Origin of the sequence: Aeromonas sp. 9A (assembly GCF_963900955.1) — a bacterium.
Classification (GTDB): Bacteria; Pseudomonadota; Gammaproteobacteria; order Enterobacterales; family Aeromonadaceae; genus Aeromonas; species Aeromonas salmonicida.
The window spans coordinates 2,432,397-2,663,082 of the sequence record NZ_CAWRFG010000001.1 but is presented as its reverse complement, the minus strand read 5'-3'; the positions used below and the strand labels follow the sequence as shown (position 1 = coordinate 2,663,082).

At 58.6% G+C, this 230,686-nt stretch carries 181 protein-coding genes, 9 tRNA genes, 1 pseudogene and 1 other annotated feature (1 of these 192 running past the window's edge); of the genes and pseudogenes, 94 read left to right on the top strand and 97 right to left on the bottom strand.

Annotated features, from left to right (window positions below; genetic code table 11):
• Positions 1 to 793 carry the 5' portion of a 23S rRNA pseudouridine(955/2504/2580) synthase RluC gene (rluC, locus tag AACX78_RS12345; RefSeq protein ID WP_005311488.1) on the bottom strand. Its footprint begins 152 nt before the window's first position, so the window shows 793 of its 945 coding nt (coding positions 1-793); it begins with the start codon at positions 791 to 793; the stop codon falls past the left edge of the window.
• A gap of 413 nt (positions 794 to 1,206) precedes the next feature.
• Between rluC and rne the strand changes: the two genes are divergently transcribed.
• The gene (gene rne / locus AACX78_RS12340) at positions 1,207 to 4,389 is read left to right on the top strand and encodes a ribonuclease E (RefSeq protein ID WP_159166371.1); all 3,183 of its coding nucleotides are present in this window, start codon (positions 1,207 to 1,209) and stop codon (positions 4,387 to 4,389) included.
• A 740-nt stretch (positions 4,390 to 5,129) separates the two neighbouring features.
• Here rne and AACX78_RS12335 read toward each other — a convergent pair.
• The 4 genes from AACX78_RS12335 to apbC all read right to left on the bottom strand — a co-directional run bounded on the left by AACX78_RS12335 (position 5,130) and on the right by apbC (position 9,511).
• Positions 5,130 to 6,602, bottom strand: a complete 1,473-nt coding sequence (locus tag AACX78_RS12335; RefSeq protein ID WP_159166370.1) for an inorganic phosphate transporter — start codon at positions 6,600 to 6,602, stop codon at positions 5,130 to 5,132.
• Between the two features lie 427 nt (positions 6,603 to 7,029).
• Positions 7,030 to 7,611: a dCTP deaminase gene (dcd, locus tag AACX78_RS12330; protein WP_005311470.1), complete on the bottom strand. Its 582-nt coding sequence runs from the start codon at positions 7,609 to 7,611 to the stop codon at positions 7,030 to 7,032.
• Between the two features lie 63 nt (positions 7,612 to 7,674).
• On the bottom strand, positions 7,675 to 8,319 hold the full coding sequence (gene udk, locus AACX78_RS12325) for a uridine kinase (RefSeq protein WP_021138915.1): 645 nt from the start codon (positions 8,317 to 8,319) through the stop codon (positions 7,675 to 7,677).
• 109 nt (positions 8,320 to 8,428) lie between these two features.
• The gene (apbC, locus tag AACX78_RS12320; RefSeq protein ID WP_159167519.1) at positions 8,429 to 9,511 is read right to left on the bottom strand and encodes an iron-sulfur cluster carrier protein ApbC; all 1,083 of its coding nucleotides are present in this window, start codon (positions 9,509 to 9,511) and stop codon (positions 8,429 to 8,431) included.
• A gap of 186 nt (positions 9,512 to 9,697) precedes the next feature.
• Between apbC and metG the strand changes: the two genes are divergently transcribed.
• Together metG and AACX78_RS12310 are read left to right on the top strand one after the other, a co-directional pair.
• On the top strand, positions 9,698 to 11,731 hold the full coding sequence (gene metG, locus AACX78_RS12315) for a methionine--tRNA ligase (protein ID WP_159166369.1): 2,034 nt from the start codon (positions 9,698 to 9,700) through the stop codon (positions 11,729 to 11,731).
• Between the two features lie 191 nt (positions 11,732 to 11,922).
• Entirely contained in the window at positions 11,923 to 12,558 is a 636-nt protein-coding gene (locus tag AACX78_RS12310; RefSeq protein ID WP_159166368.1) for a glutathione S-transferase family protein, read from the top strand.
• 69 nt (positions 12,559 to 12,627) lie between these two features.
• On the opposite strand, the gene yccX is transcribed toward AACX78_RS12310, so the two are convergent.
• Positions 12,628 to 12,900, bottom strand: a complete 273-nt coding sequence (yccX, locus tag AACX78_RS12305) for an acylphosphatase (protein WP_155602712.1) — start codon at positions 12,898 to 12,900, stop codon at positions 12,628 to 12,630.
• Between the two features lie 86 nt (positions 12,901 to 12,986).
• Between yccX and AACX78_RS12300 the strand changes: the two genes are divergently transcribed.
• The 3 genes from AACX78_RS12300 to AACX78_RS12290 all read left to right on the top strand — a co-directional run bounded on the left by AACX78_RS12300 (position 12,987) and on the right by AACX78_RS12290 (position 17,262).
• Entirely contained in the window at positions 12,987 to 14,417 is a 1,431-nt protein-coding gene (locus tag AACX78_RS12300) for a methyl-accepting chemotaxis protein (RefSeq protein WP_159166367.1), read from the top strand.
• 114 nt (positions 14,418 to 14,531) lie between these two features.
• A complete protein-coding gene (locus tag AACX78_RS12295; RefSeq protein ID WP_159166366.1) occupies positions 14,532 to 15,722 on the top strand; it encodes a class I SAM-dependent methyltransferase in 1,191 nt (396 codons plus the stop codon).
• Between the two features lie 340 nt (positions 15,723 to 16,062).
• Positions 16,063 to 17,262, top strand: a complete 1,200-nt coding sequence (locus AACX78_RS12290; protein ID WP_159166365.1) for an acyltransferase family protein — start codon at positions 16,063 to 16,065, stop codon at positions 17,260 to 17,262.
• Between the two features lie 204 nt (positions 17,263 to 17,466).
• On the opposite strand, the gene AACX78_RS12285 is transcribed toward AACX78_RS12290, so the two are convergent.
• Positions 17,467 to 18,186 carry a transporter substrate-binding domain-containing protein gene (locus AACX78_RS12285; protein WP_017412215.1) on the bottom strand — a complete coding sequence of 240 codons (720 nt, stop codon included), beginning with the start codon at positions 18,184 to 18,186 and terminating at the stop codon, positions 17,467 to 17,469.
• A gap of 205 nt (positions 18,187 to 18,391) precedes the next feature.
• Between AACX78_RS12285 and selD the strand changes: the two genes are divergently transcribed.
• Genes selD through AACX78_RS12270 form a run of 3 tightly spaced genes read left to right on the top strand, consistent with a single transcriptional unit; the run spans position 18,392 to position 21,280 of the window.
• Complete coding sequence (selD, locus tag AACX78_RS12280; RefSeq protein WP_265342338.1) at positions 18,392 to 19,432, top strand: selenide, water dikinase SelD; 1,041 nt, start codon at positions 18,392 to 18,394, stop codon at positions 19,430 to 19,432.
• Positions 19,433 to 19,490: 58 nt separating this feature from the next.
• Entirely contained in the window at positions 19,491 to 20,606 is a 1,116-nt protein-coding gene (gene mnmH, locus AACX78_RS12275; RefSeq protein WP_005311444.1) for a tRNA 2-selenouridine(34) synthase MnmH, read from the top strand.
• Positions 20,607 to 20,635: 29 nt separating this feature from the next.
• Complete coding sequence (locus tag AACX78_RS12270; protein WP_159166363.1) at positions 20,636 to 21,280, top strand: MBL fold metallo-hydrolase; 645 nt, start codon at positions 20,636 to 20,638, stop codon at positions 21,278 to 21,280.
• A 142-nt stretch (positions 21,281 to 21,422) separates the two neighbouring features.
• Here the strand turns inward: AACX78_RS12270 and rplY are convergent, their stop codons facing one another.
• From rplY to AACX78_RS12245, 5 genes are all read right to left on the bottom strand, one after another.
• Positions 21,423 to 21,710, bottom strand: coding sequence for a 50S ribosomal protein L25 (rplY, locus tag AACX78_RS12265; protein ID WP_005311442.1), 288 nt, complete (start codon positions 21,708 to 21,710; stop codon positions 21,423 to 21,425).
• A gap of 106 nt (positions 21,711 to 21,816) precedes the next feature.
• A complete protein-coding gene (locus AACX78_RS12260; protein ID WP_159166362.1) occupies positions 21,817 to 22,686 on the bottom strand; it encodes a LysM peptidoglycan-binding domain-containing protein in 870 nt (289 codons plus the stop codon).
• A gap of 78 nt (positions 22,687 to 22,764) precedes the next feature.
• Positions 22,765 to 26,652, bottom strand: a complete 3,888-nt coding sequence (gene hrpA, locus AACX78_RS12255) for an ATP-dependent RNA helicase HrpA (RefSeq protein WP_159166361.1) — start codon at positions 26,650 to 26,652, stop codon at positions 22,765 to 22,767.
• 203 nt (positions 26,653 to 26,855) lie between these two features.
• Positions 26,856 to 27,278 (bottom strand): CBS domain-containing protein, encoded by a 423-nt coding sequence (locus AACX78_RS12250; protein WP_005311439.1) that lies wholly within the window; start codon positions 27,276 to 27,278, stop codon positions 26,856 to 26,858.
• Positions 27,279 to 27,362: 84 nt separating this feature from the next.
• Positions 27,363 to 28,433 (bottom strand): helix-turn-helix transcriptional regulator, encoded by a 1,071-nt coding sequence (locus AACX78_RS12245; protein WP_034523647.1) that lies wholly within the window; start codon positions 28,431 to 28,433, stop codon positions 27,363 to 27,365.
• A 566-nt stretch (positions 28,434 to 28,999) separates the two neighbouring features.
• Between AACX78_RS12245 and AACX78_RS12240 the strand changes: the two genes are divergently transcribed.
• Positions 29,000 to 30,322, top strand: coding sequence for a YjiH family protein (locus tag AACX78_RS12240; RefSeq protein ID WP_125606729.1), 1,323 nt, complete (start codon positions 29,000 to 29,002; stop codon positions 30,320 to 30,322).
• Between the two features lie 317 nt (positions 30,323 to 30,639).
• Here the strand turns inward: AACX78_RS12240 and AACX78_RS12235 are convergent, their stop codons facing one another.
• From AACX78_RS12235 to AACX78_RS12220, 4 genes are all read right to left on the bottom strand, one after another.
• Positions 30,640 to 30,969, bottom strand: a complete 330-nt coding sequence (locus tag AACX78_RS12235) for a YbaB/EbfC family nucleoid-associated protein (protein ID WP_011898717.1) — start codon at positions 30,967 to 30,969, stop codon at positions 30,640 to 30,642.
• Positions 30,970 to 31,096: 127 nt separating this feature from the next.
• Complete coding sequence (gene dnaX / locus AACX78_RS12230; RefSeq protein WP_159166360.1) at positions 31,097 to 33,694, bottom strand: DNA polymerase III subunit gamma/tau; 2,598 nt, start codon at positions 33,692 to 33,694, stop codon at positions 31,097 to 31,099.
• A gap of 179 nt (positions 33,695 to 33,873) precedes the next feature.
• A complete protein-coding gene (apt, locus tag AACX78_RS12225) occupies positions 33,874 to 34,419 on the bottom strand; it encodes an adenine phosphoribosyltransferase (RefSeq protein ID WP_005311419.1) in 546 nt (181 codons plus the stop codon).
• A gap of 130 nt (positions 34,420 to 34,549) precedes the next feature.
• On the bottom strand, positions 34,550 to 34,927 hold the full coding sequence (locus AACX78_RS12220; RefSeq protein ID WP_125729914.1) for a YbaN family protein: 378 nt from the start codon (positions 34,925 to 34,927) through the stop codon (positions 34,550 to 34,552).
• A 287-nt stretch (positions 34,928 to 35,214) separates the two neighbouring features.
• Between AACX78_RS12220 and dusC the strand changes: the two genes are divergently transcribed.
• From dusC to AACX78_RS12205, 3 genes are all read left to right on the top strand, one after another.
• A complete protein-coding gene (dusC, locus tag AACX78_RS12215; RefSeq protein ID WP_159166359.1) occupies positions 35,215 to 36,159 on the top strand; it encodes a tRNA dihydrouridine(16) synthase DusC in 945 nt (314 codons plus the stop codon).
• Positions 36,160 to 36,256: 97 nt separating this feature from the next.
• Entirely contained in the window at positions 36,257 to 36,625 is a 369-nt protein-coding gene (locus AACX78_RS12210; protein WP_021139343.1) for a TraR/DksA family transcriptional regulator, read from the top strand.
• A gap of 94 nt (positions 36,626 to 36,719) precedes the next feature.
• The gene (locus AACX78_RS12205) at positions 36,720 to 37,478 is read left to right on the top strand and encodes a substrate-binding periplasmic protein (protein ID WP_159166358.1); all 759 of its coding nucleotides are present in this window, start codon (positions 36,720 to 36,722) and stop codon (positions 37,476 to 37,478) included.
• 49 nt (positions 37,479 to 37,527) lie between these two features.
• Here AACX78_RS12205 and rnd read toward each other — a convergent pair whose 3' ends face one another.
• The 7 genes from rnd to AACX78_RS12170 all read right to left on the bottom strand — a co-directional run bounded on the left by rnd (position 37,528) and on the right by AACX78_RS12170 (position 45,145).
• A complete protein-coding gene (gene rnd / locus AACX78_RS12200; protein WP_042467386.1) occupies positions 37,528 to 38,640 on the bottom strand; it encodes a ribonuclease D in 1,113 nt (370 codons plus the stop codon).
• Positions 38,641 to 38,721: 81 nt separating this feature from the next.
• Positions 38,722 to 40,398 (bottom strand): long-chain-fatty-acid--CoA ligase FadD, encoded by a 1,677-nt coding sequence (gene fadD / locus AACX78_RS12195; protein WP_096119665.1) that lies wholly within the window; start codon positions 40,396 to 40,398, stop codon positions 38,722 to 38,724.
• A 197-nt stretch (positions 40,399 to 40,595) separates the two neighbouring features.
• Positions 40,596 to 41,462, bottom strand: a complete 867-nt coding sequence (locus tag AACX78_RS12190; RefSeq protein ID WP_159166357.1) for an alpha/beta fold hydrolase — start codon at positions 41,460 to 41,462, stop codon at positions 40,596 to 40,598.
• A gap of 8 nt (positions 41,463 to 41,470) precedes the next feature.
• A complete protein-coding gene (locus AACX78_RS12185) occupies positions 41,471 to 41,986 on the bottom strand; it encodes a Slp family lipoprotein (protein WP_059167822.1) in 516 nt (171 codons plus the stop codon).
• Between the two features lie 92 nt (positions 41,987 to 42,078).
• Positions 42,079 to 42,792 carry a tRNA (adenosine(37)-N6)-threonylcarbamoyltransferase complex dimerization subunit type 1 TsaB gene (gene tsaB, locus AACX78_RS12180; RefSeq protein WP_201302843.1) on the bottom strand — a complete coding sequence of 238 codons (714 nt, stop codon included), beginning with the start codon at positions 42,790 to 42,792 and terminating at the stop codon, positions 42,079 to 42,081.
• Positions 42,793 to 42,924: 132 nt separating this feature from the next.
• On the bottom strand, positions 42,925 to 44,835 hold the full coding sequence (locus AACX78_RS12175; protein ID WP_159166356.1) for an ATP-dependent DNA helicase: 1,911 nt from the start codon (positions 44,833 to 44,835) through the stop codon (positions 42,925 to 42,927).
• A gap of 67 nt (positions 44,836 to 44,902) precedes the next feature.
• A complete protein-coding gene (locus tag AACX78_RS12170) occupies positions 44,903 to 45,145 on the bottom strand; it encodes a hypothetical protein (protein ID WP_017412649.1) in 243 nt (80 codons plus the stop codon).
• A 186-nt stretch (positions 45,146 to 45,331) separates the two neighbouring features.
• Positions 45,332 to 45,460, top strand: a sequence feature (His leader region).
• Positions 45,461 to 45,485: 25 nt separating this feature from the next.
• On the opposite strand from AACX78_RS12170, the gene hisG reads away from it, so the two are divergent.
• The 11 genes from hisG to hisIE all read left to right on the top strand — a co-directional run bounded on the left by hisG (position 45,486) and on the right by hisIE (position 60,314).
• Positions 45,486 to 46,382, top strand: a complete 897-nt coding sequence (gene hisG, locus AACX78_RS12165) for an ATP phosphoribosyltransferase (RefSeq protein WP_005311391.1) — start codon at positions 45,486 to 45,488, stop codon at positions 46,380 to 46,382.
• A gap of 12 nt (positions 46,383 to 46,394) precedes the next feature.
• Complete coding sequence (gene hisD / locus AACX78_RS12160) at positions 46,395 to 47,720, top strand: histidinol dehydrogenase (RefSeq protein ID WP_159166355.1); 1,326 nt, start codon at positions 46,395 to 46,397, stop codon at positions 47,718 to 47,720.
• Positions 47,717 to 48,784, top strand: coding sequence for a histidinol-phosphate transaminase (hisC, locus tag AACX78_RS12155; RefSeq protein WP_159166354.1), 1,068 nt, complete (start codon positions 47,717 to 47,719; stop codon positions 48,782 to 48,784). Before hisD ends, hisC begins: the two co-directional genes overlap by 4 nt.
• An 11-nt stretch (positions 48,785 to 48,795) precedes the next feature.
• On the top strand, positions 48,796 to 49,920 hold the full coding sequence (gene hisB / locus AACX78_RS12150) for a bifunctional histidinol-phosphatase/imidazoleglycerol-phosphate dehydratase HisB (protein WP_159166353.1): 1,125 nt from the start codon (positions 48,796 to 48,798) through the stop codon (positions 49,918 to 49,920).
• Between the two features lie 82 nt (positions 49,921 to 50,002).
• A complete protein-coding gene (hisH, locus tag AACX78_RS12145) occupies positions 50,003 to 50,626 on the top strand; it encodes an imidazole glycerol phosphate synthase subunit HisH (RefSeq protein ID WP_159166352.1) in 624 nt (207 codons plus the stop codon).
• A gap of 5 nt (positions 50,627 to 50,631) precedes the next feature.
• Positions 50,632 to 51,378, top strand: coding sequence for a 1-(5-phosphoribosyl)-5-[(5-phosphoribosylamino)methylideneamino]imidazole-4-carboxamide isomerase (gene hisA / locus AACX78_RS12140; protein ID WP_159166351.1), 747 nt, complete (start codon positions 50,632 to 50,634; stop codon positions 51,376 to 51,378).
• A gap of 136 nt (positions 51,379 to 51,514) precedes the next feature.
• Positions 51,515 to 52,624, top strand: a complete 1,110-nt coding sequence (locus tag AACX78_RS12135) for a response regulator (protein WP_005311377.1) — start codon at positions 51,515 to 51,517, stop codon at positions 52,622 to 52,624.
• Positions 52,617 to 54,776, top strand: a complete 2,160-nt coding sequence (locus tag AACX78_RS12130; protein WP_159166350.1) for a PAS domain-containing protein — start codon at positions 52,617 to 52,619, stop codon at positions 54,774 to 54,776. The genes AACX78_RS12135 and AACX78_RS12130 overlap by 8 nt, the downstream gene beginning before the upstream one ends.
• Complete coding sequence (locus tag AACX78_RS12125; protein WP_159166349.1) at positions 54,773 to 58,732, top strand: PAS domain S-box protein; 3,960 nt, start codon at positions 54,773 to 54,775, stop codon at positions 58,730 to 58,732. Before AACX78_RS12130 ends, AACX78_RS12125 begins: the two co-directional genes overlap by 4 nt.
• Before the next feature lie 180 nt (positions 58,733 to 58,912).
• Positions 58,913 to 59,686, top strand: coding sequence for an imidazole glycerol phosphate synthase subunit HisF (hisF, locus tag AACX78_RS12120; protein WP_159166348.1), 774 nt, complete (start codon positions 58,913 to 58,915; stop codon positions 59,684 to 59,686).
• Complete coding sequence (hisIE, locus tag AACX78_RS12115; RefSeq protein WP_159166347.1) at positions 59,679 to 60,314, top strand: bifunctional phosphoribosyl-AMP cyclohydrolase/phosphoribosyl-ATP diphosphatase HisIE; 636 nt, start codon at positions 59,679 to 59,681, stop codon at positions 60,312 to 60,314. The genes hisF and hisIE overlap by 8 nt, the downstream gene beginning before the upstream one ends.
• A 33-nt stretch (positions 60,315 to 60,347) precedes the next feature.
• Here the strand turns inward: hisIE and AACX78_RS12110 are convergent, their stop codons facing one another.
• Positions 60,348 to 61,862 carry a KAP family P-loop NTPase fold protein gene (locus AACX78_RS12110; protein WP_159166346.1) on the bottom strand — a complete coding sequence of 505 codons (1,515 nt, stop codon included), beginning with the start codon at positions 61,860 to 61,862 and terminating at the stop codon, positions 60,348 to 60,350.
• A gap of 144 nt (positions 61,863 to 62,006) precedes the next feature.
• A complete protein-coding gene (locus tag AACX78_RS12105) occupies positions 62,007 to 63,629 on the bottom strand; it encodes an acyl-CoA synthetase (RefSeq protein WP_159166345.1) in 1,623 nt (540 codons plus the stop codon).
• 613 nt (positions 63,630 to 64,242) lie between these two features.
• On the opposite strand from AACX78_RS12105, the gene AACX78_RS12100 reads away from it, so the two are divergent.
• On the top strand, positions 64,243 to 65,769 hold the full coding sequence (locus tag AACX78_RS12100) for a YfcC family protein (RefSeq protein WP_159166344.1): 1,527 nt from the start codon (positions 64,243 to 64,245) through the stop codon (positions 65,767 to 65,769).
• 96 nt (positions 65,770 to 65,865) lie between these two features.
• On the opposite strand, the gene AACX78_RS12095 is transcribed toward AACX78_RS12100, so the two are convergent.
• Positions 65,866 to 66,054: a hypothetical protein gene (locus AACX78_RS12095; protein ID WP_034523758.1), complete on the bottom strand. Its 189-nt coding sequence runs from the start codon at positions 66,052 to 66,054 to the stop codon at positions 65,866 to 65,868.
• A 488-nt stretch (positions 66,055 to 66,542) separates the two neighbouring features.
• On the opposite strand from AACX78_RS12095, the gene AACX78_RS12090 reads away from it, so the two are divergent.
• Positions 66,543 to 67,082 (top strand): glycine zipper 2TM domain-containing protein, encoded by a 540-nt coding sequence (locus AACX78_RS12090; RefSeq protein WP_159166343.1) that lies wholly within the window; start codon positions 66,543 to 66,545, stop codon positions 67,080 to 67,082.
• A 220-nt stretch (positions 67,083 to 67,302) separates the two neighbouring features.
• On the opposite strand, the gene AACX78_RS12085 is transcribed toward AACX78_RS12090, so the two are convergent.
• On the bottom strand, positions 67,303 to 70,521 hold the full coding sequence (locus tag AACX78_RS12085) for an ExeM/NucH family extracellular endonuclease (RefSeq protein ID WP_159166342.1): 3,219 nt from the start codon (positions 70,519 to 70,521) through the stop codon (positions 67,303 to 67,305).
• Between the two features lie 842 nt (positions 70,522 to 71,363).
• On the opposite strand from AACX78_RS12085, the gene AACX78_RS12080 reads away from it, so the two are divergent.
• From AACX78_RS12080 to AACX78_RS12065, 4 genes are all read left to right on the top strand, one after another.
• Entirely contained in the window at positions 71,364 to 72,455 is a 1,092-nt protein-coding gene (locus AACX78_RS12080; protein ID WP_236556328.1) for an ABC transporter substrate-binding protein, read from the top strand.
• Positions 72,456 to 72,574: 119 nt separating this feature from the next.
• Complete coding sequence (locus AACX78_RS12075) at positions 72,575 to 73,627, top strand: FecCD family ABC transporter permease (RefSeq protein ID WP_159166340.1); 1,053 nt, start codon at positions 72,575 to 72,577, stop codon at positions 73,625 to 73,627.
• Positions 73,620 to 74,390: an ABC transporter ATP-binding protein gene (locus AACX78_RS12070; RefSeq protein ID WP_159166339.1), complete on the top strand. Its 771-nt coding sequence runs from the start codon at positions 73,620 to 73,622 to the stop codon at positions 74,388 to 74,390. The genes AACX78_RS12075 and AACX78_RS12070 overlap by 8 nt, the downstream gene beginning before the upstream one ends.
• A gap of 28 nt (positions 74,391 to 74,418) precedes the next feature.
• Positions 74,419 to 75,690 (top strand): MFS transporter, encoded by a 1,272-nt coding sequence (locus AACX78_RS12065; RefSeq protein WP_236556327.1) that lies wholly within the window; start codon positions 74,419 to 74,421, stop codon positions 75,688 to 75,690.
• A 41-nt stretch (positions 75,691 to 75,731) separates the two neighbouring features.
• On the opposite strand, the gene AACX78_RS12060 is transcribed toward AACX78_RS12065, so the two are convergent.
• From AACX78_RS12060 to AACX78_RS12045, 4 genes are all read right to left on the bottom strand, one after another.
• Entirely contained in the window at positions 75,732 to 76,616 is an 885-nt protein-coding gene (locus AACX78_RS12060) for an AEC family transporter (protein ID WP_159166338.1), read from the bottom strand.
• 12 nt (positions 76,617 to 76,628) lie between these two features.
• Entirely contained in the window at positions 76,629 to 77,186 is a 558-nt protein-coding gene (locus tag AACX78_RS12055) for a YaeQ family protein (protein WP_201302842.1), read from the bottom strand.
• Positions 77,187 to 77,476: 290 nt separating this feature from the next.
• Positions 77,477 to 77,617, bottom strand: a complete 141-nt coding sequence (locus AACX78_RS12050; RefSeq protein ID WP_005301193.1) for a TIGR02808 family protein — start codon at positions 77,615 to 77,617, stop codon at positions 77,477 to 77,479.
• Positions 77,618 to 78,320: 703 nt separating this feature from the next.
• Entirely contained in the window at positions 78,321 to 79,319 is a 999-nt protein-coding gene (locus AACX78_RS12045) for a Wadjet anti-phage system protein JetD domain-containing protein (RefSeq protein ID WP_159166336.1), read from the bottom strand.
• A 292-nt stretch (positions 79,320 to 79,611) separates the two neighbouring features.
• On the opposite strand from AACX78_RS12045, the gene AACX78_RS12040 reads away from it, so the two are divergent.
• Complete coding sequence (locus tag AACX78_RS12040; protein ID WP_159166335.1) at positions 79,612 to 80,919, top strand: lipase family alpha/beta hydrolase; 1,308 nt, start codon at positions 79,612 to 79,614, stop codon at positions 80,917 to 80,919.
• Between the two features lie 62 nt (positions 80,920 to 80,981).
• On the opposite strand, the gene AACX78_RS12035 is transcribed toward AACX78_RS12040, so the two are convergent.
• On the bottom strand, positions 80,982 to 81,887 hold the full coding sequence (locus AACX78_RS12035) for a PhzF family phenazine biosynthesis protein (protein ID WP_159166334.1): 906 nt from the start codon (positions 81,885 to 81,887) through the stop codon (positions 80,982 to 80,984).
• Between the two features lie 275 nt (positions 81,888 to 82,162).
• Here AACX78_RS12035 and AACX78_RS12030 point away from each other — a divergent pair, with 275 nt between their 5' ends.
• Positions 82,163 to 82,378: a hypothetical protein gene (locus AACX78_RS12030; RefSeq protein ID WP_021139308.1), complete on the top strand. Its 216-nt coding sequence runs from the start codon at positions 82,163 to 82,165 to the stop codon at positions 82,376 to 82,378.
• A gap of 24 nt (positions 82,379 to 82,402) precedes the next feature.
• On the opposite strand, the gene AACX78_RS12025 is transcribed toward AACX78_RS12030, so the two are convergent.
• The 8 genes from AACX78_RS12025 to AACX78_RS11990 all read right to left on the bottom strand — a co-directional run bounded on the left by AACX78_RS12025 (position 82,403) and on the right by AACX78_RS11990 (position 93,560).
• Positions 82,403 to 83,044 carry a hypothetical protein gene (locus AACX78_RS12025; RefSeq protein WP_159166333.1) on the bottom strand — a complete coding sequence of 214 codons (642 nt, stop codon included), beginning with the start codon at positions 83,042 to 83,044 and terminating at the stop codon, positions 82,403 to 82,405.
• Positions 83,034 to 86,579 carry an ATP-binding protein gene (locus AACX78_RS12020; RefSeq protein WP_159166332.1) on the bottom strand — a complete coding sequence of 1,182 codons (3,546 nt, stop codon included), beginning with the start codon at positions 86,577 to 86,579 and terminating at the stop codon, positions 83,034 to 83,036. The genes AACX78_RS12025 and AACX78_RS12020 overlap by 11 nt, the downstream gene beginning before the upstream one ends.
• 85 nt (positions 86,580 to 86,664) lie before the next feature.
• On the bottom strand, positions 86,665 to 87,306 hold the full coding sequence (locus AACX78_RS12015) for a response regulator transcription factor (protein WP_159166331.1): 642 nt from the start codon (positions 87,304 to 87,306) through the stop codon (positions 86,665 to 86,667).
• Positions 87,307 to 87,980: 674 nt separating this feature from the next.
• Positions 87,981 to 88,997, bottom strand: a complete 1,017-nt coding sequence (locus tag AACX78_RS12010; RefSeq protein WP_159166330.1) for a fimbrial protein — start codon at positions 88,995 to 88,997, stop codon at positions 87,981 to 87,983.
• A gap of 4 nt (positions 88,998 to 89,001) precedes the next feature.
• Positions 89,002 to 91,488: a fimbria/pilus outer membrane usher protein gene (locus AACX78_RS12005; RefSeq protein WP_159166329.1), complete on the bottom strand. Its 2,487-nt coding sequence runs from the start codon at positions 91,486 to 91,488 to the stop codon at positions 89,002 to 89,004.
• 61 nt (positions 91,489 to 91,549) lie between these two features.
• A complete protein-coding gene (locus AACX78_RS12000) occupies positions 91,550 to 92,257 on the bottom strand; it encodes a fimbrial biogenesis chaperone (protein ID WP_159166328.1) in 708 nt (235 codons plus the stop codon).
• 68 nt (positions 92,258 to 92,325) lie between these two features.
• Entirely contained in the window at positions 92,326 to 92,922 is a 597-nt protein-coding gene (locus tag AACX78_RS11995; protein ID WP_159166327.1) for a hypothetical protein, read from the bottom strand.
• Positions 92,923 to 92,984: 62 nt separating this feature from the next.
• Positions 92,985 to 93,560, bottom strand: coding sequence for a fimbrial protein (locus AACX78_RS11990; RefSeq protein WP_159166326.1), 576 nt, complete (start codon positions 93,558 to 93,560; stop codon positions 92,985 to 92,987).
• 415 nt (positions 93,561 to 93,975) lie between these two features.
• Between AACX78_RS11990 and AACX78_RS11985 the strand changes: the two genes are divergently transcribed.
• On the top strand, positions 93,976 to 94,575 hold the full coding sequence (locus AACX78_RS11985) for a thiol:disulfide interchange protein DsbA/DsbL (protein ID WP_159166325.1): 600 nt from the start codon (positions 93,976 to 93,978) through the stop codon (positions 94,573 to 94,575).
• Positions 94,576 to 95,027: 452 nt separating this feature from the next.
• On the opposite strand, the gene AACX78_RS11980 is transcribed toward AACX78_RS11985, so the two are convergent.
• The 5 genes from AACX78_RS11980 to cmoM all read right to left on the bottom strand — a co-directional run bounded on the left by AACX78_RS11980 (position 95,028) and on the right by cmoM (position 103,151).
• The gene (locus tag AACX78_RS11980; RefSeq protein WP_201302945.1) at positions 95,028 to 95,414 is read right to left on the bottom strand and encodes a septal ring lytic transglycosylase RlpA family protein; all 387 of its coding nucleotides are present in this window, start codon (positions 95,412 to 95,414) and stop codon (positions 95,028 to 95,030) included.
• 241 nt (positions 95,415 to 95,655) lie between these two features.
• A complete protein-coding gene (mukB, locus tag AACX78_RS11975) occupies positions 95,656 to 100,083 on the bottom strand; it encodes a chromosome partition protein MukB (protein ID WP_159166324.1) in 4,428 nt (1,475 codons plus the stop codon).
• A gap of 45 nt (positions 100,084 to 100,128) precedes the next feature.
• Positions 100,129 to 100,866, bottom strand: a complete 738-nt coding sequence (gene mukE, locus AACX78_RS11970; protein ID WP_005311141.1) for a chromosome partition protein MukE — start codon at positions 100,864 to 100,866, stop codon at positions 100,129 to 100,131.
• Positions 100,847 to 102,181, bottom strand: a complete 1,335-nt coding sequence (gene mukF, locus AACX78_RS11965; RefSeq protein WP_005311139.1) for a chromosome partition protein MukF — start codon at positions 102,179 to 102,181, stop codon at positions 100,847 to 100,849. The genes mukE and mukF overlap by 20 nt, the downstream gene beginning before the upstream one ends.
• A gap of 193 nt (positions 102,182 to 102,374) precedes the next feature.
• A complete protein-coding gene (gene cmoM, locus AACX78_RS11960; RefSeq protein WP_058394419.1) occupies positions 102,375 to 103,151 on the bottom strand; it encodes a tRNA uridine 5-oxyacetic acid(34) methyltransferase CmoM in 777 nt (258 codons plus the stop codon).
• Between the two features lie 128 nt (positions 103,152 to 103,279).
• On the opposite strand from cmoM, the gene elyC reads away from it, so the two are divergent.
• From elyC to AACX78_RS11940, 4 genes are all read left to right on the top strand, one after another.
• On the top strand, positions 103,280 to 104,050 hold the full coding sequence (elyC, locus tag AACX78_RS11955; protein WP_159167515.1) for an envelope biogenesis factor ElyC: 771 nt from the start codon (positions 103,280 to 103,282) through the stop codon (positions 104,048 to 104,050).
• A 135-nt stretch (positions 104,051 to 104,185) separates the two neighbouring features.
• Positions 104,186 to 104,941, top strand: coding sequence for a triose-phosphate isomerase (tpiA, locus tag AACX78_RS11950; RefSeq protein WP_005311133.1), 756 nt, complete (start codon positions 104,186 to 104,188; stop codon positions 104,939 to 104,941).
• A gap of 147 nt (positions 104,942 to 105,088) precedes the next feature.
• Entirely contained in the window at positions 105,089 to 106,060 is a 972-nt protein-coding gene (pfkA, locus tag AACX78_RS11945; RefSeq protein WP_005311131.1) for a 6-phosphofructokinase, read from the top strand.
• 1,440 nt (positions 106,061 to 107,500) lie between these two features.
• On the top strand, positions 107,501 to 108,757 hold the full coding sequence (locus AACX78_RS11940; protein ID WP_159166323.1) for an amidohydrolase: 1,257 nt from the start codon (positions 107,501 to 107,503) through the stop codon (positions 108,755 to 108,757).
• A 75-nt stretch (positions 108,758 to 108,832) separates the two neighbouring features.
• On the opposite strand, the gene yjjG is transcribed toward AACX78_RS11940, so the two are convergent.
• The 10 genes from yjjG to AACX78_RS11890 form a co-directional block, all read right to left on the bottom strand.
• Positions 108,833 to 109,513: a pyrimidine 5'-nucleotidase gene (yjjG, locus tag AACX78_RS11935; protein ID WP_159166322.1), complete on the bottom strand. Its 681-nt coding sequence runs from the start codon at positions 109,511 to 109,513 to the stop codon at positions 108,833 to 108,835.
• Between the two features lie 8 nt (positions 109,514 to 109,521).
• Positions 109,522 to 111,018: a M17 family metallopeptidase gene (locus tag AACX78_RS11930; RefSeq protein WP_005311105.1), complete on the bottom strand. Its 1,497-nt coding sequence runs from the start codon at positions 111,016 to 111,018 to the stop codon at positions 109,522 to 109,524.
• Positions 111,019 to 111,198: 180 nt separating this feature from the next.
• A tRNA-Met gene (locus tag AACX78_RS11925) sits at positions 111,199 to 111,275 on the bottom strand.
• Between the two features lie 102 nt (positions 111,276 to 111,377).
• A tRNA-Met gene (locus AACX78_RS11920) sits at positions 111,378 to 111,454 on the bottom strand.
• A 101-nt stretch (positions 111,455 to 111,555) separates the two neighbouring features.
• Positions 111,556 to 111,624 (bottom strand) — tRNA-Met (locus AACX78_RS11915).
• A gap of 102 nt (positions 111,625 to 111,726) precedes the next feature.
• Positions 111,727 to 111,803, bottom strand: a tRNA-Met gene (locus AACX78_RS11910).
• Between the two features lie 102 nt (positions 111,804 to 111,905).
• A tRNA-Met gene (locus tag AACX78_RS11905) sits at positions 111,906 to 111,982 on the bottom strand.
• A gap of 102 nt (positions 111,983 to 112,084) precedes the next feature.
• A tRNA-Met gene (locus AACX78_RS11900) sits at positions 112,085 to 112,161 on the bottom strand.
• Between the two features lie 101 nt (positions 112,162 to 112,262).
• Positions 112,263 to 112,339: transfer RNA gene (locus AACX78_RS11895), tRNA-Met, on the bottom strand.
• A 92-nt stretch (positions 112,340 to 112,431) separates the two neighbouring features.
• Positions 112,432 to 112,508 (bottom strand) — tRNA-Met (locus AACX78_RS11890).
• 196 nt (positions 112,509 to 112,704) lie between these two features.
• On the opposite strand from AACX78_RS11890, the gene glgX reads away from it, so the two are divergent.
• Positions 112,705 to 114,768 carry a glycogen debranching protein GlgX gene (gene glgX / locus AACX78_RS11885; protein ID WP_159166321.1) on the top strand — a complete coding sequence of 688 codons (2,064 nt, stop codon included), beginning with the start codon at positions 112,705 to 112,707 and terminating at the stop codon, positions 114,766 to 114,768.
• Positions 114,769 to 114,854: 86 nt separating this feature from the next.
• Here the strand turns inward: glgX and AACX78_RS11880 are convergent, their stop codons facing one another.
• The 3 genes from AACX78_RS11880 to AACX78_RS11870 form a co-directional block, all read right to left on the bottom strand.
• Positions 114,855 to 115,574, bottom strand: a complete 720-nt coding sequence (locus AACX78_RS11880; RefSeq protein WP_017412051.1) for a hypothetical protein — start codon at positions 115,572 to 115,574, stop codon at positions 114,855 to 114,857.
• Between the two features lie 192 nt (positions 115,575 to 115,766).
• Entirely contained in the window at positions 115,767 to 117,404 is a 1,638-nt protein-coding gene (locus AACX78_RS11875; RefSeq protein ID WP_005311094.1) for an ATP-dependent endonuclease, read from the bottom strand.
• A gap of 262 nt (positions 117,405 to 117,666) precedes the next feature.
• A complete protein-coding gene (locus AACX78_RS11870) occupies positions 117,667 to 118,587 on the bottom strand; it encodes a helix-turn-helix domain-containing protein (RefSeq protein ID WP_407704460.1) in 921 nt (306 codons plus the stop codon).
• Between the two features lie 122 nt (positions 118,588 to 118,709).
• On the opposite strand from AACX78_RS11870, the gene AACX78_RS11865 reads away from it, so the two are divergent.
• Both AACX78_RS11865 and AACX78_RS11860 read left to right on the top strand, forming a co-directional pair.
• Complete coding sequence (locus AACX78_RS11865; protein WP_159166319.1) at positions 118,710 to 119,627, top strand: DMT family transporter; 918 nt, start codon at positions 118,710 to 118,712, stop codon at positions 119,625 to 119,627.
• A 57-nt stretch (positions 119,628 to 119,684) separates the two neighbouring features.
• Complete coding sequence (locus tag AACX78_RS11860) at positions 119,685 to 120,542, top strand: LysR family transcriptional regulator (protein WP_159166318.1); 858 nt, start codon at positions 119,685 to 119,687, stop codon at positions 120,540 to 120,542.
• 48 nt (positions 120,543 to 120,590) lie between these two features.
• On the opposite strand, the gene AACX78_RS11855 is transcribed toward AACX78_RS11860, so the two are convergent.
• Both AACX78_RS11855 and AACX78_RS11850 read right to left on the bottom strand, forming a co-directional pair.
• Complete coding sequence (locus tag AACX78_RS11855) at positions 120,591 to 121,370, bottom strand: TSUP family transporter (protein ID WP_159166317.1); 780 nt, start codon at positions 121,368 to 121,370, stop codon at positions 120,591 to 120,593.
• Between the two features lie 210 nt (positions 121,371 to 121,580).
• Positions 121,581 to 122,348 carry a tRNA-uridine aminocarboxypropyltransferase gene (locus AACX78_RS11850; RefSeq protein WP_159166316.1) on the bottom strand — a complete coding sequence of 256 codons (768 nt, stop codon included), beginning with the start codon at positions 122,346 to 122,348 and terminating at the stop codon, positions 121,581 to 121,583.
• A 166-nt stretch (positions 122,349 to 122,514) separates the two neighbouring features.
• Between AACX78_RS11850 and AACX78_RS11845 the strand changes: the two genes are divergently transcribed.
• Complete coding sequence (locus tag AACX78_RS11845) at positions 122,515 to 122,928, top strand: VOC family protein (RefSeq protein ID WP_159166315.1); 414 nt, start codon at positions 122,515 to 122,517, stop codon at positions 122,926 to 122,928.
• A gap of 61 nt (positions 122,929 to 122,989) precedes the next feature.
• Here AACX78_RS11845 and AACX78_RS11840 read toward each other — a convergent pair whose 3' ends face one another.
• Positions 122,990 to 123,979, bottom strand: a complete 990-nt coding sequence (locus AACX78_RS11840; RefSeq protein ID WP_159166314.1) for a D-alanine--D-alanine ligase — start codon at positions 123,977 to 123,979, stop codon at positions 122,990 to 122,992.
• A 202-nt stretch (positions 123,980 to 124,181) separates the two neighbouring features.
• Complete coding sequence (locus tag AACX78_RS11835) at positions 124,182 to 124,790, bottom strand: 2OG-Fe(II) oxygenase (protein WP_034523454.1); 609 nt, start codon at positions 124,788 to 124,790, stop codon at positions 124,182 to 124,184.
• A 277-nt stretch (positions 124,791 to 125,067) separates the two neighbouring features.
• Here AACX78_RS11835 and AACX78_RS11830 point away from each other — a divergent pair, with 277 nt between their 5' ends.
• Both AACX78_RS11830 and AACX78_RS11825 read left to right on the top strand, forming a co-directional pair.
• Positions 125,068 to 125,544 carry a glutathione peroxidase gene (locus AACX78_RS11830; protein WP_159166313.1) on the top strand — a complete coding sequence of 159 codons (477 nt, stop codon included), beginning with the start codon at positions 125,068 to 125,070 and terminating at the stop codon, positions 125,542 to 125,544.
• 217 nt (positions 125,545 to 125,761) lie between these two features.
• Positions 125,762 to 127,165, top strand: a complete 1,404-nt coding sequence (locus AACX78_RS11825) for a DEAD/DEAH box helicase (RefSeq protein ID WP_159166312.1) — start codon at positions 125,762 to 125,764, stop codon at positions 127,163 to 127,165.
• A gap of 274 nt (positions 127,166 to 127,439) precedes the next feature.
• Here the strand turns inward: AACX78_RS11825 and AACX78_RS11820 are convergent, their stop codons facing one another.
• The 5 genes from AACX78_RS11820 to AACX78_RS11800 form a co-directional block, all read right to left on the bottom strand.
• Positions 127,440 to 127,922 carry an ASCH domain-containing protein gene (locus AACX78_RS11820; protein ID WP_108536748.1) on the bottom strand — a complete coding sequence of 161 codons (483 nt, stop codon included), beginning with the start codon at positions 127,920 to 127,922 and terminating at the stop codon, positions 127,440 to 127,442.
• A gap of 55 nt (positions 127,923 to 127,977) precedes the next feature.
• Positions 127,978 to 128,415: an acetyltransferase gene (locus tag AACX78_RS11815; protein WP_159166311.1), complete on the bottom strand. Its 438-nt coding sequence runs from the start codon at positions 128,413 to 128,415 to the stop codon at positions 127,978 to 127,980.
• A gap of 32 nt (positions 128,416 to 128,447) precedes the next feature.
• On the bottom strand, positions 128,448 to 128,915 hold the full coding sequence (locus AACX78_RS11810; protein ID WP_201302841.1) for a GNAT family N-acetyltransferase: 468 nt from the start codon (positions 128,913 to 128,915) through the stop codon (positions 128,448 to 128,450).
• Positions 128,916 to 128,960: 45 nt separating this feature from the next.
• On the bottom strand, positions 128,961 to 129,293 hold the full coding sequence (locus tag AACX78_RS11805; protein WP_159166310.1) for a YnfA family protein: 333 nt from the start codon (positions 129,291 to 129,293) through the stop codon (positions 128,961 to 128,963).
• Positions 129,294 to 129,432: 139 nt separating this feature from the next.
• On the bottom strand, positions 129,433 to 130,278 hold the full coding sequence (locus AACX78_RS11800; protein WP_159166309.1) for a DUF5718 family protein: 846 nt from the start codon (positions 130,276 to 130,278) through the stop codon (positions 129,433 to 129,435).
• Between the two features lie 429 nt (positions 130,279 to 130,707).
• On the opposite strand from AACX78_RS11800, the gene cyaB reads away from it, so the two are divergent.
• From cyaB to AACX78_RS11775, 5 genes are all read left to right on the top strand, one after another.
• Positions 130,708 to 131,283, top strand: coding sequence for a class IV adenylate cyclase (cyaB, locus tag AACX78_RS11795; protein WP_099993080.1), 576 nt, complete (start codon positions 130,708 to 130,710; stop codon positions 131,281 to 131,283).
• Positions 131,280 to 131,672, top strand: a complete 393-nt coding sequence (locus AACX78_RS11790) for an NUDIX hydrolase (protein WP_159166308.1) — start codon at positions 131,280 to 131,282, stop codon at positions 131,670 to 131,672. Before cyaB ends, AACX78_RS11790 begins: the two co-directional genes overlap by 4 nt.
• 196 nt (positions 131,673 to 131,868) lie before the next feature.
• Positions 131,869 to 132,375 (top strand): GNAT family N-acetyltransferase, encoded by a 507-nt coding sequence (locus tag AACX78_RS11785; RefSeq protein WP_005311064.1) that lies wholly within the window; start codon positions 131,869 to 131,871, stop codon positions 132,373 to 132,375.
• 247 nt (positions 132,376 to 132,622) lie between these two features.
• Positions 132,623 to 133,741 carry a glycerol dehydrogenase gene (locus AACX78_RS11780; RefSeq protein ID WP_131730623.1) on the top strand — a complete coding sequence of 373 codons (1,119 nt, stop codon included), beginning with the start codon at positions 132,623 to 132,625 and terminating at the stop codon, positions 133,739 to 133,741.
• Positions 133,742 to 133,858: 117 nt separating this feature from the next.
• The gene (locus tag AACX78_RS11775; RefSeq protein ID WP_159166307.1) at positions 133,859 to 134,200 is read left to right on the top strand and encodes an antibiotic biosynthesis monooxygenase family protein; all 342 of its coding nucleotides are present in this window, start codon (positions 133,859 to 133,861) and stop codon (positions 134,198 to 134,200) included.
• Between the two features lie 24 nt (positions 134,201 to 134,224).
• Here AACX78_RS11775 and pdxY read toward each other — a convergent pair whose 3' ends face one another.
• From pdxY to AACX78_RS11760, 3 genes are all read right to left on the bottom strand, one after another.
• Complete coding sequence (gene pdxY, locus AACX78_RS11770; protein WP_021138291.1) at positions 134,225 to 135,088, bottom strand: pyridoxal kinase PdxY; 864 nt, start codon at positions 135,086 to 135,088, stop codon at positions 134,225 to 134,227.
• Positions 135,089 to 135,465: 377 nt separating this feature from the next.
• The gene (locus tag AACX78_RS11765) at positions 135,466 to 136,221 is read right to left on the bottom strand and encodes a DUF429 domain-containing protein (protein ID WP_059167505.1); all 756 of its coding nucleotides are present in this window, start codon (positions 136,219 to 136,221) and stop codon (positions 135,466 to 135,468) included.
• Between the two features lie 78 nt (positions 136,222 to 136,299).
• A complete protein-coding gene (locus AACX78_RS11760; RefSeq protein ID WP_159166306.1) occupies positions 136,300 to 136,863 on the bottom strand; it encodes a VC2662 family protein in 564 nt (187 codons plus the stop codon).
• Positions 136,864 to 137,180: 317 nt separating this feature from the next.
• On the opposite strand from AACX78_RS11760, the gene AACX78_RS11755 reads away from it, so the two are divergent.
• The 4 genes from AACX78_RS11755 (at position 137,181) to ybcJ (ending at position 140,219) form a co-directional block, all read left to right on the top strand.
• A complete protein-coding gene (locus AACX78_RS11755) occupies positions 137,181 to 137,531 on the top strand; it encodes a phasin family protein (protein WP_005311051.1) in 351 nt (116 codons plus the stop codon).
• 93 nt (positions 137,532 to 137,624) lie between these two features.
• Entirely contained in the window at positions 137,625 to 139,409 is a 1,785-nt protein-coding gene (locus tag AACX78_RS11750) for a class I poly(R)-hydroxyalkanoic acid synthase (RefSeq protein ID WP_113720428.1), read from the top strand.
• Entirely contained in the window at positions 139,406 to 139,810 is a 405-nt protein-coding gene (locus AACX78_RS11745) for a MaoC family dehydratase (protein WP_159166305.1), read from the top strand. Before AACX78_RS11750 ends, AACX78_RS11745 begins: the two co-directional genes overlap by 4 nt.
• Before the next feature lie 175 nt (positions 139,811 to 139,985).
• The gene (gene ybcJ, locus AACX78_RS11740) at positions 139,986 to 140,219 is read left to right on the top strand and encodes a ribosome-associated protein YbcJ (protein WP_005311045.1); all 234 of its coding nucleotides are present in this window, start codon (positions 139,986 to 139,988) and stop codon (positions 140,217 to 140,219) included.
• 145 nt (positions 140,220 to 140,364) lie between these two features.
• Here the strand turns inward: ybcJ and AACX78_RS11735 are convergent, their stop codons facing one another.
• The 4 genes from AACX78_RS11735 to AACX78_RS11720 form a co-directional block, all read right to left on the bottom strand.
• Positions 140,365 to 140,838, bottom strand: a complete 474-nt coding sequence (locus AACX78_RS11735; RefSeq protein ID WP_058394447.1) for a DUF4442 domain-containing protein — start codon at positions 140,836 to 140,838, stop codon at positions 140,365 to 140,367.
• Between the two features lie 156 nt (positions 140,839 to 140,994).
• Positions 140,995 to 142,746 (bottom strand): ABC transporter transmembrane domain-containing protein, encoded by a 1,752-nt coding sequence (locus AACX78_RS11730; protein WP_159166304.1) that lies wholly within the window; start codon positions 142,744 to 142,746, stop codon positions 140,995 to 140,997.
• 76 nt (positions 142,747 to 142,822) lie between these two features.
• The gene (locus tag AACX78_RS11725) at positions 142,823 to 144,559 is read right to left on the bottom strand and encodes an ABC transporter transmembrane domain-containing protein (RefSeq protein WP_159166303.1); all 1,737 of its coding nucleotides are present in this window, start codon (positions 144,557 to 144,559) and stop codon (positions 142,823 to 142,825) included.
• 141 nt (positions 144,560 to 144,700) lie between these two features.
• Positions 144,701 to 147,502 carry a response regulator gene (locus tag AACX78_RS11720; protein ID WP_159166302.1) on the bottom strand — a complete coding sequence of 934 codons (2,802 nt, stop codon included), beginning with the start codon at positions 147,500 to 147,502 and terminating at the stop codon, positions 144,701 to 144,703.
• Between the two features lie 141 nt (positions 147,503 to 147,643).
• On the opposite strand from AACX78_RS11720, the gene trxC reads away from it, so the two are divergent.
• Together trxC and AACX78_RS11710 are read left to right on the top strand one after the other, a co-directional pair.
• On the top strand, positions 147,644 to 148,078 hold the full coding sequence (gene trxC, locus AACX78_RS11715) for a thioredoxin TrxC (RefSeq protein WP_159167513.1): 435 nt from the start codon (positions 147,644 to 147,646) through the stop codon (positions 148,076 to 148,078).
• A 158-nt stretch (positions 148,079 to 148,236) separates the two neighbouring features.
• Positions 148,237 to 149,622, top strand: a complete 1,386-nt coding sequence (locus AACX78_RS11710; RefSeq protein ID WP_159166301.1) for an SLC13 family permease — start codon at positions 148,237 to 148,239, stop codon at positions 149,620 to 149,622.
• Positions 149,623 to 149,687: 65 nt separating this feature from the next.
• On the opposite strand, the gene AACX78_RS11705 is transcribed toward AACX78_RS11710, so the two are convergent.
• From AACX78_RS11705 to AACX78_RS11695, 3 genes are all read right to left on the bottom strand, one after another.
• The gene (locus tag AACX78_RS11705) at positions 149,688 to 152,165 is read right to left on the bottom strand and encodes a glycogen/starch/alpha-glucan phosphorylase (RefSeq protein ID WP_159166300.1); all 2,478 of its coding nucleotides are present in this window, start codon (positions 152,163 to 152,165) and stop codon (positions 149,688 to 149,690) included.
• A gap of 387 nt (positions 152,166 to 152,552) precedes the next feature.
• Positions 152,553 to 152,750, bottom strand: a complete 198-nt coding sequence (locus AACX78_RS11700; protein WP_005311031.1) for a DUF4250 domain-containing protein — start codon at positions 152,748 to 152,750, stop codon at positions 152,553 to 152,555.
• 2 nt (positions 152,751 to 152,752) lie between these two features.
• Complete coding sequence (locus tag AACX78_RS11695; RefSeq protein ID WP_159166299.1) at positions 152,753 to 152,959, bottom strand: hypothetical protein; 207 nt, start codon at positions 152,957 to 152,959, stop codon at positions 152,753 to 152,755.
• A 23-nt stretch (positions 152,960 to 152,982) separates the two neighbouring features.
• Here AACX78_RS11695 and AACX78_RS11690 point away from each other — a divergent pair, with 23 nt between their 5' ends.
• Positions 152,983 to 153,474 (top strand): cell division inhibitor SulA, encoded by a 492-nt coding sequence (locus AACX78_RS11690; RefSeq protein WP_159166298.1) that lies wholly within the window; start codon positions 152,983 to 152,985, stop codon positions 153,472 to 153,474.
• Between the two features lie 291 nt (positions 153,475 to 153,765).
• On the opposite strand, the gene AACX78_RS11685 is transcribed toward AACX78_RS11690, so the two are convergent.
• Complete coding sequence (locus AACX78_RS11685) at positions 153,766 to 155,289, bottom strand: fumarate hydratase (protein WP_159166297.1); 1,524 nt, start codon at positions 155,287 to 155,289, stop codon at positions 153,766 to 153,768.
• A gap of 295 nt (positions 155,290 to 155,584) precedes the next feature.
• Between AACX78_RS11685 and pabB the strand changes: the two genes are divergently transcribed.
• From pabB to AACX78_RS11670, 3 genes are all read left to right on the top strand, one after another.
• A complete protein-coding gene (pabB, locus tag AACX78_RS11680; RefSeq protein ID WP_236556377.1) occupies positions 155,585 to 156,874 on the top strand; it encodes an aminodeoxychorismate synthase component I in 1,290 nt (429 codons plus the stop codon).
• 90 nt (positions 156,875 to 156,964) lie between these two features.
• Positions 156,965 to 157,531 (top strand): CoA pyrophosphatase, encoded by a 567-nt coding sequence (locus AACX78_RS11675; protein ID WP_099993474.1) that lies wholly within the window; start codon positions 156,965 to 156,967, stop codon positions 157,529 to 157,531.
• Positions 157,532 to 157,747: 216 nt separating this feature from the next.
• On the top strand, positions 157,748 to 159,046 hold the full coding sequence (locus AACX78_RS11670; RefSeq protein ID WP_159166295.1) for a serine/threonine transporter: 1,299 nt from the start codon (positions 157,748 to 157,750) through the stop codon (positions 159,044 to 159,046).
• Between the two features lie 500 nt (positions 159,047 to 159,546).
• On the opposite strand, the gene sstT is transcribed toward AACX78_RS11670, so the two are convergent.
• Entirely contained in the window at positions 159,547 to 160,797 is a 1,251-nt protein-coding gene (gene sstT / locus AACX78_RS11665; RefSeq protein WP_159166294.1) for a serine/threonine transporter SstT, read from the bottom strand.
• Between the two features lie 338 nt (positions 160,798 to 161,135).
• On the opposite strand from sstT, the gene AACX78_RS11660 reads away from it, so the two are divergent.
• The 4 genes from AACX78_RS11660 to AACX78_RS11645 all read left to right on the top strand — a co-directional run bounded on the left by AACX78_RS11660 (position 161,136) and on the right by AACX78_RS11645 (position 168,379).
• Positions 161,136 to 163,061: a RecQ family ATP-dependent DNA helicase gene (locus AACX78_RS11660; RefSeq protein ID WP_159166293.1), complete on the top strand. Its 1,926-nt coding sequence runs from the start codon at positions 161,136 to 161,138 to the stop codon at positions 163,059 to 163,061.
• A 570-nt stretch (positions 163,062 to 163,631) separates the two neighbouring features.
• Positions 163,632 to 165,554, top strand: coding sequence for a PrkA family serine protein kinase (locus AACX78_RS11655; RefSeq protein ID WP_021138270.1), 1,923 nt, complete (start codon positions 163,632 to 163,634; stop codon positions 165,552 to 165,554).
• A gap of 25 nt (positions 165,555 to 165,579) precedes the next feature.
• Positions 165,580 to 166,851 carry a YeaH/YhbH family protein gene (locus AACX78_RS11650; protein WP_058394461.1) on the top strand — a complete coding sequence of 424 codons (1,272 nt, stop codon included), beginning with the start codon at positions 165,580 to 165,582 and terminating at the stop codon, positions 166,849 to 166,851.
• A gap of 10 nt (positions 166,852 to 166,861) precedes the next feature.
• Complete coding sequence (locus AACX78_RS11645; RefSeq protein ID WP_159166292.1) at positions 166,862 to 168,379, top strand: SpoVR family protein; 1,518 nt, start codon at positions 166,862 to 166,864, stop codon at positions 168,377 to 168,379.
• Positions 168,380 to 168,438: 59 nt separating this feature from the next.
• Here the strand turns inward: AACX78_RS11645 and fadR are convergent, their stop codons facing one another.
• On the bottom strand, positions 168,439 to 169,152 hold the full coding sequence (gene fadR, locus AACX78_RS11640; RefSeq protein WP_059113755.1) for a fatty acid metabolism transcriptional regulator FadR: 714 nt from the start codon (positions 169,150 to 169,152) through the stop codon (positions 168,439 to 168,441).
• A gap of 333 nt (positions 169,153 to 169,485) precedes the next feature.
• Here fadR and nhaB point away from each other — a divergent pair, with 333 nt between their 5' ends.
• Positions 169,486 to 171,066: a Na(+)/H(+) antiporter NhaB gene (gene nhaB, locus AACX78_RS11635; RefSeq protein WP_099993480.1), complete on the top strand. Its 1,581-nt coding sequence runs from the start codon at positions 169,486 to 169,488 to the stop codon at positions 171,064 to 171,066.
• 35 nt (positions 171,067 to 171,101) lie between these two features.
• On the opposite strand, the pseudogene AACX78_RS11630 reads toward nhaB, so the two are convergent.
• A pseudogene (locus AACX78_RS11630) lies at positions 171,102 to 171,284 on the bottom strand (IS1595 family transposase); the annotation flags it as partial.
• A gap of 168 nt (positions 171,285 to 171,452) precedes the next feature.
• Between AACX78_RS11630 and dsbB the strand changes: the two are divergent.
• Positions 171,453 to 171,974, top strand: coding sequence for a disulfide bond formation protein DsbB (gene dsbB / locus AACX78_RS11625; protein ID WP_159166291.1), 522 nt, complete (start codon positions 171,453 to 171,455; stop codon positions 171,972 to 171,974).
• Positions 171,975 to 172,224: 250 nt separating this feature from the next.
• Here dsbB and AACX78_RS11620 read toward each other — a convergent pair whose 3' ends face one another.
• From AACX78_RS11620 to uvrB, 3 genes are all read right to left on the bottom strand, one after another.
• Positions 172,225 to 172,878 carry a DedA family protein gene (locus AACX78_RS11620; RefSeq protein WP_159166290.1) on the bottom strand — a complete coding sequence of 218 codons (654 nt, stop codon included), beginning with the start codon at positions 172,876 to 172,878 and terminating at the stop codon, positions 172,225 to 172,227.
• 175 nt (positions 172,879 to 173,053) lie between these two features.
• Complete coding sequence (locus AACX78_RS11615) at positions 173,054 to 173,278, bottom strand: YkvA family protein (RefSeq protein ID WP_087757344.1); 225 nt, start codon at positions 173,276 to 173,278, stop codon at positions 173,054 to 173,056.
• Positions 173,279 to 173,319: 41 nt separating this feature from the next.
• Entirely contained in the window at positions 173,320 to 175,332 is a 2,013-nt protein-coding gene (uvrB, locus tag AACX78_RS11610) for an excinuclease ABC subunit UvrB (RefSeq protein WP_125606855.1), read from the bottom strand.
• Between the two features lie 133 nt (positions 175,333 to 175,465).
• On the opposite strand from uvrB, the gene AACX78_RS11605 reads away from it, so the two are divergent.
• From AACX78_RS11605 to AACX78_RS11580, 6 genes are all read left to right on the top strand, one after another.
• Positions 175,466 to 175,541: transfer RNA gene (locus tag AACX78_RS11605), tRNA-Asn, on the top strand.
• 773 nt (positions 175,542 to 176,314) lie between these two features.
• The gene (locus tag AACX78_RS11600) at positions 176,315 to 178,000 is read left to right on the top strand and encodes an aspartate:alanine antiporter (protein ID WP_159166289.1); all 1,686 of its coding nucleotides are present in this window, start codon (positions 176,315 to 176,317) and stop codon (positions 177,998 to 178,000) included.
• 287 nt (positions 178,001 to 178,287) lie between these two features.
• Positions 178,288 to 179,805 (top strand): lytic transglycosylase F, encoded by a 1,518-nt coding sequence (locus AACX78_RS11595; protein ID WP_159166288.1) that lies wholly within the window; start codon positions 178,288 to 178,290, stop codon positions 179,803 to 179,805.
• A 239-nt stretch (positions 179,806 to 180,044) separates the two neighbouring features.
• Positions 180,045 to 181,010: a tripartite tricarboxylate transporter substrate binding protein gene (locus AACX78_RS11590; protein WP_021138259.1), complete on the top strand. Its 966-nt coding sequence runs from the start codon at positions 180,045 to 180,047 to the stop codon at positions 181,008 to 181,010.
• 59 nt (positions 181,011 to 181,069) lie between these two features.
• Positions 181,070 to 181,531: a tripartite tricarboxylate transporter TctB family protein gene (locus AACX78_RS11585; protein ID WP_021138258.1), complete on the top strand. Its 462-nt coding sequence runs from the start codon at positions 181,070 to 181,072 to the stop codon at positions 181,529 to 181,531.
• Positions 181,532 to 181,540: 9 nt separating this feature from the next.
• Positions 181,541 to 183,073 carry a tripartite tricarboxylate transporter permease gene (locus AACX78_RS11580; protein ID WP_159166287.1) on the top strand — a complete coding sequence of 511 codons (1,533 nt, stop codon included), beginning with the start codon at positions 181,541 to 181,543 and terminating at the stop codon, positions 183,071 to 183,073.
• A gap of 95 nt (positions 183,074 to 183,168) precedes the next feature.
• Here the strand turns inward: AACX78_RS11580 and AACX78_RS11575 are convergent, their stop codons facing one another.
• The 4 genes from AACX78_RS11575 to AACX78_RS11560 form a co-directional block, all read right to left on the bottom strand.
• Positions 183,169 to 183,834, bottom strand: a complete 666-nt coding sequence (locus AACX78_RS11575; protein ID WP_159166286.1) for a response regulator — start codon at positions 183,832 to 183,834, stop codon at positions 183,169 to 183,171.
• On the bottom strand, positions 183,835 to 185,418 hold the full coding sequence (locus tag AACX78_RS11570) for an ATP-binding protein (protein WP_059113410.1): 1,584 nt from the start codon (positions 185,416 to 185,418) through the stop codon (positions 183,835 to 183,837).
• The gene (locus AACX78_RS11565) at positions 185,415 to 186,626 is read right to left on the bottom strand and encodes an ROK family transcriptional regulator (protein ID WP_159166285.1); all 1,212 of its coding nucleotides are present in this window, start codon (positions 186,624 to 186,626) and stop codon (positions 185,415 to 185,417) included. The genes AACX78_RS11570 and AACX78_RS11565 overlap by 4 nt, the downstream gene beginning before the upstream one ends.
• A 105-nt stretch (positions 186,627 to 186,731) precedes the next feature.
• Complete coding sequence (locus AACX78_RS11560; protein WP_159166284.1) at positions 186,732 to 188,399, bottom strand: methyl-accepting chemotaxis protein; 1,668 nt, start codon at positions 188,397 to 188,399, stop codon at positions 186,732 to 186,734.
• Positions 188,400 to 188,529: 130 nt separating this feature from the next.
• On the opposite strand from AACX78_RS11560, the gene AACX78_RS11555 reads away from it, so the two are divergent.
• The 14 genes from AACX78_RS11555 (at position 188,530) to pbpG (ending at position 203,890) form a co-directional block, all read left to right on the top strand.
• Entirely contained in the window at positions 188,530 to 188,985 is a 456-nt protein-coding gene (locus tag AACX78_RS11555; RefSeq protein ID WP_159166283.1) for a YchJ family protein, read from the top strand.
• A 210-nt stretch (positions 188,986 to 189,195) separates the two neighbouring features.
• Positions 189,196 to 190,890, top strand: a complete 1,695-nt coding sequence (glpA, locus tag AACX78_RS11550; protein WP_159166282.1) for an anaerobic glycerol-3-phosphate dehydrogenase subunit A — start codon at positions 189,196 to 189,198, stop codon at positions 190,888 to 190,890.
• The gene (gene glpB, locus AACX78_RS11545) at positions 190,887 to 192,164 is read left to right on the top strand and encodes a glycerol-3-phosphate dehydrogenase subunit GlpB (RefSeq protein ID WP_159166281.1); all 1,278 of its coding nucleotides are present in this window, start codon (positions 190,887 to 190,889) and stop codon (positions 192,162 to 192,164) included. The genes glpA and glpB overlap by 4 nt, the downstream gene beginning before the upstream one ends.
• A gap of 1 nt (position 192,165) precedes the next feature.
• Complete coding sequence (locus AACX78_RS11540) at positions 192,166 to 192,303, top strand: hypothetical protein (protein WP_159166280.1); 138 nt, start codon at positions 192,166 to 192,168, stop codon at positions 192,301 to 192,303.
• Between the two features lie 51 nt (positions 192,304 to 192,354).
• Complete coding sequence (gene glpC, locus AACX78_RS11535) at positions 192,355 to 193,557, top strand: anaerobic glycerol-3-phosphate dehydrogenase subunit GlpC (protein WP_159166279.1); 1,203 nt, start codon at positions 192,355 to 192,357, stop codon at positions 193,555 to 193,557.
• 668 nt (positions 193,558 to 194,225) lie between these two features.
• On the top strand, positions 194,226 to 195,668 hold the full coding sequence (gene nrfA, locus AACX78_RS11530; protein ID WP_159166278.1) for an ammonia-forming nitrite reductase cytochrome c552 subunit: 1,443 nt from the start codon (positions 194,226 to 194,228) through the stop codon (positions 195,666 to 195,668).
• A 53-nt stretch (positions 195,669 to 195,721) separates the two neighbouring features.
• Positions 195,722 to 196,318, top strand: coding sequence for a cytochrome c nitrite reductase pentaheme subunit (nrfB, locus tag AACX78_RS11525; protein ID WP_159166277.1), 597 nt, complete (start codon positions 195,722 to 195,724; stop codon positions 196,316 to 196,318).
• Positions 196,315 to 197,007 carry a 4Fe-4S dicluster domain-containing protein gene (locus AACX78_RS11520; RefSeq protein WP_159166276.1) on the top strand — a complete coding sequence of 231 codons (693 nt, stop codon included), beginning with the start codon at positions 196,315 to 196,317 and terminating at the stop codon, positions 197,005 to 197,007. Before nrfB ends, AACX78_RS11520 begins: the two co-directional genes overlap by 4 nt.
• Positions 197,008 to 197,043: 36 nt before the next feature.
• Entirely contained in the window at positions 197,044 to 197,994 is a 951-nt protein-coding gene (nrfD, locus tag AACX78_RS11515) for a cytochrome c nitrite reductase subunit NrfD (RefSeq protein WP_201302840.1), read from the top strand.
• Between the two features lie 266 nt (positions 197,995 to 198,260).
• Entirely contained in the window at positions 198,261 to 200,210 is a 1,950-nt protein-coding gene (nrfE, locus tag AACX78_RS11510; RefSeq protein ID WP_159166274.1) for a heme lyase NrfEFG subunit NrfE, read from the top strand.
• Positions 200,207 to 200,776, top strand: a complete 570-nt coding sequence (locus AACX78_RS11505; protein WP_159166273.1) for a DsbE family thiol:disulfide interchange protein — start codon at positions 200,207 to 200,209, stop codon at positions 200,774 to 200,776. The genes nrfE and AACX78_RS11505 overlap by 4 nt, the downstream gene beginning before the upstream one ends.
• Positions 200,773 to 201,963 carry a heme lyase NrfEFG subunit NrfF gene (gene nrfF / locus AACX78_RS11500; protein ID WP_159166272.1) on the top strand — a complete coding sequence of 397 codons (1,191 nt, stop codon included), beginning with the start codon at positions 200,773 to 200,775 and terminating at the stop codon, positions 201,961 to 201,963. The genes AACX78_RS11505 and nrfF overlap by 4 nt, the downstream gene beginning before the upstream one ends.
• Positions 201,964 to 202,086: 123 nt before the next feature.
• Positions 202,087 to 202,524, top strand: coding sequence for an NUDIX hydrolase (locus tag AACX78_RS11495; RefSeq protein WP_159166271.1), 438 nt, complete (start codon positions 202,087 to 202,089; stop codon positions 202,522 to 202,524).
• A gap of 445 nt (positions 202,525 to 202,969) precedes the next feature.
• On the top strand, positions 202,970 to 203,890 hold the full coding sequence (gene pbpG, locus AACX78_RS11490) for a D-alanyl-D-alanine endopeptidase (protein WP_021138241.1): 921 nt from the start codon (positions 202,970 to 202,972) through the stop codon (positions 203,888 to 203,890).
• 97 nt (positions 203,891 to 203,987) lie between these two features.
• Here pbpG and AACX78_RS11485 read toward each other — a convergent pair whose 3' ends face one another.
• Positions 203,988 to 205,373 (bottom strand): tryptophanase, encoded by a 1,386-nt coding sequence (locus tag AACX78_RS11485; RefSeq protein ID WP_159166270.1) that lies wholly within the window; start codon positions 205,371 to 205,373, stop codon positions 203,988 to 203,990.
• Between the two features lie 454 nt (positions 205,374 to 205,827).
• On the opposite strand from AACX78_RS11485, the gene AACX78_RS11480 reads away from it, so the two are divergent.
• The 3 genes from AACX78_RS11480 to AACX78_RS11470 all read left to right on the top strand — a co-directional run bounded on the left by AACX78_RS11480 (position 205,828) and on the right by AACX78_RS11470 (position 208,895).
• Positions 205,828 to 205,971: a DUF2256 domain-containing protein gene (locus AACX78_RS11480; RefSeq protein ID WP_017412211.1), complete on the top strand. Its 144-nt coding sequence runs from the start codon at positions 205,828 to 205,830 to the stop codon at positions 205,969 to 205,971.
• The gene (locus AACX78_RS11475) at positions 205,971 to 207,491 is read left to right on the top strand and encodes a cryptochrome/photolyase family protein (RefSeq protein ID WP_159166269.1); all 1,521 of its coding nucleotides are present in this window, start codon (positions 205,971 to 205,973) and stop codon (positions 207,489 to 207,491) included. The genes AACX78_RS11480 and AACX78_RS11475 overlap by 1 nt, the downstream gene beginning before the upstream one ends.
• Positions 207,492 to 207,641: 150 nt before the next feature.
• Positions 207,642 to 208,895, top strand: coding sequence for a D-amino acid dehydrogenase (locus tag AACX78_RS11470; protein WP_159166268.1), 1,254 nt, complete (start codon positions 207,642 to 207,644; stop codon positions 208,893 to 208,895).
• Positions 208,896 to 208,974: 79 nt separating this feature from the next.
• On the opposite strand, the gene AACX78_RS11465 is transcribed toward AACX78_RS11470, so the two are convergent.
• Positions 208,975 to 209,655 carry a TetR/AcrR family transcriptional regulator gene (locus AACX78_RS11465; RefSeq protein WP_165484231.1) on the bottom strand — a complete coding sequence of 227 codons (681 nt, stop codon included), beginning with the start codon at positions 209,653 to 209,655 and terminating at the stop codon, positions 208,975 to 208,977.
• Between the two features lie 179 nt (positions 209,656 to 209,834).
• Here AACX78_RS11465 and AACX78_RS11460 point away from each other — a divergent pair, with 179 nt between their 5' ends.
• A complete protein-coding gene (locus AACX78_RS11460; RefSeq protein WP_159166267.1) occupies positions 209,835 to 211,766 on the top strand; it encodes an amidohydrolase in 1,932 nt (643 codons plus the stop codon).
• 204 nt (positions 211,767 to 211,970) lie between these two features.
• Positions 211,971 to 213,137, top strand: coding sequence for a glycosyltransferase family 9 protein (locus tag AACX78_RS11455; RefSeq protein WP_159166266.1), 1,167 nt, complete (start codon positions 211,971 to 211,973; stop codon positions 213,135 to 213,137).
• Between the two features lie 65 nt (positions 213,138 to 213,202).
• On the opposite strand, the gene AACX78_RS11450 is transcribed toward AACX78_RS11455, so the two are convergent.
• Positions 213,203 to 213,952, bottom strand: coding sequence for a substrate-binding periplasmic protein (locus AACX78_RS11450; protein ID WP_407704455.1), 750 nt, complete (start codon positions 213,950 to 213,952; stop codon positions 213,203 to 213,205).
• A gap of 219 nt (positions 213,953 to 214,171) precedes the next feature.
• Positions 214,172 to 216,436, bottom strand: a complete 2,265-nt coding sequence (gene metE, locus AACX78_RS11445) for a 5-methyltetrahydropteroyltriglutamate--homocysteine S-methyltransferase (RefSeq protein ID WP_201302839.1) — start codon at positions 216,434 to 216,436, stop codon at positions 214,172 to 214,174.
• Positions 216,437 to 216,641: 205 nt separating this feature from the next.
• Here metE and AACX78_RS11440 point away from each other — a divergent pair, with 205 nt between their 5' ends.
• On the top strand, positions 216,642 to 217,562 hold the full coding sequence (locus AACX78_RS11440) for a LysR substrate-binding domain-containing protein (RefSeq protein WP_159166264.1): 921 nt from the start codon (positions 216,642 to 216,644) through the stop codon (positions 217,560 to 217,562).
• Between the two features lie 47 nt (positions 217,563 to 217,609).
• Here AACX78_RS11440 and AACX78_RS11435 read toward each other — a convergent pair whose 3' ends face one another.
• The 3 genes from AACX78_RS11435 to AACX78_RS11425 all read right to left on the bottom strand — a co-directional run bounded on the left by AACX78_RS11435 (position 217,610) and on the right by AACX78_RS11425 (position 221,797).
• Positions 217,610 to 218,380, bottom strand: coding sequence for a siderophore ferric iron reductase (locus AACX78_RS11435; RefSeq protein ID WP_159167511.1), 771 nt, complete (start codon positions 218,378 to 218,380; stop codon positions 217,610 to 217,612).
• 89 nt (positions 218,381 to 218,469) lie between these two features.
• On the bottom strand, positions 218,470 to 220,605 hold the full coding sequence (locus AACX78_RS11430; protein WP_159166263.1) for a TonB-dependent siderophore receptor: 2,136 nt from the start codon (positions 220,603 to 220,605) through the stop codon (positions 218,470 to 218,472).
• A gap of 283 nt (positions 220,606 to 220,888) precedes the next feature.
• On the bottom strand, positions 220,889 to 221,797 hold the full coding sequence (locus tag AACX78_RS11425) for an AraC family transcriptional regulator (RefSeq protein WP_201302838.1): 909 nt from the start codon (positions 221,795 to 221,797) through the stop codon (positions 220,889 to 220,891).
• Between the two features lie 291 nt (positions 221,798 to 222,088).
• On the opposite strand from AACX78_RS11425, the gene AACX78_RS11420 reads away from it, so the two are divergent.
• On the top strand, positions 222,089 to 222,829 hold the full coding sequence (locus tag AACX78_RS11420) for an SDR family oxidoreductase (RefSeq protein WP_042869918.1): 741 nt from the start codon (positions 222,089 to 222,091) through the stop codon (positions 222,827 to 222,829).
• A gap of 85 nt (positions 222,830 to 222,914) precedes the next feature.
• Here AACX78_RS11420 and AACX78_RS11415 read toward each other — a convergent pair whose 3' ends face one another.
• Entirely contained in the window at positions 222,915 to 223,820 is a 906-nt protein-coding gene (locus AACX78_RS11415; RefSeq protein WP_159166262.1) for a LysR family transcriptional regulator, read from the bottom strand.
• A 101-nt stretch (positions 223,821 to 223,921) separates the two neighbouring features.
• Here AACX78_RS11415 and AACX78_RS11410 point away from each other — a divergent pair, with 101 nt between their 5' ends.
• The 3 genes from AACX78_RS11410 to AACX78_RS11400 all read left to right on the top strand — a co-directional run bounded on the left by AACX78_RS11410 (position 223,922) and on the right by AACX78_RS11400 (position 227,338).
• Positions 223,922 to 224,560, top strand: coding sequence for an NAD(P)-dependent oxidoreductase (locus AACX78_RS11410; RefSeq protein ID WP_159166261.1), 639 nt, complete (start codon positions 223,922 to 223,924; stop codon positions 224,558 to 224,560).
• A gap of 447 nt (positions 224,561 to 225,007) precedes the next feature.
• Entirely contained in the window at positions 225,008 to 226,078 is a 1,071-nt protein-coding gene (locus AACX78_RS11405) for an isopenicillin N synthase family dioxygenase (protein ID WP_159166260.1), read from the top strand.
• Positions 226,079 to 226,174: 96 nt separating this feature from the next.
• On the top strand, positions 226,175 to 227,338 hold the full coding sequence (locus AACX78_RS11400) for a trans-sulfuration enzyme family protein (RefSeq protein WP_159166259.1): 1,164 nt from the start codon (positions 226,175 to 226,177) through the stop codon (positions 227,336 to 227,338).
• Positions 227,339 to 227,477: 139 nt separating this feature from the next.
• On the opposite strand, the gene AACX78_RS11395 is transcribed toward AACX78_RS11400, so the two are convergent.
• The gene (locus AACX78_RS11395) at positions 227,478 to 230,258 is read right to left on the bottom strand and encodes a M16 family metallopeptidase (RefSeq protein ID WP_159166258.1); all 2,781 of its coding nucleotides are present in this window, start codon (positions 230,256 to 230,258) and stop codon (positions 227,478 to 227,480) included.
• Positions 230,259 to 230,686: the final 428 nt, after the last annotated feature.

Sequence of the window (230,686 nt, the reverse complement as noted above, 5' to 3'; positions counted from 1 at the left end):
AGGCGGCTTCCCCATACTTGTCATCACAGGCAATGGGATGACCTGCATGCTGGGTATGGACCCGGATCTGGTGGGTACGCCCCGTGATCGGGCTGCACTCGACCAGGGTCGCCTCGGCAAATTGACGGGCAATCCGGAAACGGGTTTCGGATGGCTTGCCATCACTGCTGACCCGCACCACCCGTTCACCGGATTGCAGGTCATTCTTGCGCAGTGGCGCATTGACCACCTTGACGTGGGGCTGCCACTGGCCGCGCACCAATGCCAGATACTGCTTGCGCATGGTTTTGACCCGCAGCTGCTCATGGAGGCTGCGCAGCGCACTGCGCTTCTTGGCAACCAGCAGCACGCCAGAGGTGTCGCGGTCGAGTCGGTGCACCAGCTCCAGGAAGCGGGCGTCCGGGCGCAGGGCTCGCAGTCCCTCTATGACGCCAAAGCTCAGACCACTGCCGCCATGCACGGCCATGCCGGACGGTTTGTTGAGCACTATCATGGCGTCGTCTTCAAACAGGATCTGGCTCTCCAGACGCTGGATGCTGCCGAGGTTGGCCGAGGGCAGTTCGTTTTTCTCAGCAACCCGCACGGGAGGAACCCGTACCTCGTCGCCCGGGCAGAGTTTGTATTCCGGTTTGATGCGCTTTTTATTGACGCGCACTTCCCCTTTTCGAAGGATGCGATAGATCAGGCTCTTGGGGACGCCCTTTAGCTGAGTCTTGAGAAAATTGTCGATGCGCTGCCCTTCATGCTCAGCTTCGATGGTGAGCAGCTGCACTTGTTGTTGTATCTGTGTCATGGCGCGGATTTTAACACTGCCAGCGCCCCTTGGCTGCATGCTTTGTTGAAAAATGGCGCCTTGCTATAAAAGTGGTTTAAATGGGATAATAAACAAGGTTTTGTCATTGTGTTCAAGCCTTGTACTAAGTGGCCAATATTTATGCCACCCAATCCCAAAACACCGTGTATACAAGAACATGACGGTTCCCGGGTGCGAGGTACAACGCATGGAGAACACAAGCAGAACCGATTATTTGTCTCCACATCGGCATCCTTAATTCATGCCTTCTCGAGAAGGCCGAACCAGAGCGCCCTTAGTTTGCGCCTCATGCATACCCCAACCGGGAGGTTGCCCAAGTATGCTGAAGACCCGAGGCCGGCGCCGGCAGGATCCTGTGGAGGAAATCAAAATGACAAAATAACGAGAACTCAATGAAAAGAATGCTAATCAACGCGACTCAGGAAGAGGAGTTGCGCGTAGCGCTGGTTGACGGACAACAGCTCTACGATTTGGATATTGAAAGTCCGGGCCATGAGCAGAAGAAAGCGAACATCTACAAGGGTAAGATCACCCGCGTAGAACCCAGTCTCGAAGCTGCTTTTGTCGACTACGGCGCTGAACGCCACGGTTTCCTGCCGTTAAAGGAAATCGCCCGCAATTACTTCCCCTCCGGTTATTCCTATCAGGGTCGTCCCAACATCAAAGAAGTGGTCCGCGAAGGCCAGGAAGTGATCGTCCAGATCGATAAAGAAGAGCGTGGCACCAAGGGTGCAGCCCTCACCACCTTTATCAGCCTGGCCGGTAGCTACCTGGTGCTGATGCCAAACAACCCCCGTGCAGGCGGTATCTCCCGCCGCATTGAGGGCGATGAACGGACAGAACTGAAAGAAGCCCTGAGCGGACTGACAGTACCGGACGGCATGGGCCTCATCGTGCGTACCGCCGGTGTGGGCAAATCCCCGGAAGAGCTGGAATGGGATCTCAACGTTCTGCTCAACCACTGGGATTCCATCCACAAGGCGTCACAGGACCGAACTGCACCCGTGCTTATCCACCAGGAAAGCAACGTGATAGTACGTGCCATTCGTGACTACCTGCGTCGCGATGTCGGCGAGATCCTGATCGACGACCCTGTCATCTTTGAACGTGCCCGTGCTCACATCGAGCTGGTTCGTCCCGATTTCCTCAACCGCGTGAAGCTCTACAAGGGTGAAGTTGCCCTGTTCAACCACTTCCAGATTGAGAGCCAAATCGAGTCGGCCTTCCAGCGCGAAGTGCGCCTGCCCTCCGGCGGCAGCATAGTCATAGACCCGACCGAAGCACTGACCTCCATCGATATCAACTCCTCCCGCGCCACCAAGGGCGGCGATATCGAAGAGACGGCGCTGCAAACCAACCTGGAAGCGGCCGATGAAATTGCCCGTCAATTACGTCTGCGCGACCTGGGTGGCCTGATCGTCATCGACTTCATCGACATGACGCCGGTTCGCCATCAGCGCGAAGTGGAAAACCGTCTGCGTGAAGCGGTACATCAGGACCGCGCCCGCATCCAGCTGGGCCGTATCTCCCGTTTCGGTCTGCTGGAAATGTCCCGTCAGCGTCTGCGCCCCTCCCTCAACGAGTCAAGCAGTCATATCTGCCCCCGTTGCCAGGGCCAGGGGGTCATCCGTGACAACGAATCACTGGCCTTGTCCATCCTGCGTCTCATCGAAGAAGAGGCCATGAAGGACAACACAGAGCAGGTTCATGCTCAGGTGCCGGTCGATGTTGCCGCCTATCTGCTCAACGAGAAGCGCGCCTCCATCGCCAGTCTGGAACAGCGTAATGAAGTACGTCTGTACATCATTCCTAACCAGCACCTGGAAACCCCGCACTACGAAGTGACCCGCATCCGTCAGAACGAAATCCCGGAAGCGGCCAGCTACGAGCTGAAAACCGAGATTGCCAAGCCGGTCTACCAGCCAAAGCAGACTCAGGTGATCGAGCGTGAGCAACCGCTGCTGCAAGGCTTCGTCCAGGCACCTCAACCGGCTGCGCCGGCTGCAGTTGCTGCCCCCGTCGCGGCGCCAGCCCCCGTTGCCGCCAAAGCGGAAGCTGGTCTGTTTGGCAAACTGTTCAAGGCCATTTCAGGTCTGTTCGGTTCCGACGCAGCCCCTGCCGATGTCAAGGCACCAGCCGAGAAACCGGCAGTGCAACGGGAAGCACGCAAGGACGAGGCTCATCGTCATCAGCGTGATGACACCCGTGGCCGTGGTCAGCGTCCCCGTCGTGACGACAACCGCAACAGCCGCAACACAGCTGAAGCGGGTGAGAAGCGCGAAGGCGCCGCCAGTCGAGAGGGTGGCGAGAGCCGCAACCGTCGTCCGCGCAAAGAGCGTGAGCCCCGTCAGGAACGTGAAACTCGCACTGAAGTACGCAGCGAGCAGCGTGTGGAACGTGAGCCCCGCGAACCCCGTCAGGAACGTGAACCGCGCGCCCCGCGTCCGGCTCGTGAGCCCCGTGCACCGCGCGAGCCCCGTGCCGAGGTGGTCGTTGAAGCGGTAGAAGCCGTTGAAACCGCCGTTGTCAGCGCCGAGCCGCAGCAGGAAAAAGAGCAGAAAGTCGCCGAGCGCCGTGAACGTCGTCAACTACGCAAGCAGATCCGTGCCGACGTACCGGCCAGCGATGTTGCTGTTGTGCAGACCGAGGCTCCCGTTGCTGTCGTGGCGGATGCCGTTGAGCAGAGTGACGAGCAGGCCGACGGCCAGCGTCGCTCCCGTCGCACCCCGCGCACTCAGCGTATCGAGGGTCAACGCCGCAAGCGCATCAACGAAGATACCCGTAGCCAGCGTGATGATGAAGAGTCGCAGGCAGACACCGCAACCATGACCACAGCCGCCCAGGCGGATGCTGCTCAGGTGAAGGTGGAAGAGCCGGCTGTGCCTGTCGTCACCATCCCGAGTGCCGCTGCCATTGCCGCGGCCGTACAAGCCTCTTCCGCTCTGACCGAGCACGTAGTGGCAGAAGCCGTTGCCGAAGAAGCACGTGAGCAAGCAGAAGCCCTGGTCGCAGCACCTGTCGTGACCGACACTGTTGCCGCCGTTGCTGAAGCTGACGTAGCCCCTGTTGCTGCCGAGCCGGTTGTGGCAGAGGCCGTGACTGCGCCAGTCGTTGCCGAAGTGACCCCCGTCATTGAAGCAGCACCTGTCGATGTCAAGACTGCTGAAGTCGTTGCAACAACGCCTGCTGTTGAGGCCCCTGTTGTTGCCGAAGCAACCCCGGTTGTCGAAACTGCGCCCATTGAGGCAGCTCCTGCTGTCATCGAAACTGCGCCGGTCGTGACTGCTGACGTTGCTATGGTTGAACCGGTCGCTGAGCCTGCGGCTGAACAGCCTGTTGCCAAGGCAGCGGTTGCAGCCCCTGTGACCAAGCAGGTCAACAAGGGTGCCGGTCTGCTGGCCAGCGCTCGCAAGGCTTCAGCCCCTATGGCAACGCCTGCTGTGGCGCCAGCCCAGCCGGAGCGTGAGCCGGTAGAGCAAGCACCGCTGGTTCGCAGCGAAGTGGCAAGCTCTGGCCGTCATGCGGGCAGTACTGCTGCCGTCAATGTGGCAACCAGCCCGGCTGGTCGTCCTTGATTGCTGGCTAACTAGCCTGATAGAAAAAGAGCCACACAGTGTGTGGCTCTTTTTTATCCTCAATTCGGGTTGAGGGGGTTCGCACCGCAACATCCCCTGCTCTGCCGGTATATAACCCTGCCTCGCACCAGTCAGCTGGTGTCATCCCTTTGGCAACGCTAGCAAGCCCTTATTGCCTCTCCTGCCAGTTCGCTTCATTAGACAATGATGCCTGGCATCGCGCTTATGATTGATGCTTGCATCACCCCTCTCTCTGACAAATGCGCTGGTTGAGCAAGAGCCCTGCACATGCCTTGCTCACCCTTGTCTACTCGTGTCTGTCTTGGGGCGAGCAAGCAGATACTCTGCTTAGCCAGGATGGATCCTCTGTGACATCTTCTCCCGTGTTCAGTCAGGGTGATATCTGCGGTAGTCCCAGATGATGAGCACAGATGCCCCTCTTGCGCCCTGGGCATGTCCTTGATAATAGACAGTACAGAGTAGCAGCCCCCTGAGTGACGTCTGCAATGCACAGGGTTACTGTTGGCATGTGTTGCGGGGATAGGGATATGCATGTTGGATAGGCTGTGTTATTGGGTGAACAACGTTCCCAGTTTGATGGCATACATAATGTAACCAGGAAGCCCATCCTGTTTGGTCAACGCTTTGTATTGCTTCGAGACGAAGCAGACGGACTCTGATCCACAGCAATGAAAAAAGGGCCCGCAGGCCCTTCGTCAATCAACAAGATTTCGCTGTTATCAGCCGCCGAACAAATGGTGGCTGATAAGGAACAGACCACCCGAGAGCAACATGGTCAGCGGCAGGGTCAGCACCCAGGCCATCAATATGGTCTTGATGGTCTGGCTCTGCAGGCCGGATTTGTTCGCTACCATGGTCCCCGCTACCGCAGAAGAGAGGATATGGGTGGTAGACACAGGCATACCGGTCAAACTGGCAACACCGATGGAAGCAGCCGCAGTGATCTGGGCAGCAATGCCCTGGCTGTATGTCATGCCGGTGGTGCCTATCTTCTCACCCACCGTGTAGACGATACGACGCCAGCCTACCATGGTGCCGCAACCCAGTGCCAAGGCGATGGAGACGATGACCCAGGTCGGTGCATATTCGGCGGTCGCGGTCAGATCCTTGCGCCATTTGGCAAGGTCAGTCAGCTCTTTGGCCGGCAGCGGCAGCTTGGACACCTTGCGGGCTGTGTCGTCAATACACAGCAGCAGGCGACGCACTTCCCGACGATTGGTCAGGTCCATCTCTTCATAGGTACGCACAGCGCCCAGACGGGCATCCAGGGTTGCCATGTTTTGCAGCGTAGCGTCCGCAGAGCAATGGGTCATCAGCTCTTCCTGAGCCTGGGCAGGCACCTTGAAGTCCACGACCTGAGACACCAGCTCGTGGTTGCGCTGATAGATCTCCATGATGCGCTGGTTGGCATCCTGGGTCCGATCCAGCTCGTAGGAACGGCTGTTCATGTCCAGTGCAAAATAGGCGGGGGCCATGCAGATCAGCACCAGCATCACCAGACCAATGCCCTTCTGACCATCGTTGGAGCCGTGCACGAAGCTTACCCCCATGGCAGAGGCCACCAGGGTGAGACGCGCCCAGAACGGCGGGTGCTTCTTGCCATCCACCAGCAACCGCTCTTCAGGAGTCTTGTGGATCTTGCTGCCCAGCCAGACTCGCTTCATGGCAAATAGCAACAGGGCGGCCACAATGAAGCCCACGGTCGGCGAGATGATCAGGGAAAGCATGATGTCGATGGCTTTGGCGACGTTGATGCCCTGAGTCAGCGGCTGATGGTTGAGCCAGGCATAGGCACCGCCTACCCCCAGAATGGAACCGATCAGTGTGTGAGAACTGGAGGCTGGAATGCCCAGGAACCAGGTCCCCAGATTCCAGACAATGGCGGAAAACAGCAGGGAGAACACCATGATCAAACCCTGGGTGGAATCCATGCCCAACAGCAAATCAATCGGCAGCAAATGGACAATGGCATAGGCCACGCCCAGCCCGCCGAACATGACGCCAAAAAAGTTGAAGATCCCGGATGCGACTACCGCCAAGTGAGCCGGCATCGCTTTGGTGTAGATAACCGTTGCTACCGCGTTGGCGGTATCGTGAAAGCCATTGATAAATTCATAGGCAAGCACAAAAAAAACGGCCAATACCAAACCGATTGACCACAACAAACCCAAACCACTAAACATTTCAAACATAAAAAACGAACCTGTTTATGAGTTGCGGCGGATTATGCCAGAAGGCTGGCGGTGCCATACCCGTTGTTGAAATATTTCAGTAAGAAAAAAAAAGGGCATTCAGTAGGGAAATAGCTTAGAGCCAGTCTCCACGCGGCTTGTCTTTGATTAATTAAACAAACTTGAGCTGACAAAAAAAGTTCCCAAACGGGGACAATTCATCACATTCAGGCAGCGCAAGACAGATTTCCTATCGGTTCCAGCGTCAATTTTCGGCCGACCGACACCTGATAATGGAGACATAAGGGCAAGCAATCAGCCCGCTCCCCTGCCCCAACCACTTGGGTCTCCTGCACGCTGTCACTGGGCACAATCGCAAGCCCAACAGCAAGGGGCGCCATGGGCGCCCCTCTTTCAACACTCAGCAAGTGGATCACATCAGGGGATATCAATCCTGGTTGATGCGGCTGGCAACGGCGCCCTGCTGGCTCTTGTACTTGGCGTTTTCCCGCTTGTTGTAAGGGCGAGCGGCTGGGCCGGAGAGCATCTCGAAGTTCAAGGCACCGATCTTCATCTTGGGGCGCAGCGCCAGCGGCAGTTTGCCACCGTTGTAGAACTCCAGCACGATACGACCAGACCAGCCCGGATCAATCCGGTGCGCCGTGACGTGCACCATCAGACCGAGACGGGCCAGGGAGGAGCGGCCATCCAGCCAGCCGACAATATCCGCAGGCAAGGTGACGGATTCATAGGTCACCGCCAGCGCCAGCTGGCCCGGGTGCAGATAAAAGGCTTCGCCATCCGGAATGTGGATCTCGTCGCTCATCACCCGATCGATGGCGTCGGCCATCTCGCTGTTCGGGCCGCTCAAATCAATATAGGGAGCGGTATGATCACGAAATACCCGAAACTCGTTGCCCAGCAGCACATCGACGCTGACGCCGCTGATCCGCTCAACACCAGGCCTTGGCTCAATGACGATCTTGCCCTCATCCAGATGACGTTCAATATCGGTATCACAAAGACGCATTGGGCGACTCTCCTGACAAAATGTTCATTTAAAAAAGCCGGGCATCACCCGGCTTGTTTCATCTTAACCAATCAACATGTGGCGAATACGCGCCTTGAGCATGTCGATGGCGATGCGGTTCTTGCCACCGCGGGGCACGATCACGTCCGCGTACTGCTTGGAAGGCTCGATAAACTGCAAAAACATGGGGCGCACGGTTTTCTGATACTGCTTGAGTACGGAATCCATGGTACGACCACGCTCCTGTACGTCACGCACCAAACGGCGCAGCAGGCAGATATCCAGCGGGGTATCCATGAAGATGGAGGCATCCATCAGATCCCGCAAGCGACTGTCGGTCAGCAGCAGGATCCCTTCCAGAATGATCACTCGACGCGGGGCGAACGGTGTCACCTCGTTCATGCGGGTGTGCTCTGTATAAGAGTACTGGGGGATATTGACCGCATCCCCTTTCACCAGCTGGCTCAGATGCTGCACCAGCAGATCGTGATCCAGGGCATTGGGGTGGTCATAGTTGGTTTTGACCCGCTCTTCCATGGTCAGGTGGGTCTGATCACGGTAGTAGCAATCTTCGGTGATCACACCAATCTGACCTGCGCCCAGTTCGGCCACCAGCTCTTCATAAATGGTTTGAGCGATAAGACTCTTGCCAGACGCGGATGCGCCAGCAATACCGATGATCACACACGAATGTTGAGTATCAGACATTGAAAATACCTAAAGAGAAGAGCAGTGGGGATTGTTTAAACCGATCCATTATATAAAAAAGGGTGAGCCATGCCCACCCTCAAATCCACCTCAAACAGCCGACAGCCGATTATTCATCCAGCGCCATGGTATAGAGAGGGGTCGCAATCGGTTTACCGCTGAAATAGAGTTCAGCACCCACCCGACGAGCCAGCTTCAGATAGGCCTGGGCCAGGCTTCCTTCCGGTGCACCGAACACGGTTGGGCAGCCATCATCCATGTGTTGACGGATATTAATGTGCAGCGGCAGCTGACCCAGCAGCGCCACTTGATACTGCTCTGCCATCTTCTGGCCGCCACCTGTCCCGAACAAGGACTCGTGATGGCCGCAGGCACTGCAAACGTGATAGCTCATGTTTTCTATGATGCCGAGCACGGGCACATTGACCTTGTTGAACATGGCGACCCCCTTGCGGGCATCGGCCAGCGCCACATCTTGCGGCGTAGTGACGATCACGGCTGCCGACGTGGGTACCTGCTGGGCCATGGTGAGTTGTATGTCCCCCGTGCCTGGCGGCATGTCCACCACCAGATAGTCCACCTCTCCCCAACGGGTCTCATGGAGGATCTGGGCCAGCGCCTTGCTCGCCATGGGGCCGCGCCAGATGGTGGCATCCTGCTCGGCCACCAGATAACCAATGCTGTTGCTCTTGAGGCCACAGGCGATCACCGGCTCCATCAACTTGCCGTCAAGGCTGCTGGGACGCTCCTTGAGGGTACCCATCATGGTCGGAATAGAGGGGCCATAGATGTCCGCATCCAGAATGGCGACCCGCGCCCCCTCTTTTTGCAGCGCCAGCGCCAGGTTGACGGCGGTGGTGGACTTGCCGACCCCGCCCTTGCCGGAGGCGATCACCAGGATGTTGCGAATGCCCTGCACCGCGGCCAGCCCTTGCGCCCGCGGCATGCTGGCCACCTCTATGTCACAGGTCCAGTCGATGCGGGTCGCACCGGTAGCGGTACGCAGGCGAGCATCGAACTCCTGCTTGATCTGCTCAAACAGGGAAGATCCGGCAAAGGGCAACACCAGTTTGATGACCAGGCCTTGCCCTTGCTGCGCTATGCTGCGCGCAAACCCGGCCGCAACCAGATCCTTGTCCCACCCTGTCGGCTTAAATTCGGCCAGGATCTGTTTTACTGAATCAATCACCAGTAACTCCTCATTATCTTGTCATTATCTTGAGGTGAACTGTTACCGCACACAAATCAGTGGCTTGCCTGCTTGCCAACCTGCGCGAGCACCAGGGCGGACAGCGCCGCCACCCTAGGCAGGCGACCCCCAATTCGGGTAACATGCACGGCACTGTATCATCCCAACAAGCACATCAAGAACGACTATATGGCAACTGATCCTCGTACAATGCTGGTAACCTGCGCCCTCCCCTACGCCAATGGCTCCATCCATCTTGGCCACATGCTGGAACACATCCAGGCCGATATCTGGGTTCGTTATCAGCGAATGCGCGGCCATCAGGTGCACTTCATCTGTGCCGATGATGCCCATGGCACCCCCATCATGCTCAAGGCGCAACAGATGGGGATCACCCCGGAAGAGATGATCGCGGCTGTCTCCAAAGAGCACCAGACCGACTTCGCCGGTTTCAATATCAGCTTCGACAACTATCACTCCACCCACAGCGATGAGAACCGCGAACTGGCGGAGCTGATCTACGGCCGTCTGAAAGACGGTGGCTTTATCAAGGGCCGCACCATCACTCAGCTGTTCGATCCGGAAAAATCCATGTTCCTGCCGGATCGCTTCGTCAAGGGCACCTGCCCCAAGTGCAAGTCTCCGGAGCAATACGGCGACAACTGCGACAGCTGCGGTGCCACCTACAGTCCGACCGAGCTCATCGATCCGAAATCCGCCGTCTCCGGTGCGACCCCTGTGATGAAGGACTCCGAGCACTTCTTCTTCGACCTGCCACAGTTCGAAACCTGGCTGGCCGGCTGGGTACGCGGCTCCGGCGCCATTCAGGAAGAGATGGCCAACAAGATGCAGGAGTGGTTCGAGAGCGGCCTGCAGCAGTGGGACATCACCCGCGATGCCCCCTACTTCGGTTTCGAAATCCCGGGCGCCCCTGGCAAGTACTTCTACGTCTGGCTGGATGCTCCCATCGGCTATATGGCGTCGTTCAAGAACCTGTGCAACAAGCGCGGCGATATCGACTTTGACAGCTACTGGAAGGCGGACTCCGAGGCCGAGCTCTATCACTTCATCGGCAAGGACATCGCCTACTTCCACTGCCTGTTCTGGCCATCCATGCTGGAAGGGGCGGGTTTCCGCAAACCGACCAAGGTCAACGTACACGGCTATGTGACCGTCAACGGTGCCAAGATGTCCAAGTCCAAGGGCACCTTCATCAAGGCATCCACCTACCTGAACCACCTGGATCCTGAGTGCCTGCGTTACTACTACGCCGCCAAGCTCAACAGCCGCATCGACGATCTGGACCTGAACCTCGATGACTTCGTCGCTCGCGTCAACGCTGACGTGGTCAACAAGCTGGTCAACCTCGCCTCCCGCAATGCAGGCTTTATCGCCAAGCGTTTCGACGGCAAGCTGGCCACTACCTGTGCAGAGCCCGAGCTCTATGCCGAGTTCGCCAACGCCAGCGCCTCCATCAGCGAGGCCTATGAAGCGCGCGAATTCAGCCGCGCCATCCGCGAGATCATGGCGCTGGCCGACAAGGCCAACCGCTATGTGGACGAGAAGGCGCCCTGGGTGCTGGCCAAGCAGGAAGGCGCAGACGCCGAGCTGCAGGCGGTCTGCTCCGTGGGCATCAACCTGTTCCGCGTGCTGATGGCCTACCTCAAGCCGGTCATGCCGCTCTTGGCCGAGCGTGCCGAAGCCTTCCTGGGTGAAACCCTCACCTGGGATGGCGTGGCCCAGCCGCTAACCAACCACCAGCTGGCCCCCTTCAAGGCGCTGTTCTCCCGCATCGAGCCCGCCAAGATTGAAGCCATGATCGAGGCCTCCAAGGAAGATCTGGCCAAGGAGCAGGCACCGAAAGTGACAGGCCTGCTGGCAGATGACCCCATAAGCCCAACCATCTCCTATGAGGATTTCGCCAAGCTTGATCTGCGCGTGGCGCTGATCAAAAAGGCGGAAGCGGTACCGGAAGCGGACAAGCTGCTCAAGCTGCAACTGGATCTGGGCGGTGAAACCCGTCAGGTGTTTGCCGGCATCAAGTCTGCCTACAACCCGGAAGATCTGGAAGGCAAGCTGACCGTGATGGTGGCCAACCTGGCGCCACGCAAGATGCGCTTTGGCATGTCCGAAGGCATGGTGCTGGCCGCAGGCCCGGGCGGCAAGGACCTCTGGATCCTGGAGCCGCAGGAAGGCGCCCAGCCAGGCATGCGCGTCAAGTAAGCACGCTTGCTGCCCCCCATGAGAAGAGAGGCCATCTGGCCTCTCTTTTTTATGCCATTTTCCCACAGCATGGGCAGACTCGTCCCCTATCCCCCACACATAGGCGGTTGTTGCCGCGGCACAATTTGCCTAGACTGCCTTTTCACCAAGGGGCGCACATGGGCCCGTCACTCATCAGACAAGGAGCAAACATGATCACCTTATACGGAACCCCGGTCAGCCGGGCACTGCGCATATCCTGGTTACTGGAAGAGTTGGGCGTGGCGTGGCAATTTCAGTTTCTCGACTTCGCCAAGGGCGAGAATCGCAGCGAGTGGTTTCTGGCGCTGAACCCGAGCGGCAAGATGCCGGTGCTCAAAGATGGGGATTTCGTTCTGACCGAATCCGCCGCCATCATGCAGTACCTGGCCGAAGTCTATGGCTCGGATTGGCTGCCAGCCAGAGGGACGCAGGCATCGGCGTTGCATGCCCAGTGGGTCAGCTTTATTACCTGTGAGCTGGAGCAACCCTTGTGGACCATCGGCAAGCACAAGTTTGCCCTGCCGGAACCCCAGCGCCTGCCAGCCATCTTCCCCACCGCCAAGTGGGAGTTTGACAAGGCGGCGGCCATCGCCGAGTCCTGGGTGCCCGAGCAGGGCTACCTGCTGGGGGAGCAGATCACCATAGCGGATCTGCTGCTGACCCATACCCTGATGTGGGCCACCCGTTTCGAGCAGTCCATTCCCCCCAAGCTGGCCGCCTATCGGGATCGCCTGGCCAAACGCCCCGCCCTGCAAGCCGTGCTGGCCAAGACCCAGGCCATCGCCGACGCCGCCCAGGCCAGCTGACGCCAAAATAGGCAAACGGGAGCCCCGATGGCTCCCGTTTTTATGCGTGGTATGGCGGTTTACCTCCGCTCAATTGGTGTGAAATCCCCCCTTCTGTGGTGGCGGTGCCTCTTCATACTCCATCCGGGTCACCTCGGCGGTACGCGGGCCTCGCTCCAGCCAGCCCAGCATCATCTGCACCCCCTGCTCGGGACCACAGATCAGGATCTCCACCGACCCGTCCTCCAGGTTGTAGGCGTAGCCGCGCAGCCCCAGTTGCAGCGCCCGCTCCCGGGTGAAGTAGCGAAACCCCACCCCTTGCACCTGACCCCAGACGCGCACGACAAACGATTGCTCTCCCATTTCTCACACCTTTCCCTTAAGAAATTTCTCTCCAAGGCGATAATGAGCGCGACACTCTCTTCCCCCTTGCAGGACGCAATACCATTATGAAAGAAGTAAAATTCCGGTGGGTTGACCGCTATCTCATTCATCTCACGATCAGTGAAAAATTTCTCATTACCTTCTGGTGCCCTCTGCTGTTTATCGCCTTCCTCACCTGGTATCTGCTGGCTGACAGCCATAGTCAGCAAATACAAATGCGGCTGAGTCAGTTGCAACAGAGGGTCGACACCAGCGCCCAGCTGGTGAGCCAGCAACCGACCCTCACTCTGCCTGCGGATCTCACCCTGAGCCCGACCGGCAGTGCCGGCCTGACCCAACAGGGAGACAACTACCGCTTCAGTGCCAGCGCAGGCCAGGCCGGCTTCGTGACCGGCAGCCTGGATGCCGGCCGCTACTCCATGTGGGACGGACAGGGCACCACCCTCACCATCATCGCCGTGCTGGCGGCCTTGCTGGCCCTCATCACCCACTACCTGATGACCTTTGTCTCCGGCGCCCTCTACTCCACCAACAAAGCGTTGCAGACAGTGGCTGACGGGGATCTCACCTTCCGTCTCAACTTCTTCCCGGTGCGGGACGAGTTCTCCATCCTGGCGGGCAGCATAGACAGATTCACTGACCGCCAGCACAAGATAGTGCAGCTGGTGGAAGAGTCTGCCGAGGCACTTACCATGGCCGCCGACGAGTTTCGTGACCACGCCAGCGAAGGAGAAACCATGGCCCGCTCCCAGCGCCAGCACATGGACTCCCTGGCTGCCGCCATGGAGCAGATGTCGGCCGCCATTCGGGAAGTTGCCCGCAACGCCAACGACACTCTGCAGCAGACTCGCCAATCGAGCGAAGAGGCGGCCAACGGCGCCGCCCGGGTATCGCGTACCATAGCAGCCATCCGCACCCTGGCCGACGAGATAGGCAACGCCTCAGGCGCGGTGGAGCGACTGACCCACAACGCCAATCGCATCAACGAGGTGGTCAACGTCATCAATGCCATCTCCCAGCAGACCAATCTGCTGGCCCTCAATGCCGCCATCGAAGCCGCCCGCGCGGGTGAGCAGGGTCGTGGCTTTGCGGTGGTGGCGGACGAGGTGCGCACCCTCGCCAGCCGCACCCAGCAGGCCACTGTGGAGATCCAGCAGATGATCGAAGAGCTGCAGGCCGGCACCGGCGCCCTCAACGACATCATGGAGAAGACAGTCGGCCGCGCCGCCAGCAGCCAGGCGCTGATCAGTGAAGTGGGGCTCGACATCGACAAGCTCAGCAACCACAGCGATGCCGTGCTGGAGATGAGCACCCAGATAGCCACCTCCAGCGAGGAGCAGAGCTCGGTCGCCGAGGAGATAACCCGCAACCTGGACCAGGTTCGCCACGAAGCGGGTCAGGTGGAGGAATCCGCCAGCGCTTCTGTGGCCGGCACTGCCGGTCTCAAAGGCACGGCAACCGAGCTGGCCCAGGCATTGAAGGGGCTCAAGATCTGATCTGAAGCAGATGCCAGATCAGACAAGCCGGGCTCTCTTGCCAAGGTTGTTTGAGTTTTACCAGCGGGCCACATAGAATGTGGCCCCTTTTCTTTTTACCATCGGCAAACACCCATGAGCGTTTTCATCTATCTCGTCAAAGGCCGCGAAAAATCCCTGCTGCGCCGTCACCCCTGGATCTTCTCCAAGGGGATTGAGCGGGTTGAAGGCAACCCCGTTGACGGCGATACCGTCGAGATCTACGCCAACGATGGCCGGTGGCTCGCCCGTGGTGCCTGGTCAGGCAGCTCCCAGATCCGCGCCCGGGTCTGGACCTTCGATAAAGAGGAGAGAGTCGATCTCGACTTCTTCCTGCGTCGCCTTAAATATGCCCAGGAGTCCCGCGATCCGCTGATCAAGCGTCAGGGCCTCACCGGCTATCGCCTGTGCGCCGCCGAATCCGATGGTCTGCCGGGTCTGACCATAGACCGTTATGCCGATTTTCTGGTGTGCCAGATCCTCTCCGCCGGTGCCGAGTTCCAGCGCGAGCTGATCACCCAGGCGCTGCGTACCCTCTACCCCGAGTGCAGCATCTATGAGCGCTCCGACGTGGCAGTGCGCAAGAAGGAAGGATTGAAAGAGCGTACCGGCGTCATCCATGGCGAGACCCCGACCGAGCCTGTGGTGATCGAAGAGAACGGCGTCAAGATCCTGGTGGACATCCGCAACGGTCACAAAACCGGCTTCTATCTGGATCAGCGCGACAACCGCCAGGCTGTCTCCAAGTACACCGAGGGCAAGCGGGTGCTCAACTGCTTCAGCTACACCGGTGGCTTTGGCATCTATGCCCTCAAGGGTGGCGCCAACGAAGTGGTCAACGTGGATCTCTCCCAGACTGCGCTGGATATGGCCCGCCAGAACGCCGAGCTGAACGGACTGGATATCTCCAACACCCAGTTCATCCGTCACGATGTGTTCAAGCTGCTGCGTGAATACCGTGAGAAGGGTGAGAAGTTCGATGTTATCGTGCTGGATCCGCCCAAGTTTGCCGAGAGCAAGGCCCAGCTGCTGGGTGCCTGCCGCGGCTACAAGGACATCAACATGCTGGCGTTCCAGCTGCTGGCGCCGGGTGGCGTGCTCTTGACCTACTCCTGCTCCGGCCTGATGGAGCAGAGCCTGTTCCAGAAGATCGTTGCCGATGCGGCGCTCGACGCCGGTCGCGATGCCCAGATCCTGGAGCTGTTGTCACAAGCCTCCGATCACCCCATTGGCACCGCCTATCCGGAAGGCTTCTACCTCAAGGGGCTGGTGGTACGCGCCCGCTGATCGTCAATACCCGTTCCCTTTGATCAAACAGGCCCGCATTGCGGGCCTGATGTTTAGGCATCGCTGCGTATAATGCCCGAGCCAGACGCGGCTCCCTTGCCCCCCTCATTCTTCTTCCGCCTGTTATTTTTCCCTGTCTTTATTTCACTGCTTGAACTGTTGTTGTACACAATCCGTGCACACTTTATGACTTTAATCACACCCGTATGACTCTCTTTTGGGTAGTGTGGTCCCGCCAGTGACCAGCATGAGTCAAGGCTGCGGAGTCATCAGGTTTGATGCCCCTGCACAACAACAAAATCGATGTCAGGCCAAGCTGAACATCGTAAGGGATACCATCATGAATCAATCATTGCCGCTGTTGACGCCGCTGCGGGGCATCGCTGCCCTGATGGTGGTGCTGTTCCATGCCCGATTGCTGCTCTTTCCCCAGTGGATGGAGTCGATCGCAGGCCACACCCAACTCATCGAGAACGGCTACCTCTGGGTCGATCTCTTCTTTATTTTGAGCGGAGTGGTGCTGGCCCATGTCTATGGGGAGGCTTTCAGCCACAGGCCCCGCACCATCGGCTATGGCCGCTTCCTCTGGCTGCGGCTGACCCGGGTCTACCCCCTCTACCTTGTCACCCTGGTGCTGCTGGTGGGCTGGGAGCTTTACAAGGCCCGGCACGGGATTGGCTTCTATGCCGGCCCCCTGTTCAAGATGTGGGAGTGGGAGGGGATGCTGCCCTTCGGCTCCCCCTTCACCCCGGCCGAGGCGCTGCCAAGCGCCTTCCTGCTGCTGCAGGTGGTAACCGATCACGGGCTGACCTGGAACTTCGCCGCCTGGTCCCTCAGCGTGGAGTGGATAAGTTATCTGCTGTTCCCGCTGCTGTTCCCGCTGCTGATCCCGCTCGCCGTGACCCGCAGTCGCTGGGGCCATCTCGCGCCGCTGCTGGCGCTGACGGTGCTGGCTTATATCGTGCACAGCCGGGGCACCCTGGATGTCACCAGCGGGGCGCTGGCGGTGGGACGCGGGGTGAGTGAATTCGTGCTCGGACTCTGGCTGCTGCCCAGGGTCAAGGCCGCGAAAGGCTTGCCCATGATGCAACGGGATCTGCCGTTGCTGATCGCCTTTTTCCTGCCCTTCGTGCTGATGCAATTCACCATGACGCCGCAGCTGACCCTGTTGCTGATCGGCGCCTACGTGTTGCTGATCTGGATTGCCGCCGCTCAGGGGGAGCGCCAGAGCCCGCTGCTGCGCCTGCTGGACAACCGCCTCACCAACGGGCTGGGGGATCTCTCCTACTCCATCTACCTGCTCCATGTGCTGGTACTGCTCACCGGCTGCGAGCTTATTCACTATCTGGCGCCGGGGTTCACCGAGTGGTGGTATGCCCAGACCAGCCCGCTGCTGGGGGTAGTGGCGACCCTGTTGATGCTGGCAGTGCTGATCGGCCTCTCTTCTTTAAGCTACAACCTGCTAGAGCGACCACTGCAACGGCGTCTGCGCCGCTTTGGCAAGTCGCGGCAACCGGCGGCGATGGAGCGAGTCAGTTAAACAAGCAGTGACCAAGCCTGGATAACCTATCGGTCAGCGTCTCCAGGTTTGCTCAGACGACTCGGATGCTAGCTAAAAACGATGCTGTTGTGCATGGAACCATGGTTACCAGTACCCCCCCCCAATAACCTGAAAAAGGCGCCACCTTAAGAAGGTGGCCCCTTGATACCGGGTTTAGTCATGATATGGCTCACCGCAGTCGGTTTATTTAACGCCGTAACTGGTCAGGATCTGATCCATGGTCCCGTCTGCACTGATGATTGCCAATCCCTTGTTGAAAGCCTCGATCAACTCCTGGCCGCGCGGGTTTTTCACGCCGCTGGCGATATGGAGCGGGTTGGTAGAGAGCGCATTGGCCGTGAAGGCAAACTTGCTGGCATCCATTCCCTGCTGAGCCATGATGGCCCGGGCAACAACTTCATCTTCCAACGTCAAGTCGATACGCCCATCAAGCAGCTTCTTCAGATTGGTCGGCAAGTCACCGGCCTCCTGGCGGTTTAGCTCAGCCTGCATGAAGTCGTCACCGTAGCCATAACCCCGCACTATGCCAATGCTCTTGCCTTTGAGGCTGGCCAAGCCATTCAACTCGAAACTGCCGCCAGCCAACTGGATAAATTTGACCTGATTCTTCAGATACTCGTCACTGAAACGCAGTGACTTGGTGCGCGCCTCGGTGAACCATGCCCCTACCAGAATGTCGATATTCCCTTCCTCAACTTCCGACAACGCCCTGGCCCAAGGCATGATCCGCATGTCGAGCTCATAACCCTGGGTGGCAAGTGCACGTTTGACCAGCTCTACCGAGATGCCTTTGTTGGCATCAATGACAAAGGGCGGCCAGGGATCTTGCGCAGCCGTCACACTGGCGGCATGCGCCCCAAAGGTCGACAGCGCCAGCAGTAATCCTATCATCCATGATTTCATCTCATACCTCTTGCCTGTGTGGGGAAACCCTTTGAGATAAGAGGAGCGAAGGACACTTTGTCAAGGCAGCAGAGACGACAGGCTATTGTGATTCGAACCCGCAGAGTCCTTGTGGCATAATGCCCTGTCCAATGGCCCGCTCAGGGTCATCTCCTTTTGCCTGATATACGCTGTTTCATCTTGAGAAACAGCCAAACAAGGGGTAATCATGTCTTCCATTCGTCTGACCCAATACAGCCACGGGGCTGGCTGCGGCTGCAAAATTTCTCCCAAGGTGCTCGACACCATTCTCAAGAGCCAGATCCCGGGCTTTGACGACCCGACCCTAGTGGTTGGCAACAGCAGCAAGGATGACGCGGCAGTGGTCAATATCGGCAACGGTCAGGGCATTGTTTCCACCACCGACTTCTTCATGCCCATCGTCGATGATCCCTTTACCTTTGGCCGCATCGCGGCCACCAACGCCATCAGCGACATCTACGCCATGGGCGGCAAGCCCATCGTTGCCATTGCCATCCTTGGATGGCCCATCAATACCCTAGCCCCGGAAGTGGCCCAGCAGGTGATAGATGGTGGCCGCCAGGTGTGCCATGAAGCGGGCATATCCTTGGCTGGCGGCCACAGTATCGATGCCCCCGAGCCCATCTTCGGTCTTGCCGTGACCGGTATAGTGCCGCTCAATGCCATCAAGCAGAACGACACGGCCCAGGCGGGTGACATCCTCTACCTGACCAAGCCCCTTGGTATCGGCATCCTCACCACGGCCCAGAAGAAGGGCAAATTGAAGCCAGAGCATGAGCAGCTGGCCCCCAACGCCATGTGCACCCTCAACAAGATTGGCCAGCGCTTTGCCGAACTGCCCGGCGTGCACGCCATGACGGATGTGACCGGGTTTGGCCTGGCGGGACACCTGCTTGAGATGTGCGAAGGCTCAGGTGTGTGTGCCACCCTCGATTTCAAGGCGCTGCCACTGCTCGACGAAGTAGATTACTACCTGTCCGAGGGCTGCGTACCGGGCGGTACCCTGCGCAACTTCGATTCCTATGGCGCCAAGCTCGGTGCCATGGATGAACGCACCCGCAACATCATGTGCGATCCGCAGACCAGCGGCGGCTTGCTGGTTGCCGTCGGTAAAGAAAGTGAAGCCGAGCTCCTTGCCATCGCGACACAAGCGGGGCTGACCCTTTCCCCCATAGGCCAGCTGAAAGCCTATACCGGAAACCAGTTTATCGAGGTTATCCAATGAGTCAGCAGCTGCTTGCTATTGATACGGATCTGGCTCGGACGTCTCTGGAGGTCCTGCGATGAGCCAACTGCCACTCACCTCGGATCTGGCCCGGATTTTTCTGGATGATGTCCCGCTTATCGACTTGCGTGCCCCAATCGAGTTCAAGGAAGGGGCCTTCCCCTGCTCGACCAGTCTGCCCCTGATGACTGACGATGAGCGTGCCCAGGTGGGCACCTGCTTCAAGCAGCGAGGCCAGGCGGCGGCGATTGAACTGGGTCACCAACTGGTGGGGGGCGCCGTGCGTGCCGAACGGCTCGACGGCTGGCTGGCACAGTTGCGAAAACAGCCCGATGCCCTGCTGTACTGCTTTCGTGGCGGCCTGCGCTCACAAACCGTGCAACTCTGGTTGCATGAGGCCGGGGTCACCCGCCCCCGGGTAGCCGGTGGCTACAAGGAGATGCGCCGTTTCCTCATCGATACCCTGGACAAGGCCGCGGCCGAATGTCACTGGACAGTGCTGACCGGCATGACCGGCTCCGGCAAGACCCATATGCTGGAGCACGTGACTCAGGCGGTGGATCTGGAGGGGCATGCCCATCACAGGGGCTCGTCATTTGGTCAGCTTCCAGGGGGCCAGCCCAGCAACATCAATTTTGAAAACAAGCTGGCCATCGAACTGCTCAAGCGCCGCCACCAGGGTGAACATGCCTTCGTGGTGGAGGACGAGAGCCGGCTCATCGGTCGCTGCTGCCTGCCCAACCCCCTGTTTGATGCCATGTGCGAGGCACCGCTGGTGGTGGTGGATGTACCGCAGAGCGAGCGTGCCGAACAGATCCGCCAGGACTATGTGCACGATCTCTGGCTACGTTATCAGGCCATGTTTGGCGCCGAAGAAGGCTGGCCACTGTTTGCGGCCTATCTCACCGATGCGCTGGCCCGCCTCAAGCGCCGCCTTGGCGATCAAGCACACCGCGAGCTGGACCAGCTGATGCAAATCGCCCTCGCCGAGCAAGCCAACAGCGGCACCACCGAGCGCCATCTGGCCTGGATCACCCTGCTGCTGACCCGCTACTACGACCCCATGTATCTCTATCAACTGGGCAACAAGCGTGAGCGCATCGTGTTCCGGGGTGAGAAGCAGGCCTGTCTGGACTTCTTTGCCGAGCAACACGCAGCCCGGCAGCAAGGCTGACTCACCCCCGTCAAACAAGAGGACCTCCTATGTTGAAATTCGAGGTGATCCCGGTCACCCAATTCGCCCAGAACTGCTCCCTCATCTGGTGTGACGAGACCCACCAGGCGGCGCTGATTGACCCGGGTGGCGAGGCCGACAAGCTGCTCGCAGCCATCACCCAGCGCGGGCTTACCCTGACCCACATCCTGCTGACCCATGGCCATCTGGATCACGTGGGCGCCGCCGCAGAGCTGAGCGAAACAACCGGCGTAGCCATCACAGGCCCCCACAAAGAAGATGCCTTCTGGCTCGACATGCTGCCTCGGCAGAGCCAGATGTTTGGCTTCGCCCATACTCCTGCTTTCACGCCGGACAGCTGGCTTGAGCAGGGTGACAAGGTGCGAGTGGGCAACTGCGAGCTGGAGGTCTATTTCTGTCCGGGCCACACTCCGGGCCACGTCATCCTGCTCAGCCAGGCCGAAAAACTCGCCTGGGTCGGTGACGTGCTGTTCGCCGGCAGCATAGGCCGCACCGACTTCCCACGCGGTGATCACGCCATCTTGATAAAGTCGATCACTGAAACCCTGCTGCCGCTGGGTGACGAGATTGTCTTTATCCCGGGCCATGGCCCCAACTCCACCTTTGGCCGAGAAAAGGCAAGCAATCCTTACCTGACCCAAGCCGTCTGGTAACAGCAAGCAGGCTTGCCACTGACGCCAAGAGGGCGACCCCGGGGTCGCCCTCTTCCATGGCTTGCTGCAAGCTTCATCAAACGCCAGACAGCAAAAAGCCACTCCTGAGAGTGGCTTTTTCTTCAACCAGATTGGCTCGCTATTAAACGCGAACGAAATCCAGGTGAACCAGCTTCGGCTTAACCGGGTGACGCTGGATGGCCTTCACTTTAACGTTGACTTCTTCACCGTTGATGACCAGGGTCAGCACGGATTCGTAGAATTCCGGCTTCTCTTGGGCAATGATGAATTTTTTGTGGTCAACAGTGATGGACTGAGCTTCTTTGCCGGCACCGTAGATGATGGCAGGAACTTGGTCAGCGTGACGCAGGCGGCGGCTCGCACCTTTCCCCAGGTCAGAACGGACTTCAGCTTGGAATACGAAAGACATAGTGGTTATCTCATATAGATGAATTTATGGTGCTGACTGCGACCGGTCAGCACCTCGCAAAACGAGGGCGCATACTAGCATGGGCCCTGAACAGTGACAAGATACCTTAACGCCCCTGCTCCAGCCGGGCAAAACGCTGTTGCCGCTGTGCCGGACTCAGGGCATCGAAGCGCGCCAGCGTCTGCGGCGCAGGGCAGTAGAGGGTATCCCCCGTCTTCACCCGGATGCCGTTGCCCATCAGCGGGCGATTGTCATCGACAATGGCCAGCAGATAGCTGTAAGTGTCCCCCGCTATGCCCGTGACAGTGCCGTTCTGAGCCAGGGTCGCAGCAATGCGCCACAGGGTTTCTCCCGATGCCACCCTATGACAGACCTGCTTGCCACCACCGGCAGCGGGAGCCGCCAGCGTCAAGGTCGTGTTGACGGATGTCGGTGTGACAACGGGTTGCGATTCTCTCTTGGCCCCGTCTCGGGCGACACTCGCCAGCATGGCCTCCGGCGCCAGCCAGGTTGCGCGCAGATTGAGACTCACCAGCAGCGGCTCGGCTCCATCACGGATGGCTCTTGGCTGACCGGGCATCACAGGCGAAGAAAATTCCGCCATAAAGGGTACCTGACCAGGGATCGCAGCCTGTTGGCTCTGCCTCTGATCCAAGGCAGGCAGCAGGGGTGCAAGCCCGTAGGCGGCCTCATCGATACGCCTGAGCCGGGCCAGATACGCCTTGGAGAGTTGAGCCTCCCCCTCGAACAGGTCAAAGGGGGGCACCAGCCGGGCCGGAAACAGCACCTGCCAGCTGCCCTTTTTTTTCTTGAGCTCAAGGGGGGGAAATTGATTGCCCCGCCAGGCCACGAACATGGCCGGCGGAGTACGGTGTAGCGGGTAATACTCCGGGTTCAGTTGTACCCAGGTTTGCTCGGCTATGGGTTGATAGCCACTGATGTTGACCATTGCCACGCTTAACCAGAATCCAAGCATCCTTGCTCCTCCGTTAGCCTTTTCCTGGTCGGCGGCAAGGGCCACCGACACGAAGACCTGCCTGTCTCCTACAGCAGATTAGCACTGGGCGATGGCGTTGAGCACCCGTTTATCTGACACCGGATAGGGGGTCCCCAGATTCTGGGCGAAGAAGGAGACCCGCAACTCCTCGATCATCCAGCGGATATTGGCCACTTCGGTCGGGATCAACTGGGATTTGGGGATCTTGGCCAAGAGAGCCTTGTACTCGGCTTCAACGCTCTGCACCTTGAGCATGTAAACCCGATCCCGGTTGGGATCGATGGCCAGCTTTTCCATCCGGCGCTCGATGGCACGCAGGTAGCGCAGCAAGTCCGGCAGCCGCTGCCAGCCAGTCTCGGTCACGAACCCCTTGTGAATGAGGTTGCCCAGCTGAAGCTGGATATCCGACATGGCAAAGGCGGTGTCGAGCTGCATCTTGCCCTTGAGCCGCTTCTTGATTTCGTGAGAAAGCGTCAGCACGGCTTCCACCTGGCTGGCCACTTCCACCACGGCATCGTTGAGCTCGGCTCGGACAAACTCTTTGAGCCCCTCAAAACCGGCCTCATCCCAGGCCAAGCCGCCATGCTGTGCAATGAGCTTGTCGCAACCGCAGGCAATACAGTCATCGATAAGCTCGGCCACCTTGCCAAAGGGGTTGAAGTAGAGCCCCAACTTGGCCTTGTTGGGCAGCTTCTCCTGCAGGTACTTGATGGGAGATGGCACATTGAGCAACACCAGCCGGCGCTGGCCCGCCCACATCAGCTGCTGCTGGGCCACAGCGCTCTCCACCAGCTGGATGGAGACAGAGTCCTTCTCATCCACCAAGGCCGGATAAGCCTTCACCTCGAAGCCGCCGCGCTTCTGGCTGTATTCCTGCGGCAACTCGCCAAAGCTCCACAGCGTCAGGCCTGATTGCTCTATGTCGTCATCCGCCACCTGGGACAGCGTCTCCTGCACACGCCCACGCAAGGATTCTTTCAGCGCCTCCAGATCCTTGCCTTCCGCAATAAGCTTGTGCCTATCGTCCACCACCCGGAAGGTGAGTTTCAGGTGATCGGGCACAGCAGCCCAGTCCCACGCCTCGCGGGGCACAGTCACCCCCGTCATGCGCCGCAGTTGACGCTCCATCTCATCGAGGAGCGGTCCCTGCTCGGGGTTGAGGCTGGCAAGCAGCGCATCGGCGTAGTTGGGGGCCGGTACGAAATTCTTGCGCATCGGCTTTGGCATGGATTTTATCAGCGCCACCAACAACTCATGACGCAGCCCGGGGATCAGCCACTCGAACCCCTTTACCTCCACCTGATTGAGCAATGGCAGCGGAATATGCAGGGTGACGCCATCGGCCGCATCCCCTGGTTCAAACTGGTAGCTCAATTTAAGTTTGAGTCGCCCCTGCTGCCAGAAGTTGGGATAGTCGAGATCACTGATGTGGGCCGCATCCCCCTTCATCAGCATCTCCCGCTCGAAGTTGAGCAGCTCTGGGTCCTGCTTTTGCGCCTCTTTCCACCAGTTGTCGAAGTGGCGACTTGATATCACCTCTTCCGGCAAACGGGCGTCGTAGAAGCGGAACAAGTCCTCATCCTCCACCAGAATGTCGCGACGGCGGGACTTGTGCTCCAGCGCCTCCACCTCGGCTAAAAGCTTGCGGTTGTCGCCAAAGAAGCGGTGACGGGTCTCGAAATCCCCCTCCACCAGGGCACGACGGATAAAGAGCTCTCGACACAGCACAGGATCGAGGCGACTGAAGTTGATGGTGCGCTCATTGACCAGCGTCAGACCAAACAGGGTCACTTTCTCCTTGGCCATGACGGCGCCATTCTTCTTCGACCAGTGGGGATCGCTGTGGTGCAGCTTGATGAGGTGAGCCGCCAGCGGTTCCACCCACTCCGGCTCAATCTTGGCATTGACCCGGGCGTAGAGGCGGGAGGTTTCCACCAGTTCGGCGGCCATCACCCACTTGGGCGGCTTCTTGAACAGACCCGAGGCCGGGAAAATGTGGAAGCGGCCGTTGCGGGCACCGAGAAACTCGGGCTTCTCCAGATCCTTGTTGCCGATATGGCTCAGGAGGCCGGTCAGCAAGGCGCAATGCACCGTCTTGAAATCCGCCGGTTCATGATTGGCTTTAAAGCCCAGCTCTTTCACCGTCTGGCGCAACTGGAAGTGAATATCCTGCCACTCGCGCACTCGCAGGTAGGAGAGAAACTCCTTCTGGCACATGCGGCGGAACGGGTTGCTGCCCAGTGCATCCTGCTGCTCTTTGAGGTAATTCCACAGATTGACGAAGGCAAGAAAGTCAGAATCCTTGTCTTCAAAGCGCTTGTGCTGCTCGTCGGCGGCCTGCTTCTTCTCCATGGGCCGCTCACGGGGATCCTGGATGCTGAGGCCGGCGGTGATCACCATGACCTCGCTCAGGCAACCGGTTTGCGCCGCCGAGATCACCATCTTCGCCAAACGGGGATCAAGGGGAATGCGCGACAGCTGACGACCTATGTCGGTCAACTGCAGTTTGGGTTCCTGATCCCGGGTGCTAGGCAGCTCTCTAACTGCCTCCAGCTCCTTGAGCAGGCTCAGGCCATCCTTGATGTGGCGCGACTCGGGCGGCTCGACGAAGGGAAAGGCCTCCATGTTGCCAAGGCCGAGTGCCAGCATCTGCAAAATGACGGAGGCCAGGTTGGTACGCAGGATCTCGGGATCGGTAAAAGCGGGACGATTGTTGAAGTCCTCCTCGGAGTAGAGGCGAATACAGATACCGTCCGCCACCCGGCCACAACGCCCTTTGCGCTGGTTGGCACTGGCCTGGGAGACCGGCTCTATAGGCAGGCGCTGCACCTTGGTACGCCAGGAGTAGCGACTGATGCGGGCAGTGCCCGGGTCTATCACATAACGGATGCCCGGCACTGTGAGAGAGGTTTCCGCCACGTTGGTGGCGAGCACGATGCGCCGCCCGGCGTGTTGCTGGAACACCCGGTTCTGCTCTGTATTGGAGAGGCGCGCATAGAGCGGCAGCACTTCGGTATCTCGCAGGCCCAGTTTGTTCAAGGCATCGGCGGTATCGCGGATCTCCCGCTCGCCGTTCATGAAGATGAGAATGTCCCCCAGTCCTTCCTCGGCCAGCTCCTGCACAGCATCGAAGATACCCTGCAACTGGTCGCGATCGTCACTCCCCTCCAGCAGCGGCCGATAGCGCACATCGACGGGATAAGTGCGGCCGGAGACCTCGATCACCGGCGCCTTGTTGAAATGGCGGGAGAAGCGCTGGGGATCTATGGTGGCCGAGGTGATGATCACCTTGAGATCGGGGCGCCTTGGCAGCAGCTGCTTGAGATAACCCAGAATGAAGTCGATGTTGAGGCTGCGCTCATGGGCCTCATCGATGATGATGGTGTCGTACTGGGTCAACATACGGTCATTCTGGATCTCCGCCAGCAAGATACCGTCTGTCATCAGCTTGATGTGGGTCTGCTCGCTCACCTGATCGGTAAAGCGCACCTTGTAACCCACGTACTGGCCGAGTTCTGACTCCATCTCCTCTGCGATACGAGCAGCCACAGTACGGGCAGCCAGACGGCGCGGCTGGGTGTGGCCGATGAAGCCCTTCACCCCGCGCCCCAGCGCCAGGCAGATCTTGGGGATCTGGGTCGTTTTGCCCGAGCCGGTTTCACCGGCGATGATCACCACCTGATGCTCACTGATCGCCTTGGCGATCTCTGCCTGCTTCTGGCTGACAGGCAAGTTGTCCGGATACGTGACCTTGGGGACACCGGCCAGACGGGACTGATAACGCGCCTGCGCTGCGTCCAGATCGGCGGCAATGGTCTCCAGCACTGTGATCTGCTTGCCCTCGGGCAGCTTCTTGATCCCGTTCAGACGACTGGAAAGACGACGGGCATCAAGATTCATGCAGGCTGATAGACGGCGGCGCAGCGCCTCGATAGAGAGAGACAAGGTACAAATTCCTTAATAGAGAGCCCAGCATGGGGCCATATCGACAAGCTTCGGCAGATCCTAAAGAGCGGGCGGGAGCGGTGCAAGCCTTAAAGCGATTGGGGTAGCGATGAAAGCCGGAATAGATCCGGTATGAAGAGAATGCCTGAATAAAAAGAGCAGGCACCCGGCCTGCTCCTGATGACGCCTTCCACTCAACCTGATCAGACCCGGGCCTTGTGCACGAAGCAGGTACCCAGCTGGGCATGGATCGCCTGCATCACATCGTGACGGCTGATCACCCCGAGCAGGCGCCCCTCCTCCACCACCGGATAGATCTTGGGCTTTTGCCCCATCATCATCTCGGCCAGCTCCAGAATGCTGGTATCAGGCCCGACGGCCAGCACCTCATTGCGCATCACATTCTTGACCTGAGCCACCTGCTCGCAGTGATAGGCCTCTTTGAGCATGACGGCAATACAGTCCTGCTCGGACACCCAACCAATGAGATGACCCAGTGCATCCACTACCGGGCCACCGAGCTGGCGGCTATTGAGAAACTTTTCCACCGCAGATTGCACCATCATGTCAGCGCTGAACGTGATGGGCCGGTGCTGCATGTAATCCTTTGCTTTTAGTGATTCCATTGTGCTTCCCCCAACCAGCCTCCCGGGCGGGAGGCGCAAGTCAGACACTATGTCCGACCCACACCAAGCATAGCTCGCCCAATATCAGGAGATGGATTGCAGCAGCAACAGCAACTCGTTCTGGCTGTGGCAGTCGGTCTTCTTGAAGACCCCTTTGAGGGTCGAGCGGACTGTTTCCACCTTGACACCGCGCAGCTCGGCGATGTCGTTGCTGCTATAACCCTTGCTCATCAGCACCAACAACTCTTTCTCGCCGATGGTGAGGGGGTAAAGGCTCGCAAGTGCCTCGATATCAGGATTGAATGAGTGTTCGGGATCCCGCAGCACCACTTCCACATAACGCTCAAACCGGCTGAGGCCGCTCATCAGGGTGCACTGGATCAGCAAGGGCCTTAAATTGGCCTGACGGGGAATGGACATATAAGCGCTCGCTCCCGGCAACAGGTAAGCAAAGCCATTCAATATCTCTTTGAACTGGCGTTGCTGCTCCTTATTTTGCAGCGAGAAGATACCATTGATGGCCCGCAGCTCCACATTTTCATCTGAGATACGGTTGAAGGCCACATTGGAATAATGGATATGGCCTTTGTCATCGACGATGGCGCTGGGCTTATTATGATTTTTAACCAGCTGCTGCAGCTGGTAGTTCTGGGTCTCCAGGGCCAGCAGATTCCAATAATGGTGGCTCCAGGCAGCCAGGCCGGAATAAACCTCTCCCAGTGAGGAGATATCCTGAGCGCTGAAATCATCCTGGCTGGCACCACGATAGGTACACAGGCTGCTAAGGCCCCGCCCCTTCACCCGGCAGACGCCACCCGCCGCAAACTGGGCGCCGAAGCTGGCCAGCAATCCTGCCGAATTGGACAGGGTGGTGGCATTGACTATGCCCTGGCAGCCCTTGTCCAGATAATGATTGAACCACACATCCTGGCGATGGTGTTGCACATAGAACTGCTGCTGAGCCTCGGTCAGGCCGCTTGAGAAGAGTTTTATCCCGTCGCTTTTGTCATCATCCCGTAACAAAAATAGCGAGGAACTCCCCGACACATCGGTGCGGAACTGATCCACCACCAACTTAATGTCAGAATCATTAATACCGCACTCATATAACTGGCTTATATAGGGCGATACCCTTTCCTTTACTAATGCCTTCACACCCGAACTCCTAATTCTTATTTTTATTGAGGAGGCATCTTACTCTGCAATGAGAAACGCGAAAAGTAGTCAAATGAACAAAGGTTTTATAACTGTTCCGTAAATAGTAATGATGAAACGACATAAGGGTGAGCGAAAGCGAAAATTTAAAATCCAAGTTAATGTTTTTTATGCTTTTTGTCGCTATGGATTTTTTTGTCGGTCTAAAGATTCCTGTCTCTGTGACATCCTGATTACCCGACAGGCCTCACATTTTATCCCTTTTGCCATGACAGCGGGTCCAGCCCGGATAAAAGCGCGCCCCCCTGCAACCCCGCGACGCTGCGATACCGGGTCTACGCAGACAAGCCACAGGTTATCTATTCCATCGTGCTGGCGCCTGAACCAAAAACCCTCATCCCAAAGAGCCGGGCAAGCCGTTAGTTGTCTGGGTCCCCTCATAAAAGACTCAAGTTGAGATTGTTTCCAGGAGGTTAATTTTGTGCTTTATTTGTGAACTCAGACGGGCATTGTATATACAATTCGTTAGATGGATATCGGACAGGTATCAACCACAAGGAGAGTGTATGGAACCGGAAAATGTATTGATAGCGCCCACCCGATCAGCGGCGGGGATCAAGCTGCTGCTAGCCAGCCTGTTTGGTATCGCCATCTTCTTCATCCCCTTTGAACTGGCAGGCCGCAGCACCATCATGGTGGACCACCTGGCCGGTTTTCTGATAGCGCAGCGCCCACTGGCGGTGGGGTTGATCCTGTTGCTGATTGGCTATGGTGCCATCACACCCTTGCTGGATGGTCGCTGGCGCGCCCGTCCCATCGACCGGCTTCTGAGCCTGTTCAAGCTGATCGGCCTGGTACTGGCACTCATGTATGTTGCCAATCTGGGACCGGCCTGGCTGATGACACCGGATCGTCTGCCCTTCCTGTTTGACAAGCTGGCCATGTCGGTCGGTCTTATCGTGCCCATTGGTGCCATGGCTCTTACTTTCTTGCTCGGCTTCGGTCTGCTGGAGCTGATAGGCGTACTGATGCAGCCCGTGATGCGGCCGCTGTGGCGCACGCCGGGGCACTCTGCCATTGATGCGGTCGCCTCTTTCGTCGGCAGCTATTCGGTAGGACTGCTCATCACCAACCGGGTCTTTCTCGCGGGTAAATACACTGTGCGGGAAGCGGTCATCATTGCGACCGGGTTCTCCACCGTATCGGCCGCGTTCATGATCATAGTCGCCAAGACCCTCAACCTGATGGAACACTGGAACTTCTATTTCTGGTCCACCCTGGTGATCACCTTTGTCATCACCGCCATCCTGGCGCGCGTGCCCCCCATCTCCAACATGGCCCATCATGGGGAAACCGACGAACCATTGCCCGCCGGCAAGAACCGCTGGCAAGCCGCACTGGCATCCGGGTTGACCCAATCCAGCATGGCGCAACCCGTACTGCGCCAGTTGCAGGACAACCTCAAGGATGGCCTGCTGATGGCGGCTGCCGTGGTGCCCACCATATTGTCGGTCGGTCTGCTCGGTCTGTTGCTGGCGCAACACACACCGCTGTTCGACCTGCTGGGCTGGCTGCTGTGGCCGCTCACCTGGCTGCTGGAACTGGGCGAACCGCTGGAAACTGCCAGGGCACTTTCAGCCGGGCTGGCAGAGATGTTCTTGCCCGCCATTTTGCTCAAAGATGCCGACCTGCTGGTGCGCTATGTCACCGCAGTGGTATCGGTCAGCTCGGTTCTCTTTTTCTCCGCTTCCATACCCTGCATCCTGGCCACCCGGATCCCGGTGAGTGTGGGCCAGCTGGTGGTGATCTGGCTGCTGCGCACCCTGCTTGGCATAGTGCTTGCCGCACTGTGCGGCAAGCTTGCCATGGCAGCAGGCTGGCTGAGTTAAGCAAGGTGGCAACACCCTAGTGATGAAGCACAAGCGCGTGCACAAACCAAGAAGGCGCCCGAGGGCGCCTTCTTTTGGCTTAGGGACAGCCATTACACCAGCCCGGCACCGGGGCGCTTCATCGGAAAAAGCGCCATAAAAAACGCAGCTGACACAGATCCCTGTATCAGCTGCGTCCTGGTCACGCTTGATAGGGCTTGCGATGCCAGATGAGGAACGAATGAAACACTCACTCTGCGCCACATCGCAAGGAGCATCAGACCGATCTGGCCCTGAGCCCGCGCCCCTATCGACGCATTGGATTTACGTCAGCATCCTTAGAAGGGCAGCTTCATGCCTGGGGGCAGTTGCATGCCACCGGTCAGCTCGCCCATCTTGCTCTTGCTCTGCTCTTCCACACGACGTACGGCATCGTTGACGGCAGCAGCAACCAGATCTTCGATCATCTCTTTGTCATCTTCCATCAGGCTCTGATCGATCTCGATGCGACGCACGCTGTGACTGCCAGCCATGGTGACCTTGACCATACCAGCACCGGCTTCGCCGACTACTTCCATCTCGGCAAGCTGCTCTTGCATCTTTTGCATGCGCTCTTGCATCTGTTGGGCCTGTTTCATCAGGTTCCCCATTCCACCTTTACCAAACATATGTCGTCTCTCGTCTTGAAATCCGGCATCCAGCGCCGGGCTGTGGGCTTGTTCTGTCCTAAATGGGGACAGGCAAACCCCTTTTCAACCGGGCACTGGGCCCGGCATGGGTTTTAACGAATCGTATTCAACTGCTCAGCGGCTCTATGCTCTCCTGGTGGAGCACGGCGCCAAACCTTTGTCTAAGAAATTGCACATTGGGATCCTGCTCCAGATCCCGGCTCACCTGCTCGCGCACCCCCAGATAGAGGCGATGCTCGATCTCAAGGGGGGTTTCCTGATCCGGCACAGTCCCCAGTGTCACCTCCACCTGCACGGCTTGGCCAAGCTCGGGGCCTATGATCTCGGCCAGATCGACACGGGCCCTGTCGCTGACCAGATGACGCTGTTCGGGTTTCAGGGTCAACAACACCTTGTCTCCCTGCCGGGTCATAACAGAGTTGATCGCAAGCTGGCGCAGCCGGCCACCGACGCCAGTACGGGCAATCAACTCAGCCCAGGGATCGCCGCAATTGACCAGCAAGGAAGACGGGATCAGTCTGGCGACCTCTTCCCCCTCCTCGGGTTGGTTGTCGCTCTCCAGCTCATCCCAGTCTATGGTCTCCATTACGGAGGCAACCATGGGCGCTGGCTCGCTGGTAACAACCGCTTGGGGCATCACGGGGGCGGCGCTGGACACGGCAGGCGCTACCTGCGCCCTCGCGGCCGGCGTACCGTCCAGATCCCAGGGCGGCAGATCATCGGGGTTGGGGCGAGCCCTGGTGGGCGCCTGAGCCGGGGCAGCCTGATCATAGGCAGGCATTGCACTGGCTCCCGAAGCCGCCGTCTGTGCCACATTCGCCATTGACGTACTGGCAGCAGACTCGCCAAAGCCTTGATTCAGATACTCTTCATAGTCGCTGCCCCCCTCATCATACGCATCCAGCGGCGGCAATTCGTCATATGCCGTCACAGGGGCTGAATGATGGACAGGCGCCACAGCCGCCCCTTGCCAGGGAGCTGATGATGGCGTGACGGCTGGCTGCGCGACAGGGCGCCCCTCGGGCACAGCCACCGGTTTGATGGGTGCAACACGCGGGGCCTGGGCTGTCGCAGGCTCGCTGCGCAATCGGCTGCGCAGCAGATTGCGCTTGCCAAGCAGGCTCTGCATGCTGGACGCGGCAGACGGCGCGGCTTCAGGCTCAACCACCGACTCGGCGGCTGTCTCAGCCGGCACCTCGGTGGGTTGCTCAGCTGCCACTGCCATGTCTGAAGGAAGGTGCTGCATCGCCTTATCGGCAACCACAACGGTGCTGATCGGGGCGCTCGGCGCATCCATGGCAGGCTGTGCCTCGTAGCCCATCTGCTGCGCTTCGCGCAGCAACTCGTCCTGTTCGACAAAGAGCGGCGCGCTCAGCGCATCGCTGGCCGTCTCCTGCTCATCCGTCTCGAGCACGGCATGCGCAACAAGGGGCACCATCTGGGTGGCGGTATGTTCTACCGACACGGATCCGGGGGCAGCAAGGGGAGCCACAATCGCAGTGGCCAGCGTCGGGGCGGAGTCAGCCCCGCGGGACTTTCCCAGCTGGGCCGGCGCGGCTCCCATCCCTCCCGCCATGGAGGGTGGCAGAACCGTGAGATTGGCAGGATGCACGGCCTCACGACGCGGGGAGAAAGCCAGCATGCGCAAGCACGTCATCTCCAGCGAGGTGCGACCGTCCGGTGCCCAGGGCAGATCTTTTCGTCCCCCCAGCACGATTTGGTAGCAAAGCTGCACCTCTTCCGGGCTCATGGCCTGGGCAAGTTGCAGCAGAGACTCGGCATCCGCCCCCTGCTCTTGCACTGTGGCAGGCAACAGCTGTGCCATGGCAATGCGGTGCAGCAGACCTTCCAGCTCGGCATGGAGCTGATCAAAATCGGGGCCCAGGGTAGCGATTTCAGTGATCTTGGCCATGGTGGCCGCCGCATCCTGGCGCAGGACCGCTTCCAGCAACTGGTGCAGGTGACGATGGTCCAGGGTGCCCAACATGGCCAGCACGCTTTCAAGGCGCACGCTGCCATTGCCATGAGCCAGCGCCTGATCGGTCAGACTCAGGGCATCGCGCATACTGCCATCGGCCGCCTTGGCCAGGGCCAGCAAGGCACGCGGTTCGAACGGTTGAGCTTCCTGATCCAGCACCCACTCCAGCTGCTTGGCAATCTGGGTCTGATCCAGACTCTTGAGATGAAACTGCAAGCAACGGGAGAGAATGGTAATGGGCAGCTTCTGCGGATCCGTGGTGGCCAGCAGAAACTTCACATAGGGAGGCGGCTCTTCCAGGGTTTTGAGCAGGGCGTTGAAGCTGTGACGCGACAACATGTGTACCTCATCGATGAGATACACCTTGAAGCGGCCGCGGGCCGGGCGGTACTGCACGTTATCGAGCAGCTCGCGGGTATCTTCTACCTTGGTGCGGGAGGCGGCGTCAATCTCCAGCAGATCGACAAAGTTGCCCTGATCGATCTCGCGGCAGGTATCGCATACGCCGCACGGGTGACTGCTGATCCCCTGCTCGCAATTGAGACTCTTGGCCAGAATGCGGGCTATGGTGGTCTTGCCGACCCCTCGGGTACCGCTGAGCAGATAGGCATGATGCAACCTCCCCTGATCCAGGGCGTTGGTCAAGGCGGTCAGCACATGATGCTGGCCTACCACTTGTTCAAACGTATGGGGGCGCCATTTACGCGCCAGAACCTGATAGCTCATAAATCTCGATGCAGGGATAACAAGGCATTGAGGCAGAATGCTAACACAAATGGATGTTGGGCTGTATCGGCTATCGGCGAGGTCGGGAGGGATCGCTTGAATTTCAAACCGATGCCCGGACGGGCACCGGTTTCAAGACGCGCAACAGGCTGACGAGGCCTGCTTTGCATACTGGGGGATTATTCGCCGGCCAGTTCGACCAGTGAGACGACCTTGATGCCGGCGGCAGTCAGGCGGGCATCACCACCCAGGGACGGCAGTGAGATGATGAAGGCCGCATCTGCCACCTCACCACCGGCACGGCGGATAAGCTTGACGGTAGCATCGACGGTACCGCCGGTCGCCAGCAGATCGTCAACCACCAGCACCTTGTCACCCGGCACTATGGCATCGGTGTGCAGTTGCAGGGTGTCGGTGCCGTACTCGAGGGCATAGGACTCTTCAATCACAGCGCGGGGCAGTTTGCCTGGCTTGCGTACAGGCACAAACCCCAAGCCCATGGCGAAGGCGACCGGCGCACCGAAGATGAAGCCGCGGGCTTCCGTACCGACGATCTTGGTGATCCCTTGATCACGATAATGCTCGGCCAGCAGATCGATGGTGGCCTTGAAGGCCTCCGCATTCTCTATCAGGCTGGTGATGTCACGAAACAGAATGCCCGGCTTCGGATAGTCGGGAATGGTCTTGATGCTCGCTTCGATAAATTTCAGGGTTTCCGGATTCATGGTTTGACCGTTTGTTTTTCGACCCAGATGGCCGTTTATCTCATCTTCCCGCCAGCGGGAAATAAAAAGGCCCATCACGCAACATGACAGGCCGACTCCATAGCATTATTGCCGCAATAGCTTAGGGACTTCACTTCTCCATTGCAACTGGCTCCAGTACTGGCAAACGTATTAACCAGGTGAGCAGGATCACCATTATGGCAATGAGCAGCAATCTGACCCAGAGCAGAGGCACCACCGCCAGGGACACAGAGAAAGAGAGCAGGATAAAGACGACGGCGCGGCGGCGGGCATGACGGCGAATGCCGCGGTGCTGCTGCCAGTCGACGATGGGCGGCCCGAACCAGGGGTGAGCCAGCAGCCAGCGGTGAAAGCGGGGAGAAGAACGGGCAAACAGCGCCGCCGCCAGCAACATGAAGGGAGTGGTTGGCAGCAGTGGCAGCACTATCCCGACAATGCCGGTCACGAAGGCCAGCCAGCCCAACCCCATCAGACACCAACGTTTCATGGCCGCTCCTTTACAATGCACCTCTACTTAGCCTAACAGAATTGGCCCAAAAGCCGACAACGTCGGCTATCTCTGCAGCAATCTGCGGCTCATCAGACTCAATGAAGCTGCCAACGGCTATCGTCTCTGCAATCCCTTGCCTTCGGAACCGGTTATGCGCGTTATCATGTTCATCCCCTTGCACTAGATGGATGATTCATCCCGACGTGTGGGCTGGCGGCTGACAACGCCGGCCATTGCCACTACAATCTGCGCTCTTTTTTCTCCCCTTGTCTTCGGAACCGGTTATGCGCGTTATTTTGGCCCCCATGCAGGGGGTGCTGGATCACCTGATGCGGGAGGTCCTCACCTCCGTCAACGATTACGACCTCTGCGTGAGCGAATTTATACGTGTGGTCGATCAGCTGCTGCCTGCCAAGGTGTTTTATCGGATCGCGCCCGAACTCAAGCAGGGCGGCAAGACCCGCGCCGGCACACCGGTGCGAGTACAACTGCTGGGGCAGCACCCGGAATGGCTGGCAGAAAATGCTGTGCGTGCCATCGAGCTCGGCTCACCGGGGGTCGATCTCAACTTTGGCTGCCCTGCCCCCACAGTGAACAAGAGCAAGGGAGGCGCCATCTTGCTCAAGGAGCCCGAGGCCGTCTACCGCATCGTCAAGGCGGTGCGTGAGGCGGTGCCAGCCCATCTGCCGGTCAGTGCCAAGATCCGTCTTGGTTACGATGACAAGGATCTCTATCTGGAGAATGCTCAGGCTGTCTATCAGGCTGGCGCCAACGAGCTGGCGGTCCATGCCCGCACCAAGCGCGAAGGCTACAAAGCGCCGGCTCATTGGGAGTATGTGGACGCCATCCGCCGCGCCCTGCCCATCCCCGTCACCGCCAATGGCGAGATCTGGGATCACCAGGATGCCCTGACCTGCGCCAGTGTCTCCGGTTGCGACGCCCTCATGGTGGGCCGTGGCGCCATCTCCCTCCCCAATCTGGCCAACGTGATGAAGACCGGCTGCGCTCACATGAGCTGGGCAGCAGTGTTGCAGCTGATGGTGAGCTACACGGAGCAGGATCTGGCGAGCGAGAAGGCGGATTACTATCCCAGCCGCATCAAACAGTGGTTCAGTTACCTCAAGCGGGAATACCCGCAAGCCGACCTGTTGTTTCGTGATATCCGCCTGTTCAAGGAGACGGATCCCATTCGCGAGGCCCTGTTGCAAGCCACGAAAACTGTGATCTAACCGTCCTTTACTTGACGCATATCATCTTGATAATCCTGTCGCTTCCCTATACTGCCCTGGATTCGTAATTCGTCTGTTGGGGGCTAGTGTGTGTGAAATGACGCAAGCCCGGTTGGCCGTGTGGCGTGAACGCCTGCTGGCTGACTGGGCGCAAGTAAGAGGAGAGCTGATCGATCAGCTCAAAGCCTGCCGGCGTGACGAGTGGGCGGAAAAAGTGGATCACTGCGAGCGGGATCAGCTGGTTGATCTGACCAGTCGTCTCGATTTGCCCAAGGTGGAGCAGAGTGTGGCGAGCCTCAAGCGGATCGATGCGGCTCTCTGTCAAATGGATCTGGGCCTTTATGGTCTTTGCTCCGATTGCGAGGAGCCGCTCTCCATCGAGCAACTCGAGCAGGATCCGACCCTGCAACGCTGTCCGCGCTGCGAAACCCGTTATGACAAGGGGTTCCACGCTCACGAACTCTAAGGGATGCACATTCGTGCATCCTCTCTTCCCGGCTGGTCAGGCTGTCGCTTCTATCCAATAATCAACAACAACCGTGCTGAACAGGGATGTTTCCGTGTACAGAGTCTTGTTGTTATGGTGTTTGTGTTTCACCGCCTGGGCACAGGAGTCACTGAGCGTGGGCTGGTCAAGCTGGCACCCGTTCAGCTTTCGCGATGAACAACAGCAGTTGCAGGGGCTGGACATAGAACTGCTGGAGGCCATCTTCAACCGGGCCGACTTCGAGGCCCGCTACATCGAAATGCCCTGGGCCCGGACCCTGCGCGAGCTCGAGTTCGGCTCCCTCCAGATGACGATGACGGCCAACAAGACAGTTCAGCGGGAACAGTTTGCCCGCTTCTCCATCCCCTATCGCCATGAAAGCACAGTGCTGATCATCCGACGCCAGGACAAAGCACGCTGGCAAGGGGTCGACCAGCTATCCGAGCTGCTGCCCCTCACCCAATTCACCATAGGCGTGCTGCGCGATTTTGATTATGGGGCGGATTTTCGCACCTTCATGCAGGCACCACAGGTGACGGATCGCCTGATCGTCAGGTTGCGGATGGAGCAATTGATCAAGCTGCTACTGGCGGGGCGCATTCAGGGGGTGGTCATGGATCCCATGGGCATGCAGGAGCTGGCCCTCGCGGGCATATCCCTCGATAAACTGACCACCTTGCTCGATATCCAGCAAAACCCCGTGCATTTGATGCTAAATCGCCGCACTACCACAGAGCCGCAGTTGCAGCGCCTCGATGAGGCCATACGGGCGCTGATGCAAAGCCCGCAATACGCCCGGATCCTTGCCCGTTATCACTACCCGCTGCACTGAGGCAGATATAAAAAATGGGCCCAGCGGCCCATCTCTCTTTTGGTATCTGTTATTGGGCCAGCAAATGACCTACCAGCTCATGACGCCACCCTTGCAGCAACATGGGCTTATCGCTGCGGGCGCGCTCTTCATCGCTCATGCGCCAGCTCCAGGTGAAGTACTGGTGAATGATCTTCTTGCTCGCCACCAGTTCAGGCGGAATATTGCAGGCCTTGGCCTTCTCTTCCACCATCCCCTTGATGCGCTTGAGTTCAGCCTTGTACTGGGGATAATCCACCAGTCGGCGGATCGGCTCGGGCCAGCTATCCGGCTCGCTGCGCTGGGCCTGGGCCACTATGTCCAGCATCCGCTTGCCATGGATCTTGATTTCGATGGGAGCCAGACCCAATTCGTTGAGGTCGCGCAGGGAGGCCGGACGACGCTCGGCCACCTTGAACAGGTGCAGCTCCTTGACCACGAAGTTGAGAGCCAGATCCCGGCGCACCGCTTCCTGCTGACGCCAAGCAGCCAGCTCGCGCAGTATGGCCAGTTCGCGGCGGCCCAGTTGCCAGGCGTTGATAATGTCGAGATAGGCTTGATAGGGATCACTGCCCTGGGTCTTGCGAGCCGAGTGGTTCTGGCACTCCTGCTCGAACCAGGCGAATTTGCCGCTTTCGTGCAGTTTGGCCATCACCTTCTCGTAGAGGGGCATCAGGTAGAGCACATCGGCGGCTGCGTATTCGAGTTGACGTTCGGTGAGCGGGCGGGCTAGCCAGTCGGTACGCGCCTGATCCTTGACCAGATCCACCCCGAGAAACTCCTTGGCCAGCGCACCAAAACCCACAGAGACACCATAGCCCAGGAAAGCCGTTGCCAGCTGGGTGTCGTGCATCTGATTGGGCAGGTGACCGGCTTCATGCTGGATCAGCTCAAGGTCTTCGCCGGAAGCGTGCAGTATGGCGATCTGCCCTGCCCGACCGAGCCGTTGCCAAAGGGGGGCGAGATCCAGGGTGAGTGGATCCAGCAACGCCAGATGCTCACCATCATAGATCTGGAACAGGCCCAGCTGGGGGTAATAGGTGCGGGTGCGAACGAATTCAGTATCGATGGCCAGGGGAACGTCGGCCAGGGAGGCGAGATACTGCTCCAGTTCGGCTTGCTGAGTGATAAGTTGATAGTGCATCGTTGCCTGCGCGTTGATCAGGGCCAAAAGAAAAAACCGTGGATTGACCCACGGTTTTGCATGACAGCGGCGGATCGCCCGTTATTGCTTGGCAATTTCCTCGTCGCGCAGCACGCGCCGCAGGATCTTGCCCACATTGGTCTTGGGAAGTTCGTCGCGAAATTCTACCAGTTTCGGCACCTTATAGGCAGTCAGATGTGTGCGGCAGTGGGCAATTATCTCGTCCTCCTGCAACTTTGCATCTTTCTTGACCACGAAGATCTTCACCAACTCGCCGGATACCTTGTGCGGCACGCCGACGGCGGCCACTTCCAGCACCTTGGGATGAAGCGCCACTACATCCTCGATCTCGTTCGGATAGACGTTGAAACCCGAGACCAGGATCATGTCCTTCTTGCGATCAACAATCTTGAAAAAACCCTGCTCGTCGCACACGGCGATATCACCGGTACAGAGCCAGCCATCCTGCATCACCTCGGCGGTGGCTTCCGGTCGCTGCCAGTAACCCACCATCACTTGCGGGCCGCGCACCTGCATCTCGCCCGGCTTGCCGAGCTCGGTGATCACCTGACCTGCGTCATCCACCAACCGGATATCGGTAGAGCAGACAGGCAGACCGATGGAGCCGTTGTAATCGAGCAGGTCGTAGGGGCAGACGCTCACCAGAGGGGAGCACTCGGTCAGCCCATAGCCTTCCAGCAGCGGGGTGTCGGTCAGCCCCTTCCACTGTTCGGCGACCGCCCGTTGCACCGCCATGCCACCCCCTATGGTCAACTTGAGCTTGCTGAAATCCATCGACTGGAACTCACCGTTGTTGACCAGGGCATTGAACAGAGTGTTGACCCCCGTGATGCAGGTGAAGGGGTATTTTCTGATCTCTTTGACAAAGCCCGGTATGTCGCGCGGGTTGCTGATAAGCAGGTTGTACCCGCCCATGCGCATGAACAGCAGACAATTCACTGTGAGGGCGAAGACGTGGTAGAGCGGCAGTGCCGTGACCACGAACTCCTTGCCACGCTCCAGCATGGGGCCGTAGACGCCAAGGCACTGCTCGACGTTGGCAATCATGTTGCGGTGGGTCAGCATGGCGCCCTTGGAGAGACCCGTGGTGCCACCTGTGTACTGCAGGAAAGCGAGATCGTCGTTGGTGATCTCGGGCTTGATATACTGCAGGTAGCGACCCTTGGCGAGCGCCTGGCGCATGGTGCTGGCGTGGGGCAGGTTGTATTTGGGCACCAGCTTCTTGACGTATTTCACCACGAAGTTGACGAGTGTGCCCTTGGCCAGCCCCAGGTTGTCACCCATGCGGGTCAGGATGACGTGCTTGATCGGGGTGTCGTAGACCACTTTTTCCAATGTATGGGCAAAGTTGGAGACGATGACGATGGCCTTGGCGCCGGAGTCCTTGAGCTGATGTTCCAGCTCACGGGGGGTATAGAGGGGGTTGACGTTCACCACTATCATGCCGGCGCGCAGTATGCCGAACACGGCAATGGGATATTGCAGCAGGTTCGGCATCATGACAGCTACCCGATCACCCTGACTGAGCTTGAGCTCGTTTTGCAGGTAGGCGGCAAAGGCGCGGGACTGCTCTTCCAGCCGGCGGTAGGTGATGGTCTGCCCCATGTTGACGAAGGCAGGTTGATCGGCGAACTCGGTCACCGACTCTTCAAACATTTCGACCAGGGAGCTGTATTGGTCTGGATTGATCTCGGCGGGGACCCCTTCCGGATAACGCTTCAGCCAGACTTTTTCCACGAACTTCTCCTGCATAACTAGCACCTGTGCGCTCACTGTGTTGCCTCCGTCCCTGTTCACATCCATTTCAATTGGTTGTTTTAAGCTCATGCTCTAATGCCGCACATACTTACATAGGGCAACATCAATTAACAGCAAATTAACAACAGAAAATGTGAGGAGGAAGACAAACCTAGAATGATTCAAAGCCGGTGATTCTAACGAATTTGACAAAATTTTTCGATACAAACGGCGGTATCGGCCGAATTTTCCATATGAAAATGGTGGTTTCCCGCCAAAACGACCCTTTCTATCCGCTCGAATGCACCATGACGCAGCTGCCACTGCGCCAGCAGACTGGCAAAGCCCAGCTCACCCCGGATAAAGAGCACAGGACAACGGATGGCACGGATCAGCGCCTGGGCCTGGCCTTCGCTCATGCGTATCGGTGAGAGATCCCGCAGGCGGGGATCGCTGCGCCAATACCAGCGCCCTGCCCGTTCAACCAGCTGCCGTTCGCAGATAAGGCGGGCGGCCGATGGGGCTATATCCGCCACCTTGCAACGGGCCATTACCGCTTCGTCGATGGAGGCGAAACCATTGGGGGCTCGCTCGCGAGTACGGCTGCGATTCAAGATCGCTTTACGCAGTTGCTCCGGCACTGTGTCATCGGGCTGGGTCAGTGGTCCCAGCCCCTCCAGCATGATGAGTCGCTCAACCTGCTCGGGAAAGACACCGGCATAAGCAGAGGCGATCAGAGCACCGAGGGAGTGACCGAGCAGGATAAAACGGGACCAGCCTGCCGCCTGAACGATCTGATAGAGATCATCGAGCCAGTCGACAAAAACATAAGGGGTAGCCTTGTGATCTGAATGACCATGACCCGGCAGATCGACACAGACCAGGTGAAAATCTGCCAGATAGGGTGCCAGAGGCAGAAAGCTGGCACCGTTGTCGAGCCAGCCGTGCAGCGCGATCAGCAGCGGCTTGCCCCGCTGACCAGGGGCCGGTTGTTCGTTCTCAAGCAAGGCCACCCGCCGACCATCGGCCAGGGTGACCATGTTCTCCTGCATGGTGACAGTCATGAGCAACCTTAGCGGCGCAGCGGCCGTCTCGGCCAGAAGGGATCATAGAAGGGGTCGTAGAAGTAAGGGTCCATGTAGCGGATCTCCACCTCCTTCACCGGCGGCCACAGCTTGCTGGAGTTGGCATTGAGCACGGAGAAGCGATATTTGTGCTCGCCAATCTGGCTGTCTACCGGTTTGTCTATGGTACCCAGCACCGTCAGGCTGCGTCCCTTGGCGTAGAGGGTCGGATCGACAAATCCCTTCATGATGGCCAGAAATCGGCCCGGGCTCTGCTCGGTCTGCTCCGGCACGCCGTTGGACTTGAGCGGCAGATAGACCACCTCGACGACACTCTGATCCGCCTTGTTGTGTACCGCAGAAATGACCCCGCTCCAGCGGGCAGGCTTGCCTTCCTGACCAACCAAGCCGGGCTGATAAGCCACCAGCTGGTTTGCCGGCTCATACGCCAGCTCCTTGGGTACCGAGCTGCACGCACCGAGCAGCAAGCCTGCCAACCCTATCACCATCGCACGCTTGATCATGTCACTCTCCTTTTTGGGATACAGATACCGGGCGCGTTACCAGCCCTGTTGGTATGCAGCAAGAGCACCATCAATGCCACGGCTTTTCGCCGTTATTCGCGGCCCGGCAGTTTTTTCCAGGTCACCTTGTCTCGCAAATAGACGGGCGTGGCCTGCTCCACCGGCACCGCCTCACCCGCCAGCCAGGCGGCGCGTGCCAGCGGCAGCATGTCAACCGCGGCCGGGAAGCGCACCTGGCTCACTGCCAGCTCTGCAGCAAGCTCAGCAAGGGCTTCGCCATAAGTTTCAAAACCGGTGCCAACCCGGCTCCAGCTGCCAGTCATCTTGCCATGTACCAGCGTACGGTCAGCCACCAGAGTGACCGGATCGCTCACCACTTCGTCCCCTACCAGCTGCATGCGGCCATCCTTCAGCTCGTACTGACCGAAGTAAACCTCCCCCATGCGCGCATCGATGGCGGTCAACACCCGCTCAGCGCCCTCCAGCCGGTGAGCCCCCTGCGCCATGGCAGCCAGTGTGGAGATACCGATGAGCGGCACGCCAACGCCGAAGGCCAGCCCCTGAGCCACACTGATCCCGATCCGCACGCCAGTAAAGGAACCCGGGCCACGGCCGAAGGCGATGGCATCAAGCTCGCCCAAGGTTATCCTGGCATCGTCCAACACAGCCTGAACCATGGGCAAAATTTTACGGGTGTGATCCCGCGGCGCCTCTTCCCAGCGGGAGAACAGCGTGTCACCCACCAGCAAGGCGGCAGAGCAGGCTTCGGTGGCGGTATCAACGGCCAGGATCTTCAACTCGTTCATGCTTTCCAATCTCTATAACATCAGTCAATTACATAACCGGCAAGTCCAGGACGAACTCACTGGCTGTTCAAATCAGTGTATTTTTTCAGCGCAATCCGTTCAGGGCAGGCTGAAGAAGGCGCACCGGCAGGCTCACTCACAGCGATCGAAGAAGTTACCCAGCGTCCCCAACGCCCGCGTACGGGGAATGGCTGGCAAACTCTTGATAAAGGTGGCACCGTAGGGTTTGTTGACCATGCGTGGATCACATATGACCAGTACGCCGTGATCACTGCGATCACGAATGAGCCGCCCAACCCCCTGTTTCAAGGCAATCACCGCCTTGGGCAGCTGTATATCGGCGAAGGGATCGCCCCCTTTGAGCTTGCAGTCATCGACCCGCGCCTTGAGCAAGGGATCGTCGGGACTGGCAAACGGCAGCTTGTCGATGATAACACACGACAACGCAGCCCCCCGCACGTCTATCCCTTCCCAGAAACTGCTGGTGGCCACCAGCACAGCGCGGCCATTCTCCACAAACTCCTTGAGCAGTCGCTGCTTGTTATCCTCCCCCTGCAGCAAGACGGTGCGGCCAATTTCACGGCGCAGCACCTCGGCCACCTGACGCATCACCTGATGGCTGGTGCAAAGGAAAAAACAGCCCCCCGGCGTTTTGTTGATAAGGGGGATCATCAACTGGGCCAGCTGTTCGCCCCGCCCGAAGGCATTGGGCTCGGGCAGAAAACGGGGCACGCACAGCCGCGCCTGCTCGGCGTAGTCAAACGGGCTGTCGAGAATAAGCTCGGCGCTGCCGGCCAGTCCCAGCTCGGCTTTGAAGTGATCAAAGCGCATATCCACCGTCAGGGTGGCAGAGGTAAAGATCCAGGCCACCTCGGGCCGCAGCACCTCGGCGCCAAACCGCTCGGCCACCGACAGCGGGGTGATATTGAGGGAAAAGTGAAGCCGCGAGCAGTCATACCAGTAGGAGAAACCGGTCTGGTTGATGGCCAGCACCTCCCCCAAACGGGTGCGCAGTTCGCAGATCCGCTCGAAGGCATGATCCAGCTGCTCACCACGCCCCAGCGCCAGTTTAAGCACCTCGTAACAGAGCCCGAGGGCGTCGTTGAGGCGGGCCAGTGCCTGGGCCCAGAGCGGATGGCGCAACATGTCGCGGGTATTGCCGCGCCCGCCATCCACCCCGAAGGCGAGACGCAAGTCCTGACTGGCGATGGAGAGCCGGTCCGCCGCCTTGCCAAGCTGCCCCATATCGTGCGCCTCGGCCCGATAGGCCAGCTGGATATCCTGCGCCAGATCCTGGATGGTGCGACTGCCCACCGACTTGCCGAAGTAGTTGGTGGCGATCTCCGCCAACTGGTGCGCCTCGTCGAACACATACACCTGTGCTTCGGGCACCAGCTCGCCAAATCCCGTGTCTTTCACCGCCATATCGGCGAAGAAGAGGTGATGATTGATCACCACTACCTGGGCATCCATGGCGCGGCGACGGGCCACCACCAGATGGCAGTCGTCGTAATAGGGGCAGTCGCGACCGAGGCAGTTGTCGTTGGTGCTGGTGACGTGGGCGAGGATCTCGGCGTTCTCCTGCAATCCCGGAATGTCGCCCACATCGCCATTGTCGGTGGCGGTAGACCAGGATTTGACCTTCACCAGATCATTGAGGATGTCAGGCTTTTGCAGATGGGATTCGCTCAAGAGCCGGTTCATCCGCTCTATGCACAGATAGTTGCTGCGCCCCTTGAGCAGGGCCACTGGTGGGGTGTAGGAGAGCGCGCCTGTGATGGTCGGGAGATCCCGGTAGAAGAGTTGCTCTTGCAGGTTCTTGGATCCGGTGCTGATCACCACCCGCTTGCCGGATTCCAGCGCTGGCACCAGATAGGCGTAGGTCTTGCCGGTGCCCGTGCCCGCCTCCACCAGCAGGCGGCCACCACTCTTGATGGCGCTGGAAACAGCCTCGGCCATGGCCAGCTGCGGGGCGCGGGCAACAAAGCCGTCGATGTGGCTGGCCAGAGGGCCATCTGGCTTGAACAGGGTCTGGATGGTCAAAGGGGCGTCCCGCTGCAAAAGCGGGCATTATGCCAAAAGCGTGGCGAAAGCGGGACTGATAATGCGTTCAGACGAAGAGATCGATCTGATGGTCGGGGTCCGGCTTATGATCATCCTCTTCAACCTTTGGCTGATCACGCTTGGCATCGGGATAGGCTTGCTGGCGCTGCTGGGATTCGCCGTTGTCCGTACTGGTTTTGCGCAACTGGTGTTTCTTGCTGATCTGGGTCACTTCCCGCTTGATGTCGTCAGGATTCGGGGCTGCAGGCGCTCTGGGCAAAATGGGGAATAACAGGTCCTGGCTTGGCATGATCTCGACTCCTCTGGGGCATCTTGTCTAGTTATCGACCAGAAAACCGTTTTCTTCACTTTAATCGATGAAATCACAATTTCGGGTTGCTTTTTCTGTCAAGGAAGGTAGTTTAAATCGGGCGTCAACTACGACATCTTCTTTGTAAAGGATTGATTACATGAAGTTCACCCTGCTGAAGACTCATCACCACCATCATCATCCCGACTAGTCTTTCAGGAGGTTGACTGCTGGAAGACACTTAACTGGTGACTTCCAAAAGGACCGCAAGATTCATAAACCCTCGGAAGCACATACTTCCGAGGGTTTTTTCGTTTTTGACTAGAAGGAAATCGAGCAAATGGAAACACAACGCCTGCGTATCGCCATGCAAAAGTCCGGTCGTCTGAGCCAAGACTCCCAAGCCCTGTTCAAGAGCTGCGGCCTCAAGATAAACCTGCGGGAGCAGCGCCTCATTGCCCATGTGGAAAACATGCCCATCGACATACTGCGGGTGCGTGATGACGACATCCCCGGTCTGGTGATGGAAGGGGTGGTTGACCTTGGCATCATAGGTGAAAACGTGCTGGAAGAAGCGCAGCTCATTCGCGCCTCCCAGGGGCTGCCTGCACAAGTGAAAACCCTCAAGCAGCTGGATTTCGGGGGTTGCCGTCTGTCGCTGGCAGTACCGGACGATGTGGCCTACACAGGGCCCGAAAGTCTGGCAGGCAAACGCATCGCCACCTCTTACCCGGGTCTGCTCAAACGCTTCTTCGATGAGAAGGGACTCAATTTCAAGAGCGTCATGCTGGGCGGCTCGGTGGAAGTGGCACCGCGCGCGGGTCTGGCCGATGCCATCTGCGATCTGGTCTCCACCGGTGCCACCCTGGAAGCCAATGGTCTCAAAGAGGTGGAAGTGATCTACCGCTCCAAGGCGGTGCTGGTGCAGGCCCCCAACCCCTTGAATGAGGCCAAACAGAAGCTCATCGACAAGTTGCTGCCCCGCATCCAGGGGATGCAGCAGGCACGCGAGAGCAAGTACATCATGCTGCACGCCCCGAAAGACAAGCTCGATGCCATCACGGATCTGCTGCCGGGCGCCGAGCGCCCCACCATCATGCAGCTGGCCGGTGACACCAATCAGGTGGCCCTGCACGTGGTATCCAGCGAGACCCTGTTCTGGGAGACCATGGAGCAGCTCAAGGCCCTCGGCGCCAGCTCCATTCTGGTGCTGCCCATCGAAAAAATGATGGAATAAGGAAGGGACATCATGCAGACCCTGATCTGGAAAACCCTCTCCCCTGCCCAGCAGGCCGATGTGCTGACCCGCCCTGCCCTCAATGACGAGGCCGATATCGGCGCAGTGGTCAAAGAGATCATCGCAGCGGTGCGCAGCCGTGGCGACGAGGCCCTGCGCGAGCTGAGCCTGCGCTTCGAGCGCGCCCCCCGTGAACAACTGCGGGTCAGCGAAGCCGAAATCGAGGCCGCCTGCGGGCGTCTGGATGACGACATCAAAGACGCCATCAAGGCTTCCATTGCCAATATTCGCACCTTCCATGCCGCGCAAGCACAGCCCGTGGTGCGGGTAGAGACCCAACCCGGCGTGGTGTGCGAGCTGCGCACCCAACCCATCAGCCGGGTCGGTCTCTATGTGCCGGGGGGCAGCGCGCCGCTCCCCTCCACCGTCATGATGCTGGCCATTCCGGCAGACCTGGCCGGTTGCCGTGAAGTGGTGCTCTGTACCCCGTCTCCTGCCAGCGACGAGATACTGTTTGCCGCCCGCGCCTGCGGTGTCGAGAAGGTATTCGCCATCGGTGGCGCGCAGGCCATCGCCGCCATGGCTTATGGCACGCAGACGATCCCCAAGGTGGACAAGATCTTTGGCCCGGGCAACGCCTATGTGACCGAGGCCAAGGGGCAGGTTTCCCGCGACTGGCGCGGCGCCGCCATCGATATGCCCGCCGGCCCCTCCGAGGTGCTGGTGATTGCCGACGAGAGCGCCAATCCCGCCTTCGTGGCGGCAGATTTACTTTCTCAGGCCGAGCACGGCCCCGACAGCCAGGTAGTGCTGGTCACCACATCGCCGCTGCTGGCCGATGCCATTGCGGGCGAGATCAAGCGCCAGTTGGCACAGCTCAGCCGCCGCGAGATCGCCGCCAAAGCGCTGGGTTCAAGCCTGGTGATCCTTTGCGACACGCTGGATGAGGCCTGCGCTATCTCCAATGCCTACGCCCCGGAGCACCTTATCGTGCAGACCCAAGCGCCCCGCGAGCTGCTGGACCAGCTCGAGAACGCCGGTTCCATCTTTCTGGGCCAATGGACGCCGGAGTCGGTGGGGGATTATGCCAGCGGCACCAACCACACCCTGCCCACCTACGGCTATGCCCGTACCTGCTCGAGCCTGGGGCTGGCCGATTACCAGCGCCGTTACACTGTGCAGGAACTCAGCGTTGAGGGCATTCAGGGGCTTGGCCCCATAGTCCAGCGCATCGCACAGGCCGAGGGGCTCGATGGACACAAAAATGCCGTCACCCTCAGGTTGAACGCCCTAGCCATTGAGTCACAGCAAAACGCACAGCAGAAGGATTTGTCATGAGCATCGCCAATCTGGCTCGCCGCGTGGTGCGGGCTCTCACCCCCTATCAATCCGCTCGCCGCATCGGCGGCAAGGGCCATGTCTGGCTCAACGCCAACGAGGCGCCGCAGGCCTATCCCTTCACCATTGAGGGAAATCGTCTCAACCGCTATCCCGAGTGCCAACCGGCCGAGGTAGTCAACGGCTACGCCGCCTATGCGGGGGTCAACCCCGACCAGGTGCTGGTCAGCCGTGGCGCCGACGAGGCAATCGAGCTTCTGATCCGCACCTTCTGCGAAGCCGGGGAAGATCAGATCCTCATCTGCCCGCCTACTTACGGCATGTACGCCATCAGTGCCGAGACCTGTGGCGTGGGCATTGTCGAACAGCCGCTTACTGCCTGTCGTCAGCCGGACTGGCCCGCCATCGCGAACCGTCTGTCTGATGTGAAGCTGGTGTTCCTCTGCTCCCCCAACAACCCCACAGGGGATCTGGTGGGCCGAGACGGCCTCATCGCCCTGCTGGAGAAAGCACGCAATCGCGCCATTATCGTGGTGGATGAGGCCTACATCGAATTTTGCCCCAAGGCGTCCGTGGTGGACTTGCTGGCCCGCTTCCCCAATCTGGTGGTGACTCGTACCCTCTCCAAGGCCTTTGCCCTGGCCGGGATCCGCTGCGGCTTTACGCTGGCAAGCCCTGAGGTCATCGCCATGCTGGCCAAGGTGATTGCCCCCTATCCCATCCCGGATCCCATCGCCCAGATAGCGGCGCAGGCGCTCTCCCCCATGGGGCTGGAGCTGATGCAGGAGCGGGTCGCCGAGATCAACAAGCAGAAGGCGCTTATCAAGACAGCACTGACAGCGCTGCCTTGTGTGAGAGAAGTATTCGAGGACAAGGGCAACTTCATACTGGTGCGCTTCGTTGACAGCGCCGCCGTGTTTGCCGCCATGAAAGCTGCCGGCATCATATTGCGGGATTTCTCCACCAAACCGGGCCTTGAAAACAGCATTCGCATTACCATCGGCTATCAGAACGAAATGGATGCCGTGCTTGCAGTCCTGCGTGATCAGCCAGTCAGTTTATAAGGATGTAATTTATGAAGACCCCGTTTTTGTTTATCGACCGCGACGGTACCCTGATCGAGGAGCCGGTGACCGACAAGCAGGTGGACAGCCTCGCCAAGCTGCGCTTCGAGCCCATGGTGATACCAGTACTGCGCGAGCTGCAGGCTGCCGGCTACGTGCTGGTGATGGTGACCAACCAGGATGGACTGGGCACCGCCAGCCTGCCGCAGGAGAACTTCCAGCCCCCTCACGACCTGATGATGCATCTCTTTGAATCCCAAGGGGTGAACTGGGAGCAGGTGCTGATCTGCCCGCACTTCCCCACTGACGGCTGCAGCTGCCGCAAACCCCACCTCGGGCTGGTGAAGGAGTATCTCGCCTCGGGTCGCATCGACTTTGCCAACTCCTTCGTGATTGGCGATCGCCAGACCGATCTGCAGCTTGCCGAGAACATGGGCATTGGTGGCATTCGCTACCACCCGCAGGATCACAACTGGCTCGCCATTCGTGATCAGCTACTGTCCAAGGGCCGCACTGCCGAGGTGGAACGCTACACCAAGGAGACCCGTATTCAGGTGGCGGTTGATTTGGACCCTTCTGCCACAAACAAGAGCGGCGGCAACCAGATCGCCACCGGTATCGGCTTTTTTGATCACATGCTGGATCAGATAGCGACCCACGCCGGTTTCAGGCTCAAGCTGAACGTCAGCGGTGATCTGCACATCGACGATCACCACACGGTGGAAGATGTGGGACTGGCGCTGGGTCAGGCCATGCGCCAGGCCCTTGGCAACAAGCGCGGCATAGGCCGTTTCGGCTTCGTGCTGGCGATGGACGAGGTGCAGGCGGTGATCGATGCGCGCCCGCTGACCGAGCAGGAGGTGAGTACGGCTCTGGATCTCAGCGGTCGCCCCTACTTCGTGTTTGACTGCCCGAGCGGCTTTGGCCGCGACAGCGTGGGCGAAATGGCCACCGAAATGGTGCCCCATTTCTTCCGCTCGCTCTCGGACGCCATGGCCATCACCCTGCAGATGAAGGTGGGCAGCGGTAACACCCACCACCAGGTGGAAGCACTGTTCAAGGGCTTTGGCCGCGCCCTGCGTCAGGCCATCCGGGTGGAAGGGAGCGAGCTCCCCTCCAGCAAAGGGGTATTGTGATGGATATGAGCAAGCAGAAGCGGGGCATTATCGGCACAGCCGTGATGGTGAAAATCTCGCCAATCGACATAGGTAAGGCACGATGAACAATCAGAAACTGGTCATCATCGACACCGGCTGCGCGAATCTGGCTTCGGTAAGAATGGCGTTCGAGCGCCTCGGCGTGCAACCGCTGGTTTCCAGCAAGGCGGCCGATATCGAGGGCGCGGACAAGCTGATCCTGCCCGGCGTCGGCACGGCGGTGGCCGCCATGAAGAACCTCAACGAACGGGGGCTGGTGCCCCTTATTCGCGCCGCCACACAGCCGCTGCTGGGCTTTTGCCTCGGCATGCAGATGCTGGCGGAAGCCTCCGAAGAGAACATGATCGCTGATGGCAGTGAAGGCCAGCTCATCGACTGCCTTGGCATAGTGCCTGGCAGGATCCGGCTGATGGAGGTGGGCAATTTGCGCCTGCCCCACATGGGCTGGAACCAGATTGAGCACGACGAAACGCACCCGCTGCTGAGCGGCATTCCAAGCGGCAGCTACTTCTACTTCGTCCACTCCTACGCTTTGGAGGTGACGGAGGCGACACTCGCCACCTGCGATTATGGCCAGCCCTTTACCGCCATCGTGAGCCGGGACAACTTCTTTGGCGCCCAATTCCACCCGGAGCGCTCAGGCGCAGCCGGTGCCCGTTTACTGAAAAACTTTCTGGAGCTGTAACAAGGATGATTATTCCCGCCATCGATTTGATAAATGGTCAGGTCGTACGTCTCTATCAGGGGGACTATGACCAAAAGACCGAATACAGCAGCAGCCCCCAGGCCCGCTTCGACGAATATGTCTCCCAGGGCGCGGTGCAGCTGCATCTGGTGGATCTGGACGGCGCCAAAGAGACACAAGCCCGCCAGTTGCCCCTGCTGACCCAGCTGCTGTCGGCTACTGAAGCGCCTGTGCAGGTCGGTGGCGGCGTACGCACCGAGCAGGATGTGGCAGACCTATTGGCCGCCGGTGCCAGCCGGGTGGTGATAGGCTCCACTGCCGTCAAATCGCCGGATCTGGTGGCAAGCTGGATGGAGAAATATGGCCCCGAGCAGATAGTGCTGGCGCTGGACGTCAATATCGATGCCCAGGGCAATCGCCATATCGCAGTGGCAGGCTGGCAAGAGAACAGCGGCGTGACCATAGAGGCGCTGATCGAGCGTTTCCTCCCTGCCGGCCTCAAGCATGTGCTCTGCACCGACATCAGCCGCGACGGCACCCTTTCCGGCACCAACGTCGAGCTCTATCGGGATCTCTGTGCCCGCTACCCGAGCGTGGGCTTCCAGGCCTCCGGCGGTATCGGTGGCATCGCGGATATAGAGGCGCTCAAGGGCACAGGGGTCAAGGGGATCATCCTCGGTCGCGCCCTGCTGGAGGGCAAGTTCTCGGTGGGCGATGCCATCGCCTGCTGGGCCAATGGCACGCCAGGCTGACGGCCTGGCCAGCAGGCGTGACAGCACAGAGGTTGGACAAACGTCTCTCCATCAAGGGGTAGGTCGAGGTAAGTCCTTATTACTCGGTAACAATTGACTCTATACTCGACTGATTGAAACAAGTCATGGAGGACTTATGTTCACATCTCACGCCGCCACCATACTGATCGTCGATGACTCGCCCGAGAATTTGATGGTGCTGACCGACCTGCTCTCGCCCACCTACCGGGTGCTGGCCGCCCAGAGCGGAGAGAAGTGCCTGCGAATTGCCACTGGTAAGACACTGCCGGATCTCATTTTGCTGGATGTGATGATGCCGGGCATGGATGGTTATGAAGTGCTCAAACAGCTGCGTACAAACCCTGAAACCAGCCGCATCCCTGTGGTGCTGCTCACCGCCCTCGCCGACAGCCAGAGTGAAGAGTACGGACTGTCGCTGGGCGCGGCCGACTACATTACCAAGCCCATCAAGCCGGCCATCGTTCAGGCACGGGTACGCACCCAGCTGGAGGCCAAGCAGGCCCGCGACGGCCTGCAGAGCCAGAATACGGCACTGGAGGCCGAAGTGGCGCGGCGAATGACAGAGAACGATCTGATCCAGCAGGTCTCCATCCGCGCACTCGCTCACCTGGCGGAGATTCGAGATCCCGAAACCGGCAATCACATCTTGCGCACCCAGGGCTATGTTCGACTGCTGGCGAATGCCCTCGCCAGCCATCCCCGCTTTATCGATACCCTGACCCCCCGCTACATCGATCTGCTGAGCCGCTCCGCCCCCTTGCACGATATCGGCAAGGTGGGTATTCCCGACCATGTGCTGCTCAAGCCCGCCAAGCTGACAGTAGAGGAGTGGGAGGTCATGCGTACCCACGCCAAACTCGGTAGCGATGCCATCGAGGAGGCCGAACGGGATATTGAACAACCGCTGGCGTTTCTCACCCTGGCCAAGGAGATCGCCCACTGGCACCACGAAAAGTGGGATGGCAGTGGCTATCCTGACGGCCTGCGTGGTGATGAAATTCCTCTCTCAGCCCGCTTGATGGCATTGGCCGATGTGTTTGATGCCCTCATCAATGTACGGGTCTACAAGGCCGCCATGCCCTATGACGAGGCGAGAGCCCTGATCCTCAGTGGCACAGGCCAGCATTTCGATCCGGACGTGGTGACGGCGTTTGACAACCATTTCGACCAGTTCGTTGCCATCGCAGAGCGCTACACGGATGAAAACGAGGCCCCGCATGGCTGATCAGCCGCCACTCACCCGCGCCTATGTTCTCAATGTCGTCCTCACCTATGCCGCCGTAGCAAGCCTGTGGATCCTGCTATCCGACAAGGCGGTGGAGTGGCTGTTCAGCACACCCAGTCAGTTCGCGCTGGCCAGCACCATCAAGGGCTGGCTGTTTATCCTCATCACGGCGCTCATGCTCTACACCATGCTGCGCCGCCGCATCGACATGCCGACGGCAACCGCAGCGCCTTCCCGTCGTCAACTGCTGCCTTTTATCCTGATCAACAGTCTCATCCTGGCGCTGACCGGCATGGCCATCGCCCAGAATATCGGCCATATCCAGAACAAAGAAGCGGCCCGACTCGAGGCAATTGCCGATCTCAAGAGCCAGCGCATCACAGAGTGGCTCAATGCCCGTCAACGCAATGCAATGCAGCTGGTCGACAACCCCCGCTATGCTGCGCTCTATGGTCAGGGGCTGACGGATAACCTGAGTCGTGGGAATGAACCACTGATAACCCGTTTGGCTGATTTTATCTCTCTGCGCGGTTTCAGTGCTGCCACCCTGTTAAGCCCCACAGGTGCAATCTTGCAGCAAACCCCCGGGGCTGGCGGTATCAGCGCAGCACAACGTGATGCCATTACCAAGCTGCAGGCGGGCACTGTCATGCGAACTGGCCCCTACCTCAATGAGAAAGGTCAGCCCCAACTCGACTTCATCGCAGCACTACCTGGCAAGGGAGGGCAATCTCCCTTTGTCGTCTTGCAGATCCACTCCAGCGACTGGCTCAACAATATTCTCAGGTTATGGCCCGTCCCGGACAGTAGTGGTGAAGCACTCTTGTTTCGCAAGCAAGGTGGGCAAGTGCAATTTCTCAACGATGTGCGCTATCGCCCTGGTTCTGCACTCACACTGCAACTCCCCCTCGACAGCAAAGCACTGTTGGCAGCCCAGTTTATCAATGGCAGTGCCACAGATAGTCATAGACAACTCTTCTTTGGCAGGGACTACCGTAATGTAGATGTCTTTGGCACCGTCTACCCTGTCGTGGGAACCGACTGGTATCTGCTGGCCAAGATAGACAAGGTAGAACTGAACAAAGCTGCCGTCAGGGAGAGCGTCTGGATAGTGCTCATCGGCCTGCTGGTACTGTTTATCGCCAATGCGGGCATCATAATGGTGCGACAGCATACCCAACTCTATATGGCGGCACAGATCCAGCAATCCCAGGCGGGTCGCCTGCAGGCGTTGCAACTGCTCTCCGCCATTGCCGACAGCTCGGAAGATGCCATCTTTGCCAAGGACATGGAGGGCAAATACATCCTCTTCAATCGCGCCGCCAGCCAGTTCGTCGGCAAATCAGCCGATGAAATGCTGGGCCTGGATGATCAGGCTATCTTTCCCCCTGACCAGGCCCAGATGCTGATGGAGCTGGGCCGGCAGGTGATCGCAAGCAACAAGGTGCAAACCCAGGAAGAACATCTGACCCTGCCTTGCGGGGAGCGGGTATTCCTCGCCACCAAGGGTCCCTTGCAAGACAACGATGGTCAGGTGATCGGCATCTTCGGGATCTCCCGCGATATCACGGACATCAAACGTGCAGAAGCCGGCTTGCGGGAACGAGAAGGGCTGTTTCGCGCCCTGGTCGAGCAATCCCTCGCCGGCATCTACATCATCCAGCAGGGCCAGCTCTGTTACATCAACCCGGGCTTCGCCCGTCTGTTCGGCCACAGCTCAACCGCCACCTTGCTGAAGGTGGGCACCCTGCATGGGCTGGCCAGCCCGAAAGACAGCGCCAGGGTCGCGGAACAGTTGCAGCGCAGCGAAGAGGAGGACACCGAGATACACACCCGCTTCACCGCCTTGCACCACGACCATCAGAACATAGAGGTAGAGCTGTACGGGCGACGCGTCGATTATCGCGGCAAGCCTGCAGTACTGGGTCTGTTGCTGGACGTCACCGAGCGGGAACAGGTCGAACAGGCCCTGACCCGTCAGGCCACTGAGCTGCGTCAGCAAAACAACGAGCTGGAACGGTTCAACAAGGTGATGGTGGACAGGGAGCTGACCATGCTGGCCCTCAAGCACCAGATCAATACGCTGTCAGTCCAGCTGGGAAAACAGCCGCCTTATCCCCAGGCCCCCACACCGCCGGAGGAACTCCTATGATGAGCTGGTCTCAGCTGTTGCATGTCCGCCAGCCCTGGCAGCAGTGGGGGGCTTGCCTGCTGGCTGTTCTGCTACCCATCCTCATGTTGCAGATCCGGGTACAACTGCCCATCGCCTTTGGTGAGCGACCGCTGCTGGTGCTCTTCATGTTGCCCATCATCATCTGTGCACTACTGGGTGGTCTGCTACCTGGCTTGCTCAGTACCCTGGTGAGTGCATTGGCAACGGCATTTTTTATGTTGCCACCCCTCCACTCTCTCACCATTGCCGCCGGTCAGGATCTGGTGCAATGGGGGATTTTGAATGCCAATGGCATCCTGATCAGTTTGCTCAGCGCCGCCATGCACAGATCCCGTGCCATGGAAAGCCAACGTTGGCAGGAGCTGATGAATATCCAGTCCCGTCTGCAACAGAGCGAAACCCGCTTCCAGGCCACCTTCGAGCAGGCCGCTGTGGGCATCGCCCTGGTCGCCCCTGACGGCAACTGGTTAAGGGTCAACCAGCGACTGTGCGACATGGTGGGTTATCAGGCTGACGAGTTGATGGGCATGAGCTTTCAGCAGATCACCCACCCGGACGATCTCTTTATCGATCAAACTTTCGTTGCCCAGATGCTGGCAGGGGAGCGGCCTCACTACACCCTGGAGAAACGCTATCTGCGCAAGAATGGTGAGGTGCTCTGGATCACCCTCACAGTGGCGCTGGTCCGTGATCTCAAGGGGGAACCCGACTACTTCATCTCGATCATCGAGGATAATCAGCAACGCAAGGAGACAGAAGCAGCCCTGCGGCGCAACGAGGTGATACTGCATGAATCCCAGCATCTGGCCAAGATCGGCAACTGGCGCTGGCACATCGCCAACAACAGCCACTTCTGGTCGCCAGAGATCTACCGCATCTATGGCCGTGACCCGGGCTTGCCCCCTGCCGTCTATCCCGAAGTGAAAAAGTACTTTACCCAGGAGGGGTGGCGCGCCATCGCCCAGGCCGTGGAACATTGCCTGCAAAACGGCCAGCCCTACGAGTGCGATGCGGAGGTGATCCACGAACAGGGGGACCCTGTCTGGGTCATCGCCCGTGGCGCCGCCTTGCGCGACAGCAGTGGGGCAATCGTCGAGCTCTATGGCACAGTGCAGGACATCACCGAGCGCAAGCTGGCCGAACAGCAACTGCTGCACAACCAGCAGGTGGCGCTCGATACCCAGCGCCGCGCCAGGCTGGCGGCACTGAATCTGATGGACGATGCCATCAGCGCCCGTATTCGCGCCGAAACCACCAGCACGGCCTTGCGCGACAGCGAGCAACGCCTGTTGATGGCCCAGGAAGGGGCCCACGTCGGCATCTGGGAGTGGGACATACTCAGTGGCCGCCTCTTCTTCTCCCCCGAATGTGCCCGCCTCTATGGCCGCAGCGTGGAGCAACTCTGCGAATTTCACGTCTGGCAAGGCTGCCTGCACCCGGACGACAGGACCCGCATCGACCAACTGCTGTCCGAGCTGCCACATACGGGCGCGCCGCTCGACATCGAGTTTCGCATCCTTCTACCCACTGGCGAGGTACGCTGGCTGGTGAGCAAGGGCAGCGTCTATCGGGATGCCCAGCAGCGCCCGGTGCGCCTGCTCGGCATCAATCTGGACATTACGGAACGCAAGCAGGCTGAGCAGCAGTTGCGCCAGTTGTCACTGGCGCTGGAACAGAGCCCGGACGGGGTCTTTATCACCGATATCCAGTCCCGCATCGAGTACGTCAACGCCGCCTTCCTGGCCGCCAGCGGCTACCAGAAACATGATGTGATTGGCCAGCCCCCCTCTTTGCTACGCTCGGGGCTCACCCCGGATGCCACCTATGTCGCTTTGTGGGATGCGATTCATCAAGGCCAGCGCTGGCATGGGGAGTTCATCAACCGGCGCAAGGATGGCTCACACTATCAGGTGCTGGCCACCGTCTCCCCCATCCGTCAGGAGAACGGCGAGGTCACCCACTATGTGACGGTACAAGCCGACATCACGGAGAAGAAGCAGCTCGGCGAGGAGCTGGATCAATACCGCTACCACCTGGAGGAGATGGTCAACGAACGCACCCTGCAACTGGCCCAGGCCCACCAAAGGGCGGAGAGTGCCAACCGGGCCAAGAGTGCCTTCCTCGCCAACATGAGCCACGAGATCCGCACCCCCATGAATGCCATTCTGGGGCTGACCTATCTGCTCAAGCGCGACACACCGGATCACACCCAGCATGAACGGTTGGAAAAGATCGACAATGCCGCCCAGCATCTGCTCACCATCATCAACGACATTCTGGACCTTTCCAAAATCGATGCGGGCAAGATGGTACTGGAGCAAGGCGACTTCTCCCTCACCGCCATGCTGAACAACGTCAGTGCCCTGATGAGTGAACAAGCCCGCGCCAAGGGGCTCACCATCATTGTCGATATCGGGGATTCCCCCGCCTGGGTCCATGGCGACATCACCCGATTGCGTCAGGCACTGCTCAACTATGCGGCCAACGCCATCAAGTTCACCGAGCAGGGCTCAGTCACCTTGCGGGTACGGGTCGAACGGCCGCTCTCCAATGGGTATCTGCTGCGCTTCGAGGTGGAAGACACAGGCATCGGCATCAGCCCGGAGCAGCGCGAGAAACTGTTCCAGGCCTTTGAGCAGGCCGACGCCTCTACCACCCGAAAATACGGCGGCACCGGGCTGGGCCTCGCAATCACCAGTCGGCTTGCCACCCTGATGGGGGGAGAAGTCGGCGTGGAGAGCACCCAGGGCAAAGGCAGCTGCTTCTGGTTCACCGCCCTGCTTTCACTGGGCCAGGGCGAACCGCAGCAAGCAGGACAGCTCGAACAGGCAGTGCAGCAGGCGCTCTTTTTCTCCAACCATGCCAGGGTGCTGCTGGTGGAGGACAATGCCATCAACCGCGAGGTGGTACTGGAGCTGCTCAACAACAGCGGCCTCATCATCGAAACTGCCGTCAATGGCCAGGAAGCGCTGGAGAGGGTCAGTCAGCATCCCTTCGATCTCATCTTGATGGACATACAGATGCCGCTGATGGATGGCTACACAGCCACTCGCGCCATCCGCACCCTGCCGGGTTGGGAGCAGACGCCTATCCTGGCGCTGACGGCCAGCGCCTTTGAAGAGGACAGAAAGGCGTGCAAGGCTGCGGGCATGAACGACTTCATCGCCAAACCCGTCACCCCGGCCAAGCTGTTCGAGGCGCTGCAACAATGGTTGCCCACCAGCACACCTGTACAGCCCAAATACCAGCGCCGGGCCAGCGACACCCTGATCGCCCCTCTCGTCCGGTTGCAAAACCTGCCGGGACTGGATCTGCAACAGGGGTTGGCCACGCTGCAGGGCAACCAGACCAAATACGTCGCCCTGTTGCGCCATTTCGCCAGCGAACACAGCCAGGACATGGCACTGCTGACCAGCCATCTGCAAGCAGGCGATCAGACCAGTGCTACCCGACTGGCCCACACACTACGGGGTGTCGCCAGCACACTGGGATTGGTGAGTCTGGCAGAGCAGAGCCTGCAACTGGAGCAAACGCTCTCTGGGGATGGCCGTGAACTGACCGACCAGATGTCCGCCATTACCGACGTGCTTGCCACCCTGCTCGAACAACTGGGGGAGGAAGATCCTGCCCCCGCAACCATGCCAGCCCCCCTCACCAGCCATTGGCAGCAGCAGTTGCTGCGCCAGATTGAGGGCCTGCTGCTGCAAAGCGACACCGCTGCCATCCCCCTGTTCGAACAATATGCCGGCCCCCTGCTCATCAGTCTTGGGCCCAAAGGGGACACGCTGGCGCGGCAGCTGAAAATGTTCGATTTTGACGGCGCCCTCATCACCATCCGCAGCCTGCAAGCAGAAGAGGGGCACTCACCGGTAGCCCCCGATGCATCAAGCCGGCATCAGGGGGCGACGAATCAAGATAAAGGGTTGAATCACTGAATAAAGTCATGCATATAGTGTTGGTTCCCCTGTCGAACACGTTCCCTTGCGGCCACGTTTTCGCCCGGCTGGGCACCACCTGTTGAAGCATGCCGACGATCTTCACTCATTGGCCGTCTGACGCCCGCGTCATCCGGCAATAACGATGTTTTTAACCGTGCGTTACATGGAGCAACGAGCATGTTGTCAAAGCGTATTATCCCCTGTCTGGACGTCAAAGATGGCGTCGTGGTCAAGGGAGTGCAATTTCGAAATCATGAAGTGATGGGCGGTATCGTCGAACTCGCCCGCCGCTACGCAGAAGAAGGGGCCGACGAGCTGGTGTTCTATGACATCACAGCCTCAAGCGATGCCCGGGTCGTTGACAAGAGCTGGGTGAGCCGGGTGGCGGAAGTCATCGACATCCCCTTCTGCGTCGCCGGTGGCATCAAAAGCGTTGATGATGCCCGCCAGATCCTGGAATTTGGCGCCGACAAGGTCTCCATCAACTCACCGGCCCTGGCGGATCCCGGCCTCATCACCCGTCTGGCGGAGCGCTTTGGCGTGCAGTGTGTGGTGGTGGGGATCGACTCCTACTTCGATGCCGACACAGGTCACTATCAGGTCAAGCAGTTTACCGGTGACGAGAGCCGCACCCGCACCACGGCCTGGCATACCCTGGATTGGGTGCAGGAGGCGCAAAAACGCGGCGCCGGTGAAATCGTGCTCAACGTGATGAACCAGGATGGCATGCGTCAGGGCTACGACCTCGAGCAGCTCAAGCTGGTCCGCGCCGTCTGCAAGGTGCCTCTCATCGCTTCCGGCGGCGCCGGAGCCATGGAACACTTTCGTGATGCCTTCACCCTCGCCGACGTGGACGGGGCCCTGGCCGCCTCCGTGTTCCACAAGGGCCTTATCCCCATTCCCGAATTGAAACGCTGGCTGAAAAATGAAGGAGTCGCCATCCGTGAGTAATCAAGATGTTGTAAACCAGGCACCGCTGATTGAACGCCTGGACTGGGCAAAGTGTGATGGCATGATCCCCGCCATCGTCCAGCATGCCGCCAGCGGCGAAGTGTTGATGCAGGGTTTCATGACCCGCGAAGCGCTGGCAAAAACCCAAACCACAGGTCAGGTCACCTTCTTCAGCCGCAGCAAGCAGCGTCTCTGGACCAAGGGCGAAAGCTCGGGCCATGTGCTCAAGCTGGTCGCCATCAGCACCGACTGCGATCAGGACTCTCTGCTGATCGCCGCTAATCCGGTCGGCCCCACCTGCCATCTGGGCACGCCCTCCTGCTTCGACGGCCACCCTGTGCCGCCGCTCGGCTTCCTGGCAGAGCTTGAGCAGATCTTGGCATCGCGCAAGGGCGCAGACCCGGCCACCAGCTACACCGCCAGCCTGTACGGCAAGGGCACCAAGCGCATCGCCCAGAAGGTGGGTGAAGAAGGTGTTGAAGTGGCACTGGCCGCCATGGCCAAGGATCGGGAGGAGCTCATCAACGAATCCGCCGACCTGCTCTACCACCTCACAGTCCTGCTGCAAAACGAGGGGCTTGGCCTCAAAGACGTGGTGCAGCGCCTGTATGAGCGGCACAATAAATAATCTGATTATAAAGCCGGGTTATCCCGGCTTTATTTAATCAAGATGAACTGCTAGCTCTACTAAATTCTTATATGTTATTAGATAAGGTTCCAATTGAAATAATTCCTTTTCTGCCAAAATTGAATTTTCTTCTATTGTTAACTCCCGGACCCTATTAGAAAATTCTTTCACTAGTTTTATAAGGGGGTACGAGTAATTATAATTTAAATTTGGTCTTAACATGTTTTGATATGAAGCAGCTAAAACACTCCTTAAAGAAAGAGTACATTCTTTATCTTCAAAGTGATTCTTATATAACCCATCATTTATTATTTCGATCTTTTCCCCCATAGAACTTTTAACTTTTATAAGGCATGAGAAATGATGATCCTCATACTCATTCATTAGGTCAATGAAACCTTTTAGCTTAGGAATACTATGTGCTGCAGACATTTTACCATCTGCTACAGCTCTATAATCTTCATGGCTTTGTTCACGCAGAGAAAATAAATAAACAAGAAAAATCAAGTTCAATGTACCTCCATCATAATTAAAGATTGAAGCGATCGTCCTATCCAATACTTGCTCTGTTTTTCTTAAACTCAATGAAAAATAATCACAAACAGCTGTAAATATATTTACCAATACGTGGTTATCAGTTACCTCTGGCCATACATTAATTTTCGTGCATTGTAATTTTTTATCTACTATTGCCTGTTGAATAAAATCGCGCCGAGAGATACTGCCTAGCGTAAATCGTCGATGGAAGAATCGCCCAAGATAGCTTTCTGCATCAAAGCCTTCACCATAAATTACTTTGATTGCATGCTGTAACTGCTCAGTATCCGTTGCCAGTACAAACACCACTCCAAGGATATCGAATATATGCTTGATCGTTTCCAGCATTTCTACTGCATAGGAAGGGCGACAACGGTCCAGCTCATCAATCAAGATAAATGCTGGGTAATCCAGTTTCTTCTCACTTAAACCAACAGCCCCCTCAACCCATTGCCTTATCTCTTTTTTGAGATACTGGATAGATTCATAACGCTCTTTCTGATTGCTGCAAAGGGCATCGACCAACTGATTGGCATCCTCCCCTTCCAGAGAGAAATCGTCTTCTTCCAGTCCAGCTTTCTTGATGGCCGCTTTCAGGGCCAGTTTGCCGCCTACCTTAAACAATCCCAGTAGCCGCTGACGCATACCCTCGGGAATAGGGTTCTCTTTACCTGCAATATGCTTTAGCTGGTCAATAATCGATGAGATCACCGTCAACAAGGGATCATCGGAAAAGTCCTGCTGCCAGGCATCGATATAGACAGTGGGATAGTGCGCTTTAAGCTCCATATACCAGCGCTTGATAAACCAGGTCTTGCCCGCCCCCCACTCGGCATTTAGGTTCAGCACATAGTTGCGCTGTTTGCCCTCGGCCGCCAGATAGTTGGTCAGAAACTCGGCATAGCTAGCGCGGTCCAGTCGATCTCCCGCGAGAGTTTCCGCCATCCCTTCAATGGCTCCTGGGCCATCCCATGGAAGTGGCTCACCCCAATTAAATGCTGCAAGCGTCATAATGTTTCCCTGTCTCGATATTGAGCAGGATATTACCAGAGTGAGTTCCGAAAGAGTTTGATGAACATACAAATTTGGCGCCATATCACCCTCAGGGCAATATGACGCCAACTCAAACGTTCACATGACAGTGACCGCCAGCCCTTACCCCAGCTGCTGGCGCAGCATGTATTTTTGTACCTTGCCGGTAGAGGTTTTCGGCAGCGGGGTGAAGATGATCCGCTTGGGGGCCTTGAAGTGAGCCATCTGCTCACGGCAAAACGCAATCAGCTCGGCCTGGCCCAGCTCCCTGCCCTCCTTGAGTTTCACGAAGGCGCAGGGCACCTCCCCCCACTTCTCGTCCGGCATGGCGATCACCGCCACCTCGTCCACATCGGGATGGCGATAGAGCACGTCCTCCACCTCCAGGCTGGAGATGTTCTCCCCGCCCGAAATGATGATGTCCTTGGATCTGTCCTTGATCTCCACATAACCGTCCGGATGCCAGACCGCCAGATCGCCGCTACGAAACCAGCCCTCCGCCATCGCCTCGGCGCTGGCATCCGGGTTCTTGAGATAGCCCTTCATCACCAGGTTGCCGCGCAGCACTATCTCCCCCAGGGTCTTGCCATCCTGGGGCACAGGCTCGCCGCTAACCGGGTTGATGACCCGCATCTCCCCCTGCAGCGGGGATGCCACCCCCTGGCGCGCCTTGAGGCGGGAGAGCGCAGTGGCATCCTGCCCCCGCCAGCTTCGCTGGGGTTCACACAGCACGCAGGGACCATAGGTTTCGGTGAGGCCATAGACATGGGTCACGGCTATCCCCATCGCCTCCATGCCGGCGATCACGGTCGCGGGCGGCGCCGCCCCCGCCGTCATCACCTTGATGGGGTGATTGAGCCCATATTTAAGCGCAGGGTCGGCGTTGTTGAGCATGTTGAGGACGATGGGCGCGGCGCAGAAGTGGCTCGCCTTGTGCTCGCGCAGCGCATCAAAGATGGCCCCCGCCTGCACATGGCGCAGGCAGACACTCACCCCGGCGGTGGCCGCCAGGGTCCAGGGGAAGCACCAGCCGTTGCAGTGAAACATCGGCAGGGTCCAGAGATAGACGCTGTGCTTGGGCAGCTCCCAGGAGAGCACATTGTTGATTGCATTCAGGTGGGCACCGCGGTGGTGATAGACCACCCCCTTGGGGTTGCCCGTGGTACCCGAGGTGTAGTTCAGGGAAATCGCCTGCCACTCGTCATCCGGCAGCCAACCGGGCTCCTCCCCGTTTCCCTGGGCAAGAAACTGTTCATAGTCGAGCTCGGTTATCAGCTCCCCCTCCCGATAGAGGGGATCGTCGATGGCGATGAGCAGTGGCTGCGTCTTGACAAGGGCTAGCGCCTTGCGCACCAGGGCGCCAAACTCCCTGTCCACCAGCACCACTCTGCTCTGGGCATGCTGGAAGATGAAGGCCATGGACTCGGCATCGAGCCGGGTATTGAGCGTGTTGAGCACGGCGCCGCTCATGGACACCCCGAAGTGGGCTTCGAACATCGCCGGGGTATTGGGGGCGACGATGGAGACTGTATCCCCCTCACCTATGCCATGCCGACGCAGGGCCGAGGCGAGCTGGCGGCAGCGCCGCTCGGTCTGGGCCCAGTTTTGACGCAAAGCCCCATGGATCAGCGCCGGGTAGTCGGGGTAAACCCGCGCCGCCCGGGCCAGGAAGCTGATGGGGGTCAGCGCCTCAAAATTGGCGGGGCTTTTATCAAGGCCGGCCTCGTAGATGTTCTGCTCTGTCATCGGGTTCCTTCCTCGCAGGTGGCACAAAGCGGCTGGATCGAATTGGGTGGGAGATCTCGCCGGCATCATGCCCTTGCGCAGATCTCTTATGGGGCTGACAGCCTAGCAGCAGGGCCATGGCGGCAGGTATTAGCAAAACGTCTTAGGCGATGGCGCTGCCTGAGTTTTCACCCTGTCAGGCCTGTCATGATGCCGGGCATTGCCAGCCTTGAATAATATGTATCCATTATCAAACCGGCATGGGCTGCCATGCATTATTTACATGTTTATTTGCAGCCAATGGCATTGTTGCCAATTATATCCACCAAATGAATCGAGATAATTATTGAATATAATAACTCCGTATGGGCATGGCATTGCAATTCACGACAATTTCATCAGCCAATATATTCTGTGAGCCAGCCCATAAAGCGAGCGGCGCTTCGTATTCATCCCGACACCAGCAGGTTATGGTTACATGGTGAAACAATCTACCGCATACCCAATATCAGGCCAGACTTCTCGCCAACGAGTGCGCCATTACCAGTAGACCTGCGCACACCTGCCCATGACGAAGGAACCCTGTCGACCCGATATTCCGCCGAGCCCGAACCTGCTTTATCGAGGAGCATTTATGTGTGCCGAGCCGAATACCCAGCCACGCAGACAATTTCCCACTGCCTTTACCATTTTGTTTCTTATTATGTTGCTGGCTATTGCCCTGACCTGGATCATTCCGGCAGGGGCCTATTCCAAGCTCTCCTATAACCCGGCCAACGACACTCTGATGGTCAATAGCCCGCAGGGAGAAATAAGCCGGGTGCCCGCTACCCAGGCCGAGCTTGAAAAACTCAATATCAATATCGGGGTGGAACAGTTCACCAGCGGCACCATCCGCAAGCCCATCGCCATTCCCGGCACCTATGAGCGGCTGGCGCAGGCCCCCAAGGGACTCGCCGACGTGGCGGTCAGCATGGTCAAGGGCACCATAGAGGGGGCTGACATCATAGTCTTCATCCTGGTGCTGGGCGGGCTCATCGGCGTCATCAACAAGACCGGCGCCTTCAGCGCAGGCCTGGTGGCGCTGTCGCGCAAGACCCGGGGCAACGAATTCATGTTCGTGGCGCTGGTTTGCGTCGTCATGGCGCTGGGGGGCACCACCTGCGGGCTGGAGGAAGAGGCGGTCGCCTTCTACCCCATACTGGTACCCATCTTTCTGGCGCTCGGCTATGACGCCATCGTCTGCGTGGGTGCCATCTTCCTCGCCGCCTCCATGGGCACCACTTTCTCCACCATCAACCCCTTCTCTGTGGTGATCGCCTCCAACGCCGCCGGCATTCCCTTCACCGAGGGGCTGATCTTTCGCGCCGTCGGCTGTCTGGTGGGCACCCTGGTGGTCATTGGCTATCTCCACTGGTACTGCAAGAAGATCAAGGCCAACCCGGCTTTCTCCTACACCTATGAGGACAGAGACAGCTTCCGCGCCCGTTTTCTCAAAGAGGGCGCTCTGGATGAAGGGATCCCCTTCACCCTGCGCCGCAAGATCATTCTGACCCTGTTCATCCTCGCCTTTCCGCTCATGGTGTGGGGCGTCTCCATGGCCGGCTGGTGGTTCCCGCAGATGGCGGCCTCCTTCCTCGCCGTCGCCATCATCATCATGTTTATCTCGGGACTGAAGGAGAAAGAGGCGGTCGAGGCCTTCACTCAGGGCGCCTCCGAACTGGTGGCGGTGTCGCTGATTATCGGGCTGGCACGCGGGGTCAATCTGGTGCTGGATCAGGGGATGATCTCGGACACCATACTGGCTTACGCCTCCGATCTGGTCTCCGGCATGCACGGCGCCGTGTTTGCAGTGGCCCAGATGCTGGTGTTCACCCTGCTGGGGCTGGTGGTGCCCTCCTCCTCGGGGCTGGCGGTGCTCTCCATGCCCATCATGGCGCCGCTGGCGGATACAGTGATGATCCCCCGCTACATAGTGGTGTCGGCCTACAACTGGGGGCAATACGCCATGCTGTTCCTGGCCCCCACCGGGCTGGTGCTGGTCACCCTGCAGATGCTCGGCATCCAGTTCAACCAGTGGGTCAGGTTCGTACTGCCCATGGTGGGCTTCGTGCTGGGCTTTGGCGCCCTGATGCTGGTGGTGCAGGTGATGATGATCTGAGGCGGACCTCACCAGAGAGCGCCCGGCCCACAGTGGCGGGCGATCTCTATGCGGCCAGGCTCCAGCGGCTCGGAGAAACGCCCTCTCACTCGCGCATCAATGGCGCACCCTGCCCTGTTGGCGAAAACAGTAGAGCTTGAGGCTGATGTCGACTATGTCGGCGGGCAGCTCCTGCGCTACTTCGGAGAGGGGTTGATAAAGGGATGCCAACAGCAATTGAGCCTGCTGCTGGGTGATAATCCGGGCCTGTACGGCCGGCTGTATCCATCTTGGCAACATCGACATAAGTCCCCCTTGCCGATTGTCTCTTTCATTCGCTACGCGATGACGACGGTGTCACTTCATCACCGTCCTTTCACTCTCTTGCCAAAAGACCAAGCATAATGCTTGCCGTGATCTCTTATCGGCAAGGGGAGCGCTTTATCACAGCGATTTATCAAGCAGTTGCCGCGCAAATTGGTGCACGCGGACAAGCCGCTCAAGCCCGCGTCAGGGGACAGGCGCGGCAGTGGCTTGACGCAAAATGGATAAAAAGAGCCCATATGAATCGCAAAATGCAACGTCGCCACCCGATCCAGAGCAACATGCCCACGTCCCAGCCAGACCTCCACGGCCTTTGTCGCTAAAGCCCGACACCTTTTTGACGAGGGACTTTTCGGTGCAGTCAGAGGCTGTCGTGCCTGAGCGGTGCGCGCCTTGTTCATCCCCTGGGTTGTGCCAAGATCGCGGCAAGCAACAGCCGCATCAGGTGATGCATTTCAGGAGAACGCAAAATGAACAAATCCATGTTGGCAGGTGTCGGGATCGGTGTGGCCTCTGCGCTGGCATTGTCGGCCGCAGCCAGCGGATCCCTGTTTTCATCCAAGCCCCAATTTGCCGAGGTACTGGCCAGCAAGCCGGTGACCGAGACCATCAAGACACCCCGTCAGGAGTGCCACAACGTCACTGTGACCCACCGCAAACCCGTGCAGGATGAGAACAAGATCCTGGGTACAGTGGTTGGCGCCGCGCTCGGGGGCGTGCTTGGCAACCAGTTTGGCGGTGGCAGTGGCAAGAAGGTAGCCACAGCCGCGGGGGCCGTGGCCGGTGGTTACGCAGGCAATCAGGTGCAGGGCAATATGCAGGCGGGTGATACCTACACCACCACGCAGCAGCGCTGCAAGACGGTGCAGGATAGCAGTACCCGTACTCTTGGCTACGACGTCACCTACCGCCTCGCCGGTCAGGAAGGGGTCATCCGCATGGACAAGGCCCCCGGCGCCACCATACCGGTCAAGGATGGCAAGCTGGTGATCGACAGCACTCAAGGCTGATCCTTACCCAACAGGCTCCTGCGCCAAACGAAGGCCCATCATAGCGATGGGCCTTTTTATTGCGCACGCTCCTGCGCTGCTCACCAGCAAGGCATCGGACACGCCAGCAGCCTGAATTCAGAGGGTGGCAACTGCCGGCAAGGATCGTCTTGCACGCATCCTTGCCAGTCAAAAGGCCAGCAAAAAGGGGCCCGCAGGCCCCTTGCTCATCCTTTTTCAATCAATGGCGACCAAACGGCCACCAGGACTTGTCGTTGTCCTTGATATCGACCAGGGTCTCCTGCACTGCGCCCGGTTTGCCCCCCTGCACCTGCCGCAGACTCACCTTGAACTGCTCTGTGGACTCGACAAACCAGTCATCCAGGATCAGCACCTTGATGGACTTGTTGCCCCCCTCACCGGCGGCCCAGCTCACCGACTGGCTGAACCAGGGCAGGAAATCCAGTCCCCAGCGCGCCGTGATCCCCTCAAGGCCCAACTGGGCACGGGCCGGCTTGCTCAGATCGCCGCTGCGCACCACTGGGATTTCGGCAAACCACTGCCCCTCGTTCACCGTCATGCTGGCGCGGGCCAGCGCAATGGTGGACGGCGCCAACTTGTCCTTGATGGTCACCAGGGTCTGGCGCTGCTCACCCAGCGCAGCGCCGCTCGCATCGAACAATTCCAGGGTGAAGGTCTCATCCCCCTCGCGCAGGGTGTCGCTCTTCACCGGAATAGTGATGGTCTGGCTGTCACTCTGGCCGGCTGCCCAATTCAGGGTGCCGGTCAGTGGCGCCACATCATTGGCATCGGCGCTGCCAAAGACGATGCGGTAGTGCACGCTGGCCTCGCCATGGCTGCCATCGCGGCGGCTGACGGTGAGGCTCAGGGCGCTGCCCTCCTCCACGCTGGCGGCTGCGCTGTCCAGACTGATCACCCCGGCAGGCGGCAGCGGATACTGGATAGCCACCAGCACGGGATCGTGATCCGAGGCGCTGAAGGGGCCGTCCGATTTGGCCAGCTGGCCTGTGTACTTGCTGCCGTACTCAAAGAAGTTGCTCTCGGCGGAGTTGATGTGCCAATCCTCGATACCGATCACCTTGCCTGCCAGGCTGGGGTTGGCCAGGGCGTGATCCAGATTGCCAAGCTCACCTTCATAGCTGTAGGAGTAGGTGTCGGTACCATGGAAGCGGGTATTGAGGTTCACAAAACCATACCCCTTGCCAAGGGCGCTGCCGCTCTCTTCGAAAGGCTGGCCCGCCAGCGTGGTGAAGGAGGCACTCATGATCTGGCGCGGCTGGGCCGCCGGATCATAGCTGGTCAGCACCCGGATGGGGTCCTCCATGCCATAGGCGTTCAGGTCGCCGATGATCAGCAGATCCCCACTCATGTCCTTGAGGCTCTCCCCCAACACCTTGGCGGCGGAGACCCGCAGCGCGTTGCAGTGGCCCTGACCATCCAGCGGATCGGCGCTGGCGTAGTCGGGGTAATCCTCAAAGCAGGCGGACCCCTTGGACTTGAGGTGGTTGACCACCAGCGTCAGGGGCGCATCCCCCTTGGGCGAGCTGAATTGCTGCAACAGGGATTCGCGCATGCCCTGATTGATGGCAACCGGCTTGCCGCTGGCGTCCACCGCCTCGGCCTGCTGCACCGGCAGCACTATGAGGCTGGCGGCACCTTGCGGCGTCACGCTGGCGGGCCGGTAGATGAGTCCCACCGTAATGGCATCGGTACCTATGGGCTGGCCATCGGGCGAGGCAATCCAGCGGTAGTGATCCGCTTCATCCGGCTGTGCGGCGTTGAGGGCCTCGACCAGATTGGCGATGGCGGAGTTGTCGCCGTAGCCGTTGTTCTCTATCTCCATCAGTCCCACCACATCGGCATTGAGGCGGGTGATGGCGCTGACGATCTTGGTGCGCTGCTTCTCGAACTCACCCACTGTCAGGGCGCCACGATTGGTCCCTGTGGGGTTGGCATCCCCGCCCACCACTGTGGTGAAGAAGTTGAGCACGTTGAAGCTGGCGACCCGCAGATCCCCCGCCTCAGCGAGTTCGGGGGTCTCTACCCTGTCCCAGCCGCTGTGGTCTATGTCACTGCTGTCGATGCGGTTGCTCGCCACCAGCCGGAACAGGTTGTAGGAGTAACCCAACGCCCCCTCCAGCCCATTGAGTTTGTCGCCAATGCGCAGGTAGCCATCTTCGGCATTGAAGGCGGGATACCAGGGCAGCACCCCATCCGGCGCCTTGGCGTCCGTCTCCACCACCAGCTGGTTTTGCTGGTTGCGCAGGGCCCACTGGCTCGCCTCCTCGCTCAGGGCGGCAAACTTCTGGGTCGACTTGATGAGGGGGGCGCCATAAGAGAGCACCAGGTTGTTGCGCTTGCCGTCGTAATCGAAACTGAAGTTGCGGGTCACCACCAGGCTGGACTCGGGTACCAGCCGCACCTGCATCCCCTCGTGGCGCTCCAGCAGCTGGTTCAGGGTCTCACCCGCCACCGGCACCAGATCCACCGCCGGCAGCAAAGCCACCATGGGCTGGGTCACCACCAGTTCATCGGCATTGATCTGGGTCTGGTTGAAGTACTCCTTCACCTTGCCCGAGACGCACACCTCGGCGCCCGGTACTATGGCGCTGTTGGCCTGGGTGCTGTAGACGAAGAGGCCGTCAGAGCTGGCCGGGTCCCCGTCCCCTTGCGGGTCCTGGATGAAGAAGCCCTTGTAGAGGCCGCTTACCACCTGAGTGACAACACCACGGGTGGCATGGGCCTGCTCGGATTCAAACTTGCCGGCCGGCACCAACGGGCTGCTGCTGCCGGTGCCCTGAATGGCGGGCACGGGTATCAGCTGATCAACCGGGCAGACGAAGGCCGGGGGCAGAGTGCCATCGCAGGGGCCATCGCCACTGCAACCCAGGCCACTGGCGTCATCCTTAGGGGCAGCCACGTATTCAAGCGCCGGATTGAAGGGGCCAGCAGCATCAGTCCGGCCCTGATTGACAGTGGCTTTGCGACGCAGTGTCATGTCCAGGGTCGAGACGCTGCCGGAGACCCAAGCCGTGCCCGGATCCACCCCCACTTGCCCGAAGCTGTCCACTATCTCGCTGCCGCGATAGAGCACCAGAGCATCGTCACCGTTGAACACCAGGTTGCTGCTGGTCTGATTGGCCTTGGCCAGGATCTCGGCGTTGGCGGAAGGATTGGCCAGCACCAGGCTGGCGCCCGGGGCCAGGGTGCCTTGCAGCGCCAGGCTATTGGTGGGGGCATCGGTGAGAGGTTTGCCGTTGGCATAGAGCGCCAGCCGGTATTGAGAGAGGTCGACGGGCGTCGCGCCCAGATTGCTCAGCTCCACCGCCTTGTTGTTACTGGATCCTTCCAGATATTCGCTGATCAGCAGTTGTGCCTGTACCTGTCCTGACAGCGCCAGCCCGACCGCGAGCGCCACCAGAGAGTGTCTTCCTGACATAGCCAATGTTCCTTTTCTTATTAGCAGATATGTTATTGGCGCCCCGCGTTATGCGGGCCGCAGCACCTTATTGCACGTATAAAAACAACGGATATAGGCCCTTGGCCAAATATCGCGCCTACTCTGCCCGTTTGGCCGCACCACCGCCGCGAGCTGGCTAACAATTACAGAAAATTGTTGCGAACTGGTGACGGGAAATAATGGGATAAAAAGGATAATCGGATCATCTGACTGCCATCGCACAAGTTGTGGCATTTGCTGCCGTCAATATCTCGTTGCGGCGCAGAACATGGCGACACAGGCTGACATAAGAAGCAAAAACAGCAGCTTGAAGACAGGGTGCCATCACGGCTTTCATACCCTCGCGCCGGGGATCACCCGGGAGCGAACAGGGAAATCTGGCAGGAAATAGCAACCACCATGACAAAAACACGGCTATGCAGAGGCTCATGACCGCATCTGATATATAGGCTGCTTGCCGAGGGAAAATATCGCTCTATTAATGATGAACAGATTTATAGCCCCCCCCCTCCTCGACCCACACCTATGCCCTCCTCCTTTGATTGCAGAACGGAAGATCCACCATGCTGCGTCCTTATCAACACTCGCCAAAACGGGAAAAGGGCTGGTTCGAACCAGCTGAAAATGGCTGACAATATGATCTAACCAGAGAAGAAGAGAGCCTATTGAAACAGTATTTTATCCTGGCGGACACAGCCCTCATAAAAAGAGGACCGACCATGCAAAAGCCCATTGCTTTTTGAATTGTGAATAGCAATAGTTCTCACTTCTTTTTGTGGTGTTCACCCCCTCCGAGGTTATCAAAGATGTTTCGTCACCCCATGGCAAAGCTGCTTCTGCTTGGTCAGCTCACCCTGATGAGCTGGATGGTACAAGCAACCGCCCCCGTTGAAGTGGAAGATGTGATGGGCCGCAAGGTCTCCCTTAACTTGCCCGCCAGCCGCATCGTGCTCGGTTTCTATCCCGAGGATTACCTGGCCGTGGCCGGAGAAGGTGGTGCCGATCGCTTGGTGGGCATGTCTCGTGGCTGGTTCGTCAAGTCCCGTCCCGCCATCTGGTCCCTCTATGTCACCAGCCTGCCGCAACTGGCCCAGGTGCCCGACCTTGGCAACGTGCAGGATCAGAGCTTCTCCATCGAGAAGACCCTGGCCGTCAGGCCTGATGTTGTGATCCTGGCCCAGTGGCAATACGAGGCCCTGGCCCCTGATCTGCCGCGCCTCGAGCAGGCGGGGATCCCAGTGGTGGTGGTCGACTACAACGCCCAGACCCTTTCACGCCACATGGCAAGCACCCTGCTGCTTGGCAAGGTGACCGGCCAGGAGGCCCGCGCCCGCAAGATGGCCGACGAGTACAAGGCCAAGATTGAGACCATCACCTCCCGCATCACCAAGGCGAAACGCCAGCCACCCCGTGTTTACATCGAGCTGGGTGACAAGGGACCGGTCGAGTACAGTTACACCTATGGCAAGGACATGTGGGGCGCCATGGCCCTGCTGGCCGGGGGTGACAACGTCGCGGCCCCCTTTGTCGAACGCTGGGGCCCCATCCACCCGGAGCAACTGCTGGCGAGCAAACCCGAGGTCATTCTGATGGCAGGCTACGAGAGCGTGAGCAGCGAGCAGGCCATGCAGGTCGGTCAGGATATTTCGGCCCAGACAGTGCGTGCCCGCCTGCAGGGATTTGCCGCCCGCCCGGGCTGGCGCGATCTGCCTGCCATACAACAGGGCCGTCTCTATGCGGTCTATCACGGCGCCACCCGCAGCATCATGGATGCCGCCCTCATCGAGTTCATGGCCAAGGCGTTCTACCCCGACTTGTTCGAAGATCTCGACCCCCTGGCCACCTATCAGGGCTTCTACCACGCCTATCTGCCCATTCGCCCGCAGGGCACTTTTATGCTGGGTATCAAGTAATGGCAGGTTGAACCTGACGGGCCGGACTTTCCCAACCCGAGTCGGGGAAGTCCCTCTTCGTCATCCCTCTTTAACCCTTGCGGGCGCTCCCTGAGAGCGCCCGCTTCAGGATTGTTATCATGAATGATTTGGCTGCCCTGCAGCAGACACTCACCCGTCAGCGGCAACGAGAGCGCCGTCGCTGGCACTGGCTGGCGCTGCTCGCCCTGGTACTGTGCATTACCCTGGTGCTCGACATCGCCACCGGTCCTTCCTTGCTGCCCCTTGGTGAGGTGATCGATGCCCTGCTCTCTCCCGCCCAGGCGGACTCCATGACCCGCACCATCGTCTTTGATATGCGCCTGCCCATCGCCCTGATGGCCCTGGTGGTCGGCGCCTCGCTCGGGCTTGGCGGCGTCCAGATGCAGACCCTGCTGGACAACCCCCTGGCCAGCCCCTACACGTTAGGGCTCGCGGCCGCGGCCGGGCTTGGCGCGGCACTGGCGCTCTATACCGGCGGTCTCGGGCTCCCTCCCTTGATTGCCATTCCGGCCGGGGCCTTCATTCTGTGCATGTTTGCCGCCAGCCTCTTGTTTGGCCTCGCCATGATGCGCAACATCAGCAGCCAGACCCTGATCCTGGCGGGTATAGCCCTGCTGTTCCTGTTCCAGTCCCTGCTCTCCCTGCTGCAGTTTCTCTCCTCCCCCGAGCTCAACCAGCAGATCATGTTCTGGCTGTTTGGCAGCCTGATGCGCACCACCTGGGATGCCCTGATCATCACGGCCAGCGTCACCCTGATCTGCACCCTGCTCATCTACCGGGATGCCTGGGCCCTCACCAGCCTGCGCCTCGGGGAGGCCAGGGCACGGAGCCTGGGGGTCAACGTGGACAGGCTGCGCATGAAGACCCTGATCCTGGTCGCCCTGCTCACCGCCACCGCCACCAGCTTCGTCGGCGTCATCGGCTTCGTCGGACTGGTGGCCCCCCACATAGCCCGCATGCTGGTGGGGGAAGATCAGCGCTTCCTGATCCCGCTATCGGCCCTGTGCGGCGCCTGCATGCTATCGGCAGCCTCGGTGCTCTCCAAATCCATCGTACCCGGCTCCCTCTTTCCCATCGGCATCGTCACCGCCCTGATTGGCGTGCCCTTCTTCATCTGGCTGATCCTCGGCAAGGGGCGTAAACGTGCTTGAAATATCCCGACTCTCCCTCTCCCTTGGGCAGCAAACCCTGCTGCGGGATCTGAGCCTGACTCTGCACCCGGGGCAGGTTCATGTGATCATCGGCCCGAACGGGACCGGCAAAACTTCCCTGATGCGCGCTCTCTTTGGGGAACTGACCCCAGCCGGCGGCGACATCCGCCTGGGGGGCCAGAGCGCCCGCCAGATGACACAGGCCAAATGGCGCCAGCAATTTGGTTACATGCCCCAGAACATCCAGCTGGAGCTGGACTTGAGCGTCATCGAGGTGGTGGTACTGGGACGCCTCGACAGCCTCTCCATGCGGCTGGCGGACGAGGACATACTGGCGGCCGGCCGCGCCCTGCAGGCCCTTGGCATCGCCCATCTGGCGGATCGCCCTCTTTACTCCTTAAGCGGCGGCCAGCGGCAGATGGTGCTGTTTGCCCAGGTACTGCTGCGGGATCCCCGCATCATGATGCTGGACGAGCCGGTCAGCGCCCTTGACCTTCATCACCAGATGCAACTGATGGAGCACCTGTGCCAGCAGACCCGGGAGCAGCAGTGGATCACCCTGGTGGTGCTGCACGATCTCAACCTGGCGGCCCAGTTTGCCGATCAGCTTATCGTGCTGGCGGATGGCGACTTGCAAGCCTTCGGCCCACCGGCCCGGGTGCTCGATGCGGCCTTGATTGAGCGGCTTTATCAGGTGCCGGTGCAGATAAGCCACGATCAGAGCGGCATCCCCTTCCTTCGTACCCTGCGCAGGCAATCATGACGCGATCGACCATGATACCGCCTGCGGCATGCTGGCAACTGCCCGTAACCGGCGCTTGGGTGAACAGCGCATGAGCCGCACCTCCTACTGGCGGGACTGGCAGGGCATGAGTCCGGCCGCCCGCCTGCTCATCATCAATGGCCTGGCGTTCAATCTCGGCTTCTACATGATGATGCCCTTCCTGGCCCAGCACATGGGCAGCGGGCTTGGCCTCGCTGGCTGGGCCTGTGGCCTGGTCATGGGGATGCGGGTATTCAGCCAGCAGGGTCTGTTTCTGCTGGGGGGGACCCTCGGGGATCGTATCGGCTATCACACCGCCATCGTCTGGGGTTGCCTGGTGCGATCATTAGGCTTCCTGCTGCTGGGCTGGGCCGAGTCCCTGCCCATACTGCTGCTGGCGGCCGCCCTCACCGGCTTTGCCGGGGCCCTCTTCACCCCCTGCGCCCAGGCCTATCTGGCCAGCGAATGCAGCACCCCGAGCCAGCGCCAGCGCGCTTTTGCCCTGCACAATCTGGCCAGCCAGGCGGGCATGCTGCTCGGCCCCCTGGTCGGCCTGACCTTGACCCAGCAGAGCTATGCCCTGACCGGGCTCTTGGCGGCGAGCCTGTTTGCTCTGTTGGGGATGCTGCAGTATCGGGTGCTGCCCAAGCGCCCGGTGGATAACCAGACCCCGCACGGCGCCATTTTTCGCCAATGGCGGGACATCCTACGCCAGCGCCCCTTTATGCGGTTCACTCTGCTGGCGGGCAGCTATCAGATCCTGTTCCATCAGCTCTATCTTGCCCTGCCCGCCCATATCCAGAGCCTGCCGGACGCCACTCACCTGCTCGGCGGCGTCTTCACCCTCTCGGCGGTGATCGGCGTCATGCTCCAGCTGCCAGCATCTCGCTTGGTGGAGCGCCACCTTGGTGTGCCGCTGGCCATGGGGCTGGGTATCGGACTGATGGGGCTGAGCTATCTGGCCCTGCCTCTGCTGGCCCCCTGGCCGACGGTGGGGGTATTGGCGCAGGTAGCCCTGCTCTCGCTCGGCTCCATTCTCTGCTTCCCGCTCTTTGCCGCCCAGTTGCCCCGCTACGCGCCCCCCGACCAGCTCGCCAGCTACTACGGCTTCTATGCCAGTGCGGGTGGCTGCATGGCGCTCTTTGGCAACCTGCTGATCGGTTTTATGCTGGGGGATGCGGGGACCCGTCCCGCCACCGCCATCTGGCTCTTGCTGGCATTGACGGGGGTGCTGGCAGGATTCGGACTCAACTCTCAGTTGCACTCCGGCAAGCATGGCTGCTCGCCTCTGCCCGAATGACAGAGGTGGTAGATACTGCGGGCCATGTTAACGACTGGTGTTCAACTGTTCAGATGCAACGCCAGCCAGACTGCCAGGGGGATCACCACCACCGAGAGTGCATTGCCGCCGAGCACTATGCTGGCCACTTTTTCCGGCTGGCACTGGTACTGCTCGCACAGCATGTAATTCAACACCGCCGGGGGCAGCGCCACCGACAGCATCAGCAAGGGTAACCACTCCGCCTGTAGCGGCAACAACCAAACCACCAGCCCGAATGACAAACCGCCAGCCAGCAGGTAAAGCAGGTTGCATTTGAGTGCCAGGCCAAGGTGGTCCAGCTCCCCCTCCATCAGCCGAACACCTAAGGCAAACAGCATCAGCGGCACCGAGATCTGGCCTAGCAGAGTCGCGCTGGTCACCAGGTATTCCGGCAACGGTATCTGCAAGTTGGCCACCAGCAAACCGGCGAAGGCCGCCCACAGCACAGGGCTGCGCAGCCAGAGCCAGCGGGAAGTGTTGGCCGAGAGGATAAACATGCCCACCGAGAAGTGAAGCAGGTTGGAGAGCACGAACAATATGATGATGGCGCCGAGCTGCTGCTCGCCAAAGGCCAGCACCATCAGCGGAATGCCGAGGTTGCCTGTGTTTCGAAACATGGCGGGCAGGATCAGTGCCGGCCTGCTGATCTCCTTTAACCTGAGCAGGGAGAGCAAGAGTCCGGGCAACAGGATCACCAGTACCCCCGCCGCGATCAGTGGCAGATGGGCCATCAAGGCCAGCGGATATTTGACCAGCGCCGAAAACACCAGCGCCGGTGTGAACAACTCTATATTGGCCCGATTGACGTAACCCAGGGCCCCGCCCGGTCGCAACCGACCATAGAGGGCACCGAGCCCCACCACGGCAAACACCGGTATGACAATATTGAGCAGCGCACTGAACATGAGCGGGTCCGTTTACAATTCGCGGGCGGGTGGCCCCATCAGCAGTATGGGGTCCAGCGTCACTTCCAGCTCGCCGTTGCTGACCCAGAGCTGACAGTCGGAGATGGTGCAGGTGAGGTGCATGGTGCGCGCCACCATGGCGGTGAGCGGCAGTGTCTGTGTGTCGGAAAGCTCGATCACTGTGAGGTTTTCGTGCTGGCTGAGCTTGCCCTGATTCTGCTTCCACCAGACGCTGGTGCCACGGCCCCCGTAGAGGTAGAGCACGACGTGACGGGAGCGGTTGCATGCTTTTTTCAGGCGACGCTCGTCCGGCTGACCCAGCTCAATCCAGAGCTCAATCTCATCGGAATAGTTCTTGCGCCACAGCTCGGGCTCGTCATCGGCAGAGAGACCCTTGGTGAACTCCAGACGCTCGGCAGCATGCCAGGCGAAGGCCGCCAGCCGGATCATCATGCGCTCATCGGTCTCTGAGGGATGACGGGCCAGTGTCAGGGAGACGTCCTGATACTGGTGGCGGTCCATGTCGGACAGGCTGAGTTGAGCCTTGAATACGGTTGCCTTGAGAGCCATAGAAAATCTTGGATACCTTGAAGTGGTCAATCCGGACCGGATCAAACCAGAGTGGAAAAACTGCGCGCCAGTGTAATCAAAATCCGCGCCAGGTTCGACCACCTTGGCCATGCATTTGGCCGATATTCCGCGGTTCACTGCCGAAAAAGCGTTAAAAAACAGCAACCGGCCCATGGCATTCGTACAACCTTGCCAGATGGCAGGCTGAGCCGTCTGGCAAGGGGAAACCCCTTGAAAAACAAATGCCAGTCCGAAGACTGGCATTTGGCGGTATGAACGAAAGAAGCGGATCACTTCTCGGCGGACTTGACCCCGAAGGCATTGAGCAGCAAGCAGCAGGTCACTGCCACTGCCACAAACCCGCTCAGGAAGATAAAGGGCATGGCCCCGTATCCCAATACAGTCCAGATGGTTTGTTCAAGCAGACTCATTGTGTGTCCTTCATCCAGTGAAATGGGTGTCCCTTTCGTGACGGAGTTATCTCCCCGTTCCTGATAATGCTATTTGAACCCAACAGTTGCCTGAGTCCTATGCCACCAAAGTAATAAATAGGGGGCAAGTTTGCGCTGGATCAATTATTTGGCCCTTGCCCAAGGGAAATATGGTCACAATTCCATCCATTGTCAGCGTGCGCCCCCATACCAGAGCAGGAAAAGTGGGAAAAAGGGCTCCGGCAGCAGGCGTTCGGATCAAACATCTGCCGTGAAGATCACCTTGGATCACTGGATTCACTGCCAGTTTGTACTCCTGGGAGTGGAGGAACGTGCCAGAAATCATCTCGAAAATGGGCCTTTCTCGACAGCAATACACCGACAGAAACCGGGCAGTATTGACCTATTTTACCGCTGACACTCACACTTTTATGTAACAAGAGCTTGGCCCAGACGGCAACCTTGTGGCACTCTGGGACGTCAATGGACAGACTCACAGACACCTCGGGTGTCACCACTGCAAAAGGAGCAACACAGATGGCCAAAGCCAGCAAGAAAGATATCAAGAAGAAAATCGCCGCTCGCCTCGAGAAAATTGCCAAGCACGAAGGCAAGATCAAGAAGCTGAAAAAAGCCCTGAAATAAGGGTCGGCACGATAAAAAAACCGCCTGATTGTTATCTGGCGGTTTTTTTATTTCCGCGTCATAACTGTGCCGCACCCGATGGCCATGCCTGCCAGCAGGGGGACGTCACCAATACCTCTTGCTCCAGCCACAAGTGGCTTTCAATCAGATGCATAAATACCGCGGCCAGCACTTGGTCTGGCTGAGCCATCGCAAGACTGCCGCGCCAGGGTGTCTTTCCCCTGCTGCCCTTTTGGCCTTCCAGCCGACGCGTCAGAGGGCGAGCATAGTGGTGGACGTACTCCATCAGATTGCAAGGCAACCAGAGTGCCAGGGGACGGTTGACCGCATTGGCCAGTTCGGCGGCAATATCCAGGCCCCGCTGATCCAGATCGCCAAAGTGAGCCCAGGGAATGGTCGAAGGCAGCAGCGGGAGCAGTTGCCTTGCCAAAGACGTGTTACGGCCAGGCACATAGATGAGTAACTCCCCGGCTTGCAGCGGGTAATCCACGAAAGCCCCCTTGTTCTCCACTGTCACTATCTGCCGCCCTTGCCACGCTATGCCCTGCAGCCTGGACAAGCAGCGCTCCGGCAAGGCCAGCTCCCCCAAAAGGATCATCAGCGGCGTCATGTCCTGCGGTTGGCCGTGCAGATCGATGAGTGACAGCGGGGTCAGGGTGCGCATGCGGATCACCTCATCCTGCGTCAGCAAAATCTCGATGGGCACCTGGTCGGGAACCGTGTCACTGCGCGGGTGTTTGCTATCCCCGTGCCAGAGGGCATTAAAACTGGCCTGATTGAGGAGTGACGGCAGCGTCAACCCGAGGGCCTGCACGCTGTCGTGTTTGTCCAGCGTTTGTGGCATCGCTTGCGCCAGCTGCCTGGTGAGATAGTCAATGCCCGGGTCAGTCAGGATATAGCGGGCGCTGAGCCCGAGCGGTTTAACACCGCCGACCGCCTGCAACAGGGTCAGCAAGGCGCGGCCATGCTGACTATCGAATGAGCACCCCCTCTCGTTTTGCTTGTCCAGCAAGCGGGCACAAAGATCCTGTACCCGGCCCTCATCAAACAGTGACATCACGGCTCCTTGTTACGCGTCATATGAGAAATTAGAGGTGATTTCACTGTCCATTACCGTGATCGGTTTCGCACATGAGCAATGGTCATGCGCAATGGTCATGAGCAATGGTAGTGGCGCCGTATCGCACACCTACTTGGGACAGCAAGACAGGCCAGGTTGACCAGAGCCGACCACAGAGTAACTGGCAAACCCGAGGCAAACACGGCAAGCTGGATGTGTCTGTGTTGGCCAGACGCGTGCCTCTGTGGGGATGCATGCCTTGCTGACACCCTATTCCCGAGGGCACCCCATGAACCAGTCGACAGAAAAGCAGCCGGTTTCATCCTGGCATGTGTCGGACATCCGCGAGCTGGCCAGATTGCTCACACAAGCTCTGCCCGCCGCCATACAGATCACGGAGGCTGTCCACCAGGCGGTATTGAGTGGCATGGGCATAAAGGGCAAGGGTGAGGGGAAAACCCGGGGCATTACTGGTTTTGTCTACCGGGGGATCCACAGGGCGGCCGACCAGCTCGGCAGTGGCATCAATGCCGTACTCGCCCGCGTGCCAGTGCCGCTCGCTCAGGAAGCCATCCCCGAAACCCCCAAACGCGCCGCCCTGCTCGCCACCCTCAACGGCGTGATGGGAGACAAGCTGGTCGCCAGCCACAATGCCCTCGCCACCCCCATGACACTGCACTATCAGGGGGCGCCCCTGAACTGGCACGCCATGCCCCCTGAACTTGCGGGTCAAAGCCGGGTGCTGCTGATGGTGCATGGCCTGTGCATGAATGATCTGCAGTGGCAAACCCAAACCAAGGGGAAGGACAAAGAGCAGACGCTCAACCATGGGGAGATACTGGCCAGCACCCTGGGTTATGTACCCGTCTATCTGCGCTACAACTCAGGGCTGCCGATTTCGCAAAACGGGCGGGAACTGGCGAGCCAGCTGGCGCAGCTGGTGACTCACTGGCCCGGCCACATCAGCGAGATAAGCGTGCTGGCCTACAGCATGGGCGGGCTGGTTATCCGTAGCGCCTGTCACTATGCCAGTCAGAGCGAGGCAAGCTGGCCTGACGTCCTGAAAAACCTGGTGTTTCTGGGGACCCCCCATCATGGGGCCCCCCTTGAACACGCGGGTCACTGGCTGGAACAACTGCTGCCTGCCACCACCTACACTGAGCCGTTTGTCAAGCTGGCACGGCTGCGCAGTGCGGGTATCAAGGATCTGCGCCACGGCACCCTGCTCGACGACCAAGACCATACCCTCGATACAGCGTCAACGGATCCGCGCCCGCCTTTGCCCCTGCCAGCAGGCGTCGCCTGCTTTGCGATAGCCGCCACGACGGCAGCCAAACGCAATCTGTTGGCAGATAGATTGATTGGCGATGGCCTGGTCCCCCTGCGCAGTGCCCTTGGGCAGCACAAGGAAGCCCGCCACCAGCTGGCATTTCCGTCATCCCACTGCTGGATTGCCTATCGCACCAGCCATATGGCCCTGCTCGGCAGCCCCCAGGTAACTCGTCAGCTGCTGCACTGGCTCACGTCTCTTCACCAACAAGCAGGGGATGGCTGCCCGTCAGAGGAAAATGCACAAGCAGTTCCCCTTGCTCAATAAGCTGACATCCGCCCCCCATAATGAAAAATCCGCCAGCTGGCGGATTGTCCATTGCGTGTCGGTCACATCAAGCGGGCACGGCCGAAGACCCTGATTGAGCTGCCGGGTTCGGCCGGGATCTCGGCGTGCAGGTGTGACGCCATGCCCATATCCTCTCCCTGAAAGAGGTCTATGATGCCGCCATGGGGCCAATGGATATCACGCAGATAACCGGCAAAGGCAGCCGTCGCCGCGCCGGTGGCTGGATCTTCATAGACGCCGCCATAAGCAAAGGGATTACGGGTGTGAAACAGCTGCTCACGGGCAGCATGGGCCAACAGTATGGTCACCAGCCCTTCCCTTCGCATCAAGGTGCGCCCCTGCTCCAGCTCATACTCCATGGCCGCAAGGGCGGCACGGCTGTTCAGGGCCAGCACCAGATGATCGGCGCCGCCATGAATGAGCGCGGGGGGAATACGGGGATCCAGATCCGCGGGCGTGTAACCGAAGAGATCCAGTGCGGCGGCCACCAGTTCGGCCGGGGCCGGTTTGCTGTGAGTCGGCGGCGATTGCAGGGCGGCCTGCCAGTGCCCTTCCCCATCCAGCCAGCCCGATACCTTGATCACCGCCTGATTGAGGTGCAATCCATACTCCCCTTCCCCAAAGCACCGCGCCAATGCCACGCCAAGGGCTATGGTGGCATGGCCACAGAATGGCACCTCGGCCTCGGGAGAAAAATACCGTACCCGCCATTCCCACAGCTCGGCGGTTGGCTCAACTGCCTGTGCGCCTTGGGGCAAGGGCGTTGACATGGGCGCGGCGAAAGCGGTTTCCGAAAATCCCACTTCGGCGGCAATATGCTGCATCTCGTGTGCGCCGGGCAAGCTGGCGCCAATCCAGACACCGGCAGGGTTGCCCCCTTGCAGCCCATCAGAAAAGGCGGCGATACGCACCAACTCGGGCTCCAACGGGGAGGCTAGCTCCTTCATGATCACTCCTTGTTCTCATGCTGCTTGTTTACATAGTGACGGCTTCATACTGGCTGCTTTCATGCCGAAAGGTCAGCACCCATGCTTGACCATTTACGCAGCCCCAAGACAGAGCCTCTTGCAAACCTGACCAACGACCCCATTCACAAGAGAAACACGCCAAGCTTACCCGTTAAATTAAATGGCGGACAGGTGTCGCTTGGGCGCCGCGGATCCGGGTGCTGGCAACTAGCCTTGAGATACGTGTCTGTATAGGTCTTGCCGTGGAGAACCCTATGTATTCTTACACCCTCACCTTCAAGGAGGAGGTCGACAAGTTGACGGCCCCCGAGCAGGAGATCCGCCTGCAGAGCCCGGCCCAGGCGGGGGACTTTATTATTCTCTCCGATGGCAGCCGCCATCAGGTGATGTTTGTCACCCACCGCGCCCACTACAGCAGCCTCTATCTCGATAAGGGGGTGAGGCTCCCCCCAGAACCTGGTTATAACTAGACACGTACGAGCAGCGGCATGCTATTACTGACTACTTTTTCGAAAGTCTTCGTACTCATGAAACATCGCCTTTGCATGCTGCGCATCGATAGTTGAAAGCAATGCCACTGATGGACATCGGAGAACATCTGACGTCATTTTAGATAGTTCCCCTTTAATAAAACTACTTTTATTAGTTAGATATACCCCATACATATTTTGGTAAATAGTAAATCCATTCATCTCATTTAATACAGTACCAACACGCCATAGGGTTGTTCCTTTATGGTCAACAAAACACTGTCCTTGTTGATGCAATATTCTCGGCATAACATACGAGTTTTTATTGTTTGAGCACTTGATGCTATCAAGAGATACATGCAACGGAGGTGTATTACCAACCCGATAATATATCGAATCGCCGTAATGAGTATCATCACAGGGAAGATAAATTTTCAGAAGAAAATCGCCGACCTTGGTAAATCTATCCAACTCGGTCAAAAGCCCATTTGATTGTAAAAAGAGTTGACCTTTCCCCTGTGGGGCTACCACGTTGAGTAGTAATAGTTTATTCTCCTGATCATAGCTTTGAATAGATAAAGTGCCATCATTAGCAAGTACTGAACCAACACCAAATGACATGAAATAAAATATATAACAAAGCCAAAAACTATAATTAACTTTCATTTTCTATATGCTTCATCAATGCTTTAATATGGTCCAGACCGTCTATTATCTGCTGTTTATGAGTGCCGTCCATCAGATGATCCTCGATTTCTTTACAGCAATTAACTATTTCATCATGTCTGACCATCAAGAAAACCCCCTTAATTCTATGAATCAACATAGAAAACATATCAATTTCATTGTCCACATAAGCGTTGCGAGCCAAGACAAGATCTGCCGCTGTTAGCTCTTGCAGCATTTCAACAAATGAAGCGCTCTTAAGCAGATGATTATTATCGGCACTCGTACTTTTTAACTCTGCAAATTCCAGGCGATCAAGGTGTGCCATTATCTCACCATATAGCGCGTTATTATCTATGGGCTTGAACATACAGGCATCCATTCCTGCCGCCATTCCTTTCTCTCTGTCCTGAATAATACCAGAGGCCGTCAAACCCAAAATAATATGTCGAGTACAGCCAGAATCAACCTCGTATTGTCTCAACGCTTTAACCAGAGTGAAGCCATCCATGCCCAACATCTGACAATCGGTTATAATAATATGAATCTTCTCTGATTTTACAATTTCTAACGCTTGCCAACCATTGTCGGCCTCATGAATGTTCTCAAATCCTAAAGATGTCAGTCTACGTCGCAGTAGAATTAGATTTACAGGGTGATCATCAATAATCAACAACTGTACGCCAGCAGGCAAAATGATACTTCCTGATTTTTCTGGCACATGGTGCTTGACTGGCAGCGCTGCCATGTCAACGGGCTGATAAGGCAAAACAATGTTAACCTCGGTACCTTTGCCTATTTCACTCGAGATAGCAACATCCCCCCCCATCAATTCACAAAGTCGCTTGGTAATATTCAACCCCAAGCCGGAGCCTTGGTAGCTAGATTCACCATGAACCTGAACAAAAGGTTTAAATAGATCGGCTAACTTATCACTATCAATTCCAATACCAGAATCCTGAACACTTATATTGATTTTATTACCAGCCTTCCAGGCAGAAACCATGATAGTGCCTTCATGGGTAAACTTAACTGCATTTCCAATCAAGTTAAACAGTATCTGTTTGGTCCTGAGTGGATCAAGTTGAATCAGACTGTTATCCAGCTCACTCTTCAAGACTAGATTTAAACCCTTTTCTTTGGTCATGGTTGAGAACATGGAAACAACGTCACGTACGAGATCGCCAATGTTTATTGGCGATAACTCTAACGATAATAATCCAGCCTCAATTTTTGTTACATCCAACACATCACCCACCAGACATAATAGACCATCGGCAGCAGATTTTGTGTATTCCAACTCTTCTCTGTCAATATCACACAGTGATGTACGCTCAAGCACCAGCGTCAAAAATCCATTGATAATATTTATTGGGGTACGTATTTCATGGCTAATGGTTGCAATGAATTCAGACTTGGCTTGATTGGCTAGATCAGCTTCATGTTTAGAGATCTCCAGTTGCCGGCATATCTCATTGCGCCAAGTGACATCAAACCACCCCCAAAGCACCCCCGTAGAGTCGTCATATATATTATGATAAGGAATAAACCATTCTTGAATATCGATAAGAGAGCCTGTTATATTTACCTTATTGTCTCTTACCACAATCTCCATATCCTTGACAACTTTACCTACTACATTTAAAAAATCATCATCATCACTAAAGAAATTGAATAAATTAGCCCCTTTCGTACACTCTTTTGCATATCCCACTGCCGTTAAAAACGCTTTATTACTATATATCACAGTACCATCAGCATTGATCAAGGTCACTGGATGAGGTAACCCATCCAACAGACTTTGCATCAAATCAAGTTGACCTAGCAGCACTTTTTCCAATTTTTTTCTGGTACTTAGTTCATGATGTATTCGGTAGGAGTATAATATATATGCAAATAAAATGGGCAGTACTATGCCTGCTAACATTTTAATCTTGTCTGCATACTGAGCATAAAACCCTATCTTTGGAAGCGGAGTTACCCTCCAAAAGTAAGCAATATCAGATAATGCTGATGGTGAAATAGAGGCCATTGCTGAATTCATGACTTCCAACAGCGGTTTGTCATTTTCTTTCATAGAAAAAGCGCGCTGCAGAGTCGGTGGCCCCACTCGCTCAATTACTTTATATGGTCGTTGACTCAAAGAAATATAATAGTCAGACAAATACTGAGGCACAATCGCAAAATCACTATATCCACCCTCAAAGTATTGCATTACCTCCCTGTCATTATTAAGCACATCAACATTTTCATATTGAATGCCTGACCATGAATTCAGTATCTCTAAATATTTTTTAGATATAACCACTCTGTTTGTTTTTTTTATTTCACCTACAGTTGAAAGCAACACCAAGAAATCATCTTTATTGTAGTAAATAGAGTGCAGAGTGTCAGCTGAATGTATATCTGACAGGGTATTACCTATCATATCTATATGACTTGACGACATTGCTTTATCTAGCGCTTCATAGCTGTCATATGATATGAAATCAAATGACAAGCCACTTGCATATCTCACATTATTCAGCACATCTATAATGATGCCCTGCCACTGCCTTGTTGGATCAATAAATGAATATGGAAAATCATTCGGTATCAAACCAACACGAACAACCGGCTCACTAGTTAACCATGCATCAGCTACTGGGCTTAATTTCTTTAATAATTTGTCAGAAACTTTATAGCTCCCACCACGCCACCTCAGTGCAGTCAAGCCCATGAGAGAGCTTTTTTGCATTTCAGATATTAGCCTGTCAATGATTTTTTTCAATGGTGGATTGTGACCTGCTATAAAAAACTGAAGCGGTGCACAACTTATTTTAGTGCGCTCCTTTACAGGGAGGCCATTGAGGCGGCTTTTATTGAGATATGTAAGTGAGCTGATACTACCAACAACTGCATCAGCCTTGCCAAAAACAACAGCATCATAAGCATCAGTAATATTTTCGAATGGTATCAACACTGCCTTTGGATATGCAGAAGCTAATGAATCAACATCCATTCCACCTGACTCATAAGCTATTTTTGGCTCGTTAATATTGGCACTAATAGACTTTATGCTTGCAAGATACGCACAATTATCCAACATGACATTTGAACTGAACAGTCCAACTGTTTTAGTGCTAGCATCAGGTAATAATGATGAAATATTAAGGATATCAAAACTTCTATTTTCAATCGCTGATAACGCTTGTTGCTGCGACTCAAATATTTTAATGGTTACATTTTTTCCGGTTAACTTTGCAAGGACACTTAATATATCCGCGCTTATACCTTCCAATTTGTTATCTGATGTAATCACTTCAAAAGGAGGGGTGAAAGGTTTGACAATACCGACAACTATGCTCTCACGCTGCGCTAACCAAGCTAACTCACGTTGGGAAAGGTTTTTTTTAAAATTCTTTATATAATCAAGTTCAAAGCCAGGTTCATTTGTTTCTGAAATGGTTCTTTGACTCAATGCCAATATCTCCGCATTGACATAAAATGTGGAAAGCATACATAACAAGATGGTGATATATTTGTATTTTTTCATCCTCCCTCCATTTTATATTCTTATCAAGATACAATAAATGAACTCAGAAATTGACACCGCTATGGCTATTGCATCATAACGCTATTTAAGCGTCATCATTGGTCTTGTTTACTTTAGCTCTAGCTATTTCAATCAATTCAGCAATATTACTTATCTGTAGCTTTTCAAAAATTCGCTTCTTATATGTACTGATTGTTTTTGGGCTTAGGTTGAGGTCTGCAGATATTTTACAATTACTATCACCTTTAGCCAAAGCTTGAAAAACAGAAAACTCTCTTACTGAAAGGGAGCTCAATGTATCGAGGTCGCAAGCATTACCATCACAAAGGCTAATCGCAGCCTCAGTGAAATAGGGATAGCCCGATTGAACGAGCTTTATCACCATGGGGAGTAACTCCAGCGACTCAGACTTATGAATATACCCACAGCCGCCAGCAGCTCGTACTCTCGCCGCAAGGTACTGGCTATCAGAGCCTGAGAGTACGATCACCTTGCATGGGTACTTATATGGACGGATTTGCTCCAACAACGTCAGACCATCCATCCCCGGAATATCCAGGTCGAGCAGAACAATATCCAAGCTCAAAGAACGGATTAGTCGCAGCGCCTCTTGGCCACAGCCGGTCTCGGCCACTACCTCCGCCCCTGCACGACGCAATGTATCGGTTAGAGCAAAGCGGATGGCAGGATGATCATCAACGACCAAGCAACGGAAATTCTCGTTCATATTACACCTCATTATCTGTGGCTCTTCTCTACAGCCATCCAACAGTCATATAGTGAAAGTATTCATTGATGCCGATGTGTCAAACTCCATTTCGATCGTATGCAGAGAATGAACACTGACGGATGGCTGAAAAAGGCCACACAGGCTACCGCGCCAGATGCGCAATAACAATACATAAAATAGGGTTAAAAGGCATTTTATTGGCACACATAGCCAACATGGTTGGGTTTATTGATATAAAAAACCCAAGCGATTCATCCAAAATCATATGAGTCTTTTATTTCAATAAGCAACAGGCATTTGAGGGGGAATGCTGGCACACATTATCATCAATTCTGTACAACGCGGAGTCACACGGTCACCTTTCGCAGAGAAAGAGACCATGTGTTGTGATGCTTGGCGTTGCTCCCCTAACCAGCTATCAGGCAGCAACTTCCCCAGACTACAATGGCAGGTAAATTTAGTATTTACTAACAGCGAGATAATGTATTGCACTTAATATATTGATTCACGGACCCGCTGTATATTACGTACAGTTACTGACTCCCCATGTCGATTTACTCATCTGATAATCTCAACTATATAACTCAAGTAATCAGTTCCTAGAGTAATTTAGAAGATCCATTCTATGGTATATATCAATACCCACTAAAACTTTGATGCCGGAGTTACCATTACTCATATCGCATTTCAAGTGTTGCTGTCGCCTCAAATTCCCCTGGATTAACTTCCCGCGCCGTTTTCACCAGATAGAATTCAAGTGGGATGTTTATTTTTTGTGATGAAACAGCTCCTGTCTCAGGTGTTCTTCCCCAATATAGCGTTTCCCCAAAACGGACTTCATGTTGACTACGCGCCATATTTTTATAACGCATTTTAACACCCACTCCCTTGGCTGAGCTATCAAGGGTATCAGACATAAGCATGATGTTATTCATCTGTTGTTTTGCCGGGGTTACGCGAAATCCCACATTTGTGCCAAGGTCACAAACCAACTCAAGGTCTTGACTGCGCACTAACTGAGGTAATGGCTCCTTATCTGGGCTTCTAAGATCGTCCGCATGTATGGTCTCATAATCAATTGCCATACGTGCAGTGTTGAGCATACACGAGCGAGCAAACAAAGGGATAGATGGAAACTCTAATGAATATAGAGGATAAGATCCATTTTTATTTTTATAGCTTACATTGATAGGCGAAGGTGAAATATCACGACCAGGTTGCAGCATCCCCGTAATGTAATAAAAATAAAAATCGTCATGTACTCTTATTGTATTTCCAGACTTAGTTAAAGAACGTTCCATATTTTTAGAGTGACTATAAGACATACGCTTTTGATTGCCATCCACACTATTGCGCCATACGAAGCCAACAGAATCCTGCATACCCTTCAGCAAGTTCACCATCCCTATATTAGGGGTCGATTGTGTCGAATAACCAGATCCTGTGTGGCTCATAACGAGTAGCGGCAACTGCTCTCCCTCTGACACATCATCACAGCTCAGAATTGTCTCGAACTGAACTGTTGCTATCGGATCCGGGCTGCCTAGCGAACGATCACGTTGATAATCGTAGTTTAAACTCATTGCTGGACCACTTATCACCCTACACTCAGCGCGAGCTTGCCATGGCAAAGCAAAAGCCGCAATAAACAGAAACACCCATATTAACTCATGCTTGGTTAGCATCATCTAGCTACCTATTTTGGTCTGTATTTACATCATCACTGTTACTGCACTGTAACACTGCCTGATGATAGCTTTGTCCTGCGGTCAGTGCACTCGGAAGACTATAAGGTACAACACATTGCATCTTGTCTCCTTTGATAACAAGCGACCCAGTAGGCTTATTCAATAACGCCAGCGCTCTACCATGCGGGTCTGACATCGCCAATAACTCACCATCTTTACTTTCAAGCTGAGTGCCAAATGGAAGTACTTTTCCGCTCGCACTACGTAGTTCAAACTGGGCTCTAATGACTTGCCTGGCAGGAAATGCCACTTTGGTTATTGCACCCTTACGTGGCACTACCTGACTATCATTCCCATCGATTTCGACATCATCAGGCAAGGTATTACTATCTATCTTGACCCAATTTCGCTTATAGGGGGTGAAGGTACTTAATACGGCATAACCGTTATTACCCGTTTTGGCATTCTGCCCGGTAAAACCGACTCCTTCGGAGTCCTCGACTTCAGCCAAGATAAAACCATCCATAAAACCGGGAGCCAAGTTGATGCCCCCCTCATGTACCACGAGCGAGCCATTCCAACTGGCATGAAGTGCACGATAATTTTTGCCTTGGCTGTAACCAAGGGAGCCATCACCGTATCTGCCACGGCCACTGCCGCTAGCGGACCAGCTTTGATTATCAGCATGGTCTGTATTGGCGCGTAAACCATAACTGAATTGTTCATATGAGCCACCTACCCCAATATTACTGTAGCTACTGTCGTGTGTATGGCTGGAGCCTATTGAGAGCCAGTTACGAGCCTCCCCCCACTGTAATGGCATAGAAAAATTAACCCACAAGCGAGTGTCGTCACCACCATTAGCTGCTCTGCTTTTCTCTACATTGACGTTATAGTTCAAACGCTGCCAGCTATTACTATAGCCAGCTGACAGACTGGTTCGGCTTTTTTCCGTTCCCCAAAACTCGTCATAATTAAAGGATAGATTCAGGCTACCATAGCGATCCGGTAATGACTGGCTGATGGCAGCAGACAATTGAGCCTTGCTGCGGGAAGACTGTTCTCGTGCCTGTTCTTTACTATCCGCTATATGATCGTTCAAAGTGCGATAGCTTTTATCAGAGTAACGCATTGCCGTCACTCCTACTGTCGTTCCCGTCTCCATAAACTGGCGTGAGAAACGAGCTCTATAGCTCTGGCCTCGCACATGTTCACCATGACGGGCAAGACTATCTGAGTGAGTGACATCAAAAGACATGGCACCAAACGATGTCCCCAACCCGACCGCCATATTGAGGGCAAAATAATCTTTTTTGCCCTGTACGCCTCCCCCAAGGGTAACGTTAGAGGTCAAGCCATGAATAACTTCACCACTACCAAACCAGCGATCCCCCAACAATTCACTATCATCAAGCTCACCCAGATTAAAGCGATAACGTGTTGCCCCCTTGGGTACCATGATGGCGTCCATCCCGAAACCTTGAGTTTGAGTCCGTTGACTGCCATCCGCTTCAATGATGGTGATTTCCAATTCACCATTGCTGCCTCGCGTCGGAATATCCCGCAACGTAAAAGGGCCAGGTGGTACAGCAGTGCGCAGTAACACCTCTCCTCCCTGACGAATTTCCACAGTCGCATTGGTTTGTGCAACACCACTTATCACGGGGGAATAGCCACGCATGTGCGCAGGCAGCATCTGCTCATCGGTACCCAGTGTGAGACCACGCAAGCGCGGCGCACTGAGCAATTGTGATTTGGCATAGACTTCACCCAAAGCCAACTGACTACTCCAGCGGGTGATATCACGCTCGGCATAACTCTGCTCGCTACGCCACGTCACCTGACCCTCACTATAGCTGGCTGATCCATGATTGCGCAGCCGCCAAGGACCTACATTAAGCCCGGAGGTGAAGCTGCCATCATGGCGCTCGGTAATACCTTGGCCACTACGTTGATTCCAATGACTGTTCAGGCGGTAGTTAATAAAGGCCGCCATAATCCCCTGGTCCCACAATGCAGGAGAGACTTCATCTCGTGCCATCTTGGGCACCAGTTCCAGCGGCAAACTGATATCCAGCCGCTGGTTGCTTCCATCATACTGCCAGTTACCATACTCAATGTTTCTTGGATCGATACAGGTTGGCCAAGCCTCGTTAGGTACGCCCAGTGTCTTGGCTAATGTCGGCATATCAACGCCGATACGCTGCAATAAATCGGAAGACAAGCAGGGGGAAACCTTGACGCCTTCCTGAATAAATGTGACCAGTTCTCGAGCAACAAGTTGCTGGTTCAGAAACAGATCAACCCGATAACTACCCGGCAGGATGGCACCTTGGGCAAGAAACTTGTCGAGATCGATCTTCAACCCCTGCATAAAGCCGGCATTAAATGTCAGTTTGTCGTTCACTGGCATGCCTGAGGCAGCCAACACGCCCCCACCAGAGAACAGCGAAAGCATGATCACTGGCCCCGATATGTAAAGAGACTGCATATACACCTTCATATGGGTTCTGATGACCGGCATTACTACTGGATCAGAGTTTCTTTCTTTATTAAGGAGAGACCAGGGTCAACCCTTGTCCTATGCCTTGATTCAATTGAACTTGCCATGGCATATGCGCCCCGAAGTCGTTGACTATCGTCAGTGACAACGCAGCGTTGGAAGCCAAGTCACTGGCAGGCAACACCAGAGCGCCAAAGGGGGCTATCGTATCGCCACCAAGGTCATGCTCGCCCTGTGCGACGGAAGACACATTGATGAAATAAGGGGTCGGATTGTTGATGGTCAGCTTGCTATCTTTTAACGAGAACGTCAGGGCTTTAGGTGCCTCCATTGCCTTGCCAGCCAAGCCCGCAGGGCGATAGAACACCTTGATCCGTTGTTGCACGGCCAACTGGATCACATTCTGCCCCTCGGCTTTTTGCGGGATCTCCTGCACCGCCAACCAGTACATGGATTCGCGATCAGCTGGCAAGCCGCTGCCGGCATAGTGGACCCGTAACAATTGCTGACTATCACGTTCCAATTTGGCAAGTGGCGGCGTCACCGCAAAAGGCGGCACAGGATCTGTTGGCTGATGCTTGTCTAGCCAACTTTGTACCAAACGCACATCGCCTTTATTGCGAACGGTGACAGAAACCTCACGGGTTCCCTCTTCGAAAATCAGCCGAGTACTGCTTAGTTGAATTGATGCCATAGCTGTAGTGCCATTAACTGTCAAAATGACAATAAACAAACACCTTATTAACGTCTTCCACATATAAAAACCTTTAATATATTTATGTATTTATCTAAAAAATAATGAGGCCTCAGAATAAAAATGATAAACTATGGATTCCAAACGGTAACAGAAAGATGATTCTGTATCTTGCCAGGCTTCACCTGTGGAGCACTTTCATAGGGGGCGTAAAATATGGTCCTCAGCGTCAAATCAAACTTACCATCCTCTATTAACCCTGAGTGGACACTGCCTAACTTATAACTTCCATAAATAGTAGCATTATCATTAACCCCCTTTTCATTCTTCCATGAGAAGTCGTAACCGATGCCAACACTAGCACCATCAGGATCTTCGTTACATAAAAATGTAACATTACCCCCTCCCGATACCGTCTTGCAAAAACCAGCGTTAGAATTAAGTGAAAAGTTTACTCCACTCCCTGTACCATCACATATAAAAGATATTTTTTTCCTGGGTGAAAGTGTACCATAAACGGATTTACCGTCACGCATATCCTGAATTTTCTTTAAAGGAAAAGTTCCTATGTCAACATGTAACTCTGGAATTTCAGATTCTATTAACTTACAAGTTTCAGCTTCAACCATACCTGAAACCGTAATATCCACAGTCCCTGTGTCATTTGCAAAAGCCATTGGTGAAATGATGATAAAAGTAAAGGTTGCAAATTTATTATGGATTCTCATATTTACTCCAAGCCCCCACATAATATATGTGAGGGCTGTATTATTTTATATGATAAATATAGTTACATATAACTCAATACAAATGGCAGATTGGCTTCTACATCACCCGGCTTGCTATTGGAGATCTCGTCACTCAGGGCATAGTTGGCACCAAAAATCATATCGACTTTGCCATTTTCGCTAACAGCAACCTGTTTGCTCTCTGTGTTGGAAAAATCGATCCAGTCAGCACCGCTCAAATCAGTGCCCAGCGCAGCCTTTACCTTAAAACCAACACCGGCAGCACCACCTTCGGCAGCTTCTTTGATGTTCAGCAATACATCGCCTTTGTAGGAATCAGCAGCTGGCGTGAACGCCATCTTGACAGTGGTAATACCCGGCGGGCAGACCAGCGCAGTACTGCTATCGCCACCAACAGTAGCGAAGACATCGGTCGGAGCCTTCTGGACACTGGCAAGACTTATCTCTCCCAGCGACAGATTAACAGTTTTACCTTCTACTGTGCCGTCCTCGAAGGCACACCCACTCAGCACCACTTTGCCATTGATATGGAGTGTATTTTCAGAGTCTTTCAATTCAGCGTGAGCGGTAGCGCAAAGGGCCATCAAGGCAGTTAATGCAAGAATATTTTTTTTCATTGTAATGTTTCTCTAATGAACCATGTTGAACACAAATGTCAGTTTGTCTGACGGCGGAAATAATACATCCCGCCCCCCTTACACACCATCATCCAATCACCACAATAAAGGTAGGAAAAAACCTACAAATCTCTCATAGATTAATTTAAATCGATTAATTTAATTGTTAACCCATTCCTCTATCCCATTACCCCAGCACTTCTCGCCTATACAGAACAGCAGCCACCTTGCGACATGAATGGGGTTAGATGTCATCTATCTATTAGATATTGAAGCTACTGAATGTATTTATTTCGAGAAGTTCAGCCACACTTTCATCATTTTTTGTTATTGAGTTTACGCCAATAAAACTATAAACTCGCCCACCTTCATTTCACCGGGCATACCCCACAAAGGATCCCCATAAGGAAAAAACATGAAAAAAATCATATTATTCTTCGCCACCATGTTAATACTCCCCATGTCTTATGCCTCGCCACAATTTAAGGAGGGTATCAACTATGAGACACTCTCCAATACCGGCAGTGCTCAACCGGAAGTACTGGAGTTTTTCTCCTACTTCTGTCCAAGTTGTGCAAATTTTGAACCCATTCTCGAAGATTTGAAGAAAACGCTACCTGAAGGTGTACAGCTAAAGAAAAATCATGTGGCCTTTTTAGGCCGAGACATGGGTCCGCAAATGCAGCGAGCTTATGCGGTAGCTAACCTGCTTAATGTGGAAGAGAAAATAACCGTGGCAATTTTTCACAAAATGCAACAACGCCAGTATCCCAAAAGTCGTGCTGATGTGAGACAAATATTCGTAGAGAGTGGTGTTCCGGCTGACAAATTTGATGGCATTGTTGATAGCTTTGCTGCCATCGGTATGGTGTCCCAGTTTGATCACAACACTGAAAAATACAACATTCGTGCTGCGCCGACTTTCCTAATAAATGGTAAGTACGTTATTAAGCTTGAGTCCGTTCGTTCACAGGAGCAGTTCAATCAGTTAGTGGCATTCCTGCTGCTAAAATAAGATCCATATACAGGGTCTTAAGTGGCAACCACGCTTAAAACGCCTTACAAGGTCCTGTTCTGTATTTATTTTATCTGCTTGGTTTGGAAAATATTCGTTGCCAGGTAATCTGCAACCCACGCCTAATACTAGTAGCCTTGTTTCCTAAATAGATGCGGTTTGTAGTGGTAAAACTAAATCCGGACTCATGGTTAGGCCGAACCTCGGCTCTTGCTGGCGGTATCCCATCATTGTGGTGATGTGGACGCCGCCAGTTATGATTTATTCCGTTTCTGATAGTGCGAACCGTTTTTATACAAAGCAGATCAGGGCCAGGTCGTCATCTGGGCATTCGATGATATCGGTGGATTTCAAGACAGGCGGCATCGGCCGCGAAACTGCTTTGCAACTGATGATCCAAGCCGCTGCCTGCCTTGCAACCAATGCATGTCCAACTCAGCGCCTCTTGCCCGCTACAACACCTCGACCTTGACCCTGATAAGGCCGGACCTTATGTTGCCAATGGTGCTGAAGGCAGACCTGGAGAGATCGATGATCCGCCCGCGTTTAAAAGCACCGCGGTCATTGACCTTGACCACGACGCTCTTGCCGTTGGCAATATTGGTGACCCTGACCAGAGAGCCAAAGGGTAACGTCATATGGGCAGCCGTATTGAGGTGAGTGCGATAAGGCTCGCCGCTGGCGGTCTTTTTATTGTGATAGCGGTCAGCGTAATAAGAGGCGAGCCCGGTTTCGGTATAACCGCGCCAACTGCCGCCGTGGCTGTCGTCGTATCGGCTGCTACAGGCTGCCAGCAACATGCAAAGAGATAACAACAGGCCTTTTTGTATGTATTGCATCTTTCCCTTCATATCCGCCATGCGCTTTATCCTTGATCCCCTTGCCGGTATGGCCGGTCTTGTTGTCGTCACGTAAAACGGCCAGATCAGGATGGCCAGTAAAAGGTTCATAAACTGCCTCGCGGTTCCACCCCCGAGGGCAACGCGGCTACTTTGTCCTATTTTGCAACTAAAACGGGAGGCCAAGCCTCCCGTTCATTTATTTACCCGTCATCCCATGTCGGGATGAGCCAGACGCAGGTCAGGCGATGAGCTTGTCGTCGCTAAAGCCAAAGCCGCGCAGCCCCACCACATGCACATGTTCGTGCTTGCCCTGTACCTTGCGGATGAGCTTGTAGGTGGTGCCCTTCTCGGGGCTGATGTTCTCGGGCGCCGCGATAAGCAGCTGCATATCCTGTCGCTCGCACAGCTCGAACAAGGTGGCGATGGACTTGCCATCCAGACGGGCCGCTTCGTCGAGGAACAAGAGGCGGCAGGGGGCGATATCCTTGCCGCGCAGGCGGCGGGACTCCTCCTCCCAGCTGATCAGCACCATCAAGAGGATGGCCTGACCGGTACCGATCGCCTCGCCGGTGGAGAGGGCGCCGCTCTCGGCCCGCAGCCAGCCATCGGCCCCGCGCTGTACCTCTATCTCCAGCTCCAGATAGTTGCGATAGTCGAGCAGCACGTCGCCCATTACCTGATAGCTGCGATCCCCCTGCTCGGTTTGCGGGTTGAGACGCTGGAACAGCTTGGCCATCGCCTCGGAGAAGCTGAGCTCCTTGTCGGCGAACAGATCGTTGTGCATGGCGGTTTGATCAGCCAGCGCAGTGAGAAGGCGGGTATGGGCCTCGCGGATATTGACGTTGAGGCGCACCCCGCGCACCAGACCGAAGGCGATGTTCTGCAAGCCCTGGTTGAGCACCCGGATGCGGTTCTGCTCGCGGCGGATGATGTTAGTGATCTTGGCCGCCACCTCGTGGGAGGAGAGGGACAGATGGGTTTCCCGCTGCTTGAGCTCATCGGCGAGGCGCGCCAGCTCGATCTCCATCTCTTCGATCGCCTCCACCGGATCATCTGAGCGGATGATGTCGTTGCGGATGCGATCTTTGAGGTAACGGTAGACCTGCACGTAGAAGGCGACCTTCTGCTCGGTGCTGCGATTGCCCTCCGACAGGCGCAGCGCATCGCGCAAGGCCTCGTCATGGGCCACGGCAACCCGCAGGGCACCGAGGGCCTTGTCAGACATGGAACGCAGCTCGTCGCTGTCCAAGTAAGCCAGTTCGCGCTTGTTGAGGCGCTTCTCGACGTCGGTGTCCCGTGCCAGACGCACCACCCGCGACCAGCTCGCCTTGTGACCCACCAGAGATTTACGAGCCGTGAAGTAATCTTTGCCCTCCAGCTTGAGGCGACCGCCCAAAGATTCAATCTCGCGCTTGGTCACCTGCAACTGGGCCTCGGCACTGGTGCGACGGGAACGGGTGCGGATGAGCAGCTCTTCGATCTCTTTCTTGTGAGCGCGGGACTTCTCTTCCATGTCCTCCGACAGCGTCAGCCCCATAGCCGCCAGCTCCTGCTCGAACTCGTTCAGGGTCTGGCGCTTGGCCGAGGCGCTGGAATCGAGCGCGGTGCGCAGTTGCAGCGCTTCTGTGTGACGCTGGGCAATCTGCTTGTGCTGCTCACCTGCGGTGCGGGCCGCCAGCTCGGCAGCCTTGAGCTTCTCTTTGAGCCGCTCGCTCATCTCGGAGGCTTTGCCAAGAAGGTCTTGTGCGTCCTGATAGGCAAAGTGCGGCAGACGGGCCACCAGCTGATCAAGCGCATAGCAACGGCGCTTCTGCTCGGCCAGCAGGTCGCTCACCTCATCATATGCAGCCTGCAGGGCAGCAAGATCCTGCGGATCCTGGCGCAGCACCTGCACCTGGGTTTCGAGCTTCTCGAGCGCCTTGCCGTGTTTGGCGATAAAGGCTTCGGCCTGTTTCAGCGCTTCCACATCGGCGTGAGCCGCCTCGAGACGGGCCGCCAGATCTGCCTCGGCAAACAGGTGGGCAAAGGGCAACATCCCCTGCACCAGCTGGATATGGCGAGTCAGCTGGGCGGCGGCCGCTTTGGCCTCGCTCAGCTGCTTGTCGCACTCGGCTATGGTTCCCTGCAGCTTGCGCTGCTCGGCCTGCTTGGCCTGCACTTCGGCTTCAGGGTCGGGACGGAAAGCGATATCCAGATGCTGGCCGATAAAGTCACGGAAGTGGCCGTAGAGGCGGTGATACTTCTGCTGCTCGAAGGCGGCCTTGGCGTAGCCTTCAATCAGGTTTTCCCGCTCGAGATCGAGCTGCTCGATGCGTTTTTCCCGGGCAGCGCGGCCGAACAGCGGCAGCTCGGGATAGCGGGAGAAGCGCACCTGACGCTTGCTGGTGCGCACCAGCACGGCGTCCCCCAGCTCGTCCGCTTCCACCAGATCCTCGTCAAAAGAGTCGGGGTTGCCCTGAATGAGGTAGATATCTTCCGGGCAATCTTCCAGCTTTTTCAGCCGCTCGATAGCGCCCTCAAGGTCGAGTACCACCAGGGCGCTGCGGGCCGGGCCATAGAGAGCGGAGTAGTAAGGGGCATCATCGATGGAGATGTCGTCATAAACATCGGAGAGCAGCACGCCCCCCACCTGCTCGGCAATGCGGGCAAGGCGCGGATCCGCCTCGCCGGCCCCCAGTTGCAGGTTGCGAATTTGCAGCTCCAGCGCCTGTTTCTGCGCCGCGATGCGATTGCTCTCCTGCTCGAACTCCCGCTCCTTGTCGAGCACGGTCTGCATGCCGGCAGAGAGCGCTTCGGCGGTGGCGAGCGGCAATCCGCTCTGCTCGCGCAACTGCTCAAGCTTTTCAAAGGATTTGAGCCAGCGCGGGGCCAGCTTGGTCAGCTCGCTGATATCACGGCCCAGCTGGGCACCTTGATGCTCCAGGCTGGCACGTCGCTGGTTGACTTCCGCCTGCTGATCACTCAGCTCTTCCTGACGAGTACGCTGGGCTTCGAGGAAGATCTCCAGCTCGTCTTGGCTCGCGATCAGCTGGCCGGAAGCCTGCTGTAACTCGTCGCGCAGTTTGAACAGCGCCTGCTGACTTTCGCTCTCTTTCTCGAGGCGAGCCAGGGCGGCGCGCAGCCCCTGCCCCTGCGCGATGCGGGCCTTGTCTTCGATGTGACGCTTGAGCAGCGCCTGCGCCGTAGGCCAGGCGGCCTCGCGCACTGTTTCGGGTGCGATGCTCAAAAGCAGCGCCAACGCCGCTTCGTGCTCGGCCACCGCCGCCTTGGCCAGCGCCAGCTGCTGCTCGGCGCCCAATACGCGGCTGGTAAGACTCTGCTCGGCGGCACGAAACTGATGCAGGGTGTCGCTCGCCTGTTCAGCGGTCAGCCCCGGCAGTTCACACTGCGCGCGGGCATTTTCCAGCGCCTGCACCGCCTGACGGTACTGGATGGCGCGGGTCTGCTGAATGTCCAGCGCCTGCTGGTAGTCGGCCAGCTGGGTCTTGAGGCTGTCTACCTCTGCCTGCGCCAGTTCCTTGCGCTCTTCTACTTCCAGCAACTGGCAATGGATCTCTTCCACCACGGCTTGCTGCTGCTCCAGCTTGTCGACGAGCTCCGCCAGATCGGCGCGATACATCTCTATCTTCTTTTGCAAAGCAACGGCGGCCATTACCTTGGCCAGATGCTCGGCGGCGGATTCCAGCTCGTCGGTCAGCAATTTCTCACGGTTGGTGAGCTGATCCACCTCGTCAGCCAGATAGATGGCGCGCTGTTTCTCTTCAGCCAGCAAGCGGCGTTTGCCCGCCAGCTCCTGCCGCGCCTTGAGGGCCAGCTCGGAGAGACGGTTCTTTTCGGCGGCGTTGCGCACATAGTCCGCCGCCACATAGTGGGTGGTCTCGGTAATGAGATTCTTGAACAGATCCCGCTGGCCTTGCGTCTCTTTGATTGCTTCCAGGGTGCGGCGGTTCTCGTAGATGGCCGCCTCCATGTCCTGGAATGCCTTGCGCACACCGGAGTTCTCCGGCAGCAGGTATTCACGCAAGGAACGGCTGATGGACGAGGAGATGCCGCCGTAGAGGGAGGCTTCGATCAGGCGGTAGAACTTGCCGCGATCCTTCTGGTCGCGCAACTTCTTCGGCGTGATGCCGAACTCGAACATGAAGTTGTGATAGTCGGTCACCGTATTGAACTTGGCGACCTTCATGGCCCCCAGCTCCGCCGCAGCCCCTTTCAGATCGGTAAAGGCGCGCACCCGGCCCTTGCCGTCGTCGAGCTTTTCCAGCAGCAGATCGGTGGGTTGCAGTTGCTCGGGCACATCCACCAGCGCGAACGGGGTGATGTTGACCTTGTTGTCACGGTTGGCCACCTGCTCCAAATGGACGCCGACCCAGATCCGCTGTTCGCGGCTGTTCATCACCTCGAGTACCGAATAGCAGTGGCCGCGCTGCAGCTTGCCGTAGAGCCCCTTGTCACGGGAAGCACTGGATGAGCCCGCTTCCGTGGTGTTGCGGAAATGGAGCAGGGATTGATCGGGGATCAGTGCCGCGATAAAGGCCGCCATTGTGGTGGACTTGCCCGCCCCGTTGCCGCCAGAGAGGGTGGTGACCAGTTGGTCGAGATCGAAGGTGCGGGCGAAGAAGCCGTTCCAGTTGACCATGGTCAGGGATTTGAATTTGCCTCTCACGACACACTCTCCATCAAAGCAAAGGGCTCCATCAGGGCCTTGTATTTAACGCTGCAGATCATCTTCGACCTCCAGTTCAAGCTGTTCTTCATCAAGATCCGCTTCAATATCTTCAAACAGCGAATCGCTGCTCGGCATCTCGTCATCGTGGAAGATGGCCTCCCCCTCCTGGATCATCCGCAGCTGAACGGCGCGGGGATCTTCATCGGAGCGCACGTCGGCGGCAAAGCGGAACACGGATTCGTTGACCCGGAATTTGTCGCTGTTGCCAAGGGCAGTGATCATGCCAAGGCGACGCAATCGCCGCATGGAGGTGCGGATTTTCTCCAAGAGCTTCTTCTTGTCGAGATCGGTGCCGCCGGAGCGGCTGTTGACCATCCGCAGCAGCTGCTTCTCATCGGCCAGGCTCAGCACCTCTTCTTGCAGCTCGCCCATGGCGAACACCCCTTCCGAGGCGAGGCGGTCCGGGCTCAAGAACAGGTAGCAGAGCACCTTGCCCACCAGCATATCGAGCTCGGAGAGCACGGTCGTGCCGATGTCGGCGCTGGGGCGCGGGCGCAGGTAGAAGAAGCCTTCCGGCGCCTTGATCAGCTCCACCTGATAGCGGCCGTAGAAGATCTCCAGCTCGTTGTGGTACTCCACCAGCGCCGAGTGCTGTTCGAAATCGTCGGCACTGATGTGACGGCCGGAGCGCAAGGCGGTGTCGATGCGCGGAAACAAGGGGTTGGCAATCGCCTCTGCGAGCCGCAGCGGCAAGGGAAACTCAGTATTGATCAATGACATAGGCCTGAACCTTGGATCCAGCTTGGTTAATGGGTTTCCATGCGGGTTGGCGGTGCAGCTCGCGCTCACCGCTGGCATGGCCCAGGCGCACGGCCTGGTCGATCAGAAGACGCGCCACATCGAAATGGGCGTGAGCCGGGTAATCCAGCAGGTATTCCCGCAGCACATCGGCCACATCCAGCTGATGGCCCTGCTCGGGATAGCGGGCGAGGTAGCGCTCGATGCGCTCCGCCAGCGCCTGATTGATGTCCACCATCTCCATGTACTCCATCTCGAGGGGAACCTCGCCGGTCACCTCCTCGTCGTGGATGGCAATGGTTTCATCCCGCAGCTCCAGCAGACGGGGCTCCTCGGCGATGCGCAGCTGCCAGTTGTGCTGCTCGAAATTGCGAATGGAGTCGCGCAACCGCTGGCTGAAGGCGCGGTTCTTGTCCATGTCGATGGCGTTGCGGATAAATTTGTGGACGTGGCGATCGTAACGGGACCATAGCTCGATGCACTGCTGGCCCCAGCTGGTGATCACATCAAGCCGTCCCTGCAAGGCATGGGTCAGCTCCTCGACGTGAAACAGATCGTCGCGCCCCTGGGCCGCTTCCTGAATATTGAGCAGCCCCGCCTGCAGGCGGTGGCCGGCAGCGTCCAGGGTATCTTGCAGCTCGCGCAGGGTCTGGCCTGTCTCGTGCAGCAGCTTTTCACAGCTGTGAATGGCATCGACCCAGTTCTGGGTCAGCAGGGCCGCTATCTCGCTCTTGACCTGATTCTGCTGCTCATCCATGGCGCGCTGGGTCAGATCGATGCGCCCAAGGGTCTCTTCCAGCGAGAAAGTGAGCCGTGGCAACACTTCGGCATCCCACTGCTCGCGGGTGTTGGTCTCAAGCGCCGCCTTGCGGGCGGTATCGAGCTCGGCCGCCAGGTGTTCGAGCAGGATGGAGAGCTTGATGGAGTCAACCTGACGCTGATCCATAAAGAAGTCGACGATTCCCATCCCCAGCCGCGACAGGCGATAGAGACTCTCCCCCGCCACCATGTCGGTGTTGAAGCGCGACAGCAGTTGCTGGCGAATGAGATCGTTGATGGCGTTGTTGGCACGACCGGTGAGGGTCTCGTCCATCTGGCCAAAGGCGTTGCTGACATAGCCAAAGGCATCGTGCAGCGCCGCTTCCGACAGGTCCGATTCATCTTCGGACAGGGTCTTGATTGCAATCAGAAAGGCCAGCCGGTCGGTAGGCAGGCTCAGCGCCAACCCCTCCTGCCTGACCCACCCTACTATCTCCGGCACAGAACGCTCGGGCAGGGTACGGGATGTACTCATCATGACGTTGTCATCTCGTTGTTATCCGTGGGACGGTCTCATCATATAAAACTGACCATCTCGTTGTTATTACAAGGCTGCCAGACAGACTGCTTGTCAGCTTGACGGTTTCTGCGCCATCACATGGATGCATTGACCCAGGGACGGCAAAGAGCACCGAAGTGATTATCCCCCAGTCGACCCACTCTCCGACCCATCAGCTGACTGGCTTTTGCGCCATCACATGGATATAGCGACCCAGGGAGATAAACGGCTCCTGGCGACAATATTGCTGCTCCATGGCCAGCAGATCATCGAACTTCTCGACCTGATCCTGCTTGTGGCGCATGTAGTCGTGAATGACCCGCACCCCCGTCTTGCCGATGATCTTGAGGCCCCCTCGCCCAATCCAGTCGTAGACCTGCTCAGGCAACTGCGGATTGGTGGGGGTCAGGGCGGTCTGGCGCTTCTTGCGCAGGCCAAGGCGCACATAATCGAAATTGCCCACCACCAGACTCTGAAACAACAGACCATGACGGTTGTAAAAAAGCAGCGACAGTATGCCCCCTGCATTGACGAAAGGGAACAGACCGAGCAGGGTCTGACGCGGCTCGGCGAGCCACTCCAGCACGGCGTGGCAGAGCACCAGATCAAAGGTGCCGGTCACGTGGGCCTTGAGATCCTGAATGGGGCAATGGATGAGACGAATTCTGTCTTCCAGCCCCTTTTCAGCGATCTGGACCCGTGCAAGTTCAAGCATTTCGGCGGAGAGATCGCACAGCTCCACCTGATGACCCATGGCCGCCAGCTTCTGGGCAAAATAGCCAAATCCGCCCCCCGCATCCAGGATGCGCAGGGGCCGGTTGCCAAGGCGAGCCAGGCAGGCTTCAATGTCGCTCCAGACCACAGTGGTGCGAATACGCCCCTTGGTGGAGTCATAAATGTTGCGAGCAAACTTGTCGGCACGCCCGTCAAAACTCTGATCTTGCTTCAAGACTCACTCAACTTTTGGCCGCAGCATTGGGCCTGACGAAAAAAGAGGGGTATTCTGTCACATCCCGAATTTGCTGAAAACTCAAGGACGACATCCCAGTGTTTGAGCTCAACCTGTTTGCCGCCAACTTGTTTGTTATCAAGAAATGGCTAGGCCAATTGCTGATGCCACTGCCCTTTTCCCTCTCCTTATTGCTGCTGGCGCTTTTGCTGCTCTGGTTCACCCGCTTTCAGAAAACCGGCAAGCTGCTGGCGACCTGCTCCCTGGTCATTGTTGCTCTGATGGGGATGCGGCCGGTGAGCTATGAGCTGGCCAGAGGGCTGGAGCAGACCTTCCCGCCGTTCGACATAAGCCAACACCCGGATATAGAGGCTATCGTGGTGCTGGGCAACGGCCATGTGAGCGATCCGGCGATCCCTGAGCGCGCCTGGCAGAACAATATCGCCCTCGCAAGAACCCTGGAAGGCGTACGCCTCGCCCAGGCTTACCCCCGGGCCACACTGGTCTTCTCCGGCTATGTATCGGGGGATCCCCTCTCCAACGCCGAGGTCAATGCCCGCATGGCGGCCAGCCTGGGGATAGAGAGATCCCGAATGACGTTGTTTGAAAACAACAAAGACACCCATGACGAGGCCGTCAGCATCAGCCGTTATCTCAAGGGCAAGCGGGTGGCGCTGGTCAGTTCGGCCACCCACCTGCCGCGGGCCATGGCGCTGTACCAAGGGCAGGGACTCGATGCAGTGCCGGCCCCCACCGACTACACAGCCAAGCAGAGTCAGGTGACGCAACCCCTTTACAGCTACCTGCCGAAGGGACGTTATCTGATGTATTCCGAGGCTGCCATTCACGAATGGATTGGGGTATGGTGGGCCCGTTTGCGAGGGCAGGTTAACGATTGAGCAATCGAGCCTTTCATTCCTGATTTGGATCAGGAAAGCGAAAAAAAATTACGTCATTTGCCGCCGGGTCAGCTATCTTGGGCTCGGTTCAATTCATATAATGTCGCGCAATCAAATGCCTAGGAGAGTTACAAGATGAGACAGCACCTGGTAATGGGTAACTGGAAACTGAACGGCACCAAAGCTTCTGTCGAAGCTCTGATCAAAGGACTGACCCCGGCTGCTGCCGCTCATCCTTCCGTGCAAGTCGCCGTCTGCCCGCCGGTTATCTTTTTGGGTCTGGTTGAGCAGCTGACCGCAGGCAGCAAGATTGCCTACGGTGCCCAGAATGCCGACGTTCACGAGTCCGGCGCCTTCACCGGCGAGAACGCCCCCTCCATGCTCAAAGCCTTCGGTTGCACCTACTCCCTGGTCGGTCACAGCGAGCGCCGTACCCTTCACGCAGAGAACGACGACGTGGTAGCCGCCAAGTACGAAGCCATCCAGAAAGCGGGCCTGATCCCCGTACTGTGCATCGGTGAGACCCTGGAGCAGTTCGAAGCCGGCGTGACCAAGACTGTGGTTGAGACCCAGCTGAAAGCTGTCATCGATCGTTGCGGCATCGCCTCCTTCAGCAACGCCGTGGTTGCCTATGAGCCTGTATGGGCCATCGGTACCGGCAAGACTGCCACCCCGGAAATCGCTCAATCCGTTCACGCTCACATCCGTCAGTACCTGGCCGGTTTTGATGGCGCCGTGGCTGCCAAAGTACAGATCCTGTACGGCGGTTCCGTCACTGGTGCAACCGCTGCCGACCTGTTCGGTCAGCCGGACATCGACGGTGGCCTGGTGGGTGGTGCGTCCCTGAAAGTGGACGACTTCTCCCAGATCATCGCTGGCGCAGCCAAGTAAGCTGTTGCCCAAGAGGGGGCTTGGCCCCCTCTTGCATATCGCTTTTCCTATGGCGGCCCCCGCATCCCATACGAAAGCCGATATAGTAAAAATGGCTTGTCTCATTTGTAAAACTTCGTATTCGACAACTCAGATCCAGAGGCACTCATGACCAAACAACTCAAACGTATTGGTGTTTTGACCAGTGGTGGTGACGCACCGGGTATGAACGCAGCCATTCGCGCCGTGGTGCGCGCCGGTCTGCATCATGGCCTGGAAGTTTATGGCATCTATGATGGCTACCTCGGTCTGCATCAGGACAGGATCGTCAAGCTGGAGCGTCACAGCGTCTCCGACGTGGTGAACCGTGGCGGTACCTTCCTGGGTTCTGCCCGTTTCCCCGCCTTCAAAGATCCGGCCGTCCGTGCCGAAGCGATCGAAAACCTGAAAAAGCACGGCATCGATGCCTTGGTGGTGATCGGCGGTGACGGCTCCTACATGGGTGCCAAGAAGCTGACCGAAGAGGGTTTCCCTTGCATCGGCCTGCCGGGCACCATCGACAACGACATCGCCGGTACCGACTTCACCATCGGCTTTGATACCGCCCTGAACGTGGTGGTTGACGCCATCGACCGTCTGCGCGACACCTGCAGCTCCCACCACCGTATTTCAGTGGTCGAGATCATGGGTCGCCACTGCGGCGATCTGGCCATGTCTGCCGCCGTTGCTGGCGGTGCCGAGTACGTGATAGTGCCGGAAGTGGCCTTTGACAAAGAGAAGCTGCTGCAACAGATCAAGGAAGGCGAAGCCAAAGGCAAAAAACACGCCATCATCACAATCTGTGAACACGTCACCGACGTGAATGCGCTGGCCAAGGACATCGAAGCCATGACTGGCCGCGAAACCCGCGCCACCATACTGGGTCACATCCAGCGTGGCGGCTCACCGACTGCACGCGATCGCATCATGTCCAGCCGCATGGGTGCCTTCGCCGTCGAACAGCTGCTGGCGGGCCAGGGTGGCCGCTGCGTCGGGATCCAGGGCAACGAGATGGTGCACCACGACATCATCGACTGCATCGAGAACCTGAAGCGCCCGTTCGATCAGGAGCTGTACGATCTCTCCACCACCCTGTTCTAAGCCGCATGGCTTGCATCAGGTTGTTGTGACAAAAACCCTCCGCTGGAGGGTTTTTTAATCCGCCTTGTTTACCGCAGCGTCAGCAGTAAACAGCGGCATTGCATGCCAGGTTTTACTGGCACTCCGCTTTACTCTTCATCTCACTCTTCTCGTTCGCCCGCACCACTCACACAAGACTGATTGGCTCACTCGGCCACTCAAGACTGTCACCAGGGTCCGCTGACTCGCTGTACGAAGCCAGGGGGTAGCAAGCCTTCCGCTGTCGGTGGCCATACTGGGTGATTGGGAAGTGCCTCAGCGCCCCCCTGCAACGCCAACCCTTGTCACCACTCGCCCCCGCCCTTCTCCCGTATTTTTCAGGCTCTTTCCTCCTATTCTCCCCCATCACACTCTCAAGCTGTCTTGAAAACGCCACAAACCGCTCGGGGAAGAAGCTGATGGCAGCGCCGTGATTGGGCAGCGAGTTACTGATCAACGGCCAATAGGCACCTGCAAACGCCAAAAATACCGACCCGCAATGTCACTCAACCCGCATTCACAGGCGCATGGTATCGGGAAAATGTGAAATCCCTTCCCGCTGGCCCCGGCGGCTCTTTATCCCAGTGAAAGCCCACCTTTTTCATCCTTTTTATCCCTCTGACTGAAAAACAAGAAGAGTGACAATCCCCTGCAAGTGACGCCCCCCATGGCCTGCGTCCTTTCACTGAACCAAAAACTGGATATCAACACCCTATCTCTCGTCGAGACCGCCAACCCTGCTTGTGGCGACACTTTCAGGCGCAACAGGAAGCCATTTTTGCGTATAAAACTGGTCAAACCCAACAAAAGCTCCATATAAAACCCACCGAAAACATCACAACAAAAGAATATAAGCATTTGAATTTATATACAAAAACTAAAAAACAGCACGTCTCCCTCCATAGAAATGAACGGAGTGGTGATAAAACACCCTCAAAAATACAAAAACAAGGCTTAGCGACCACCAGTGCGACAATAAGCCATATAATTACATTTTGTCGTTGTGTTACTGCACAGTTATGGTATCTTGGTCCCATCAAGAGTCAGCCAAGGGAGACAAAATATGAAAGAGTTTGTTGTTACTGCCGTTTTTACCGTGTTTTTCACTCTGGTTGCCGTCTCTCTGCCGTCGCTGTCACAGCTCTGAGCCGGTTAATTATCCAGAATCCTCTATTACTGAATGACAACCATCACTTTGGCGCTGACTATTCCACCGCTTTCTGTCTTTTTTAACTGCCTCATTCGAGATGATGCCTGAAACGGAATTTAGAACGGGTTGATGCACACTAAACAAGCTGGACGTCACCGCCATCACCAACAAGGGGAGCCTCATCGCTCCCCTTGTTGCATTTTGTCAACGGGATTTACTCTTGCTCCCCTGCCCGTCACAATATCCGCTGAACTCGCCACGCAGGAATTACCATGACACAAGATGCTCTTCGCCATTGGCGTCGTGATCTTCATCGTCTGCCCGAAGCGGCCTGGTGTGAATTTCGCACCAGCTCCCTCATTGCTCACCACCTCTCAAAACTCGGATTTGAAGTCATGCTGGGGGACAAGCTGCTGGCCAGCAACCTCATCATGGGACGGGAGGTAGACGTACAAGCCCAGAAGGAGCGCGCCCTGCGTCAGGGGGCGCATCCCGACTGGCTGGCGCGCATCGAAGAGATAACGGGTGTGATGGGAGTATGGGACAGCGGTCGTCCCGGCCCGACCCTGGCCTTTCGCTTCGATATCGATGCGGTGGAAGTGGACGAGAGCCAGGATGAGCTGCATCCCCCCAGCCAGGAGGGGTGGCAGTCTCGCAACGCCGGCTGGATGCACGCCTGTGCCCACGACGGCCACACCGCCATTGGTTTGGTGCTGGCCGAGCGGATAGCAGCCCTGGCAGAGCGACTCAGCGGCCGCATCAAGCTGTTCTTCCAGCCAGCCGAAGAGGGGTGCCGTGGTGGCAAGGCACTGGCAGCCGGTGGTCAGCTCGACGATGTGGATGCCCTGCTGGCACTGCACATCGGCATTCATGCGGCCAGTGGCGAGCTGGTGGTCAATCCCACCGAGTTTCTCTGCTCAACCAAATTCGATGTGGAGTTTATGGGGCGCGCCGCCCACGCGGGTCTTGAGCCCAACGCGGGCAGCAACGCGCTGGCGGCAGCCTGTACGGCGACCACAGCCATGCTCGGCATTGCCCGACATCGCGATGGCATGACCCGCATCAACGTGGGCCAGCTCAGTGGTGGCAGCGGTCGCAACGTGATCCCGGGCCATGCCCGCCTGCAGGGAGAGACCCGTGGTGCCACCCCGGCGCTCAACGACTACATGTTCGGCCAGGTGCAGCAGGTAGTGGAAGGGGCCGCCATGATGCAGGGGGCCACCTACCTCATTCGCAAGCAGGGAGAAGCCATCGGTATCGAGAACAGCCCGGCCCTGCTCGAAGAGATAGTGCCGCTTGCTCAGGCACTCAAACTTGAGACCATCCACACCCGCCGCTTTGGCGCCAGCGAGGATGCGGGCTTTCTCATCGAGCGGGTGCAGCGTAACGGTGGCGAAGCCGCCTACCTGATCCTGGGAGCCAATCTGGCCGCGCCTCACCACCATCCGGAGTTCGACTTCGACGAAGCCGTGCTGGAACACGGTGTTGCCCTGCTCGAGTCCTGGCTGCTCAGCCGCCTCGGTACCTGATCCCCTCAAGATCACAAAAGGCAGCCTTGATGGCTGCCTGTTGTGTGTCTGGCGATCCGCGAGCTGCCCTGGTGCTTACTGCCCCAGCACTATGCTGGAGAGATGGGCGAAGTGGTGGATCTCGTGGGTCGCCTCGCACGCGGTGTCGTGACGTGCCGGATTGTACCAGCAGGTGGCCAGCCCCTGGGCCGCCGCACCGGCGATGTCGGTCTTGGGGTTGTCCCCCACCATCAACACCCGTGCAGGGCTCGGCTGCCCCATCAAGGCAAGGGTATGCTGGAAAATGGCGGCGGCCGGCTTGGTCACCTGCACTTCGTCAGAAATGACCAGCGGCTCGAACCACTCGCTCCAGCCCAGTTTGCTGAGGCGGCCGCGCTGCGGCAGGCTGAAGCCGTTGGTAATGATCCCCATCCTAACCTGGCCCTTGAGGGCCTCCAGTGTCTCGACGACCCCTTCAAGGGGCACGCTCAGGGCAATGATCTGCTGCAAGAAGGTGTCGTTCATCGCCATGGGCGCCACGTCCACCTGCTCGGCGAACAGGGAGAAACGGGTCTGCTGCAGGTGCGCTGCATCAATTTCGCCCGAATTGTACTGTTGCCACAGCCGGTGGTTGAGCGCGTGATACTCCGCCATCTTGGGGGGAGTGGGCGCCACACCGTAGATCTGCAGGGTCTGCTCCAGGGCCTGGGCGACCGGGAAATCGAGCAGTGTTTCGTCCAGATCGAACAACACCCAGTCATAACTTGGTACTTTCACGTTATTCCTTAATTTTCTTGTTCATCGAGTTCATGGCGGCGGCCCAACGGGCTGCCTAACAAGTCCAGCGTCAACCGGACCCCGAATCCGGTCACTTCGCTGCTGACCACGCCATTGCCCCCCTTGCTGCGAAAACCGCTCAAATCGAGGTGCAACCAGGGGGTCTGCTGGGGCACAAAGCGGTTGAGAAAACGGGCGGCATCGATGTGATCCGGCGACGCGCCCGGCGCACATTGTAGCAGATCGGCCCACTCGCTATCGAGGTTGTCGTCGTAGTCCTCATCAAGCGGGAAGGGCCAGATCCGCTCGCCGCTGCGCTGGCCAAGACTTATCAAGTCACAGAGCCACTGGGGCCGGTTGGTAAAGGCACCGCTGTAGCGGCTGCCCAGCGCCCGTTTGCAGGCACCGGTCAGGGTGGCGTAATCGATCAGCAGATCCGGATTGTCCTGTACCGCCATACAGAGGGTATCCGCCAGCACCATGCGCCCTTCGGCATCGGTATCCACCACCTCTATGGTGGTGCCGTTGAGCGCGGTTACCACCTCCCCCGGCCGGTAAGCCAGCGGGCCTATGTGGTTCTCTGCGATGGCGAGCCAGCAGTGCACCTCATAGGGCAGACTGGCCCGGCTGATCGCATAGAGAGCACCCAGCGCCACGGCACTGCCGCCCATGTCCAGGTGCATGCCATACATGCTGCCGGCGACCTTGAGGTTGTAGCCACCCGAGTCGTGGCAGATCCCCTTGCCCACCAGTGCCACCCGGCGCACCGGATTGGGCGGGCAGTAGCTGAGCTTGACCATGGCGGCCTGGTTGTCTTCTGAACCTCTCGCCACTGCGATGAAGGCGCCGGCGCCCCGCTCGGCCAGCTGGGCCTGATCGTACTCGAACCACTGCCACCCTTCGACCTGAGCCAACTGACGTACCCACTCCCGATAGCTGCGCGCGGTGAGATCGGAGGCTGGCGATACCGCCAGATGTCGAGCCATGCCGTTGCCTTCGGCTTCGGCGTAGATCCGCGCCAGATCCAGCACACAGCGCGGTGACACTGCAATCTGCTGATAGCGCCACTCGTCCTCGACACAGTGCTTGTGACTGGGCATGGGCACGTTCGCCGCCAGCAAACAAGCCAGTGCCAGCTCGGCCAGCAGCGCCCTGTCCCCTTCGTCAAACCCTTCAAGGTGCACCCCCATCCGCTCGATCTTGAGGCCCGCCAAGGGGACTACCCAGGATCTGGCTTGCTTGTAGAGGGCGTGATCACGTACAGGATGGCTGCCCATGAAGACCACCAGTTGCAGGCTGTTATGCTGCACCAGGCTGTAGGGAGCCTTCTGGCCCAGCGCTATCTGGGTCGCCACGGGGGCAAATTCGGGCATGGCAAGAACAGGATCACGCAACTCTTCCGCGATCAGCAACAAGTTGGCCGAGAGCCCGTTGGTCATGGCCTGACTCAGGGTGGCATCGTGAATATCGATTTGAGGGGGAAGATAAGTGAAATTTTGCATCATTGGGCAAGGCCCTCGTCCATGAAGAGATATCACTGATGATACCCAACAAAACGCGAAGACGACTAGATTTACACTTGAAAATCAATATCAAGCGTCATGATGCACTGAGGTGACGAACGGCTGGACACACAGGGAAATATAAGGAGGGGGTAATACAGAAAGAGGGAAATAACGGAAAGTTGGTTGCGGGGGCCAGATTTGAACTGACGACCTTCGGGTTATGAGCCCGACGAGCTACCGAGCTGCTCCACCCCGCGTCCTAATTGTATTGCCTTTATCACCGCGTACTACCGAGCAGAAGTAGTTCGCTGTCTTTACGTTCGCCGCTTGGCATCAGCCTCGCCATGAACACAAATAGTTGGTTGCGGGGGCCAGATTTGAACTGACGACCTTCGGGTTATGAGCCCGACGAGCTACCGAGCTGCTCCACCCCGCGTCCGAATTGTACTGCCTTATCACCGCGCACTACCGAGCAGAAGTAGCTTGCTGTCTTTACGTTCACCGCTTGGCATCAGCCACGCCATGAGCACAAATAGTTGGTTGCGGGGGCCAGATTTGAACTGACGACCTTCGGGTTATGAGCCCGACGAGCTACTCCACCCCGCGTCCGAATTGTACTGCCTTTATCACCGCGTACTACCGAGCAGAAGTAGTTCGCTGTCTTTACGTTCACCGCGTGGCATCAGCCTCGCCATGAGCACAAATAGTTGGTTGCGGGGGCCAGATTTGAACTGACGACCTTCGGGTTATGAGCCCGACGAGCTACCGAGCTGCTCCACCCCGCGTCCGAATTGTATTGCCTTTATCACCGCGTACTACCGAGCAGAAGTAGTTCGCTGTCTTTACGTTCACCGCGTGGCATCAGCCTCGCCATGAGCACAAATAGTTGGTTGCGGGGGCCAGATTTGAACTGACGACCTTCGGGTTATGAGCCCGACGAGCTACCGAGCTGCTCCACCCCGCGTCCGAATTGTATTGCCTTTATCACCGCGTACTACCGAGCAGAAGTAGTTCGCTGTCTTTACGTTCACCGCGTGGCATCAGCCTCGCCATGAGCACAAATAGTTGGTTGCGGGGGCCAGATTTGAACTGACGACCTTCGGGTTATGAGCCCGACGAGCTACCGAGCTGCTCCACCCCGCGTCCGAATTGTATTGCCTTATCACCGCACACTACCGAGCAGAAGTAGTTCGCTGTCTTTACGTTCACCGCGTGGCATCAGCCACGCCATGAGCACAAATAGTTGGTTGCGGGGGCCAGATTTGAACTGACGACCTTCGGGTTATGAGCCCGACGAGCTACCGAGCTGCTCCACCCCGCGTCCATATTTTTCCGAATTGGCCGAGCAGTAGCCAGTTCGAATTATCTTTGTCTTCAATGCGTTAATCAGCGTTTTCGACTCTGATACCCAGATGGTTGCGGGGGCCGGATTTGAACCGACGACCTTCGGGTTATGAGCCCGACGAGCTACCGAGCTGCTCCACCCCGCGTCTGAGGTCGCCAATAATAGGCGCCAGCGCTCAGATTGCAAGTAAATATCCTAAAAAAACTTCATTCGAAGGTTAAAGCGGCACAAATTGAAGGAATTTGCAACAGGACGCTGTTTTTTCAGACAAGCAGGTTTGAGGCCAGCTTGGCGCACTACACTCAAAAGGCTTGTCACTCCTCTTTTTAGGTAGCCTTATCATGCGCATATCCGCCGGTCATTGCCGTCAATTGGGGGCCACACCCGAGAACGACGGCGTCAATTTTGCCATCTGGGCCCGCCTGGCCAGTCGGGTTGAACTGCTGCTCTTCACCCGTGCCGATGATGACACCCCTGAGGTGATAGTGCTCTCCCCCCGCCTCAACCGCACCGCCTACTACTGGCACATCCATATCGAAGGCATTCCACTGGGCCAGCGCTATGCCTATCGCATCCAGGGTCCCTGGCGTCCCTACTACGGTACCCGCTTCGATGCAGACAAGGTACTGCTGGACCCCTATGGTCGCAGCATTGAGCTGGGGCCGACCTACGACCGCTGGGCTGCGGCCCGTCCCGGCAGCAACCTGGCTGTGTGTGCCAAGAACCGGGTGGTGGATACCCGCGACTATGACTGGGAAGGGGACAAGCTCCCCGCTCACTCCCTCTCCCGCTCCGTGATCTACGAGCTGCATCTGGGGGGATTTACCAAGTCGCCGAGCTCGGGGGTGGAGCCTGCCCTGCGCGGCACCTATCTTGGCCTCATCGAGAAGATCCCCTATCTGCAATCCCTCGGCATCACAGCCGTCGAGCTGCTGCCGGTGTTCCAGTTCGATCCCCAGGATGCCCCCAAGGGGCTCTCCAACTACTGGGGCTACAGCCCGATGTCGTTCTTTGCCCCCCACGCTCAATATGCCAGTGGCGGCGATCCGCTCACCGAGTTCAGGGACATGGTCAAGGCCTTGCACAGAGCCAATATAGAGGTGATCCTGGACGTGGTTTACAACCACACGGCCGAAGGGGGGGACGACGGCCCCATCTTCTCGTTTCGCGGCATAGACAACGAGGCCTACTACATCCTCGACAGCAATCAGAAGGACACCAACTATTCGGGCTGCGGCAATACCTTCAACGGTGCCCACCCAGTGGTGCTGCGCATGATCATGGACAGCCTCCACTTCTGGCGCCAGGAGATGCACGTGGATGGCTTTCGATTCGATCTGGCCGCCATACTGTCGCGGGACGAGTCCGGCATGCCGCAGGCCAATGCGCCGACCCTGCGCACCATAGACACGGATCCCCGCATCGCCGACATCAAGCTCATCGCCGAGGCCTGGGATGCGGGTGGACTTTATCAGGTGGGCAGCCTGGCCGGCGCGCGCTGGCGTGAGTGGAACGGCCAGTTCAGGGATGACGTGCGCCACTTTCTGCGCGGGGATGACAACGCCGTCACCCCCTTCGTGGAGCGACTGTGCGGCAGCCCGGATATCTATCACTATCACCACGCCGATCCGGAGAAAAGCATCAACTTCGTCACCTGTCATGACGGTTTCACCCTGTGGGACTGGGCCAGTTATGACCACAAGCACAACGAGGCCAACGGCGAGCAGAACCGGGACGGGTGCGATCACAACTTCAGCTGGAATCATGGCCATGAAGGGGTCACTGAGGATCCTCACGTCAATGCGCTGCGCATACGCCAGGCCAAGAACATGATGGTGGCCACCCTGTTGTCGGTGGGCTCCCCCATGCTGCTGATGGGGGACGAGGTGCTGCGCACCCAGCATGGCAACAACAACGGTTACTGTCAGGACAACGAAACCTGCTGGATGAACTGGCAAACCAGTACCATGGGACAGGAGATGTTCCGCTTCATGAAGGAGCTGATCCAGTATCGCAAGCACCTGTTCCAGCGACCTGAGCAGGAGAGCATGCCGCTGTCGCTGACCGAGATCCTGCGTCACAGCGAGATCTGCTGGCACGGCATCAATGCCGCCCAGCCGGACTTCAGCCCCCACTCCCACGCTATCGCCATGTCGGCACTCTCCAGCGAAACCAAGCTGGCACTCTATGTGCTGTTCAATGCCTACTGGGAGCCGCTCACCTTCAATCTGCCAAGCCCCCCCAAGGGGGTGGGTGGCTACTGGCGCCGGATCCTGGATACCGCCCTGCCCTCACCCCACGACATCTGCACCTTCGGCATGCCGCTGGAGGGACTGACCCGGGAGTATCTGGCCCAGCCGCGCAGCAGTTGCCTCTTTATCTGCGGGGCGGATGACTTCTACTAGGCACGGATTGCACTATTGCGGCCATCAAAAAGCCCACCCTGAGTGACTCGGGGTGGGCTTTTCTATTCATGCAGTGCGGTACGCTATCAGGTCAGCTGGTGCAGCACGCTGGTCGCCGCTATCTGGGCAATGACGAGGCCGCACAGGGCGGTGGAGACCACAACGGGCGCCGTCTCTTTTTGCAGGTAGATGGGACTGAACCAGAGCAGCAGGGCTGCAATCAGCAAGATGGCCTGGGTCAACACACCGGGGATCAGGGCATCAAGCGCGGCACCATTGCCCTGCCAGCCCACCAGCACGGCCAGCCAGAGCAGGCTCAGCATGGCAGCCACCAGCCCCGCCAGTGGCAGCAACAGATTGAACGCCTGCAGACGGTGGCGGGCCCGCAGCAGCATCAGGTGCGCGAAGGCCGCCCCCAGCAAGGTCATCTGCAGCAGGCCGCTCAGCCAGCCCTGGATTTGCAGCAGGCCGACCCCATAGACCAGCAGCGGCATGGCAGGCAGCCAGAGCAGGGTGGACGGGATGGCACGCTTGCCCTCCAGCCGTGACTGGGCAAGGGACAGCACTATCCCCAGGATCAGGGCGGCGCCACCGCTCCAGACGAGCCAGCTCGCCACCTTGGCCTCCACCGCCAGCATCAGTGAGAGCCCGGTGATCACCCAGATGGAGAAGAGCTGGGCCGTGATCCGCGAGCGCTGGCCCGGGCAGAGATCACCGCGCCACAACACTATGCCGAGGGCAATGAGGGCCCCCAGCGCCATCAAACCTGTCAGGGGAAAAAGCCAAAAAGGGAGTTGGACGAACATGACGCCTCCAGCAGCAAAGATTCGGGATGCGCCTGTGGGGCGCCAGAAGAGAAGGGGCCGAGTATACCCAAACCCAGCCCCGTCCCCAATCTCTGCAAGCGCCTTGCGAGGGATTTGACGCTCAGCGCCATCGGGATGACAAGGCGGGATCACACTTGGCCGGCATCATTGGACGCCGGCCAGCACAGACCATCAGCCCTGACCGCGCGCCAGTGCCACCACCTTGGCAAACATCTGCCGGATCACAGGCGGTATATGCTCGCCCCCCAGGCGCTCAGCCTCCTCCACCACCGCCAGCGCCATGCCAGGCTTGCTGCGATGATGAATGGCCTTGTTGATGATGCGCCCGGCATTGAGGGTCGAGCGGCCACCGACCCCGGCCTCGCGCCGAAACACAGCTTCGAAGCCGTTGTGATAGAGGTAGTGCTCGATATCAGCCGCCGGCAACTGGGTCAGCCGGTCTCGCTCCCGCTCCCCCTTGAGCAGCGCCCGGGCCGAGGTGGCGTATTTGATCCCCGCCTCGTCACCGTCGGTGAGCAGATGCCACTCGATGCCAAAGTCGCGCGCCACCTTGATGAGAGGCGACTGACCGCACTGGGCAAATTCGATGATGCGTACCCCTTCCGCCCGCAGGCTGTAACCACAGATCTGGGCCAGCTCGGAGAGCAGCCAGATCTCGGTCTCTCCCTCCACCAACAGCCAGCAACGGGCAAACATCGACATGGGGCGGTTGATGCGCACATGGAAGGCAATCTTGCGCAAGTCATCGCTGCTGTAACGCTCGCCCCCCAGCTGATGACAGACGATGTCCTGCTGGCGGCGCACCAGACGGCGCACCTGATTCAGAGGCAGGGAGGAGAGCAGGTCACCCGAATTGGTGGTCAGCAGCTTCTGGCCCGGCAGGTGCTCCAGCAGTCCCCAGGCCAGCGCCATCATGGTGGGGTGCAGGCGACTCTCGGGGTCTTCCAGGATCATGATGGGCCGCGCCCCCTGTTCCAGCTCGCGGTTGCCACGGGCGTTGAGCAGGGTGGCTGCCATGCCTGCCATCGCCAGTTGCAGCGCCCGGTTGTCGGCATTGCGCAGCAGCGTCTGCAGATTGCCGGGATTGCGCAGTGTCATGGGGCGATTGACGATGTCCCGCTGGCTGCGAGGCTTGTGCTTCATGGGGGCAAGGGCGTTGAAGTAGTGATCCATCAGCTGGCGCACGGCCTGCAGCGCCTCTTTCAGCTCAGCCTCACCGATGCGCTGGGGTTCGTCGATGAGCTTGTCGGCGAGCTGGCTTAACCGGTTCTGTGACAAATCCCCCCACTGCAACATCTCGACCCCGTTGCGTGCGGTGCGGGCATCCCGCAGCCGGAACACAGGGTTCATGGTGATCAGCAGGCAGACCAGTTCATGGGCATTGTCGATGGGCAGGCTCTTGCCTATGCCGTCGAGAAAATCATGGGTGGTGAGCACGGAACCATCGGCCTGCAATTCGGCACTGGCTCGGTAGTGAATGCGGTGGAATTTGTCTTTGTGCTTGACCCAGGAGGCGCCAAGACGGGCAAGGCGATGGGAGTGCAGACACATCTGGGGTCTGTGTTCACTGAAGGTGAGCACCAGTTGCAGATGACGGGCGGGTGCGAGCTCGGGATCTTCCGGTTGGTGAAAATCATCGCTGCTGAACTGATAGGGTTCGGCATCCTGCCCCAACAGACACCAGAGGGCGCGCAGCAGGCTGGATTTGCCCCAGGCGTTCTCACCGATGAGAACCGTGGTGTTATCCAGCCCGAGCGAGAGGCGATTTATCCCGCGAAAACCTTTGACTTCAATGCGTTCCAGAAACATGCAGCCATATCCAATCCATTCAGATGGCGCAATAGTGGCAAAGTTGCCGGAAAAAACCTATCGGGTCGTATCGATTTTCAGCGGGAACTGTGAGGCACTACGGGTTCGGGAGGGGTGGGAATACAGGTGCGATCTTGGGGAGCATTCCAGTGGCTGAACCAAAGGTGACGAGTACGGGTCTGGCGTTTGCGATAATTCAATGGGCATTCCTTTCAATGGGTAAGTGGCAGATGGTACACCTCTTTTGCCCAGAGTCTCAGCGTTATCTGTGACGAGAAGATGACAATTGTGTACGCCACTGTCCTGGGGTGAGACCAAACGCCTCGCGAAAACGATTGCCAAAATGCGCCTGGGAGGAGAAACCGCACAGGATGGCAATGCTGGCCAGGGAGTCGGATCCTGCCAGCAACTGCTTGGCCCGTTTGAGCCGCAGCCCAAGCAGATAGCGATGGGGCGGACACCCCAGACTCTGGCCAAACATGCGGGCGAAGTGATATTCGCTGAGGCTCGCCTGCTGTGCCAGCTCAGCCAGGGTAACCGGCTCGGCCAGATGGGCTTGCAGGTACTCCTGCACCCGCCGGATCACCCCGGGTGCCAGGCCGCCACGCACCTCGGGCAGGCTCGGCGCCTCCCGTGTATGGTGGCGGTAGGCGTGCAGCATCAGCATCCAAGCGCCGTGGGAGAGCGCCATACGGTCGACGCAGTGCTGCCACTCCAGCTTCATCAGCTGTGTCTGTACCAGCACGGATGCCTGGGGGTCATCGATGAAAGTCTTGTCTTCCAGCAGCAGATGGCGCCCCTCCTTGTCGCAGGCCTGTTCGGCGATGCGGGTGAGGTGGGCCGGCGTGAAGTAGAGGTGGAAAAAGCGGAACTCTTCGCGCACCAGCCACTCGGATCTGTGGTGATCCGGCATGATGCACACCTTGCCGGTGCCACCATGGCCGCCGGGACCATCGAGGCGCTCAGTCTGCTCGCCCCCTTGCAAATAGACGCTCAGGGTATGGTGACCCGGCTTGTGATAGCGGGTCTGATCGTAGCAGTTGCGCCAGCTGGCCACCCCAAGGCCAGGCTCCAGCCAGCAGGAGTCTTCCAGCCGCGCTCCCGTGCTGACCAGTGCATCGAATACGCCCGCCTGTCTTATCTGTTGCACCTTGCTGCCTCGCCCATCATGCCTTACGGCCATCTTACCGCGCCGCTGGGCCAAACGCTGCGGCCCGGCTGAAATAACCGCAAGATGGTGCAAGCCAGTCGCTCCGGCCCGCCCCATGCTGTGGTTCATCCCATTCCCACTTCACCGGATGTGTTATGAATCTCCTGCTCTATCTTGCCACCGTCCTTATCTGGGGCAGCACCTGGATCGCTATCGCCTGGCAGCTCGGCCCCATTCCCATCGAGGTGTCCGTGCTCTATCGCTTCCTGCTGGCTGCGCTGGCGCTGTTTGCCCTGCTCACCGTCAGCGGCCGTTTCCCCCGCCTGCCCTGGGCGGGCCAGCGCTACGCGGCCCTGCTCGGCGCCCTGCTCTTTTCCACCAACTTTCTCTGCTTCTATCACGCCACCCTCTACATACCGAGTGGCCTGTCGGCGGTGATCTTCGCCAGTGCCAGCATCTTCAACGGCCTCAATCTCTGGCTGTTCGAGGGCAAACGCCCCAACTTGCGCTGGCTGCAAGGATCCTTGCTGGGATTGTTGGGCACACTGTTGCTGTTCTGGCCCGTGCTGGCGGATGCGCAACTGGGTGCAAACGGCTGGAAGGGGTTGCTGCTGGCCTGTGGCGGCACCCTCTGCTTCTCGCTGGGCAACCTGGTCTCTGCCCGCGGCCAGCGTCACGGCTATCACGTGCTGCAACTGGTGCCCTGGGGCATGGTATACGGCGTCGTGCTGTTGCTGGGCTGGGTCACCCTGCTCGGCCAATCCCTGACCATACCGACCGACGGCCATTATCTGGCGGCCATGGTCTATCTCGCCCTGTTCGGCTCTGTCATCGCCTTCACTGCCTACCTCACACTGGTGGGCAGGATTGGCGCCAGCAAGGCCTCCTACGCCACAGTACTGTTCCCGCTGGTCGCGCTCACGCTCTCGACGTTTTATGAGGGGTTTGTCTGGCAGACGGTCTCAGTGGTGGGCGTTGTGATCAGCTTGCTCGGCAATCTAGTGATCTTCGCCCCACCCGTGCGGGAGTGGCGCTGGCGGCCTGCCAAGGCGGTGAACGACACTTGCTCCTGACGCCATCAGCCCCTAAGGTAACGCCATTCGATATACGGTGAGACACCAGGGGCCCTAATGTTACTGGAAGGATTGGAGACACTCAGCCTGCTGGCAAGCGAGGGCACCATGGCCAAGGTGGCCAGCCGCCTCTACATCAGCCAGTCGGCGGTGAGCAAGCGCATTGCCCAGCTGGAGCTGCGCCTTGGCAAGAAGCTGATCGAGCCGGATGGCCGCCAGATCCGGCTCACTCCCCAGGCGCGGGAGCTGCTCGACCGGGTGGCCCCGAGTCTCGCCGAGATGAAGGGGGTGCTGGCCGACAGCCTGACCCTCACCGATCTTACTCCCCTGCCGATCGCCTGCTCCGAAACCCTGCTGGCGGGCTACCTCGCCCGCTTCATGCACGACTATCTGGGCCGCGATCCCCATATTGCCCTCTCCACCCATCACACCCCGGTGATCCTGGCGCGGGTGCGCAGTGGCGACGCCCTGCTCGGCATCTGTGCCGGACGCCTGCCTCCCGGCCATGGTCTGGGAGCCGAGCTATTGCTGGAGGAGCCCTTCTATCTGGTGGGGGACGATCAGCATGAGGCGCCTTCGGCAGATCAGCGCAAGATCCTGACCATGGATCTGGAGAACCCCTCCAACCGCTACCTGCGCGAGCCGCTGGCGCAATTGGGGTTGGTGCCAGCCATGGAGCTGGACTCCTATCTGGCGCTGATAGAACTCGCCAAGGCAGGCATAGGCCCGGTGCTGCTGCCGGCAGGTCTGCTGGCACTGGTGGGAGAACAGGGGGAAACGGCTCGCCCCTTGCCTGGGCTGGGGCGCCCTTTGCATCTGGTCTATCGCCAGAGCAGTCTGAAGCGGGAACGCATTGCGCAGCTGGTGAGTGCGCTGCGCAGGCACTTTCATCATTTCAGCGGGCCGAGTCAATAACCCCGTGCAAGCAGTAGAGAGCACGGGTTGATAAGCAGATCTGCCGTTTCACTGGATCCAGGCAAACAGCTCGGGATACTGGCTCCACATCAATTTGGCTGACATCAGCACAGAGACGGTTACCAGCAGGGGCTTGATGAGCTTGACCCCTTTCTTCAGCACCAGTCTGGAGCCAACACGGGCACCGATAAACTGCCCCAGCGCCATGCAGAAACCAACGCTCCACACCACCTTGCCACCCAGGGCAAAAAACAGCAGGGAGGCAAGGTTGGAAGTTAAGTTCAGGAGCTTGGTGTGTGCTGTGGCCCGCGCCATGCCAAAACCCGCCAGCGCCACAAAGCCGATGGCAAAAAACGACCCTGTGCCCGGGCCGAAGAAGCCGTCATAAAAGCCCACTCCGCCCCCCACCAGCAGCGCAAACACCATGGGGGTCAGGCGGCGTGCGCTCTCTGCATCACTCACTCTGGGGGAGAAAAAGAAGTAGCAGGCAAACGCCATCAGCAGGAAGGGCAAGAGCCGTTCCAGAATGGCGGCGTCTATGGTCTGCACCGCCAGGGTGCCAATGGCGGCACCGATAAAGGTGCAGATCACCGCAGGCCAGATCATGGCCCACTCCAGCAGCCCCTTGCGGGCATAAAACCAGGTGGCCGAGAAGGAGCCAAAACTGCTCTGCAGTTTGTTGGTGCCCAGTACCAGCGCCGGCGACATGCCGGTCGCCAGCAGGGCGGGGACGGTCAAGAGACCACCGCCGCCGGCAATGGCATCGATAAAGCCGGCAATCAGCGCCACCCCGAACAGAGCGAGCAGGGTAAACAGTTCCAATTCCATCCATAGACCTCGCGAGACAGGGTTGCCCGCAAAAGAGGGGCCCTTGTTGAATTTGCTGTGTAAACAAGCCGGACAAGCTGACTTGGCCGCTATCCTAAAGGCCATGGGCTCATGAGGCTAACGAAACAGTGGCAGCCAATTGATTCCATATTTTCATCAGTTTTATTCGTCTCACCCTGTTTTCCCCTTCCCCGCCATCAGGCGGCGCTATCAGGCGGCGCTATCAGCCAGCGCCTCAGCTGGTACGCCGCCCTTTATCGCAACCAACGCCTGTTGCAGCTGCACTTCATCCTCACCGGGTGTGCGGCTGACACGGCCCGCCATGTAGCGACGGCTGAACAGATTGAACCAGAGCTGCAACGCCTGTCCGGCTTGCAGCTGACCGGCCACCTCCAGCACACAGGCCGCCACTTCCGCAGTACAGAGGTGTTCGTCGCAATTGGCGACCCGCATGCCATAGGTGGAGAGTGCATCCGGCTTTACCGCCAGCACGGGAAAGCCATCCAGATAAGGGCTCATGTTGAACATCTTGCGCGCCTCGGGCCAGGTGCCATCCAGCAGGATGAAGAGCGGCTTCTTGCCGGGGGCGAGCATGACCTGTTCGGTCACTCGCGCCGGGTTTTTCTCGCACGCGGGAAACACCACATAGGGCTGCCAGACGGGATCGGCCAGCAGTGCCAGCAACTCTGGATGGGGCTGGGTGCGCTTCCAGAGAAAGGCCCAGGTGGTATCCGGCAGGACGTCGGCGATGAGGCGACCCGTGTTGGAGGGTTTCATGGGCTCGCTGTCATACATCAGCAGGCAGAAGCCGGCCTCGGCCTTGAGCTCTGGCCGCCATTCACAGGCGCACCAGTCAGAGCGCAACTGGCATGCCTCGCAGCGGGGCACAGTGCCACCACGGGCGAGAAAAGGACGGGTGGAGATGCTCTTGCGCCATACGCGCAGGCGATTGACGGCGTGATCTGGGATTGGCTTCATGGGGGCGCGGCTCTGGCGGTGCACATTGCGGGAAAAAAGGGGGCAGATTGTAACGAGCCGTCCGCCGCGCAGCAAGGCCCCCCATCCGGGGCAAGCCGGGGTGCCACACCTCTCTATACTTGGTCGTCAACCCATGCGCCCACGCATGGGACACAGGAGGAAGACGATGGCAGAACAAGATATGGCAAGAGAACATGCCCTGGCGGAAGGCACGGCCTTCACCTGGCACGAGCTCTATGTTCCGGACGCCGAGGCCGGGATCCGCTTTTACACGGAAGTGCTCGGCTGGGAGAGCCAGACCATGGCCATGGAGGGAGGCAACTACCCCATGCTGGTCGTCAATGGCAGACCTGTAGCCGGGGTCCAGACGACCCGTGACAATCCCGATATGGCCGGCGTACCGCCCCACTGGGCAACCTACATAGCAGTGGATGACGTGGACGCCAGGGTGGCCAAGGTCAGCCAGCATGGAGGATCCGTGGTGGTGCCGGCCCTGAATATCCCGGAAGTCGGGCGCATGGCCCTGATTGCCGATCCACAAGGGGCACATATCTGGCTGTTCACCCCTGCTCCCATGTGATCTGGACAAGCTGCAAACAACAGAGGGGCCCATGGGCCCCTCTGTTGTTGCTGGCAAACCATCAGGCGGGTTTGCGCAGGATCTGCTCGAGGTAGTGAGCAAAGCTGTGACCGTGATGCTCCAGCAGTTTCGGGAACATGGAGATGGAAGTCATGCCGGGGAAGGTATTGATTTCGTTCAGCAAGAACTCGCCATCTTCCGTCAGGAAGAAGTCGATGCGCGACAGATGGGTCAGTTTCAGCTGACGGAACGCCTTGAGGGCATACTCGTGGATTGCATCGGCCTGCGCCTGAGTCAGGCCTTCGGCCTTGAGGCTGGTCGCCGTGTGGCTGGCGCTGCTGTACTTCTCTTCATAGGTGTAGAACTTGTCCTGCGGCACGCAGATCTCGCCAGGATAGGTGGCAATGAGCTCGTCACCGTACTGGTAGACAGCCACTTCCAGCTCTCGGGGCTTGACCGCTTTTTCGATCAACACCTGCTCGGAGTAACCGAAGGCATCCTTGATCCCCTGCAGCAGATCGGCTTCGTTGCTGGCGGAGTAGCAGCCCACTGAGGATCCCTGGGAGGCGGCCTTGATGAAGACCTTGCCCCACTTGGCCAGGGCGGCTTTTGCCTCGGTCAGGGCGGCGTCGTTCTGTTCGGTCAGGAACAGATAGGGGGTGTTGGGAATGCCGATGGCGGAAAGCCACAGCTTGGTGCTGATCTTGTTGAAGCAGATCTTGCTCGCCTCGGCATCGCAACCGAGATAAGGCAGGCCCGCCAGCTCGAGGAAGGATTGCAGATCGCCGGTCTCACCCGGGTAGCCGTGGATGCAAGGCACCACGTAGTCCACCGGACGGGCCACGCTGTCAAACGAGAGCAGCTTGTCCAGCCCCAGCTTGCACTCGCGGCCATCGGCAGAGAGCCAGCGGTCGGCAAACATCTCGACCCGGGTCACTTCGACACCGGGCACCAAACCGAGTTGTTGCTCAAGGAAATTGGCGCTGCGCAGAGAGACTTCGTGCTCGGCACCGCCGCCGCCGCACAGCAGCAAGACATGCATGTTCTTCATTAGATGTGATCCCTTGGGAGAAGCGGCTTCGTCATGACAATGTGATAATTCAACCGCACTAAAAATGGACGAAGCCAGATACGAACATAAGTGCGAGCCAGTGTAGCAAGGGAAATAAAGCCTTGTCAGCTGATGGGGGCACCATCAGGCAGCCGCGGCCCGTAAAAATCCCCTCTTGTGTCAAAAACGGGACGAAAAGGGCTCAGCGCGGCGGATCCACGCGCCCCATGCCGTTGCCATTGACCCGAAACCAGCCGGCTATGCTGTAACGCTCACGATTGGCGGGCAGTACCTCGTGGGGGAACTCCTCCGACAGGAACAATACCAGCCGCCCTCCCTTGGGAGAGACATCCATCAAGAGCTGCTCGTCGTTGTCATAGACCCTGAGCACACCACCTGCCTCAGGTTGCCAGTCGTTATTGAGATAGAAGACAGAGGTGAGGCGACGGTTGGAGCGACCGGCGAAGGCATCGCGATGGGTGGCATAGAAGTCCCCGCTGCGATAACGGGCAAAGTGGGCCTCGTAATCGAACAGCCCCAGCATCAGCATGCGGTTGGCGGCGAGGCGCAGGGACTCCATGCGACCGAGATAGTCCGCCACTGGCGCCCCCAAGGAAGGCTCCAGCCAGTGGATCTGATCACGGCGAATATCGGGATTGCCCTGATGCAGACTTTCCCGTCCAATCCCGGCCGGATGCCACGCATGGGGCAGACAGGCTTTGAGGGCATCCACCTCAACGGCGGTTAAAAAGTCATCCACAATCACCCATCCCCGGGTGTAAATGGCATCCATGACAGCTTGATAGTCCAAGATTGGCTCGCAATAAGTGGAGAGAGGGCGCTTTTTAGCGACTTCCTGGCCTGAGCACAAACCAGTTTGCTTCTCCTGAGAAGTCCCACCATCAATACGCTATCCCGCCACAGAAGGCGCCCTTTATCGTACCGGCCTCGCCGCCCTGTGATCTGGCTCGACAAAAGGATGCATTAGGGGAGGCAAACCCGGCACTTGCTGCTTGCCTCGGGATCCCGGGCCCGTTAACGTGCATAACCACTGCCCTGAATGGGCCCCATCCTCTCTGGAGTGCACCATGTCTCTGCCCGATCTTCCCCTGCAACGCCTCGATGGTACCGAATTCTCTCTCACCGCCCTGCAAGGTCAGGTCATTCTGGTGGTCAACGTGGCCAGCCGCTGTGGTTTTACCCCCCAATACACGGGACTGGAGGCACTCTACCAGCAGCTGGGACCCAAAGGGCTGGTGATCTTGGGCTTCCCCTGCGATCAGTTCGGCCATCAGGAACCGGGGGATGCGGACGAAATCGCCCGCTTCTGCTCGCTGGATTATCCGGTCAGTTTCCCCATCATGGCCAAGTGCGAAGTCAACGGCGAGCACGCCCACCCCTTCTATCGCTGGCTTAAACAGCAAAAACCCGGGCTGCTGGGACTGGAAAACGTCAAATGGAACTTCACCAAGTTCCTCATCAACCGTGAGGGTGTGGTGGTGGAGCGCTTCGCCCCCCAGACCAAGCCAGAGAGCCTGCTGGACGAGATAAGCGCACTGCTCTGAGCCTCGCCACGGGACCAGACCCACGCAGCGGCCCGGGCAAGTGACACGGCTGCTGCGTGCAGGCCGTACATCTGCTATATTACGCCCCCATTATCTTTTCTATGTCGTGGCTGGCTGCCCAGGTGGTCCGCTGCGTCTTATGTTGTGACAGGCCAGGCGTTAGCGCCTGTCCGTCACTCGTTGAGCCCAAGGCTCACCTCAGGAGTCTCTCTCGAACATGTCATTTAACGAACTGGGTCTGTCACCGCACATTCTGCGGGCCGTCAAGGAATTGGGTTACGAACAGCCAACCCCCATCCAGCAGCAAGCCATTCCGGCTGTGCTGGCAGGCCAGGATGTGCTGGGCGGCGCCCAGACAGGCACAGGTAAAACGGCCGGTTTCACCCTGCCCATGTTGCACCGTCTGATGGCCAACCATGGCCGTGGTGGCCGTCGTCAGGTACGCGCCCTGGTGCTGACCCCGACCCGTGAACTGGCCGCCCAGGTGGGCGAAAGCATCATCAAGTACGCCCATCACCTGCCGTTTCGCACCCTGATCGCCTACGGCGGCGTCAGCATCAAGCCCAACCTGGAGGCCATCAAGCTCGGCGTCGACATCCTGGTCGCGACCCCGGGCCGCCTGCTGGATCTGCTGACCCAGCGCGCCCTCACCCTGACCGAGCTGGAAGTGCTGGTGCTGGATGAGGCGGATCGCATGCTCGACATGGGCTTCATCACCGACATTCGCCGCATCATGAAGGCGCTGCCGGAAGAGCGGCAGACCCTGCTGTTCTCCGCCACCTTCTCCAACGAGATCAAGGAGCTGGCCGACGATCTGCTGAAGAGCCCGACCCTGATCGAGGTGAGCCCGAGCAACAGCACGGCCGAGCAGGTCAACCAGCGCATCATCAAGGTCGACCGCGAGCGCAAGCGCGAGCTGCTCTCCCACATGATCGGCCGCAATAACTGGCAACGGGTGCTGGTGTTCGTGCGCACCAAGCAGATCGCCGACCGCCTCGCCCACCAGATGGAAAAAGACGGCCTCAATACCGTCGCCATCCACGGTGACAAGAGCCAGGGTGCCCGCAACCGGGCGCTGGCGGATTTTCGGGAAGGCAAGGTACGGGTGCTGGTCGCCACCGACATCGCCGCCCGTGGTCTCGATATCGATCAGCTGCCCCATGTGATCAACTTCGAGCTGCCGCAGGTGGCCGAGGACTATATCCACCGCATCGGTCGTACCGGCCGTGCCGGTCGTGGCGGTGAAGCCATCTCCCTGGTCAGCCAGGATGAACAGGATCAGCTCAAGGCCATCGAGTCCCTGATCGGCCTCAGCATACCGAGCGAGATCCTGGCCGGTTATGAGCCAAGCGGCAAACCGACTCGCCAGACCCTGCCGGGCAGCAAGCCGGTACAAAACCCGCCGCGGGATCGCGGCCATGCCAACGCCAAGCACAATGCCAAAGCGTCCGCCAAGGGCAAAGGCAAGCTGGGAGCCGGCAAACCCAAAGCCGATGGCAGCAAGCAACCGGCACCGGCGCGCCAGAAGGATCGCGGTGGCGTAGACGCAGGGCACACCCCGATGCGCCGCCTGCCCCGGGCCCTGCGCGACAGCTATCAGGACAACTCCAACGAGGAGTAATGCCAGCCGTGAGCGGTCTGCACTGAAAAACAAAAAAACCGCCTTTCGGCGGTAATGCGAGTCAGTTAAGAGAGTTTGAGTCCCAACCCGCGAGCTATAAGGGCTACAGAGTGAGGGAGGCATGATGCCTCCCTCTTTTTATTGGATACCAGTCAGGGCAAAGGTTTCAGCCAAATTGACGCTCTAACCATGGCACTGACCCTATTATTCAATAGTTTCGAATATTCAGTCATAAAAGTGCTTAATTGACTGGCATTAGCCTTTCGGCGGTTTTTTATTGGCGGGATAGATCACGCGGAAAGACCTTTTCGAAGCGCTCCAGTACCAGCTCAGATTGCTCGGTAAAAGTGATACCGATCCCGGCTGCATAGCGGTTGAAAAAATCAAGATGGGCCTGTCGCCACCAGCCATAACTGCCATCACCCTCCCCTTCAGACTCGGCAAACTCGGGACTGACCAGGTGAAAGGGGCAAATGCTCACGTCTGTCAGCTTGATGATGCACACAGGTTCTTGCGCCCAATTCAGCACCAGACTCACACGACCGACCTTGGGCAAGCACTCGTTCTCCTGCTCATAGCCCGCCTTCAGACTGCACGAAGCTCGCTTGATCCCCGCGTTGATCAAACGGGCACACTCATTGGCATTGAACTCGTCATCGCAGAAGTGCTCGACCACTATCTGGGGGATAGCTGCTCGCTCCGCCACATCGAGGGTTGCCAGATAAGCATCCAGAAACGCCTCCTGGATCGGGGTCATTTTTCCTCCTTGAATCAAAGCCTGTCAGGCACAGGTCCAACCTCAACCAAATCACTTAGCAGGATGCCAGCACCATATGCAACAGCGGATAGGGTTTGCCCTGGCCATCCAGTGGCGAGCGCCCCGTCACGACGAACCCCATGCGCTGGTAGAAGCCAAGCGCCTGCGCATTCTGCTCGTTGACGTCCACCCTGGTTGCCCCTTGGCGGCTGATGGCATGGGCCACCAGCAGCCGTCCGATGCCACGGCCTCTTGCCTCGGGTGCGAGAAACAGCATCTCGATATTGCCATCGTGCACGCCGCAAAAACCGGCGATACCTGTCTCGTCCCTGGCACAGACCAGATCGACGGCCGCGAAATAGTGCTCCAGGATCAGCGGCTTGAGGACATCAATCTCCGCCTCTGGCAGAAAGTGGTGAGTGGCGCGCACCGAGGCTTCCCAGAGGCTGATCAGGGTCGGGTGATCCCGCGTCTTTGCTTGTTCAATCTTCATGACATGACTCTTGTTGTGTGGCACGAACAGCCTTACCGGAGAGGCTCGGCTGTGCCTTTGGCATCCACTTGCTTGATGACGAATCCCTTCTCGATGCCGGCCTTGAAACCCAGCTTTTCATACAGGCGGTGGGCCGCCTCACGCCCCTCCCCTGACAACAGCATCACCTTGTAGCAATTCTGTTGCCAGGCGATGGCCAGCGCCTGCTCGAGCACTTGCTGGCTCAGCCCCTGGCGCCGAAATCGGGCCGCAGTGATCACGTGCTCTATGATGCCAAACGGCCTGCCACCGTTGGTGAGGGTGGGGATCACCCCCAGCTGGCAGGTGGCGGCAAGCTGACCCTCCACCTCGGCGACGATAAGCCGCACATGGGATTGGGCCAGCAAGGCGGCAAGAGTCGCCTCGGCTTCAACCAGCGGCGGATCATGGGGCCTCAGCTCCCGATAAAGGGTCAGCAAACCCGCTACGTCTTGTTGATTGCACGTTCTGATCACCACCATGGGGATCCTCCTGATCTTGTTCGCGGCGCAGCGTCACCCCGGACTCTAAGCGGGCCTTGGTGCAAACATGATGATGGCCATGCCGAGCAGCGCCACCAGCGAACCCACCAGCTCCCAGAGTGTGGGTCTGATACCGTCCACCAGCCAGAGCCAGAGGATGGCGACAAAGATATAGACACCACCATAGGCGGCATAGACACGGCCAGCAGCGGTCGGATGCAGTGAAAGCAGCCAGGCAAACAGCACCAGACTCAAACCCGCTGGCAGCAGCAGCCAGACACTTCGGCCCTGTGTCAGCCAGAGATAGGGCAGATAGCAGCCGACGATTTCGGCCACCGCAGTGATCAGAAACAGCCCGATCGTTTTGAGTTCTACCATGATGTGTCTCTATCACCCTTGCTAAACAGGCTGAATGTTAAAATAAATCATCAGGTTATGTAAGCACAGCGAAAAGAGACGGGATTGGAATGGTAAGAAGGCGAGCCTTCCCCCACGAGCACGGGGGAAGGTGGTGGAATTAGCGGGTTTTGACCGCTTGCAGCAGGGCTGATACATCCGGCCCGAACTGACGGGTGCGAATGGCCTCGCGGATATCACTTTCGCTATAACGGCTGGCCGGATAGACCAGCACACAAGACGTATCGCCGGGCTTGAGGAAGTGGGTCTCGCCAAAGGGGGTATAACGGGTGGCGCCTATGCTGATGAGCGCATGTGACGGGTAGCCAGCCTGGGCCAGCAGCCCCTGAATATGCTCTGCCGGGCCCTCATCCTGCTGATGGTTGAACTTGTCGATGGCCCAGTCCAGCAGCTGTCGATGAAAATAGCTGTAATCAACGGCGGCGCTGTCTACCCCGTAAACGTGCAGCTCGCCATTGCGCTCCAGATAGCAGGCAATGCGATAGTCATCAAGCTCGCAACCCGCGGTAAAACCACTGAGTGGCAGCAGATTGGCTGCCAGCCCCTTGCTCTCTTCCCCCCAGTTTTTCTTCTCGCTGATCTTCTTGGCATTGGGACGACGAATGGAGCAGTCGTTATAGGCCCCAAAGGCGCGAGGATGGATGGCAACTACCTGGGTACCTGCGTACTCCAGCTCGCACCAGAGCGCGACTTCCGGCTCGATCTGCACCTTCTCGTCACCACTGACCGCCGCCTCTGGCAGCAAGATGGCCTTCTCGCTCAGGGGGAAGACGCCGAGCTGACCCGGGTGACCCGGCACATAGAAGGGAAACAGCGCCTTGGGCGCTGTGGTATCACGCACCACCACAGCCACGAAATCCGAGGCTTCTCCAGCCTGCTCCAGGTGGCCGGCGAAGTTGCCAGCCACCCCGAGTCCGATAAATTTGCTCTCTGCTGTCACTTGCATCTGATCACCTGCATCTTGCCAAAGCGGGGGTAGCTGCCCCATCAAGCGGGTGCAACTACCGCGAAAGTGGCAAGGATTAAACCACAGGGGCCTGTTCCCGCCCAGTCCGGGCGCCCCATCCTGTGCGCCAGCGCGAACTTTTTGGCGCCCATTGGCGACTCTCTAACCAGGGACTCACCACCTGTTAACACCCGTTTTTCATTCCCTCTCTTGCTGACAGGCTGGCGGCCAGCCGGATCACTGACAAAGGCAATCCGCCGATCAGCCACGCCTGCAGAAAAGCGCTCTGCTGGAAAATCACAAAGCGCAAACGAGCCCGACGGGAAACAGAGCGTTTCCATCTCCAGCAAGGCTGACCCCTTGGGCCAGCCCCTCAACTTTGGTAGGCTGCCATCCAGCACACGCCAGCAGCTTACAAGGACAGTCTCAATGTCACAGGATCATTTTCAGGGCCGCTATGAAGTCGAATTCAAATATCGACTGGATGACAGACCCGCCTTCATCTCCGCGCTCAAGACGCTGGATCCGGAAGTCATGCTGGAAAACAATCTGGAGCAGGACAGCTACTTCGACACACCGGAACCTACCCTGGCCACAGAGGGCAAGAGCCTGGTGATCCGTACCATGCAGCCTTCCGGCATAAAGCTCTGGATCGTCAAGGGGCCCGAGCGGGATCGCTGCGAGGCGGTCAATATCACGGACGCCGACAAGGCTGCGAGCATGCTGCAGACCCTGGGTTATCAGCAGGTGCTGGCCATCAGCAAGCGGCGCAGCATCTACTTTGTTGGCCCTTTCCACGTCACGCTGGATCACTTGGACGGGCTCGGCGACTTTGCCGAGCTGGCCATCATGACCGATGACGAGACCTTGCTGCCCAGCTATCGCCAGCAGTTGCAGGATTTAGCCACACGGCTCGGCCTCTCCTCCAGGCAACTCGAAACCCGCTCCTATCGCACCCTGTGCGAGCAGAGCCTCACCCTCAACTCAGAGAGACTGCCCTCATGATCGACAAACTCGCCTGGCTGACCTTCAAGGATCAGCAACTGCTCTGCGCCCGTTCCCACGGCAAGGCCATCTACTACATTCCCGGCGGCAAACGCGAGGCGGGAGAGAGCGATGAAGCGGCGCTGATGCGAGAAATCGAGGAAGAGCTGAGCGTGATCCTGCAAGCCGGCACCTTGCGCCTTGCCTGCGAATTCAGCGCCCAGGCCGATGGCAAGCCTGAAGGCGTGCAGGTCCGATTGCGCTGTTACACCGGTGAAACCAGCGGTACACCTGTTGCCTCGGCCGAGATCGCCGAACTGCGCTGGCTCGATAGCCGCCACCTCGAACAGATTTCCCCCGTGTCCCGCCTGCTGTTCGCCTGGCTGGCAGAGCAAAACCTTATCCGCTAAGACGTGCGGCTGATGAACCCGTGGTGGAGCTGATGGACAAGCGTGATCCTGCGCACCCTGCAGAGGTGCCCGACTTGAAATCGGCATCAGAAAAGGCGAGTCTGACCAGCCATGCTGATGACACTGGATTGTATCTGTGCATTCAGCCGCAGCGGGCAAGACCCGCTGTCGCGACCACGTTTGACAAGGACTCTCGATGGACATAGTTGAGGTTGATACCACCCTGGGCATCAAGCCTGCGCTCATCACCCTGCTGCAAGACAGCGTGGCCAATGGCGCCTCGGTGGGATTTTTGCCGCCACTGACAGAAGATCAGGGGCTGGGATACTGGCAAGGGATCGAGACTGAGCTGGCAGCAGGCAGGCGTCGGCTTTGGGTTGCCTTCGAGCAGCACCACCTGGTCGGGGCCCTGCAACTGGCGCTTTGCACCAAGGCAAATGGCCGCCACCGGGCCGAGGTAGAAAAACTGATGGTGCACAGCCACGCCCGTGGCAAGGGCGTCGGCCGCGCCCTGATGGCAGCAATGGAGCAAGGCGCCCGGGATAAGGGACGCACCCTGCTGGTGCTCGATACCCGGGTCGGCGACGTGGCATCCAGCCTCTATCGCCAGCTCGGTTATCAGGAAGTTGGCCAGATCCCGGACTTTGCCCGCAATGCCGACGGTACCCTGGCCGCCACCCTCTTCTTCTACAAGCAGCTCTGATGAATGCCCTCCGGGAAAGCAAGGCGCCACTCTTTCCCCGGAGGGCGCATTGTGCTGCGGCGTTGCGCGCTTGTTCAAGCAGGGCACGCCCCTTTGCAAAAAAACAATCAAACACACCAGTTGATTAATTTTGACAAGGGGCCTGCGCCATTACCCCTTCACCTGATGGCGAGCGAGGCGTATGGTGTGGCAGGAAGACCCGTTTGCATACCTAACGGGTGTCACTCACTGCCTTGAGGAATCCTGCATGCCTATTCTGCCTCGTACCGTCACCTCCCCCAAAAAGTTCATCATAGGTCACGACCTTCTGCCTCAACTCCATGATCATGTAAAAGATTTTGGCGACAACGCCCTGCTCGTCAGCGATGAGTTCATCCTGGAGCGGGTGCGCGAAGAGGCGCTGGCCGGTCTGCTGCAAGCAGGCTTGAAAGGACGGGTCGAGAAGTTCAACTACGAATGCACCGATATCGAGATCCGTCGCCTCTGCGATCTCGCCGAACAGCAGGGCGCCAACGTGATCGTCGGTATCGGCGGCGGCAAGACCCTGGATGTGGCCAAGGCGGTTGCCTTCTACCTGCGCCGTCCCGTTGTGCTGTTCCCCACCATTGCCTCCACCGATGCGCCCTGTACCGCGCTGGCGGTGATTTACAATCAGGCGGGCGAGTTCGAGCGCTACCTGTTCCTCCCCCAGAACCCGGACGTGGTGATCGCCGATACCGCCATCATAGCGGCGGCCCCTGCCCGCTTCTTCGCCGCTGGCGTGGGGGATGCCCTGGCCACCTATTTCGAGGCCCGCGCCTGCTATCGGGCCGATGGCATCAACCTGGTGGGCAAGCGCCCCTCCCGTACCGGACTTGGCCTGGCAAAACTCTGCTATGAGCTGCTGGGGGAAAACATAGAAATGGCGATGGATGCCATTCACCATCATGTCACCACACCGGCGCTCGAGCAGATCATTGAAGCCACCATCTACCTGAGTGGCGTCGGCGCCGAGGCCGGTGGTCTGGCGGCAGCCCATGCGGTCAACAACGGCATGTCGGTAGTACCTGACTTGCACCGGGCACAGCACGGGGAGAAGGTGGTATTCGGTCTGCTGACCCAGCTGGTGCTGGAGCGCGCGCCCCAGACCGAGGTCGATGAGGTAATGCGCATCATCCAGGTTGCCGGCCTGCCCATGACCTTGCAGGAGATGGGGCTGACCCGTTTCATCGAGAGCGAGTGGCGCAAGGTGGCAGCGCTTGCCTGCGATCCCCTCGACACCATGGTCAATATGCCGATGGCCGTGAGCGAGCAGGATGTTTACAACGCCATGATAGCGGCCAACGCCATGGCCGAGCGCTATCGGGCCCGTTATCCGCGGGATTGATCCGGGATAAAACTCCTTGATGATCGACAACGAACAAGGCCAGCCTGACGGCTGGCCTTGTTCGTTGTGGCCTGAACTGCTGAAATGGCGCTTCCCCTCTCAAGACAAGGAGTCATCATGATATTGGAAGTCGCCCATCTGCAGGTTATCCCGGGTCAGGCCGCCGCCTTCGAACAGGCTTTTGGGCAAGCCCAGACCATCATCAGCGCCATGCCAGGGTACGCCGGGCACCAGTTGCAGCGTTCGCTGACCGATCCTCACCGTTATCTGTTGCTGGTCAGCTGGCAGCGGCTCGAAGATCACACCCAGGGCTTTCGCGGCTCCGCTCAGTACCAGCAATGGAAAGCACTGCTGCACCACTTCTACGACCCCTTCCCCACAGTGGAACACTATCAAGGAGTGGAACACTGTCAGGCAGTCGCGCTGGGAGTGAACACGGCGGCACTGCCTGCCGTGTGATCATGGGCTCGCAAGCCTGGGTGATCAGGCCAACCGCTCGGCGCGCACCTTGATCACTGGCTCGGCAAACGCATCCTGGGCTGAAATCAGTTGCAGTTCGTAAGCCTCTGCCTGCCAGGTGTGCAGCATCACAGTATCCACCGCCGCATTGGTTCGCTCAAAGGCAGTCACGGCATCGTAGCCGGTCTGCAGATTGGCCAGCATCAGAGCACTGATAAGATCCCCTACCCCCACTGGTTGGCGGGCAAACGCGTAGAGCGGACGGGCGATCAGATAGTCGCCTTCGGGGGTGGCCAGCAGCATCTCGAAACGACCCGACTCCTGTGCGGCACGCCCCAGATGCTTGACCAGTACCATCTTGACCCCCTTGGCCAGCAGCTGATGGGCAGCCACCCGGGTCTGGGCCAGATCCGCCAGGTGGGTGTCACACAGTGTCTCCAGCTCCAGCAGGTTGGGTGCCATGATGTCGGCCACCGGCAGCGCCTGCTCGGTGAGAAAACGGGTGACGCCGGGGGCGACTATGCACCCCTTCTCCGGGTGCCCCATGACGGGATCGCAGAAATAGATCGCATTGGGATTGGCGGCCTTGACCGCGGCCACCACTGCCAGGATCTCATCCCCCTGCTCGGCCGAGCCGAGATAACCGCTCAACACGGCGTCACACTGGCCCAGCACCTCGATATCACTCAACCCCTTTACCAGGGCGCTGATGTGACCGGCAGGCATCGCCATTCCCTGCCAGCCTGCCACGTACTGGGTGTGGTTGGAGAATTGCACCGTGTTGACGGGCCACACCTCCATGCCGAGACGGCGCATGGGAAACACGGCGGCACTGTTACCGGCACAGCCAAACACCACGTGGGACTGGATAGAGAGAATGCGTTTCATCGACATCACCGCAGAGAAGAACAGGGAAAGGCGCAATATATCGGATGAGGAGATTGCACTTCTACTTTTGTACGGCACAAACCGCTATTTAGCCCCGAAAATCACCATCAAACGATGAATTTGTCATCACAATCCCACCCCATGCCCTGTTAGTGCCGTTTTTGCCCTGCCAGACCAGGGACGGTTCCCCCTGGCTTGACCGAGTTTCACGCGGTGATCCCATGCTTTTGTTTGATGGCATATGAGAGCAATAAACCAGCATCGGGTCTGGCTGCGTGATGGCACGGAGGAAAGCAAAGAAAAACCTGGGCACCCTGTATAACACCCTGCAGAAAAGAAGCAGAAAAAGGCCGAGAGGTCAGTACTCGGCCCTACTTTCAAGGGCGCGCGAAGTGATAGACCCAGCCTTCATCCAGTACCATGTCGGCGGGCGCTTGTATCAGGGGTGGCAGCAGAGACACAGTCCCCTTGGCAGCGTATTGCAGCGCCATCAGGGCGCAGATGGCAGCGTCATAGCGATCCGTGCCCGTCGCCAACTCTGCAGGCAGATGGGGTTGCAGCTCGGCCCTGACAGCGGATGCCTTGCCACCCACTTTGGCCAAAGCGGGATAGACCTCCAGCACGGCGCGATCGGCCTGAGACTGCAGCTTGGGTACGAGTTGCAGATCCCCCAGCCGGGGCAGCATGGAGAGCGCCAGAGTGGCGTTGTTGCCGAGCCGGTCGAAGGTCGCGGAGAGGGGCTTCTTGCCATATTGCCGGTGCAACCAGCGCTCGCAATCACGATAGGCATAAGGGTTGTCAATTTCGCGCTGGGGCACGGCGCACTCGGTTGCCCTCCCCGCCAGCAGATCGCCCAGGGCACGTGGAAAGGCGAGCGGCGCATCGATACCCAGCGCCAGCTGCGGGCAAGCCAGCACCTGCATCAGGCTCATCTCATCTTGCAGCGCCGGGCGCAGCAGGGCATCCAGATCCGGCGCCACCCGCGAGCTCAACCGGAACAGGGGCGACACACCAAACCAGTGCAGGCGCTGCTCGCGCGCCTGCCAACCCACCACGGCCACCGCCTGGGCGTTCCCCTGCCAGCCTCTCACATCCCAGCCGATACCGATGGCATCCATGTGTTCCATTGTCATGCCCGTGTCACCTCTGCGCGCTATCAATGGAGCACAGGGTAATGGCTGCGGCCCCTAAAGCAAGGCCGGGAGCGCGCCTTAGAAAGATTTCTTGAAATTGATCAGCGGCAGTATGGGGAAAATGCCGTTCTCGGCGTAGTTGGCAAGGCCTATCTGCAACCCGTCCAGATGCTTGGTGGCATTGATGAAACCCAACTGGAAGGTGGTGCGTTCGGCATAGTTGACGAAGCCGACGTTGGCCAGAGCATTGCCCTTGGCGATGTTGACGGCGCCCCAGTTCAGGCCCTGCACATTGTTGGTCAGGTTGACGAAGCCAAGGTTCACCCCCTTGTCCTGTCCCTCGTGCCAGTTGACGGCATTGATGGCCACACCGTTGAACTGATGGCGCACCCGTCCGGCGCCGAGGAAGACGCCAAGCTGCAGGCCGCTGAACTGATCCACGTCGGAGAGGGCCAAGATGGGCAGATCTATCCCTTTTACCTGACCAGTGCGGCCATAGAGAAAGGAGGCTCTGGCGCCTTCAACCTGATGGGAGGCAGGCAGATTGACACTGGGCAGCGAGACCTGAATCGGGGTGCTGGCATGGGAGACACCGCTCAGGGCTAAAGAACCACAGGCAAGCAAGAGGTGGGCAGGTTTCATCGGGGCTTTCCTTGACGGTCAGAGAGTGGCGCCAGCCTATCAGTACTGGCAGGAAGGAACGAGACCGGGCAGGCGTGGCTGCGTCATTCCCCGTCTGAATTCACTCTGCTACCTGGCCAGACCAGAATCAAAATTTAAGCAAAAATTAACATTTATATTATTTACATCAAGCCTCATTTGGTAACACAATACTCAAACGTGCGTTTGAACAGAGCAAACGACACGTAACGACTTCAGGATGTAGTCGAACGGATGTAACCAAAGAATGGGCCTGTCGGCCTTTTGCAATACCCTGCTGTCAACCACGGAGACGCGCGATGAATATGGACGTAATCAAGACCTTTACCGAGCAGATGCAAGGCTTTGCTGCCCCCCTCACCCGTTACAACCAGCTGCTGGCCAGCAATATTGAACAACTGACCCGGTTGCAGCTGGCTTCCGCCAATGCCTATGCCGAACTGGGATTGAGCCAGTTGCAGGCGGTTGGCAAGGTGCAGGATACCCAGAGCCTGGCGGCCCTCGGCACTGTGCAGCTGGAAACAGCAAGCCAGCTCTCCCGCCAGATGCTGGATGACATCCAGAAGCTCAATGCGCTGGGTCTGCAGTTCAAGGAAGAGCTGGATACCCTGGCGGCCGACGGCATCAAAAAGAGCACGGGCAAGGCCTGATATCCCCCTGGCTGCCCGATGCGGGCAGCCACATCTCCCCATGACCCGACACGACAGGCTCGCCCTGTCACGGGTGTGGGTGAAGGAGAGAACATGAGCCAATCATCTTACGGCCCGCTGTTCGAGGCCCTGGCCCACTATAACGACAAGTTGCTGGACATGGCCAAGGCACAGACGGAGCGCACGGCGCAGGCGCTGTTGCAGACCAATCTGGACGATCTGGGCCAGGTACTGGAACAGGGTACTCAGCAACCCTGGCAACTGATCAATGCCCAGATGAACTGGTGGCAGGATCAGCTCAAGCTGATGCAGCACACCCTGCTCAAAAGCGCAGGCCAGGAGAGCGAGCCGGTGATCACGCCCGAGCGCAGCGATCGCCGCTTCAAGGACGACGCCTGGCGTGACCAGCCACTTTATGACTACCTCAAGCAATCCTATCTGCTGACCGCCAAACACCTGCTGGCCTCGGTAGATGCGCTGGAAGGGGTTCCCCAGAAGAGCCGGGAGCGATTGCGCTTTTTTACCCGTCAATACCTCAATGCCATGGCGCCCAGCAACTTTCTGGCCACCAACCCCGAGTTGCTCAGGCTCACTCTGGAATCCGACGGCCAGAATCTGGTACGCGGACTGGCCCTGCTGGCCGAGGATCTTGAGCGCAGCGCCGATCAGCTCAACATCCGCCTGACTGATGAGTCCGCCTTCGAGTTGGGGCGGGATCTGGCCTTGACGCCGGGCCGGGTGGTGCAACGCACCGAGCTCTACGAGCTTATCCAGTACAGCCCGACCACGGAAACCGTGGCCAGGACGCCGGTGCTGATTGTGCCGCCCTTCATCAACAAGTACTACATCATGGACATGCGGCCCCAGAACTCTCTGGTCGCCTGGCTGGTCGCCCAGGGCCAGACGGTATTCATGATCTCCTGGCGCAACCCGGGGGTGGAGCAGGCCAATATCGATCTCGACGACTATGTGGTCGATGGGGTGATCGCTGCGCTGGACGGTGTGGAAGCGGCCACCGGCGAGCGTGAGGTGCACGGTATCGGTTACTGCATCGGCGGTACCGCCCTGTCACTCGCCATGGGCTGGCTGGCGGCGCGGCGCCAGAAACAGCGGGTGCGATCCGCCACCCTGTTCACCACACTGCTCGATTTCTCCCAGCCGGGGGAGCTTGGCATCTTCATCCACGAGCCCATCATAGCGGCGCTGGAGGCCCAGAATGAGGCCAAGGGCATCATGGATGGACGCCAGCTGGCGGTCTCCTTCAGCCTGCTGCGGGAAAACAGCCTCTACTGGAATTACTACATCGACAGCTACCTCAAGGGCCAGAGCCCGGTGGCGTTCGATCTGCTGCACTGGAACAGCGACAGCACCAACGTAGCGGGCAAGACCCACAACAGTCTGCTGCGCCGTCTCTATCTGGAGAACCAGCTGGTGAAGGGGGAGCTCAAGATCCGCAACACCCGCATCGATCTGGCCAAGGTGAAGACCCCTGTGCTGCTGGTCTCGGCCATGGACGATCACATCGCCCTCTGGCAGGGCACCTGGCAGGGCATGAAGCTGTTTGGCGGCGAGCAGCGCTTCATCCTGGCCGAATCGGGCCACATTGCCGGCATCATCAATCCGCCAGCGGCCAACAAGTACGGCTTCTGGCACAGCGATGCGAGCAGTGACACCCCGGACGCCTGGCTTGAGCAGGCAACCCATCAAAGCGGCTCCTGGTGGCCCGAGATGGCGGCCTTCATCAAGGGGCGTGAAGAGGAGGCCACATCCGTACCCGCCCGCATCCCGAGCGAGGGACTGGAGGCAGCCCCCGGCGGTTATGTCAAGGTGCGGCTTAACCCTGTCTTTGCCAACACCCCGGAAGAGGAGCCCGCATGAACACACACCCCCTTGAAATTGGGCAAAAAGCCAGCCTGACCAAACGGTTCGGCACAGCCGAAGTCGAGGCCTTCGCCGGCTTGTCGGAGGATTTCAATCCCCTGCACCTGGACTCGGCTTTTGCCGCTACCACGCCATTCGAGCGTCCCATAGTGCACGGCATGCTGCTGGCGAGCCTCTTCTCCGGGCTGCTGGGCCAGCAGTTGCCAGGCAAGGGCGCCGTCTATCTGGGGCAGAGTCTCTCCTTCAAGCAGCCGGTGTTTGTGGGAGATGAGGTGACGGCCGAGGTGGAGATCATCGCCATGCGCAGTGACAAGCCCATCATCACCCTGGCCACCCGCATCCTGGCCGCTGGCGGCGCCCTCGCCGTGACCGGAGAAGCCGTGGTGAAGGTGGGCTGACATCAATACTTGCACTCCCTGAGTCAGCCCGGCACCCGCCGGGCTGACCCTTGTCGTTCACACTGTCACGCTGCTTTTATGATGCCTTCTCTACCCCGCCCTTTCATTGCTGGCCCGAACTGCCTAAAATACTCGCCCTGCTGTTTCAGCCATTCATCCATCTAGAGGATTTCCCATGGAGACGTTTCTGCTCGAAGGCCACCCCTTCGTTGCCTTGTGTGACCTTATCAAGCATCAGGGTTGGGCCGATTGTGGCGGCGCGGCCAAGGCCCTCGTCGCCGACGGTCTGGTGGAAGTGGACGGTCAGGTCGAGACCCGCAAACGCTGCAAGATAGTGGCCGAGCAAGTGGTCAACTTCAACGGCATGAAAGTCGTGGTAAAAGAGGGCGTGAGCCCTGAGATCCTCTGATCCCCGCAAGCACTACCAGCAGATCAGAAGAGTGGCCTAGCCAGTAGCTGGCATCCGCAACATGACAGTCGTGATGCACTCGGAACCGAGCCAGAAGACCGGCTGCTTCCCTCCTGCCTGGAGGCGCAAGTGAGCCGGTTGCTGACTAGCTGGCCTTGATCGACAAGGTCAGCACAAAGCGCGCCATCGCCTCATCCCCATTCAGTGACGGGCAAGTCGCCACCACCTGGATGGGACGATTGACTCTCTGCCCCGTCGCCAATGATTCGTCGATCATGGCATCTATCTCTTCCCCGGCGGCGCAATCAAACTGCACATCCGCCTCGGGCCGCTTCAGAAACTCCCCCTGCACATCTTTAAAAGCAAAATGTACCTTCTTGCCCCTAGTCCGTCCCTTCTCCATTACCAGCAATCCCCCCACCAGATCGGCACCGGTCGCCAGGGCGCCGAAATACATGCTGCCCAGATGGTTGCGAGTACGCCAGCCAAGGGGAATGCGAATGCGCAGTGCCTTCGCATCCATCCGTTCGATCACGGGGGCACAAAAGCCGATAACGGGAATGTAGCGCCAGGCAAACAGCCGGAGCGCCAGATTGGCTTTGAAACGTTGCAGGTCCATATGCAAACTGATCCGATGAGTTAATGTAAACGGCATGTTGCCATGCAACCACCCTGCTCTACAAGGTTGCCGATCACGCTTCTGCTGCTTGTCGGTGAACACAAAAAAAAGAGGGAACCCTCGGGCTCCCTCTCTTTTTTACAACGGGCCTGGCGATCAGGCCCGTTTCTCTTCCAGCCAGGCCCCCTGACTCTGCATCTCGAACAGCTGGGCGTAGTGTCCTCCCTGCGTCATCAGCTCACCGTGGGTGCCCCGCTCATTTACCTGACCGCGGGAAAGCAGCAGGATCTCGTCGGCATCGACTATGGTCGAGAGCCGGTGAGCGATGGCGATGGTGGTGCGGCCACGGCGGGCTGCTGCCAGCGCAGTGGAGAGCGCCAGCTCGGTCTGGGAATCCACACTGGCGGTGGCTTCATCCAGGATGAGGATGCGCGGATCTCCCACCAGGGCGCGGGCGAAGGAGAGCAACTGCCGCTGACCGGCGGAGAGGTTCTTGCCCCCCTCCTCCATCAGGGTTCCCAGCCCATCTGGCAGGCTCAGCACGAAATCTGCCAGTTGTACCTCGGTCAATGCCTGCCAGAGGCGGGCCTCGTCGATGCCGTCACGGCCGAGCCGCAGGTTTTCCGCCAAAGTCCCAACGAAGATAAAGGGATCCTGCTGCACCAGACCTATGCTGCGGCGCACCGCCGCCAGCGACAGTTCAGCCATGGGGTGATCATCGAAACGGATAGTGCCCTGATCCAGCGGATAAAACCCCATCAACAGGCTGATGATGGTGGACTTACCACTGCCGGTGTGACCTACCAGCGCCAGCATCTGGCCAGGGCGAGCGGCAAAGCTCACCTCGTGCAGCACCTGCTGCTGGCCATCGTAGGAGAAGCTCACCTTGTCGAAGCTGACCCGCCCCTGCAACGCAGGACTCTCGCCATCCGTGCTCTCCCGCGACTCGTCGAGCAGAGCAAATACCCGCTCCCCGGCTACCATGGCCTGCTGCAGCTGGTTGAGCTGGTTGGTCATCTCGATGAGCGGCTCTATCATGCGCCCCAGATAGCTGATGAAGGCGTAGAGCACCCCCACCTGGATGGCGCCACCCGCACTCAAGCCCTCGCGGGCAAACAGAGCCAGCAGGCCTATCAGCACCATCATGTAGAACAAATCGATGAGGGGGCGCAGCAGAATGCCGTTGATCTTGAGGCTCTTGAGCCGCGCCGACCAGTGCTGCTGGTTCACCTCGGCAAAGGCGTTGGCGAAGTGGCGCTCCTGTACCATGGCCTGAATGACCGGCATTCCCTGCAGCGACTCATTGAGGCGGCTGTTGATGTCGGAGAGCAAGCTGCGGGTCGCCCGTACCACGGGCACGCTCAATTTCTGGTAGAGCCACATCACAGCCGCCACTGCCGGCAGCAAGCAGGCGCACACCAGCATCAACCGCACATCCAGCAGGGCCATGGAGATAAGGATGCCGCACAGCAGCACCACTTTTTGTACCAGCAGGCCGATCACCTGCACATAGAGGTTCATGATCGCCTCTGTGTCGTTGGTGATGCGGGAAATAAGCGAGCCGGAGCGATGTTGGTCAAAGTAGCGGGCCGGCAGCCGGATGGCGGTGGCAAACACTTGCTCGCGCAAGGTCTGCACCACAGCCTGGGCGATGCGGTTGAAACGCAGGGATTGCAGATAGAAACCCGCCGCCGAGAGCACTTGCAGGCCAAGATACCCAACCGCGATGGCGGTAATGGGAGGCCACACCAGCTGGCGCGGTGCCAGATAGTCATCGATAAAGAGCTTGATGAGCAGAGGGCCGGCCACTTCGGCGCCGGTGGCCAGCAGCAGGCAGATCCCCGCCTGAACCAGCCAGCGGGGATAACGGGCGCAATAAGCGAGCAGGCGTTTGATCGTTGGATTCACAGCGTCTCCCCACATCTTGTTTCAGACGCGAGTAACGGGCGCAACCAGGCAGTCAGTCGCCATTCAATGGTCGGGTTCACAAACTCTCCTCTACATCTTGTTCCAGTCGCTGGTAACGAACCATGTCTGCATACCAGCCGTTGTGGGCCATCAGGACGCCATGGCGGCCCCGCTCACTGATGTGGCCCTGCTCCAGCACCAGGATTTCGTCGGCCTGCTCCACTGCCGTCATGCGATGACTGACCAGGATCAGCGTGCGTCTATGGGCCTTGAGCGCTTGCAGTATCTGCTGCTCGGTATGAGCATCCACCGCCGACAAGGCATCATCCAGCACCAGGATTGGCGCCGCCAACAGCAGGGCGCGGGCAATGGAAAGTCGCTGTTTCTGACCACCGGAGAGGGTCACACCCTTCTCCCCCACTTCGGTCTCATAGCCCTTGGGGAAGCGGCAGATGTCATCGTGCACACAGGCGATGCGCGCCACCCGCTCTATCTCCTCCTGGCTAGCATCGGGCCGGCCAAGGGCGATGTTGGCCGCTATGGTGGTGGAGAACAAAAACGGCTCCTGGGGCACATAGGCAAACTGGCCGCGCAGATCGCCAAGGGCCAGCTGCGCTATGGGCACGGCGCCCATGGTGAGCTCACCAGACGTGGGATTGACAAGGCGCATCAACAGCTTGAGCAGCGAGCTCTTGCCAGCCCCGGTGCGCCCGACGATCCCCAGCATGCCGCCGCTTTGGAGATTGAAATCGATATGGCGCAGCAAGGTGCGCTGCTCCAGCTGATAGCTCACCCCCTTGGCCTGGAGCGGGAAGGGAGAGACAAACGCCGCCGGCTCCGTCGGCTCTTCGATGTCGCTGCGCTCGGCCAGCATGCTCTCGATGCGTGAATAGGCGGCGCTGCCCCGCTCTATGATGTTGAACAGCCAGGCGATGGCAAACATGGGCCAGATGAGCTGACCCAGATACATGGTGAAACTGGTGAGCTCCCCCAGCGTCAGCTCGTCACGTACCACTAGCACGCTGCCACCGGCAACCGCGAGAAAGTAGGAGCACCCGATACAGAGGTAGATGACGGGGTCGAACTTGGCATCGATGCGGGCCACCGCCATGTTGCACGCCCCCGCCTGTCGGGTCAGTTCGGCAAAGCCCTGGTCTTCCAGGGATTCAACCGCATAGGACTTGAGCACTCGCACGCCGGAGAGTGCCTCCTGGGTCTTGTTGTTGAGACGGGAGAAGGCCCCCTGCGCCGCCTTGAACTCCTTGTAGATCTGGGTGCCGAAGCGGTTCATGAAGAATGCCATCACAGGCAGGGGCAGCAGGGAGAGCAGGGTCAGCTGCCAGGAGTACTGGCTGCACATGATGGAGAGCACCAGCACCCCGACTATGATGGAGTCCACCAGGGTCAGCACCCCTTCCCCGGCTGTCATCTCCACCGCCTGGATATCGTTGGTGGCGTGAGCCATCAGATCGCCGGTGCGGTGGCGCTGGTAAAAATCGGGGCTCATGCGGGTGAAGTGGCTGAACAGTCGGTTGCGCAGCACATAGGCAAGCCGGTAGGAGGCACCAAACAACATGACCCGCCATACGTAGCGCAGCAGATAAATGAGCAGACCGAGCACAAACAGCCCCGCCAGATAGCCCATCAGGGTGTCGTTGTCGAGAGACCCTTTGGCGATGCCATCCACCACCCAACCAACCACTTTGGGCGGGATCACGGTCAACAGTGCCACCATCATCAGCAAGGAGATGGCGATCAGATAACGCCGCCACTGCTCCTTGAAGAACCAGCCCAGCCTTGAGAATACGCTCACGTAGATGTCCTTTGTCGCGGCCAGCCCAAGGCTGCCGCCCGTCACGGGGAAACGTAATGCAATCGCCCCCAGAAGGGGGCGATACGAGAGGGTCATGATAGCCTGAAGTGACTGGCTTGAGAATTATTGCTATTTGTCTCCCTACAATAAGCGATCATCTCGCTGCCCCACGGGGCTGTATGGTGACTCATGCTGCTCTCCGGTCAGCAGAAAGTGAGACACCTCCTCCCGGGTCTGGCTGAATACCTGTTGCAGCTGCTCCAGATCCGGCTCGGTCAACTCCTCTTGCTGGCGCAGTCGCCACTCCAAATCACCGGCCATGATCTGCAGGCGAGCAGCGGAGATATTGGCGGACACCCCCTTCAGGGTATGCAACAGACGACAGGCCACTTCGGGTTGCTGGCGACGCAGGGCGGAGCGGATCTCCCACAGATCATCCTTGTGCTCAGACATGAACAGCTTGAACAGGATCTGCAGCGCCTCCTTGTCTTGCTCCAGCCGTTTGAGGGCATCTTCCAGATCCAGTACTCCCATCAGATCAGGGGGTTTCACCTCCAACGGGATCCGGCGCTCGCCGCTGGCGCTCTTCACCCACTGCAACAGGTTGTTGTAGAGATCCAGCTTGCTGACCGGCTTGGTGACATACCCGTTCATACCGACACCGAGGCAACGCTCCCTGTCACCGGGCATGGCGCTGGCCGTCAGCGCTATGATGGGCACGTCATGCTTGTCGACCATCTTGCGGATCTGGCGGGTCGCATCCAACCCATCGAGTACCGGCATCTGCAAATCCATCAGGATGACGTCAAAAGGCTGCTCGGCTACCCGTTCGACCGCCTCGCGCCCGTTACCTACCACGGTTACCACGGCATCGATCCGGCGCAGATACTCGATAATGAGTTGCTGGTTGACTCTGTTGTCCTCCGCCAGCAAGACCCGGACACCTTGCAGCAGTTCACGAAAGTGCTGCTGATCGCCCTGGGCTTCCGCCTGGCGGACCTGATGATCATGGGAGCTGCCATTGAGCAACTCATCCACCTTGGCCAGCAGGGAATTCTCGGTCATGGGCTTGGGCAGAAAGTGGGTCAGGCCCATGCTCTCCATCCGCCCGTGCAGCCCCTCCTTGGCCCAGGCACTGGTCATCAGGATTGGCAGTCGCCGCCACTGGCTGTGCTGGTACATCTCGAGGGCCAGATCCAGGCCATCCTCCTGTCCCATGCGCCAGTCCAGAATGGCCAGACGGATATTCTGCCCCTCTTCCCGCAGCACCTGACGCGCCCGGGAGAGGCTGTTGACGGCCACGACCCGGACACCGGCCCGGCCGAGAATATCCTTGGCCAGGTCCAGCACCAGTTCATTGTCATCCATCACCAGAATGAGCGGCTGATGCTCGAAAAAGACCCGGCGGCCCGATACCCCGTACACCGCCTTGGTCATGGGGATCTCGAACTGGAACACAGAGCCGGACCCCGGCTTGCTCTGCACAGTGATCTGCCCGCCCATCAGTTCGACCAGACGCTGGGAGATATTGAGGCCAAGGCCTGAGCCGCCATATTTACGGGTGTTGCCCGCCTCCAGCTGGGTAAAAGGCTGGAACAGCTGGTCCTGCTTCTCCTCGGCGATCCCGATCCCGGTATCCCGCACGCTGAAACGCACCCGCATGGGATGCTGGTTGACCAGGGTGATGGCCACTTCCACCTCGCCCCGCTCGGTAAACTTGATGGCGTTGTTGACCAGATTGACCAGTACCTGGCCCAGGCGCAGCGGATCGCCGCGCAGGAAATCGGGCACGGCCGGGGACTTGTTGATGATGACCTCGACCTGCTTGCGCTCGGCCAGATCGGCAAACATGCCGGCGAGTGAATCTATCTGCTCGCTCAAGTCAAAATCGATCTCTTCCAGGGTCAGCTTGCCGGACTCCACCTTGGTCAAGTCCAGAATGTCGTTGATGAGCAGCAGCAAGGTATCTGACGAAGACTTGATCTTGCTGAGGTAATCCCGCTGCTGCTGATCCAGCTCGGTTTGCAGCGCCAGGGAACTGAAACCTATGATGGCATTCATGGGGGTGCGGATCTCGTGGCTCATGTTGGCCAGAAAATCGCTTTTTGCCTGCGCCAGCAAGCCGGTCTGGCGTGACAGCTCGCTCAACTTCTGGTTACGACGCCACAGGGTCACCGCTACCAGCACGAAGCAAACCATGGCACCCGCGAGCACCATCAGGTAGAAACGGCTCTTGAGGGAGGAGGCTTGCTCCATTTTGCTTTGTTTCCAGACCGACAAGCCATCCAGCTCATGCATGTCGATGACCTGGTTGCGCAACACATGGTAATCCACCACCTGACGGCTGACGTCCTCGCTCAACTGGGCAAGCCCGGCCACCTGGGGATACTCGGGATAGGCGGTCTTGAGTCGTTGCTGCAGCGCTTGCAGTTGCCGTTGCTCGCCCCTGTCCCAGCTGCGCTTGAGGTAGTGGCTGAGCTGCGCCAGTTCGACCAGATCAATGGCCAGCGCAGAGCTGGCCGGCAGGGTGGCCAGCAAGGCATTGAGCTGCTTCTGAAAAGGCTGCTCTATATACTGGATGGCCATCTCCATGGAGTAGAGCTTGGCCAGGTCCAGCAGGTAGCTGTCGATATCGTGCAGCAGGGATTGGGAGTTGGGACTATCGGCCGTATCCGGATCGTTGCGCACCTGGCGCACGAAGCTGTCCAGGTTGCTCGACAACTGGTTGAGGCGCTGCTGTACATTGCCATCATTGGCTTTCTCGCGTCCCAGCAGATAAATAGTGTCGGTATTGACCCGATTGAGGATCAATTCCGCTGCCACACTCAGCTCGGAGGCCTTGTGTTGCTGGCTGAGCAGTTGCCAGCAATAGCCGGCAAACGCCAGCAGCGCGACGATGATCAGGCTCAGGACAACACGATTGACCCGTGTCACATTATTCATCCCGTCTCGATTCTCATGTCATGACCGTGTATCCGCCAACGGACCACTGGCTGTGAAAGATAACTGACTGCTATGTTACCGTTACTCTGCCCTGTCAGTGCAATAAAGATGTTGCAGGGCTTATGCTTACAGGAATCAATTATGTCATTTATCACTACCTATTGTAGCCATTGCTTCACCAGAAACCGCCTGCCCGCCGAAAAAATGGATTCAAATGCGAAATGTGGCCGCTGCAAGTCCTCGCTGTTTGGCACCACCCCTGTCATCGGCCGTGAGGATCAATTCGATACCCTGATCCAATCCGACCTTCCTGTCGTGGTGGACTTCTGGGCCAGCTGGTGCGGACCATGCTTACAATTTTCACCAATTTTTCAGCAAGTTGCCAGCGAGCTTGAGCCCAACTTCCGTTTTGTCAAAGTCGACACGGAACAACAAGCTGCCATCGCAGCCCGTTACGCCATCCGCAGCATTCCCACCCTGATGATATTCAAGCAGGGCAAGATGGTGGCACAACGCAGCGGCTCTCTGCCCAAGAGCCTGTTCAAGGAGTGGATGACCTCCGTCATTCAGCCTTGAATGATAAATAATTGTTTAATTTTTGTTTTTTAAGTGTTTCTTGCCGATTTGACTCTGTGAGTCCCGGCATGGTTTGACGACTTTCCCCTGTTTCAAACAGGGGAATAATTGTAATCTCGGCAACACAACAACAACCATAAATTAACCGAGAGAACAATATGCACACATCGGCTGTACCCTCGACTACTCCATCTCGCTGGCTGGACATCAAATCCGGGATTGTCATCCTGGATGTGCTGTTGCTCTGTGCCATGCTGGCCTGGCTGCCGTTTGATCCCATGGTCAACAAGGGGCTGGGGATCCTGGTCTTCATCGCCATTCTCTGGCTGACCGAAGCCCTGCACGTCACCATCACGGCGCTGCTGGTGCCCCTGCTGGCCACAGTGCTCGGGGTGTTTGACATGGGCAAATCCCTTACCGACTTTGCCAACCCCATCCTGTTCCTGTTCTTCGGCGGTTTCGCCCTCGCAGCCGCCCTCTCCAAGCAGGGGCTGGATACCCTGATGGCAGGCAAGGTAATGCACCTGGCCAATGGCCATCTGGGTTGGGGTGTCATACTGCTGTTTACCATCACGGCGGCCATGTCCATGTGGATCAGCAACACGGCAACCACCGCCATGATGCTGCCGCTGGCCATTGGCATGCTGACACGTCTCGACAGCCAGCAGGATCGTGCCACCTTCGTCTTCGTGCTGCTGGGTATCGCCTATAGCGCCAGCATAGGCGGCATCGGCACCCTGGTCGGCAGCCCACCCAATGCCATCGCCGCCGCCCAGATGGGAATTGGCTTTACCGACTGGATGAAGTTTGGTGTGCCTGTGGTGCTGATCCTGATGCCTTGCGGCATTGCCCTGCTCTATCTGGTGACGCGTCCGCAGCTCAACCACAGAGTGGAGATCCAGGATGTCACCATCAACTGGACCCGCGAGCGCAAGGTAACCCTGGCTATCTTCCTGACTACGGTCGTACTCTGGATCGGCTCTCAACCCATTGCCAAGGCACTGGGGGGCATCCCGCAATTTGACACCCTGATCGCCATGGGTGCCATCATTGCCATCGCCGTCAGCCGGGTCGCCAGCTGGGATGACATCAATCAGAACACCGACTGGGGCGTGCTGATGCTGTTCGGTGGTGGCCTGACCCTGAGTGCCATTCTCAAGGCAACCGGTACCAGTGCCTTCCTGGCCAGTCACCTGTCGGCCGTATTGGCCGATGCCAATATCTTCATCATTCTGCTGATGCTGGCGGCATTCGTGGTGTTCCTGACCGAACTGGTCTCCAACACCGCCACCGCCGCCCTGCTCATCCCGCTGTTTGCCGGTGTTGCCGAAGCGCTGGGGGTTTCTCCTGTCGTCATGGCCGTGTTGATCGCCATAGGTGCTTCCTGCGCTTTCATGCTGCCGGTTGCCACCCCACCCAACGCCATCGTCTTCGCCAGCGGTCATATTCGCCAGAAGGAGATGATGAAGGCCGGGATGGCCCTCAACATTGTCTTCGTCATTCTACTGGCGGTCCTGGCCTACTTTGTTGGCGACATTCTCTGATCCCCAAGTGGCCCTTGAAACAAAAAGCCCTCGCATTGCGAGGGCTTTTTCATATCAAGAAGTTATCAACCTTGTATGTTGCAGCTCTTCAGGTTCCATATCCGATCCACGTAGTCCTGGATGGAACGGTCCGAGTTGAACTTGCCCATGGTAGCCGAATTGATGATGGCCTTCTTCGCCCACAGCGCCGGATCCCGGTACCAGGTATCGATGAGCTTGTGCGCATCGGAGTAGGAAGCAAAATCGGCCAGGGTCAGGTAGGGATCGCCCCCTTCCAGCAAGGAGCGCTTGATGGAGGAGAGTTCCCCTGGCTTGCCCGGCGTGAAATAGTCGGTGTCGAACCAATCCAGTACGGCCTTGAGCTCGGAGTTGGCATAGTAGAAATCGTACGGGTTGTAGCCGCGCGCCTTCAGAGACTTCACCTCATCCACGTTCAGACCGAAGATGGCGCAGTTTTCGGCACCCGCCTCTTCCGCGATCTCGATATTGGCCCCATCCAGCGTGCCTATGGTGATGGCGCCGTTCAGTGCCATCTTCATGTTGCCGGTACCGGAGGCTTCGTAACCGGCAGTGGAGATCTGCTCGGAGACATCGGCCGCCGGGATCAGCTTCTCGGCCAGACTCACGCGGTAGTTCGGCATGAACACCACTTTCAGCTTGCCCTGGATGCGAGCATCGTTGTTGACCCGCTCCGCCAGCTTGTTGATGGCGTAGATGATATCCTTGGCCAGCTTGTAACCGGGCGCCGCCTTGGAGCCGAAGATGAACACGCGCGGGTGCATGTCATAGTCAGGATTCGCCAGCAGACGACGGTAGAGCGCCATGATATGGATGAGGTTCAGCTGTTGGCGCTTGTACTCGTGCAGACGCTTGATCTGGACGTCGAAGATCGCCTCGGCACTCACATCGATGCCGGTTTCGGCCTTGATGACCTTGACCAGTTTCTCCTTGTTATGACGCTTGATGGTCATGAACTGCTGCTGGAATGCCTTGTCGTCGGCAAACTTGGTGACGGCGCGCAGCTTGTCGAGCTGCAGCGGCCACTCTTTGCCCACCACTTCGTTATAGAGCTCGGCCAGCTCTGGGTTGCAGGCCAGCAGCCAGCGACGGGGGGTCACGCCGTTGGTAACGTTGCACATCTTCTCTGGCCACAGCTCGGCGAACTCGGGGAAGAGATCCTCTTTCACCAGCTTGGAGTGGATCTCGGCCACACCGTTCACCTTGGACGAACCGATCACGCACAGGTTGCCCATGCGCACCTTGCGTACATCCCCTTCTTCGATGATGGAGAGCTTGGCCTTGATGGCATCGTTGCCTGGCCACTTGGGTTCGACCAGATCGCTCAGGAAGCGGGCATTGATCTCGTAAATGACTTCCAGGTGACGGGGCAGCACCTTCTCAAACAGGCTGACAGACCACTTCTCCAGCGCTTCCGGCAGCAGGGTATGGTTGGTGTAGGAGAAGACCCGATAGCAGATGGCCCAGGCGGCATCCCAGTTCAAGTCTTCCTCATCCACCAGCACCCGCATCAGCTCAGGGATAGCCACGGTCGGGTGGGTATCGTTGAGCTGAATGGCAATTTGCGCGGCAAAATTGCTGAAGTCACTGCCATGCACCCGCTTGTAGCGGCGCATGATGTCCTTGATGGAGCAGGCACAGAAGAAGTACTGCTGGATCAGGCGCAGCTCTTTGCCCGCATCGGTTTCATCATTCGGGTAGAGCACCTTGGAGATGGTTTCGGCCTGGGCTTTTTCAGCCTGGGAATCGATGTAACCACCGGCGTTGAACACGTCCCAGTCGAAAAACTCGGAGGCGCGGGATTCCCACAGACGCAGGATATTGACGGTGTGACCGCCAAAGCCCACCACAGGGATATCCCAAGGCACCCCTTTGATCTTGCGGCCTGCGTGCCATACCTTCTTCAGGCCACCCTTGTCGCCGAACACGGTTTCCACATAGCCGTAGAGCGGGATCTCCTGCACGGATTCCGGGCGGCAGATCTCCCAGGGATTGCCATATTCACGCCAGGAGTCCGGGCGTTCGATCTGACGACCATCCTTAATCTCCTGACGGAACAGGCCGTGCTCGTAATGGATGCCATAACCGACAGCCGGGTAGTTCAGGGTGGCAAGGGAGTCGATGAAGCAGGCAGCCAGGCGGCCAAGGCCACCGTTGCCGAGCGCCATGTCCGGCTCTTGTTCACACAAATCGGTCAGTTCCAGACCGAGTTCACCCAGCGCCTCTTCACACACTTTGTACAGGGAGAGGTTGTGCAGGTTGTTGGAGGTCAAACGCCCCATCAGAAATTCAGCAGAGAGATAGTGAATCGCACGAGTATCTTTCTTGAAGTGAGTCTGCTGAGTACGGGTCAGGCGCTCGTACACCTGTTCGTTGACGGCGGCTGCGGTTGCTTTCCACCACGCTTCTGGCGAGGCTTTCTGTTCGCTTGTACCCAAGGTAGAACGCAGGTGACGCACGATACTCGCCTTGAGCTGATCTTTATCCAGTTGGAGATCCTGGTCTGTCTTCTTCTTGGTAGCCATAAACCATTTCCTTCGTTACAGAATAATAAAATTGTTATCCCATCAGGGACCGGTGCTGTTGTTATCTCAGAATATGTTCCGGCGTGGGCATACTAGCTAAAGCCGATAGTTTAAAAGTTAACGCAAGTCACACTTTAACGTATAGAAATGACAGTTCAAGCTTGAAAACCCTTTCCTGAAACTTATTAATCAGTGACGATTATTTCATTTAAAATCAGCAACTTAACAAATAAATGAAAATATAAATCCGTGAATAGGTTTTCAATCATTGCCAAGTACTGAAAATCCATGAAAATAGCTGAAAATTCAGCGCACATTGAAAACGATTTCAATGTGCGCTGTTCATAAAGCAAGATTGGCACCCCGATGACGACGATCGACTCCCCTTCAACCATGGGCCTTGAACTGATTGCTCATGGGGTCGTAGTGATAGCCTATCTGCATTAACCGGGTCGCCAGTTGATCCTCCGTCATGTCGTAATAAGCCAGTAGCTCCTCCAGGCCATCACACTCCAGTCGCAGCTTTTCATTGATGATCCCGAGCAGGATATTGGCATCCAGCCGTTGCAAGGTACTGACGTCCATCTTCATCTCTCCTCTTCATCCAGATACTGTATAACCATGGGCGCCACCTCCCGCTTTGTCCACAGCCTAAAAAACAAGCACCCTGGTAATAATAAAATATCTCTTACAATCAACAACATGAGTTCAGCCCCTGCCAGCTTGATCACATTTTTGGCCATAAATGGCTTGTCACTGACCTGAGTTGCAACTACTGTATGCGCATACAGCATGGTTATCCATACAGGAAGAACATATGAGCCAGCCCATGAGTCACCTCCCTTTCGCCGCGTCTGTCAGCATGAGCAATCCCTGGCCAACCCGCCATCAAAGCAAGGTGGAAGAAGCGAGCTACACCGCACCTGCCAGCGATGAGCGGCCATTGCTCGACGAGCTGGTGAGGCTGAGCCATGGCGACACGGGCTGGATCCTGCTGATTGCCCCGCCAGGCCTGCCAGTGGCCAAACAGCTGCAGGCTCAGGGGATCAACCCCGCTCGGGTGCTGGTGGTGCACAGCCCCAAGATCAAAAACTGGCAGCGAATGCTGGAGCAGAGTCTGGGCAATGGTCACTGCGCAGCCGTCTTGACCTGGCTGCCTGCACAGGTTTCGCTGGATCGCGTCAAGCTGAGCAAACTGGGGCAACGCTTAGGGGTGCTGACCCGCTTTTTCGAGCCTGCGGGAACGCTACTCCCCGTGCACAGCGGCCCGCTGGCCTACGGCGGACAGGATGTCTATCTCAACCACTGATGGTCCAGAACAGCCTGGAGACTCGAGAGCGCCGTGAAGAAATGGAACAAGGGGATAAGGGATCAGGCAAGAGCGCCAGAAAAGGGCAATAGAAGAGTGACCAAGCAGAAGTGACCCGTCTGGTCTGTGCACCTACACCAGTACCAACGCCAACCTGCGGGACGATAGAAAAAGGCGACCCTAAGGTCGCCTTTTTACGCTGTCACCCAATGTCACAGACGGCCTGGTCGTTTGCTCGTGCCACCCCACAGGAATGATACGAGTATCCTTGGCCCTGGCTCAACACGACTATCAGAAGAGCTTGCCATCCAGCTCGGCAATCTTGGCCGACCAGTAGGCCGGGCCTGTCTCGTGGATATTGTTGCCTTGAGAATCGACAGCCACCGTCACTGGCATATCCTCCACCTCGAACTCGTAGATGGCTTCCATGCCCAAGTCGGCAAAAGCCACCACCCGCGACTTCTTGATCGCCTTGGCGACCAGGTAGGCTGCGCCCCCTACGGCCATCAGATAAACGGCTTTATGCTGCTTGATACTCTCGACAGTTTTGGGGCCACGCTCTGACTTGCCGATCATGCCGATGAGACCGGTTTCCCCCAGCATCATGTCGGTGAACTTGTCCATTCGGGTGGACGTCGTGGGGCCGGCAGGGCCAACCACTTCGTCACGAACTGCATCGACCGGACCAACGTAATAGATGAAACGGTTGGTGAAATCGACCCCTTCCGGCAGACCCTCGCCATTTTTCAACATGTCGGCAATGCGCTTGTGGGCTGCATCGCGACCGGTAAGGATCTTGCCGGAGAGGAGTACTGTGTCGCCGCTCTTCCAGCTGGCAAGCTCCGCCTTGGTGATACCGTCAACATTGACACGGCGCACATTGGCACCGGCTTCGCGGGTGATCTCCGGCCAATCGGCCAGTTTCGGCGGGGTCAACTCGGCCGGCCCCGAGCCATCCAGCTCGAAGTGGACGTGGCGGGTGGCCGCACAGTTGGGGATCATCACCACCGGCTTGGAGGCGGCATGGGTCGGGGCACTCTTGACCTTCACGTCCAGCACTGTGGTGAGGCCGCCCAGACCCTGGGCACCGATCCCGAGCTTGTTGACCTTGTCATAGAGTTCGACCCGCAGCTTCTCTTCGGTGGTCTTGGGACCACGGGCGATCAGCTCCTGAATGTCGATGTGCTCCATCAAGGCTTCCTTGGCCAGCACGGCCGCCTTCTCGGCGGTGCCACCAATGCCGATGCCCAGCATGCCGGGCGGGCACCAGCCGGCGCCCATGGTCGGCACTGTTTTCAGTACCCACTCGACGACATCGTCGGATGGGTTGAGCATCACCATCTTGGATTTGTTCTCGGAGCCGCCGCCCTTGGCCGCTATGCTCACTTCCACCTTGTTGCCCGGGATCATGTCGATATGCACGACAGCAGGGGCGTTATCCTTGGTGTTCTTGCGGCTGCCGGCCGGGTCGGCCAGCACGGAGGCGCGCAGCGGGTTGTCCGGATTGGTGTAGGCACGGCGCGTCCCCTCATCCACCATCTCCTGCACCGTCATGTCGCTGTCCCACTGCACCTGCATGCCTATCTTGACGAAGCAGGTAACGATACCGGTATCCTGGCACAGGGGACGATGCCCTTCGGCTGACATGCGGGAATTGATCAGGATCTGGGCCAGGGCATCCTTGGCGGCCGGGTTGACCTCACGGTCATAGGCAGCCTTGGCGGCATGGACGAAATCAAGGGGGTGATAGTAGGAGATGTACTGCAGGGCGTCGGCGACGGAATCGATAAAATCCTGTTTTTTAATGATGCTCATATCATCCTCACTGGTCCTTGTCTCCGCCGTGGTGGCAGAGCAAGGGCTTCCATATGAGCCGTGCTTCGGTGTCATAGTGTCAGGCGATATGCCTGTCGGCCCGATAGACAACGGCGTGTTTGTTCTAAAAATTCCGATGCCTATGATACGCTTGCCCCCCCATACCGGCTAGGGAGCAGGGTGCAAACTGTTGCCTGTGTAACAAAAAATGAAACCAACTCTTCATATCCACCACTTTGATCACCAGACAGCGCTGCATGCGTTGTTTGCCCGTCTACATCATCAGCCCTGGGCCATGTTGCTCGAATCGGCCGGCCCGCAGGGAGCGGACAACCGCTTTGACATCATCAGCGCCGACCCGCTGGCAACCCTGCAGACAGAGGGGCCACTGACCTGGATAACCCGGGGCGAACAGTGTCTGTCGTTTGACACTGATCCCCTGACCCTGCTGGCACAATGGCAACGGGATCTGCTGGGCGAGAAAGCACCGCACTGTGACGAATTGCCCTTTATTGGCGGCGCCCTCGGGCTGTTTGGCTATGATCTTGGCCGTCGCTTCGAGCGATTGCCGACACAGGCCGCACAGGATGTGTCCGTCCCGGACATAGCAGTCGGCATCTATGACTGGGCCCTGCTGCGCAACGTAGCAAGCGGCACCTGGCAGCTGGTGCATTGGGGCGATGAAGCAGGCCTCCATCACCGGCTGCAGTGGCTGGCCGCACAGCACGAGATGCCAACACCGCCATTTGCCCTGCAGAGCGAGTGGCGCAGCAACATGAGCCGCGCCGAGTACGGCGAGAAATTTGCGCGGGTACAGGCTTACCTGAGTGCCGGGGACTGTTATCAAATCAACCTGACCCAGCGCTTCAGCGCCGCCTATTGCGGCGATGAGTGGCAGGCTTATCAGGTGTTGTCCCGCGCCAACCGGGCTCCGTTTTCGGCCTTTGTTCGCCTGCCACAGAGCGCCATTCTAAGCCTCTCCCCCGAGCGGTTTCTGCTGCTTGATGATCGCCATATCGAAACCAAGCCCATCAAGGGTACCCGCCCCCGACTCGCCGATCCGCAGCAAGATCAGGCCAGCGCCCTCGAACTGGCTGGCGCCGACAAGGACAGATCAGAGAATCTGATGATCGTGGATCTGCTGCGTAACGATATCGGCAGGGTGAGCCGTCCTGGCTCCGTCAGCGTGCCCAGCCTGTTTGCCGTGGAGTCGTTCCCGGCGGTGCATCATCTGGTGTCCACCATCCACGGCGAGCTGGATAACCGCTGGCAGGCGGTGGATCTGCTGCGCGCCTGTTTCCCGGGCGGTTCCATCACCGGCGCCCCCAAGATCAGGGCCATGGAGATCATCGAGGAGCTGGAGCCCCAGCGCCGCAACGCTTACTGTGGCAGCATCGGCTATCTGAGCCAGCATGGCCGGATGGACACCAGCATCTGCATTCGCACTCTGATAGCGGCAGACGGCCAACTGCACTGCTGGGCCGGGGGCGGTGTCATCGCCGACTCCGATGTGGACAGTGAATATCAGGAAACCTATGACAAGGTGGCCCGCATACTGCCGTTGCTGGATAAGCTGAGAAGCTGAGAAGCTGAGAAGCTGACAGAATGGATAACGGAGTGACCATGAAAGAGGCCCAAGCGCAGGATTGAGAGACGATTCGAGAGAATAAACAAGATGGACCGCGCCGAACTGCTGACCCGCTTTTTACTGCAACGCCCTGCCCCCGCCCATCGCCTGACGGTGGCAGGGCTCAAACCTGCTGCCGTCTTGCTGCCGCTGGTGGAGCGGGCCGACGGCTTGCAACTGCTGCTGACCCGCCGCAGCGCACACCTGCGACATCACGCGGGGCAGATAAGCTTCCCTGGCGGGCGGCAGGATCCGGGCGATCACACCCTGATCCACACGGCATTACGGGAGACCTGGGAGGAGCTGGGCATCATACCGGCTCAGGTCGAGATCATCGGTACCCTGGCCCCCCTCAACACCATTTCCCAATACGATGTGTTGCCGGTGCTGGGGCTGGTTGCCGCCGATTATCAGCTCACCTTGAGCCAGGATGAAGTGGCTCAGGCCTTTGAAGTACCACTCCATCATCTGCTGGATCCACGCCACCACATAGCCCTGACCATTCCAAGGGCCAATCAGCTGCACACCATCTACTGGATACCCTGGCAGGATCACTTCATCTGGGGGGCGACTGCCAGCATGATCCGCCAGCTATCCCACCAACTTGCTATGTAACATCTTGAAAACATATTCCAGTGCAATATTTGCGCGTTAACAATAAACTAACGTATAGATTTCTAAAAAAAAATTGATTTTTTATTATTTCGATCACATTTCTATAAAAGTGTGAGGGTTTATCCCTCGCAAAGGTGAATTTGATCAACATTTTTGATTAAAAAAACCGTATCCTTGCGCCGACTCAACAAAAAACACACATTCGGGGTGAGACACATGTCAAATACAGTCACAGGCGCACAGGACGTTGCAGGCGCACAGGAGCAAGGAACGAGCTCAATCCAATCTCGCGGTTGGAGCAAACAAGACTCTACCTGGGTTATCAGCCTGTTCGGCACTGCCGTCGGCGCGGGTATCCTGTTTCTGCCCATCAACGCTGGCATGGGTGGCTTCTGGCCACTGGTGGTCATGGCGCTGCTGGTCGGTCCCATGACCTATCTGGCCCACCGTGGCCTGGCCCGTTTTGTACTTTCGTCCAAGCGACCCAATGCCGACATCACCGAAGTAGTGGAAGAGCATTTCGGGGTGGGCGCCGGTAAATTAATCACCCTGCTCTACTTCTTTGCCATCTACCCCATAGTGCTGATCTACGGTGTCGGTATCACCAACACGGTCGAAAGCTTCATGGTCAACCAGTTGCAGATGGCTGCCCCTCCGCGCTGGATCCTCTCCATCGTGCTGATCATGGGCATGATGTCTGTGATGCTGGCCGGCGAGAAGCTGATGCTGAAGGTCACCGAGTTCCTGGTCTACCCGCTCATCGCCATCCTGGTGGGTATCTCCTTCTACCTGATCCCTGACTGGACGGGTGCCGCCCTGTCCCAGGTGCCGTCTGCCAAGGATTTCGCCACTACCTTGTGGCTGACCATCCCGGTACTGGTGTTCTCCTTCAACCACAGCCCTGCCATCTCCAGCTTCTCTTTGGCCCAGCGTCGTGATCATGGCGAACATGCGGTCGAGAAGTCCGATGCCATTCTCAAGCGCACTGCCACCATACTGCTGGGCTTCGTGATGTTCTTCGTCTTCTCCTGCGTCATGAGCCTGACCCCGGCCCAGCTGGCAGAAGCCAAGTCACAGAACATTGCCGTGCTCTCCTATCTGGCGAACCAGCACGCAAGCCCCCTCATCTCCTACTTCGGTCCGCTGGTTGCGTTTGTCGCCATCGTATCCTCCTTCTTTGGCCACTACCTGGGTGCCCGTGAAGGCCTGAAAGGGATGATCGTCCAAAACATGCGCAAATCCGGCAAAGAGCCGAACCACAAGAAGGTGGAGATGTTCATCATCGCCTTCTTCGTCCTCACCCTGTGGGGCACGGCCATTGCCAACCCCTCCATCCTTGGCATGATTGAATCTCTGGGTGGCCCCATCATCGCCACCATTCTGTTCATCATGCCGATGTACGCCATCAAACGCGTGCCAGCCATGGCGAAATACCAGGGACACATCAGCAACGCGTTTGTTGCTCTGATGGGTACCATTGCCATCTCCGCCATCCTTTACCAGCTGTTTGGCTAATCACCAGACCATAACGGTAAAGCAAATGCCCGCCAGTGATGGCGGGCATTTTTTATGCACAAATACCCCATTCCTCCAATGGTAAACCGCACTCTCCAGCGGCAATGCCGCTATCCACGAACGCAATAGACCCAGCCCTTGGCGATGCGGGACTCGGCTCAGCCGGCGTCTTCGAGAAGCACGGCTCGGCCAACTCTCATCGCATTGCCTGGCCGGCACGCAGCTTGTCTCCCTTGAACACCCCAGCCACACTCCTTGCTCCTTTCATGACAGGATCCCGGTTGTCGTATGCTGGCCGGACATGGGAAGCGGCTGACAGCAAGCCCATCCGGCGGGTATGTCTGTTGGCAAGCTGGCCCCTGTTTACGCCATGACCTTCAGCCCACACGCATCCATCCCATTGAAGGGATCTCATATCCTGATGCACTCGGCCAGCGATAGCACACATAAAAAAACGCCCTCACAAGAGGGCGTTTTCAATGGTTTGATGAAGCTGACTATCAGGCTTCGCGGCTTGGCAGCGGCGCGGGATCCAGCAGGGTTTCATCTTCGGCCATACAGGCAGCTGCGGTGAACAGCACGTCGGTGGAGCTGTTGAGGGCTGTCTCGGCAGAATCTTGCAACACACCTATGATGAAGCCCACGGCAACGACCTGCATGGCGATGTCGTTGCCGATGCCAAACAGGCTGCACGCCAGCGGTATCAGCAGCAAAGAGCCACCAGCCACACCGGAGGCGCCACAGGCACTGATGGTGGCCACCACAGAGAGCAGCACAGCGGTAGCCAGATCCACTTCCATCCCCAGTGTGTGCACCGCCGCCATGGCAAGCACGGTAATGGTGATAGCGGCGCCGGCCATGTTGATGGTGGCGCCCAGCGGAATGGAGACCGCATAGGTATCTTCCGGCAGACGCAGTTTTTCACACAGCGCCATGTTGACCGGGATGTTGGCGGCGGAGCTGCGAGTGAAAAAGGCGGTCACGCCGCTCTCTTTGAGGCAGGTCAGCACCAGCGGATAGGGATTGCGTCTGATCTTCCAGAACACGATGAGCGGGTTGACCACCAAGGCGATGAACAGCATGCAACCAATCAGCACCAGCAGTAACTGGGCGTAACCGAACAAGGCATCGAAGCCGGTTTCGGCCAGAGTGGATGCCACCAGCCCCAGAATACCGAGGGGCGCGCAGCGGATCACTACCTTGACGATGGCAGAGACACCGTGGGACAGGTCGGTGATCAGGGCCTTGCTGCTGTCATTGGCGTGACGCATGGCGATGCCCAGGCCGATGGCCCAGGCCAGAATGCCAATATAGTTCGCATCCATCAGCGCCTTGACCGGGTTGGTCACTATGTTGAACAGCAAGGTTTGCAATACCTCTGTGATGCCCCCTGGCGGCGTGATGTCCGCCGTGTTGGCCACCAGATGCAGGGTGGTGGGGAACAGGAAGCTGGCAATCACCGCCACCAGGGCCGCGGCGAAGGTACCGAACAGGTAGAGGGCCAGCAGCGGGCGAATATTGGTTTTCTGGCCCTGCTTGTGGCCGATGATCGCCGCCATCACCAGCACGAATACCAGCAGCGGCGCGACCGCCTTCAGTGCACCGACAAACAGGCTGCCGAGCAGACCGACTGCTTTGGCCCATTCGGGCATGAACATGGCAAGGAGGATACCGAATACCAGACCGACCAGGATCTGGCTTACCAGACTGGTGCTGTTGACCAGTCTCATGAGGGGGTGTTGTTGTGTCATCAAATAGTCCCTGAGCACCGAAGTGCGTGAATCATTAGTCCTGTTGGCAACCACTACACCAGGCGACACCCATGTCACAGGCTGGCGTCGTCTGCCCCGGCAAGCCTTCTATTGAGCCAGTCCGGAAACACACGGGGTTACGGACAAGGAATATCCCATCTGCAATCGCTTTTTTCCACATAATCACTGAAAAATATCCGGTTTACCTCACAAAAAAACTACAACAATGCGATAACGCAATATCAACATCATCCAAATGGATGCTGTTTTCCCCTAAAGGGCCGTTCAGACATTCCCCGGCAGTGATATCATGGCAGTTTTGCGCTGGAGTCCTTGCCATGATCTCATCCCTCTTGACCCGCCACTTCGGCTTCGACCAGTTAAGGCCCGGTCAGGAGGCGGTGATCAACCGGTTGCTGGCAGGCCAGAGTGCGGCAGCCATCTTCCCCACCGGCTCCGGCAAGTCTCTCTGTTATCAACTGCCAGGACTCGCCCTGCCCCACCTGACCCTGGTGATCTCCCCCCTGATCGCGCTGATGCACGACCAGCTCGCCTTCTTGCACAGCAAGGGGATCGCCGCAGCTACCCTGGATTCGAGCCTGACGCCGGAGGAGAGCCGCCGCGTGATGCAGCAGGTCAGTGACGGTCAGCTCAAGATCCTGATGATCTCGGTGGAGCGGCTCAAGAACGAACGCTTTCGTCGCTTCATCCAGCAGGTGCCGCTGTCGATGCTGGTGGTGGATGAAGCGCACTGTATCTCGGAGTGGGGCCACAACTTTCGACCCGACTACCTCAAGCTGCCGGCTTATCGCCGTGAGCTGAAGATCCCTCAGGTATTGCTGCTGACCGCGACCGCCACCCCGGCTGTCATGGCCGACATGCAGGCCAAATTCGACATCGAGGATGAGGGACTGGTCGTCACCGGTTTTTATCGCGCCAACCTGGATCTGACGGTCGTGCCGCTGCCCGCCGAGGCGCGTGATGACTGGCTGCAAGCAGAAGTACGACGAGAGCCCACTGCCCCCACCATCGTCTATGTCACCTTGCAACACACGGCGCAGCATTGTGCCGACCTGCTGCTGCGGGCAGGGATCAGGGCAAGTGCCTATCACGCCGGGCTCGACTCGCCCCTGCGCAGCCAGATCCAGCATGACTTCATGGCTGGCAAAGTGGACTGCATTGTCGCCACCATCGCCTTTGGCATGGGGATCGACAAGGCGGACATTCGCCGGGTCATCCACTATGACTTGCCCAAATCCATCGAAAACTACAGTCAGGAAATTGGCCGTGCCGGGCGGGATGGACACCCTTCCCGCTGCATAGTGCTGGCCAATCGCGCACAGCTCCCCGTGCTGGAAAACTTCGTGTACGGGGATACGCCCGATCGCGCCGCCATAGTGACGCTGCTCGAGATCCTGTCGCAAAGTGGCAGCGAGTGGGAGTTTGGTCTGCTGCGTCTCTCCAACGACACCAACATACGTCAGTTGCCGCTCAAGACCCTGCTGGTCTATCTGGAAATGGCAGGTGTCATCATGCCAGCCTACAGCTACTTCGCCGAATATCGCTTCAAGTTCGTGCTGGACAAGGCCGAGATCCTGACCCGTTTCAATCCCGACCGACGCCAGTTTCTGGAGCAGCTGTTTGCCTGTGCACCGCAGGCGCGCAGCTGGTGCACCATGGACTTTGATGCCCTCTGGCAGGGTTATCAGGGGGAACGGCACCGTGCGGCAGCAGCCCTGGATTATCTGCAACAACAGGGCTGGATAGAGCTGGAGAGCAAGCAGATGACCGATGTCTATCGGGTGCTGCGTCAAGATGTTGATATCAATGCATTGGCAGACGAGCTCTATGCCCTGTTCGAAAAGAAGGAGTTGAGTGAACTGGCTCGGCTGCAGGCCTTGCTGGCCTTTTTTACATCAAGCCACTGCCTGAGTCAGGAGCTGGCCCGATATTTTGCCGACGAGCAGGCACCCAGCAAATGCGGGCACTGCTCCGTCTGCCGTGGCGAGGTTGCCATACTGCCGCCATTGCCGACCCTCACCCTGCCCAACGAAAAGGGGTTGCGTGCCTGGTGCGATCCCCTGATAGCCTTGTGCCACACCAGCCATCCTCGCATTCTGACCCGTTTTCTGTGCGGTATCGCCACGCCACTGACCACCCGGGTCAAGGCAAAAAGCCTGGCTGGATTTGGCCAGCTGGCGGCGCATCCCTTCGCTGAGGTGCTGGCAGCGGTATCACGGCTCTACCCCACCCCTGACAACTGATTCATGCCAGTGCACATCTACAACCCGCTGAAAAAAATAAGACCCTCGCATATGCGAGGGTCAAGCCAACGGAAACGTGCTTAAACAGAGCTTTGTATCAGCAGCCATCACTCTCTTGCTAAAGCGATGGCTGCCGACACAGGGCCAATCTAGAGCAGCAAAAATGTAGCGTCAATGTAAAAATTAGAGCTTAAACACCAAACAAGCATCATTCCGCTGACGTAAACGTAACAACCATTTCCATTCGATTTTCCTTCTTCCCTTGCCCCGTCTGCGTTACAGCCAACTGACCCGAACAATGCGTTGTCCTTTCCATTTTCTGGCAAACATTTATTTTTTATCTCTTTGACATTTACCTCACTATCGTGGCAAAAATAATTTAACAGTCAGTAACATAGGTGTGTCACTGATTGCGCCTTCCCGCATCAGGATCGGGAAGTACCCTTGCAAATTTAAACCAATAGATGGTGATGGATTACTGGGTGCTGTTGACTAGGCTTAATGAGGTAAACAGAACAAAAGTAGTGATCCACTCTTTTCAGGGTAAGCGACTATAACGAGGGCAAAGTTATGGGCATCTTCGAGCATTATCAACAGCGATACGAGAAAGCCAGGGAAGAGGAGTACAGCATCCAGGAATTTCTGGATATGTGTAAGCAGGACAAAGCCTGCTACGCCTCCGCTGCCGAACGCTTGCTGGTCGCCATCGGCGAGCCGGAAATGATCGATACTTCGGTCAATCCCAGACTCAGTCGCCTTTTTTCCAACCGCGTCGTTGCACGCTATCCCGCCTTCAAAGATTTCTACGGCATGGAAGAGGCCATCGAGCAGATCGTCTCCTACCTCAAGCACTCGGCCCAGGGGCTGGAAGAGAAGAAGCAGATCCTCTATCTGCTGGGACCGGTTGGCGGCGGCAAATCCTCTCTGGCTGAGAAGCTCAAATCCTTGATGCAAAAAGTGCCTGTCTATCGCATCAAGGGCTCACCGGTCAATGACCACCCCTTCTGTCTGTTCGACATCGAAGAGGATGGCGAGCTGCTGGAAAAAGAGTACGGCATACCGCGCCGCTATCTACGCCCCATCATGTCACCCTGGGTGGCCAAGCGGCTGCACGAGTTCGGTGGCGACATCTCCAAGTTCAAGGTAGAGAAGGTCAACCCATCCATCCTCGATCAGATTGCCATCGCCAAGACAGAACCCGGTGATGACAACAACCAGGATATCTCCTCTCTGGTCGGCAAAGTCGACATCCGCATGCTGGAGCATTATGCCCAGGATGATGCAGATGCTTACTCCTACTCAGGAGCGCTGTGCAAGGCGAACCAGGGGATCATGGAGTTCGTGGAGATGTTCAAGGCACCCATCAAGGTGCTGCATCCTCTGCTGACCGCGACCCAGGAAGGCAACTACAACGGCACAGAGGGGCTCTCCGCCCTGCCCTTCGACGGCATATTGCTGGCTCACTCCAACGAATCAGAGTGGCAGCAGTTCCGTAACAACAAGAACAACGAGGCCTTCCTCGACCGGGTCTATATCGTCAAGGTGCCTTACTGCCTGCGTGTCTCGGAAGAGGTGAAGATCTACGAAAAACTGCTGATCAACAGCGAACTGACCGATGCCAAATGTGCCCCGGGCACACTGGAACTGCTGGGTCAGTTCTCCGTCCTCTCGCGTCTGAAAGAGCCGGAAAACTCCAGCCTCTACTCCAAGATGCGGGTCTATGATGGCGAGAGCCTGAAAGACACGGATCCCAAGGCCAAGAGCTATCAGGAGTACCGTGACTACGCCGGTGTGGATGAGGGCATGAATGGTCTCTCCACCCGTTTTGCGTTCAAGATCCTCTCTCGCGTTTTCAACTTCGACCACGCGGAAGTGGCGGCCAACCCGGTACACCTTTTCTATGTGCTGGAGCAGCAGATAGAGCGCGAACAGTTCCCGCAGGAGCTGCACGATCGCTACCTTGAGTTCATCAAGGGTTATCTGACTCCGCGCTATGTGGAGTTCATCGGCAAGGAGATCCAGACCGCCTACCTCGAATCCTATTCGGAGTACGGCCAGAACATCTTCGATCGCTACGTCACCTATGCCGACTTCTGGATCCAGGATCAGGAGTACCGTGACCCCGAGACCGGCCAGCTGTTTGACCGCGCGTCGCTCAACAGCGAGCTGGAGAAGATTGAAAAACCCGCCGGGATCAGCAACCCGAAAGATTTCCGCAACGAAATCGTCAACTTCGTGCTGCGAGCCCGTGCCAACAATGCAGGCCGTAACCCCAACTGGACCAGTTACGAGAAGCTGCGCACCGTGATCGAGAAGAAGATGTTCTCCAACACGGAAGAGCTGCTGCCGGTTATCTCCTTCAACAGCAAAACCTCGGCTGAGGAGCAGAAGAAGCACGATAACTTTGTCGAACGGATGATGGAGAAAGGCTACACCCGCAAACAGGTGCGACTGCTCTCCGAATGGTATCTCAGGGTACGCAAGTCATCCTGACCCTGCCGTGGTTCAAGGGGGAGTTATGGCGCATTTTATCGACCGCAGGCTCAACGGCAAAAACAAAAGCGCTGTCAATCGGCAGCGCTTCATCCGCCGCTACAAGAAGCAAATAAAACAAGCGGTCTCGGATGCTGTCTCCAAGCGCAGCATTCAGGACGTGGACAAGGGCGAGAGCATCAGCATCCCGACCAAGGATATCGGCGAACCCCATTTCCATCAGGGGCAAGGCGGTAAGCGGGAAATGGTGCATCCCGGCAATGATCAATTCGTCTCCGGTGACAAGATTGACCGTCCCAAAGGAGGGGGCGGTGGTCAGGGTGCGGGCGAAGGTCAGGCATCCAATCAGGGGGAAGGCGAAGATGACTTCGTGTTCCAGATCTCCAAGGATGAGTATCTGGATCTGCTGTTTGAAGATCTGGAGCTGCCCCGCTTGCAGAAAACCCAGCTCAACCAGTTGATGGAGATGAAGACCTACCGGGCGGGCTACACCTCCAACGGAGTGCCAGCCAATATCAACGTGGTGCGTTCTCTGCAAAACTCGCTGGCGCGGCGCATGGCGCTGCAAGCCGGCAAGAAACGCCAGTTGCATGAACTGGAAGAGAGGATGGCCCTGCTGGCCACCGATCCCAACGAGCATTTCGCCGAAATCGCCCTGCTTGAGAAGGAGATCCGAGAGCTGAAACGGCGGATCTCTGCTGTGCCCTTCATCGACACTTTCGATCTCAAATTCAACAACTTTGTCAAACGGCCCGTGCCGTCCAGCCAGGCGGTGATGTTCTGCCTGATGGACGTGTCGGGTTCCATGGATCAGGCCACCAAGGAGATGGCAAAGCGCTTCTATATCCTGCTCTACCTGTTCCTGAGCCGGACCTACAAGAACGTGGAAGTGGTCTACATTCGCCATCACACCCAAGCCAAGGAAGTGGACGAACACGAGTTCTTCTATTCCCAGGAGACGGGCGGCACCATAGTCTCCAGCGCACTCAAGATGATGAACGACATCATCAACGAGCGTTACCCGGCCAACCAGTGGAACATCTATGCGGCGCAAGCATCCGATGGTGACAACTGGGCTGATGATTCGCCGCAATGCCGGGAGATCCTGACCCGGGATATCATGCCGCGGGTGCGGTACTACTCCTATATAGAGATCACCACCCGCGCCCACCAGACCCTGTGGCACGAGTACGAGTCGGTGGCCAGCCAGTTCCCCCACTTCGCGATGGAGCACATTCGCAAGGTCGAGGATATTTATCCGGTATTCCGGGAGCTGTTCAAGAAGCAAGCGGCGTGAGGGAAGTCATATGGTAGAAACCGCAAGAAAAATACCGCCACTGGACGATGGCCCGGATTGGAACTTCGATCTGCTGGAGACTTATCATCAGGAGATAGCCCGGGTCGCCAGGTTCTATCGACTGGATACCTACCCCAATCAGATCGAAGTGATCACCGCCGAGCAGATGATGGATGCCTACTCCAGTGTCGGTATGCCCATCGGCTATCAACACTGGTCATTTGGCAAACGCTTCATCCATACCGAGCGCAACTACAAGCGCGGCCAGATGGGGCTGGCCTATGAGATCGTCATCAACTCGGATCCCTGCATCGCTTACCTGATGGAGGAGAACACGATGCCGATGCAGGCGCTGGTCATGGCGCACGCCTGTTATGGTCACAACTCTTTTTTCAAAAACAACTATCTGTTCAAAACCTGGACCGATGCCTCCTCCATCATCGACTATCTGCTGTTTGCCAAAAACTACATCACAGAGTGCGAAGAGAAACACGGCATTGATGCGGTGGAAAAGTTGATCGACTCCTGTCATGCCCTGATGAACTTCGGGGTGGACCGTTACAAGCGGCCCCAGAAGATCTCGCTGGCAGAGGAGAAGCGCCGCCAGAAGGCACGGGAAGATTATCTGCAGACTCAGGTGAATGAGCTGTGGCGCACCCTGCCCAAGCAGCACAAAGCCTCCGGCGTTGAAGACAGACGCTACCCGGCCGAGCCCCAGGAGAACATTCTCTACTTCATCGAGAAGAATGCCCCTCTGCTCGAACCCTGGCAGCGCGAGATAGTGCGCATAGTGCGCAAGATCAGTCAGTACTTCTACCCGCAGAAACAGACTCAGGTGATGAATGAAGGCTGGGCCACCTTCTGGCACTACACCATCCTCAACCACCTGTATGACGAGGGCAAGATCAGCGATCGCTTCATGATAGAGGTGCTGCACAGCCACACCAACGTGGTATACCAGCCCCCCTACAACAGCCGCTACTACTCAGGGATCAACCCCTACGCCCTTGGCTTTGCCATGTTTACTGATCTGCGCCGCATTTGCGAAAACCCGACCGAGGAGGACAGGTACTGGTTCCCCGATTATGCCGGCACCAACTGGGTCGATACCCTGCATTTTGCCATGCAGAACTTCAAGGACGAGAGCTTCATCAGTCAGTTCCTCAGCCCCAAGGTGATGCGGGAAATGAAGCTGTTCGCCATCGACGATGATGACTTGAAGAACTATCTCAAGGTATCTGCCATTCACAATGAGGAGGGTTATCGGCTGGTACGCAATACCCTGTCAGCTCAATACAACTTGAGCAACCTGGAGCCCAATATTCAGGTCTATAACGTGGCGGTGAAGGGAGATCGCTCATTGACCCTGCGGTATGTGCCGCACAACCGGATCCCCCTTGGAGACTCACGCCACGAGGTGCTCAAGCATCTGCACCAGCTGTGGGGATTCGATGTGGTGCTGGAGCAGGATAACGGCGACTTGCCTGCCGACATCATAGGTCGCTGCCCTGACAAAAAACTGCTCTGAGACCACATTCAACCATAAAAAAACGCGCCAGAAGGCGCGTTTTCTCTTTGCATCAACAATCAGTTGTCACACAGATTGCTCGGCATGTCCTGGCGCAGACGGGTCCACAACTTGCCAGACTCGATACCGTACTGGCGTACCGTCATGAACACTGCTTCATGATTCTTGGTCTCGGCCAACCCCAACAAGACCTTGTAGTAGGCATCCGCCGTTTCACGAGCCTGCTTGTCAGAGAAATAGTAACGCCCGACCCGGCTATACAATCCCTTGAAACCATTGAGGATCAGGGCATAGATAGGATTGCCGGAGGCAAAGGCGAGCTGGTGATGCAGACGATAATCAAACTCCGCATACGCTTCCGGGGTACTGTCTACCGCATTGGCACCGCGCAGTATCTCGGCTGCTTGATCCGGGTTGTTGCGAATGGCACCACGAATGAAGATGGTGCAGATGTTGGTTCGTGCCGACAGCAACTGCGCCACCAGATCCGGCACTTTGTCCTGATCCAGACGGGCCAGGGTTTCCAGGATGTTGAGACCCGAGGTCTCCCAGAAATTGTTTACCTTGGTCGGCTTGCCATGCTGGATAGTGAGCCAGCCATCGCGGGCCAGACGCTGAAGCACTTCGCGCAAGGTAGTACGAGTCACCCCGATAAGCTCGGACAGCTCACGCTCGGCCGGCAGTATGGATCCTGGAGGAAAGCGATTGTTCCAGATGGACTCGATGATGTATTCCTCGGCAAACCCTGCAGGGCTCTGCGCTTTTATGACCATGTAGTGACTCTGTTTAGTGCGTAAAAAGGCCCACGAATAATAGCAAAGCAAAAAAGGCTGGCAAGCAGAAGGTCAGTCCTCTGCTCACATAAGCAGAACTTGATGTTAAATAAATGTATTAAATATCGAGAAAGGCGCCAAGCAACGCCACCCCCTGTCGATAAAACAGACATTATCTTGGGCAAGGGGCACTATGTTATTTATAGTTAGTGCTCTTTTTGATTAAAATCATGAAGAATCAATCTGATATGGGACAGCATCCGGATATTTAAGGACGAGTCTGTCTTGACTGCACAGAAGCAGACACCAACAACGAAACAGAGATCCATTATTATGCCAATCAGCTTAGGGAACGCATTTGCCAAGAACTTTTTGGGTCATGCGCCAAAGTGGTACAAGAGCGCAATTCTGTTATTTCTGGTGATCAACCCGATCGCCTTTTATCTCGATCCCTTTGCTGCCGGCTGGCTGCTGGTCGTCGAATTTATCTTCACCCTGGCAATGGCGCTCAAATGCTACCCACTGCAGCCCGGCGGCCTGCTGGCCATTGAAGCCGTACTCATCGGCATGACCTCGGCAGAGCAGGTCAAACATGAACTGGTGGCCAACATTGAAGTGCTGCTGCTGCTGGTGTTTATGGTGGCAGGCATCTACTTCATGAAGCAACTACTGCTCTATGTGTTCACCAAGATGCTGATCCGGATCCGTTCCAAGACGCTGCTCTCTCTGGCGTTCTGTCTGGTGTCAGCCTTTCTGTCAGCCTTCCTTGACGCACTGACCGTGATCGCCGTGGTGATCAGTGTGGCAACCGGTTTCTACGCTATCTACCACAAGGTGTCGTCTGGCAAGAGTTTTGGTCATGAACATGACCATACCCATGATCAGGAAGTGCAGGAGGATCACCATCAGGCGCTCGAGCAATTTCGAGCCTTTCTTCGCAGCCTGATGATGCACGCCGCCATAGGGACGGCACTGGGAGGGGTTTGTACTCTGGTGGGTGAACCGCAAAACCTCATCATCGGCGAGCAGGCGGGTTGGTATTTTGGCGAATTCGCTATTCGTATGGCCCCCGTCTCTCTGCCTGTTTTTATCTGTGGTCTGCTTACCTGCGTGCTGGTGGAGAAGATGGGATGGTTTGGCTATGGCGCCAAATTACCCAACTCGGTACGCATGATCATGGAAGAGTACAACCGTCATGAGGATGCCAAACGCACTCCTCAGGACAAAGCCAAACTGATGGTACAGGCACTGATTGCTATCTGGCTGATCATCGGCCTCGCCATGCATTTGGCCGCCGTTGGGCTGATCGGGCTGTCGGTCATAGTGCTGGCAACCTCACTGACTGGCATTACCGATGAGCACTCGCTGGGCAAGGCATTCCAGGAGGCGCTGCCCTTCACCGCCCTGCTCGCCGTCTTCTTCAGCGTGGTCGCTGTCATCATCGATCAGCAGCTGTTCAGACCGGTGATCCAGTGGGTACTGGCCGCAGAGCCGGACGATCAACTCGCCCTCTTCTATCTCGCTAACGGCCTGCTCTCCATGGTCAGTGACAACGTCTTCGTCGGCACAGTCTACATCAACGAGGTCAAGACAGCCCTGCTCAACAAGGCTATCAGTCGCGAACAGTTCGACCTGCTGGCGGTTGCCATCAATACAGGTACCAACCTGCCCTCAGTGGCGACCCCCAATGGTCAGGCTGCCTTCCTGTTCATGCTGACCTCGGCACTGGCCCCCCTGTTGCGACTCTCCTATGGTCGCATGGTGTGGATGGCGCTGCCTTACACCCTGGTGCTGGGGCTGGTCGGTTTCTTCGCGGTAGAACTGCTGCTTGCACCTACCACAGAGTGGTTCTATCAGGCCGGGTGGATCCTGCCTCACAGCGTTGCACCTGCTGCGCTACCTGCACTGCACTAAAGACCAAGGGCCCATGCGGGCCCTTTCTTTTTTGGCTATGTCCCAATTACGTGTTGCACGGGGTGCCCCAGCGCCTCGTGCAAACACGCTTTGATATTTCCCCCTTCCGTAACGTTCCAGCATCCTGCGCCAAGCCGGATAATTTCCCAGGCAATGGGTCGCCACTCAATCCGTTCTTTCAACTGACGGTGATACTCGTTCACATGTTGGATCTGGTATCAGCTCAACTTGGCGGTTACGCGCTGTCTTCAAAGCAATCACCTGCCAAGATAAGCCTTACAACACACAATGGATTCGTCTCACCATGCGGGATTGGGACAGCACCTTTCTTTTTATCCCCTGCTCTGCTCTAATTCAGCCACTGTTTTTTCTGTGAGATCAACCAGATGATTGAGTTCCTGCGTCGTATTGCCGCCCATCGACTGGCATGGGGTCTGCTTGCCGCGTCCGCTTTGTTCCTTGAGTTGAGTGCCCTCTTCTTCCAATATGTGCTGGGTCTGCACCCGTGCGTCATGTGCGTGTACGAGCGCCTCGCCATCCTGGGTGTACTCTCGGCAGGCTTGCTCGGCATGGTGGCACCAGAGAAGTGGTATGTCCGCTGGAGTGCCCTCTTGCTCTGGGGCTACAGTGCCTTCCGTGGCCTTCAGCTGGCACTGAAGCACGTGGATTATCAGATGAATCCTTCCCCATTCAACGTCTGCAGCCCTTTTGCCGACTTCCCCAGCTGGGCTCCTCTCGATCAGTGGCTGCCCTGGCTATTCTTCCCGGATGGAGATTGCAGCGAGATCAGCTGGCAGTTCCTGAGCTTCTCCATGCCTCAGTGGCTCGTTGCCATCTTCGCCGCCTACCTGCTGGTGTTTGTGGTCGTGGCCATCGGCAATCTGGTCAAGGGGCGATGCTGCAGTTAATCCAGAGTAGCAAGCAGAAAAAGGGAGCCATTGGCTCCCTTTTTCAATCAACTTCTATGACCTCACCCGCTTCCTACACCCCTTCTTCATGGGGCTGAATACCATCTTTGCCGCCTGCCTCTGGCGTTTGTGATCCTGGCCATCGGCAACCTGCTCAAGGTGCACCACTGCGGCCGAGCCAGTGTTCACACAATAAAAATGGGAGCCAGTGGCTCCCATTTTTATGACCTGCCCGTCAGCGATGCGCCGATCAGGATGCTGCCTTGCTGGCATGCATCCTGGCCTTTGCCATGCCGATGACCATGGGCAACAAGGAAATAAAGATGATGCCGAAGATGAGCAGCGTAAAGTTCTGACGCACCACGGGCAAGTTGCCAAAGAAGTGGCCGGCATACACGAAGGAAATAACCCACAGCAGCCCCCCCACCAGGTTGAATACCAGGAAGCGCGGATAGGTCATTGCCCCCATGCCTGCAACGAAGGGAGCAAAGGTGCGCACGATCGGCAGGAAACGGGTGATGATTATGGTCTTGCCACCATGGCGATCGTAAAAGGCGTGAGTCTTGTCCAGATAATCCCGACGGAAGATTTTGGAGTCAGGGTTGCGGAACAGCTGCTCGCCGAAGAAGTGACCAATGGTGTAGTTGACCACGTTGCCCAGCACGGCAGCGATGATCAGCAGGGCCGCCAGGGTATTAACATCCAGCACACTGCCCACAGTGAGGGCACCGGCAGCAAACAGCAGTGAGTCACCCGGCAGGAAGGGAGTGACCACAAGCCCTGTCTCGCAGAAGATGATCAGGAACAGGATGGCATAAACCCAGACACCATAGTTTTCAAAAAGTTCTCTCAAATGCACGTCAACGTGCAGAATAAAGTCAATCGCAAACAGGATCAGATCCATTTTTTCATACTCATGAAGTGAACGGCGTGGAGTCTACGCCAATGCATTCAGGGTCACAATCTTCCCATTGCGCTCTTTTTAATCAACGAAAGGCGAAACTCAATCGATTCCCTTTTTATCCAAAAAATCATAAATAACCAACGCCTGTTCACCCCTGATTAAGGGGGAGACTGGTTCAGTCTCGTTTATCCAGTGTCAGCCTGACATGTTCGGGCAGGCACTTCTCCCATCCCCACAACAAAAGCAGCAGCAGGGTCAGGTCATCACACCAGCCAAGCAGGGGAACCACATCGGGGATGAGATCTACCGGGCTGAGGCCATACAGCAGTATGAGGATCACCAGCCCCTTTGCCCACCAGGGAGTGGCAGGATGGCGAAAGCCCTGATAGAGACGGCGCATGCGCCGCCAGATGAGCCAGCGTTTGCCATTCGGCTTGTTGTTCAACTCTCGATCAACTCGTGGCGCAGCCGCTGGATCTGATCTCGCAGCGCCGCTGCCTGCTCGAACTCCAGATCCCGCGCATGCTGGAACATCTGCTCTTCCATCCGCTTGATCTCTTTGGCGATCTCGCTGGCGGAGCGAACATGGTACTCCCCTTGTGGCTCGGCAGCCTTGCGACCTCCCCTGCCCGCCTTGCCTGCACTGCGGCTGCCCCCCATGTCCATCACATCCCCCACCGACTTGTTGAGCCCTTTGGGGGTGATGCCGTGTTCGAGGTTATGGGCATGCTGCAGGGTGCGACGACGCTCCGTCTCCTCAATGGCTACTCTCATGGAGTTGGTGATGGAATCCCCGTACAGGATCACCTTGCCGTTGAGGTTGCGGGCGGCGCGGCCAATAGTCTGAATGAGGGAGCGTGTGGAGCGCAGGAAGCCCTCTTTATCCGCATCCAGGATGGCCACCAGAGAGACCTCCGGCATGTCGAGCCCCTCTCGCAGCAGGTTGATACCGACCAGCACGTCAAACTTGCCGAGGCGCAGATCGCGAATGATCTCCACCCGCTCTACGGTATCGATATCCGAGTGCAGGTAGCGCACTCTAACATCATGATCCGCCAGGTATTCGGTCAAATCCTCCGACATCCGCTTGGTGAGGGTCGTCACCAGCACCCTCTCCTCCACCGCGACCCGCAGCCGGATCTCGGAGAGCAGGTCGTCCACCTGGGTGGTCACCGGGCGCACTTCTATCTCGGGATCAAGCAAACCGGTTGGGCGAACCACCTGCTGCACCACGTCATCGCCGGATTTGCCCAGCTCGTAGGGGCCAGGGGTAGCCGAGACAAACACCGTCTGCGGCATCAGGGCCTCGAACTCATCGAACTTGAGGGGCCGGTTGTCGAGTGCCGAGGGCAGACGAAAGCCGTACTCCACCAGCGTCTCCTTGCGGGATCTGTCCCCTTTGAACATGGCGCCGATCTGCGGCACCGTCACGTGGGATTCGTCGATGATGAGCAGGCCATCCCCTGGCAGGTAGTCAAACAGGGTGGGCGGCGGCTCCCCCGGTGCACGACCGGAGAGGTAGCGGCTGTAGTTCTCGATACCGGAGCAGTAGCCCAGCTCCTGCATCATCTCCATGTCGAACTGGGTGCGCTGGCTGATGCGCTGCTCCTCCACCAGCTTGTTGAGAGACAGCAGCTGTTCCCGGCGGCTTTTCAACTCCTCCTTTATATGCTCGATGGCACCCAGAATGGTTTCGCGCGGGGTGGCGTAGTGGGTCTTGGGATAGATGGTATAGCGCACCACCGTCTGCTCGATGGCACCGGTCAGGGGATCGAACTGGGAGAGCCGCTCCACCTCTTCATCAAACAGCTCCACGCGCAGCGCCAGCTTGTCCGACTCGGCGGGATAGATGTCGATGACCTCCCCCCTCACCCGAAAGGTACCGCGCTGGAATGCCATATCATTGCGGGTGTATTGCAGCTCGGCGAGACGACGCAGTATATCCCGCTGGTTGATCACGTCCCCGACTTTGAGGTGCAGCATCATGCTGAGGTAAGCCTGGGGATCCCCCAGACCATAGATGGCCGACACGGACGCGACTATGATGACATCCCGCCGCTCCAGTAACGCCTTGGTGGCCGACAACCGCATCTGCTCGATGTGATCATTGATGGAAGCATCCTTCTCGATGAAGGTGTCCGTGGTCGGTACATAAGCCTCGGGCTGGTAGTAGTCGTAGTAGGAGACGAAATACTCCACCGCATTCTCGGGGAAAAACTCCTTCATCTCGCCATAGAGCTGGGCAGCCAGCGTCTTGTTGGGGGCCATGATCATGGTGGGGCGGTTCAGGGTCGCGATCACGTTGGCCATGGTGAAGGTCTTGCCCGAACCTGTCACCCCGAGCAGGGTCTGATGGGCCAGGCCGGATTCGATGCCATCAAGCAGACGGGCGATCGCCTCTGGCTGATCCCCTGCAGGTTGAAACTGGCTGGCCAACTGAAATAACTTGCTCATGACAACTCCCGGCAAAAAACGGCAAGGAAGAAGTGTACTCCGAGTTGGGGTGGCCTGGGTATCCACTCTCCTGCCCAAGCGGCTATTGACCTCAAAAAGCGACCTCTGTATGATGCCCCTCCTTGCCTGATGTTCCCCCGTAGTTCAGTCGGTAGAACGGCGGACTGTTAATCCGTATGTCACTGGTTCAAGTCCAGTCGGGGGAGCCAATTCCTCACCATCTCGGTGCAAGTTATCCACTTTAGTGCTTTCCTCTGCCGATTTTAATGCACAAGCCGCTCACTGCGGTGACATCCCCCATTTGTCTCCCTGTCCATGCCAGCAGCGTTTTGTTCTGTTGCGCCTAACTATTTGATTTTTATAGAAACATTTTTCTTCCGGTATTTTTTGAACAGTCCTTGCAACCCAGTATTGGCGCGGCCTGCAGCCTGATCGCCAAGTTTCACACACAGGGTTATCCACAGAATCTGTGGGTAAGTCAGTCAAACCCAGTCACTGCCTAGCTTGGCAGGCCATTGCCATCGACCGGCTCCGATTTCTCTTCCCAACCTCATTTTCTGCTGTTTTTGAATGCCCCCCTAAATGGGTCGAAACACCGGCCATCAGATGCCTTTTCCAGATATCTTTTCGCTATCCCGCGAACAGTGGGTCAGCATCCGTACCTGCCCCTTGAACCGGTTCCTGACTCCTCCCCCGCTCTTCAGTCAGATATGCTGAAAAACCGCGAAACGACTCTCCCAAACAGCAGGGAATAAATTTTCAAGCCGGTCATGCGGACAAGGATCACAGATAGCAGGAATCACTAATTGACAGCGGGGCTGACAGCGCGAAATAGAGCGGATCTTCCTGGTTGCCCCGCGTTTTCCCTCAACCAAGGGGCAGCAAGGCAGCTTGCTACCGATTAATCCTCCTTTGGCGCTTCTTTATTGGTAAGGGATCCGGCACAATATCGGCCCCACTTTTTTCCTCGGTTTTTCCGGGCATGACCATAGATTTCGTGACACTGTTACATCAAAGCGACTCCCTGCTGCTGTTCGTGGTACTGGCCTTCGGCCTGTTGCTCGGCAAAGTCAGGCTCGGCAATTTCCAGATTGGCAACACCATAGGCGTGCTGTTTACCGCCCTGCTGTTCGGCCAGATGGGTTTCGAGTTCACCGCCACCACGGAGAACGTCGGCTTCATGCTGTTCATTTTCTGCGTGGGGATAGAGGCGGGGCCGCACTTTTTCAGCGTCTTCCTGCGGGACGGCATTCACTACATCACCCTCACTTTGGTGATCCTGCTGACGGCGCTGCTGCTGACAGTGGGGCTGGCCAAGTTCTTCAACCTGGGGCCAGGCATGGCCGCCGGGATCCTGGCAGGCTCGCTCACCTCAACCCCGGCCTTGGTTGGTGCGCAGGATGCCCTGCGCAGCGGCCTGCTCAACCTGCCTCACCAGACAGACATGCAGTCCGTACTCGACAACATGGGCATTGGCTATGCGTTGACCTATCTGGTCGGCCTGGTAGGCCTGATGCTGGTGGTGCGCTACCTGCCTTCACTGGCTAGGCTGGATTTGAGCACAGAAGCGCAGAAGATCGCCCGTGAACGTGGACTGTCGGACAACGAAAGCCGCAAAACCTACCTCCCCATCATCCGTGCCTATCGGGTCGGCCCCGAGCTCGCAGCCTGGATTGGTGGTCGTACCCTGCGGGAAACCGGTATCTATCCCCACACCGGCTGCTATGTGGAGCGGATCCGCCGCAACGGCATACTGGCAAGCCCGGATGGTGATGCCGTCATCCAGGAAGGAGACGAGATCGCCCTGGTAGGCTATCCGGAAAGCCACGAGAAACTCGACGTCAATTACCGCAACGGTAAAGAGGTGTTCGACCGTAACCTGCTGGATCTTCAAATAGTTACCGAAGAGATAGTGGTGAAAAACGACGGGGTAGTCGGGCGCCATCTGGTGGAGCTCAACCTCACAGAGAAGGGCTGCTTCCTCAACCGGGTGGTACGGTCCCAGATAGAGATGCCGTTTGATCGCAACATCATGCTGCAAAAAGGTGACGTGCTGCAGATCAGCGGCGAGAAGCAGCGGGTCAAGCTGCTGGCCAACAAGATCGGCTTTATCAGTATCCACAGCCAGACCACGGATCTGGTCGCCTTCACCACCTTCTTCGTGCTGGGCCTGCTGATTGGCTCCGTCTCCCTGGTATTCGGCCAGCTCGAGTTTGGTCTGGGCAATGCCGTCGGCCTGCTGCTGGCAGGGATCCTGATGGGCTACCTGCGCGCCAACCACCCCACAGTCGGCTATGTGCCGCCCGGGGCATTGCGTCTGGCCAAGGATCTGGGGCTCGCCGTCTTCATGGTGAGCACGGGTCTGAAAGCCGGTGGCGGTATCCTCGACCACCTGAGTGAAGTGGGTATGGTGGTGCTCTTCTCCGGCATGCTGGTGACCACCTTGCCGGTGCTGGTGGGCTATCTGTTCGGGGTCTGGGTGCTGAAGATGAACCCGGCACTGCTGCTGGGTGCCATCACGGGGGCCCGTACCTGCGCCCCGGCCATGGACGTGGTGAACGAAGCGGCCAACAGCTCCATTCCGGCGCTCGGTTATGCGGGTACCTATGCGGTGGCCAACGTCATGTTGACCCTAGCGGGGTCCTTCATCATCGGCTTCTGGTTCTAACGCCACATCGGATTTGCTGCAATAGAAGGGGAGCCGTTATGGTTCCCCTTCTACATTTCACGGTTTTCCCATTCCCTGTCCTCTGCCAGATACCGCAACATCTCGTGTCCGCAGTCATCCGCATCACACTTCTGCCCCAACAGGCATTCTTGACCATCTCGAACGAGACGGCTGCAGCACCACAAAATAGAGCCAATGGTGCTATCTGACACCTTGGACCAAACTCAATGAGCTAAGTAGCCCCTTGCCTGCCACTTACACTCAATGAAAAGAGTGAGGTACTCATCATGAAAAGGTTATGGATCATCCTGGGCTGGATGCTGTGCTGCCTGGCGCCGGCCACGGCGGCTGAATCGACTGCAGCGCCCGACGACGTGCCGGCGTCCCTGGCATTTAGCGCAGAGGAGCTGTCCCGCCCCCTCTTTGGTGACCTCGATGACATGCTGGAACGACGCACCATCCGGGTTCTCACCACCTACAACAAGACCGGCTACTTCATCAACAAAGGGGTCCAGCGGGGCGTAACCTACGATGCTTTCATGCAGGTAGAAAAACGGCTCAACGATCAGCTGCGCAAACAGAAGGCCATCAAGCGCCACCTCAAGCTGCAGTTCGTCTTCATTCCGGTGGCCCGTGAAGCCCTGCTGCAAGCCCTGATCGACGGCAAAGGTGACATAGCGGCAGCCAACCTCACCATCACGGATCAGCGCAAAAAACAGGGCGTGGAGTTTACCAATCCCTTATTGGAAAACGTGCGGGAACTGCTGATCTCGGGGCCTCACTCACCCGGGGTGGAGAGTGTCGCCGGACTCGGCGGCCAAACTGTCCATGTACGCCCCTCTTCAAGTTACTTCGAGAGCCTCATCGCCTATAACCAGGCCCGCAAAACCGCGGGTGAGCCCCTCATCGACATAAAGCCTGCCCCGGAATCCCTGGAAGATGAGGATCTGGTGGAGATGGTCAATGCCGGCCTGCTGCCCTTCATCGTCATGGATGAGCACAAGGCTCGCTTCTGGAAGAAGATTTTTCCCGCCATCCAGATCCACGAACAACCCGCATTCCGTGAAGGGGGTGTCATCGCCTGGGCCGTACGCAAGGAGAGTCCCAAGTTGCTCGCCATGCTCAACGAGCAGATAGCAGCCCAGCGGGGCAAGGCCACAGGAGAGGACATCCTGGCCCGTTATCTCAAGCAGAACAAATTCGTCAAGAGCGCTGCCGCCGAGACTGAGCGCAAGAAATTCCTGCAGCTGGTAGACCTGTTTCGCCAGTACGGCGATCGTTTCGATGTTGACTGGCTGCTGATCGCGGCTCAGGGCTATCAGGAGTCGGCACTCAACCACAAGGCGCGCAGCCCGGTCGGCGCCATCGGCATCATGCAGATCATGCCCGCCACCGGCAAAGGTCTGAAGGTAGGCGACATTCGCCAGCTCGAACCCAACATCCACGGTGGCGTCAAATACATGCGCTGGATGATCGATCACTACTACGCCGACGAGCCCATGACGGCCCTCGACAAGGCCTTGTTTTCATTTGCTTCCTACAATGCCGGCCCCGCCCGGGTGGCACGACTGCGGACAGAGGCCAAGAAACGGGGACTGGATCCCAACATCTGGTTTCATAACGTCGAGTATGTGGCGGCCGAGAAAATAGGGCCAGAAACAGTGACCTACGTGGGCAACATCTACAAGTACTACATCGCCTACAAGCTGGTGATGGAGCAGCTGCAGCGCAAACAGCAGGCCACTGAAACCATCAAACAGCAGGAGACCATCGGCGACAAGGTCTCCTCAGCGGCAAAAACGTAGTGGCGACCAAGCCGCTACCAGCACGAACCGGGCTCCCCCTTTTCAAGCGGGGAGCCCGGTGTTTTTTACCTCCAGCTCCTGGCCAGCGCGACATCAAGCCATCTTTCAGCAACAAAGCGTCTGCTCATGACCAAAATGCACAAAATGACCAGAACAGCCTTAATAGCCATTACGGTCAGATTGTTCTCCAATCCGACATGATTAATTAACCTCTTTGCAACAATCACAAGGAGTACATCATGTTGCAAGGAACCCTCAAGCGCACCCTGCTCTGCTGCCTGCTTGGCGCCAGCCTCGGCGTACAGGCCAAAATAGATGACATCCACTTTCTGATCCCGGGCGGTGCCGGCGGTGGTTGGGACAACACGGCCCGCGGCACCGGCGAGGCGCTGACCAAATCCGGCCTCATCACCACCGCCTCTTACCAGAACATCTCCGCCGGTGGCGGCGCCAAAGCCATCGCCCATTTGATCGAAACGTCGGCCCAGTCCGACAAGACACTGATGGTCAACTCCACCCCCATCATCGTCAAATCCCTCTCCAAGGAGTTGCCACAGTCCTTCCGGGATCTCACCCCGGTCGCCGCCATCATCGCCGATTATCAGGCGCTGGCCGTACCGCTGGACTCCCCCTACCAGGATTGGTCCCAACTGTTGGCAGCCTATGAAGCCAACCCGGCCAAGGTGAAGATAGCCGGCGGCTCCGCCCGTGGCAGCCTGGACCATCTGGTGGCCGCCATGACCTTCAAGAATGGGGGAGCCGATGCCAGCAAGCTGCGCTATGTGGCCTATGATGCGGGCGGCAGCGCCATGGCCGCAGTACTGGCAGGAGAAACCCAGGTGCTCTCCACCGGGTTTGGCGAGGCGATGGAGGCGGTCAAATCTGGCCAGATGCGGATCCTGGGCGTGACTGCCGCCGAGCGGATGCCGGGGGCCAATCAGGTGCCCACCTTCAGTGAGCAGGGCAACCCAACCGTGTTTGCCAACTGGCGCGGTTACTTCGCCTCTCCCGACATCAGCCCGGAGAAATCCGCCGAGTTTGCCGCCCTGCTCAAGCAGATGTATGACAAGCCGGAGTGGGAAGTGGTTCGCGCCCGCAACAGCTGGACCAATCTCTATCAGTCCGGCCCCGACTTTACCGCCTTCCTCAACAGCCAGGAGCAGCAGATCGGCGGCTTGATGCGCGAGCTCGGCTTCATCAAGTAATCCTCGTTGTCACATCACAGGCGGGCCTGGCGCCCGCCGTCCATGCTGGAGAGACAGACATGAATATCACCAAGGAGCGACTGGGAGGCCTGCTGTTTTTGCTGCTCTCCATCGCCTATGGCTATTACGCCACCAAGATCCCCGGTTACCCCGGTGACGAATATGAACCCTTCACCGCCAGCACCCTGCCCTATGCCCTGGCCGGGCTGGGTGCCCTGTTCTCCCTGCTGCTGGTTCTCTCCCCGGGCGGCGAGCCACTGCGCAGGGAATCCGGTGACTGGCGCCGGGTCTTTATCCTGCTCGGACTCATGGTCATCTATGGTCTGGGATTGACCTGGTTTGGCTTCGTGCTCTCCACCATCGCCTTCCTGACCGTGGGCATACGGGTATTGGGTGAGCCCAGCCTGCGCTATGGCCTGATGATCAGCGTCCCCTTTTCCATCGGTTTCTGGGCACTGCTCACCAAGGGACTCAATGTCTATCTGGAGCCGGGTCGTCTGTTTACCCTGCTCGGGTTTTAAGGAATCACCATGTTAGACGGAATCTTGCAAGGACTCGGCACAGCACTGCTGCCAGTCAACCTCATGATGGTGGTGCTCGGCTGCTTCGTCGGCACCTTTATCGGCATGCTGCCGGGTCTGGGCCCGGTCACTGCCATCGCCCTGATGATCCCCATCACCTACGGGCTGGATCCAGCCTCCGGCATCATATTGATGGCCGGCGTCTATTACGGCGCCATCTTTGGCGGCTCTACCTCCTCCATCCTGATCAACGCCCCCGGCTGCTCGGCCACAGTGGTGACCGCCTTTGACGGCTACCCCCTTGCGTGCAAGGGCCAGGCGGGCAAAGCGCTGGCTATCGCCGCCTACGCCTCCTTCACTGGTGGCACTCTGTCGGCCATCATGCTGATGGTGGCGGCGCCGCTGCTCGCCAAGGTCTCCCTCTCCTTCCAGTCGGCAGACTATTTCGCCCTCATGGTGCTGGGTCTGTCGGCCGTGGCTGCCTTTGCCGGCAAGGGACAGGTACTCAAAGCGCTGATCATGGCGTTGTTTGGCATCATGATCTCCACCATCGGCATCGACCGCAGCGTCGGGGTGGACAGATTCACCTTCGGCCTGCCGGATTTGCGCGATGGCTTCTCCTTCCTGCTGCTGGCCATGGCCACCTTCGCCCTGGCAGAGATACTGATGACGGTCCTGCGTCCGGGCAAGGACAATAGCGAGGAAGAGGCTCGGCAGATGAAGCATCTGGGCAGCCTTAAGCTGAGTCGGGAAGAGATACGCGAGATAGCACCGCCCATTGCCCGCTCCTCCGTACTCGGTTTCCTGATCGGCGTCTTGCCGGGGGCCGGTGCCACCATAGCGGCCTTCATGGCCTATGGTGCCGAGCGCAACATCGCCGGCAAGCAACATCAGGATCAGTTCGGCAAGGGCAGTCTGCGCGGCCTGGCAGCACCGGAAGCCGCCAACAATGCCGCTTCCACCGGCTCCTTCGTGCCACTGCTGACCCTGGGGATCCCGGGGTCCGGTACCACGGCGCTGATCCTGGGGGCCCTGGTTGCCTACGGCATCCAGCCGGGCCCTCGCCTTTTCATGGAACACCCAGAGGTGTTCTGGTCGGTGATCATCTCCATGTATCTGGGCAACGTGGTCCTGCTGGTGCTCAACCTGCCGCTTATTCCTTACCTGGCAAGGGTACTGGCAGTGCCGCGCCCCGTGCTCATTCCCATGGTACTGCTGTTCTCTCTGACCGGCGTCTATCTGGTCTCCTTCAATACCATGGACATTCATGCGATGGCACTGGTGGCGCTGATCGCCATCGGCCTGCGCCTGCTCAACTTCCCCATGGCCCCCATGCTGCTCGGCTTCATTCTGGGTGGCATGCTGGAAGACAACCTGCGCCGCGCCCTGGTCATCAACGACGGCTCCTTGAGTTTTCTGTGGGAGCGCCCCATCACCCTCGGCTTCACGCTGGTGACCCTGATGATGCTGCTGTTGCCGGTGTGGCGGTGGTGGCAAGCGCGCAGGGCGCCTGTGGAGACGCTGCACTCGGAGCTGACCTGATCTCCATGAACCCGCAATGAAAGAGAGCGCCAAAAGGCGCTCTTTTTATGACATCAAGGACGAACACAAGATATTGGCACGTCAGTGTTGGCGCGTCAGCATTGACGGTAGCGCCGCTCCGGCCGCCCGACGGTGCCGTATTCCAACTCAGGGCTCGCCAATTGCTGGCCCACCAGAAACTCCAGATAACGGCGCGCCGTGGTACGGCTCACCCCCACCCGGTTGCCTATCTCCTCGGCACTGGCTCCCACCCCCGTCAGCACCGCCAATACCCGTTGCAGGGTGAGCGCATCTATCCCCTTGGGCAGGCCGCCGGCCGCCACCTGCTGCAGCGGAGTACCGAAAAGGGCATCCACCGCCTGCTGATCGATGTCGGCCAGCGCCGCCAGCGCGGCACGGCTCTGACAATAGTTATCAAGGGTATCGCGCAGCCGTTCGAACACCACGGGTTTGAGGATGAAGTCAACCACCCCGAGCCGCATCGCCTCCTGCAAGGCGTTGGCCTCACGGGCGGCAGTGAGCAGGATGACATCCAGGCTGGCTCCGGCCTGACGCAGCTCACGCAGCAGGGTAAAGCCCTCACCATCGGGCAGCCACACATCCAGCAGCACCAGATCGGGTTTGAGAATGTCTATCTGCTCTCTGGCATCGAACAGGGTGAGCGCCACCCCCAACACCTCGAAGCCCGCCAGCCGCTGCACAAAGCGACGGTGGATCTCGGCGATGGCCGGATCATCTTCGACGATCAGGATCTTTATCACTCACACCTCCTTGGGAATGTAACAAACGACGCAACTTCCCTGCGTCGTGGCTTCGATGGTGATGGTCCCCTGCAGGGCATCCAGCGTCTTGCGCACCAGCGCCAGCCCGATACCGTGACCGGGCTCTACCTTGCTGCTGACCCCGCGCTCGAACAACCTGTCCGCCAGGGCAGGGTCTATACCACCCGCCCCATCCTCCACCTCCAGGATGAGATCCTGGCCAAGATCGCTCAACGAGACCCGGATCGGCTGGTAAGGCGCGCCGTGGCGACGGGTCGCCTCGAAGGCATTGTCGATGAGATTGCCCAGCAGTGTCACCAGCTGGGAGCCGCTCACACGAAGGGGAATGTCGTGCAGACGGGCGTCTGGGTCCACCACCAGTACCAACCCCAACTCATGGGCCCTGTGATACTTGCCAAGCAGTAGCCCTGCCACCTTGGGCTTGGCAATGGCCCCCATCAGGAAGCTGAGCAAGGTTTGTTCGGTAGCGGCTTCCCGCCCGATGAAGGCGAGCGCCTCCTGGGTAGCACCCAGTTCTATCATGCCGGCTATGGTGCCGAGCTGGTTGTTGTGTTCGTGGGTCTGTACCCGCAACAGGTCACTGTATGCCTGTACCTGGGAGAGCTGGGCGCTGAGCTCGGCCAGCTCATCCTTGCGCCGAAAACTCGACACGGCGCCGATCAGCTTGCCGTCCCGCACCAGCGGCAGCCGGTTGACGATGAGCTGCTGGCCATTGAGCACTATCTCTTCGTCATACTGGGGGCGCGGATCCTGAATGAGGGAGAGCATGCGGCTTTCAGGCAACAGTTGGGTGACGGGTTGGCCGATGGCCGCCCTGGCAGCCTGCTCATCGAGGCGCAGCAGCCGGATGCCGTTCGGGTTGAGGGAGGTAAGTCGGCCTTGCTCATCTATGGTGAGGATCCCCTCGCGTACGGTGCGCAGGGTGCAATCCAGCTCGGCATAGAGGCGCCCGATCTGCTCGGGTTCGAACCCGAGAATCGCCCGCTTGTAGCGCCGCGCCAGCCAGGCGGCAGCAGCGCTGTTGAGCAAGACGATAATCAGGGTCATCCCCAGACCGAAGCGCAAAAAATCCTGCAGGTCTGCATCTATGTCGCGCACCAGATAACCGACCGACACCACGCCGATGACCTGTCCCATCTCGTTGCGGATCGGCCCCTTGCCACGCACCGAGACACCGAGCGACCCCTGGGCACGGGAAATATAGGCCTCTCCTTGCAGGGCTCGGGCAGGATCGTCCCCCACCATGGGCTTGCCGATACGATCCGCATTGGGGTGCACCAGCCGCCGCGCCTCGCTGTCACCGATGACAATATAACTGGCGCCGACTTCGGCGCGGATCTGCTCAACCAGCACATTGAGCCGGGCGGTGTCGCCCCGCTTTACCCCGGCAATGACGCCGGGCTCACGGGCCACCAGTCGCGCCACGTCAAGGGCCTGATCACCTACCTCCTGGTAGCGCTGCTCGGAGACGTAGTAGTAACTGGCCCCGCTCAGCAACACCAGTTGCAGCAGACTGACCAGACAGAGCATGAGCAGGAAGCGTCCTTGCAACCCGAGCGTCATGCCTCCTTGTCGCCTCGCAACAAGTCGAGCAGCAGACTGCCATCGCGCAGGGCCTTGTGCACCTGTACCGAGGTGGGTTTGGTGGGATCTTCGTAGAAATGGGTGGATTCTATCTGCAGCCGCACCAGGTATTCGGCTGGCAACTGGCTGGCCAGGGACTGGTGCAGCATGGGGAACAACAGCCGATCGGCGCGGGTTATTTCCCCCCCCAGCAGCAGCTTGCCCGGGTTGAGCAGACAGATGAGGTTGGAGAGCACCCGGGAGAGACGACCGGCCGCCTGATGGAGAATGTCCTGACACAGGCTGTTGCCCGCCAGCGCCAGTTCGCACAACTCGCGGATGGTGACAGTTTCCGGCAAGTCATACTCCTGCATGCGCTCGCGCAGTTCCCGATATTGCGCCTCCAGCGCCTGATTGGTCACCAGGGTACAGGCGCAGCCAAAGCCGCCGCAGTAGCAGCGCTGACCATAGGGTTCGAGCTGCAGGTGGCTGAGATCGCCGAGCAGGGCCGACTCACTCTCGATGAGCTGACCATTGACCACCATGCCGACCCCTATGTCGTTGTGGACGAACACCAGCACAGCATCGGCACAATTTTTGGCGGCACCCCACTCACGCTCGGCCTGGATCCAGGTGCGCACGTCGCCACTGACCAGCACGGGCACCGCGAACGCCTGTTGCAGGGTCGGACCAAGTGGCCAGTTGCGCAGATCATAGAAGGGGAAGTGTTTCACCATGCCGGAGTGACGCTCCACCTGCCCGGGCAGACAGAGGGCGATACAGGCAAGGCGCAACGCCTTCTTTGGCAGGAAACCCTCAATGGCTCGCACCAGACTGGCCAGCAGATCAGCGCGTTCCGCTTCGCTGAAAGTATGACGATGACGGGCGAGAGAGCGACCGGCCAGATCGAACAGGGCCATGTCCACATAGCCACGACCGAGGCGCATGGAGAGAAACTGGAAGCGGCGTTCGTTGATGCGCAGCAGGGTCTGACGGCGACCACGCCCCACCGAGCTTTCGCCACAGGTCACCACCAGACCGCCATCAAGCAGTTCACGGGTGATCTTGGTGATGCTGGCCGGAGAGAGGCCGGTCAAACGGGACAGATCGGTACGGGACAGCTCCTTGTGCTCCTCCAGGCTGGCGTAGACCAGGCCATAGTTGAGCTGACGGATCAAATCGATACTGCCTTTCACGATCTCATTCATAGGGTACGGGTTAACGAAAGGAACGGATGGCTGCAATTTTCCCACATTCTCTGCCGATCCCCAAATTTGCCGTCTGGAAATGACGTCCAGACGGCAAAAATGCGATCAATAACGGAATTGGGAGACGAGTTTACGCAATTTGTCACCCGTGCTGGCCAGGTCGCGGGTGGTGCTGTTGGACTCCACAGCCGCATCGGTCAGCTCGCTGACGATCTGCTGGATAGCCACCAGGTTCTTGTTGATCTCTTCTGACACCGCATGCTGCTCCTCGGCGGCGGTGGCAATCTGGATATTCATGTCGTTGATGGTGCTGACCGCCATCACCATGCTGTCGAGAGAGGTGGCGATATGGCTTGCCTCCTGTACCGTCTCCTGGCTGCGCTCCTCGCTGGCCTGCATCACGTCTACCGCCTGTTTGACGCCACTTTGCAGCCGTTGAAGCATCTCGTTGATCTCCTTGGTGCTCTGCTGGGTTCGGCCCGCCAGGGAGCGCACTTCGTCCGCAACGACCGCAAAGCCGCGCCCCTGCTCACCGGCCCGGGCCGCTTCGATGGCGGCGTTGAGCGCCAGCAGGTTGGTCTGCTCTGCAATGCCGCGAATGACCTCCACCACAGAGCCAATCTTGCCGGTTTCATGGGCTAGCTGCTCGATGACCCCGGAGGCGGTATGCACTTCCCCCACCAGCCGGTTGATGCTGTTGATGGCGGTGCCCACCACGCCACGGGCAGCGTCGGACTCCCGTGCCGCGTCGCTGGTGGCCGTCGCCGCGTTGGAGGCACTGGCCGCCACTTCCTGCGCGGTGGAGCTCATCTCGGTCACGGCAGTGACCACCTGATCCGTCTCTCTGCTGTGGCCCTGCATCTGATGATCATAGTGTTCGCTCAAGCTGTGCAACTTCTCCACGGCACTTAACAGATGGTTGCTGGTTTCCCCCACTTGGCTCACCACCGACTGGATCCGCTCGACGAAGCGGTTGAACGCCGTGGCCAGCTGGCCAATTTCATCATTGCTCTGCACCTTGAGGCGCTGGGTCAAATCCCCTTCACCGTCTGCGATGTCATTAAGTGCCTGAACCGCATCTGCCAGCGGCCGGGTAACCCGGTTGCCTATCACCACTGTCGCCACCAGTGTGATGCCCAGTATCACCAGGATCAGCAGCACACTGCTCTGCAGGGAGCCGTGCATGTTGTTCTCGCGCTCGGTGCGCAGCGCCGCCAGCTCGTTGTCGATGTCGTCGATATAAAAGCCGGTGCCGATAATCCACTCATATTTGTCGAGCACCAGGTTGAAGGAGAGCTTGGGCGCATCCCGCCCGATAGAAGGCTTGGCAGTCCAGTATTCGGAGAAACCATCTCCCTGACGGGCGGCTTTGACGATCTCCTGGATCAGCAGCTTGCCCTTGGCATCCTTGTCCTGCCAACGGTTCTTGCCCTCCATCTCGGGGCGGGTCGGCAACAAGACGGTATTGCCCTGAAAGTCGTAAACGAAGAAATAGCCATCGCTGCTGTAGCGCAGCGGCCGCAATATTTCGGCGACCTGCTTGCGCACTTCCGGGGTATCTGGCTGATTGTAGACAGTGTCAACAGCCGTCTTGGCGAGCATCAGATAGCTGCTGAGCAGCGCCTTGCGCTCCTTGATCGCATTCTCCCGCGCAACGATCAGATCGGCTTCAAGATCGCTCTTGGAGATCATGTAATTGCTGAGGTTGACGACCAGAGCCATCAGGAGCACGGGGACGGCTCCCAACAACAGAATTTTCTGTTTTAGCGTCATTTTTCACATCCTTGCTGCTGTTTTTATTGGTGTTCCGTTCCTACCTGACCAGTATAGGACGCTGGTCGACGGGGACCCGCTTTCGCTACAATCCCCGCACCTTTATCTATCGACCCTGATGGGCTGACACATGAACAAATGTCCTTGCGGTTCCACTCTTTCTCTCGAACTGTGCTGTGGATCACTGCACAAGGGGGCCGAGGCCCGCACACCGGAGCAGCTGATGCGCTCCCGTTACAGTGCCTTCGTGCTGGGGCTGGGCGACTATCTGGTACACAGCTGGCACCCTGATCATCTGGGTGGGTTGACGGCAGATCAACTCTCCCAGACCGACACCCGCTGGGACGGGTTGGATATCCTCGCCGCTCAGGGTGGTCCGCTGGACGACACCGGCATGGTGGAATTCAAGGCCTGGTTCCGGGAGGGAGATGAACGCCACTGCCTGCATGAGCGTTCCCGCTTCGTGCGCCATCAGGGGCGCTGGGTCTATGCCGATGGCGAGCAGGATCCGGCACCGCTGCAGGCAGAGCGCAACGCCCCCTGCCCCTGTGGCAGCGGCAAAAAGTTCAAGAAGTGCTGCGGTTAAAAGCTCGACCATCCAGCTTTTGGGGCGCTCGGCGCCCTTTTTCTTTGTTCGCCGGTGACGCCTGCGGCTGTCTCTTGTGACTCCGGTCACATAATGCTCATATCCTTGTCATTTATGCGCGTTTACGAACATTAATTTGGCCCATATCAAACATTTCATCCCATGAGTAAGGGACACTGTTCCCATCTGGAAGAGATGAGACGGGCAAGAATGAAAAGAATAACCACACAAGTCGTCATCATAGGGGGTGGCGCAACCGGAGCCGGCATCATGCGCGATTGCGCACTGCGTGGCATCGACTGCATCCTGCTGGAGCGCGATGACATCGCCGCCGGCACCACGGGTCGCAACCACGGCCTGCTCCACTCGGGCGCCCGCTATGCGGTGACGGATCCGGAATCCGCCCGCGAGTGCATTCAGGAAAACCGCATCCTCAAGCGGATAGCCAGTCACTGCGTCGAGGACACGGGCGGCCTCTTCGTCACCCTGCCGGAAGATGACATCCATTTTCAAAAAACCTTTATGGATGCCTGCGCCCTGGCGGGTATAGATACACGCCAGCTGGATCCGGCCGATGCGCTGCGCCTCGAGCCCAACGTCAACCCGGCCCTGATAGGGGCTATTCAAGTACCGGACGGCACTGTGGATCCTTTCCGCCTCGCCGCCGCCAACGTACTGGATGCCAAGGAACACGGCGCGCGTATTTTCACCCACAGCAAGGTGCTGGGGCTGCTGCGCAATCAGGACAGGGTCTATGGCGTCAAGGCCATCAACACCCGCACCGGTGAAGCCTTCGAAGTGGAGGCCCAGGAGGTGGTGAACGCTGCCGGGATCTGGGGCCAACAGATCTGCGAGTACGCCGATCTCGGCATCCGCATGTTCCCGGCCAAGGGTTCGTTGCTCATCATGGATTACCGCATCAACCAGATGGTGCTCAACCGCGCTCGCAAACCTGCGGATGCGGACATACTGGTGCCTGGCGATACCATCTCCCTCATCGGCACCACCTCAAGCCGCATCGACTATCACAAGATTGATCAGCTCACCGTGGATCCGGACGAGGTGGAGGTGCTGCTGCGTGAGGGGATCAAGCTCGCCCCCATCATGGCCCGCACCCGTCTGCTGCGCGCCTACGCCGGGGTTCGCCCCCTGGTGGCGGTGGATGGCGACGAGACCGGCCGCAACATCAGCCGCGGCATAGTGCTGCTGGATCACGCCGAGCGCGACGGGCTACAGGGCTTCAACACCATCACCGGTGGCAAGCTGATGACCTACCGGCTGATGGCCGAGTGGGCCACCGACCTTATCGCCAGGAAGATAGGCATCACCAAGCCGTGCCGCACCGCCGAACTCAGCCTGCCCGGCTCGCGGGATCCGGAGAAAGTCTCCGCCCCCGGTCTGTCGGCCCCGGCAGAAGGCTCGGCCCAGTATCGCCACGGCGAGCGGGTCATCGCCTTCTTTCGTGACAACCCCAAGGCAAACGCCCTCATCTGCGAATGCGAGATGGTGACAGCCGGCGAAATCGAATACGCCCTGCGGGAGCTGGACGTGGACAACCTGGTGGATCTGCGCCGCCGCACGCGCCTCGGCATGGGCCCCTGTCAGGGAGAGCTGTGCGCCTACCGGGCCGCCGGCCTGATGCAGGAGTATGGCAAGGCCGATGGCCGCGAGGCCTGCGTCATGTTGCGCCAGTTCCTGGAGGAGCGTTACAAGGGTACCCGCCCCGTGCTGTGGGGTGATGCCCTGAGGGAAGCGGAGTTTACCTACTGGATCTACGAAGGGCTGTTTGGTCTGGGAGAGTGGACGGCGCCCCATCTGGTGGCCGAGCCCCCCTTTCCCCTCGACCCTGTGACCAGGACAGAGGATCACAACCAGGCCCCATTGACTCAAGGAGTGCAGTCATGAAATTCGACAGTATCGTGATAGGTGGCGGCATGGCGGGTCTCTCGGCGGCGCTGCGCCTCGCCGAAGCGGGTCAGAAGACACTGCTGATGGCCTCTGGCCAGAGTGCCCTGCACTTCTCTTCCGGCTCCATCGACCTGCTGGAGAGCGAGGGGGATCCCCGCGCCGCCCTGCCCGCCTTCATGGCGGAGCACCCGGATCACCCTTACAGCAAAGTAGGCCTGACCAACATAGAGGCGAGCCTTGCGGATCTGCAGCGCCACTGCCACGAGCAGGGGCTGCCCCTGTTTCGCCAGGAGACCAACCACCAGCGGCTGACCCCCATCGGCACCCTGAAATCCACCTGGCTGTCGCCCCACACCTGCGCCTGCCAGACGGATACGCCGGCTCCCGATGCCATCTTGCTGGCGACCCTGGAAGGGTTTCGCGACTTTCACCCGGCGCTCGCGGCCGCCAATCTGGCGACTCACCCCCGCTTCGCCCACTGTCGCATCATGACAGGGGAAATTCGCCTGCCCCAGCTAGCCGAGTTCAGCCGCAATCCCCACGAGTTTCGCTCCGCCGACATAGCCCGCCTGTTTGACAAGCAAAAGGGCGACCAGCCCGATCTGCTGGCAGATCTGGCCCGCGAAATCTGCCGCATGGTGCACGAGAGCAGCGATCCCGGCTGCCGCCATGTGGTGCTGCCCGCCTGCCTGTCACTGGGGCTGGTCGGCCCCCGTCTGGCGGAACTGGAAAAACGCACCGGCTGCACCATCAAGGAAGTGGCGACCATGCCGCCGTCACTCATCGGCATGCGTATGCAAGAGACGCTCAAGCGTCGCTTCCAGGCCCTGGGCGGTACCTTCCTCACCAGCGAGCGGGTGCTTGGCGCCCGTTACGAGGGAGACAAGGTGCTCGGTGTGCACAGCCAGAACGGCGACGATCAGCTGTTTGAAGCAGATCATTTCGTGCTCGCCTCCGGCAGCTTCTTCAGCCGCGGCCTCGAATCCCGTCTGCGCGGCATTCGCGAGCCCATCTTCGACGCCGATGTACTGAGTCTGGAGGAGCGCGATGCCTGGGCCGGTCGCCGCCTGTTCGACCACCACCCCTTCATGGGCTTCGGGGTCAAGACCGACGACAAGCTCAGAGTGATGCGCGGCGGCAAACCGCTCACCAACCTCTATGGCGCGGGCAGCGTGCTGGCTCACTATGACCCCATCCGCGAAGGCTCCGGCTCCGGTGTCGCCGTTGCCACCGGCTGGCAAGCAGCCGGCCATATTCTGGCGGGGGTGTGAGATGAGCCACACACCTTCATTCGCACAACACAACGTGCTGGCCCACTACGATGCCCAATCCCGTGAAGGTTCCGGCTCCGGTGTCGCCGTTGCCACCGGCTGGCAAGCCGCCGGCCATATTCTGGGCGCGGCCCAATGATTACTTCGTCCCATATCCCGTATCTTCATCATCGCCGGGAGGAGAACTGACATGCTACTGGATCACGCCAACCAAACCTTCGATCAGTGCATCAAATGCACCGTCTGCACCGCCTACTGCCCTGTGGCCAAGGCCAATCCTGCCTACCCCGGCCCCAAACAGGCGGGCCCGGATGGGGAGCGGCTGCGGATCAAGAGCCCGGAGCTGTTCGACAGCGCCCTCAAATACTGTACCAACTGCAAGCGCTGTGAAGTCGCCTGCCCGAGCGGCGTGCGCATCGGCGACATCATCGCCAAGGCCAAAGACAAGTACAGCGGCTTCAAACCCGGGATCCGCGAGTTCGTGCTCTCACACACCGACCTGATGGGCAGCATGTCCACCCTGATGGCACCCGTGGTCAACTTCACTACCGGCCTCAAGCCCATGAAGCTGGTGCTGGACAAGGCGCTGGGGGTTTCCTCCCATCGTGACCTGCCCAAATATTCCCAGGGCACCTTCCGCGGCTGGTACAAGAAGCAGAAGGCCACACAGGCCCAATATGAGCGCCAGATCGCCTACTTCCACGGCTGCTACGTCAACTACAACCACCCGCAGCTCGGCAAGGAGCTGGTGCAGGTGCTCAACGCCATGAACATAGGCGTGCAATTACTGGAGCGGGAGAAGTGCTGCGGCGTACCGCTGATTGCCAACGGCTTCATGGACAAGGCCAAGCAGCAGGCGGCCTTCAACATCAGGCAGCTTGAGAACACGCTGCTGGGCAACGAGATGCCGCTGCTGGCCACCTCCTCCACCTGCGGCTTCACCCTGCGGGACGAATACCCCCACCTGCTGGAGCAGGACAATCACAAGGTGCGCGATCGCATCTCGCTGGTGACCCGCTTCCTGTGGAACGAGTTTTACAAGGGCAACAAACCGGCCATGAAGCCGCTGGACCTGCACATCGCCTACCATACCCCTTGCCACATGGAGAAGATGGGGGGCGTCATCTATACCCTCGAATTGCTGCGCGCCATTCCCGGGGTCAAGGTGACGGTACTGGAGTCCCAGTGCTGTGGCATCGCCGGCACCTATGGCTTCAAGTCCGAGAACTACGAGACCAGCCAGGCCATAGGTGAAGGGTTGTTTGATCAGATAAACCGCCTCAAGCCTGATCTGGTCATCACCGACTGCGAGACCTGCAAGTGGCAGATCGAGATGAGCACAGAGTTTCGCTGTGAACATCCCATCCACTTGCTTGCCCAGGCGCTGGCATAAGAGAGCACAGTGACAGGTGGATATAGAGATGAGTACTCCGACTTCCCGCTGTGAGCATCCCATCCATCTGCTGGCCCAGGCCCTGGTCTGATCGCAGATCACCCAGACAGACACGCAACGAGCCGGCCCATGCCGGCTCTTTCATTTCAGCAAGTTCATCAAACGTACCCGGTGCGAATAAACTGCCGCGAATGACAGGCAGAGGCGAGATGATTGAATCTGGTTCTCCTGTGCCTCTCACCGGGTTCAAAACCCACCCAAATACAGAATAAATATTCACCGACGAATCTATACCCATAAATAGATAAGTCACATGCTCGATTTCAAGCCAACCCTTGCCACATCAGGCATACCAACCAACATTGCCAACAGGGCGCAACGACATGCTGGCAAAGCGCGTCAATAAGTTGAGTTTTCTCATTATTTAACCGGGATCTCATTTCCGGCACTTGCTCCCCCAGGCAATTGATCTAGCGCAAGCTCAGTCCTGATAAATCATCATCCATTTTACCCATTTGGTAATATCCAACCCGAGCAATCGCATAATTACATGGGTTTTATTCACTAATAACAATTAATCGGCCTGCCTGCTCCTGCCTAGTGCGGGGGCTGATGCCCACATCCAGGATGGAACGGTCAGGCTTGGCAATGAGATCGATTCGGGAGTGATGATCGTGAGTTCACACAACAGACTGACCAGACTGGGCCTCGCCGCCCTGCTGCTTACCACCTGCTTTGGCGCCAGCGGCTTGGCACAGGCCGATGAGGCAACCCCCAAGGGCAAGATAGAGGCACGCAGCGAGCTGTTCGCCAAGGATCACGTCGACCAGTTCAGCAGCTGGAAAGAGACCAGCGAGAGCGCGACGCGCACCGACGCCCTGGCCGAAGATCCGCAGATGGTGGTGCTCTGGGGGGGGTATCCCTTCTCCAAGGATTACAACAAGCCCCGCGGCCATTTCTATGCCCTGACCGACGTACGGGAAACCCTGCGCACCGGCGCTCCCAAGACCGCCGAGGATGGCCCCCTGCCCATGGCCTGCTGGAGCTGCAAAGGCCCGGATGTGGCCCGCGTCATCGATGAAAAAGGCGAAGATGGCTACTTCAAGGGCATGTGGGCCAAGGGTGGCCCGGAAATAGTCAACACCATAGGCTGCGCCGACTGCCACGACACGGCGTCGAAAGAGTTCAAGGAGGGCAAACCCGCCCTGCACCTCTCCCGTCCCTATGCCGACCGCGCCATGACCGCCATCGGCAAGCCGTTCAAGGAGCAGGGTCGTTTCGATCAACAATCCCAGGTCTGTGGCCAGTGCCACGTGGAGTACTACTTCAGCGGCCCCACCAAGGCGGTGAAATTCCCCTGGGACAAGGGCACCACGGTTGAGCAGATGGAGCAGTACTACGACGAGATCGGCTTCGCCGACTGGACCCACGCCCTCTCCAAGACCCCCATGCTGAAAGCCCAGCACCCCGAATACGAGACCTGGCGCGCCGGCATTCACGGCCAGAACAACGTCGCCTGTGTCGACTGCCACATGCCCAAGGTGCAAAACGAGCAGGGCAAGGTCTACACGGATCACAAGGTGGGCAACCCCTTCGATCGCTTCGAGCAGACCTGCCGCAACTGCCATACCCAGAGCAAGGAGATGCTGCAAGGCATAGTCCAGCAGCGCAAGGATGCGGTGACCGAGATCAAGTTGAAGGTCGAGAAGCAGCTGGTGCACGCCCACTTCGAAGCCAAGGCGGCCTGGGATGCAGGCGCCACCGAGGCGCAGATGAAAGACATACTGCAAGACATCCGTCACGCCCAATGGCGCTGGGACTTCTCCATCGCTTCCCACGGGGTGCAGATGCACGCCCCGGAAGTGGCACTGCGCATGCTGGGCACAGCTCTGGATAAAGCCGCCGATGCCCGCACCAAACTGGCTCGCCTCTTGGCAACCAAGGGGATAAGCCACGAGATCGCCCTGCCGGACATCTCCACCAAGGAGAAGGCGCAAGCTGCCCTTGGCATGGATATGAAACAGATGAACTCAGACAAGGCCCAGTTCCTCAAGACCACAGTTCCCGCCTGGGATGCCGAGGCCAAGGCGGCCGGACGGCTGGCACAGTAACGGCGCCTGCGGGCCCGGCCCCAAGTCGGGCCCGCAGCGGATGGAGGCTTCCTATGGGTGATTTAACAATGGATTTTTTACGACTGATGCTGATGGCAGCCATGCTGCTCACCAGCCTGCAGGGACAGGCGGGCGACGCCGCAAGCGCGCCCGCCGCCATGCCCGCGACGCATGAAGTGGAATTTTTACGCAGCCCCGACAAGGCCTGCACCGACTGCCACAAGGAGCAGGCAAGCGGCATGCACGGCAAACATGGCCAGGCAACCAACCCCAACAACCTGGCGCCGGTCACCTGCACCAACTGCCACGGCCAGCCCTCCCCCCAGCACAGGGAAGGGGTCAAGGACGTGATGCGGTTCAGTGACAGCTTCAACGACAAGCAGAGCGATGAGGCTTACCCCATCGCCGAGCAGAACGGGGTCTGCATGAGCTGCCACGAACCCAAGCCATTGCGCGAGGCACTCTGGGCCCACGACGTGCACGCCACCAAGCTCACCTGCACCAGCTGCCATGCGCTGCACCCGGCCAAGGAGCCCATGGTGGGCATACCGGAAAAGTCCCGCATCAAGCTCTGCGTCGATTGCCACAGCAAGCAGCATGAGGCCAAGGCAACCGCTCAGCAGGCGAGCGTGAGCAAGGAGGCACCATGAGCTGCTCTCGTCGTGACTTTGTGGCGGGCATGAGCGCGGGGGCGCTGATCATGATGACGGGGACTGTTCGTGCCAACACCCGCGCCGGGGCAGCCATCCTAGCCCACAGCCAGACCATAGATGGGGTACGCTACGGCATGATCCATGACGAGGTGGCCTGCATCGGCTGTACCGCCTGCATGGATGCCTGCCGGGAGGTGAACCAGGTGCCGGAAGGGGTCTCGCGGCTCGAAATCATCCGCTCCGGCCCCATAGGCACATTCCCCGATGCCGAGTACCACTTCTTTCGCAAGTCTTGCCAGCACTGCGACAACGCCCCCTGCGTGCATGTCTGCCCGACCGGCGCCTCCCATATCCGCAAGGAGGATGGCATCGTCGATGTGGACCCGAACCTCTGTGTCGGTTGCATGTATTGTCTGGCCGCCTGCCCCTATCAGGTGCGTTTCATCAACCCTGTGACCCGGGTCGCGGACAAGTGTGATTTTTGCCGCAAGACCAACCTGGCAGCGGGCAAGGAACCGGCCTGCGTGGAGTCCTGCCCCACCAGAGCGCTGGTGTTCGGCAATCTGGATGATCCGGACAGCCCCATCGCCAAACGGCTGGTGAAGGAGACCACCTATCGCTACAAGCAGGCGCTCGGCACCTCGCCCAAGATGTATCGCGTGCCCAAAGGGGAGATAACGCCATGACCATGCAAGCGGCAGTAACCCAGGGAGGGAATGACCATGTGGCATGACGCATTTCATTTTCCTTCCCTTGTCTGGGACTGGCCCATCGCCATCTACCTCTTTCTGCTCGGCATCTCGGCCGGGGCCACCAGCCTCTCGGTGTTGTTGCGCCGCAAAGGGGCGGGCAGCGAGAGCGGCATCATCAAGGCGACCGCCATTCTGGCGCCGCTAAGCGTGATATTGGGGCTCTTGATCCTCATCTTCCACCTGGCCCGTCCCTGGACCTTCTGGAAGCTGATGTTCCACTACCAGTTCGACTCAGTGATGTCGATGGGGGTCATGCTGTTCCAGCTCTACATGGCGGTGCTGTTTGCCTGGCTGGCGGTGGTGTTCAGAGCCGACATTGAGGCGGTGCGCCGTCGCCTGCTCAAGGAGAGGTTCGCCTTTGTCGATGGGCTGATTGCTTGGCTTGCCCGCCTCGAGACACTGTTGGCGCCACTGCTGTTGCTGCTGGCCGTGCTGCTGGGGGCCTATACCGGCTTTTTGCTCTCGGCGCTCAAAACCTATCCGCTGCTCAACAACCCTGTGCTGCCTGTGCTGTTTCTGGTCTCCGGCATCAGCTCAGGCATCGCCTCCACCATCCTGCTGGCGGTCACCCTGTTCAAGGAGGATCACCACAGCCAGGGGGTGAGCTTTGTGCACCGCTTCGAGCGACCCGTACTGGCGGTGGAGGTGCTGCTGCTGATCTGCTTCTTTACCGGTCTTTATTTCGGTGGCGGCCAGAAGGAGGTGGCCATGTGGGCCGCCATCGGCAGCGGCTTCTGGGCCCAGGTGTTCTGGCTTGGTGTGGTGGGTATCGGCATGCTGCTGCCCCAGTTGCTCTCCCTGCTACCAGCACAAATGCGCCAGCGTAACGGTCATCTGGTGCTGGTGTGCAGCCTGACCCTGATGGGCATACTGCTGCTGCGCTACTTCGTGCTCTATGCAGGTCAAATGACTGTTGTATAAAGGGAGATACATGATGGGTAGCAAAAGCGACCATACGACGTCGGCTTGCAGCATGACCCTGATGGGCAGGTTGCTGGCTGATGCTGCGTCATCCTCGTATGCCGGCCAGATGACGGTGGTATGAGAAACTGATCGCAAGCGCCAGCCGCCTTGGGCGACTGGCGCTTGTTTGTTGCTGGATGTTTGAATGTTCTGGTTATGCCCCAACGCCCGCCTGCTGCGGACGCTGGGGCATAACATGAACCCATGATGGAACCGGAGGTTGTGTGCTGGCGGAGTTCGGCTATCTCTCACTGTTGCTGGCAACGGCGCTCTCTCTGGTGCAAGGCACCTTGCCCTGGCTGGGCCTGAGGCTGGCATCGCCCCCTCTGCTGGGCTGTGCCAAGCCGCTGGCACTGCTCAATGCCGCCCTGCTGGGGGCTGCCCTGCTGCTGCTCGCCAGCTGCTTTGCCCGGGATGATTTTACCGTCAGCTATGTGGCTCAGCACGCCAACAGCGCCCTGCCCATGGGCTTCAAGCTGGCGGCGGTCTGGGGCGGCCATGAAGGCTCCATGCTCTTCTTCGTGTTTGCGCTGGCGCTCTGGGGCGCCCTGGTGGCGCTCTGTTCGCAGCGGGTCGACTCGCTGATCCGTGCCCGGGTGCTCGCCATCATGGGGCTGATAGTGGGGCTGTTTGGACTCTATACCCTTGTCTTCTCCAGCCCGTTTGACCGGCAGTTCCCTGGGCCCCTGGAGGGACGCGATCTCAATCCCATGTTGCAGGACATCGGCCTCATCATTCACCCGCCCCTGCTCTATCTCGGCTACGTGGGCTTTGCAGTCAACTTCGCCTTCGCCATGGCGGCGCTGCACTCGGGCAAGCTGGACGGCGCCGTGGCCCACTGGAGCAGACCCTGGGCACTGGGCTCCTGGGTGTTTCTCACCGCCGGTATCCTGCTCGGCTCCTGGTGGGCCTATTACGAGCTCGGCTGGGGTGGCTGGTGGTTCTGGGATCCGGTGGAAAACGCCTCCCTGCTGCCCTGGCTGCTTGGCACCGCCCTGCTGCATGCCCTCATCGTCTGCGAGAAGCGCGGCGCTTACGGCCACGGCGTGCTGCTGCTCTCCATCTTCACCTTCGCCCTGAGCCTGCTCGGCACCTTCGTGGTGCGCTCCGGCGTACTCACCTCGGTGCACGCCTTCGCGGTGGATCCCAATCGCGGCCTCACCCTCTTGCTGTTGCTCGGCCTGTTATTGACCACGGCGCTCACCTTGTTTGCGCTGCGGGCAGATACCCGCGCCCCCTACGCCCGCTTCGGCTTCTGGTCAAAAGAGGGACTCTTGGGCGCCGCCATCCTGTTGTTCAGCGTGGCCTGCGCCTGCGTGTTGCTCGGCACCTTCTACCCCATGGTGTTCCAGTCCCTGCACCTGGGCTCGCTCTCGGTCGGTGCGCCATATTTCAACACTGTTTTCGTGCCGCTGGCCCTGGTGCTGATGGCACTGATGACCCAGATCCCGCGCCTGCGCTGGCAATGTCTTGCGGCCAGCCCCCCCATCAAGCGGATAGTGCCGCCTCTGCTCGGCCTGCTCGGGGGCGGCCTGCTCAGCCTGGGGTATCGCGATCTTGGCGCCCTCAGTTGGGTTGGCCTTGTCGCCAACGTGCTGAGTCTCTGGCTGGTGGCAAGCCTGCTGCTCAATTTCTCATTCAAGACCCATGGCCTGAGTGCCAACCGGCTGGGGAGTTTGCTCGCCCACCTGGGAGTCGCCATATGTGCCCTTGGCATCAATCAGGTGAGCCACTACAGCCAGGAGGGGGGCACAGTATTAAAAGCGGGCAGCCCCTACCAGCTTGGCGCCTATACCTTTCGCTATGAGGGGAGCGAGCCCCTGCTCGGCCCCAACTACACAGCCGAGCGCATTACGCTGAGCGTGCACAAAGGCGCCAAGGAGGTGGCGCGGCTGATGCCGGAGCGGCGCCACTACAGCGTGCGCACCATGAACATGAATGAACCGGGCATCGCGTGGGGGCTGTTTGGGGATCTCTACGTGGTGCTCGGCGAGAAGATAGGGCCGAACGCCTACGCCATGCGCCTTCACTACAAGCCGCTGGTGCGCTGGATCTGGCTGGGGGGCATGCTGATGATGGCGGGGGGAGCACTGCGTTTGCTGGGGCGCAAGCCGTTGCTGGCATCCCGTCCAGCCAAGATCCCGCAGCCCCTGCGCGAACAGGAGACACCATGAGCGCCCGCCTGCGCCTTTTTATCCCCTTGCTGCTGACCCTGGGCCTCGGCACCTTGCTTTGGCTGGGGCTTGCCAACAATCCCTACCGCCAGGACGAGGCGACCCTGGGGCGTACCCTGCCCCAGTGGCAGAGCGAAAACCTGCTGGATGGGGGGGTTGTCCACACCGACCAGCTCAAGGGAGAGCCCTTTGTACTCAACGTCTGGGCCAGCTGGTGCCCCAACTGCCGCGCCGAGCACCCGCTGCTCGCCGAGCTGGCCAGCACGGTTCCCCTCTATGGGCTCAACTACAGAGACAAGGGCGAAGCGGCGCGTGCCTGGCTTGGTGAGGCAGGCAACCCCTATCGCGCCGTGCTGGCGGACTCGGACGGCAAGTTGGCGCTGGAGCTCGGCGTCTACGGCACGCCGGAGACTTATCTGTTTGCCGCCGACGGCACCCTGCTCAGCCGCCACACGGGCGAGCTGACTGCCGATATCTGGCAGCGCCAGTTTGTGCCAAAGCTCAAGGCCGCCCGCGCCACGACCCTGACATCCTCAACGACCACCCGGCAGGAGGGCAAACCATGAAGACCCCTGTCATCCTCTGCACCCTGCTGCTTGTACTCGGTATGAGCGTGGGCGTCCTGGCCAGCGGGGTCGATACCTATCAGTTCCAGCACCCGGAGCGACAGAGCCGCGCCCAGGATCTCGCACGCGCCCTGCGCTGCCCCCAATGCCAGAACCAGAACCTGGTGGAGTCCAACTCCCCCATCGCCCGGGATCTGCGGCTCGAGGTCTACCGCTGGGTGGACGAGGGGCAAAGCGACGAGCAGATCATCGCCCGCATGACCAGCCGATTTGGCGACTTCGTGCGCTACGATCCCCCCTTCAAGGCCAGCACCCTGCTGCTCTGGGCCGGTCCCTTCCTGCTGCTGGGACTGGCGCTGACCACTCTGGGACGCCGTCTGAAGGCCAAAGGGGATCAGGCCGTCCCGCTCAACGGCTCTGCCAGCAGGCAAGCGGCCAACCCGCGCAGTGAGTTGAATCGCCTGATCATGCTCAGGGAGCAGACCTGTCTCCCCCCAGAACATCCCCTCTATCAGGAGCTGACCGCAGCCAATCTTGACAATGCCACGCCGGCGGCGGAACTGGCCCTGCGCGAGCGGCTGACCCACGGGTCTGGCAACTCCGGCAGCCACACGCAGCACAAGGGCATCCTTCTGCTGCTCGGAATCGTGATGGTCGGCGGGCTCGCCGCCTTTTATGCCGGCAGCGGCCGCTATCAGGCATGGCAGGCTTATCAGTCACGCCCCGATCCGCTGGCGGGGCTGAGTCCGCGGGATCTGCAGGACAAGGAGCTGGGGGATCTGCATCAAACCCTGCAGCGCAACCCGCAAGACCTCGACAGTTGGGCAGCGCTGGGTCAACTCTATCTCTATCGGGATGAATACGAGAACGCCTGGCTCGCCTATCAGCGCCTAGCCCTGCTTGAAGGGGGCGCCAGTGCCGCCACCCTGGCCGCCCAGGCGACTGTGCGCTACTACCAGGCAGGCCAGCAGATCACCCCAGAGGCTCGCCACTTGCTCGATAGCGCCCTCAAACAGGATAAAGGGGAAGTGAGCGCCCTGATGCTGCTCGCCTCCGATCACTTCCTGCACGGCCGCTACCGCCAGGCCATCGACCTGTGGCAACAATTGCTGGATAGCGAGCGTCCCCGTATCAACCGTGCGGCGCTGATTGAGGCGATCCAGACGGCGAGAATGATGGGGGGCTGACGGGTTGGAGGAGCCATCCTTCACCCTGTTGTCCAGGCCAATATCAACAGGAAATGGCTTGCCATCACGCCAATCAAGGACAAACAATACGAGCCCCTTTATTCCACCGCCGGAGCCTTCCCCATGATCCCTATCCGCTGTCACGCCGTCTCCGGTGTGACGTTATCGGAAATCGACGGCCAGGCTAAAATACTGCTGATGAAACGGGTCAAGGGCGGCTTCTGGTGCCATGTGGCGGGCACGGTTGAGGCGGGTGAAACCGGCTGGCAGACCATTATTCGCGAAATGGGTGAAGAGACAGGCATCGCCGTCACAGCGCTATACAGCGGCGAATACCTTGAGCAGTTTTACGAATCGGCCTCGAATACCGTGATGGTGGTGCCGGTCTTTGTGGTCTATTGCCCACCCAATCAAGCGGTCACCCTCAACGACGAGCACACCGAATATCGCTGGTGTTCGCTCACCGAAGCCAAGGCGCTGGTGAGCTTTCCCGGGCAGAAGGCGCTCTATGACCACATCTGGCACTATTTTGTCGAAAACCGCCCCTCGGCACTGATGTAAGTGACTATCCCTTCGTAACCGCAGAGGGGGCTCTTCTCGTCTGCGCCATCACACCACTCCGACGATGAGATACCGCCCCTTTCCGAGTAGCGGCCTGCCTGTTGAGCGTTGCCCGCTGGTACCGTTTACCCGGCGCCAGGGTGATAAACAGGCTGTCGGGAGCGACAGCCCCCTCCAGGGCACAAAAAAGTGGTAACGAATGGCCATAACAGGCATATAGTGCGCCACCATAGCGCGTCACAATGACAGCGGGTTCTGACGACCATCAGACCCATACATGGTTCGATACTTCATGGAACTGGTCGCCATATAGACCCGAACGTGGGTATATCAAGGCGCAAGGCCCCATAAAAATGAAATATCGGGCCGTTAAACGTTGTGAAGCGTCAATTACCGTCATATAACTAGCCAAATACCCCTGTCAGTCGTACGGAAGCGTCAAATCATGATTATTCGCCCTTTTCTTACCCTGTTGCTCGGTGCCTTCCTCGTTCCCGTCAGCATGGAGAGCGTCCAGGCCAACCCGTTTTCAGCAGCATCTCCCTCCCCCACTCGCTTTCTCGAACAACGCAGCGATCTGGCCCTGAGTTCGGCCTCCTTCGTGGTCGCAAACCCGCGCACCGGCGAGGTACTCTCCGAGCGCAACGCCAACCGTGTGATGCCGATTGCCTCCATCACCAAATTGATGACGGCGCTGGTAGTGCTCGATGCCAATCAGCGTCTCTCCGAGACGCTCACCGTTACCATGGCCGACGTGGATCGCCTCAAAGGCACGGGTTCACGGTTGGCGGTAGGTTCACGCCTCAGCCGCGCCGACATGCTGCATATTGCCTTGATGTCGTCGGAAAACCGCGCCGCCTCGGCCCTGGCAAGACACTACCCGGGGGGGCAACGCGCCTTTATCGAAGCGATGAATGCCAAGGCCAGCATGCTTGGCATGTGGAGCACCCAGTTTGCAGACAGCACTGGCCTCAATCCGCGCAATGTCTCCAGTGCCCATGACCTGGCCAAGCTGGTAGCGGCCGCTTCGGCCTACCCGCTGATCCGGCAATACTCCGCCACAGAGCAGCGCATGGTACGCAATGGCAAGCGCCAGCTGCACTATCTCAACTCCAACCGACTGGTGCGCGAAGGCAGCTGGCTGGTCACCCTCTCCAAGACGGGCTACATCCGCGAGGCGGGTCGCTGTCTGGTGATGGCAACCCAGATCAACCGCGAACCGGTGATCCTGGTGCTGCTCAATGCCGATACCCCCAATGCCAGGGTGGCGGATGCCAAGCGTATCAAGTCCTGGCTGGAGAGCTCGGGTCGCACCAGCCTGACGGCTCAATCCAGCCCCCAGACCAAGTTGTTCAGCAGCCAGTAATCCGCGTCCATCCCAAAATGTAAAAAGCCCCCGCACCACTGGTGCGGGGGCTTTGCTGTTGCGTGGCCAATGGTGCCGGTCAAGAAACCGGCCCTGTTTAGACCGGCTTGAGCCGGGCTGTGAAGTGGCGCAGCAGCGGCGGTTCATAGTCGAAGGTGAGACCGCGGATCTCGCTGGCCCTCGTCTTGACCGCAATGAGGCAATCAGCCACATAGTCCATGTGATCCCGGGTATAGACACGGCGCGGAATGGTGAGACGCAAGAGCTCGAAGTCCGCCGCCTCCTGCTTGCCGGTGGCCGGATCGCGCCCCAGCAGCAGTGAGCCTATCTCCACCCCGCGCACGCCCCCTTCCAGATAAAGCGCGCAGGCCAGGGCATGGGCCGGGAACTGCTCCCCCGGTATATGGGGCAGCAGCTTCTTGGCATCCACAAAAACCGCATGACCGCCGGTGGGCGTCTGGATGGGGATGCCCGCCTCGGCCAGCCGCTCGCCGAGATAAGCCACCTGACCGATGCGATAGGTCAGATACTCCTCGTCCATCCCTTCCCGCAGGCCAATGGCCAGCGCCGCCATGTCACGGCCGGCGAGACCGCCGTAGGTAACGAACCCCTCCATCGCCACGCAGCGCACCTGCACCGAGCGGAACAGGTCGAGATCCTCCTTGAAGCAGCAAAGACCGCCGATATTGACCAGTCCGTCCTTTTTGGCAGACATGGTGAACATGTCCCCCAGGTCAAACATCTGGTGCACTATCTCCTTGATGCTGCTCTTGGCGTAATCCGGGTCGCGTTCCTTGATAAACCAGGCGTTTTCGGCAAAGCGGGCGGCATCGATCACCACAGGAATATGGTGACGACGTGCAAGCTCGGAAACAGCCTGCATATTGCCCATGGAGACCGGCTGACCGCCAGCACTGTTGCAGGTGACAGTGATGATGACACCGGCCACATTGTCGGCCCCCAGCGTCTCTATGGTGTCGGTCAGGCGACCGAGATCGAAATCCCCTTTCCAGGCATAAGGCGCAGTGGTGTCGAGGGCCTTCGGGGTGAGCAGGTTGATGGCCCGCGCCCCAGCCAACTCTACATGGGCCTTGGTGGTATCGAAGTGGTAGTTGGAGATAAAGACCGGTGCCTTGCCCTTGCAGCGCTTGACCAGCTCGGGGAAAAGGATCTGCTCAGCCCCGCGCCCCTGGTGGGTGGGCATCACATGCTGGTAGCCAAACAACTCACGCACGGTACGCTCCAGCTCAACGAAGTTGCGGCTGCCCGCATAGGCTTCATCCCCCATCATGATGCCGGCCCACTGACGATCGGACATGGCGCCCGTGCCGCTGTCGGTCAGCAGATCGATATAGACATCTTCGGCCAGCAGCAGGAAGGGATTCCAGCCAGCGGCCTCAAGGGCGGCGCGGCGCTCGGCGCCAGTGGTCTGTTTGATGGGCTCGACCATCTTGATACGAAAGGGTTCGGGTATACGACGCATATAAGACTCCTCACCGGCGCGAGGCCAGTGTTGCAGACACATTGAAGTTCAAGAGGTTGTCAGAGGCGAGCTGGGCTCGCGCCAGGCATGGCCGGGTGTCAGCGGTGAGGAAAATCGAAGGTGAGAATGGGATCTCGGGTATACCAATGGGCGAGCAGGCAAGCTGCCCGGGGCCTAGCAGTCATGACAGGCATCACTCCCCTCCGTATTGGTTGCAAACTGTGTCGGTGGCAAACCATCTTGATTGCCAAGCAGTGCTGCCAACTGGCAGCCTCACCACGTTAACGGCTGGTTAACCCGCAGACAACGGGTACGCTGACACGCTGTGCGCCTGCTCACAAAGTGCGCATGTGCGCGGCAAGCCAGGGTTGTAGATGATCCGCCCACCCTCCTTGTTCGTTAAGCTCCGTACGTGCAACCCATATCAGTCATTACCCAAGGCCCGGAAGCCATCATGCATCGCAAACCCCATCTGCCCGAGAAAATATGCCCCGTCTGCCTGCGGCCTTTCGCCTGGCGACGCAAGTGGGCCCGCAACTGGCAGGAGGTTCGCTATTGCAGCGAGCGCTGTCGCCACCAGAAAGGAGCCAGGACCTGATGGAACTGCGTTTAATCCTCGGCGATCAACTCAACGCCAGTCACAGCTGGTTTCGTACCCCGGATCCCGACGTCTGCTATCTGCTGGCGGAGCTGCGCCAGGAGACCGACTACTGCCGCCACCATCGTCAGAAGGTGCTGGCCTTTTTCGCCGCCATGCGCGCCTTTGCCGCGGCCCTCACCAAGGCGGGTCACAGAGTCTGCTATCTCACCCTGGATGAAACCAGGCACTGGCCGAACCTGCCGGCCCTGCTCGATGCCCAGATTATCCACCACCAGGCCAGCCGCTTTGCCTGGCAGAGCCCGGATGAGTGGCGGCTGGCCACGCAGCTTGAACAGTGGACTGCGGGGCTCGCCATGCCTGCCCATCAGGTCGACAGCGAACATTTCCTCACCCCGAGGGATGGCTGGCAGCGCTATCCCCACAGCCGGATGGAGTTTTTCTACCGCGCTCTGCGCAAGCAATATGGTGTGTTGCTCGATGAAGGGGGCAAGCCCCTTGGCGGGCGCTGGAACTTTGACAGCGAAAACCGGGCCAAACTGCCCGAGCGCCAGCCCATCCCGGCCCCGCTCTTGTTTGCCAACGATGTGCAGGATATCGATGCCATGCTGTTGCATCACGGGGTGAACACACTAGGCTCGGCCGATGCCAGCGTCCTGCCCTGGCCCATTACCCGACGCCAGAGCCGCGAACTGCTCGATCACTTTCTGACCCACTGCCTGCCCCACTTTGGCCGCTATCAGGATGCCCTGAGCGAGCGGGGCTGGAGCCTGTTTCACAGCCGCTTGTCGTTCTCCCTGAACAGCAAGATGCTTCATCCCCTCGAGGTGATCCGTGCAGCCGAAACCCACTGGCAGGCCAATCAGGCCACCATTTCGCTGGCACAGGTCGAAGGGTTTATCCGCCAGATCCTCGGCTGGCGCGAGTTTGTCCGCGCCCTCTACTGGGAGCGGATGCCCGAGCTTGGCGACACCAATTTTCTGGCAGCCAGCCGGCCACTTCCCGCCTACTTCTGGAGCGGAGAAACCCGCATGGCCTGCGTGGGGCACGCTATCCGGCAATCTCTGGAGCACGGCTACGCCCATCATATCCAGCGGCTCATGGTGACAGGCAACTTTGCCCTGCTGGCGGGGATCAATCCGGACGAGGTCGATGAGTGGTATTTGGGGATCTACGTGGATGCCATCGAGTGGGTGGAGCTGCCCAACACCCGAGGCATGAGCCAGTTTGCCGATGGCGGCCTGATGGGCAGCAAACCCTACGCCAGCAGCGGCGCTTATCTGGATCGGATGGGTCACTACTGCAAAGGGTGTCACTATGACGTCAAGGCCCGCAGCGGTGACACCAGTTGCCCGTTCAACAGCCTCTACTGGCACTTTTTATGGCGCAATCGGGACAAGCTTGGCAACAATCCTCGCCTCGCTCTCCCTTATGCCAACTGGGATGGTCAAACGGAAGTGCAGCAGCAGGCAACCCTGACAACCGCGGCCCATCATCTGATCCATATCGAGCAGCTTTGATGCCACAGTTAATGCCATCAAACCAGCCAATTCCGACATTGAAAACCAGTTAAATAATTGTAACCAGATGTATATTCCGATTATATCTATACCAGTTGAATATCCTGTGGCGGCTGATTATGGTGATGGCCCCAGTCAAGGAGAGACAAGATGGACATAGTGGTACTCGGTGGTGGCGTGGTCGGTGTGACCAGCGCCTGGTATCTGGCCAAAGCGGGCCACAAGGTGACCCTGCTGGAGCGACGGGACGGGGTGGCGCTGGAGACCAGCCATGCCAACGCCGGCCAGATCTCCCCCGGCTATGCGGCACCCTGGGCGGCGCCCGGCATCCCCCTCAAGGCCGCCAAATGGCTGCTGCAAAAACATGCACCTTTCACGGTGCGCCCGACCTCGGATCCTTTCCAGCTGCGCTGGATGCTGAAGATGTTCGCCAACTGCACCCCGGCAGCCTATGCCACCAACAAGGGACGCATGGTGCGCCTCGCCGAATACAGCCGCGACTGCATGAAGACGCTGCGAGACGAGCTGGCACTGGACTACGAAGGACGCCAGCTCGGCACCTTGCAGCTGTTTCGAAGCGAGATCCAGCTCGATGCCAGCAAACGGGATATCGAGGTGCTGGAAGAGTATGGCGTCCCCTATCAGTCACTGGATGCCAGCGGTTGTGAAGGGGTTGAACCGGCATTGGCACGGGTACGTGGCAAGATAGTGGGCGGCCTGCGCCTGCCGGGAGATGAAACCGGCGACTGTTTCCGCTTCACCAAGGCACTGGCCGCCGAGGCGAAAAAACTCGGGGTGGAATTTGTCTTCAACTGCGCCATCGACGAGATTGAGCTCTCTTTGGGGCGCGCCGTGGCGGTGCGTGCCGGTGAGCAGCGTTTCAAGGCCGATGCCATCGTCTGCGCGCTGGGCAGCTATGCTACCGGCTTCCTTCGCCCGCTTGGGATCGATCTGCCTGTCTATCCGGTCAAAGGTTACTCCCTGACCCTGCCCATGACAGATGCCGATGCGGCGCCCCGCAGTACAGTGCTGGATGAAACCTACAAGGTGGCCATCACCCGCTTTAACGAGCGGATCCGGGTCGGTGGCATGGCAGAGCTGTCGGGTTTCAATCTGGCACTCAATCCCAAACGTTACGACACCCTGGCCATGGTGGTGGGGGATCTTTTCCCAGAAGGGGGCGATATCAGCCGCGCCGAGTTCTGGACCGGACTGCGACCCATGACACCGGACGGCACTCCCCTTGTGGGGCCAAGCCCGGTGCCCGGACTATGGCTCAACACAGGCCACGGCACCCTGGGCTGGACCATGGCAGCCGGCTCGGGTCAGCTGCTGAGCGATCTGATCAGCGGCAGCTCGACGGCCATCAGCGACGAGGGGCTGACCCTGGCCCGCTACGGGTAAACCTGCGTCCGTCACGACCGTCGGCCAGACACACAAAAGAGGGAGTGCATGGTCACTCCCTCTTTGCATTTAGCCACTATCAGTCAGCAGCCTTGACCATCAAACCCGGCATGGCCTGCCACACCCTGGCGGGATCTGGCTCGGCAATTGCCGCCGCTACCAGCTGTTCCAGCCACTGGCGATGCAATAGCCACATCTGCGGCCCCTCTCTGCCCTGCTCCTTGGCGCACTGCTTCACCACATCTGCCGTCCGGTAGAGGTATCGCACCAGAGCGGTCAATTCAGGCTCGGGCCAACGGCAACCGAAATGGCGCAGCCGCTCGGACCAGAATGCCACCTGACCTCGTTCATGCTCACACTCCAGCTCATGCAGTGCCGGCACCAGGTCCATCGCCTGCCACAAGGCGCCATAGCCGACGAAGCGGGTATCCAGCTCATCCAGCGCCTGATCCAGCAGTTGCAAGGTTTGTGGCCAGCTGCTGGCCTCCTGGCGGATCACTTCCTGCGCCGCGCATACGGCCGCCAGCCAGTCCATGGCCAACCGGCAGATGATGGCCTCCTTGTTGGGAAAGAGATGATAGAGCGATTTGATCCCTACCCCGGCTCGCGCCGCTATGGCGTTGGTATTGATTGCCAGAAATCCCTGCTCCTGCAACAGCGCCAGAGTGGCCTGCTCTATCCGGGTCACCGTCTCCTGACTGCGCTGCTGTCTGGGCTGACGCCGCATACAGAGATCGGTGGGCAATGGCGGTTCTGACATGGGTACTCCCTCACCTTGGTCACCAAGCATGGTTTTATAACTGCATGATGAAACAAGGAAAATATAAGTCAAAAAGAATATTTTCAGTAATTGCTGGCATTTATCCCGGAAGCTGCAATAAACAGAGGTGCTCATATTTGCAGTAAAAACTGCATTCTAACCAGGGAGAGCAATCGCATATGGATGGCAAGCAACAAGGTTTTACACTGAACGCGGCGCTGCTGCTGATGGCCGGACTGCTGACCGGCTGCAACCAGGAGAGCACAGACCCAGCAGCGCAACGAACCCTCTATCTCAACGGCAAGATCCACACTCAGGATGGGCAACGCAGGGTCGCCGAGGCCATGGTGGTTGCCGATGGCAAGTTTCTCTATGTGGGCACGCTGCAAGGGGCCAAGGCCTATCAGACGGTCGGCAGTCAGTCGGTGGATCTGAAAGGCCGGATGGTATTGCCCGGTCTGCACGACAACCATATCCATCTGCTCGGCACAGTGGCACTGGATATGTGCGATCTCGATGGTCAGAGCGTCACGCTGGATCAGCTGGCGGACAAGATAAAAACATGTCTGCCCCGTTATGCCCCCGGCAAGGGAAGCTGGCTGGTGGTCAATCAGTGGTCGCCCTACGACGGCAATACGCCGACGGCGACCCATGCAACCCTGCTGGCCGCGCTGGATGTCGCGGCGCCAGACAATCCGGTGGTGCTCTTTGGGGTCGATGGTCATGCCAGTGCCTACAACTCGCAAGCGCTGGCCAGTGCGCAGGATCAGGATGGCAATACAGTGGGTTTCAACGATGTGACCCTGGCACCGGGGGGCGTGTTTGCACATTTTCAGCCCTACGTTGACCTGACCAGTGGCGTGATCAGGGAGGGGGCTCGCAGCGCCATTCCGGTGCCGGAAACCACTGTGCTCAACGCCAGCGATGAACAGGCGGCAGCAGAGTATGACAAGATATTGCCTGCGGTCTCTTCCTTGATGGCTTCCCGTGGCATAACCGGGATCCAGGATGCCTGCGCCACCGATTTCATCCGCCAGCGCCTGCTCAACATGCAGAAACGTGGATTGCTGCACATGCGCGTCACTGCCGCCACCTGTTTTCACCAGGATGACTACAGCGGCAAGCTGGATATTGCCGGCCACCTCGCCAAGGCCAGCCAGGTCAGGAGCGCCTTTGCCGACAATCCGCTGATCAAGGCCGATGCGGTCAAGATCTTCCTCGATGGTGTGCTGGAAGGAGATCCCTTCACCACACCGCCCTTTCTGCCCAATGCAGGTATGCTGGAAAACTACCAGCATCCCCATCTGACCATGGATCTTGCCACCGAGCAGGTGACCATCACCGCCAACAGCGAAGATGCTGGCAGCAATGGCATCGTCAATTACCGGGATGCCGACCTCAAGGACTATGTCACCGCCCTCGATAACGCGGGTTTCAGCATTCATATGCACAGCATCGGCGATCGCAGTACCCGGGTCGGACTGGATGCCTTGCAGGCCGCCCGTACCAGCAATGGTGACAAGGGGATCCCCCATACCCTGGCCCACCTGCAGGTGGTGCACCCTGACGATCAGAAAAGGCTGGGGGAGCTGGGGCTGTATCTCACCTTCACCTACGCCTGGACCACGCCCCAGATAGCCTATGACATGCTGGTCACCCCCTTCATCCAGCCGACCAGAGCAGGACAATCCTTGAATGAGGCACTGTATGACCCCCTCGGCTACCTGCACGATGCGCTCTATCCGGTCGAGAATGCTCGCAAGGCGGGCGCCATCCTGGTGGCAGGCAGCGATGCACCTGTGGACAGCCGGGACCCTCGCCCCTTCGTCAACATGGCAGCCGGGATCGCCAAAGCGGCAGGCGATGGCGAGGATTACCGCCCCCATGAGCGCACTTCCCTCGCCGAAATACTGGCGGCCTATACCATCAATGGGGCCAAGGCAGTACGCCAGCAAGCCGTCACAGGATCCATCGAGACAGGCAAGTCCGCCGATTTCATCGTGCTGGACAGGGACCTATTCGCCCTGGTCGAGGCCGGAACACCGGCCAAGATAGCCGAGACCGAGGTCGAGCTGACTGTCTTCAAGGGGGAAACCGTCTACTCTCGCTGAGCCATCAAGACCCCTGCCGTGAACCATGCAGGCGGCAGGCCTTTCCAACGGCAGAAAGCAGGAGCAGCCCAGGCTGCTCTTTTTATTGCGTCAGATGAACCTCTCTTTGGCTCGCGAGATACCGCCCTTTTTCCTCCTCTCTTAACACTGGCTTAAGGATCCCCTGTCACCTTGCAGCCATTGTCATGAACGGAGCCACCCTGTATGAGCACCCTCAGAGATGCCCTGCGTCGTTTCGACGGTCAGCGCCGTTGCTGGACGGCCGATCTTGAGCGATCCCTCCTCGCCTGGCTTGCCAGACGAGGCAAGCTGCCGGCCTCAAACCAGCCACCCCAACGGATCCTCATCATCCGCAGCACCAACCGGATCGGCAACAATCTGTTCCTGCTGCCGTTTTTGCAACAGGTACGCCGCGCCCATCCTTTTGCCGAGATAGAACTGGTGTGCAGCGGTGGACAACTGCTTCCCTTTCTTGGCGACAAGCAGTTGCAGCGCATCCATCAGGTCAGGTTGCAGGGCAAGCACCTTATCCCGGCACTGCCCCGGTTGTGGCATCTGCGTCGCCAACGCTATGACAGTGTCTATGTGCCCTTTGCCTCCAGCACGGATCACCTGATCGCCGCCTGGGTACGGGCCAGCGAGAAGGTGGGTTTTGACGATGCCAGGGGCGATGTGCTGTTTGACCGGCTGATCGCGCCCGACACTCACTGCCACTACGCTCACCAACCGCTGCAGCTGCTGGGCATGCAGGCCAGCCAGGCCGACCAGATTGAACTGGGTAGCCAGCTACATGCCGCCTGCCCCCACCTGACCGCGCTGGCACAGGCTCATCCCGGCCGCCCTCTCATCGGCTTTTTCACTGGCGCACGCAAGGGCAAGGGGCTCTCCCTTCCCCAATGGCAGCGACTGCTCGGGGATCTGCGCCGCCACAGCCCGGATGCCCTGCTGATCCAGCTCACGGATCCTGCCTCCCCTCTACCCCAGCTTGGCGACATGCAGGTATCCCTTCACACCTTAAGCGAACTGACCCGCTTCACCGGCGGCCTCACCCTCTTTGTCAGCTGCGACACTGGCCCCCTTCATCTGGCTGCCGCCAGCGGTGTGCCCTGCCTCGGGCTCTTTACCCAGACAGATCCCGCGCGCTACGGCTGCCTCGGGGTCCAGCACCGCAACCAAGTGGTCGACGATCCCAATGCCATTGCCCTCGATGCCCACTGGCTTGCCGAGACGCTGGCGCGCCAGCAAACACCTAGGGAGCGGCAAGCCCCTCTCTCCCACGTGCAGTACCAGCAAGCATCCAGGGCTCTCTTGCTGGACGGTACCGGGTTGCCCCTTGGCGTTAAAACGGGCGGCCAAAGCCAGCCGTTTTAACGCCAGGACCCGGAGAACATGAAGAGAAACAATGACTCGGCGGGGTATCCCCCCGCTATGATGCCTTATCGATAGCGGGCTTCGATGAGGGCCAGCTGGCCACTCTGGCGCAGCATGACCAGGACGCGGGAGAACTCGGCGGCCCGGCGGTGGAAAGGAGACGTGTTGGCGATGCAGAGGGTCAGCGGGGTCAATCCCAGCTGGAGCGGCACCTCGACTATCTGCCCGGTCAGCCCCAGCTGGCTGAGCTTGAAGTTGGCCACTATGGAGTCGGTGAACATCAGATCGCCCCGACCGGCCGAGAGCATCTTGAAGACGTTATCCACATTCATGGTCAGATGGACCTTGAATCCCGCCAGATTCTCCTTGCCCCAACCATTGCCGATATAGTCGAGAATGGTAAACCCCTTGAGATCGGCCAGGGATTTTGCCTGCTGGATCTGCGCCATCCCGGGGTGTCCTGCCTGGGTGAACACCGTCAGTGCAGAGAAGGCGACAGGCTCCTCGACTATCCGGGTATAACCCCGTCGCTCCAGGGTCGGCACAGTGACAAAGCCGTCGGCCTGGCCGGAACGCACCCGCTTCTGGGCCCGCAGCCAGGGATACCCCTCGTGGCTCGCCTTGATATCCAGTTCGCTGGCAACCCTGTCCATCACATCCACCATGATGCCCCGCATCTTGCCCTGCTCGTCCCGCCAGGAGTAGGGGGCAAAATCATCGAAATAGACCATTTTGAGCACAGGAACAGGCGCTGCCAGCGGGCAGGTCGTCAGCAACAGCGCCCATAGACTCCCGATCCAGACTCCTGGTTTCATCTTTTCCAGCCCCATCGACATCAGCCTGACCTGAGCCTAGTGCAAGCAGGCCGGGTGCGGGCAAGCGGCAACAAAAACAGAGGGAAGGCTTGCGCCTTCCCTCTTTCGTTATGCCTGTTCTCTTTAGTTATGTGCAGCGCTGTTCTTTGGTCTGCACGCTAGATTGTCACTCTAGATTTCCACTCTAGATTCCTACTCTGATTTGCACGCTTGCCGGGATCAGGTCAGCTCGGTCCGCAGCGCCTTGGTGGCATCGACCATCACCTTGAGTGCGGCTTCCGTCTCTTCCCAGCCCCGGGTCTTGAGGCCGCAATCCGGGTTGACCCAAAGCCGATCGGCCGGGATCTGCTTGGCTGCCTTGCGGATCAGATCCTCAATCCAGCTCTGGCTCGGCACGTTCGGCGAGTGGATGTCATACACGCCCGGACCGATCTCGTTGGGGTAGTTGAAGCGCTCGAACGCTTCAAGCAACTGCATCTGACTACGGCTGGTCTCTATGGTGATCACGTCCGCATCCAACGCCGCCACCGCCTCTATGATGAGGTTGAAATCGCTATAACACATGTGGGTGTGGATCTGGGTGCTGTCCACCACCGGGCTTGCGCTCAGGCGGAAGGCGCGCACCGCCCAGTCCAGATATGCCTGGTGATCCTGCTTGCGCAGGGGCAGCCCTTCACGGATCGCAGGCTCGTCGATCTGGATGATCTTGATGCCGGCGGCTTCCAGATCCGCCACCTCGTCACGAATGGCCAGACCAATCTGCAGGGCAGACTGCTCGCGGCTCACGTCTTCGCGCGGGAAGGACCAGCAGAGAATGGTCACGGGCCCGGTCAGCATCCCCTTGACCGGCTTGTCGGTCAGGCTCTGGGCAAACTTGGTCCACTCAAGGGTCATTGGGGTCGGGCGGTCGATATCCGTGGTGATCACCGGCGGCTTGACGCAGCGGGAGCCATAGCTCTGTACCCAGCCGAAGCGGGTGATGGCAAAGCCGTCCAGCAACTCACCGAAGTACTCCACCATGTCGTTGCGCTCGGCCTCGCCATGCACCAGCACGTCCAGCCCGATGGCCTCCTGGCGCTCGATGGCATCCTTGATTTGAGCCTGGATGCCCGCCTCATAGGCGCTGTCATCGATGCGGCCCGCCCGCCACTCCTGACGCAGCACCCGAATTTCCGAGGTCTGCGGGAAGGAGCCAATGGTGGTGGTAGGCAGCAGCGGCAACTTGAGATCATGGCGCTGGGCCTGCACCCGTACCGGATAGGCGCTCTGGCGATCGAAGTCGCTGTTGGTCAGGCTGGCCAGACGGGACTGCACCGCTTTCTTGTGGACCCGGCTGTCGGACTCCCGATCCACGATGGGCTGACTGTAAGCGGTGATCTTGTCCAGATCCCCTCCGTCCAGGTAGTCGGAGAGCAGCCCCAGCTCGTAGCACTTTTGCAGGGCGAAGGCGAACCAGCTGCGGGTCTGGGGATCCAGCTCGTGCTCCAGGGTCAAGTCCACCGGGCTGTGCAGCAGGGAACAGGAAGAGGCAACCCAGAGCCGCTCGCCGAGCTTCTCTTTCAATGCATTCAGCGTCGGCGCCAGCTTGGCCAGGTTGGCACGCCAGACGTTGCGACCATTGATCACACCGGCTGAGAGGACCCACTGGGCCGGCAAGTGCGGGACCAGGGTCTCCAGCTGCTCGGGGGCAGCCACCAGATCCAGGTGCAGGCCATCCACCTTCAGGCTGGTGATGATGTCGCGCTGATGAGCCACCGAACCGAAATAGGTGGTGAGCAGCAGTTTGCAGGGGCCGCTCAGGCGCTCATAGGCGTTGAGGTAGGCCAGGCGCCAATCGTCCGGCAGGTCCAGCGCCAGGGCCGGCTCGTCGATCTGCACCCACTCCACCCCTTGCGCGGCCAGCTTGGCCAGTATCTCCTGATAGACGATCAGCAGGCGGTCGAGCAGTTCGAGGCGAGAGAAGCCGCTCTCTTTCTCCTTGCCCAGCCACAGATAGGAGACGGGCCCCAGCAGCACGGCCTTGACCGGCAGCCCCAGCGCTTTGGCCTCTTCCACTTCGTCAAACAGTTGGCTCCAGCCCAGCTTGAAGCGCTGATCACGGCTGAACTCGGGTACCAGGTAGTGGTAGTTGGTATTGAACCACTTGGTCATCTCGGCGGCGGCGGCAGACGGGCCGGTCGGCGCACGGCCACGGGCCACCCGGAACAGGGTGTCGAGATCGGTATCCCCATGGCGGTGGCGGGCAGGCACGGCGTCCACCAGCAAACTGGTGCCGAGCACTTGGTCGTACCAGGCAAAATCCCCCACCGGCAGCAGGTTGACCCCGGCGGTGCGCTGGGCCTGCCAGTGGCGCTCACGCAGGCTCTTGCCCACAGCGACCAGCTCGGCCTGAGTGGTCTCGCCACGCCAGTAGGATTCGAGGGCAAATTTCAGCTCGCGCTTGGCGCCGATACGGGGGAAGCCCAGTGTGTGTGCTCGTGTCATAGGTCCAATTCCTTATGCTCATTCATCTGATGGGAAACTGGATGATTTGGCCATCCAGATGTTTACACATCCAAAATGACAAGATAAGGTGGCCTTGGCTATTGAATACTCTTCAACTGGCTCTCAAATAATCCGCAACTAGCGTGCAAGAGCGTTCAACGGATATGCAAGAAAGCCTTCAACTGATGCAACAAGGAGCCACGTCATGGCAGTGCCAAGCAATTCAGGCCTGGAAATCAAACATTTGAGAACCCTGACCGCATTGGCCGAGCAAGGGTCGCTGGTCGGCGCGGCGCAGAGCCTGAATCTGACCCAGTCGGCCCTCTCCCATCAGCTCAAAGAGCTGGAGACCCGTCTTGGCCTGGAGCTTTTTCTTCGCAAGAGCCGCCCCCTGGTGCTGACTGCAGCGGGCCAGCAGTTGCTGGCTCTGGCCCGCCAGGTGTTGCCCGCCCTGGCACAGACCGAGAAACAGCTGCAGGCCCTGCACAGCGGTGACGCGGGCCGGTTGCATCTGGCGCTGGACTGCCACAGCTGCATTCAGTGGCTGCTGCCGCTCTTGCCCGATTTTCGTCGCCAGTGGCCCGGGGTGGATCTGGAGGTGGAATCGGTGCCCGGCTTTGATGCGATCAATGCCCTGCTCGGCGGTCAGCTCGACTTGCTGCTCACCTCGGACGTACAGGCCCGCGGGGATCTCCACTTCGAGCCGCTGTTCGCCTTCGATCTCACCCTGGTGATGGCGCCGGATCACCCTCTATGCCACCAGGGCCGGATCACCCCGGAGGATCTCAAGCAGGAGGTGCTGCTGGTCTACCCGGTGGAGCGGGCCCGCATGGACGTGTTCAGCCGCTTCCTGCAACCGGCTGGGGTCGAGCCAGCCCGCTGCAAGCTGGTGGACAATACCTCCGTCATGCTGCAGATGGCCGCCGCCGGGCTCGGGGTCGCTGCCCTGCCGCGCTGGGCCAGCGAGGAGTTTGTGCGCCAGGGCTTGCTTGAGGCCAGGCCACTCGGCAACGGTGTACGCCGCCATATGTACGGGGCCGTGCGCGCCGCCGACAAGGACCAGCCCTGTTTGCAGAGCCTGTTCGAGCGCATTCGCAGCAAGATGGGTGAGCAGAAAGAGGCGTAAAAAGCCGCCCCCGGGGCGGCTTGCGATGCGTCAGGAAGCCAGCCCCCTCAGGGTTCGTCCTGGCAGTGGGTGGCGCCATGTCGCCTCGGGCAGTTGGCGCAGAGCTCGCCATCGCGGCGCTTGTAGTGCAGGCAGCAGCGCTGGCGCACATAACCGGGGGACAGCGTATCGGCCGGGATCGATGCCGGACGCCACCCCGCCAGATGCTCGGCCGGCAGGCCACAGGCGAAGAGCCAGCGCGGCGCATGTTCGCTCACCTGCTCACGGCTGACATGGGTGAAAAAGTCGGGCACCCGCACCAGGGCCGCCAGCAGATCATCGGCCAGCAGCGGGCGCACGAAACCCGGTCTGAGTCGCTGCACCCCGCCCAGCAGCCCGAACAGCGCCTGCCAGTGGGCTTGCAACCGCTCGCCCGCCACCTTGATCAACAGGCTGACATCCCCCTTGATCATGGGGTCGGCCGGCAGGATAAAACCGGATACCACGCCATCCTGATAGTCCTGCCCCATGCGATCGACGGCGGGGACGGCGCCCAACCGATAAACAGCAGCCATGGTCAGATAGAGGGATTGCCAGCAGAGCATGCCCCAGCTGCGGGTCAGCCAGTAGGCTGGCCCCGCCTCAGGGTGCGCCAGCCGCCAGTGTTCATATAGTACCGCCGCCACCTCGGCAGGGGTTGAATCGGGGGGCGCCGCCAGCAGATGAGGCCTGTCCCCCACTCCCGCCAGCCGCCCCTTGAGCGAAGGAATAACCCCGGCCACGACGGCAAACAGGGCGCCATGATCCGCAAGCGCACTAGCCTGTGTATCCGTGGTCAGTTCCTCAAGTCCACCGGCCCCAGTGAACTGGCGATTATCGCTGACTGCCAGTGGTGCAGCGGGCCCCGGGACTGGCCCGGGGCGCAGGGTCAGAATACGTATTTGAGTCGCGCCTCCACATTGCGCTCTGCCCCGAACCAGCAGTTGTTCTGGTCATAGCAGGAGTAATAGGTCTTGTTAAAGAGGTTGCTGGCACTCACCGAGGCCTCAACCCCCTTCAGACGCTGGCTGAGTTGGGCCAGATCGTAGGACGCCGCCATGTCCATCAGGAGGTAATCCGGAACCGTGTCCGTGTTGGCGGCATCAAGCTGTGCCTCCCTCACGTAACGCAGACCCGCCCCCAGCCGTAAACCCTTATCCAGCTGGTAGTTGCTCCAGAGGGATGACATCTGCTTGGGCACCCAGACCGGGGTCTTGCCCTGCAGGCTGGTGGTATCGCGGGTGATCTCCATGTCCTGGCGGGTATAACTCAGCGCCAGATCCAGCTGGCTGGTGAGATCGACTCGTCCCTCCAGCTCGACGCCCCTGGAGACCATCTCTCCGGTCTGCAGCTTGGGCCCATAGACGTTGTCCGGATCCGTCACCAGCGCATTTTGCTTGGTGATGTGGAAGACCGAGGCGGTAAAGGTCTTGCTCATGTCCTCGGAAAGATACTTGAGCCCCCCCTCCCACTGATGGCCTGTGGCAGGGTCAAAAGCCTTGCCGCTCTTGTCCGCCCCCGCTACCGGCTCGAAGCTCTCGGCATAGCTCACATAGGGGGAAAAGCCGCCATCCAGCTCATAGAGGGCGCCGAGACGGAAGGAGAGGTTGTCCTGATCTATCTTGGCGAGGGACTGGCTCGCCGCGCCCTGATAGAGGGTCTGGCTGTCGGTGTCCATCCGGTAGCTGTCGTAGCGGGCACCGCCTATGGCCACAAGCCTGTCGAGTCGCACCTGATCCTGCAGATAGACGCCGGTCTGGGACTGGCGAATGGTCTTGCTGTCCTGATAGTTGAAGGTGAGCGCCCCCGGCACTATCTGGCTGTGGTTCGGGTTGAAGATGTCGATGGCGGGGGCGGAATAGTCGAGGGTGTCCCGGTAGAGAATGCGGGCATCCAGATACTGGTAATCGACTCCGAGCAACAGGTTGTGCCGGGCGCTGCCGGTCATCACCTTGCCCGCTAGCTGGTTGTCGATAACAAAGCCACTGGAGTCTTCATCGGTCAGATAGGCATTGCGGGCCAGAGTGCGGTGGTCCGCCGCCAGCGCCGCATTGTAGGTGTTCTGCTGGTTGGCCGAGGCGTCCATGTAGCGGGCATTTTGCAGCAGTTGCCAGTTGTCGTTGAAGTCGTGGCTCAGCTTGTAGCCAAGCAGGGTCACCTCCCGGCTGTAGTGGTTCCAGTTCTCGTCGCCGAGGAAGCTGTCACTGCCAAGCTGGCCCAGGGGATTGGACTTGACCGAGCCGCTGGCCGGCACTGTGGTGTAGATGCCCGCTTGCGGGTCTTTCTGGTAGTAGAGATTCAGGTTCAGCAGGGTGCGATCACTCAACTGCCAGTCCAGCGATGGCGCGAATACATAGCGCTCCTCCTGTGAGGTCACCGCCTGCCCCTCCTTCTGGCGGGCCAGTCCCACCAGCCGATAGGCAAGCTGCTCGTTGATGGCGCCCGTGCTGTCGAGGGTCAGCTCCTTGAGAGTGCCGGTGCCCGTCGCCACGCTGAGACTGTGTCTGGCCTCACGTTGCGGCCGCTTGGCAATGAGGTTGACCATGCCCCCCGGCGGCATGCTGCCGTAGAGCACCGAGGTCGGCCCCTTGAACACCTCCAGCTGCTCGATGGCCACCGGATCTATCTGGGGTTGCAGGTTCCAGTCGTTGTATTGCAGCAAGAGGCCGTCGTAGAAGTTCTGGTAGTTGTCAAAGCCACGGATATTGAACAGGTCCAGCCGGTTGACCGCCCCGCCGCGCAGCTCGGTATTGACGCCGGGCACGTAGCGCAGCGCCTCGCTCACCGAGCTCACACCACGCTGCTCCAGGGTCTCGCCGTCCACCACAGAGATGGCCTGGGGCGTCTCCATGGGGTCGAGCCGGGTCTTGGTCGCCGTGTTGCGATAGGTCTGGCCCAGTACCGTCAGGGTTTCATCGGCCACCGCGCCTTGCGCATTGGACATGGGGGCGGCCAGCACGGGGCCGGCCAACAGGGCGGAGATGGTCACGGCGACCAGGGTCAATGGGGGGTGAACAAGTTGCATCTGATCCTCGATTGCTTGGCACAAGTTAATGGTAACAAATCTCATTTGCATTTTATTGTGCAAATTTGCTCTCGAATTAACAATTTGGGGCATGTCGGCAGGAAGAAGGGCAAAAGAGGGACAAGAAAAGCCCCATTCGACGACCTGTTATGTCGGTGGAGAAAGACCTTGAATTCAAATGGCTATCTTTTCTAAAGGCAGGCTTTAATGAGATGGCGGCCAATGGCGGGGTGCAACTGTGCTTGATACAGGCCGGACGATGGGCGCCCTGCCGCTAAACAGCTCACAGGGTGGGGGCTATGGGCAACCAGTACTCCATGTGGGCATCGGGTTGCTGACCATCGAAGCCTAAGGCGTAACGCTCCAGCTCGAAACCATCCAGCCCCCGATAACCCGAGACTGGCAGCCAGTGCAAGATGAACCAGTTGAGGGTCTGCCCCAGCTGGCTGATGGGGCCGACGTGGGTAAGCACTGCGTACTCCTGGGGCGGAATGGCCAGACGAGCCAGCCCGCTCGGTGGCTCGATCCCCTCCTCTGCCGCCACGCCCGCCCAGTAGGCCAGCTGCTCCCCAGCCCCTGACACATCTACCACGCCGATCAGATCGCGGGCCCTGTCCAGGCCACCGGCACTGCGCAAGGCACGCCAGATGGCGGGCACCGTCTGCTGAAAATCGGGTGAGCTGGCAAAGAGCCCGCGGATCAGTCCCTTGACCCCCTGCAGCATGAAACCCGGCAGGCTCTCGACCCTTACCTGCACCAGTCGGGGAGTATTGGCAAGCGGCATAGGCGCTCGCACCAGCTGGGTGCGCAATCCCAACCGCAGACCCCGTTTGCGATAGGCCAGCGGCGAGCAGCCGAACTGCTGCTTGAAGGCACGGCTGAAGCTCACCTCGGAACCAAATCCGTAGTTCAGCGCCAGATCCAGCACCCGCTGGCGGCTCGTGAGCAGCGCCTCCGCCGCCAGGCTCAGCTTGAGCTCGCGCACATAGTGGGCCACCGTCAGCCCTGTCTCGTGCAAGAAGACCCGCTGCAACTGCCAGCGCGACCAGCAGCTCTGCTCGGCCAGCTGCTCCAGCGACAATGGCTGATCCAGATGCCCGTGGATGTAGTCGAGCACCCGCTCGATGCGGGTGAAATGGGCGTTCGCCTGTGGCGCAGGGCCAGGAGATGCGAGAGGGAAGGTCGGTGTCATTGGGTGGTCGGGATCGCTGCCAGCAGAGGGGCACGCTCGCCCAAGTGGCCACATTAAACATGGCCGCTGCCCCGGCGGCAAGTGGTCTGCTGCCACCGGCGAACAGCGCACGCCCTGTTTGTGGCTCAACCCCGCGCTCTCACCTATGCCTTCAACGAGGCCGTCAAGCCAGGTTGTCAGACTGTCACAAAAGTGACGCGTTTCCCTGTCAGATTGTTTGAAAATAAATATATCAATTAGATTTGAAAGCCCATAGAGTCCTCGTTCGAATCTTTTTCAGGGAGAGCCAAGATGAAAAAAATTGCGTTGATCACCGGAGCCCGTGGCGGCATCGGATCCGCCATCACCACTGCCTTGCTGGCTCAGGGGTATCGCATCATCGCCACCCACTCCAGCGGCAACAGTGCGGCGGCCCACGACTGGTACGGGGAGCAGGGCTATCGGCCGGATCAGGTGCGGCTGCTGCCGCTGGACGTGGCCGACACCGCCATGTGCCGCGAGACCCTGGGTCGCCTGTTGCAAGACGAGGGCCGGGTGGACGTGCTGGTCAACAACGCCGGCATCACCCGGGATGGCGCCTTCAAGCGCATGGCGCCGGAGCAGTGGTTCGAGGTGATCCACACCAATCTGTGCAGCCTCTACAACGTGACCCAGCCGCTGTTCGACGCCATGTGCGAACAGCGCGATGCCCGCATCATCAACATCTCCTCGGTCAACGGCCAGAAGGGACAGTTCGGTCAGGTCAACTACTCGGCGGCCAAGGCGGGCATGCTGGGCTTTACCAAGGCGCTGGCGGCGGAGGGGGCCCGCTTCGGGGTCACGGTCAACGCCATCGCCCCCGGTTACACAGCCACCCCCATGGTGGAGGCGATCCGCAGCGATATCCTCGACAGCATCAAGGCCGACATTCCCATGCGTCGCCTCGCCAAGCCGGAGGAGATCGCCGCCGCCGTGGCCTTCCTCGCAAGCGAAGCGGGCGCCTATATCACGGGGGAAACCCTGGCCATCAACGGCGGCCTCTATATGAAATAGCGCCGGGATCAAGGCGAACGACAGAGGGCAGCCAACAGGCTGCCCTCTGTGTTTGCAAGTCGGGACGAGCAGGTTGCCACCCGGCTCAGGGGCGCGCCGGCACGGCCCCCGAGGGCTCGGCGAAGTGGCTGCGCAGGGCCGTGATCACCCGCCGCACCTTCTCCGGTATCTCCCGCTGCGGGGTGATGGCATGGATCTCCATGGGCAGCACCCGAAATCCCGGCAGCAGCTCCAGCAGCCGACCCTGGGCGAGATCCTCGGCGATTTCCCCCTCGGGTTGCAGCGAGACCCCCTGCCCCGCCAGGGTGAACTGGCGCAGCGGCAGCACGTTGTTGCACACCACCCTGGGTTTGGGTTTGACCTTGTGACCCTGCCCCTTGTCGTCGAAGAAGGTCAGGCCCCCGCTCAGCATGTCCGCCGCCAGCCAGTCGTGTTCCAGCAGATCTGCCGGACTGCGCGGTGTGCCTTTGCGCGCCAGATAGGCAGGCGAGGCACATAGCAGCATCCGGGTCTGACCCAGCTTGCGCGCCACCAGGCTGGAGTCGGACAGGGTACCGACCCGCAGCGCCACGTCGATGCGCTCGGCGATGAGATCCCGCTTCTCGTCGTCGGCGATGATCTGGATGCACAAGCCGGGATGGGCCTGCAACAGGGGCGACAAGGCTCGCGCCAGCGGCTGACCCGCCATCCCCACGGGCGCAGTGATCCGCACCTCGCCGAGCAGGCTGTCGCGCACCTCGGAGAGGCGCAGCTCGGTCTGGTTCAGCGTCTGTTGCAGCGACTGGCACCCCTGCCACACCACTTCCCCCGCCTCGGTCAGGTTGAGGCGACGGGTGGAACGGTGCAGCAGGGTGAGGCCGAGCAGGCTCTCCAGCTGGCTGATATGCTGACTGACGGCGGAGGGGGTCATGCCAAGGGCCTTGGCGGCGCCCGTCATGCTGCCCGCCTCTACCACGGCGGCGAAGATGGCGTAACGTCTGAGCTGTTCCATTATTAAATCCAGCTTACAAGTGAATCACTTTTACAGTCGATTATTAAATCACATTTGACGGAGTAGGATAGCCCCATTCCAACAGTGAAGGAGAATCACCCATGAAAATTGCCCTGATCGGTGCCAGCGGTTTTGTCGGTACAGCCATCCTCAATGAAGCAGTCAGCCGCGGCCATCACGTCACCGCCATCGTCCGCGATGTCAGCAAAGTCGCTGCCCACCCGCAGGTCACCTCCGTGGCGGTAGATGCCCAGAACCCACAGGCACTGGCCGAGGTGCTCAAGGGGCACGACCGGGTGATCAGCGCCTACAACCCGGGCTGGACCGCACCGGACATCTACGACCAGTACCTCAAAGGGGCCAAGGCCATAGTCGCGGCGGCCGTGACCGCCCGCAGCTGGTTGCTGGTGGTCGGTGGTGCCGGCAGCCTGGAAATCGCCCCCGGCGTACAGCTGGTGGATACCCCGGACTTCCCGGCCGAGTGGAAACAGGGCGCACTGGCGGCCCGCGACGGTCTCACCGCCCTGCGCCGTGAAACCACCCTCGACTGGCGCTTCGTCTCCCCGCCCGTGTTCCTCGAACCCGGCGACAAGCGCGGTGGCTATCACCTCGGTGGCGATCAGGTGCTCTTTAGCGGTGACAAACCTGCCGGGATCACGGTCGGCGATCTGGCCGATGGCGTGCTGAACGAGGTGGAAAAACCGGCCCACCTGCGCCAGCGCTTTACTCTGGGCTACTGAGTGGGCAACCGAGTGAGCACGCTCACCGATCAGGCCCTTGCCTGATCCCCGCTCAAAGCACACAACAAGAAGGGAGGCATCAGCCTCCCTTCTTGTTTCGCGTCTCCGATAGCCCAGGCTCAATCCCGCCAGTGAACGCTATGCCAGCCAGCAGCGTGTTCTCGCAATAGCCGTGGGCACGCTGCGCTGATAGGACAGTCGGAACACAGCCCCGTGTACCGCTCAATAAACGCCCACCCGAATGGGCATCGAATTCTATTTCGATTTTTGTATATAACTAAGAATAATTTGTTGTTTCCGTCTTATAACGCCGAACAGTAGCATCACCCTCAATCCAAATGGCGCCATCTTTACCGGTCGGCCCGGTGTGTCACCACCGACCCGCGCTGTCATGTTTGCACTGAGTCGTCGGGAATGCCCCGGTACTCAGAAAATGAGGAGGTGCACATGGAACATTCACCACTGCCGATCATCGATCTCGCCGCCCTTGGTGGCGACCCCGCGACTCGTCGCCACATGCTGGCCAAGCTTGGCCGGGCGGCCCGCGACATCGGCTTTTTCTATCTGACAGGCCATGGCCTGAGCGAGGTGCAGCAGCAAGAGACCCTGGCGCTGGCGGCCCGCTTCTTCGCCCTGCCGGAGCAGGAAAAACGGGCGGTGCAGATGGTACACTCCCCCCATTTTCGCGGTTACAACCAGGTGGGCGCCGAACTCACCCGCCAGCGGCCAGACCGGCGGGAGCAGTTCGACATCATGAATGAGGCACCTGCGCTGGCAAAAGACGAGATCCATGCCCCCTGGCAGCGGCTGATAGGCCCCAACCAGTGGCCTGCCGCCCTGCCCGAGATGAAAGCGCAGCTGCTGGCCTGGCAGGAACGGCTGAGCGACATCACCCTCACCCTGCTCGACGCCTTCGCCGAGGTGCTGGCGCAGCCGCAAGGCGTGTTCGATGCCAGCATTCGCGGCAAGCCCTACCAGCACATGAAGCTCATCCACTATCCGGGGCGCGAAGCAAGTAGCAGCAGCCAGGGAGTGGGCGCCCACAAGGATCCCGGCTACCTGACCCTGGTGATGCAGGACGATCACTCCGGGCTTGAGGTGGAGACAGCCGACGGCTGGATCCCGGCGCCGCCCCTGCCGGGGGCTCTGGTGGTCAATATCGGCGAGCTGCTGGAGCTGGCTTCCAACGGCTACCTCAAGGCCACCCTGCACAGGGTAGTGAGCCCGCCGCCGGGGGTATCGCGCCTCTCCTGCGCCTTCTTTATGGCGGCGCGGCTCGATGCCACAGTGCCGCTGCTGACCCTGTCGCCGAGTCTGGCGGCGCAGGCGCAAGGCCCCGAGAGCGACCCCGCCAACCCGCTCTTCTATCAGGTGGGGGAAAACGTGCTGAAAGGACGGTTGCGCTCCCACCCGGATGTGGCGGCGCGCCACTATACCGCCGACCCGGCTTCAGCCAACGAACAGATAGCAAGCGGGCAGACGACAAACAGCGAGCGGCGCGAACCGCAGCCAGCCTGACTCTGCCATACCTATTAGACGGGGGACGCCGCGGCGTCCCGCCACCCGGATGACACAAGCAGTTAAGCCACAGCCTGGCAATGACGGAGTAATAGAATGAAATTCAAGACAATGAGCGTGCACAGCGGCCAACGGATCGATCCCCAGACCGGCGCCCTCACCACACCGCTTTACCAGAGCAGCACCTTCAGCTACTTCAATGCCCAGGCGGGCAAGGAGCGTTTCGCAGGTCAGGCCCCCGGCTTTATCTACAGCCGCTTTGGCAATCCCACCACAGCCGAGCTGGAGCAAAAACTGGCAGCCCTTGAGGGCGCCGACGAGGCGCTGGTGGTGGCAAGCGGCATGGCGGCGGTGAGCGCCATCATGTATGCCCTGGCCGACAGCGGCGATGAGGTGGCCTACATAGGTCCGCTCTACGGCGGCACAGATGCCTTCCTGAAACAGACCTTCAGCCGCGCCGGCATCAAGGTCACCGCCTACGAGAGCGATCAGGATCTGCTGGCCAACATTCGTCCCGCCACCAAGGTGGTACTGTTCGAAACTCTGACCAACCCCACCCTCAAGGTGGTGGATCCGCGGGTGGTAGTGGAAGCGGCCCGCAAGGTGGGTGCCATCAGCGTGTGTGACAACACCTTCCTCACTCCCTATCTTTTGCGCCCGCTCGAGCTTGGCATCGACATCGTCATGCACAGCGGCACCAAGTATCTGGGCGGCCACGGCGACATCATCGCCGGGGTAGTGGCCGGCTCCCACGCGCTGATGAAATCCATCCGCACCGTGGCGCTCAAGCACATCGGCTCCCCCATAGGCCCGCAGGAGGCCTACCTGCTGCAACGGGGAGTCAAGACCCTGCCGCTGCGCATGGATGCCCACCTGCACAACGCGCAGAAAGTGGCCGAGTTCCTGGCCGTTCACCCGGCGGTGAAGAAGGTGATCTACCCGGGCCTCGTCAGCCACCCGGGCCACGATGCCCTCGGCGCCTTCGCCAGCGGCTTCGGCGGCATGGTGAGCATAGAGCTGGAAGGGGGCTTTGCGCGCTGCGCCACCCTGCTCGACAACCTGCAACTGTTCGTGCAGGCGGTGAGCCTCGGCGATCTCGAGAGCCTGGCCTGCCATCCGGCCAGCACCACCCACGCCGCCATGGACGAAGCGAGCCGTCTCGCCGCCGGGGTGAATGACGATCTCATCCGCTTCAGCATCGGCGTGGAGGACGCCGACGATCTGATCGCCGATCTGGCGGCGGCGCTGGCCCTCGTCTGACGGACAAAGGCTAGCCTACACGGCTGGCAGACAATCTGACTTACAAAGAGCCCGCTCCATCGCTGTGATGGGGCGGGCTCTTTTATGGCTGCCTTACCTGCCGGCACGAGGGGATGGCGTGGCGAGCCAACCGTCGATGTCAGAAACTGAGCGCCACCCGCTTCACCGGCCAGCCCAAGGTCGCCAGTTCAGGGGCCAGTATCTTGGCATCCCCCACGACCACTATCACCATGTCATCGGGATCGAGCCAGCGCCGGGCAAGGTCTCTCAGGGTCAACGCCGACAGCTGGCTGACCGCCTGCACTCGCTGCTCCACGTAATTTTGCGGCCACTTATCCAGCAAGATGGGCAACATGTAATCCACCTCCTGGGGCAGTGTCTCGTAATCCAGCGCCTGGCGGTTGAGCACACCTTCACGCAGGGTTCGCACCTCCAGCCGGGTGGGGCCCTGCCGCTGGTATTTATCGAGCTCCTGCAAGATCTGCTGCAAGGCGGCCCGGGTGACGTCGGTGCGCACACTGCTCTCCAGCAAGAAATGACCCGCCTTGCTGTTGCCATTGAATGAAGGGTGAATGCCATAGGTATACCCCAGCTCTTCCCGCAACCGAATATGAAGACGATCCGTCAAGGAAGCATTCATCAACCGGGCCAGAAACTGCTCGCCAACCGCATCGCTCGCCATGGCACGACGGCCCATGCGAACAAGGCTCTGGCTGGCACCGGGATTGTCTACCAGATAGATGGCGCGTCTGGCCTGCTGGCCGGTAAACCCGAGAGGCTGCAAGGTGGGCGACTGCCCCTCTGGCTCAACCAGAAAAGAGAGTGCACTCATCACCTTCTCCTGCGCCAGATCGCCGCTCACTACGACCCTGGTCTCACCGCTGCGATACACGGAGTGATAGAAGGCTCGCACGTCATCCAGGGTCAGCGTCTGCCACTGGGCCTGCGGATCCGGCACCCTGGCCAGTCCGTCGATCAGCGCATAAAACTGCTGGTCGGCCTGCCACTGCGGATCCCTTGCCTGTTGTTTCAGCCATTGCCGGGTCTCGAGCTTGATGCGCTGGAAGTCCGTCGGGCGCAAGGCAGGCTGAAGCAGCAGCTCCCGCACCAGGGCCAGCGTCTCGTCAAAGTGGGAGGTCACGCCCTGTATCCAGACAGTGCTGTGGCTACCATCATGACCAAAACTGAGTCTGGCGCCCAACTGACGAACTCGCTCCTCTATAGAGGCCAGCTGCCAACGCTCACTGCCCTGAAAGAGCATGCCGGCTGTCAGCTCCGCCAGTCCTGCCTTGCCATCCGGCTCGGCCCTGCGCCCGCCGGGCCAATGTATGCTCATGGCAAAGGCCGGCACCTCGTCGCTGTAGTGACCGAGCAGTGAGACCCTATCCCCCAGGCTGGCTTGCCACAGGGTCGGTATGGACACCGCCAGAGCACCACCACTTGCAGGCATCTTGCGCCTGTCGAGGGTTTCCTCGACAAGGCGGGGGGCCAGCCGGGTGTGGGACAAGGTCGGTGGCAAGGGGGGCGGCTCGACAAAATTGGCAGGTTCTGCCTGCCATTCGAGGTGATCCCCGGGCACTACGCTCAGCACCACCCTGGGTTTTTGCAGTACATAACGCTGCAGCACCCGCTGCAGATCGGCAGGTGTTACCCTGGCTATTCGCTCGAGATAGCGATGAAAATAATTGGGATCCTGAAACAGGCTATGCCCGGTACTCAACTGCTCGGCCTTGCCGGCCACGCTGTCGAGCGACCAGATGAGATCGGCACGCAAGGCATTGGCCGAGTGGTCGATCTGGGCTTTGGAGGCCCCATCCCGAGCAAAACGGGCGATGACACTGTCTATTTCGTTCTTGATGGGCCCAAGCTCCGCCCCCTGCGCCAGATTGGGGATCGCCTTGATCACCAGCATGCAGGCGAGCACGCCGCACTCATGGTTGGCAAAGACAGATACCAGCTTGCCACTTTGTTGCAGCTGCTGTTGCAGCACGCCACTGGCTGAGCCACCCAATTGGTCGGCCAGCAGGTCCAGGGCTTCAAAGCCGGGTTCCCAGGCCGAGACGGTGGGATAGGCCAGCACCAGCATGGGCTCAGTGACCTGATCAACCAGGGTGCGGTAGCGGCTCTTTTTCAGGGTAACAGGCCGGGTCACTGAACGGGACAGTTTGGGGCCTGCAGGCAGGGTACCGAAATACCGTTCGACCCAGGCCAGGGTTTGCGCCGGCTGGATATCGCCACCTATCACCAGAGTGGCGTTGTTGGGGCCATACCAGCGCAGGAAGAACTGGCGTACATCCTCCAGAGTGAGACGATCCAGATCCTCGACTCGCCCGAATGGCGTATTGAAGTAGGGGTGATTGGGTGGATAGAGGGTCCGATTCAGCACCTCCGGCACCCGACCATAAGCTGGCCCGTCGACAAACTCGGCGCGCTCGTTTTTGGCGACGTCACGCTTGGCATCAAACTTCTGCTGATAGAGGTTATCGAGCAGGAATCCCATCCGATCCGACTCCAGCCAGAGCACTTTTTCCAACTGGTTGGCCGGCACCGTCTGGTAATAGCGGGTCTGATCCCGCGTCGTCAGCCCGTTGATGCCGCGCCCCCCCACCTGTTGCAACAGACGGGTATGCCCCAGCTTCCCCACGTGGGCCGAGCCCTGAAACATCATGTGTTCAAAGAGGTGGGCCATACCGGACTGGCCCGGCGCCTCTTCGGCCAACCCGACCCGATAATTCATCTCTACATAGACCAGAGGATCGGAGTGATCCGGCGTCAGGATCACCGTCAGGCCATTATCCAGCCGATATTGCTGATAAGGGACGATCAGCGGATTGCTGCCCTTTTTCTGCTCCTTGACCAGCACTGGGCCAGCCAGGGCAACAACACTGAAGAAATACAATACACTCCACACGACTCTCATGTTATGTCCCAATTCTCAAGCCTGAACATTATTATTGTTTTCTGTTGTTGCACTTATTTCATATTTTTCATATTCATATCAGTCGCCAGCTGCGCCGCAATTTATCTGCTTATCCGCAGGGATATCTGGCCATGGTGCCTGATCAGCACGCCCTCGCCTCACTGACAGCCGCATGGATGCCACATTGATGCATAGTTTCGTGGTGACATATCGGCATACAGGCGGGCACGAGGGGCCAAGGCCGCCAGTGTAATCAATCGGAGTCTTGAGGGATATCCTGCAGGCTCCTTCATTTGTAACAAACCATAAGATGACAAGGGCCGCAGCTTAATAACGGCCAGCCCGTCCATTATTTCAAATAAAGATGAATCATCCCTGCTTTCGGCAACTCAGGCCATGAACGGATACTGCATGAAAAATAGTGAAAC

Excerpts from the sequence above, each read along its gene's own strand:
- rne (WP_159166371.1), top strand. The coding sequence starts at position 1,207 with ATGAAAAGAATGCTAATCAACGCGACTCAGGAAGAGGAGTTGCGCGTA.
- AACX78_RS12335 (WP_159166370.1), bottom strand. The coding sequence starts at position 6,602 with ATGTTTGAAATGTTTAGTGGTTTGGGTTTGTTGTGGTCAATCGGTTTG.
- dcd (WP_005311470.1), bottom strand. The coding sequence starts at position 7,611 with ATGCGTCTTTGTGATACCGATATTGAACGTCATCTGGATGAGGGCAAG.
- udk (WP_021138915.1), bottom strand. The coding sequence starts at position 8,319 with ATGTCTGATACTCAACATTCGTGTGTGATCATCGGTATTGCTGGCGCA.
- metG (WP_159166369.1), top strand. The coding sequence starts at position 9,698 with ATGGCAACTGATCCTCGTACAATGCTGGTAACCTGCGCCCTCCCCTAC.
- AACX78_RS12310 (WP_159166368.1), top strand. The coding sequence starts at position 11,923 with ATGATCACCTTATACGGAACCCCGGTCAGCCGGGCACTGCGCATATCC.
- yccX (WP_155602712.1), bottom strand. The coding sequence starts at position 12,900 with ATGGGAGAGCAATCGTTTGTCGTGCGCGTCTGGGGTCAGGTGCAAGGG.
- AACX78_RS12300 (WP_159166367.1), top strand. The coding sequence starts at position 12,987 with ATGAAAGAAGTAAAATTCCGGTGGGTTGACCGCTATCTCATTCATCTC.
- AACX78_RS12295 (WP_159166366.1), top strand. The coding sequence starts at position 14,532 with ATGAGCGTTTTCATCTATCTCGTCAAAGGCCGCGAAAAATCCCTGCTG.
- AACX78_RS12290 (WP_159166365.1), top strand. The coding sequence starts at position 16,063 with ATGAATCAATCATTGCCGCTGTTGACGCCGCTGCGGGGCATCGCTGCC.
- AACX78_RS12285 (WP_017412215.1), bottom strand. The coding sequence starts at position 18,186 with ATGAAATCATGGATGATAGGATTACTGCTGGCGCTGTCGACCTTTGGG.
- mnmH (WP_005311444.1), top strand. The coding sequence starts at position 19,491 with ATGAGCCAACTGCCACTCACCTCGGATCTGGCCCGGATTTTTCTGGAT.
- AACX78_RS12270 (WP_159166363.1), top strand. The coding sequence starts at position 20,636 with ATGTTGAAATTCGAGGTGATCCCGGTCACCCAATTCGCCCAGAACTGC.
- rplY (WP_005311442.1), bottom strand. The coding sequence starts at position 21,710 with ATGTCTTTCGTATTCCAAGCTGAAGTCCGTTCTGACCTGGGGAAAGGT.
- AACX78_RS12260 (WP_159166362.1), bottom strand. The coding sequence starts at position 22,686 with ATGCTTGGATTCTGGTTAAGCGTGGCAATGGTCAACATCAGTGGCTAT.
- AACX78_RS12250 (WP_005311439.1), bottom strand. The coding sequence starts at position 27,278 with ATGGAATCACTAAAAGCAAAGGATTACATGCAGCACCGGCCCATCACG.
- AACX78_RS12240 (WP_125606729.1), top strand. The coding sequence starts at position 29,000 with ATGGAACCGGAAAATGTATTGATAGCGCCCACCCGATCAGCGGCGGGG.
- AACX78_RS12235 (WP_011898717.1), bottom strand. The coding sequence starts at position 30,969 with ATGTTTGGTAAAGGTGGAATGGGGAACCTGATGAAACAGGCCCAACAG.
- dnaX (WP_159166360.1), bottom strand. The coding sequence starts at position 33,694 with ATGAGCTATCAGGTTCTGGCGCGTAAATGGCGCCCCCATACGTTTGAA.
- apt (WP_005311419.1), bottom strand. The coding sequence starts at position 34,419 with ATGAATCCGGAAACCCTGAAATTTATCGAAGCGAGCATCAAGACCATT.
- AACX78_RS12220 (WP_125729914.1), bottom strand. The coding sequence starts at position 34,927 with ATGAAACGTTGGTGTCTGATGGGGTTGGGCTGGCTGGCCTTCGTGACC.
- dusC (WP_159166359.1), top strand. The coding sequence starts at position 35,215 with ATGCGCGTTATTTTGGCCCCCATGCAGGGGGTGCTGGATCACCTGATG.
- AACX78_RS12210 (WP_021139343.1), top strand. The coding sequence starts at position 36,257 with ATGACGCAAGCCCGGTTGGCCGTGTGGCGTGAACGCCTGCTGGCTGAC.
- rnd (WP_042467386.1), bottom strand. The coding sequence starts at position 38,640 with ATGCACTATCAACTTATCACTCAGCAAGCCGAACTGGAGCAGTATCTC.
- AACX78_RS12190 (WP_159166357.1), bottom strand. The coding sequence starts at position 41,462 with ATGACTGTCACCATGCAGGAGAACATGGTCACCCTGGCCGATGGTCGG.
- AACX78_RS12185 (WP_059167822.1), bottom strand. The coding sequence starts at position 41,986 with ATGATCAAGCGTGCGATGGTGATAGGGTTGGCAGGCTTGCTGCTCGGT.
- tsaB (WP_201302843.1), bottom strand. The coding sequence starts at position 42,792 with ATGAACGAGTTGAAGATCCTGGCCGTTGATACCGCCACCGAAGCCTGC.
- AACX78_RS12170 (WP_017412649.1), bottom strand. The coding sequence starts at position 45,145 with ATGCCAAGCCAGGACCTGTTATTCCCCATTTTGCCCAGAGCGCCTGCA.
- hisG (WP_005311391.1), top strand. The coding sequence starts at position 45,486 with ATGGAAACACAACGCCTGCGTATCGCCATGCAAAAGTCCGGTCGTCTG.
- hisD (WP_159166355.1), top strand. The coding sequence starts at position 46,395 with ATGCAGACCCTGATCTGGAAAACCCTCTCCCCTGCCCAGCAGGCCGAT.
- hisC (WP_159166354.1), top strand. The coding sequence starts at position 47,717 with ATGAGCATCGCCAATCTGGCTCGCCGCGTGGTGCGGGCTCTCACCCCC.
- hisB (WP_159166353.1), top strand. The coding sequence starts at position 48,796 with ATGAAGACCCCGTTTTTGTTTATCGACCGCGACGGTACCCTGATCGAG.
- hisH (WP_159166352.1), top strand. The coding sequence starts at position 50,003 with ATGAACAATCAGAAACTGGTCATCATCGACACCGGCTGCGCGAATCTG.
- hisA (WP_159166351.1), top strand. The coding sequence starts at position 50,632 with ATGATTATTCCCGCCATCGATTTGATAAATGGTCAGGTCGTACGTCTC.
- AACX78_RS12135 (WP_005311377.1), top strand. The coding sequence starts at position 51,515 with ATGTTCACATCTCACGCCGCCACCATACTGATCGTCGATGACTCGCCC.
- AACX78_RS12130 (WP_159166350.1), top strand. The coding sequence starts at position 52,617 with ATGGCTGATCAGCCGCCACTCACCCGCGCCTATGTTCTCAATGTCGTC.
- AACX78_RS12125 (WP_159166349.1), top strand. The coding sequence starts at position 54,773 with ATGATGAGCTGGTCTCAGCTGTTGCATGTCCGCCAGCCCTGGCAGCAG.
- hisF (WP_159166348.1), top strand. The coding sequence starts at position 58,913 with ATGTTGTCAAAGCGTATTATCCCCTGTCTGGACGTCAAAGATGGCGTC.
- AACX78_RS12110 (WP_159166346.1), bottom strand. The coding sequence starts at position 61,862 with ATGACGCTTGCAGCATTTAATTGGGGTGAGCCACTTCCATGGGATGGC.
- AACX78_RS12105 (WP_159166345.1), bottom strand. The coding sequence starts at position 63,629 with ATGACAGAGCAGAACATCTACGAGGCCGGCCTTGATAAAAGCCCCGCC.
- AACX78_RS12100 (WP_159166344.1), top strand. The coding sequence starts at position 64,243 with ATGTGTGCCGAGCCGAATACCCAGCCACGCAGACAATTTCCCACTGCC.
- AACX78_RS12095 (WP_034523758.1), bottom strand. The coding sequence starts at position 66,054 with ATGTCGATGTTGCCAAGATGGATACAGCCGGCCGTACAGGCCCGGATT.
- AACX78_RS12090 (WP_159166343.1), top strand. The coding sequence starts at position 66,543 with ATGAACAAATCCATGTTGGCAGGTGTCGGGATCGGTGTGGCCTCTGCG.
- AACX78_RS12085 (WP_159166342.1), bottom strand. The coding sequence starts at position 70,521 with ATGTCAGGAAGACACTCTCTGGTGGCGCTCGCGGTCGGGCTGGCGCTG.
- AACX78_RS12080 (WP_236556328.1), top strand. The coding sequence starts at position 71,364 with ATGGCAAAGCTGCTTCTGCTTGGTCAGCTCACCCTGATGAGCTGGATG.
- AACX78_RS12075 (WP_159166340.1), top strand. The coding sequence starts at position 72,575 with ATGAATGATTTGGCTGCCCTGCAGCAGACACTCACCCGTCAGCGGCAA.
- AACX78_RS12065 (WP_236556327.1), top strand. The coding sequence starts at position 74,419 with ATGCTGGCAACTGCCCGTAACCGGCGCTTGGGTGAACAGCGCATGAGC.
- AACX78_RS12060 (WP_159166338.1), bottom strand. The coding sequence starts at position 76,616 with ATGTTCAGTGCGCTGCTCAATATTGTCATACCGGTGTTTGCCGTGGTG.
- AACX78_RS12055 (WP_201302842.1), bottom strand. The coding sequence starts at position 77,186 with ATGGCTCTCAAGGCAACCGTATTCAAGGCTCAACTCAGCCTGTCCGAC.
- AACX78_RS12050 (WP_005301193.1), bottom strand. The coding sequence starts at position 77,617 with ATGAGTCTGCTTGAACAAACCATCTGGACTGTATTGGGATACGGGGCC.
- AACX78_RS12045 (WP_159166336.1), bottom strand. The coding sequence starts at position 79,319 with ATGTCACTGTTTGATGAGGGCCGGGTACAGGATCTTTGTGCCCGCTTG.
- AACX78_RS12040 (WP_159166335.1), top strand. The coding sequence starts at position 79,612 with ATGAACCAGTCGACAGAAAAGCAGCCGGTTTCATCCTGGCATGTGTCG.
- AACX78_RS12035 (WP_159166334.1), bottom strand. The coding sequence starts at position 81,887 with ATGAAGGAGCTAGCCTCCCCGTTGGAGCCCGAGTTGGTGCGTATCGCC.
- AACX78_RS12030 (WP_021139308.1), top strand. The coding sequence starts at position 82,163 with ATGTATTCTTACACCCTCACCTTCAAGGAGGAGGTCGACAAGTTGACG.
- AACX78_RS12025 (WP_159166333.1), bottom strand. The coding sequence starts at position 83,044 with ATGAAAGTTAATTATAGTTTTTGGCTTTGTTATATATTTTATTTCATG.
- AACX78_RS12020 (WP_159166332.1), bottom strand. The coding sequence starts at position 86,579 with ATGAAAAAATACAAATATATCACCATCTTGTTATGTATGCTTTCCACA.
- AACX78_RS12015 (WP_159166331.1), bottom strand. The coding sequence starts at position 87,306 with ATGAACGAGAATTTCCGTTGCTTGGTCGTTGATGATCATCCTGCCATC.
- AACX78_RS12010 (WP_159166330.1), bottom strand. The coding sequence starts at position 88,997 with ATGATGCTAACCAAGCATGAGTTAATATGGGTGTTTCTGTTTATTGCG.
- AACX78_RS12005 (WP_159166329.1), bottom strand. The coding sequence starts at position 91,488 with ATGCAGTCTCTTTACATATCGGGGCCAGTGATCATGCTTTCGCTGTTC.
- AACX78_RS12000 (WP_159166328.1), bottom strand. The coding sequence starts at position 92,257 with ATGTGGAAGACGTTAATAAGGTGTTTGTTTATTGTCATTTTGACAGTT.
- AACX78_RS11995 (WP_159166327.1), bottom strand. The coding sequence starts at position 92,922 with ATGAGAATCCATAATAAATTTGCAACCTTTACTTTTATCATCATTTCA.
- AACX78_RS11990 (WP_159166326.1), bottom strand. The coding sequence starts at position 93,560 with ATGAAAAAAAATATTCTTGCATTAACTGCCTTGATGGCCCTTTGCGCT.
- AACX78_RS11985 (WP_159166325.1), top strand. The coding sequence starts at position 93,976 with ATGAAAAAAATCATATTATTCTTCGCCACCATGTTAATACTCCCCATG.
- AACX78_RS11980 (WP_201302945.1), bottom strand. The coding sequence starts at position 95,414 with ATGCAATACATACAAAAAGGCCTGTTGTTATCTCTTTGCATGTTGCTG.
- mukE (WP_005311141.1), bottom strand. The coding sequence starts at position 100,866 with ATGTCATTGATCAATACTGAGTTTCCCTTGCCGCTGCGGCTCGCAGAG.
- mukF (WP_005311139.1), bottom strand. The coding sequence starts at position 102,181 with ATGATGAGTACATCCCGTACCCTGCCCGAGCGTTCTGTGCCGGAGATA.
- tpiA (WP_005311133.1), top strand. The coding sequence starts at position 104,186 with ATGAGACAGCACCTGGTAATGGGTAACTGGAAACTGAACGGCACCAAA.
- pfkA (WP_005311131.1), top strand. The coding sequence starts at position 105,089 with ATGACCAAACAACTCAAACGTATTGGTGTTTTGACCAGTGGTGGTGAC.
- AACX78_RS11940 (WP_159166323.1), top strand. The coding sequence starts at position 107,501 with ATGACACAAGATGCTCTTCGCCATTGGCGTCGTGATCTTCATCGTCTG.
- AACX78_RS11930 (WP_005311105.1), bottom strand. The coding sequence starts at position 111,018 with ATGATGCAAAATTTCACTTATCTTCCCCCTCAAATCGATATTCACGAT.
- glgX (WP_159166321.1), top strand. The coding sequence starts at position 112,705 with ATGCGCATATCCGCCGGTCATTGCCGTCAATTGGGGGCCACACCCGAG.
- AACX78_RS11880 (WP_017412051.1), bottom strand. The coding sequence starts at position 115,574 with ATGTTCGTCCAACTCCCTTTTTGGCTTTTTCCCCTGACAGGTTTGATG.
- AACX78_RS11875 (WP_005311094.1), bottom strand. The coding sequence starts at position 117,404 with ATGTTTCTGGAACGCATTGAAGTCAAAGGTTTTCGCGGGATAAATCGC.
- AACX78_RS11870 (WP_407704460.1), bottom strand. The coding sequence starts at position 118,587 with ATGGCCGTAAGGCATGATGGGCGAGGCAGCAAGGTGCAACAGATAAGA.
- AACX78_RS11865 (WP_159166319.1), top strand. The coding sequence starts at position 118,710 with ATGAATCTCCTGCTCTATCTTGCCACCGTCCTTATCTGGGGCAGCACC.
- AACX78_RS11860 (WP_159166318.1), top strand. The coding sequence starts at position 119,685 with ATGTTACTGGAAGGATTGGAGACACTCAGCCTGCTGGCAAGCGAGGGC.
- AACX78_RS11855 (WP_159166317.1), bottom strand. The coding sequence starts at position 121,370 with ATGGAATTGGAACTGTTTACCCTGCTCGCTCTGTTCGGGGTGGCGCTG.
- AACX78_RS11850 (WP_159166316.1), bottom strand. The coding sequence starts at position 122,348 with ATGAAGCCAATCCCAGATCACGCCGTCAATCGCCTGCGCGTATGGCGC.
- AACX78_RS11845 (WP_159166315.1), top strand. The coding sequence starts at position 122,515 with ATGGCAGAACAAGATATGGCAAGAGAACATGCCCTGGCGGAAGGCACG.
- AACX78_RS11840 (WP_159166314.1), bottom strand. The coding sequence starts at position 123,979 with ATGAAGAACATGCATGTCTTGCTGCTGTGCGGCGGCGGCGGTGCCGAG.
- AACX78_RS11830 (WP_159166313.1), top strand. The coding sequence starts at position 125,068 with ATGTCTCTGCCCGATCTTCCCCTGCAACGCCTCGATGGTACCGAATTC.
- AACX78_RS11825 (WP_159166312.1), top strand. The coding sequence starts at position 125,762 with ATGTCATTTAACGAACTGGGTCTGTCACCGCACATTCTGCGGGCCGTC.
- AACX78_RS11820 (WP_108536748.1), bottom strand. The coding sequence starts at position 127,922 with ATGACCCCGATCCAGGAGGCGTTTCTGGATGCTTATCTGGCAACCCTC.
- AACX78_RS11815 (WP_159166311.1), bottom strand. The coding sequence starts at position 128,415 with ATGAAGATTGAACAAGCAAAGACGCGGGATCACCCGACCCTGATCAGC.
- AACX78_RS11810 (WP_201302841.1), bottom strand. The coding sequence starts at position 128,915 with ATGGTGGTGATCAGAACGTGCAATCAACAAGACGTAGCGGGTTTGCTG.
- AACX78_RS11805 (WP_159166310.1), bottom strand. The coding sequence starts at position 129,293 with ATGGTAGAACTCAAAACGATCGGGCTGTTTCTGATCACTGCGGTGGCC.
- AACX78_RS11800 (WP_159166309.1), bottom strand. The coding sequence starts at position 130,278 with ATGCAAGTGACAGCAGAGAGCAAATTTATCGGACTCGGGGTGGCTGGC.
- cyaB (WP_099993080.1), top strand. The coding sequence starts at position 130,708 with ATGTCACAGGATCATTTTCAGGGCCGCTATGAAGTCGAATTCAAATAT.
- AACX78_RS11790 (WP_159166308.1), top strand. The coding sequence starts at position 131,280 with ATGATCGACAAACTCGCCTGGCTGACCTTCAAGGATCAGCAACTGCTC.
- AACX78_RS11785 (WP_005311064.1), top strand. The coding sequence starts at position 131,869 with ATGGACATAGTTGAGGTTGATACCACCCTGGGCATCAAGCCTGCGCTC.
- AACX78_RS11780 (WP_131730623.1), top strand. The coding sequence starts at position 132,623 with ATGCCTATTCTGCCTCGTACCGTCACCTCCCCCAAAAAGTTCATCATA.
- AACX78_RS11775 (WP_159166307.1), top strand. The coding sequence starts at position 133,859 with ATGATATTGGAAGTCGCCCATCTGCAGGTTATCCCGGGTCAGGCCGCC.
- pdxY (WP_021138291.1), bottom strand. The coding sequence starts at position 135,088 with ATGAAACGCATTCTCTCTATCCAGTCCCACGTGGTGTTTGGCTGTGCC.
- AACX78_RS11765 (WP_059167505.1), bottom strand. The coding sequence starts at position 136,221 with ATGACAATGGAACACATGGATGCCATCGGTATCGGCTGGGATGTGAGA.
- AACX78_RS11760 (WP_159166306.1), bottom strand. The coding sequence starts at position 136,863 with ATGAAACCTGCCCACCTCTTGCTTGCCTGTGGTTCTTTAGCCCTGAGC.
- AACX78_RS11755 (WP_005311051.1), top strand. The coding sequence starts at position 137,181 with ATGAATATGGACGTAATCAAGACCTTTACCGAGCAGATGCAAGGCTTT.
- AACX78_RS11750 (WP_113720428.1), top strand. The coding sequence starts at position 137,625 with ATGAGCCAATCATCTTACGGCCCGCTGTTCGAGGCCCTGGCCCACTAT.
- AACX78_RS11745 (WP_159166305.1), top strand. The coding sequence starts at position 139,406 with ATGAACACACACCCCCTTGAAATTGGGCAAAAAGCCAGCCTGACCAAA.
- ybcJ (WP_005311045.1), top strand. The coding sequence starts at position 139,986 with ATGGAGACGTTTCTGCTCGAAGGCCACCCCTTCGTTGCCTTGTGTGAC.
- AACX78_RS11735 (WP_058394447.1), bottom strand. The coding sequence starts at position 140,838 with ATGGACCTGCAACGTTTCAAAGCCAATCTGGCGCTCCGGCTGTTTGCC.
- AACX78_RS11720 (WP_159166302.1), bottom strand. The coding sequence starts at position 147,502 with ATGAATAATGTGACACGGGTCAATCGTGTTGTCCTGAGCCTGATCATC.
- trxC (WP_159167513.1), top strand. The coding sequence starts at position 147,644 with ATGTCATTTATCACTACCTATTGTAGCCATTGCTTCACCAGAAACCGC.
- AACX78_RS11710 (WP_159166301.1), top strand. The coding sequence starts at position 148,237 with ATGCACACATCGGCTGTACCCTCGACTACTCCATCTCGCTGGCTGGAC.
- AACX78_RS11705 (WP_159166300.1), bottom strand. The coding sequence starts at position 152,165 with ATGGCTACCAAGAAGAAGACAGACCAGGATCTCCAACTGGATAAAGAT.
- AACX78_RS11700 (WP_005311031.1), bottom strand. The coding sequence starts at position 152,750 with ATGGACGTCAGTACCTTGCAACGGCTGGATGCCAATATCCTGCTCGGG.
- AACX78_RS11695 (WP_159166299.1), bottom strand. The coding sequence starts at position 152,959 with ATGCTGTATGCGCATACAGTAGTTGCAACTCAGGTCAGTGACAAGCCA.
- AACX78_RS11690 (WP_159166298.1), top strand. The coding sequence starts at position 152,983 with ATGAGCCAGCCCATGAGTCACCTCCCTTTCGCCGCGTCTGTCAGCATG.
- AACX78_RS11685 (WP_159166297.1), bottom strand. The coding sequence starts at position 155,289 with ATGAGCATCATTAAAAAACAGGATTTTATCGATTCCGTCGCCGACGCC.
- pabB (WP_236556377.1), top strand. The coding sequence starts at position 155,585 with ATGTTGCTCGAATCGGCCGGCCCGCAGGGAGCGGACAACCGCTTTGAC.
- AACX78_RS11675 (WP_099993474.1), top strand. The coding sequence starts at position 156,965 with ATGGACCGCGCCGAACTGCTGACCCGCTTTTTACTGCAACGCCCTGCC.
- AACX78_RS11670 (WP_159166295.1), top strand. The coding sequence starts at position 157,748 with ATGTCAAATACAGTCACAGGCGCACAGGACGTTGCAGGCGCACAGGAG.
- sstT (WP_159166294.1), bottom strand. The coding sequence starts at position 160,797 with ATGACACAACAACACCCCCTCATGAGACTGGTCAACAGCACCAGTCTG.
- AACX78_RS11660 (WP_159166293.1), top strand. The coding sequence starts at position 161,136 with ATGATCTCATCCCTCTTGACCCGCCACTTCGGCTTCGACCAGTTAAGG.
- AACX78_RS11655 (WP_021138270.1), top strand. The coding sequence starts at position 163,632 with ATGGGCATCTTCGAGCATTATCAACAGCGATACGAGAAAGCCAGGGAA.
- AACX78_RS11650 (WP_058394461.1), top strand. The coding sequence starts at position 165,580 with ATGGCGCATTTTATCGACCGCAGGCTCAACGGCAAAAACAAAAGCGCT.
- AACX78_RS11645 (WP_159166292.1), top strand. The coding sequence starts at position 166,862 with ATGGTAGAAACCGCAAGAAAAATACCGCCACTGGACGATGGCCCGGAT.
- fadR (WP_059113755.1), bottom strand. The coding sequence starts at position 169,152 with ATGGTCATAAAAGCGCAGAGCCCTGCAGGGTTTGCCGAGGAATACATC.
- nhaB (WP_099993480.1), top strand. The coding sequence starts at position 169,486 with ATGCCAATCAGCTTAGGGAACGCATTTGCCAAGAACTTTTTGGGTCAT.
- dsbB (WP_159166291.1), top strand. The coding sequence starts at position 171,453 with ATGATTGAGTTCCTGCGTCGTATTGCCGCCCATCGACTGGCATGGGGT.
- AACX78_RS11620 (WP_159166290.1), bottom strand. The coding sequence starts at position 172,878 with ATGGATCTGATCCTGTTTGCGATTGACTTTATTCTGCACGTTGACGTG.
- AACX78_RS11615 (WP_087757344.1), bottom strand. The coding sequence starts at position 173,278 with ATGCGCCGTCTCTATCAGGGCTTTCGCCATCCTGCCACTCCCTGGTGG.
- uvrB (WP_125606855.1), bottom strand. The coding sequence starts at position 175,332 with ATGAGCAAGTTATTTCAGTTGGCCAGCCAGTTTCAACCTGCAGGGGAT.
- AACX78_RS11600 (WP_159166289.1), top strand. The coding sequence starts at position 176,315 with ATGACCATAGATTTCGTGACACTGTTACATCAAAGCGACTCCCTGCTG.
- AACX78_RS11595 (WP_159166288.1), top strand. The coding sequence starts at position 178,288 with ATGAAAAGGTTATGGATCATCCTGGGCTGGATGCTGTGCTGCCTGGCG.
- AACX78_RS11590 (WP_021138259.1), top strand. The coding sequence starts at position 180,045 with ATGTTGCAAGGAACCCTCAAGCGCACCCTGCTCTGCTGCCTGCTTGGC.
- AACX78_RS11585 (WP_021138258.1), top strand. The coding sequence starts at position 181,070 with ATGAATATCACCAAGGAGCGACTGGGAGGCCTGCTGTTTTTGCTGCTC.
- AACX78_RS11580 (WP_159166287.1), top strand. The coding sequence starts at position 181,541 with ATGTTAGACGGAATCTTGCAAGGACTCGGCACAGCACTGCTGCCAGTC.
- AACX78_RS11570 (WP_059113410.1), bottom strand. The coding sequence starts at position 185,418 with ATGACGCTCGGGTTGCAAGGACGCTTCCTGCTCATGCTCTGTCTGGTC.
- AACX78_RS11565 (WP_159166285.1), bottom strand. The coding sequence starts at position 186,626 with ATGAATGAGATCGTGAAAGGCAGTATCGATTTGATCCGTCAGCTCAAC.
- AACX78_RS11560 (WP_159166284.1), bottom strand. The coding sequence starts at position 188,399 with ATGACGCTAAAACAGAAAATTCTGTTGTTGGGAGCCGTCCCCGTGCTC.
- AACX78_RS11555 (WP_159166283.1), top strand. The coding sequence starts at position 188,530 with ATGAACAAATGTCCTTGCGGTTCCACTCTTTCTCTCGAACTGTGCTGT.
- glpA (WP_159166282.1), top strand. The coding sequence starts at position 189,196 with ATGAAAAGAATAACCACACAAGTCGTCATCATAGGGGGTGGCGCAACC.
- glpB (WP_159166281.1), top strand. The coding sequence starts at position 190,887 with ATGAAATTCGACAGTATCGTGATAGGTGGCGGCATGGCGGGTCTCTCG.
- AACX78_RS11540 (WP_159166280.1), top strand. The coding sequence starts at position 192,166 with ATGAGCCACACACCTTCATTCGCACAACACAACGTGCTGGCCCACTAC.
- glpC (WP_159166279.1), top strand. The coding sequence starts at position 192,355 with ATGCTACTGGATCACGCCAACCAAACCTTCGATCAGTGCATCAAATGC.
- nrfA (WP_159166278.1), top strand. The coding sequence starts at position 194,226 with ATGATCGTGAGTTCACACAACAGACTGACCAGACTGGGCCTCGCCGCC.
- nrfB (WP_159166277.1), top strand. The coding sequence starts at position 195,722 with ATGGGTGATTTAACAATGGATTTTTTACGACTGATGCTGATGGCAGCC.
- AACX78_RS11520 (WP_159166276.1), top strand. The coding sequence starts at position 196,315 with ATGAGCTGCTCTCGTCGTGACTTTGTGGCGGGCATGAGCGCGGGGGCG.
- nrfD (WP_201302840.1), top strand. The coding sequence starts at position 197,044 with ATGTGGCATGACGCATTTCATTTTCCTTCCCTTGTCTGGGACTGGCCC.
- AACX78_RS11505 (WP_159166273.1), top strand. The coding sequence starts at position 200,207 with ATGAGCGCCCGCCTGCGCCTTTTTATCCCCTTGCTGCTGACCCTGGGC.
- nrfF (WP_159166272.1), top strand. The coding sequence starts at position 200,773 with ATGAAGACCCCTGTCATCCTCTGCACCCTGCTGCTTGTACTCGGTATG.
- AACX78_RS11495 (WP_159166271.1), top strand. The coding sequence starts at position 202,087 with ATGATCCCTATCCGCTGTCACGCCGTCTCCGGTGTGACGTTATCGGAA.
- pbpG (WP_021138241.1), top strand. The coding sequence starts at position 202,970 with ATGATTATTCGCCCTTTTCTTACCCTGTTGCTCGGTGCCTTCCTCGTT.
- AACX78_RS11485 (WP_159166270.1), bottom strand. The coding sequence starts at position 205,373 with ATGCGTCGTATACCCGAACCCTTTCGTATCAAGATGGTCGAGCCCATC.
- AACX78_RS11480 (WP_017412211.1), top strand. The coding sequence starts at position 205,828 with ATGCATCGCAAACCCCATCTGCCCGAGAAAATATGCCCCGTCTGCCTG.
- AACX78_RS11475 (WP_159166269.1), top strand. The coding sequence starts at position 205,971 with ATGGAACTGCGTTTAATCCTCGGCGATCAACTCAACGCCAGTCACAGC.
- AACX78_RS11470 (WP_159166268.1), top strand. The coding sequence starts at position 207,642 with ATGGACATAGTGGTACTCGGTGGTGGCGTGGTCGGTGTGACCAGCGCC.
- AACX78_RS11465 (WP_165484231.1), bottom strand. The coding sequence starts at position 209,655 with ATGTCAGAACCGCCATTGCCCACCGATCTCTGTATGCGGCGTCAGCCC.
- AACX78_RS11460 (WP_159166267.1), top strand. The coding sequence starts at position 209,835 with ATGGATGGCAAGCAACAAGGTTTTACACTGAACGCGGCGCTGCTGCTG.
- AACX78_RS11455 (WP_159166266.1), top strand. The coding sequence starts at position 211,971 with ATGAGCACCCTCAGAGATGCCCTGCGTCGTTTCGACGGTCAGCGCCGT.
- AACX78_RS11450 (WP_407704455.1), bottom strand. The coding sequence starts at position 213,952 with ATGAAACCAGGAGTCTGGATCGGGAGTCTATGGGCGCTGTTGCTGACG.
- metE (WP_201302839.1), bottom strand. The coding sequence starts at position 216,436 with ATGACACGAGCACACACACTGGGCTTCCCCCGTATCGGCGCCAAGCGC.
- AACX78_RS11440 (WP_159166264.1), top strand. The coding sequence starts at position 216,642 with ATGGCAGTGCCAAGCAATTCAGGCCTGGAAATCAAACATTTGAGAACC.
- AACX78_RS11430 (WP_159166263.1), bottom strand. The coding sequence starts at position 220,605 with ATGCAACTTGTTCACCCCCCATTGACCCTGGTCGCCGTGACCATCTCC.
- AACX78_RS11425 (WP_201302838.1), bottom strand. The coding sequence starts at position 221,797 with ATGACACCGACCTTCCCTCTCGCATCTCCTGGCCCTGCGCCACAGGCG.
- AACX78_RS11420 (WP_042869918.1), top strand. The coding sequence starts at position 222,089 with ATGAAAAAAATTGCGTTGATCACCGGAGCCCGTGGCGGCATCGGATCC.
- AACX78_RS11415 (WP_159166262.1), bottom strand. The coding sequence starts at position 223,820 with ATGGAACAGCTCAGACGTTACGCCATCTTCGCCGCCGTGGTAGAGGCG.
- AACX78_RS11410 (WP_159166261.1), top strand. The coding sequence starts at position 223,922 with ATGAAAATTGCCCTGATCGGTGCCAGCGGTTTTGTCGGTACAGCCATC.
- AACX78_RS11405 (WP_159166260.1), top strand. The coding sequence starts at position 225,008 with ATGGAACATTCACCACTGCCGATCATCGATCTCGCCGCCCTTGGTGGC.
- AACX78_RS11400 (WP_159166259.1), top strand. The coding sequence starts at position 226,175 with ATGAAATTCAAGACAATGAGCGTGCACAGCGGCCAACGGATCGATCCC.
- AACX78_RS11395 (WP_159166258.1), bottom strand. The coding sequence starts at position 230,258 with ATGAGAGTCGTGTGGAGTGTATTGTATTTCTTCAGTGTTGTTGCCCTG.